The sequence below is a fragment of the Pseudomonas sp. NFACC39-1 genome (assembly GCF_900110355.1).
GTDB lineage: Bacteria > Pseudomonadota > Gammaproteobacteria > Pseudomonadales > Pseudomonadaceae > Aquipseudomonas > Aquipseudomonas tehranensis.
Map to the genome: position 1 here is coordinate 115,344 of NZ_FODL01000006.1, position 178,073 is coordinate 293,416.

Annotated in this window: 168 protein-coding genes (1 of these 168 only partly in view); 87 read left to right on the top strand and 81 right to left on the bottom strand. The window is 60.9% G+C overall.

Annotated features, from left to right (window positions below; translation table 11 throughout):
- From BMY45_RS14690 to gspG, 9 genes are all read right to left on the bottom strand, one after another.
- Positions 1-2,549, bottom strand: the 5' portion of a protein-coding gene (locus tag BMY45_RS14690) for a filamentous hemagglutinin family protein (protein ID WP_092398773.1). Its footprint begins 10,087 nt before the window's first position; 2,549 of the gene's 12,636 nt are visible here — the first part of the coding sequence; it begins with the start codon at positions 2,547-2,549; its stop codon lies beyond the left edge, outside the window.
- Positions 2,550-2,762: 213 nt separating this feature from the next.
- Entirely contained in the window at positions 2,763-3,941 is a 1,179-nt protein-coding gene (locus tag BMY45_RS14695) for a substrate-binding domain-containing protein (protein ID WP_092398775.1), read from the bottom strand.
- Between the two features lie 428 nt (positions 3,942-4,369).
- Positions 4,370-5,581, bottom strand: coding sequence for a type II secretion system inner membrane protein GspF (gene gspF / locus BMY45_RS14700; protein WP_092398777.1), 1,212 nt, complete (start codon positions 5,579-5,581; stop codon positions 4,370-4,372).
- The gene (gene gspE / locus BMY45_RS14705; protein WP_092398779.1) at positions 5,581-6,999 is read right to left on the bottom strand and encodes a type II secretion system ATPase GspE; all 1,419 of its coding nucleotides are present in this window, start codon (positions 6,997-6,999) and stop codon (positions 5,581-5,583) included. Before gspE ends, gspF begins: the two co-directional genes overlap by 1 nt.
- Positions 7,000-7,192: 193 nt before the next feature.
- Entirely contained in the window at positions 7,193-9,544 is a 2,352-nt protein-coding gene (gspD, locus tag BMY45_RS14710; protein WP_092398781.1) for a type II secretion system secretin GspD, read from the bottom strand.
- Complete coding sequence (gene gspM / locus BMY45_RS14715) at positions 9,541-10,101, bottom strand: type II secretion system protein GspM (RefSeq protein WP_092398783.1); 561 nt, start codon at positions 10,099-10,101, stop codon at positions 9,541-9,543. Before gspM ends, gspD begins: the two co-directional genes overlap by 4 nt.
- A complete protein-coding gene (gspL, locus tag BMY45_RS14720; RefSeq protein ID WP_092398785.1) occupies positions 10,094-11,275 on the bottom strand; it encodes a type II secretion system protein GspL in 1,182 nt (393 codons plus the stop codon). The genes gspM and gspL overlap by 8 nt, the downstream gene beginning before the upstream one ends.
- Positions 11,272-12,258, bottom strand: coding sequence for a type II secretion system minor pseudopilin GspK (gene gspK / locus BMY45_RS14725; RefSeq protein WP_092398787.1), 987 nt, complete (start codon positions 12,256-12,258; stop codon positions 11,272-11,274). The genes gspL and gspK overlap by 4 nt, the downstream gene beginning before the upstream one ends.
- A gap of 8 nt (positions 12,259-12,266) precedes the next feature.
- Positions 12,267-12,716 (bottom strand): type II secretion system major pseudopilin GspG, encoded by a 450-nt coding sequence (gene gspG, locus BMY45_RS14730; protein WP_092398789.1) that lies wholly within the window; start codon positions 12,714-12,716, stop codon positions 12,267-12,269.
- A 149-nt stretch (positions 12,717-12,865) separates the two neighbouring features.
- Here gspG and gspI point away from each other — a divergent pair, with 149 nt between their 5' ends.
- Positions 12,866-13,240, top strand: a complete 375-nt coding sequence (gene gspI / locus BMY45_RS14735; protein WP_092398791.1) for a type II secretion system minor pseudopilin GspI — start codon at positions 12,866-12,868, stop codon at positions 13,238-13,240.
- A gap of 41 nt (positions 13,241-13,281) precedes the next feature.
- Here the strand turns inward: gspI and BMY45_RS14740 are convergent, their stop codons facing one another.
- Entirely contained in the window at positions 13,282-13,713 is a 432-nt protein-coding gene (locus BMY45_RS14740) for a general secretion pathway protein GspC (RefSeq protein WP_092398793.1), read from the bottom strand.
- 115 nt (positions 13,714-13,828) lie between these two features.
- On the opposite strand from BMY45_RS14740, the gene gspH reads away from it, so the two are divergent.
- Together gspH and BMY45_RS14750 are read left to right on the top strand one after the other, a co-directional pair.
- Entirely contained in the window at positions 13,829-14,281 is a 453-nt protein-coding gene (gene gspH, locus BMY45_RS14745; protein WP_092398795.1) for a type II secretion system minor pseudopilin GspH, read from the top strand.
- Positions 14,278-14,889, top strand: coding sequence for a type II secretion system protein GspJ (locus BMY45_RS14750; RefSeq protein ID WP_092398797.1), 612 nt, complete (start codon positions 14,278-14,280; stop codon positions 14,887-14,889). The genes gspH and BMY45_RS14750 overlap by 4 nt, the downstream gene beginning before the upstream one ends.
- A gap of 60 nt (positions 14,890-14,949) precedes the next feature.
- Here the strand turns inward: BMY45_RS14750 and BMY45_RS14755 are convergent, their stop codons facing one another.
- From BMY45_RS14755 to BMY45_RS14765, 3 genes are read right to left on the bottom strand one after another with little or no spacing between them, the layout of a single operon-like run.
- Positions 14,950-15,891: a FecR family protein gene (locus BMY45_RS14755; RefSeq protein WP_092399338.1), complete on the bottom strand. Its 942-nt coding sequence runs from the start codon at positions 15,889-15,891 to the stop codon at positions 14,950-14,952.
- A gap of 37 nt (positions 15,892-15,928) precedes the next feature.
- Positions 15,929-16,474, bottom strand: coding sequence for a sigma-70 family RNA polymerase sigma factor (locus BMY45_RS14760; protein WP_092398799.1), 546 nt, complete (start codon positions 16,472-16,474; stop codon positions 15,929-15,931).
- Positions 16,471-17,103 (bottom strand): TonB C-terminal domain-containing protein, encoded by a 633-nt coding sequence (locus BMY45_RS14765; RefSeq protein WP_092398801.1) that lies wholly within the window; start codon positions 17,101-17,103, stop codon positions 16,471-16,473. Before BMY45_RS14765 ends, BMY45_RS14760 begins: the two co-directional genes overlap by 4 nt.
- A 204-nt stretch (positions 17,104-17,307) precedes the next feature.
- Between BMY45_RS14765 and BMY45_RS14770 the strand changes: the two genes are divergently transcribed.
- The gene (locus BMY45_RS14770) at positions 17,308-17,649 is read left to right on the top strand and encodes a hypothetical protein (protein WP_092398803.1); all 342 of its coding nucleotides are present in this window, start codon (positions 17,308-17,310) and stop codon (positions 17,647-17,649) included.
- An 81-nt stretch (positions 17,650-17,730) separates the two neighbouring features.
- On the opposite strand, the gene BMY45_RS14775 is transcribed toward BMY45_RS14770, so the two are convergent.
- From BMY45_RS14775 to BMY45_RS14785, 3 genes are read right to left on the bottom strand one after another with little or no spacing between them, the layout of a single operon-like run.
- Positions 17,731-19,080: a TolC family outer membrane protein gene (locus tag BMY45_RS14775; RefSeq protein WP_092398805.1), complete on the bottom strand. Its 1,350-nt coding sequence runs from the start codon at positions 19,078-19,080 to the stop codon at positions 17,731-17,733.
- 2 nt (positions 19,081-19,082) lie between these two features.
- The gene (locus BMY45_RS14780; RefSeq protein ID WP_092398807.1) at positions 19,083-20,453 is read right to left on the bottom strand and encodes an HlyD family type I secretion periplasmic adaptor subunit; all 1,371 of its coding nucleotides are present in this window, start codon (positions 20,451-20,453) and stop codon (positions 19,083-19,085) included.
- Positions 20,446-22,167 carry a type I secretion system permease/ATPase gene (locus BMY45_RS14785; RefSeq protein ID WP_092398809.1) on the bottom strand — a complete coding sequence of 574 codons (1,722 nt, stop codon included), beginning with the start codon at positions 22,165-22,167 and terminating at the stop codon, positions 20,446-20,448. Before BMY45_RS14785 ends, BMY45_RS14780 begins: the two co-directional genes overlap by 8 nt.
- A gap of 479 nt (positions 22,168-22,646) precedes the next feature.
- Between BMY45_RS14785 and BMY45_RS14790 the strand changes: the two genes are divergently transcribed.
- Positions 22,647-23,075, top strand: coding sequence for a hypothetical protein (locus BMY45_RS14790; RefSeq protein WP_092398811.1), 429 nt, complete (start codon positions 22,647-22,649; stop codon positions 23,073-23,075).
- 146 nt (positions 23,076-23,221) lie between these two features.
- On the opposite strand, the gene BMY45_RS14795 is transcribed toward BMY45_RS14790, so the two are convergent.
- The 4 genes from BMY45_RS14795 to BMY45_RS14810 all read right to left on the bottom strand — a co-directional run bounded on the left by BMY45_RS14795 (position 23,222) and on the right by BMY45_RS14810 (position 26,995).
- On the bottom strand, positions 23,222-24,148 hold the full coding sequence (locus BMY45_RS14795) for a Gfo/Idh/MocA family protein (RefSeq protein ID WP_092398813.1): 927 nt from the start codon (positions 24,146-24,148) through the stop codon (positions 23,222-23,224).
- A 117-nt stretch (positions 24,149-24,265) separates the two neighbouring features.
- On the bottom strand, positions 24,266-25,060 hold the full coding sequence (locus tag BMY45_RS14800; protein WP_092398815.1) for a DeoR/GlpR family DNA-binding transcription regulator: 795 nt from the start codon (positions 25,058-25,060) through the stop codon (positions 24,266-24,268).
- A gap of 243 nt (positions 25,061-25,303) precedes the next feature.
- Positions 25,304-25,645 carry a hypothetical protein gene (locus tag BMY45_RS14805; RefSeq protein ID WP_092398817.1) on the bottom strand — a complete coding sequence of 114 codons (342 nt, stop codon included), beginning with the start codon at positions 25,643-25,645 and terminating at the stop codon, positions 25,304-25,306.
- A gap of 165 nt (positions 25,646-25,810) precedes the next feature.
- Entirely contained in the window at positions 25,811-26,995 is a 1,185-nt protein-coding gene (locus BMY45_RS14810; RefSeq protein ID WP_092398819.1) for a XylR family transcriptional regulator, read from the bottom strand.
- 157 nt (positions 26,996-27,152) lie between these two features.
- Between BMY45_RS14810 and xylA the strand changes: the two genes are divergently transcribed.
- The 4 genes from xylA (at position 27,153) to BMY45_RS14830 (ending at position 32,493) form a co-directional block, all read left to right on the top strand.
- Entirely contained in the window at positions 27,153-28,469 is a 1,317-nt protein-coding gene (gene xylA, locus BMY45_RS14815; RefSeq protein ID WP_092398821.1) for a xylose isomerase, read from the top strand.
- A gap of 146 nt (positions 28,470-28,615) precedes the next feature.
- Positions 28,616-29,617 (top strand): D-xylose ABC transporter substrate-binding protein, encoded by a 1,002-nt coding sequence (gene xylF / locus BMY45_RS14820; protein ID WP_092398823.1) that lies wholly within the window; start codon positions 28,616-28,618, stop codon positions 29,615-29,617.
- A gap of 182 nt (positions 29,618-29,799) precedes the next feature.
- Entirely contained in the window at positions 29,800-31,356 is a 1,557-nt protein-coding gene (xylG, locus tag BMY45_RS14825) for a D-xylose ABC transporter ATP-binding protein (RefSeq protein WP_092398825.1), read from the top strand.
- Positions 31,357-32,493 (top strand): sugar ABC transporter permease, encoded by a 1,137-nt coding sequence (locus BMY45_RS14830; protein WP_092398827.1) that lies wholly within the window; start codon positions 31,357-31,359, stop codon positions 32,491-32,493.
- 10 nt (positions 32,494-32,503) lie between these two features.
- Here the strand turns inward: BMY45_RS14830 and BMY45_RS14835 are convergent, their stop codons facing one another.
- A complete protein-coding gene (locus BMY45_RS14835; RefSeq protein ID WP_092398829.1) occupies positions 32,504-33,112 on the bottom strand; it encodes a LysE family translocator in 609 nt (202 codons plus the stop codon).
- Positions 33,113-33,219: 107 nt separating this feature from the next.
- On the opposite strand from BMY45_RS14835, the gene gcvA reads away from it, so the two are divergent.
- The 3 genes from gcvA to BMY45_RS14850 all read left to right on the top strand — a co-directional run bounded on the left by gcvA (position 33,220) and on the right by BMY45_RS14850 (position 35,474).
- The gene (gene gcvA / locus BMY45_RS14840; protein ID WP_092398831.1) at positions 33,220-34,122 is read left to right on the top strand and encodes a transcriptional regulator GcvA; all 903 of its coding nucleotides are present in this window, start codon (positions 33,220-33,222) and stop codon (positions 34,120-34,122) included.
- A gap of 520 nt (positions 34,123-34,642) precedes the next feature.
- Positions 34,643-34,924 carry a fructose-bisphosphate aldolase gene (locus BMY45_RS14845; protein ID WP_092398833.1) on the top strand — a complete coding sequence of 94 codons (282 nt, stop codon included), beginning with the start codon at positions 34,643-34,645 and terminating at the stop codon, positions 34,922-34,924.
- A 229-nt stretch (positions 34,925-35,153) separates the two neighbouring features.
- The gene (locus BMY45_RS14850; protein WP_092398835.1) at positions 35,154-35,474 is read left to right on the top strand and encodes an isochorismate lyase; all 321 of its coding nucleotides are present in this window, start codon (positions 35,154-35,156) and stop codon (positions 35,472-35,474) included.
- A gap of 23 nt (positions 35,475-35,497) precedes the next feature.
- On the opposite strand, the gene BMY45_RS14855 is transcribed toward BMY45_RS14850, so the two are convergent.
- The 3 genes from BMY45_RS14855 to BMY45_RS14865 form a co-directional block, all read right to left on the bottom strand.
- Entirely contained in the window at positions 35,498-35,935 is a 438-nt protein-coding gene (locus BMY45_RS14855) for a DUF3995 domain-containing protein (protein ID WP_092398837.1), read from the bottom strand.
- 126 nt (positions 35,936-36,061) lie between these two features.
- The gene (locus BMY45_RS14860) at positions 36,062-37,072 is read right to left on the bottom strand and encodes an ABC transporter substrate-binding protein (protein ID WP_092398839.1); all 1,011 of its coding nucleotides are present in this window, start codon (positions 37,070-37,072) and stop codon (positions 36,062-36,064) included.
- Between the two features lie 191 nt (positions 37,073-37,263).
- Entirely contained in the window at positions 37,264-37,713 is a 450-nt protein-coding gene (locus BMY45_RS14865) for a hypothetical protein (protein WP_092398841.1), read from the bottom strand.
- 427 nt (positions 37,714-38,140) lie between these two features.
- Here BMY45_RS14865 and BMY45_RS14870 point away from each other — a divergent pair, with 427 nt between their 5' ends.
- From BMY45_RS14870 to BMY45_RS14880, 3 genes are all read left to right on the top strand, one after another.
- A complete protein-coding gene (locus BMY45_RS14870; RefSeq protein ID WP_092398843.1) occupies positions 38,141-38,377 on the top strand; it encodes a hypothetical protein in 237 nt (78 codons plus the stop codon).
- Between the two features lie 133 nt (positions 38,378-38,510).
- Positions 38,511-38,741, top strand: coding sequence for a hypothetical protein (locus BMY45_RS14875; RefSeq protein WP_092398845.1), 231 nt, complete (start codon positions 38,511-38,513; stop codon positions 38,739-38,741).
- A gap of 87 nt (positions 38,742-38,828) precedes the next feature.
- Positions 38,829-39,065: a DUF2789 family protein gene (locus BMY45_RS14880; RefSeq protein WP_092398847.1), complete on the top strand. Its 237-nt coding sequence runs from the start codon at positions 38,829-38,831 to the stop codon at positions 39,063-39,065.
- Between the two features lie 201 nt (positions 39,066-39,266).
- On the opposite strand, the gene BMY45_RS14885 is transcribed toward BMY45_RS14880, so the two are convergent.
- The 14 genes from BMY45_RS14885 to iolC all read right to left on the bottom strand — a co-directional run bounded on the left by BMY45_RS14885 (position 39,267) and on the right by iolC (position 56,452).
- Positions 39,267-40,877: a methyl-accepting chemotaxis protein gene (locus BMY45_RS14885; RefSeq protein ID WP_092399340.1), complete on the bottom strand. Its 1,611-nt coding sequence runs from the start codon at positions 40,875-40,877 to the stop codon at positions 39,267-39,269.
- Between the two features lie 178 nt (positions 40,878-41,055).
- Positions 41,056-41,460 (bottom strand): TraR/DksA family transcriptional regulator, encoded by a 405-nt coding sequence (locus BMY45_RS14890; protein WP_003202859.1) that lies wholly within the window; start codon positions 41,458-41,460, stop codon positions 41,056-41,058.
- Between the two features lie 326 nt (positions 41,461-41,786).
- Positions 41,787-42,809 (bottom strand): ABC transporter permease, encoded by a 1,023-nt coding sequence (locus BMY45_RS14895; protein WP_047230207.1) that lies wholly within the window; start codon positions 42,807-42,809, stop codon positions 41,787-41,789.
- 187 nt (positions 42,810-42,996) lie between these two features.
- The gene (locus BMY45_RS14900) at positions 42,997-44,550 is read right to left on the bottom strand and encodes a sugar ABC transporter ATP-binding protein (protein ID WP_092398849.1); all 1,554 of its coding nucleotides are present in this window, start codon (positions 44,548-44,550) and stop codon (positions 42,997-42,999) included.
- 73 nt (positions 44,551-44,623) lie between these two features.
- Positions 44,624-45,550 carry a sugar ABC transporter substrate-binding protein gene (locus BMY45_RS14905; RefSeq protein ID WP_092398851.1) on the bottom strand — a complete coding sequence of 309 codons (927 nt, stop codon included), beginning with the start codon at positions 45,548-45,550 and terminating at the stop codon, positions 44,624-44,626.
- Positions 45,551-45,601: 51 nt separating this feature from the next.
- Positions 45,602-45,754 carry a hypothetical protein gene (locus tag BMY45_RS28190; RefSeq protein WP_177193354.1) on the bottom strand — a complete coding sequence of 51 codons (153 nt, stop codon included), beginning with the start codon at positions 45,752-45,754 and terminating at the stop codon, positions 45,602-45,604.
- 142 nt (positions 45,755-45,896) lie between these two features.
- A complete protein-coding gene (locus BMY45_RS14910) occupies positions 45,897-46,949 on the bottom strand; it encodes a Gfo/Idh/MocA family protein (protein WP_092398853.1) in 1,053 nt (350 codons plus the stop codon).
- Positions 46,950-47,144: 195 nt separating this feature from the next.
- Positions 47,145-48,155 (bottom strand): bifunctional inositol 2-dehydrogenase/D-chiro-inositol 1-dehydrogenase, encoded by a 1,011-nt coding sequence (locus BMY45_RS14915; protein ID WP_092398855.1) that lies wholly within the window; start codon positions 48,153-48,155, stop codon positions 47,145-47,147.
- 30 nt (positions 48,156-48,185) lie between these two features.
- Positions 48,186-50,117 carry a 3D-(3,5/4)-trihydroxycyclohexane-1,2-dione acylhydrolase (decyclizing) gene (iolD, locus tag BMY45_RS14920; RefSeq protein WP_092398857.1) on the bottom strand — a complete coding sequence of 644 codons (1,932 nt, stop codon included), beginning with the start codon at positions 50,115-50,117 and terminating at the stop codon, positions 48,186-48,188.
- A gap of 151 nt (positions 50,118-50,268) precedes the next feature.
- Positions 50,269-51,090 carry a TIM barrel protein gene (locus tag BMY45_RS14925; RefSeq protein WP_092398859.1) on the bottom strand — a complete coding sequence of 274 codons (822 nt, stop codon included), beginning with the start codon at positions 51,088-51,090 and terminating at the stop codon, positions 50,269-50,271.
- Positions 51,091-51,120: 30 nt separating this feature from the next.
- Positions 51,121-52,623 (bottom strand): CoA-acylating methylmalonate-semialdehyde dehydrogenase, encoded by a 1,503-nt coding sequence (locus tag BMY45_RS14930; protein ID WP_092398861.1) that lies wholly within the window; start codon positions 52,621-52,623, stop codon positions 51,121-51,123.
- Positions 52,624-52,653: 30 nt separating this feature from the next.
- Positions 52,654-53,463, bottom strand: coding sequence for a 5-deoxy-glucuronate isomerase (gene iolB, locus BMY45_RS14935; RefSeq protein WP_092398863.1), 810 nt, complete (start codon positions 53,461-53,463; stop codon positions 52,654-52,656).
- The gene (gene iolE / locus BMY45_RS14940) at positions 53,460-54,353 is read right to left on the bottom strand and encodes a myo-inosose-2 dehydratase (RefSeq protein WP_092398865.1); all 894 of its coding nucleotides are present in this window, start codon (positions 54,351-54,353) and stop codon (positions 53,460-53,462) included. Before iolE ends, iolB begins: the two co-directional genes overlap by 4 nt.
- Positions 54,354-54,511: 158 nt before the next feature.
- Positions 54,512-56,452: a bifunctional 5-dehydro-2-deoxygluconokinase/5-dehydro-2-deoxyphosphogluconate aldolase gene (gene iolC / locus BMY45_RS14945; protein WP_092398867.1), complete on the bottom strand. Its 1,941-nt coding sequence runs from the start codon at positions 56,450-56,452 to the stop codon at positions 54,512-54,514.
- A gap of 313 nt (positions 56,453-56,765) precedes the next feature.
- Between iolC and BMY45_RS14950 the strand changes: the two genes are divergently transcribed.
- The gene (locus tag BMY45_RS14950; RefSeq protein ID WP_047230196.1) at positions 56,766-57,686 is read left to right on the top strand and encodes a MurR/RpiR family transcriptional regulator; all 921 of its coding nucleotides are present in this window, start codon (positions 56,766-56,768) and stop codon (positions 57,684-57,686) included.
- Positions 57,687-57,739: 53 nt separating this feature from the next.
- A complete protein-coding gene (locus tag BMY45_RS14955; RefSeq protein WP_092398869.1) occupies positions 57,740-58,351 on the top strand; it encodes a glutathione S-transferase in 612 nt (203 codons plus the stop codon).
- A 467-nt stretch (positions 58,352-58,818) separates the two neighbouring features.
- Here BMY45_RS14955 and hcnC read toward each other — a convergent pair whose 3' ends face one another.
- Genes hcnC through hcnA form a run of 3 tightly spaced genes read right to left on the bottom strand, consistent with a single transcriptional unit; the run spans position 58,819 to position 61,830 of the window.
- On the bottom strand, positions 58,819-60,108 hold the full coding sequence (hcnC, locus tag BMY45_RS14960; RefSeq protein WP_092398871.1) for a cyanide-forming glycine dehydrogenase subunit HcnC: 1,290 nt from the start codon (positions 60,106-60,108) through the stop codon (positions 58,819-58,821).
- Positions 60,101-61,510, bottom strand: a complete 1,410-nt coding sequence (hcnB, locus tag BMY45_RS14965; RefSeq protein ID WP_092398873.1) for a cyanide-forming glycine dehydrogenase subunit HcnB — start codon at positions 61,508-61,510, stop codon at positions 60,101-60,103. The genes hcnC and hcnB overlap by 8 nt, the downstream gene beginning before the upstream one ends.
- Entirely contained in the window at positions 61,507-61,830 is a 324-nt protein-coding gene (hcnA, locus tag BMY45_RS14970; RefSeq protein WP_177193357.1) for a cyanide-forming glycine dehydrogenase subunit HcnA, read from the bottom strand. Before hcnA ends, hcnB begins: the two co-directional genes overlap by 4 nt.
- 280 nt (positions 61,831-62,110) lie before the next feature.
- On the opposite strand from hcnA, the gene BMY45_RS14980 reads away from it, so the two are divergent.
- Entirely contained in the window at positions 62,111-62,794 is a 684-nt protein-coding gene (locus tag BMY45_RS14980; protein WP_047230191.1) for a response regulator transcription factor, read from the top strand.
- Positions 62,772-64,157: a sensor histidine kinase gene (locus BMY45_RS14985; protein ID WP_092398879.1), complete on the top strand. Its 1,386-nt coding sequence runs from the start codon at positions 62,772-62,774 to the stop codon at positions 64,155-64,157. The genes BMY45_RS14980 and BMY45_RS14985 overlap by 23 nt, the downstream gene beginning before the upstream one ends.
- Before the next feature lie 197 nt (positions 64,158-64,354).
- On the opposite strand, the gene BMY45_RS14990 is transcribed toward BMY45_RS14985, so the two are convergent.
- From BMY45_RS14990 to BMY45_RS15005, 4 genes are all read right to left on the bottom strand, one after another.
- Positions 64,355-64,603: a DUF1652 domain-containing protein gene (locus BMY45_RS14990; protein ID WP_092398881.1), complete on the bottom strand. Its 249-nt coding sequence runs from the start codon at positions 64,601-64,603 to the stop codon at positions 64,355-64,357.
- A gap of 230 nt (positions 64,604-64,833) precedes the next feature.
- Positions 64,834-66,318, bottom strand: coding sequence for a PAS domain S-box protein (locus BMY45_RS14995; protein ID WP_092398883.1), 1,485 nt, complete (start codon positions 66,316-66,318; stop codon positions 64,834-64,836).
- 107 nt (positions 66,319-66,425) lie between these two features.
- Positions 66,426-67,709, bottom strand: coding sequence for a Zn-dependent hydrolase (locus BMY45_RS15000; protein ID WP_092398885.1), 1,284 nt, complete (start codon positions 67,707-67,709; stop codon positions 66,426-66,428).
- Positions 67,710-67,860: 151 nt separating this feature from the next.
- A complete protein-coding gene (locus BMY45_RS15005) occupies positions 67,861-69,339 on the bottom strand; it encodes an NCS1 family nucleobase:cation symporter-1 (protein WP_092398887.1) in 1,479 nt (492 codons plus the stop codon).
- Between the two features lie 622 nt (positions 69,340-69,961).
- On the opposite strand from BMY45_RS15005, the gene hydA reads away from it, so the two are divergent.
- The 3 genes from hydA (at position 69,962) to preA (ending at position 74,226) form a co-directional block, all read left to right on the top strand.
- Positions 69,962-71,401: a dihydropyrimidinase gene (hydA, locus tag BMY45_RS15010; protein ID WP_092398889.1), complete on the top strand. Its 1,440-nt coding sequence runs from the start codon at positions 69,962-69,964 to the stop codon at positions 71,399-71,401.
- A 182-nt stretch (positions 71,402-71,583) separates the two neighbouring features.
- Complete coding sequence (locus BMY45_RS15015) at positions 71,584-72,951, top strand: NAD(P)-dependent oxidoreductase (RefSeq protein ID WP_092398891.1); 1,368 nt, start codon at positions 71,584-71,586, stop codon at positions 72,949-72,951.
- A complete protein-coding gene (gene preA / locus BMY45_RS15020) occupies positions 72,952-74,226 on the top strand; it encodes an NAD-dependent dihydropyrimidine dehydrogenase subunit PreA (protein ID WP_092398893.1) in 1,275 nt (424 codons plus the stop codon).
- A gap of 142 nt (positions 74,227-74,368) precedes the next feature.
- Here preA and BMY45_RS15025 read toward each other — a convergent pair whose 3' ends face one another.
- On the bottom strand, positions 74,369-74,989 hold the full coding sequence (locus tag BMY45_RS15025) for a TetR/AcrR family transcriptional regulator (RefSeq protein ID WP_092398895.1): 621 nt from the start codon (positions 74,987-74,989) through the stop codon (positions 74,369-74,371).
- A gap of 600 nt (positions 74,990-75,589) precedes the next feature.
- On the opposite strand from BMY45_RS15025, the gene BMY45_RS15030 reads away from it, so the two are divergent.
- From BMY45_RS15030 to BMY45_RS15060, 7 genes are all read left to right on the top strand, one after another.
- Positions 75,590-76,777: an OprD family porin gene (locus tag BMY45_RS15030; RefSeq protein ID WP_371913957.1), complete on the top strand. Its 1,188-nt coding sequence runs from the start codon at positions 75,590-75,592 to the stop codon at positions 76,775-76,777.
- Positions 76,778-76,967: 190 nt separating this feature from the next.
- On the top strand, positions 76,968-77,789 hold the full coding sequence (locus BMY45_RS15035) for an NAD-dependent epimerase/dehydratase family protein (RefSeq protein WP_092398899.1): 822 nt from the start codon (positions 76,968-76,970) through the stop codon (positions 77,787-77,789).
- A 43-nt stretch (positions 77,790-77,832) separates the two neighbouring features.
- Entirely contained in the window at positions 77,833-78,738 is a 906-nt protein-coding gene (locus BMY45_RS15040; RefSeq protein WP_092398901.1) for an SMP-30/gluconolactonase/LRE family protein, read from the top strand.
- 55 nt (positions 78,739-78,793) lie between these two features.
- Entirely contained in the window at positions 78,794-79,771 is a 978-nt protein-coding gene (locus tag BMY45_RS15045) for a TRAP transporter substrate-binding protein (RefSeq protein WP_092398903.1), read from the top strand.
- A 74-nt stretch (positions 79,772-79,845) separates the two neighbouring features.
- Complete coding sequence (locus BMY45_RS15050) at positions 79,846-80,373, top strand: TRAP transporter small permease (RefSeq protein ID WP_092398905.1); 528 nt, start codon at positions 79,846-79,848, stop codon at positions 80,371-80,373.
- Positions 80,373-81,653 carry a TRAP transporter large permease gene (locus BMY45_RS15055; protein ID WP_092398907.1) on the top strand — a complete coding sequence of 427 codons (1,281 nt, stop codon included), beginning with the start codon at positions 80,373-80,375 and terminating at the stop codon, positions 81,651-81,653. Before BMY45_RS15050 ends, BMY45_RS15055 begins: the two co-directional genes overlap by 1 nt.
- 206 nt (positions 81,654-81,859) lie before the next feature.
- Complete coding sequence (locus tag BMY45_RS15060) at positions 81,860-82,729, top strand: aldose 1-epimerase (RefSeq protein ID WP_092398909.1); 870 nt, start codon at positions 81,860-81,862, stop codon at positions 82,727-82,729.
- Between the two features lie 155 nt (positions 82,730-82,884).
- Here the strand turns inward: BMY45_RS15060 and bkdR are convergent, their stop codons facing one another.
- Positions 82,885-83,373, bottom strand: a complete 489-nt coding sequence (bkdR, locus tag BMY45_RS15065; protein WP_092398911.1) for a Bkd operon transcriptional regulator BkdR — start codon at positions 83,371-83,373, stop codon at positions 82,885-82,887.
- A gap of 192 nt (positions 83,374-83,565) precedes the next feature.
- Here bkdR and BMY45_RS15070 point away from each other — a divergent pair, with 192 nt between their 5' ends.
- The 5 genes from BMY45_RS15070 to BMY45_RS15090 all read left to right on the top strand — a co-directional run bounded on the left by BMY45_RS15070 (position 83,566) and on the right by BMY45_RS15090 (position 89,800).
- Positions 83,566-84,801: a 3-methyl-2-oxobutanoate dehydrogenase (2-methylpropanoyl-transferring) subunit alpha gene (locus BMY45_RS15070; RefSeq protein WP_047227604.1), complete on the top strand. Its 1,236-nt coding sequence runs from the start codon at positions 83,566-83,568 to the stop codon at positions 84,799-84,801.
- A gap of 1 nt (position 84,802) precedes the next feature.
- Entirely contained in the window at positions 84,803-85,861 is a 1,059-nt protein-coding gene (locus BMY45_RS15075) for an alpha-ketoacid dehydrogenase subunit beta (protein WP_092398913.1), read from the top strand.
- Positions 85,862-87,124 carry a dihydrolipoamide acetyltransferase family protein gene (locus BMY45_RS15080; protein WP_092398915.1) on the top strand — a complete coding sequence of 421 codons (1,263 nt, stop codon included), beginning with the start codon at positions 85,862-85,864 and terminating at the stop codon, positions 87,122-87,124.
- Positions 87,125-87,142: 18 nt separating this feature from the next.
- Entirely contained in the window at positions 87,143-88,525 is a 1,383-nt protein-coding gene (gene lpdA, locus BMY45_RS15085; RefSeq protein ID WP_092398917.1) for a dihydrolipoyl dehydrogenase, read from the top strand.
- A gap of 255 nt (positions 88,526-88,780) precedes the next feature.
- Positions 88,781-89,800: a branched-chain amino acid aminotransferase gene (locus BMY45_RS15090; protein WP_092398919.1), complete on the top strand. Its 1,020-nt coding sequence runs from the start codon at positions 88,781-88,783 to the stop codon at positions 89,798-89,800.
- A 75-nt stretch (positions 89,801-89,875) separates the two neighbouring features.
- Here BMY45_RS15090 and BMY45_RS15095 read toward each other — a convergent pair whose 3' ends face one another.
- The gene (locus BMY45_RS15095; RefSeq protein WP_092398921.1) at positions 89,876-90,805 is read right to left on the bottom strand and encodes a DMT family transporter; all 930 of its coding nucleotides are present in this window, start codon (positions 90,803-90,805) and stop codon (positions 89,876-89,878) included.
- 109 nt (positions 90,806-90,914) lie between these two features.
- Here BMY45_RS15095 and BMY45_RS15100 point away from each other — a divergent pair, with 109 nt between their 5' ends.
- Positions 90,915-91,709, top strand: coding sequence for an AraC family transcriptional regulator (locus tag BMY45_RS15100; RefSeq protein ID WP_092398923.1), 795 nt, complete (start codon positions 90,915-90,917; stop codon positions 91,707-91,709).
- A 342-nt stretch (positions 91,710-92,051) separates the two neighbouring features.
- Here BMY45_RS15100 and BMY45_RS15110 read toward each other — a convergent pair whose 3' ends face one another.
- Positions 92,052-92,807, bottom strand: coding sequence for an ArsR/SmtB family transcription factor (locus BMY45_RS15110; RefSeq protein WP_092399342.1), 756 nt, complete (start codon positions 92,805-92,807; stop codon positions 92,052-92,054).
- Between the two features lie 55 nt (positions 92,808-92,862).
- On the bottom strand, positions 92,863-93,204 hold the full coding sequence (locus BMY45_RS15115; RefSeq protein ID WP_092398927.1) for an FKBP-type peptidyl-prolyl cis-trans isomerase: 342 nt from the start codon (positions 93,202-93,204) through the stop codon (positions 92,863-92,865).
- 146 nt (positions 93,205-93,350) lie between these two features.
- Here BMY45_RS15115 and BMY45_RS15120 point away from each other — a divergent pair, with 146 nt between their 5' ends.
- Entirely contained in the window at positions 93,351-94,412 is a 1,062-nt protein-coding gene (locus BMY45_RS15120; RefSeq protein ID WP_092398929.1) for a M4 family metallopeptidase, read from the top strand.
- A complete protein-coding gene (locus BMY45_RS15125; RefSeq protein ID WP_092398931.1) occupies positions 94,412-94,735 on the top strand; it encodes a protealysin inhibitor emfourin in 324 nt (107 codons plus the stop codon). Before BMY45_RS15120 ends, BMY45_RS15125 begins: the two co-directional genes overlap by 1 nt.
- A gap of 5 nt (positions 94,736-94,740) precedes the next feature.
- On the opposite strand, the gene BMY45_RS15130 is transcribed toward BMY45_RS15125, so the two are convergent.
- Positions 94,741-95,049: an RcnB family protein gene (locus BMY45_RS15130; protein WP_092398933.1), complete on the bottom strand. Its 309-nt coding sequence runs from the start codon at positions 95,047-95,049 to the stop codon at positions 94,741-94,743.
- A 162-nt stretch (positions 95,050-95,211) separates the two neighbouring features.
- Here BMY45_RS15130 and BMY45_RS15135 point away from each other — a divergent pair, with 162 nt between their 5' ends.
- The gene (locus BMY45_RS15135; protein ID WP_092398936.1) at positions 95,212-95,835 is read left to right on the top strand and encodes a DJ-1/PfpI family protein; all 624 of its coding nucleotides are present in this window, start codon (positions 95,212-95,214) and stop codon (positions 95,833-95,835) included.
- A 108-nt stretch (positions 95,836-95,943) separates the two neighbouring features.
- Complete coding sequence (locus BMY45_RS15140) at positions 95,944-97,047, top strand: DNA alkylation repair protein (protein WP_092398938.1); 1,104 nt, start codon at positions 95,944-95,946, stop codon at positions 97,045-97,047.
- Between the two features lie 8 nt (positions 97,048-97,055).
- On the opposite strand, the gene BMY45_RS15145 is transcribed toward BMY45_RS15140, so the two are convergent.
- Entirely contained in the window at positions 97,056-99,134 is a 2,079-nt protein-coding gene (locus tag BMY45_RS15145; RefSeq protein ID WP_092398940.1) for a putative bifunctional diguanylate cyclase/phosphodiesterase, read from the bottom strand.
- A gap of 187 nt (positions 99,135-99,321) precedes the next feature.
- On the opposite strand from BMY45_RS15145, the gene pncA reads away from it, so the two are divergent.
- Complete coding sequence (pncA, locus tag BMY45_RS15150) at positions 99,322-99,948, top strand: bifunctional nicotinamidase/pyrazinamidase (RefSeq protein ID WP_092398942.1); 627 nt, start codon at positions 99,322-99,324, stop codon at positions 99,946-99,948.
- Between the two features lie 32 nt (positions 99,949-99,980).
- Here the strand turns inward: pncA and BMY45_RS15155 are convergent, their stop codons facing one another.
- Complete coding sequence (locus tag BMY45_RS15155) at positions 99,981-101,282, bottom strand: ATP-binding protein (protein ID WP_092398944.1); 1,302 nt, start codon at positions 101,280-101,282, stop codon at positions 99,981-99,983.
- A gap of 4 nt (positions 101,283-101,286) precedes the next feature.
- Positions 101,287-101,988, bottom strand: a complete 702-nt coding sequence (locus tag BMY45_RS15160) for a response regulator (RefSeq protein ID WP_092398946.1) — start codon at positions 101,986-101,988, stop codon at positions 101,287-101,289.
- Between the two features lie 265 nt (positions 101,989-102,253).
- Between BMY45_RS15160 and BMY45_RS15165 the strand changes: the two genes are divergently transcribed.
- The 3 genes from BMY45_RS15165 to BMY45_RS15175 all read left to right on the top strand — a co-directional run bounded on the left by BMY45_RS15165 (position 102,254) and on the right by BMY45_RS15175 (position 107,170).
- Complete coding sequence (locus BMY45_RS15165) at positions 102,254-103,399, top strand: efflux RND transporter periplasmic adaptor subunit (RefSeq protein WP_092398948.1); 1,146 nt, start codon at positions 102,254-102,256, stop codon at positions 103,397-103,399.
- Positions 103,400-103,413: 14 nt separating this feature from the next.
- Complete coding sequence (locus tag BMY45_RS15170; protein ID WP_092398950.1) at positions 103,414-106,512, top strand: efflux RND transporter permease subunit; 3,099 nt, start codon at positions 103,414-103,416, stop codon at positions 106,510-106,512.
- A 196-nt stretch (positions 106,513-106,708) separates the two neighbouring features.
- On the top strand, positions 106,709-107,170 hold the full coding sequence (locus BMY45_RS15175) for a hypothetical protein (RefSeq protein WP_092398952.1): 462 nt from the start codon (positions 106,709-106,711) through the stop codon (positions 107,168-107,170).
- 80 nt (positions 107,171-107,250) lie between these two features.
- Here BMY45_RS15175 and BMY45_RS15180 read toward each other — a convergent pair whose 3' ends face one another.
- The 4 genes from BMY45_RS15180 to BMY45_RS15195 all read right to left on the bottom strand — a co-directional run bounded on the left by BMY45_RS15180 (position 107,251) and on the right by BMY45_RS15195 (position 114,197).
- A complete protein-coding gene (locus tag BMY45_RS15180; RefSeq protein WP_092398954.1) occupies positions 107,251-109,614 on the bottom strand; it encodes an autotransporter outer membrane beta-barrel domain-containing protein in 2,364 nt (787 codons plus the stop codon).
- A 224-nt stretch (positions 109,615-109,838) separates the two neighbouring features.
- Positions 109,839-111,860 carry a hypothetical protein gene (locus tag BMY45_RS15185; RefSeq protein ID WP_092398956.1) on the bottom strand — a complete coding sequence of 674 codons (2,022 nt, stop codon included), beginning with the start codon at positions 111,858-111,860 and terminating at the stop codon, positions 109,839-109,841.
- Positions 111,861-111,987: 127 nt separating this feature from the next.
- The gene (locus tag BMY45_RS15190) at positions 111,988-112,809 is read right to left on the bottom strand and encodes a hypothetical protein (protein ID WP_092398958.1); all 822 of its coding nucleotides are present in this window, start codon (positions 112,807-112,809) and stop codon (positions 111,988-111,990) included.
- A 200-nt stretch (positions 112,810-113,009) separates the two neighbouring features.
- On the bottom strand, positions 113,010-114,197 hold the full coding sequence (locus BMY45_RS15195; RefSeq protein WP_092398960.1) for a pyridoxal phosphate-dependent aminotransferase: 1,188 nt from the start codon (positions 114,195-114,197) through the stop codon (positions 113,010-113,012).
- 191 nt (positions 114,198-114,388) lie between these two features.
- Between BMY45_RS15195 and BMY45_RS15200 the strand changes: the two genes are divergently transcribed.
- The gene (locus tag BMY45_RS15200) at positions 114,389-115,180 is read left to right on the top strand and encodes a hypothetical protein (RefSeq protein WP_092398962.1); all 792 of its coding nucleotides are present in this window, start codon (positions 114,389-114,391) and stop codon (positions 115,178-115,180) included.
- A 165-nt stretch (positions 115,181-115,345) separates the two neighbouring features.
- Here BMY45_RS15200 and BMY45_RS15205 read toward each other — a convergent pair whose 3' ends face one another.
- The gene (locus BMY45_RS15205) at positions 115,346-116,482 is read right to left on the bottom strand and encodes a glycerate kinase (RefSeq protein WP_092398964.1); all 1,137 of its coding nucleotides are present in this window, start codon (positions 116,480-116,482) and stop codon (positions 115,346-115,348) included.
- A gap of 158 nt (positions 116,483-116,640) precedes the next feature.
- On the opposite strand from BMY45_RS15205, the gene BMY45_RS15210 reads away from it, so the two are divergent.
- A complete protein-coding gene (locus BMY45_RS15210; RefSeq protein WP_092398966.1) occupies positions 116,641-117,654 on the top strand; it encodes an aldo/keto reductase in 1,014 nt (337 codons plus the stop codon).
- Between the two features lie 205 nt (positions 117,655-117,859).
- Positions 117,860-118,744, top strand: coding sequence for an EamA family transporter RarD (rarD, locus tag BMY45_RS15215; RefSeq protein ID WP_092398968.1), 885 nt, complete (start codon positions 117,860-117,862; stop codon positions 118,742-118,744).
- A gap of 178 nt (positions 118,745-118,922) precedes the next feature.
- Here the strand turns inward: rarD and hppD are convergent, their stop codons facing one another.
- Positions 118,923-119,999: a 4-hydroxyphenylpyruvate dioxygenase gene (gene hppD / locus BMY45_RS15220; protein ID WP_047227629.1), complete on the bottom strand. Its 1,077-nt coding sequence runs from the start codon at positions 119,997-119,999 to the stop codon at positions 118,923-118,925.
- A gap of 249 nt (positions 120,000-120,248) precedes the next feature.
- Entirely contained in the window at positions 120,249-121,193 is a 945-nt protein-coding gene (locus tag BMY45_RS15225; RefSeq protein ID WP_092398970.1) for a DMT family transporter, read from the bottom strand.
- A gap of 239 nt (positions 121,194-121,432) precedes the next feature.
- On the opposite strand from BMY45_RS15225, the gene BMY45_RS15230 reads away from it, so the two are divergent.
- From BMY45_RS15230 to BMY45_RS15240, 3 genes are all read left to right on the top strand, one after another.
- A complete protein-coding gene (locus BMY45_RS15230; protein WP_092398973.1) occupies positions 121,433-122,299 on the top strand; it encodes a LysR family transcriptional regulator in 867 nt (288 codons plus the stop codon).
- A gap of 57 nt (positions 122,300-122,356) precedes the next feature.
- A complete protein-coding gene (locus BMY45_RS15235) occupies positions 122,357-123,937 on the top strand; it encodes an EAL domain-containing protein (RefSeq protein WP_092398975.1) in 1,581 nt (526 codons plus the stop codon).
- Between the two features lie 186 nt (positions 123,938-124,123).
- Positions 124,124-124,489 carry a histone-like nucleoid-structuring protein, MvaT/MvaU family gene (locus BMY45_RS15240; RefSeq protein WP_092398977.1) on the top strand — a complete coding sequence of 122 codons (366 nt, stop codon included), beginning with the start codon at positions 124,124-124,126 and terminating at the stop codon, positions 124,487-124,489.
- An 89-nt stretch (positions 124,490-124,578) separates the two neighbouring features.
- Here BMY45_RS15240 and BMY45_RS15245 read toward each other — a convergent pair whose 3' ends face one another.
- Positions 124,579-125,115, bottom strand: coding sequence for a DUF4946 domain-containing protein (locus BMY45_RS15245; protein WP_092398979.1), 537 nt, complete (start codon positions 125,113-125,115; stop codon positions 124,579-124,581).
- 190 nt (positions 125,116-125,305) lie between these two features.
- Here BMY45_RS15245 and gloA point away from each other — a divergent pair, with 190 nt between their 5' ends.
- A complete protein-coding gene (gloA, locus tag BMY45_RS15250; RefSeq protein ID WP_092398981.1) occupies positions 125,306-125,827 on the top strand; it encodes a lactoylglutathione lyase in 522 nt (173 codons plus the stop codon).
- A gap of 269 nt (positions 125,828-126,096) precedes the next feature.
- Here the strand turns inward: gloA and ahpF are convergent, their stop codons facing one another.
- The 4 genes from ahpF to galU all read right to left on the bottom strand — a co-directional run bounded on the left by ahpF (position 126,097) and on the right by galU (position 131,142).
- Positions 126,097-127,659, bottom strand: coding sequence for an alkyl hydroperoxide reductase subunit F (gene ahpF, locus BMY45_RS15255; RefSeq protein ID WP_092398983.1), 1,563 nt, complete (start codon positions 127,657-127,659; stop codon positions 126,097-126,099).
- A gap of 125 nt (positions 127,660-127,784) precedes the next feature.
- Complete coding sequence (gene ahpC, locus BMY45_RS15260; protein ID WP_047227636.1) at positions 127,785-128,348, bottom strand: alkyl hydroperoxide reductase subunit C; 564 nt, start codon at positions 128,346-128,348, stop codon at positions 127,785-127,787.
- 337 nt (positions 128,349-128,685) lie between these two features.
- Positions 128,686-130,041, bottom strand: coding sequence for a glutathione-disulfide reductase (gene gorA / locus BMY45_RS15265; RefSeq protein WP_092398985.1), 1,356 nt, complete (start codon positions 130,039-130,041; stop codon positions 128,686-128,688).
- A 261-nt stretch (positions 130,042-130,302) separates the two neighbouring features.
- Positions 130,303-131,142: a UTP--glucose-1-phosphate uridylyltransferase GalU gene (gene galU / locus BMY45_RS15270; protein WP_047227638.1), complete on the bottom strand. Its 840-nt coding sequence runs from the start codon at positions 131,140-131,142 to the stop codon at positions 130,303-130,305.
- A gap of 233 nt (positions 131,143-131,375) precedes the next feature.
- Between galU and BMY45_RS15275 the strand changes: the two genes are divergently transcribed.
- Positions 131,376-131,591, top strand: a complete 216-nt coding sequence (locus BMY45_RS15275; RefSeq protein WP_092398987.1) for a hypothetical protein — start codon at positions 131,376-131,378, stop codon at positions 131,589-131,591.
- Positions 131,592-131,706: 115 nt separating this feature from the next.
- A complete protein-coding gene (locus tag BMY45_RS15280; protein WP_047227640.1) occupies positions 131,707-131,988 on the top strand; it encodes a hypothetical protein in 282 nt (93 codons plus the stop codon).
- 16 nt (positions 131,989-132,004) lie between these two features.
- On the opposite strand, the gene BMY45_RS15285 is transcribed toward BMY45_RS15280, so the two are convergent.
- Positions 132,005-132,235, bottom strand: a complete 231-nt coding sequence (locus tag BMY45_RS15285; RefSeq protein ID WP_092398989.1) for a hypothetical protein — start codon at positions 132,233-132,235, stop codon at positions 132,005-132,007.
- A gap of 109 nt (positions 132,236-132,344) precedes the next feature.
- A complete protein-coding gene (locus BMY45_RS15290; RefSeq protein WP_092398991.1) occupies positions 132,345-132,695 on the bottom strand; it encodes a hypothetical protein in 351 nt (116 codons plus the stop codon).
- 200 nt (positions 132,696-132,895) lie between these two features.
- Here BMY45_RS15290 and BMY45_RS15295 point away from each other — a divergent pair, with 200 nt between their 5' ends.
- From BMY45_RS15295 to ada, 5 genes are all read left to right on the top strand, one after another.
- Positions 132,896-133,198, top strand: a complete 303-nt coding sequence (locus BMY45_RS15295) for a DUF1883 domain-containing protein (protein ID WP_003182962.1) — start codon at positions 132,896-132,898, stop codon at positions 133,196-133,198.
- 2 nt (positions 133,199-133,200) lie between these two features.
- Complete coding sequence (locus BMY45_RS15300; protein ID WP_143071649.1) at positions 133,201-133,395, top strand: hypothetical protein; 195 nt, start codon at positions 133,201-133,203, stop codon at positions 133,393-133,395.
- A gap of 258 nt (positions 133,396-133,653) precedes the next feature.
- A complete protein-coding gene (locus BMY45_RS15305) occupies positions 133,654-134,382 on the top strand; it encodes a 2OG-Fe(II) oxygenase (RefSeq protein WP_092398993.1) in 729 nt (242 codons plus the stop codon).
- Entirely contained in the window at positions 134,369-135,049 is a 681-nt protein-coding gene (alkB, locus tag BMY45_RS15310; RefSeq protein ID WP_371913942.1) for a DNA oxidative demethylase AlkB, read from the top strand. Before BMY45_RS15305 ends, alkB begins: the two co-directional genes overlap by 14 nt.
- 88 nt (positions 135,050-135,137) lie before the next feature.
- On the top strand, positions 135,138-136,211 hold the full coding sequence (ada, locus tag BMY45_RS15315; RefSeq protein WP_092398995.1) for a bifunctional DNA-binding transcriptional regulator/O6-methylguanine-DNA methyltransferase Ada: 1,074 nt from the start codon (positions 135,138-135,140) through the stop codon (positions 136,209-136,211).
- Here ada and BMY45_RS15320 read toward each other — a convergent pair.
- Positions 136,175-136,663 carry a GyrI-like domain-containing protein gene (locus tag BMY45_RS15320; RefSeq protein ID WP_092398997.1) on the bottom strand — a complete coding sequence of 163 codons (489 nt, stop codon included), beginning with the start codon at positions 136,661-136,663 and terminating at the stop codon, positions 136,175-136,177. The genes ada and BMY45_RS15320 overlap by 37 nt on opposite strands.
- Positions 136,664-136,807: 144 nt before the next feature.
- Between BMY45_RS15320 and BMY45_RS15325 the strand changes: the two genes are divergently transcribed.
- The 7 genes from BMY45_RS15325 (at position 136,808) to BMY45_RS15355 (ending at position 143,007) form a co-directional block, all read left to right on the top strand.
- Positions 136,808-137,881, top strand: coding sequence for an NAD(P)H-dependent flavin oxidoreductase (locus tag BMY45_RS15325; RefSeq protein WP_092398999.1), 1,074 nt, complete (start codon positions 136,808-136,810; stop codon positions 137,879-137,881).
- Positions 137,882-138,218: 337 nt separating this feature from the next.
- Complete coding sequence (gene modA / locus BMY45_RS15330; protein WP_092399001.1) at positions 138,219-138,971, top strand: molybdate ABC transporter substrate-binding protein; 753 nt, start codon at positions 138,219-138,221, stop codon at positions 138,969-138,971.
- Complete coding sequence (gene modB / locus BMY45_RS15335) at positions 138,972-139,652, top strand: molybdate ABC transporter permease subunit (RefSeq protein WP_092399003.1); 681 nt, start codon at positions 138,972-138,974, stop codon at positions 139,650-139,652.
- 3 nt (positions 139,653-139,655) lie between these two features.
- Entirely contained in the window at positions 139,656-140,735 is a 1,080-nt protein-coding gene (gene modC, locus BMY45_RS15340; protein WP_092399005.1) for a molybdenum ABC transporter ATP-binding protein, read from the top strand.
- A gap of 228 nt (positions 140,736-140,963) precedes the next feature.
- The gene (locus tag BMY45_RS15345) at positions 140,964-142,001 is read left to right on the top strand and encodes a DNA topoisomerase IB (RefSeq protein WP_092399007.1); all 1,038 of its coding nucleotides are present in this window, start codon (positions 140,964-140,966) and stop codon (positions 141,999-142,001) included.
- Between the two features lie 133 nt (positions 142,002-142,134).
- Entirely contained in the window at positions 142,135-142,698 is a 564-nt protein-coding gene (locus BMY45_RS15350; protein WP_092399009.1) for an ATP-dependent Clp protease proteolytic subunit, read from the top strand.
- A gap of 129 nt (positions 142,699-142,827) precedes the next feature.
- Positions 142,828-143,007, top strand: coding sequence for a con-10 family general stress protein (locus tag BMY45_RS15355; RefSeq protein WP_092399011.1), 180 nt, complete (start codon positions 142,828-142,830; stop codon positions 143,005-143,007).
- A gap of 70 nt (positions 143,008-143,077) precedes the next feature.
- Here the strand turns inward: BMY45_RS15355 and BMY45_RS15360 are convergent, their stop codons facing one another.
- Complete coding sequence (locus BMY45_RS15360; protein ID WP_092399013.1) at positions 143,078-143,611, bottom strand: DUF3087 family protein; 534 nt, start codon at positions 143,609-143,611, stop codon at positions 143,078-143,080.
- 217 nt (positions 143,612-143,828) lie between these two features.
- Between BMY45_RS15360 and ppnN the strand changes: the two genes are divergently transcribed.
- Entirely contained in the window at positions 143,829-145,202 is a 1,374-nt protein-coding gene (ppnN, locus tag BMY45_RS15365) for a nucleotide 5'-monophosphate nucleosidase PpnN (protein WP_092399015.1), read from the top strand.
- A 131-nt stretch (positions 145,203-145,333) separates the two neighbouring features.
- Here ppnN and BMY45_RS15370 read toward each other — a convergent pair whose 3' ends face one another.
- Both BMY45_RS15370 and BMY45_RS15375 read right to left on the bottom strand, forming a co-directional pair.
- Entirely contained in the window at positions 145,334-145,990 is a 657-nt protein-coding gene (locus BMY45_RS15370) for an HAD family hydrolase (protein ID WP_092399017.1), read from the bottom strand.
- Between the two features lie 168 nt (positions 145,991-146,158).
- On the bottom strand, positions 146,159-147,505 hold the full coding sequence (locus BMY45_RS15375) for an MATE family efflux transporter (RefSeq protein ID WP_092399019.1): 1,347 nt from the start codon (positions 147,503-147,505) through the stop codon (positions 146,159-146,161).
- Positions 147,506-148,199: 694 nt separating this feature from the next.
- Between BMY45_RS15375 and BMY45_RS15385 the strand changes: the two genes are divergently transcribed.
- The 9 genes from BMY45_RS15385 to BMY45_RS15425 are packed head-to-tail and all read left to right on the top strand — an operon-like array spanning position 148,200 to position 156,601.
- The gene (locus BMY45_RS15385; protein WP_371913958.1) at positions 148,200-149,111 is read left to right on the top strand and encodes a methyl-accepting chemotaxis protein; all 912 of its coding nucleotides are present in this window, start codon (positions 148,200-148,202) and stop codon (positions 149,109-149,111) included.
- 11 nt (positions 149,112-149,122) lie between these two features.
- Positions 149,123-149,491 carry a response regulator gene (locus BMY45_RS15390; RefSeq protein WP_047227658.1) on the top strand — a complete coding sequence of 123 codons (369 nt, stop codon included), beginning with the start codon at positions 149,123-149,125 and terminating at the stop codon, positions 149,489-149,491.
- A 15-nt stretch (positions 149,492-149,506) separates the two neighbouring features.
- Entirely contained in the window at positions 149,507-149,791 is a 285-nt protein-coding gene (locus tag BMY45_RS15395) for an STAS domain-containing protein (protein WP_092399025.1), read from the top strand.
- 39 nt (positions 149,792-149,830) lie between these two features.
- Positions 149,831-151,930 carry a chemotaxis protein CheA gene (locus tag BMY45_RS15400; protein WP_092399348.1) on the top strand — a complete coding sequence of 700 codons (2,100 nt, stop codon included), beginning with the start codon at positions 149,831-149,833 and terminating at the stop codon, positions 151,928-151,930.
- A gap of 33 nt (positions 151,931-151,963) precedes the next feature.
- Positions 151,964-153,622 (top strand): methyl-accepting chemotaxis protein, encoded by a 1,659-nt coding sequence (locus BMY45_RS15405; RefSeq protein ID WP_092399027.1) that lies wholly within the window; start codon positions 151,964-151,966, stop codon positions 153,620-153,622.
- 39 nt (positions 153,623-153,661) lie between these two features.
- A complete protein-coding gene (locus BMY45_RS15410) occupies positions 153,662-154,198 on the top strand; it encodes a chemotaxis protein CheW (RefSeq protein WP_092399029.1) in 537 nt (178 codons plus the stop codon).
- Positions 154,195-155,031, top strand: coding sequence for a CheR family methyltransferase (locus tag BMY45_RS15415; RefSeq protein ID WP_092399031.1), 837 nt, complete (start codon positions 154,195-154,197; stop codon positions 155,029-155,031). Before BMY45_RS15410 ends, BMY45_RS15415 begins: the two co-directional genes overlap by 4 nt.
- Positions 155,028-155,525: a chemoreceptor glutamine deamidase CheD gene (gene cheD, locus BMY45_RS15420; protein ID WP_092399033.1), complete on the top strand. Its 498-nt coding sequence runs from the start codon at positions 155,028-155,030 to the stop codon at positions 155,523-155,525. The genes BMY45_RS15415 and cheD overlap by 4 nt, the downstream gene beginning before the upstream one ends.
- Before the next feature lie 2 nt (positions 155,526-155,527).
- Positions 155,528-156,601, top strand: a complete 1,074-nt coding sequence (locus BMY45_RS15425) for a protein-glutamate methylesterase/protein-glutamine glutaminase (RefSeq protein WP_092399035.1) — start codon at positions 155,528-155,530, stop codon at positions 156,599-156,601.
- 635 nt (positions 156,602-157,236) lie between these two features.
- On the opposite strand, the gene BMY45_RS15430 is transcribed toward BMY45_RS15425, so the two are convergent.
- The gene (locus BMY45_RS15430) at positions 157,237-158,154 is read right to left on the bottom strand and encodes a DMT family transporter (protein WP_092399037.1); all 918 of its coding nucleotides are present in this window, start codon (positions 158,152-158,154) and stop codon (positions 157,237-157,239) included.
- Positions 158,155-158,265: 111 nt separating this feature from the next.
- Here BMY45_RS15430 and BMY45_RS15435 point away from each other — a divergent pair, with 111 nt between their 5' ends.
- Positions 158,266-159,132 carry a LysR family transcriptional regulator gene (locus BMY45_RS15435; RefSeq protein ID WP_092399039.1) on the top strand — a complete coding sequence of 289 codons (867 nt, stop codon included), beginning with the start codon at positions 158,266-158,268 and terminating at the stop codon, positions 159,130-159,132.
- A gap of 36 nt (positions 159,133-159,168) precedes the next feature.
- Positions 159,169-159,690: an HIT family protein gene (locus BMY45_RS15440; protein ID WP_092399350.1), complete on the top strand. Its 522-nt coding sequence runs from the start codon at positions 159,169-159,171 to the stop codon at positions 159,688-159,690.
- Here the strand turns inward: BMY45_RS15440 and BMY45_RS15445 are convergent.
- Complete coding sequence (locus BMY45_RS15445) at positions 159,644-160,315, bottom strand: DUF2268 domain-containing putative Zn-dependent protease (RefSeq protein ID WP_092399041.1); 672 nt, start codon at positions 160,313-160,315, stop codon at positions 159,644-159,646. The genes BMY45_RS15440 and BMY45_RS15445 overlap by 47 nt on opposite strands.
- Positions 160,316-160,595: 280 nt before the next feature.
- Here BMY45_RS15445 and BMY45_RS15450 point away from each other — a divergent pair, with 280 nt between their 5' ends.
- From BMY45_RS15450 to BMY45_RS15460, 3 genes are all read left to right on the top strand, one after another.
- Positions 160,596-160,868 (top strand): hypothetical protein, encoded by a 273-nt coding sequence (locus BMY45_RS15450; RefSeq protein WP_092399043.1) that lies wholly within the window; start codon positions 160,596-160,598, stop codon positions 160,866-160,868.
- Between the two features lie 165 nt (positions 160,869-161,033).
- Positions 161,034-161,348 (top strand): type II toxin-antitoxin system RelE/ParE family toxin, encoded by a 315-nt coding sequence (locus BMY45_RS15455; protein WP_092399352.1) that lies wholly within the window; start codon positions 161,034-161,036, stop codon positions 161,346-161,348.
- A gap of 1 nt (position 161,349) precedes the next feature.
- Complete coding sequence (locus BMY45_RS15460; RefSeq protein WP_092399045.1) at positions 161,350-161,859, top strand: addiction module antidote protein; 510 nt, start codon at positions 161,350-161,352, stop codon at positions 161,857-161,859.
- A gap of 76 nt (positions 161,860-161,935) precedes the next feature.
- On the opposite strand, the gene BMY45_RS15465 is transcribed toward BMY45_RS15460, so the two are convergent.
- Positions 161,936-162,241, bottom strand: coding sequence for an NIPSNAP family protein (locus BMY45_RS15465; protein ID WP_092399047.1), 306 nt, complete (start codon positions 162,239-162,241; stop codon positions 161,936-161,938).
- A 182-nt stretch (positions 162,242-162,423) separates the two neighbouring features.
- Between BMY45_RS15465 and BMY45_RS15470 the strand changes: the two genes are divergently transcribed.
- On the top strand, positions 162,424-163,146 hold the full coding sequence (locus BMY45_RS15470) for a phytanoyl-CoA dioxygenase family protein (RefSeq protein WP_092399049.1): 723 nt from the start codon (positions 162,424-162,426) through the stop codon (positions 163,144-163,146).
- Here BMY45_RS15470 and BMY45_RS15475 read toward each other — a convergent pair.
- The gene (locus BMY45_RS15475) at positions 163,133-163,708 is read right to left on the bottom strand and encodes a TetR/AcrR family transcriptional regulator (protein WP_092399051.1); all 576 of its coding nucleotides are present in this window, start codon (positions 163,706-163,708) and stop codon (positions 163,133-163,135) included. The two genes, BMY45_RS15470 and BMY45_RS15475, sit on opposite strands and share 14 nt — an antisense overlap.
- Positions 163,709-163,971: 263 nt before the next feature.
- On the opposite strand from BMY45_RS15475, the gene BMY45_RS15480 reads away from it, so the two are divergent.
- The gene (locus BMY45_RS15480; protein WP_092399053.1) at positions 163,972-164,760 is read left to right on the top strand and encodes an SDR family NAD(P)-dependent oxidoreductase; all 789 of its coding nucleotides are present in this window, start codon (positions 163,972-163,974) and stop codon (positions 164,758-164,760) included.
- Between the two features lie 59 nt (positions 164,761-164,819).
- Positions 164,820-165,818: an NADP-dependent oxidoreductase gene (locus BMY45_RS15485; protein WP_092399055.1), complete on the top strand. Its 999-nt coding sequence runs from the start codon at positions 164,820-164,822 to the stop codon at positions 165,816-165,818.
- Between the two features lie 95 nt (positions 165,819-165,913).
- On the opposite strand, the gene BMY45_RS15490 is transcribed toward BMY45_RS15485, so the two are convergent.
- On the bottom strand, positions 165,914-167,767 hold the full coding sequence (locus BMY45_RS15490) for an ABC transporter ATP-binding protein (protein ID WP_092399057.1): 1,854 nt from the start codon (positions 167,765-167,767) through the stop codon (positions 165,914-165,916).
- A 136-nt stretch (positions 167,768-167,903) separates the two neighbouring features.
- Entirely contained in the window at positions 167,904-168,650 is a 747-nt protein-coding gene (locus tag BMY45_RS15495; protein ID WP_092399059.1) for a substrate-binding periplasmic protein, read from the bottom strand.
- A gap of 343 nt (positions 168,651-168,993) precedes the next feature.
- On the opposite strand from BMY45_RS15495, the gene BMY45_RS15500 reads away from it, so the two are divergent.
- Together BMY45_RS15500 and BMY45_RS15505 are read left to right on the top strand one after the other, a co-directional pair.
- Complete coding sequence (locus BMY45_RS15500; protein WP_092399061.1) at positions 168,994-169,947, top strand: alpha/beta fold hydrolase; 954 nt, start codon at positions 168,994-168,996, stop codon at positions 169,945-169,947.
- 204 nt (positions 169,948-170,151) lie between these two features.
- Entirely contained in the window at positions 170,152-172,332 is a 2,181-nt protein-coding gene (locus BMY45_RS15505; RefSeq protein WP_092399063.1) for an ATP-binding protein, read from the top strand.
- Between the two features lie 9 nt (positions 172,333-172,341).
- Here BMY45_RS15505 and BMY45_RS15510 read toward each other — a convergent pair whose 3' ends face one another.
- From BMY45_RS15510 to gabT, 3 genes are all read right to left on the bottom strand, one after another.
- The gene (locus BMY45_RS15510) at positions 172,342-172,830 is read right to left on the bottom strand and encodes an Lrp/AsnC family transcriptional regulator (RefSeq protein WP_076385388.1); all 489 of its coding nucleotides are present in this window, start codon (positions 172,828-172,830) and stop codon (positions 172,342-172,344) included.
- Positions 172,831-172,874: 44 nt separating this feature from the next.
- On the bottom strand, positions 172,875-173,531 hold the full coding sequence (locus tag BMY45_RS15515) for an HAD family hydrolase (RefSeq protein WP_092399065.1): 657 nt from the start codon (positions 173,529-173,531) through the stop codon (positions 172,875-172,877).
- An 89-nt stretch (positions 173,532-173,620) separates the two neighbouring features.
- Positions 173,621-174,913, bottom strand: a complete 1,293-nt coding sequence (gabT, locus tag BMY45_RS15520; RefSeq protein WP_092399067.1) for a 4-aminobutyrate--2-oxoglutarate transaminase — start codon at positions 174,911-174,913, stop codon at positions 173,621-173,623.
- 287 nt (positions 174,914-175,200) lie between these two features.
- On the opposite strand from gabT, the gene BMY45_RS15525 reads away from it, so the two are divergent.
- The 3 genes from BMY45_RS15525 to BMY45_RS15535 all read left to right on the top strand — a co-directional run bounded on the left by BMY45_RS15525 (position 175,201) and on the right by BMY45_RS15535 (position 177,947).
- A complete protein-coding gene (locus tag BMY45_RS15525) occupies positions 175,201-176,127 on the top strand; it encodes a 2-hydroxyacid dehydrogenase (RefSeq protein ID WP_092399069.1) in 927 nt (308 codons plus the stop codon).
- 215 nt (positions 176,128-176,342) lie between these two features.
- Complete coding sequence (locus BMY45_RS15530; protein WP_092399071.1) at positions 176,343-177,200, top strand: GNAT family N-acetyltransferase; 858 nt, start codon at positions 176,343-176,345, stop codon at positions 177,198-177,200.
- A 39-nt stretch (positions 177,201-177,239) separates the two neighbouring features.
- Positions 177,240-177,947 (top strand): cupin domain-containing protein, encoded by a 708-nt coding sequence (locus BMY45_RS15535; RefSeq protein ID WP_092399073.1) that lies wholly within the window; start codon positions 177,240-177,242, stop codon positions 177,945-177,947.
- Positions 177,948-178,073 lie beyond the last annotated feature (126 nt).

A 178,073-nucleotide genomic window follows, 5' to 3' on the forward strand; every position in this document is an offset into this window, starting at 1 on the left:
CGCACCGTCAGGTCGGCATTCACCTCGACCTGCGGTGCGTAAAGCGTGATGTCGCCGCCATCGGCCACGTTGAGCGCGCCATCGACTTTGATGCCTTGCGCCGCTGCCACCTTGACCGCGCCGAGTTGGAAGCCATTGAGCAGCTCATTGTCCAGCACCAACTTGCCTTGCCGATCAGTGCCGACCACCGAGGTCAGGTCAAGGCCCGCCGCAATCTTGTCGTTGACCTCGCCGACGGTGACCTGATCGAAGGTAGGGTTCAGGCCACTGTTGATCACACCGCTGGCCTTGTCGTAGATCGGCGTGTAACTGCCCACCAGCAACTGAGCCCGCCGGGCCACGGCGTTTTGCGATTGCTGGTAACCGTCGAGGTTGAGGTTCGGCGCCTGGGTCTGGCGTTCGCCCTGGTAGACCTCGCCGACGATCTGGCCTTCCAGCACCGCGTTGCGGGTCGACACCACCAGCTTGCCGGCATCGCGGCCGACGGTGTAGCCGGCCTCAAAGCGCTCGCGGGGGGCGATCAGTGGGTTGTAGTAGTAATCGGTCTGGCCCCAACGTTGGCTGTGGTCTTCGTAACCCTTGTAGATGCCGCTGTAGAGGATGTCCCCCGGCGCCTTGGACAGTTCATACAAGCGCCCATTGGGGCCCTTGAGCCAGGACTGGCGCAGGTAGCCGCTCTGCACATCCAGGGTGCCACCGGACAGGTTTAACTGCGCAGCCTGCTGGGTCACCACGTCGTTGCCGGTGAACGTCAGCGTGCCACCTTGGGCGGCCCATTCACCCATGCTGTGGCCCCTTGTGCCCAGGTAGCCGCCGACTTCCAGCAGCCCACCCGCCGTGTACCAACGGTCGGTGGCATAACCGTTGGTGCCCGCCGGCACGTAGATCAAATCACGCACATCCACCCAGACATCGTTGTTGGTCAGCTTGCCGCCCTCGCGGTTGACCGGTGCGTCACGCTGTTCGTTGCCCTGCACGTTGACCTTGATGGAATTGGATTCCATCGCCACCTTGACGCCGATGGCGCCGGACACGTCGATCACCGCGCCATCGCGCACCAGGCTGCGACCGGCGGCACTGACTGCGACCTGGCCGCCGGTGGCCAGGGTGATGGAGCCATTCTGGAAGTCAACGCTGCCGCCACTGACAATCTCGACCCGGGACTGGTCGGTGCGGTCGACCACGCTGCTGAGGTTGTTGAACCGACCGGTGATCAGGTTGTTCGGCGTACCGTCCAGGCCGGCGGGTCCGGCATCGCGCTGGCTGTCCAGGGCGCTGCCGCCCGCGGCGTCAAGCAGCACCGCCGTGGCACTGCCCTGCCCCAGGGTGACGCTGCCGGTGCTGTCGCTGAAAGCGTTGAGCAGGTGCACGGTGCCGCGGGTGTCCACCGAACTGCTGGCCACGGCCACGCCGTTCTGCTGCACATTGTGCCCGGTAAGGGTGATGTCGCCGGTGCTGGCCTGGATCAGGCCGCTGTTGATCACCGTGCCGGCGCTGCTGCCCGGCTTGAGGGACGTCGCGACCTCGTTGCCACGGGTGGTGGAACGCGGGTTGCCGCTGGTGCCCTGACCCCGGCGAATATAAAAACTGTCCCCCGCTGCCAGGGTGGTCTGGCCCTTGGCGGTGATGATGGAACCGGCGTTCTCCACTTCCGAGCCCAGCAGCAAGGCATAGCCGCCCCCGGCGGTGGAGGTGGCGGCGCGATGGGTTTCGATCCGCGCACCGCGCTGCACTTCGATCTTGCCGGCGGCGTCAGTGAAGGTCGGCTGGGTGCCGGTGGCATCGACGTACAAGCCGCGCTGGCTGAATTGCTCGTCGCTGACGTTGGCCGCCACCGCCGCCAGGTTGCGCACGTTGACCTGGCTGCTGCCGCTGAAAATGATGCCGTTGCGGTTGACCAGCATCACCGTGCCTTTGCCCTTGATCTGGCCCTGGATCTGGCTCGGCCGCGCTTGAGGGTCGTTGACCCGGTTGAGCACGGCCCAGTCCGACTGCTGCTGGAAATCCACCGTGGTGTTGCGCCCGACGTTGAAGGTTTCCCAGTTGAGAATCGCCTTGTCGGCGGTCTGCTCGATCTTCACCGTGGTCTTGCCACCGGCCTGGGTCTGCTGCGGTCCCTTGGCGTTGAGCCAGCCCTGGGTCAGGCTGTTATCGACCTTGAGCCCGCCCTCGCCCAGCCCATCGGGCACGGTCTGTACTTGCCCGAACGCGGCTTGCCGCCCCGCGGCCTGGGCCGCCTGCTGGGCCGCGATGGCGGCCACGGTGTTGTTGAGGTTGGTCAGCGAACGCTGCAACTGCGCATTGGCCCGTTGCTGTTGCGCCAGGGGTGGCGGCATGCCTGGCTGCGCCGTCGCGGGCCGCCCCGCGCCACCGGCCTGGGAAGCACCCTTGGCGGCAAACCAGGCCGAACTGAACGCCGTCGCCGCGTGGGCATTGCCGGCCACCATCAGCAGCGCAATGGCCTGGGCCAGCGGCTTGAGCCGCAACATCGACAACTCGCCATCGCGACGGGGGGCATTCAGGTTCGTCTGGGGTTTGCAGCGCAGCATCCTACTCATCCTTTCGGGTTCGCTCTAAGGGGTCACAACGCCGTGCTGTCAAGCTGCCAGCGTTGGTTATAGGGGATAGGCGGTTACAACCGCTCGGGACCGAACGGTTGTCATGAAAATTTCATGTGGCTGTGTTGGCGCCGGTATTACGCAAAAATCAGCAACGGCTTGCGCCGTTGCTGATCGGGTGTTGCGGATCGCTCAAGCGTGGGCTTACAACGGACGACCGACGCTGTTGCAGACGTTGGTGTTGCCGATGCTCAGACCGCTGGATGCCGTGACGAAGGACTCACGAATGGCGGTTTTCCAGGCCGAAGGCAGTGGCACGAAACGGTTGGAGGTGATGGCCGAATCGTTGTTGACCAACGAACCGTAGTGGCGGCTGAAGAAGTTGCGAACCTGAGTGGTCTGGGTCGCATCGGCGTAGCACTGGCTGAAGATCACGTTGGTGAAGCCCAGGATCGGGTAGCCGGTGGTTGGGTAGAGACGCAAGCTAGGGTCGTCCGGGTTTTCATCGATGACTTCTTGAGAAGTGAACACCGGCACCCAAGCGTTCGGATTTGAACGGTTGGCAGCAGTAGGAACCGGAACGGCGCCGATAGCTGCAGAGACATTGGCTGGCGCTGGGGACTGACCGGCAACACGAGCGACTTTGGTAGCGTCGCCCAGACCTTCCAGAGTAGTTGCCGCGTAATCCGGGCTCATGTAGGTGATACGGCCCTGGGCTGCATTGAGCGCAGTCATGACGTTCGCACTGCCGGAGGCGAAAACGGCGCCGGCTGGCACGCCACCGCTGTAGCTGTTAGCGAAGTTGGTGGTGATGGCAAAGGTGCCGGTTTCAGCGCACTTGGCGTTCAAGAAGCGAGTGAACAGTTCTGTGGTGCCACTGAGGTCGCTGCGGTAAACCACGGTGATCGCGCCAGTACGACCCGAACCAGTGATCTGGCTCCAGTCGGTCAGACGGCCGGAGAACACGCCGCACAACTGGTTGACGCTCAGGTCAACGTTGGCGGTGCCAGTCTTGTTGAACGGAATGGCAACCGAAGTGGCGACCGAAGGCGCCTGGATCAATGGACCCCAGGCGGTGCCGTGGTTGGCGACGTAGGCATCCAACTCAGCCTGGGTGAGTTTCGAATCGCTACCGGCCCAGTGCACGTTCTTGCTGGTGTCACCAGACACGAAACGGGTGTAATCGTTGTTCAGGAAGGCCAGCTTGCCGGCACCGCTGCCCACGCCGATGTAAGGGGCGAAACCGGCAGTCAGGACGCCGGACGTCTGGTACAGCGGCTGAGGCAAGGTCGCGCCACCACCGTTGACATCAGCCATAGCGGCCTGAGCGGCGCAGAGGCCGGCGAAGGTCAGGGATACCGCGAGAACGTTGCGCTTAAACATGAAGAATCTCCTTTCATCGTGTTCGTACGTAGGTTGGGTGACGCGTGCTTGCCGTCATGGCGCTCGGTCCTGTGCCGATGGCGATGGGGTGAGGCCATGGGTTAGAAACTCGCAGTTTCCGGTGACAGATAAAGGAAAAAACCTCGGGAGCTGGAGGCTGTTTTTTGGGGTTTTTCCTCGGGTGTTCGAGGGCTCTGGATTGGGGTTTCAGACGGGTTTTGTGACGGTGCTGCTCAGGGTGGGCGTGGAGATGGCGGCGGGTGGTTGTCTGACGATGGAAGATGACAGAACGAGGAACCCGAGTTTGGTGTTGGCGAGGGTCGGGAGGTGTTGCGGCACTGCAAAAATAACTGCCTGCTCTTGTGGCGAGGGAGCTTGCTCCCTCGCCACAGGGGTCGTGCTAGCCACAAAGGGTATTCACCAGCGGTTCATTGAACCAACTGATTGATCTCGATAATCGGCAGCAGCACCGCCATGACGATCACCAGCACCACGCCGCCCATGACCACGATCATCAGCGGTTCCAGCAGCGCAGTCATGCCCATGGCCCGGCGTTCGATGTCGCGGGACAGGGTTTGTGCGGCGCGTTCGAGCATTGGCGGCAGGCAGCCGGTTTTTTCGCCGCTGGCGATCAGGTGGATCAGCACCGGCGGGAAGACTTTCTCCACCCGCAACGCTGCTGCCAGGTTGACCCCTTCGCGGACCTTGGCCGTGGCATCGCTGACGCTCAGGCTCAGGCGATCGTTAGACAGGGTCTGACGCGCCGCCTCCAAGGCTCGCAGCAAAGGCACCCCGGCGCCGCCGAGAATCGCCAGGGTCGAGGCAAAACGCGCGGTGTTGAGGCCCAGCACGAAACGCCCGATCAGCGGTAGACGCAAGATGCGACTGTGCCAGTTCAACCGCGCTTGCGGGTTGCGCAAATACAGCCGCCAACCCCAGAACCCACCGGCCAGAATGCCAAAACACAACCAGCCCCAGGCGCGGATGAAATCGCTGGCGGTCAGCATCGCCACGGTCAACCCAGGCAGGTCCTGACGGGCCTGGGAGAACGCGCTGACCACTTGGGGCACCACGTAGCTGAGCAGGAAAATCACGATGGCGATCGACACCAGCCCCACTACACCCGGATAGATGAACGCCGTGAGGATCTTGCCCCGCAGGTTGTTGCGCTCCTCGATGTAGTCCGCCAGCCGCTCCATCACCTGCGCCAGGTCGCCGGACTCTTCACCGGCTGCGATCAGTGCCCGATAGATGTCCGGAAAGTCCCGGGGTCGCGCCGCCAGGGCTTCGGCCAGGCGCATGCCGCTGCGCACATCGGCGCGCACTGCGCTGAGGGTCTGGGCGATGTGTTTTTTTTCCGCCTGTTCCACCGTGGCGCTCAACGCGGCCTCCAATGGCAGGCTCGCTCCCAACAGACTCGCCAGTTGCCGAGTGGCCCAAGCCAGGTCGTTGTCCGAGAGTTTGGCGCTGAACAGGCCGCCGCCATGGGCTTGCGCGGTGTTGCGCTCGAGCTGCACCTGTAACGCCGTCAGCCCTCGACTGCGCAGCAGGTTGAAGGCGCCACTCTGGCTGTCGGCTTCCAGGTGCCCGACCTCGATCTTGCCGGTGGCGTCGGCGGCTTCAAAACGGTAGCGATTCATCAGGCGTCCCGTGTCACGCGCAGGATTTCTTCAGGGGCGGTGGCGCCACTGCGCACCCAGCGCTCACCGTCCTCGCGCATGCTGAACATGCCGGCCTGGCGGGCGGCAGCGCGCAGTGCCTGCTCCCCTGCCCCCTGGTGAATGAGCGTGCGGATATCATCGTCGATGCAGAACAATTCATGGATGCCGGTGCGACCGCTGTAACCGCTCTGGTTACAGCTCGGGCAGCCCACCGGGCGCCAGGTGCCGGGGGTTGCCGGATCAGCTTGTTTGCATTGCGGGCAGAGCCTGCGTACCAGTCGCTGAGCGAGTACGCCGAGCATCGACGAGGCCAGCAGGAACGGCTCGACGCCCATGTCGATCAGGCGGTTGATGGCCGACACAGCGTCGTTGGTGTGCAGGGTCGCCAGCACCAGGTGACCGGTGAGGGACGCCTGCACGGCGATTTGTGCGGTTTCCAGGTCGCGGATTTCGCCGATCATGATGATGTCCGGGTCCTGACGCAAAATCGCCCGCAGGGCCAGGGCGAAGGTCATGTCGATCTTGGCGTTGACCTGGATCTGGCTGATGCCCGGCAGGTCGTATTCCACCGGGTCCTCCACCGTGAGGATGTTGTGGACGCTGGCGTCCAGCCGGGCCAGGGCGGCATACAGGCTGGTGGTCTTGCCGCTGCCGGTGGGGCCGGTGACCAGCACGATGCCGTGGGGCTGGCGGATCAGGTGATCGAGTTTGCCCAGCACGTCCGGGTCCATGCCCAGGGTTTCCAGTTGCAGGCGCCCGGCCTGTTTATCCAGCAGGCGCATCACCACCCGTTCACCATGGCCGGTGGGCACCGTCGAAACCCGGATGTCAATCGGGCGCCCGGCCACGCGCAGGGCAATGCGGCCGTCCTGGGGCAGGCGCTTTTCGGCGATGTCGAGCTGGGCCATGATCTTGATCCGCGACACCAGTGCGCCGTGCAACGCCTTGCGCGGCGAGACCACGTCGCGCAAGGTACCGTCGACCCGGTAGCGCACCACCGAATGGCTTTCGTAGGGCTCGATGTGGATGTCGCTGGCCTCGTCCCGTGCCGCCTGAGTCAGCAAGGCGTTGATCATGCGGATCACCGGCGCGCCGTCCTGCGTGTCCAGCAGGTCGGTGATCTCGGGCATGTCCTGCATCAGGCGGTCGAGGTCCACCTCGCTCTCTGCCGCGCCCACCACGGCGGCGGCGCTGCCGGTGTCGGCGTAGGCACTGTTGAGCAAACCGTCGAGTTCCTCGTCACGCACCCGCTCCAGCCGCACCTCGCCAAATTGGCGGCGCACTTCGCTGATGGACCAGCCCGGCGTGGAGGGACAGACCATCAACACCGCGCCTTCATCAGACTCGCGCAGTACCAGGCGTTGGGCCTTGGCCCAGGCGTATGGGAGGGTGTTCATGGGCACCACTCCTCCTCGACTGACGGACACACCGTGGCTGGAGCGTCGACGCTGTGTAGGAGCTGTCGAGTGCAACGAGGCTGCGATCTTGTCCCAGACAATTGAGTCAAAAGCGAAAGATCAAGATCAAAAGATCGCAGGCTTCGCCAGCTCCTACATAACCCAGCGGGAGCAAGCTCCCTCGCCACGGTACTCATTGTCCAACCGGCTCCGTTGCCGGCACCGCCTTGATCACCGCCCTGGGCGTTTGCAGCCCGGCGGGCGTGGCCTGCGGAATGGCCTTGGCCGAGGCCGGCAGTTGCGGGGCTTGCATGTCCGGCAGCGCCCAGCTGCGTTCCGGTTGCAGCAGGCCCTGGGCGCGGCGCATGAAGTCGTAGCGGTTGAGGGTGATGCCGCGCCCCGCCGCCGTGTCGCGGATGATGTAGGGGCGCAGGAACACCATCAGATTGGTCTTGGTGATCTGCCGCCGCTCGTTGCGAAACAGCGCGCCGATGCCGGGAATGGTCGACAGCCACGGCACAGCATCGTTGCTCTGGCTGTAGCCGTCCTGCAACAACCCGCCAAGGACCATGATCTGCCCGTCGTCCAGCAGAATGCTGGTGTCGATCGCGCGCTTGTTGGTGACGATCCCGGTGGCGCTCGAAGCGCGGTTGTCGACGCTGCTGACCTCTTGATAGATATCGAGCTTGACCGTCCCGCCTTCGGAAATCTGCGGCCGGACGTTGAGCTTCAGGCCCACCTCCTCGCGGGTCACGGTCTGGAACGGGTTGTTGCTGGTGCCGCCCCCACCGGTGACGTAACTGCCGCTGACGAAGGGAATGGTCTGGCCGACAAAAATGCTCGCCGCTTCGTTGTCCAGGGTCAGCAGGTTCGGGGTCGACAACACGTTGGTGCCACCCTTGCTCTTCAACGCCCGGGCCAAGACTTTCAGGTCGAGGATCTTGCCGATGCCGGGAATGTCCACAGTGCCGTTGACCAGGCCCAGGTTCAAGCCTTGGGGCAACACGTCGATGCTGGTCTTGCCGTTGAGGTTGAGCCCGGTGCCACCGAGGTTGACCCCGCCGATCACGCCGCTGCCGCCCAGGTTGCCGGTCTGCCATTGCACGCCGAACTCACTGGCGTCGTCCTCGCCGACTTCAACGATCAAGCTCTCGATCACCACCTGGGCGCGACGCTGGTCGAGCAGGTCGATGACCTCCCGCAGGTTGCGGTACAGCGGGTCCGGCGCGGAAATCAGCAGGGTATTGGTGGTGGCGTCGGCCTGGATGGTCACACCGCCGGCACTGAAGGCGGTGCTCTGATCGTCCTGCGGCGAAGCCGAGCTTTGTCCGCCACTGCCCTGGGCGTAACCGTTGCTGGTGGTCGACGCACTGGCGCTGGTGGTGGCGTCGCTGCTGCCCTGCCCGCTCTGGCCGTTGGTGCTGGCGCCCATGCTGCTGAGCACCGAGCGCGAGTTATCACTGCCCTCGCCTTCGCTTTCCCCAGTGAGCAAGCCGCGCAGGGATTGGGCCAGTTTGCCGGCCTGGGCATTGCGCAGGTACACCACGTGCAGGTTGCTCGGATTGTTCTGGGCGTTGTCGAGCTTGTAGATCAGGTTACGCGCCAGCTCCGTGCGCTCGGGGCTGCCGGCCCGAATGATGATAGCGTTGGAGCGCGGGTCGCCGATCACGTTGATCTTCTGGGTCTGGTCGCCGCCCTGGGTTTCCAGCAACTCGGAAACCATCTGCGCGATGTCCACGGCGATGCCGTTGTGTATCGGCACCACGTCGGTGTCGATGGCGCTGGGGGTATCGATGCCTTCGATGAGCTGCGCCACCCGCGACAGGTTCTCGGCGTAATCGGTGATGACGATGGTGTTGTTGCCGGGGTAGGCATTGATCGGGTTGTTGGGCGACACGATCGGGCGCAACACCGGGATCAGGTTCACCGCGTTTTCGTATTGCAGGCGAAAGGTGCGGGTCAACATGCCGTTGCCGGCCGGTCTGTCGGCGCTGTAGATCGGCCCACCCAACAGCTTGGCGTCGGCCTCGGGCACCACCTGGGCCACGCCGCCGACGTCCACCACGCTAAAGCCTTGCATGCGCAGCGCGGCCAGCAGCATGTCATAGGCCTGGTGCGCCGGCACCTGACCTTCGGACACCAGCGTCAGGTTGCCCTTGACCCGAGGGTCCACCAGAAACTGTTGGCCGGTGGAACGGGACAAGGCCCGCACCACCGCCTGAATGTCGGCCTCGACGAAGTTCAGGGTCACCGGTTGGTCACCCAGTGGGCTGCGTGCCGGCGTACTGCTGCGGGGCTCGCGGGCACGGGCGGTGAGATCGACCGGGTGCCGCACCGGCGGTTTCTGTTCACGCAAGGTCTGAGCCTGCTGACGGTCCAGCAGCGCATCACCGCTGCGCTGAGTACTGCCCAGCGGAATGCCCAGTTCACTGTCTACCAGCAACGGTGGCTGCGACGCCGGCGGTGTGCTGTTGCAGGCGCTCAATGCCAGCAACAGGAACGGCACGCTCTTGCGCCAATGACGCGGGTATCGGGACCCCTTCATGAAGCTTCCTTAGCGCTTTGCGCCTGATCCATGCGAACGGTTCCGGACAGGGTGCCGGCGGTGTCTTCGGTGTTTTCGATGTTGTCGGCGTTGGCCGGGGCCGTGCGCCGCAAACGGGCCTCAAGCACTTGCAGGGAAAATTGCCGGGGACTGCTCAACAGCCAGCCCATCACCTCATCGGCCGGCGCGTCGTTGAAGGTGAGTTGCCAGGCCGACTCCACGGCCTGCAACTGGTAGTGCTCGCTCAAGCCGCCGGCATCCAGGGCCTGGCGCAGGGCCACTTCCAGAGGCTGGCCTGGCGCAGGGCCGCCGACGTCCCGCAACAACACTTCGAGGGCCTGGGTCTGCGCGCGCAACTTCGGCGTTTCGACCTGCCAATACGCCAGGGTTTGGAGCGGTGGCTGGATCAACAGCAACCAGACCAGCAGCCCGCCGAGTGCCAGCGCCGCCAGGGACACGGCGCGCTGCTCGCGCACCGCCAGGCCCTGCCAGGACGCCCGGCCACGCGCGCGCAGGGTTTGCCAGCGCGCCCATAGTCGTGCCGGGAGCTTATTCATCGGCGGCTTCCGGGGGGTGTTGGGGGGTGTCCTGCGCGCCCTGTCCGGGCAAAGCAGCACGCAAGGTCCAGCCCTGGTCATTGGCCGCAACGTCGATGCCGGCCTGGGTCAGGGGGATTTTCCAGTCGTCTGCGGCGGATGTTTTTTGTGCCTCGGCCACGAGCGTCAGGCGTAACTCACCGTTTTCAAACACCAGTTCCTGCACGTTGCCGCTCATGAACGGCATGGCGCTGCCCGCCTGTTGCACCAAGCTGGCGAAGCGTTGCGCCGGATCAGCCGCAGTGCCGCTTTGGCGTGCAGCGATTTGCTGTCGCGCCTGTTGCAAGGGGTTGAGAATCACCGGCAGTTCGGGAAACGCCTGCTTTACCCGCTGGCTCATGTGCGCCTTGAGTCGTTGGCCCTGAGTGGCCTCACGGGTGGCGTAGAGATTCAGGCCGACCACCCACACCGCCAGCGCTACCGCGCAAAGCGTCGCCGCCCTGCCCCAACCGCCACGCTCGGCCGTGCCATGCGTCAGGCCGGCATGCAAGCCCCAGCCCGGCGCGGCACCGGTCCAGCGCTGGGGGGCGGGCAAGGTGTTGATCGAGACCTGCGACGGCGATTCGCCCACCCACTGCAGCCCGGGCCCTGCCTCCAATAACCATTCATCCAACGCGTCGTCCAGCAACGGCTGCACCACCGCGTGTTGCACGCTGTAACGCACCAGCAGGTGGCCGTCGTCGACGCAGGCCACCGGCCCGGACAACACCGGCAGGGCGTAGGCTGCCGGGTACAGCCCGTGCAGGTGCAGGCCGGCCTGGCGCAGCACCCGGCCCAGGGCATCGAGTGACTCTCGGTCGAGCCAGGCAATGTGCACCTGCCCGTCGGCACCGCGCGCGCTGTGAGCCACCTGCATGCGCTCGCTGGCACCGAGCATCAGCGCCTGGGCGGCGCAGTTCACCGCGGCGGTGATTTTCGCCGCCGGCAACTGCGGCAGTTCCAGACTGGTGAGCACGCTGTCGCGCGGATGGAGGAAACATTCAACCCGTTGCTTCTTCGCACCCTGGCCGAGGGCCCGGAGGTTGCTGTGCCCCTGGTCGCGGACCTGGCCCTGGCGATCGAGCCAGGCGAACGCCACCGGACTGTCGAGGCTCAAGCTGCCCAGTGGTGTCAACGCTATGCGCAAGCGAGTCATACGCCCACCCGTGACCAGATCACCTGAGGCATCCGGTCCTGGCTGCGTTGCAGCAAAGCATCCAGCACGACCCGCCGCTGCCCACTGCGCGCCTGACCCCGCAGACGGAACCAGTCGCTGGTGATGCCGACCTTGACGGAGGTCATTTCCAGCTCAGGCATGCGCAGGCGATTGACGAAATCGCCACGGTTGATAAACCAGTGGCCGCCGTCTCGCTCAGCGATCAATGCCTGGGCCCGTTGCAACGACAACCCCGGCACGTAAGCAGCCAGCACCGGGGCGCTGGCGGTGTTGCCGTTGAGCCAGGTATTGGCCGGCAGAATCGTCACATAAGGCGCCAGTGTATCCAGCAGCTGCGGGGTGACCCCCTTGATACTGCGCAAATCCTGCAACGTGCGCAGCATGGGGCGTGTCGGCGCCAACGGCGTGCCGGAAGCATCCGGCGAGGTGCTGCGGCCGCTGTCGAAGGTAGTGCTCACCGCAGCCTTGTCCGCCGACGCAGGGTTCAACAGACGTGGGTACGCGGCAATCACCCGCGCGACGATGCGCGCACGTACCGTCGCGGCGATGCCAAGTTGCTCGCACAGCCGTTCGAAGGCGCGTACCTGTTCCTGGTCTACGCGTTCATTGGCGACCAGATTGCGCAGGTTGAATTTGCCTTGCTCATCTTCCAGGCGCCCTTCGAAGGGGATGTCAACTCGGCTGGAACCGGCCATCACGAAGGGATTGGCCCAAGCCTGACCGAAGCGTGTGAGCGGATCGCGCTGACGCGCATCCCACAACAACTGGCGACTCAATTGCAGGCCGCCCTGCAACTGCGCCGTACCCTGGATACGCAACTGCTCGGCTTCCAGGCTGCGGGTAAACAGGGTTTGGCGGGTGAGCATGCCCCCGGCGATGACCGCCACCACGGCGGCGATCAGCAAGGCACTGATGACCGCCATACCCCGCTGCTTCGCCGCGAAGGGCGAATCCGTTCGCATCACGGCCCTTATAACTGCCAGGAGCCGATGTCGGCATTTACACCCTCGCCGTCAGGCTGGCCGTCGGCCCCCAGGGAAAAGATATCGACTTCACCATTGGCGCCGGGGTTGAGGTAGTTGTAGGGACGCCCCCATGGATCGTTGGGCAGGCGTTCCAGGTAGGAACGCCATGTGCTGTTTTTTGCGTCAGCGGGCCGTTCCACCAGCACCTTGAGCCCCTGGTTCATGCTCGGGTAACTGCCGTGGTCCAGGCGATAGAGTTTCAACGCCTGCATCAAACCGCCAATGTCCTGTTTCGCCGCCGTCGCCCGAGCCTGGTCCGGCCGGTCGAGTACCTTGGGCACCACCATCGCCGCCAGAATGCCGAGAATGACCACCACAACCATGATTTCGATCAGGGTGAAACCCTGCTGCCCACGAGGGCCTTGGAGACGGGCGTTGTAACGGGCGATCTGCATCTCGACGGTCCTTCGCTGGATTCAATTCGTGGCGCAGTGTTGCAAGAAAACATGTCAGTGATATTGAAAATGCTCAGGAGCTTACGTCGTCAATCGGTCAACAATGGTGGTTAAGCTCGGGGGCTGCCTCTGCCCATAGAGCTCGCGCGATGCCACGCCCCGCCCCACAAGCCGGCTTCACCCTGATCGAAGTACTGGTCGCCCTGGCGATCATCGCTGTGGCCATGTCGGCGGCGGTGCGCGTGGCTGCGGTGATGACCCAAAGCAATGGGCTATTGCGAGACAAGTCCATCGCACTGCTGGCGGCCCGCAGCCAACTGGCGCAACTGCGCTTGGAGGGGCGTTTTGTGCAGGGTTCAAAAGTCATCGAATGCGATCAGGGACGGTTGCTGCTGCGTTGCGAACAGAACCTGCGCCCGGCAGAGAGCGGCAGGATGTTGCGGGTCGAACTGACCGTGTCGGATCGCAGCCGAGAGGCACCGCCGCTGGCACGGCTGGAGACGCTGGTCAGTCGGGGAAAATAGTCGCTAGACACGGTCCATTGTGGCGAGGGTTCGTCGTGACCTCAAGGACGGGTGAGTGAGGGCAACACCACCGAATCCGGCAATCGGGCCAAGGCCAGCCGGGTTTGCTGATTGCCCCGCTCAATCACCACCGCTTGCGCCTCGATCGATACCAGCCGCACCCCATGAGCCACCCGCTCCCCAGCCAGGAAACTACGGGGTGGGCCGTCGTTGAGACTGAGGATCGCCACAGCCCCGCGAGCGCCGGCCAGCACACCGCTGACCTTGATATCCACTGGCGCCGGCTGGCTGGAGAACCATTGCAGCGCAGGATTATCGGAACGCTCGGCCAACCGTTGCGGGGCAGCACCCGGCGTGCGGGATTCGGCCGATGTCAGCAGCAGCGAAGACCAGGTCGCCACCCCGGCCAATGCCGCCAACAGGCCGAGTGCCTGGAGGAGTTGCGCTGGGGAAACACGCTCGATGAACGCCATGGTCCGGTTCTCCTTTTTTATCCAGACTCCAGCGTACGCCTCGATTCTCTCCGTTTTATTTCACATCCTTATCATCTTCACCGTGCAGGATGAATACCGACGCAAAGGAGCGCGCATGGACCTTGGCAAGCAACGCGGTTTCACCCTGATCGAATTGATGGTGGTACTGGTGATCATCGGCATCGCCAGTGCCGCAGTGGGCCTGAGCATCAAACCCGATCCTCTGAAGTTGTTGCGCCAGGACGCCGAGCGGCTGGCGCAACTGCTACAGCTCGCCCAAACCGAAGCCCGCGCCGATGGCCGGCCGATTAGCTGGCGCTGGGATGCCAAGGGGTTCGGTTTCAGTCGTCGGCAGGATCAAGGGCCAGGGCTGGATCGCTTCAAGGATGATCCGCAACTGCACCCGCGGCGGTGGCAGAGCCCGTCCATGGACGTTCGTGTGGAACCCAGGCAGCGAGTGGTGTTGAGCGCCGAGTGGATCGGCGCCCCGCTGAACATTCGTTTGTCGGACGGCCAGAACAACATAAACGTCCAACGCAGCGCCGCTGGCCGGGTGCAGATTCAATGAACGGCCGAGAGACGGGCTTCACCCTGCTTGAAGTCATGGTGGCGATTCTGCTGATGGCGGTGGTCAGCCTGATTGCCTGGCGCGGACTGGACAGCGTCACCCGGGCCGACAGTCATTTGCAGGCCAGCACCGAGCAGACCGAAGCCTTGCTGCGAGTGTTGAACCAATTGGAGCGCGACGTGGCATTACGCGCCAGCATTGAGTTGAGCGAACCGTTAAAACCCGGAGTCGATGACCAGCCCTCAACCGCGCCACCCGCCCTCACCGTGCGCAGCACCGAAGGTCGGGGTTTTCGCCTGGATGTGATCCGGGTGGCCGCCGCTCAAGCAGGCACGCTGCAAAGGGTGCGCTGGTGGCTCGAGGGAGACACGCTTTACCGAGCCCAAGGCCAGGCCCGCAGCCGCTACCCATTGCCGGCACCCGGCGCGGGCGTAGCGGTGCTCAGCGAAGTCAGCGATGCAGGACTGCGTTACTGGGACAGAGAAAAAGGCTGGCGCAAGCTCAGCGGCAATCGCCAGGAAAACCCGCTGGGCATCGAAATCAGCCTGACACGGCAGACGCCACAAGGGGTGGAAAAGTATCGGCAGGTGTTGGGGCCGCTGGAGTGAGGGTAAATCCAGTGCGGGGCGAGCCTGCTCGCAATGAGGCTCATCCGGATAGCGCTGAACTCAGCTCAGCACCACCACCCCGCCCGGCAACTCGGTGCATTTGGCGCCATATGCATCGCGGATCAACAGCGCCACGCCAGCCAGTTGATCAAGCCGGAACCGCGCCTGGACCTTGCGCTGGCCCAATTCGCGATTGAGTAACAGCAACATGCCAGGACGATAGCGGTTGATTTCGTCGATGACGCTGGCCAGGGTCGCGTCGTTGAACACCAGCACCTGCTCGCGCCAGGCAGTGGCCGCCGACACATCTGCTTTCTTTGGAGTGCCCATCCGTCCGCTGTCGTAGGTCAGTTGCATGCCCGACTCCAGGTGAAAACTCTGGCCGCGCACCTGGACCTGCACCACACCTTCCAGGCAGGTCGCGCAGACACTCTGGTCGATGTAGCGGATATTGAACCGAGCCCGAGCGGCGCTGATCCAGCCAGCACCGGCCTGGACACTGACCGTCGAAGCACTGCTTCCCAGCACTTCAACTTCGCCACCGAGCAACACCAATCCTTGCCCGCCATCGGCCAACTGACGGCGGCTGAGGCGGGTTTGGGTATTAAGCTCAAGACTGACACCCTTGGCCAGTTCCACCCGGCGCTGTTCGCCAACCTCAGTGACGTAGTCGGCACCGAGCCCGGAAACCCCACCGGGCACCGTGGCCCGGATCAACAGAAAACCTGCCGACGCCGCGATCGCGCCGCCGAGCAATGCCCGTCGTCCGAAATGTCGTGGCGTCTGCAACGCCTCGGCGGCCGGTTGCAGCCCGTGCCACAACGCCTTGGCTTGCTCGAACGCCCGAGCGTGTTCGGGACTTTGCCCGCACCATTGGCGCAGGGCTCGGGCATCGGCCACGGTGGCGCGACCCGAGGTCAGCAGGACCAACCAGTCTTGGGCCTCGCTGGCCAGTCGAGCCTGAGGCGTGGCATCAGGGGAAACAATGCTGAAGATGTTCAAGCGCACACACACTCACGAATTGGTCTGGTCTCTACTCTCAAGACTGTTTTCCCGCGCCGGGACCGAACCGCTGAATCACTTTTCTTTCCAGGCGAAGGGCGCAATGCCCCAGCGCGGCCTTGATTTCCTTCTCTACCATGCGCGTGGAGATGCCGAAACGTTGGGATATTTCCAGGTGCGGCGCCTCCTCCAGACGCGCGGCAATGAAAATCCTGCGGCGCCGCGCCGGCAGTTCATACAGGGCCTTGAGCAAGGTCTGCAACTCCTTCTGTCCCCCCACCACCCGGGCCGGATCCAGCGCTTCATCCGAGACCTGCAGCAAGTCCTCGATTTCACTGCCGGTGAGCAGGCGAGCATCGGCCTGTCGACGGTCGGCGGCAATGTTCAGCGCCATGCGATAGAGATAGGCACTGGGCTGGGCGATGTCCGGCGTCTCGACCATGCGATCGACCCGCAGGTAGGTTTCATGCAGCACATCGTTAGCCAGTTCCTCGGAGCCCAGGCGCTTGCGCAGGCGCACCTTGAAATCCTCATAAGAGGTGAGGAACAACTTGACCAACGGGCTGCGACCAGAGTGTTTCATCGCCCCAAAACCCCTTCCCCTGCTGTGCACTCCATGCTTGTTCCTGATGAGTCGGGTAATAAAAGCAGGGTCACCGGTTGGCGCAATGAACTGGGCGCCGGGCGGTCGATCCTGAGGTTTTGCAAACTGTTGACCAAGGCCTTGTCACGCATCGGATCGCCCGTGGAACTGACCAGGCGGCTATGCTGAACCACGCCGTCCCGGCCGATCCACACTTGCAGCACCGCCCGAAAACTTCCCGGGCGGGTGAGTGGTGAACGGCACAAATTGCGCTGAATGACCGTTTGGATCGCCGCCGCATAGTTGCTGTCGCTCAAGCCCGGTGCCGCGCCAGAAGGCAGCGGCACCTCGCGGACCCGCACCGGCTGCAACGTGAACGCATCCGTTCGGGCGTAATGCGCCGCAAGCCCGGTGCCGCGAAGCAACACATTGAGCCCTTGAGCGGCTGTGAACAGCCCCTGGACGCCCAGCGTATGACGCTGGCTGGATAGCTGCTGATCCACCAGCACCGCCATACCCGTCGCCCGGCTGAATTGCTCCAGCGCGGTGGTCAGTTCCTGCGGGGCGATGTCCAGGTCCACCAGGCCGTTCGCCTGGATCGGCGCGGCCAGCAACCACAACAACGCCATCAGTCCCCCCAAGGGCGACCTGGCCAATCCACGCCTGCGTCCGCCCCCGGCTCTGCCTTGCTGCACGACTGACGTATCCGTTGAAAACCGTCATCCTGAGGGCTGTTTATGAATGTCGTATGACAACTGATACAAATCCCTCGAACCCCACTAAACTCGTGTTCTGACAGCGAACCGCCCCCTGGGCGGGCCAGGAGGTCGGCAATGAAACAGTGGATGAAAATGATGGTGGGCCTCGGACTGCTCATGGCCCAGCCTTGGGTCCATGGCGAAGAGGTACCGGCGTGTATCGAGGTGACCGTGGGGGGCTACAGGACTGCGGACTACAACTGCCTGAGCCGGCAAATGGGCAACGATCCGCACGCCGCGGCCGCCGCGCAACGCACGCAGGAGGCGTTGAATGTGCCCGTTAACAAACGCACGCCGAACAGCATCGGCCTGGCGACCCCGGCGGCCACCAGCGTGCGCATGGGCAATACGTTTGGCACCTCGGTCAAGCCCCAGAGACCGCCGGTTCCGGCCAGCCACTCGCCGCTGCCCAGATAACCGCTTTTTTGTGGCCAGGGCGCTTGCTCCCTGGTCCGCAGGAGGGCGTTGCAATGTTGAGTGCTGGAGCCCCTACGCGCCTCAAAACAGGCTTTGCACCTGCTCCAGAACAGCCCGGTTCATCTGGCCGGTGTGGGTGTGCAGGCTCACATAACTTTGCAGCATGTCCAGCTTGGTGTTGAGCAGGTCCCGACGGGCCTGGAATAACCGTTGCTGCGCATCCAGGATGTCCACCGTGGAGCGCACACCGCCCTGGAAGCCTTTTTCCGTGGAGGCCAGTGCCCGCTGATTGGACTCCACCGCGCGTTGCATCGCCTTGCTTTTGGCGAAGCCGGCCACCACGCCCAGGTAATCGGTTTCGATCGTCTCGGCCAACTGCTGACGCTGTACGTCATAGTCCGACTGCGCGCCGGCCAGTTGCGCCTGGGCCTTGGCCACCGATGCGCGCACCGCTCCGCCGCGATACAACGGGATGTCCAATTGCACTCCCACGTAATAGGTGTCCTGGCGCGGGTCGAGTTCCTGATACTGGCGGGTTTCCCGGCGGGTCAACTGCGTGGTCAATGCCAAGGTCGGGTAATGCCCGGCGCGCTGGCTGTCGGCCTGGGCCTCGGCCACTTTCACCGCCGCCAGCCGGGCCGCCAGCTCGGGGCTGGCCTCACGGGCAATCGCCGTCCAGTACGGCAGGTCCTGCTCGGGTGGGATCGGGCTGCCGGCGGCAAGCTCCTCGCGCATCGGCCAAATGTCATCGATGGGCACATTGGCGCGACCGGACAACGCCCGCAGTGCCGCCACGCGACGAGCCTGGGCTTCGGCCTCCTGGGCCTCGACCAGGTCAAGCCGCGCCTGGGCCTCGTCAATATCGGTGATCGCCCCCTGGCCACCCTCGAAAAGTTTTTTGCTCTGGGTGACCAAGCCGCTGATGGCAGCTTTCTGCTGGACGATCAACTTGATCTCGTTTTCCGCCCGCGCGACGTCGAAGTAGCCCTTGGCAACCCGGTCGAACAGCGTCTGGCTGGCAACGTCGAACAGCTGGCTGCCCAGTTGTCCTCGCGCCTTGCCCTCCTGGTACGCCGCCCACCGCGCCTTGTCGTAGAGCGCTTGCTGCGCCGCCAGGGTGACGTTGTTGGCCTGGTAATCGTTGCTGTTGACGTAGCCGCTGTCATCCCCACCATCGGTCCGTCCGCCGCGCCCGTAACGCGAAGTCAGTGACACTTGCGGATAGAGGCCGCCACGGCCAATCGCTTCTTCCTGGCGAGAAGCATCATAAGCATGGGTGGCTGACTGCAAGGTCGGGTCGTTGAGTCGGGAGGCGTCGTACGCCGCGGTCAGGCTCAGGCCACCGTCGGCGGCCGAGGCGAAATTGATCACTGCCCAACTGGAACACAGGCTCAGCAGCACGCGAGCGCTGTAACGGCAACGGTCGGTCATGCTCATTCCTCTTTGAAGGCTGCCAGCAAGCGTTCGCGCAAAGGTTTCATCAGGTAATTCATAAAGGTGCGCTCCCCCGTGACCACCGTGACATCGGCCAGCATGCCCGGTCGCACCAACAGCCCGGCGGCCTGCAACGAGGCGACCGTGTCGGCGGGAATCTCGACCTTGGCGGAGAAGTACGGCAAGTGCGTCTGCTCATCGATCAACTGGTCGGCCGAGACCGTACTCACGGTGCCGGTGACCGTCGGCGTATCCACCCGTTGCAGCGCGGTGAAATGCACATGCACCGGCAACCCCGGGCGCAACTTGTTGGCCATCAACGGCTCGAAACGCGCGGTAATCGCCATGGGCGCATCCAGCGGTACCACCTGCATCAGGGTTTGCCCGGCCTGGGCCACGCCGCCGACGGTGTGAATGCTCACGTCCATGACCTGCCCGGCCACTGGCGCACGGATGGCACCGTTGTCGACTTCAAACTGCAGGGCGCGAATCTGATCGGCATAACCGGCCGCCTCGGCGGAGACCTCGCTGAGCTGGGTTTCAGCATCGCGACGAAATTCCTGTTGCACCTGCAACGCCTTGAGCTTGCTTTCGTTAATGGCTTGGCGGGTCCGCCCGACATCCCCCACGCCGGAGGCAATCTGGCCGGCCAGTTGGGCGGCGTTGCGCTCGGCCTCGAAGAGTTTGTTGCGCGGAACATAACCCTCACGGGCCAGCTCGCGCAGGCCTTCGAGCTCCTGTTGCTGAAAGCGCATCTGTGCGTCGTAGTTACGCTTGACGCCTTCATAGCCCTGCAATTGCTGCTGCAACGCCGCGACCTCGTGTTCGATGATCTGCAAACGGCTGCCCAGCTCTGCGCGGCGGGTCAGAAACAACTGGTTTTGCAAGGCCATGGCGGCCTTGACCCGCGGCTCCTCGGCGCGCTCCAGCAGTTCAGCCGGCCATTGAATCTCGGCGCTGCCCAGGCGCTCGGCGATCAACCGCGCTTCGATGCTGCGGTCGTTGAGCAACTTGCCCAGAGTCACGTCCAGTTGCGACTGCGCCTGTACGGTATTGAGCTGCACCAGCAACTGCCCCTGGCTGACTCGATCGCCATCGCTGACCAGCAGCTGGTCCACTACCCCGCCGACCAACGACTGCACGGCCTTGCGCTCACCCGCCACCACCACGGTGCCACTGCCCACGACACCCTGGTCGAGGGGTGCCAGGAAGGCCCAGAGCAAAAAGCCGCCCAGCGTCAGGACCAGGAAGCCCACACCATAACGCGCAGCACCGCTGGCATCGGTACTGGCACTGGGCAGGGTATTGGCGTCGAGCACACTCACCTGCTGCTCGCTGTGCGCCGATGCAGCCGGGGTCAGATCACGCATCTTCGCCAGCCTCCCTCACCGCCGCGGGCCTGGGCCCCGGCATCAATGCCTTGAGCACTCGGTCCCGTGGGCCGAAGGCTTGTTGGGCGCCGTCCTTGAGTACCAGGATGTGATCGACCACCGCCAGCACATTGGGTCGATGGGTGATCAGCACCACGGTACTGCCGGCGGCCTTGAGCGCATTGATCGCTTGTACCAGCGCCAACTCACCCGCTTCGTCAAGATTGGAGTTGGGCTCGTCGAGCACGATCAGCGACGGGCGCCCATACAGTGCGCGGGCCAGGCCCAGGCGTTGCTTCTGCCCGCCAGACAAACCCAGCCCACCGGGGCCCAATGGCGTGTCATAGCCTTTGGGGAACCTGAGGATCATCTCGTGAATGCCGGCGTGACGCGCGGCGGCAATGATTTTGTCGGCATCCTGCTCGCCGAAGCGGGCGATGTTGTCGGCGACGCTGCCATCGAACAGCTCGATGTCCTGGGGCAAGTAACCCAGGTACGGGCCCAGGGCATCATGGGACCACTGGCTGATTTCGGCGTCATCCAGACGCACCGAGCCGGCCATGGCCGGCCACACCCCGACCAGCGCCCTGGCCAGCGTCGACTTGCCACTGGCGCTGGGGCCGACCACGGCAAGCACTTCGCCCTTGGCCAGGCTGAAATGGATCCCGCGCACAATCGGTTGCGAGGCACCGGGCGGGCCGACATACAGTTGCTCCAGGCGCACCGCGCCGGTGGGCGGCGGCAAGGGCATGCGCAGGCGCTCGCGGGGGTGTTGAATAAGCAGTTGGCTCAGACGCTGGTAGCTCTGGCGCCCGGCGTTGAACTGTTTCCAGGAGCCGATGGCAATTTCCACCGGCGCCAGGGCGCGCCCCAGCAGCAGCGACATGGCGATCATCATGCCTGCCGACATCTGCCCTTCGAGCACCAGCAGCGCGCCCAGGCCCAGGGCCAACGACTGTCCCGATATGCGCACGAAACGGGTTGCAGAGGTGATACGGGCGCCACGGTCACTGGCATGGGCCTGGGCGGCAATGATGCGTTGTTGCAGCAGGCTCCAGCGCTGGCGTAACGGGCCGAGCATGCCCAGCGCCTGAATGACCTCGGCATTGTGTAGCGTGCTGTTGACATAGACAGACGACTGCACCCCCAGGCGATTGGCTTCACCCAGCCGAGCGCGAGTCGCCAGCTCACCCCATAACGCCAGGCCGATCAGCACCAGGGCGAGCACCAGCGTCAGCACCCCGAACCAGGGATGAAAGATAAACGCTACCAGCAGGAAGATCGGCAACCACGGCGCGTCGAGCAACGCAATCAGGCCCTGGCCGGTGATCAACTGGCGCAACGTCGCCAAATCAGTGAGCACCTGGGCCGGGTTGGCGTTGTGCTCGCGCAGGCTGCGGGCGAAGGCGGCGTCGAAAATACGCTCGCCCAGGGCCTCGTCCAGCCCCGCACTCATGCGAATCATCACCTCGCCGCGAACCCACTCGATCAGGGCACTGAACATAAACAGGCCCAGAGCGATCAGGGTCAGCATGAACAAGGTGGTTTCGTTGCGGCTGGTCAGCACCCGATCGTACACCTGCATCATGTACAGCGATGGCACCAGCACCAACAGATTGATCACGCCACTGAACAGTGCCAGCGACCAGAACACCCGGCGATAACTTAATAAGGCAGCATCAATGTCATGACGCGGATCGAGTAGGAAGCGCATAGAGAATCAACCCGCAAAGGAATAGTCGGTCCCGGCGCAATCCATCGCGAGTTTATTTGCCCGAAGGCGTCAAAAAAAAGTGCGTCATGTTGCTGACGTGTCGCTATCTGAGCCGATCGTCGGCGCTATAGACGCCAAGTACTGACAACGTAACCACGGGTTAGTGCCAGCATGGGGCCGCTGTTTTCACGTCAATGGTCGAACTTCAACCCGCCCTCGAAGCCGTTGGCCAGCGCGCTGATGGATGAAGCCAGGTAGTTGCGCTCCTGCTCCCACGATTACATCAACTCGCGAAAAGCCGCCGCAACACTGTGGATACGGTTCATGAGTAACATTCCTTGTACCGGGCTCAAGATTATTGGCATAGTGCCACCACTTTTGCGGCCTCTATAACATCAGCGGCAAAAATAGGGTGATGCCTCGATAACCCGCCAAACCTGCACAAACATGGAAGGCAAACTCATGATGGAGACACACAGATGGCAGAACTGATTTTGAAGTCCAAGCTGGTCAATTTTCTAGTGGCCGACGCGGAGTTGAATCACAGTTACGTGGACGATATATATTACGCAGCCGAGGCCGGTGACGTGGACGCCCTGTCCGATGTCTTGGAGGCTTTCAAGGAAGCTTATGGAGGGTTGTGGGTGGGCGGCAAACTGGTGCTCAGCCAAACCATGGTTCGCCTGAACGCCAATGTCATGAACCGTCTCGTTCAGGACGGCACCCTGGATATCGAACTTCCACTGGCATTGATCCGCAATGTCAGCATCGAGGGCGGGTTTATCACCAAAATCGTACGCCTGGACACCGATGCGGGCAGCGTGAAGTTCCGGTGTTTCGGTGCGAAGGAAGTGGCCTCGCTGATTGAACAGATGATCTTGTCCCGGGTTTCGACACCAGCCCTCTGACGGCCGCTTGTAGATACTGATCCACCCTCGCTGATCCAGCGGCCTGCCGGGCGACGTCGAACGCCTTCGCCCGGGCCCGGGCCCGGGCGAAGCAGGTTGGGGGCTTTTGCTGCTGGCGCAGCGCTGCCACTCGGACCGCAGTGGGGTTAATCGTAGAACGGCTCAACCAAGTTCCGGCTGCCTAGAAAGAAGCTGTCCGCCACCAACCGCAACGGTTGCAGGTCCAGGTCGCTGGCTTTGTCAGCAATCAGTTGCTGGAAATGCCGATACACCACCGCGTACTCGCCCTCCTGGGAAACCGTCTGACGCACCCCGTCGATACTCAGCACTGCCCCACCGTTGTCCAGGCGCAGGAGGCCTTCGGTGCAGCGAATCTCGATGCTCCAGAGTTCGTCGTGACCGTGGTCGAAATCGAACTCCGCACGCACATCGAGGTGTTGCGCATCGGACATCTTGATACTGGCGGCGATCGGCGATTGGCAGTTACTCGGCACGCGCAGTTCTGCTGACTCAACGAACAGCGGCAGCGGCAGCAGATGGGTCACGATTGAAAACGCATTGATGCCGGGATCGAAGACGCCCAGGCCTCCAGGCTGCCAGATCCAGGCCTGGCCGGGGTGCCACTTACGTACGTCTTCCTTCCAGTCGATCTTGACGCTTTGCAGGGTGCGGCTGGCCAGCCAGTCACGGGCCGCCTCGATGCCCGGCGCGTAACGCGAATGCCAGGCGAACAGGCCGCTTACGCCTTGTTCGCGGACCTGATCCACCAACGCCATCGCTTCACCGAGCGTGGCACATGGCGGCTTTTCCACCAGGACATGTTTGCCGGCGGCCAGCGCCTGCTGCACCAATGCGAATCGACCTTGCGGCGGAGTGCAAAAGGCAATCGCATCGACCTGCGGGCCGTTTTCAAGCAACTCGCCCAGGGAGCGGAAATTCTCCACCCCGGCGCAGGGCTGCCCTTGGGTGGCGACAGACACCAGCTGGAACGCCGGGTTGGCGAGGATAGCGGGAACGTGTTGATCCTGGGCAATCTTGCCGTAGCCCACCAGACCTAGACGAATCGGTTGCATCGATGACTCCTGATTATTTTTGTACTTTTGATGGGCCAGCAAACTAGCGGTAAATCGTGCGGCGGACAATGGCTCGCCGCGCATGCGCTTGAATGTCATGAACGCTACAGCAACGCTTCAAGCCTGCTGCGGTTCGCAGGACGCGGTCATGACGGTGGCAATCCTGCCGAAGAACGGCTCCAGGCGTTCGCCCGGCGCGTCGTGCTCCACCACCAGGGCTGCCACCTCTTCACACGACGCCACCTGATAGTGAGCAATGCTGGAGAGTTTTTCATTGGTCACCGCCACCACCACCTGACCACTCGCCGCGACAGCCGCGCGTTTGAACTCGGCATCATCGAGGCCGAACGCCGTGACGCCATTGTCCGGGTCGATGGCGCAAGCGCCGAGAAAGCACAGGTCAAAATTGAACTGGCGCAGTTGCTGCACAGCCGTCAGCCCGATCACCCCGCCCGACACCGTATTCAGGCGCCCGCCCAACAGAATCACCTCGGCGCAAGGCAGCTTCATCAGTTGCACGGCGATCAACGGCGAATTGGTGGTCAGCGTCAACTTAAGGCCCGGATCGATGGCGCTGGCAATCGCCAGGTTGGTCGAGCCAGCATCGATGAGCACATGCTGTCCCGCCCTCAGCAACGAGGCCGCCGCCAGACCGAGGCTGTCCTTTCGCTCGACGTTTTGCCGTACTCGAACGGCTATCGGCCCTTCATCGGCGGGCACCAGGATGGCGCCGCCATAGACGCGCTTGCATAACCCCGCCGCCGCCAATACGCCGAGGTCGCGCCGTATCGAGTGCTCGGAGACCTTGAACTCGCTGGCCAGATCAGTCGCAATGACCCGCCCATACAGGGCCAGACGCTCGCGGATCAGTTGCTGGCGCTCATCAGGAAACACTTCGTGGGTGGAAGTCATGGGCTTACAACCTTCATAAACGAGCACTAATTATCATCAGCGAGCAAATATGCCGGTTGCAGGGCCCCTCGTCAAACTACAACGCCGGGCCAGCCATCACTCTGTGGCAGCGGACTCCAGTGAATCTGACACCCTCTTCCCCACAGGCAAAAAAAACCCCGCTACCGAATGCGGTGCGGGGTAAAAAAATGGTTGGTTGCGGCCAACCAAAGGAGCACGGTGAAAAACCTGTACGGGCCGGCCTCAGATGCAGTCCTGTGCGGCGCGTTCAAAACTCGAAGGCAGGAAGCTGGAAGCCAATAGATGCCGCTCGTAGATGAATACCTTGCCGCCGCTCCCGGCCTTGTAGGCTTCCAGCACGTTGTCCGCCGACACTTTGCTCGGCACCACGATCCGGTAGCTGCGCTGGGTCTGGGAGACGGTCGGGCTCATCGCGTGGTCCTGCAATTTCGGCACGACACAATCGGCGTACTGGGCCGGCGTCTTGCTGGTCTGCAAAGTCAGGGTCGGGTCATTCGGCGCGCTGGCACAACCGGCGAGCAACAAGGAGGCAAACGCCATGGAAGACGCAAATAAAAAGCGCATCGGTCTGGTCCTGAAAATAAAAGGTTCGCTTCATCAGGCAACGGAGCTGCGTGGGCCGCCTGTTCGATGGGAGGGATTTTCCAGGCATTGCCGACAAAACAGAACTTGTGTTTGGTAATGGTCACTATTGCTTCCAGCAATAGTTGTGCGCGGCGAAGGCCGGTTTCAGTGACCTGTGCCGCGCCCCTGCTGGTATTCGCGGGGCGTACAGCCAAACTCTCGACGAAACACCGTGTGCAGGTACTGCGCCGATTTGAAGCCGCAGTTCTGGGCGATGTCGGCAATCGCCGAGTCAGTGTTTTCCAAGCCCTGGGCGGCCGCCGCCAGTTTGAAGCGCAGGATCTCGTCGTGCACGCTGCAGCCGCGCGCCTTGCGAAAGTGCGCCTCCAGGGAGGAACGCGACACGCCCACATAGGCCGCCACCTGCGCGGTCTTGATGCCCTGGCAGGCATATTGGCGGATGAACAGCAGCGCCTGCATGACGTAGGGATTGCCCAACGGCTGATGCAGACTCGAGGCCTGGACGTTGATCGCATCCGGGGGTATCAGCACCTGCGTGCCCGTGGACGGCATGCCGTGCAGCATCTGATGGAGCAAGCGCGCGGCGGTTCGGCCCATGGTTTCGGTGCCCTGGATCACCGAACTCAGCGGCACCCGTGTCAGGGTGCGGGTCAGGGGGTCGTTGTCGATGCCGATCAGTGCTACCTGCTCCGGCACGGCGATTCCGGCGGTCAGGCAGGCCTGCAGCAGTTGCCGGGCGCGGGCATCGCTGACCGCGATGATGCCAATGGGTTTGGGCAGGCTTTGCAGCCAGGCGATCTGCTGTTCGACGGCGCTGTCCCAGAGCGGTGCGCTGGTGCCCATGCCGCGATAGACCTCGGCGTGCAGACCATCGCGCAGCAGCAACCGGCGAAAGGCGTTTTCCCGTTCCTGGGCCCAGCGATTGGCTTGTGCCTGCGGCAGGCTGAAGCAGGCAAAACGCGTCAACCCGGCCTCGATCAGGTGTTCGTACGCCAACTTCATCAATGCATCATTGTCGGTGGCGACATAGGGAATGCCCTTCGGATAAGCGCGCTCATCCTGGTAAGAGCCGCCCACCGCCACCACCGGCAAGCCGATCCCGGTCAGCGCCTCGCCGATCAGCGGGTCATCGAAGTCGGCAATGATCCCGTCACCCTGCCAGCGTTCGATGCCTTTCAACCGACAGAGAAAATCCTCTTCCAGAAACAGGTCCCAGGACGCCCGGGTACTGCTCAGGTAATTGCCGATGCCGCTGATGATGCCGCGGTCGTAGATCTTGCTGCCGTTGAACAACAACGCGATGCGGTGAACGGGCGGGACGGTTTTCATTGTTTTTGATCCTGAGCCGACCGACACAGACTAGGCCCGCCAGCGCCGGATCTCAATACGCAAAATCGCACTGTACCTTGGTGATTTTCATAATCAGCGGTCATGACGCCGGCGTTAGTATCGGGACACACCGCCAAGAACAATAAGGAAAACGCCCATGTCGTACTTCCCCGCCATCGACAAGGTTCGCTACGAAGGCCCCGCCAGCGACTCGCCTCTTGCTTTTCACCACTACGACGCCGACAAGCTCGTGCTCGGCAAGCCCATGCGCGAGCACCTGCGTATGGCTGTGTGCTACTGGCATACCTTTGTCTGGCCGGGATCCGATGTGTTCGGCGCCGGCACCTTCCAGCGCCCGTGGCAGCATGCCGGCGACCCGATGGAACTGGCCATCGGCAAGGCCGAAGCGGCCTTCGAATTCTTCTCCAAACTGGGCATCGACTACTACTGCTTTCACGACACCGATGTCGCCCCGGAAGGCCACTCGCTGAAGGAATACCGCAACCACTTCGCGCAAATGATCGACCACCTGGAGCGTCACCAGGAACAAACCGGGATCAAGCTGCTGTGGGGCACCGCCAACTGCTTCAGCAACCCGCGCTTTGCCGCAGGCGCGGCCAGCAACCCGGACCCGCAAGTGTTCGCCTGCGCCGCCGCCCAAGTGTTCAGCGCGATGAACGCCACCCAGCGTCTCAAGGGCGCCAACTACGTGTTGTGGGGTGGTCGTGAAGGTTACGAGACCCTGCTCAATACCGATCTCAAACGCGAGCGCGAACAACTGGGGCGCTTCATGGCCATGGTGGTCGAGCACAAGCACAAAATCGGTTTCAAGGGCGATCTGCTGATCGAACCCAAGCCGCAGGAACCGACCAAGCACCAATACGATTACGACAGCGCCACCGTGTTCGGCTTCCTGCAACAGTTCGGCCTGGAGAAGGAGATCAAGGTCAACATCGAGGCCAACCACGCGACCCTGGCCGGGCACAGTTTCCATCATGAGATCGCCACCGCCGTCTCCCTGGGGATCTTCGGCAGCATCGACGCCAACCGAGGCGATCCGCAGAACGGCTGGGACACTGACCAGTTCCCCAACAGCGTCGAAGAGATGACCCTGGCCACCTATGAAATCCTCAAGGCCGGTGGGTTCAGCAATGGCGGCTTCAACTTCGATTCCAAGGTCCGTCGTCAGAGCCTGGACGAGATCGACCTGTTCCACGGCCACGTCGCGGCCATGGACGTCCTCGCCCTGGCCCTGGAACGTGCAGCGGCCATGGTGCAGAACGACCAACTCCAGCAGTTCAAGGACCAACGCTACGCCGGCTGGCAGCAACCGTTCGGTCAGGCGGTGTTGGCAGGTGAGTTCAGCCTCGCTTCACTGGCCGAACACGCCTTCGACAACGAGCTCAATCCGCAGGCTGTGAGTGGTCGGCAGGAGATGCTCGAAAACGTGGTCAACCGGTTCATCTACCCCTGACACCAGGCCCCGTTCGCTGCGTAGAGGTTGTTACATTCTCACGACAAATCTCTGCGCGCGGCACCCCGGGAGTCTCTACAGTTCTACCCGCACCACGTTCATCGTCAGGCAGTGTCTTTCGAACAACAATAAAAGGACGCACCACCATGAAAAAACTGAAACTCACGCTGCTCGCCAGCGCCTTGGCCCTGCTCTCGCTTCCGGTCATGGCCGACGCTACCCACCCGAAAATCGGTTTCTCCATCGATGATCTGCGCCTGGAACGCTGGTCGCGGGACCGTGACTATTTCGTCGCGGCGGCGGAAAAAATGGACGCCAAAGTCTTCGTCCAGTCGGCCGATGCCAACGAGCAGAAACAGATTTCCCAGATCGAAAATCTCATCTCCCGTGGCGTCGATGTGATCGTCATCGTACCGTTCAATGCCACCGTGTTGACCAATGCCGTGGCCGAAGCCAAGAAGGCCGGGATCAAGGTGGTGTCCTATGACCGACTGATCCTCAATGCCGACATCGACGCCTACATTTCCTTCGATAACGAAAAAGTCGGCGAGATGCAGGCCAGCGGCGTGTTGAAAGCGGCGCCCAAGGGCAACTACTTTTTGCTCGGCGGCGCGCCCACGGACAACAACGCCAAGGTCCTGCGCGAAGGCCAGATGAAAGTGCTGCAACCGGCCATCGACAAGGGCGATATCAAGATTGTCGGGCAGCAGTGGGTCAAGGAATGGAACCCCACCGAAGCCTTGAGCATCGTTGAGAACGCCCTGACCCGTAACGACAACAAAATCGATGGCATCGTCGCCTCCAACGACGCCACCGCAGGCGGCGCCATCCAGGCCCTGGCCGCGCAGAAAATGGCCGGCAAGGTGCCGATCTCGGGCCAGGACGCGGACCTGGCGGCGGTCAAGCGGGTGATCGATGGCACCCAGACCATGACCGTCTACAAGCCGCTGAAACTGATCGCCACCGAAGCGGCCAAGCTCTCGGTGCAACTGGCGCGCAACGAGAAACCCACCTACACCTCGCAATACGACAATGGCAGCAAGAAAGTCGACACCATCCTGCTCACCCCGACCCCGTTGACCAAGGACAACATCGACCTGCTGGAGAAAGACGGGTTCTATACCAAGGCGCAGATCGCCGGGCAGTGATTTCTGTAGGAGCGGGCTTGCTCGCGAATGCGGTGGGTCAGTCACCATCAGTGCAGGCTGATGCACCGCTTTCGCGAGCAAGCCCGCTCCCACAGGAACTTTGCCTGACTCAGGCATTAGGGTGAGGCTGGCCCCCATCCTGACCTGCTGATGTGTGAGCCCTTTTTACATGAGCCCTCGCCATGTCCGACTACCTGCTGCAAATGAACGGCATCGTCAAAACCTTTGGCGGTGTCAAAGCCCTCAATGGCATCGACATCAAGGTCAAGCCGGGTGAATGCGTCGGCCTGTGCGGTGAGAACGGCGCCGGTAAATCCACGCTGATGAAAGTCCTGTCGGCGGTCTACCCGTACGGCACCTGGGACGGTGAAATTGTCTGGGACGGCCAGCCACTCAAGGCGCAGTCCATCAGCGAAACAGAAGCCGTCGGGATCGTCATCATTCATCAGGAACTGACCCTGGTCCCCGACCTGTCGGTGGCGGAAAACATCTTCATGGGCCACGAGCTGACACTGCCCGGCGGACGCATGAACTACCCGGCAATGATCCACCGTGCCGAGGCCCTGATGCGTGAACTCAAAGTGCCGGACATGAACGTTTCGCTACCGGTTTCACAATACGGCGGGGGTTACCAACAACTGGTGGAGATCGCCAAGGCGCTGAACAAACAGGCGCGCCTGCTGATCCTCGATGAGCCCTCCTCGGCCCTGACCCGTTCGGAAATCGAGGTGCTGCTGGACATCATCCGCGACCTCAAGGCCAAGGGCGTCGCCTGCGTCTACATCTCTCACAAACTCGATGAAGTGGCCGCCGTGTGCGACACCATTTCGGTGATCCGCGACGGCAAACACATCGCCACCACCGCCATGACCGACATGGACATCCCGCAGATCATCACCCAGATGGTCGGACGAGAAATGAGCAACCTCTACCCCACCGAACCCCATGACATCGGCGAGGTGATTTTCGAGGCGCGCCATATCACTTGCTACGACGTCGACAACCCCAAGCGCAAACGGGTCGACGACATTTCGTTCGTGCTCAAGCGCGGGGAAATCCTCGGCATCGCCGGGCTGGTCGGCGCAGGCCGCACGGAACTGGTGTCGGCGCTGTTCGGTGCCTACCCCGGCCGCCATGAAGGTGAGGTCTGGCTCAACGGCCAACCGATCGACACGCGCACGCCCCTCAAGTCAATCCGCGCTGGCCTGTGCATGGTGCCTGAAGACCGCAAGCGCCAAGGCATCATTCCCGACCTGGGGGTGGGCCAGAACATCACCCTGGCAGTGCTGGACAACTACTCGAAGATGACCCGCATCGACACCGAAGCGGAGTTGGGCAGCATCGACCGGGAAATCTCGCGCATGCACCTCAAGACCGCGAGCCCGTTCCTGCCGATCACCAGCCTCTCCGGCGGCAACCAGCAAAAAGCCGTCCTGGCCAAGATGCTGCTGACCCAACCGCGCGTGCTGATTCTCGATGAGCCGACCCGTGGCGTGGACGTCGGAGCCAAGTACGAGATCTACAAGCTGATGGGCGCGCTGGCCGCCGAAGGCGTGTCGATCATCATGGTGTCCTCGGAGCTGGCCGAAGTGCTGGGGGTGTCCGACCGCGTGCTGGTGATCGGCGAAGGCCAATTGCGCGGCGATTTCATCAACCACGAACTCACCCAGGAGCAGGTGCTCGCCGCCGCCCTCAGCCACCCCGAAGACCATAACAATAATGATCGGAAGTCCGCGTAGATGAATCAGGTCAAGCAACTCTTCAGCCGCTACAAAATGCTCGCGCTGGTGATCGCCGTGGCGGTGATCTGGCTGTTTTTCAGTTGGCAGACCGAGGGCGGGTTCTTGACCCCGCGCAACCTCTCCAACCTGCTGCGGCAGATGTCCATCACCGGGATCCTGGCCTGCGGCATGGTGCTGGTGATCATCAGCGGCGAGATCGATCTGTCGGTGGGTTCACTGCTTGGATTGCTCGGAGGCCTGGCGGCGATTCTCGACGTGATCTATCACATCCCGCTGCTGGCGAACCTGAGCCTGGTGGCCTTGTGTGGTTTGATGATCGGTCTGGGCAACGGCTACATGACGGCTTATCTGCGCATCCCGTCATTCATTGTCGGCCTGGGCGGCATGCTCGCCTTTCGCGGCATTCTGCTGGGGATTACCGACGGCACCACCATCGCCCCGGTATCACCGGAGCTGGTCTACATCGGTCAGGGTTATCTGCCGCACTCCGTCGGCACGGGCCTGGGCGTACTGCTGTTTGCCTTGACCCTGTTCCTGACCTGGAAACAGCGGCGCAATCGCGCCCTGCATGGTCTGGCGGCCCACTCCCTGGTGCGTGATGTATTGCGCGTGGTGCTGATCGGCGCGGTACTGGCCGGGTTCGTCTATACCCTCAACAGCTACGACGGCATCCCGGTGCCGGTGTTGCTTCTGCTGATTCTGCTCGGTGTGTTCAGCTACGTCACCAGCCAGACGGTGTTCGGCCGGCGGGTCTACTCGGTGGGCAGCAACATGGAAGCCACGCGCCTGTCGGGGATCAACGTGCAGGCGGTGAAGCTGTGGATCTTCGGCATCATGGGCGTGATGTGCGCCCTCGCCGGCGTGGTCAACACCGCGCGCCTGGCCGCAGGCTCACCCTCGGCCGGCAGCATGGGTGAACTCGACGCCATCGCCGCCTGCTTCATCGGCGGCACCTCCATGCGCGGCGGCTCCGGCACCGTCTACGGCGCCCTCCTCGGCGCGCTGGTGATCACCAGCCTGGACAACGGCATGTCCATGCTCGACGTCGACAGTTATTGGCAGATGATCGTCAAGGGCAGCATTCTGGTGCTGGCGGTGTGGGTGGATGTGAGTACGCGCACGGGGCGGCGTTGATCTGTATGCGTCACTTGCTGGCAGAAGCCATCAGCACGCCAAAGCCCAGGAACGTGATGCCCGACAGCTTGCCGACAATCCTGGCGCCCTTGTTCGTGGAGAGCCAGCCTCTTGCGGCTTGGGCCACCAGGGCATACCCGGAATGCACCACTACAACGAGCAAACTGTAAGACGACACCAGCAAGAAGAACTGGCTGCAGTAGTCAGCCGCCGGCTTGATGAACTGGGGAAAGACAGCCAGGAAGAAGAAACCTGCCTTGGGGTTGAGCAGCTGGATTGACAACGCTTCGATAAAACGCCGCCAAGGACGCGGCGACGTGGCTTTGAGTTCGGGAATAAAACGCTGGGTACGCCACATCTTGATTCCCAGGTACAACAGGTACAGCGCGCCGATGTATTTGAGCACCGTGAAAGCTGTCGCCGAGGCGGCCAGGATCAAGCCCAGGCTACTGGCGCAAATGCCCGCCACGATAAACGCGCCTGAGGCGATCCCGACAATGCCCGGCAACGAACCGCTCCAGCCATGGCGCAAGGCATTGGAAATCGTCAGCACCACGCCTGGGCCAGGGCTGAGCACCGTCAGGGTTGCCAGAACCAGAAAAAGTCCGTAACTGGCCATTAATCACTCCACGTTGAAAGGCGCATTGATCCGGCCTGCAGATTGGCGTGGCAGTGCGACGCTGACAAACGCTTTAATTGCACCGCTGATGTGACTAAATTAGACGCATGATTGCCGACCTCCCCCCGTTGAACGCCGTCCGTGCCTTCGCCGCTGCCGCTCGCCACCAGAGTTTCAGTCGCGCAGCCGAAGAACTGCACGTCAGTCACAGTGCCGTCAGCCGGCACATCAAGCTGCTTGAAGAACGCTTGGGCGCGCAGCTGTTCGAGCGCCGAACCCGGCAGTCTGTGCTCACGCCGCAGGGCAAGGTCTTTTACGAACAGGTTAGCGAGGCACTGACACAGATCGCCAACGCCGCGACCGCCCTGACCCGAAGTGCCGCCCAACGCAAGGTGACCATCAACGTGCGCCCGTCCTTCGCGGTGCGCTGGCTGATACCACGGTTGCCTGAGTTCATGGCGCTCCATCCGGACATCAAGCCTCAAGTGCTCACCCGCACGCAGCCGCCGGATCCATCGGGAGAAACGTTTGACGTGGTCATACGCCGCGGATATTCCGGCTGGCCGCCAGCAATCCAACCCCAGGTATTGCTGGAGGATGACCTGCTGCTGGTCGCCGCTCCATCGCTGCTGCAATGTGAGCCGCTGGACAGCGTCCACGACCTGGCCCGGCACAAACTGTTGTCAGGCAGAACCCGTAGCAGCGACTGGCAGACGTGGGCAAAGCACGTGGGCATCAAACGATGGGGCACCCCGCCAACCCTGCAGTTCGATCACATGCATTTGGTGCTGCAAGCTGCCGTCGACGGCCTGGGCGTGGCCTTGTGTCCGACGTCGCTGCTGGGCAAAGACCTGTTGACCGGGCGCCTGGTCTGTCCACTGCCGTCCTTGCGCCTGCCGTTGACCCGCTACTATTACGGCGTTTCTCGGGATGCGGTGGCTGAAACGCAGTTTTTTGTTGAGTGGATGTTTTCTCAGACTCAGCAGCCAGCAGCCGCTCGACACGAATAAATCCCCTCGTCACAGGAATGGGATTCCCTCTAAAACGCCGAGTGACATCGGCACTAGCGGTCTGAAAACCTCGTAGGAATTTACCCCCCGTGGCGAGGGAGCTTGCTCCCGCTGGGCTGCGAAGCGGCCCCAAACCAGACACCTCGTTTCGCCAGGTACACCGCGTGCCCAGGTTTTACGGCGGCTGCGCCACCGAGCGGGAGCAAGCTCCCTCGCCACAGGGGGGAGCGTGCGTCCTACAGGTTGGTTGTGGGTGCCGGGATCGACTTCTATAGTTGGGTTCGTTGCTGGCTTTGGCCGGTGATGGGGTTTCGCAGCCCGAGTGAACAAATCTAGATACCGTCAAATGAAATTCAGGCAAACTTGCCCGCTTTCATTTTATGGCGGTTGCGCGCGGGAGACTTTCGGGTCTGCCGAGTTTTGGATTGGTTCCTCGGTCTGCGAACCCTCGCGCAACTGCCACCCATTTGATTCGCAGCAAAAAAGGTGGCGATTCTTTCTATCAAATGAGTGCAACCTTATGACAACGAATCAACCATCCAGCCGCTTCACCCCTTTCACCCAAACCGCCACCACCCACCCCGTCCTGCTGATCGACACCCACGCTCCATTGCCCGAGCTCCATGCCTGCGCCAGCGAACGCCTGCACGCCACGCTCGATTATCTGACGCTGGTGGCCTGCTCCAGCCTGCGCGATTCGGCGACGAGTGATATAAACACCCTCACCAACGTCGCCCGGATTCTGGTGCAGGACGTGGTGGATGTGTTTGGCGTGATCGAACAGCGCGGGCTCGAAGGCTGAACAACTGTTGTGGCGAGGGGATTTAGCGAAACGCCGCAGCGCGCCGGTCGGCTGGCGACTGCTGCGCAGTCGAGCGGGGATAAATCCCCTCGCCACAAAGATGTGAGTATCCTCCGGAGACGCTTAGTTCAACCCCATGGCGACGGGACCTTGCTTGCACAGGGAGTTTCCTGTCCTATCGAAGATCGGCTCGGCTTGGGCCGATTCTGTCTCAACAAGGAGTGACTGCATGGAAGTGCACAATCAGCTACAACCCTGCGATTGCGCGAATATGGAAGACATCCGCCGCGAAATCGACGCCCTCGACCAGACCGTTATCCAGCTGTTGGGCAGGCGTTTTCAATACGTGCTGGCGGCGTCGAAATTCAAGACCTCGGCCACGTCGGTGCGTGCTCCCGAGCGCTTTCAGGCCATGCTGGCGACCCGGCGCCAGTGGGCCGAGGCTGAAGGCCTTAGCCCGGATGCGATCGAGAAAATGTACAGCGACCTGGTGAATCACTTTATCGCCGAAGAGATGAAACACTGGACGGCTCAACAATCCGGGACCTGATCGCCACGACAAGCGTATTACGCTCAGGCCCAGGCCACCGTCAACAGGCCGGCCCCAAGCACGACACATAACGGTGAATAAACCCATGTGTCGAGCTTGGCGAACATCGAACCCTTGACCTCCTTGAAGAAACCCACCAGGTTCGATTCGCCAATGGCGCGGGCGAACATCAGCAAGGCGATCGCGCTGATCAGCCATTGCAACGCTCGATGGGTGACGGGCGGTGCCAGCAAGCCGACCCGCAGGCACACCAGAACTGCAATCAGCAGCAGCCCGAGGGCCACCAGCAGTGTCAGCCAACCCGATGGGTTGAACGCCGGGCGCAACGTTTCTCCTTGCCTCGCCGGAACCTGAGGCACGACCGCCAGGGCCGCCCATCGCCCGCCCAGGGCCCAATACAAATGAATCAAGCTGATGGTCGCAAATATTGCGACCAGCGACCGAGCCACTAACAGCGTCATTCGCCAGCCTCCTTGAAAGGTTGAACAATCATCCTAGCTCGAATTCGGCATTTCGCCGCACGGGCGCAGACTGCTGGTTTTCGGCGATTGACGCATTGCTCAAGATCAAGAGTTCAATCTGGCACGCTACAGACCGGCAGCGACTTTGTCGGCGACCTCCTTGGGCACCCAGGCCTGCCAGACCTGTGGATGGGCCTTGAGGAACGCCTCGGCGGCTTCGCGCGGCGGTGTGTGCTTTTCGCTCATGTCGGCCAGGGCTTTGTTCAACGACTCGATGGGCAGGTCGACTTTACTGAAGAACTCAGCAATCTCCGGGTGTTGCTTTTGAAACGGCGCGGAGACGCCAATCGACAGCTTCGAGGCCAGGGAGCGGGTTGGCTTGGGGTTGGGGTTGTCGGCATCGGTCAGGGTTTTCCAGGCCTCGGCATCGAACGGGGGTTCTTGCAACTGCACCAGCTTGAAACGTCCCAGCAGCGGCGTCGGCGACCAGTAGTAAAACAGGATCGGCTTGCCCCGGCGGATCGACGAGCTGATCTCCGCATCCAGCGCCGCGCCCGAACCACTGCGGAAATTCACATAGCTGTCGGACAGCCCATAAGCCTTGAGTTTCTGCTTGTTGACCACTTCGGAGGTCCAGCCGATGGGGCTGTTGAGGAAGCGACCCTTGCTGGGGCTTTCCGGGTCTTTGAAGACATGTTTGTAGCGCGCCAGGTCTTCGACGCTGCGCAAATCCGGGGCCAGGGGTTTGATGCCCTTGGCCGGGTCGCCCTTGATCACATACTCCGGGACCCACCAGCCTTCGGTTGCGCCCTTGACCGTATCGCCCAAGGCGACCACCTTGCCTTCAGCCTCGGCCTTGACCCATACGGGACTGCGACCGGCCCACTCTTCCCCGATCACCTGGATGTCGTTATTGGCCAGCGCCGTTTCCAGGGTAATGGTGGTGCCCGGCAAGGTGTCGGTCTGCAGCCCATAGCCCTTCTCAACGATGACGCGCAGGATATCGGTGATCAGGCTCCCGCTTTCCCAGTTCAGGTCGGCAAAATGGATCGGCGCCTGCGCGGCCGATGCCGGGAGTGGCGAAACCATCACCGCACAGGTGGCCCAGGCAGCCAACCACTGTCGAACTCGTTTCATGCGTTGCACCTCGTACCAGACACAGCAATAGCTCAACGGTCCTGCGTAACCGGACGCAAGCCTCTGATTAATTCAGTCAACTGACTGTAGCCGAGGTTCCACGCAGACCGGGTGAAAACTGTTAGCAGAGCGCAAAACCCGAACGCTGTGTCAGCCCGCCTATCACATCCGTCGAGCTGACGAGGTACACATCACTCGCTGGCCTTGAAGGTGACGAGTTCACCTTTGCGCCACTTGGCGGCTTTGGCGGTCACCGCCTTTAGGGTCTTGGTCAGGCCCTCGTGCAACTGCTCGTTGGCGGCGAAAACCGTCAGCACGCTGTGCCCTTCCTTGAACAGGATCGCGTGGCCACCGGGGGTGGTCACGAAGGCGTAATCGCCAAGGCCATAGACCGTCAGCTTGATATCGCGAAAGCGGAGTTCAAACTTGCCACCTTCACGGCTGGGCAATACCGCTGCACGAAAATGATCACCGACTTTGAGTTCAAGCCTGGGCTTGTCATCGACCACCAAGGCCGATTCGGTGTCGATTTCGGCAACATAAATACCTTCGGCGGTTTGCTCGGTGATGTAGACGAAGCGCGACTGGAACTGCTTGACCAGTTTTGCCCGCAGATCACCAAGTACGAATAACGCATGCATGTCGAGATTACTTACTGCCAAGGAAACATCCCCATCTTTGTAAACGGCCCGCCCTCTGAAAAGGACGGACCACGAGAACCCGTGCCGACTGTGTGTCGCAGTGGACCTGTAACTGAAAATTCGAAGTGAACGGCGTGCCCTGCCCCGGGGCGAGAGAAGACTAAAGGATTGCCGCTCTCGCCGTCTTTCCCGCGGGGTCGTCAGAGGCTGAAGGAAAACGCCACTCTGAGCATCGGAAAAGGTGGGACTACTAACTTTAGGGAAATTTCTCACTTAGAAAAGCATTTTTCTGACATCGAGGCCAAAAAAAATTGCTTTAGATAGGCACAGCCCCCACACGGTGCTGCCGATTCTAGAGCAGCCGCAGGCGTGGAGACTACTCAAAACACTCGGCAATTCGTCGGTAAACCATAGAAAAGGAATTCACATGGCCACTTTCACAACCCTGACCCACCCCCTCACCCCTTGCATCGCTGACAAGCCTGACGGGTTTGACGAAGTGCATTACCTGCCGGTTTCTTTGTTTCAACCGCGTTATCGGGTGGTTCTGGCCGGCAAGTGCTTTTTCCATATTGAAGAAACCTCGACTGGCCGTGTAAGAGGTTTCCGTACCGATCATAACGAGGCCTGTTACCTGGCCAGGCGTCTGGAACGAAGCGTTTGACCTGAGATACGACACGCCCATCACTTAACTCAGCCGCGACAGGCAACTGCTGCCATACTGCCCGCCCAGCGAAGACCGTCCCCCATTGACGATCGCGCACTCATACTAATGACTTGTGAAGGAAAGGCGCGACGTGACGGAATTTGATATTGGCGAGTTTTTCATCCGGGGCGAGGCCAGAGAGGTCGAAGGCGAATTCCAGGCCGTCATCGTGATGCGCGCCAAGCCCCCCTTGACCACCATCACATGTCATCAGGTGGAAAAGGATCGCTGGTTCAAAACCTCCGAGATCGCCGCCGAAGCCGCGCGGGCAGCGGCAAAAGCCCTGAAACTGGCGGTGGATGAAGGCGCGTTGAAAGCCTGAAGCCAATCGAACTCCTGACCGGCGTTTGCCTCAGATAAAGGGAAGCAATCGAGGCGCCATGACGGCGCCCGCCCAAAGGAGAACCCCATGGAACAGCCCTCGCACGAGCTCAGAACCCTGTTCGATCAACTAGGCCTGCCATCGGATGGCAAAGCCATCGATGACTTCATCATGGCGCATCCGCTGGACCCGGAGATCAAACTGGTGGAGGCCGACTTCTGGTCGGAGCAACAGAAAGACCTGCTCCGGGAATGGCTGCTCGCCGACGGCGAGGAGGCGGTGCTGGTGGATCAGTTGAATGTCCGTTTGCACGACGGTAAATAACCCGTCAAACCCCGTGGCGAGGATGCTTGCTCCCGCTCGTTTCCGTAGGAGCTGTCGAGCGAAGCGAGGCTGCGATCTTTCCGAGCTCAATTGAGTCCCAAGTGAAAGATCAAAAGATCAAAAGATCGCAGCCTCGCTTCGCTCGACAGCTCCTACGGCGTGATCAAGCGCCACCGCCACCGTTTTTTTACCGTATCAAGCCTAGCGCGGTTTCTCGGGTTTATAGCCTAGCCGCAAGCCACCCCAATGGCGCCCCTTGAGCATGATCGGCACTGAAAGGTCATGCATCAGCTCACCCGTATCGCGCGTGTAGGTCTGCAACAGCACAGGCTGCTGGTGGCTACCGCAACGAATCCCGGTGCGATCGGAGAATTTGCGTTTAGTGCGATTGTTTACCGTGTCCACCTGCGGATCGCCGGTCAGGGGTTGGCTGAAGACGTTGTTGTGGGTCGGTACATAACCTTCCTGGGTACAGGCAATGGCGAATACCAGGCCCTCGTGCCGGGCGAGCAAAGGTTCCTGGATGGCCGGCAGGACCTGATCGGTGTAGCGGTCGAAACGGGTCTGGAACTTGGCGGGCTGAGTATTGGGGATCGGCTGGTAGCTGCGGTCGAACAGGTCCTCCAGGCTGACACGGCCCTGGTCGATGTCTGCCTCGAACTGGGCCGCGATCTGGCTCGCCCCTTCGCGCGCCAGGTCGTAGACCCGCTGGTGATAATCGTCCAGGCCGACCTCGGCCAGGCGTTCGCTGATGGTTTCAGCCTGGCCTTCCATTTGCACGGCCGCTTGAGCCAGGCGCTGGGTCTGCTGATCGCTGATGGACAGGTCGCTGCGCATCTGTTCGATGGCGTGAAACAGGCTGTCGAGTTGTTCGCGGTTGGTGTCGGTGCCTTGGGCGATGGCGCTGACCTGGGTTTCGACGCCGGCCGCCAGCCGGGCTATGTTTTCCAAATGCTGACCGGTGTGCTCGACTTGCTGCACGCCACTGTCCAGGTCGCTGGCCAGTTGGCGGATCTGCTCCACCACTTGGGCGGTGCGCTGCTGGATGTCCGCAACCATCACCCCGACCTCGCCGGTTGCCGCGGCCGTACGCCCGGCCAGCCCACGGACCTCGTCCGCCACCACCGCGAAGCCACGACCATGCTCACCGGCCCGTGCGGCTTCGATGGCCGCGTTGAGTGCCAAAAGGTTGGTCTGGCTGGCGATCGACTGAATCACCAGGCTGACCCGCTGGATTTCATCGCTGCGCACGCTCAGCGCCTCGATCAACTCGCGGCTGTCGTTCGCGCGCTGGCTGAGCTGGTGCATCCGGCTGATGGACTCCACCAGTTCGCTGCGCCCGGCAACGCTACTGCGATGGGCCTCACTGGCAGCGCTCAGGGCCTGCTGGCTGAGTTGTGAGGTGGCCTGCTCAGTGGCGATCATCGATTCGGCATTGCCGACGATTTGCGCCGCCGCATCGAGCTGCGACTGAACCTTGCCAGCCAGTTGCTTGACCGAATAGGCGACGCCGGCTGCTGATAACGCGTTATGGCTGGTGGTGTAGGACAGATCACGGGTCAGCTCGGCCAATGTGTCCGCAGCGGCCAGTTCAGGAGGCGCGGCGGCCAGACGCGAGCGCAGGCGCGGTAGCCAGACAATGAGCATCGCCAGGGGCAGGCCCAGATACAACGACAAACCACCCAGGGTCATGCCGCACAGCAGCAAAGTCAGCGCAAGACTCTGCAAAGTCGGCGTCAGCCAGCGCGCCGTGTTGCTGGTCACAGGCACCGAAGCTGGCACCGCCCTCGCCAGGGAACCGTCTGTCGCCATATCAATCACCCACATTTCTCGTTGTTATACCCGCATTAAACGCCACTACGGAGCCATTATCCATGGTCCATTAGTCGTGTTTTTGTCGAGGGTCAACGCAAGTAGGCGAACAGGCGCAGCCGAAAGCAAAAAGATCGCAGCGTCCGGAAGGAAGCTGCGATCTTTTCTGAAACGCGAATCAGGCCTGACGCTGGTGCTTGTCGATCTGTTCGTGACGTTCCTGAGCCTCGATACAGTACTTGGTGGTCGGGCTGATCAGCAGGCGCTTGAGGCCGATCGGCTCGCCGCTGTCATCACACCAGCCGAAGCTGTCGTCGTTGATACGGTCCAGGGCCTGCTCCAGCTGAGGCAGCATGCGTTGGTCGCGATCGATGGCGTTGACCAGCCAGGTCCGCTCTTCTTCCACGGAAGCAGCGTCCGCCGGGTCAGCCGGGGTATCCAGGCTCTCAATGGCGATTCGGTTCTGTTCGATGCGCTCGTGGGTTTCCACTTTCATGTTCTGCAACAGCTTGGTGAAGAAAGCCAGCTGCTCGGCATTCATGTAGTCATCCGCCGGCATGGCCAGCAACTTTTCCTTTGTCATTGATTTCTCTATAAAAAAACGTGCATTAAGGCGAATTATGAAGCGTCCCGCAGCGCGCTGCCACGCTCATCGGGAAGGCGCCGTCTATTCCAAGCGCCACCCGGCACTCAATTTACGAGGGGCGGCAGTCTAAGGCCGAGTCGAAGCCTCAGCAACTGAAAACATAGGGAAAATGTCCGACAACCCTTCTAAATGTTCTCTGACAGGCTTTTGGCAGTCATCGGAGTGCGTTTATAACAAGAAATTCGATTCAATAGCTGTATCAAGAAGACAAATGGCAACGCCACGCGGGTCAGGCGTGGCGCTTTGTCGCAGCGAAAGGCCCTTCAGCGTTTAAGTTTGCGCTTGTTGCGGTATTGGTCGATGACCACCGCCACCACAATGATCAAGCCCTTGATGATGTCCTGGATGTAGGCATCCACGCCGACAAAGGTGAAACCACTGGCCATGACCCCGAGGATCAGCGCGCCGATCACCGTTCCGGTGATGCGCCCCACCCCACCGGCCAGGCTGGTGCCGCCGATCACGGCCGCCGCAATCGCGTCCAGCTCATAGGACATGCCCATGCCGGCCTGCCCCGTGGCGGCCCGCGCCGAAGCCACCACCCCGGCCAGCCCCGCCAGCAGCCCGGCGATGCTATAGACGATCACCAGATGGCGTTTGACATTGATGCCCGAGGTGCGGGCCGCCTGCATGTTGCCGCCGATGGCGTAGGTGTACTTGCCGTACTTGGTGTAGCGCAAGGCGATGTGGAAGATCACCGCCACCACCAGGAAAATGATCACCGGCATGGCGCCATGGCCGATGGCGGTATAGGAATCGGACAACATGCTCACCGGTTGGCCTTCGGTGTAGTAGCGCGCCAGGCCACGGGCCGAGACCATCATGCCGAGGGTGGCAATAAAGGGTGGGATACCCGTGATGGCGATGATGCTGCCGTTGATCGCTCCGGCCAACAACCCTACCCCCAACCCCGCCACCACCGGTATCCATACGGGCAAGTCAGTCAGGGAGGGAAACACCGCCCGGGTGAAATCCGACGTTTGGGCCAGGCTGGCGGCGATCATCGCCGACAACGCCAGCACCGAGCCGGAGGACAGGTCGATACCGGTAGTGATGATCACCTGGGTCACACCGATGGCCAGCAGACCGATGATCGACACTTGCAGGATCATCAGCACCAGGCGCTGGGAGTTCATTAGGAAACTCTGGTCACGCATGATCCAGCCAAACACTTCGAACACCAGGCCGATGCCGATCAGCACCAGGAAGATACTCAGTTCCGTCGGCAGCCGCCGCCGTGTCCTGGCCGGGGCGGCCGCGGGTTTGTTTTCCAGTATCGCGTTCATAACCATTCACCTTTTTTATCTGTGGCGAGGGCACAGCTCGCGCTGGGTTCTGTAGGAGCTGTCGAGTGCAACGAGGCTGCGATCTTTCACCCAGCACCTGAGTTTCAAGCGAAAGATCAAAAGATCGCAGCCTCGCTCCGCGAGTCAGCTCCTACGGAACCCTGCGTGAGCTTGAGGCCTTCTGTTATCAGGACAGACCCGAGGCCAGTTGCATGACCCGTTCCTGGGTCGCCTCGCTACGGTCCAGCGTGCCCATCAGGTCCCCTTCATGCATCACCATCACGCGGTCGCTCATGCCCAGTACTTCCGGCAGTTCCGAAGAAATCATGATCACCGCCATGCCTTCGCTGGCGAGGTAGGAAATGAGCCGGTAGATCTCGGCCTTGGCGCCAACGTCGATGCCACGGGTCGGCTCGTCGAGGATCAGGATGCGTGGGTTGGTCATCAGCCATCGGGCCAGCAGGGCCTTCTGTTGGTTGCCGCCGGACAAGTTGTCGATGCACTGTTCCAGGGACGGAGTCTTGACCCTCAACTTCTTGCACATGTCTTCGCACAACGCGCGCAGGGCTTTCTGCTGGATGAAGCCGTTGCCCACGTAATGGGGCAACACGGCCATTTCCATGTTTTCCAGCACCGACAGGCACGGGAACAGGCCACTGAGTTTGCGATCCTCGGTCAACAGCGCGAAACCCTTCTCGATGGCCATGTGCGGGTCGCTGATGCGTACCGGTTGGCCGTCCAGGTGGATTTCCCCCCCCGTGCTCGGGGTCACGCCGAAAATCGCCTCGGCCACGTTGGTCCGGCCCGAGCCCATCAACCCGGCGATGCCGAGAATTTCCCCGGCATGCAGGTCGAACGACACACCCTTGAAGATGCCGTCCAGGCTCAGGTCGCGCACCGACAGCACCAACTCACCGATGGGTTGTTCCCGCACCGGGAACAACTGGCTCAGTTCGCGCCCGACCATCATTGATATCAGGCTGTCGCCGTCCATGCTGTCGGCCCGTTGCAGGCCGATGTAGGCGCCGTCGCGAAACACTGCCACTTCATCGGCGATGGCAAACACTTCGTTCATTTTATGGGTGATGTAGATGATGCCCTTACCTTGAGACTTGAGGTCGGCAATGATCGAGAACAGATGCGCGACCTCCGTCTCGGTGATGGCCGAGGTCGGCTCGTCCATGATCAGAATGTCCGAGTCGTAGGACACCGCCTTGGCGATCTCGACCATCTGCCGCTCGGCAATGCTCAGGTTGCCCACCTGCTCTTCAGGATCAAGGTTGATGCGCAGGCGCTCCAGCAACTTGGCGGTGCACCGGTGCATTTCCCCGTGATCGACCATATGCAGGCCGTTGAGCTGCTCGCGGCCGATCCAGATGTTTTCAGCGATGCTCATGTGGGGCATCAGGTTCAGTTCCTGGTGGATCATCGCGATACCGGCCTGCAGGGCTGCCAGAGGTGTGTCGAACTTCACCGGTTTGCCCCGCAGGCGCAGCTCACCGGCGTCCGGCTGGTAGATGCCGGCAACGATTTTCATCAGAGTGGATTTGCCCGCACCGTTCTCGCCCATCAAAGCCAGCACGGAACCGGGGCGCACCCGCAATTGCACATCCGACAGGGCCACCACACCGGGAAACCCCTTGCTGACATTGGCGACTTCCAGCAAGTACGGTTCTTCAGGTATTACGTCCGGCCGGACAGTAGCCGCCGGGGCGCTCGAAGCAGTCGCTGAAGCGAACATGGTCAGGTACTCCCTTGGCAAGGTCAGAGGGCGACCTCGCCTGTTTATTGTTGTGGTAGCAGTACGTTAAACGTCACTTGAACTGATCGACGTTTTCCGGCGTGATCAGACGATACGGCACCCATACGGCCTGCTCGACCGGCTGTTTCTTGACCATTTTCACCGCCGTGTCGATCGAACCGTCGGCCTGGCCCTTGGCGTCCTGGAACACCGAGACCGCCATCTGGCCTTTCTCGATGGCGTTCAATCCGTCCGGCGTGCCATCGACCCCGGCGATCAGTACGCTGCCGTTCTCCTTGCCCGCTTGCTTGAGGGCCATGGCGGCGCCGATGGCCATCTCGTCGTTGTTGGACACCACGGCTTGGAAGTCGCGACCCTGGGTCAGCCAGTCGTTCACCAGGTCCATGCCCTTGTTCCTCAACCAGGTGCCAGTCTGTTCCTGTTCGATCTTGATGTTCGGGTACTTGGCCAAAACGTCCTTGACGCCTTTGGTGCGGTAGGTGGTGGAGTTGTTGGCCAGGTCACCCAACAAGATGACGATATTGCCCTTGCCGCCCATCTTGTCGGCAAGGTATTGCATCTGCATCCGCCCGGCTTCCAGATCATCGGAGGCTACGGTGACCACACCTTCCGGCAACTTCGGTTCGTCCGGGCGGCGGTTGACGTACACCAGGGGGATGCCGGCGGCCACGGCGGCCTTGGTGATGCGCTGGGTCGCAGCGGTATCCACCGGGTTGACGATGAGCGCGTCGACCTTCTGGCTGATAAAGCTTTCCACCTGGCTCAGTTGCTTGACCACATCACTGCGTGCATCTTCGAACTGCAAGGTGACGCCATCCGGCAGGGACTTGGCTTTGCTGTCCATCGACTCACGCAGGTACGTCAGCCAAGTGTCATCGAACTGGGACATGCTGACGCCGATCTTCAGGTCGGCCAGGGCGGCGCCGCTGGTGAGCATCAACGACAGGGCCAGCGAGGCGATACGGGTCTTGGTCTTCATGAACGGTCTTTCTCCACTTTGTTGTTGGTTTTATGGATAAGGCGTAGCGGATCAGGAACGCGGCAAACGCACGATGGGCGCACCGGGCATGCAACACACCACGGTGCCGTTGCGCTGAATGCACAGGGACTCGAACAGGGGAAGGATTGCGCACAAGCGCAACGAGCGTGGCAGGTGAAACGCAGAGCGGCTGAAGGTTTTCATCGACGGTACCTGGCTGTGTTTCTTGTTGTTGTTTTGTCCGTCATTTGCTCAAGGCTGGCTTGGCAGAAGACGAACAGAGTTGTCGGTAACCTGGAATCGACTTTATTGGAAAATATTTTCCATATCAACTAATTTTAGAATTTTATTCGTTTTTTATTCCATGACCGACAGGCGTGGATAACCTCACCACTTCACCCTGTTCGGCGCTCTGCCTGGCCGCGTCCAGAATGCGCGTGGTCGCCAGTGCATCACGGGCTTGCACCGGCAGCGGACCGGCGTTCTGCAAGGCGGTTTGCAAACTCTGGTAGAACGCCATCCAGCAACCGCGCTCCGATGCCACACGCTCGCGCTCGCTACCTTGCTCGAACCAGCCCCAGCGCCGATGCTCTTCGCTCCCCCAGCGCTCACCCTCGGTCGCCGGGCTCAACCCGGCCAGCGCCTGGGCCTCCTGGCCGTCCAGGCCCTCGACGGTATAGCAGCCCCCGGTGCCGCTGACCCGAAAGCGCGGGCGCGGAGCGTTTTGCAGGCAACTGCCGCTCAGGTGTGAAAGCACGCCGTTGGCGTGAGTCAGGGACATAAAGAAACCGTTGTCGAACACCTGCCCTGGCTGCCGGTAGTCCAGCTCGGCGTACACCCGGGTCACTGGCCCGAACAATTGCAGCGCCTGGTCCACCAGATGGCTGCCCAGGTCCCGCAGAAACCCGCCACCGCTGCCTTTGCCGACCGAGGTTGGCGAATAACGCTCGACGCTGGACTCAAAACGAATGACCTGCCCCAGCGCACCGGACTCCAGCAGTTTGCGCAAGGTCAGGTAGTCCGAATCCCAGCGGCGGTTCTGATACACAGTCAGCGGCACGTTGCGCTGCTCGGCAACCAACACCATCGCCTCGGCCTGGGCGGCATCCAGGGCGAAAGGTTTGTCGCTGACTACTGCAACACCCAGTTCAATGGCCTGCATGACCACGGCCGGGCGCCCGTCCAGCGGCGTGGACACCACCACCGCATCGACCCCTGCGGCCACCAATTGTTCGAGGGTGTCGAAGGCTTGCGCATGCGGGTGCTCGTTCGCCAGTTGCTGGCGCCGCTCAGCAGACCGCGTCACCACACCGACAAACGTAGCCCCGGGCAGACTGCTGATCAGCGGCGCGTGGAAAAACCGTCCACCCTTGCCGTAGCCGACTAGTCCGATTCGCATGAAAGCTCCTTGTTAATCACTGAATGAATGCAATCCCTGTGGGAGCTGAGCTCCCACAATTTGACCGAGTACCTTTGAAGCAACGCAGTCGACTGTGGGAGCGGGCTTGCTCGCGAAGACGGCGGTAACTTCAACCTTGATGTTGACTGACACTACGCTTTCGCGAGCAAGCCCGCTCCCACAGGGAGATTGTGATTAGCCGTAAAAACGCGGGCGTTCGGGCAGTTCGACTTTGACGATCTGCCCACTCTGCTGCGCTTCAACACAAGCATCCGCCGCCACTGCCGCGGCAAAGCCGTCCCAGGCCGACGGCCCGCCCACCTGCCCGGCGCGTACACCGTCGATGAAGGCCTGCAATTCAACGTCGTAGGCGGCGATGAAGCGATCCTTCCAGTCCATCAGGATTGCATTGGACAGCTTGGCACCACTGCGCAGTTGCACCTGGGACGGTTCCGGGAGTTTGGCGATGCCGGTCTCCCCCACCACTTCACACTGGATGTCGTAGCCGTACTGGCAGTTGACGAACACCTCCACATCGATGCGCGTGCCCTTCGCGGTTTCCAACAGAACGATCTGCGGATCGCGCAGGTGCGCCAGCGCCTTGCTGGTCTTGCGCGGGAATACCACCTGCACCGAAACGTAGTCATCGGCCAGCAGCCAGCGCAGCACATCCAGCTCATGAATCAGTGTGTCGGTGATCGCCATGTCGGTCTTGTAGTTCTCCCCCACGCTGGGATTGCGATGCGCGCAGTGCAGCATCAGCGGTTCGCCGATCTGACCGCTGTCGATCACCGCCTTGAGCGCTCGATAGCCTTCATCGTAAGGGCGCATGAAACCGACCTGAACCAGCCGCTTGCCATGGGCGACTTCGGCTTCGACGATCTTGCGACAGCCTTGGGCCGTGACCGCCAGAGGCTTTTCACAGAACACCGGTTTGCCGGCCGCGATCGCCGCCAGCACGAACTCTTCGTGGCTCGGCCCCCAGGACGTGACCAGGATCGCCTCAACGTCCGGCGCACTGATCAAAGCATGCCCGTCGGGATACACCTCGGCGGTCAGTTTCAAGTCGGCCAGCACCTTCGCCGCCTGAGCGAGGTTGATGTCGGTCACCGCCACCACCTGGCTGTTGAGCAAGGTCTGGCTGCAACGCCGGATATGGTCCTGGCCGATGGCCCCGGTGCCGATGACGCCCAGCTTCAAAGACATGAATAACTCCTTTCGTAGGGTTGGGGGCGGTTAATACTGGCGAGCTTCGGCCAGTCGTTCATTGAGGGTTTTGGCGACCGCATCGGTGCGCGCGCTGGTGGAGACTTGCGCCACGCCGACCCGCCACCACGACAGGTAGCTGTGGATCATGGTCTTGGGCAATACCTTGATGTCGATGAGGGTCGAGACCGTTTGCAGCCGCGCATCGGCCAGGGCCGCGTGGAGTTCATCGAGGGTTTTGACCTTGTAGGTCTTGCAGCCGTAGGCCGCCGCGCTCATGGCGAAGTCCACCGGCACGAAGCCGCCGTCGAGCTTGCCGGTGTCCGGGTTGCGGAAGCGGAACTCGGTGCCGAAGCTGTCCATGCCGTTGCCCATCTGCAAATTGTTGATGCAACCGAACGTCATGTTGTCCAGCAGCACCACATTGATCTTGCGACGCTCCTGAATCGAGGTCGCCAGCTCCGAATGCAGCATCATGTAGGAGCCGTCACCCACCAGGGCATAGACCTCTTTGTCGGGCTCGGCCAGCTTCACGCCCAGCGCGGCGTTTACCTCATAGCCCATGCACGAATAGCCGTATTCGACGTGATAGGTGTTCACCCCCTTGCTGCGCCAACTGCGCTGCAAATCCCCTGGCAGGCTGCCGGCGGCGGCAACGATGATCGCCTCATCGGCCAGGGTTTGGTTGAGGGTGCCCAGCACGCGGCTCTGGGTCAGGCAGGAACCGGTGAGTTCGATGAATTCGCGAAACACCGCCGGGTCCATGCGGTCGTTGATTTCCGGGATGAAGTCCTCGGCTTGATAATCGGCCTGGAAGATCCGGTCGACCTCGGCGTCCAGCTGGACCTTGGCGTCGGCGATCTGCCCGCCCCATTCAGCGCGATAATCGCCCATCGCCGCGGACAGGGCCTCCAGGCCCGAGCGAGCGTCGGCCAGCAGTTGCACGCCATCGAGCTTCAAGGCATCGCACGGGCTGATATTGAGGTTGAGGAACTGCACATCCGGATGCTGGAACAGCCATTTGGACGCGGTGGTGAAATCGCTGTAGCGGGTGCCGATACCAATGATCAGGTCGGCTTTCTTGGCCAGCAGGTTCGCCGCCAGGCAACCGGTTTCGCCAACGCCTCCGACGTTCAGTGGATGACTGGACACCACCGCGCTCTTGCCGGCCTGGGTCTCGGCAAAGGGGATGTCGAAACGCTCGGCAAAAGCTAGCAGCGCCGCGTTGGCTCCGGCGTATTTGACCCCGCCGCCGCAGATGATCAGCGGCTGGCGCTTGCCTTTGAGCAGCGTCAACGCATCGTCGAGCATGGCTTCGGTGGCCGGGCGCCGGTCGATGCGATGCACGCGTTTTTGCAGAAAGTAATCCGGGTAATCGTAGGCTTCGGCCTGTACGTCCTGGGGCAGCGCCAGGGTCACCGCGCCGGTTTCAGCCGGGTCGGTGAGCACGCGCATGGCCTGGATGGCGGCAGTCATCAGTTGTTCGGGGCGGTTGATCCGATCCCAGTATTTGCTCACGGCCTTGAACGCATCGTTGGTGCTGATGCTCAGGTCATGGAACTGCTCGATCTGCTGCAACACCGGGTCCGGCTGGCGACTGGCGTACACATCGCCAGGCAACAACAGCAACGGGATGCGATTGGCCGTTGCAGTCGCGGCGGCGGTCAACATGTTCGCCGCGCCAGGGCCGACCGACGACGTACAGGCGTATATTTTGCGGCGCAGATGCTGCTTGGCGAAACCGATGGCAGCGTGGGCCATGCCCTGCTCGTTGCGTCCCTGATGGACCACCAGGTCGCCGCTGTCCTGCTCCAGCGCCTGGCCCAGCCCCAGCACATTGCCGTGGCCAAAAATGGTAAAGACCCCGGCGACGAATTTGCTCTGGACGCCATCGACCTCGACATACTGGTTATCGAGGAATTTCACCAGGGCCTGAGCCATGGTCAGTCGTGTTGTGGTCATGCTTGCACCTTTTCAAACGCAACTCGGTCGAGTGTGGGAGCGGGCTTGCTCGCGAAAGCGGTGTGTCAGGCAACATCAATGTTGGATGTGCGGCCGCTTTCGCGAGCAAGCCCGCTCCCACATTGGGATCTTCATCAGACCCACTATCGTGTCAGGCCTGGGGATTGCGCAGGTGATTCATGCTCACCCCCAACGCCTGACGGATGTCGGCCAGCTCATGGACGCTCTGGGCAAACGGTTCGAAGGACAGGTAGCCCTCGTACCCACCGGCCCGCAACGCCTCGATCTGCGCGGCATTGCCGAGGATATCGGCCTCGCCCACCAGCACGCGGTGGCCGTCGCGGATGGTCGTCAAGGGTGCCTGGGCATCCTCGACACCGGAGATGTGCACCAGCCCGGTCAGCTCGGGGAAAAACTCCTGCTCACCGGCCAGGTGATGATGAAAGGTGTCATGCACCAGACGGAACACATCCAGCCCGCCAATGGCCTTGATCGCTTCCACGGCGGTGCGCTTGCGGCGCAGCGAACACTCTTCAAACCCCAACGGCTCGATGAAACCGTAGATGCCGAAAGCCCGCAGGATCGGCGCCAGCTCACTGAGGGCCGTACGCAGCCCGGCGGCGCGTTCGGCCTCGCTACGCGGGTCGGCGCGGTCGTTGAGCGGGCACATCACCAACCCCTCGGCAGCGCATTCGCGGGCATAGTCGGCCAACCGCACGGCCTGGGCACGGCGTTCCTCGTTCCATACGTCGAAGGGATACAGCGCGTTGATCGACAACACCTTGATACCCCGCGCCTCACATAACTCTCGCACCTGTGCGGGCGGCATGCCGTTTTCGATCTCGACGCCCTTCAGATCGTTGCGGATCTCGATGGCATCGGTTTTCAGCGCCAGGGCCAGGTCGATGAATTCGGGCAGAGACAGGTGCGGAGCAACCATTCGGTTCAAGGCAAAACGCAGGGGCTTGTTCATTGTTGTTATCCCTCCGACATTCATAAACGGTTATTGGGCAGTCGGCATGCTGAACTCGGGGCCCTTGGCGATGCTGTCGGGCCAGCGCTGCATCACGCTTTTGTAGCGGCTGTAAAAACGCAAACCTTCTTCACCGTAGGCATGGTGATCGCCAAACAGCGAGCGCTTCCAGCCACCAAAGGAATGCCAGGCCATGGGCACCGGAATCGGCACGTTGATGCCCACCATGCCGACCTTGATGCTGCGAGCAAACGAGCGGGCAATGCCGCCATCACGGGTGAAGCAGGACACGCCGTTGCCGAACTCATGGGCATTGATCAGGGCCACGGCGCTGGCGAAATCCGCCACGCGAACGATGCCCAGGACCGGACCGAAGATCTCTTGCTGGTAGATGCTCATCTCGGCGGTGACCCGGTCGAACAGCGTCGCCCCAACAAAGAACCCCTGCTCGGCCCCCGGCACCTTGAAACCACGGCCATCGACGATCAGGCGAGCACCTTCGGCGACCCCGGCGTCGATGAAGCCTTCCACCTTGGCCTTGTGCTCGGCGGTCACCAGCGGCCCCATGTCGGTGCCGGGTTGCTGACCGTTGCCGATCTTCAACTGGTCAATGCGCGGTAACAGTTTGGCGATCAGTTCATCGCCCACATCCCCCACCGCCACGGCGATGGAAATCGCCATGCAGCGTTCACCGGCCGAGCCGTAGGCCGCGCCGATCAGCGCATCTGCTGCCTGGTCGAGGTCGGCGTCGGGCATGACGATCATGTGGTTTTTCGCCCCACCCAGGGCCTGGACGCGCTTGCCGTTCGCCGTGCCCTGCTGGTGGATGTACTCGGCAATCGGCGTGGAGCCGACGAAAGAAATCGCCTCGATGTGCGGGTGCTGCAACAGGGCATCCACCGCCACTTTGTCGCCCTGCACCACGTTGAACACACCGTCCGGCAACCCGGCCTCCGTCAACAGTCGGGCCATCAGCAGGCTGGCGGACGGGTCACGCTCCGAAGGTTTGAGGATGAAACAGTTACCGGCCACCAGCGCCAAGGGAATCATCCACAGCGGCACCATCACCGGGAAGTTGAACGGGGTGACACCGGCACACACGCCCAAGGGCTGGCGCAGGTTCCAGTTGTCGATGCCGCCGCCGATGTTGTCACTGAAATCGGTCTTGAGCAGGTTCGGCGCGCCGCAGGCGTACTCGACGATCTCGATGCCACGGGTGACTTCGCCATGGGCATCTGACAATACCTTGCCGTGCTCGCGGCTGATGATCTGCGCCAGTTCGTCATGATGCCGATCCAACAGTTCCTTGAACTTGAACATCACCCGCGACCGGCGCAACGACGACTGCTCGGACCAGCCCGGGAATGCCGCCAGCGCCGACGCCACCGCCGCCTCGACGGTATCCGGCTCGGCCAGTGCCACCCGGGCCTGTACCGCGCCGGTGGCCGGGTTGAAGACGTTGCTGAACCGCAGCGTGTCGCTGTCCTGCACTCGACCGCTGATGTAATGGCCTACTACCGGGGCATCGCTCATTGTTCTTGTTCTCCGTGCAAAGGATGGAAGTCAGAGATCAAGCAGCCAACTGTGCTGCGGATCGTTATGGAACTGCCAGACCCGCTTCGGGCCGGCCATGACGTTCAGGTAATACGACTCGTACCCGTAGGGCACGCTGACCGGGTGGTACCCCTTGGGCACCACCACCAGGTCGCTGTTTTCCACGGCCATGGCCTGGTCGATGCTGCGGTCGTCGGTATAGACCCGCTGGAACACGAAGCCCTGGGACGGGTTGACCTGGTGGTAATAGGTTTCCTCCAGAAAGCTCTGGTGCGGCAGGTCGTCGGTGTCGTGCTTGTGGGGCGGGTAGCTCGACGAATGTCCTGACGGCGTGCGCACTTCCACCACCAACAGTGAGTGGGCCGGCTCACTGTCGGGCAGGATGTCGCAGACATAGCGGGTGTTGGCGCCCTTGCCGCGCACGCTGCGCTTCATGCTGTCGGGGCGGATCAATCGTGGGCCGTATGGGTTTTGGGCCGAACCCGGCGCGGCACACACGGCGATCTGCACATCGCTGAGGGCGGTCACCTGGGCCTGGCTGCCCGGCGGCAGGTACGCAGCATAGGGCGATTTGTCCTCGAACACCGATTGACGATCACCCAGGTTGTCCCAATCGAAGGCACCCTGCCCCGGTGCTTCACCCTTGAGGTTGATGCGCCCGCTAAGCAAGACCAGGCACAGTTCCTTGTCGGCGGCAGCCACCGGCAGCTTTTCACCAAGACTCAAACGGTAGGCGGCAAACCCGACATACTCCAGTTCACCGGCGGGTAGCTGGACCATGGTCTGGCCGTTGGGCTGGCTTTTGATCAACAGGCTCATGACGCAGTCCTCTCTTGCAGCAAGGCGCGCAGGGTGTCGTAGCCTTTCTTGGCGTAGGCATAACTCGGGGCCACGGCGGGATCCTGCTCGGCTTCCACCACCAGCCAGCCTTGGTAGTCGGCGGCCAGCAGCACATCCAGCAACGCGGCGAAGTCGATGTCGCCATCTCCCGGCACGGTGAAGGTGCCGTTGATGATGCAGTCGGGGAAACTCCAGAGGTTGTTGCGCGCCAGTTGCACCACGGGCTTGCGCACGTCCTTGAAATGCACATGGCAAATGCGCTCGATGTGCTTGCGCAACACCTGCAACGGTTCGCCGCCGCCCATGTAGCAGTGGCCAGAATCGAACAGCAGGCCGACCTCGCTGCCGGTCAGGGCCATCAGTTTGTCGATGTCCGAAGGCGATTCGACATAGGCGCCCATATGATGGTGATACGCCAGGCGCACACCCCGGGACAGGGTGAAGCGGGCCAGTTCGGTGAGTTTTTCGGCATAGTCTTGCCAGGCTTCGTCCGTGTGAAAGCGCGGCCGCTCGATCAGTGGGATGCGCTGGCCTTGAATGGAATCGGCCACCTCGCCGTACACCAGCACCGTCGCGCCGTTTTGCGCCAGCAACTCGACATGGCTGGCGATGGCATCGATCTCTTCGGCCGCCGAGCGCCGGGCCAGGCGACTGGAATACCAGCCGGAGACCAGCGCCAGGTCATAGGGCCGCAGCACATCGCCAACGCCCTTGGCATCCTTGGGAAACTTGCCGTTGAGCTCGAAACCTTCGTAACCGATTGCCTTGCCTTCGCTCAGCGCCGTACTCAACGGCGTCTCGCCACCCAGCGATGGCAGGTCGTCGTTGCTCCAGGAAATCGGGTTGATGCCAATTCGAATTGCGGGCATGGCTGTACCTTTTATTGTTTTTCACAAATCAGTAAGAACGACGCTGAACACTTGTGGGAGCGGGCTTGCTCGCGAAGGCGGCGGCATATTCAACAAGGATGTCGCCTGACACACCGCTTTCGCGAGCAAGCCCGCTCCCACATTGGATTGGCGTTAACTCATCTATCCCGCGCAGCCCGCCACGCCTCGATCAACTCCACAAACCTACCCTGCACCTGCCGGATCAACGTTTCATCGTCGATTTCCCCGGCCAGCCAGGCGCGGCTCGGTTCCTGGAAGATCGTCCGTCCGACGGCAAACCCACGGCAGGTTGTGCTCTGGCTGGCCTGGCGGAAGCCCTCGGCCAGCACGGCGGCCGGGGCGTTGAGGCCCAGCAGTACCACACCTCGGCAATAGGGATCACGCTCTTGAATCAGCTCATCAAGTTGCTTCCATTCGTCTGCCGTCTGGGCTTCGATCTTCCACCATGATGGGAAGATGCCCAGGTTGTAGAGGCGTTTGAGGGCGCGATACAGCACGTCCGGGTGCGGCGACGGATGATCCTTGGGTGGAATGACTTCCAACAGCAGTTCATGGCCGCTGACCTGGGACGCCTGATACAGCGCCATGAGTTGCGCCTCCTGTTCCAGGCGCAGCAGCGGTTCGTCGTCGGGGTGAAATTGCACCAGGCACTTGATGATCTGTTCCTGGGGCCAGGCGATCAGGTTGCTGCCGATGGAGCGCCCGTGTTCGAACGCCAGCGGCCGTGACCCCTGCACCTCCACTGGCCGCGCCACCCACCAGTCACGTCCAGTGGCAGCGTTCAACGAGTCCTGACCGAAACGTTGATCGGCCAGCAGACCGACATCGGCCTCGACGCCCTGACGTTTCAGGTCGGCTTCGACCCGTTCCACGGCCTGGATGAACAGTTGTTTGAGTTCGCTGATGGCGCTCAGCTCACGCCCGCCTTTGTGGGCCAGCTCCACCAGTTGCCAGCGATGATCGAAGGCAAAGATGAACAGTTGCTTCCACTGTTTGCGCGGCACGCTGACCTGATGCAGACGCTGCAAGACCACGTCCCGATCCGGCCGGGTAATCGCCACCGGGCTGTTGAACAGGTAGTCGAGTTCAGCCCGGGTCGGCATCGCCGGGGCACAGGCATGGCGCGACACCACCAGGCCACCGCAGGCATTGGCCAACTGGCAGCAGCGCTCGTCACTGGCGTCCTCCAGCCAACCGGCGAGAAAGCCCGACATGAATGCATCACCTGCGCCCAATACATTCAGGACCTCGACCCGTACACCAGGATAAATCGCACCGTCTTCAAGCCGGGCCGGGATGGCACCATGAATCACCGTGCAACCTTGCGGGCCGAGCTTGACCACCAAGGTCGCCGACGTCAGCGAGCGCACGGTACGCAACGCACTCAGCAGATCTTCGCTGCCGCCGGCGATCAGGAATTCTTCTTCGGTGCCGACGATCAGGTCGAAACGCGGCAGGATGCGTTGCACGTGTTGGCTGACTTTCTGGTCGGCGACGAAACGGGTTTCCCCATCGGCCTTGCCTGCCAGGCCCCAGAGGACCGGGCGATAGTCGATGTCCAGCACGCGCTTGACGTTGTGTTTCTCGGCGTAATCCAGCGCCTGGGTGCTGGCCTTGTAGACACTTTCGGTAGAGAAATGCGTGCCGGTGATCAGCAGCGCCTTGCTGGAGGCAATGAACGTTTCATGGATGTCCTCGGCGCGCAGCGCCATATCGGCGCAGTTTTCCCGGTAGAACACCAGGGGAAAGGTTTCCCGGTCCTTGATACCCAGCAGGACCATGGCCGTCAGACGTTCAGGGTCGACCTTGATACCACTGACCTCGCAGCCTTCGCGGGCCAGGGACTCCACCAGGAAACGGCCCATATGGTCGTCCCCTACCCGGCTCAGCATCGCCGACTTGAGCCCCAACCGCGCGGTGCCGAAGGCGATGTTGGCCGACGAGCCACCCAGGTATTTGGCGAAGCTTGCGACATCTTCCAGACGCGCTCCGATTTGCTGCGCGTAAAGATCGACACCCAGGCGTCCCAGGCAAATCACATCCAATTGACGCCCACTGGCAAAACGAGTCTGGCCCATGCTGGCTCCTGTTATTTTTATCAGCCCGCGCGGGCCACCGAAACCGGCGCCAACGCTCTTGGTGGATGCAGACTAAAACGAGCAACGGCCAACAATCAATAATTATTCTATAAATTTTTTACGTGGAATATTTTTTCCAATACGCTATCACTGGAGCGTGCCAGACGCAGTGCATCGTTTCAGCAGGTACTGCCACGTTGTCTGCCCATGATTTTCCCCGCGCCTACGCTGTAGACTGCGATCAGCCAACCTATTGTCGAGGGCCGGCTCTTTTCCCGGGCCGCCCTATAAGAACAAGCCAGAAGGATTTTCTATGACCCGCCCCGATCTGCCGGCGCCGTCCGAGAGTGCGTCCGAACCCGCCCTTTCAAGCCCACCGATCAATGCCGAGCGTCTGCTGCAACTGATTACCGACGAGTATGAAAGCCTGCCGCGCCAGCTCAAACGCATCGCCAGCTACATGAGTCAGCAAAGCGACCGGATCATGGTCGATCGCATCAGCGACATTGCGCGCGAATGCGAAGTGCATCCGTCGGCCATCGTGCGGTTCTCCCAGCGTTTCGGCTTCAGTGGGTTCAGCGAAATGCAGGCCTTGTTTCGCGAGGCCTATACCCACAAGACCACACCGGTGCAGAACTACCAGCAGCGCATCCGCAGCATGATCGCCAACAAGTCGCAGAAAGCCAGCGGCGGCGACCTGGCGCGCGAATGCGTCAACGCCACCCTCTCGGGTATCGAACGCCTGGGCCTGGAGCTGGACGATCAGGCCTTCGACAAAGCCGTGGACCTGGTGGTCAACGCCGACAACATCTATGTGGTCGGGGTGCGGCGCTCGTTCGCAGTGGCCGATTACCTGGTCTATAACCTGCAACACACCAACAAGCGCATTCACCTGGTTTCCGGGCTGGGGGGCAGTTATCGCGAGCAGATGCGCAGCGTGCGGGCCAACGACTTGGTGATCGCCATCAGCTTTACGCCCTACGGTAAGGAAACCCAGCACTGCCTGCGCATTGCCCAGCATCATCAGGCCAAGACACTGATCATCACCGACAGCAACCTGTCGCCCTTGGCCAAACGGGCCAATGCGGTGCTGTTGGTGAACGAAGGCAGTTCCTTCGCCTTCCGCTCGTTGAGTGCGACCCTGTGTTTGTGCCAGGCTCTTTTTATCGCCGTGGCTTATCGGTTGGAGCTCAAGGTCGATGAAATCCATGAACAGGTGGGCTTCGAGGATTGACGTCCGGGGTTGCCTTATAAGTTGTCTTATAAAAAGTCGCTAAAGGAAAAGCCATGAAACTGATCGGCATGCTGGATTCACCCTATGTGCGACGTGTCGCCATCAGCGCCAAGTGCCTGGGGATCGCGCTGGAGCACGAATCGGTTTCGGTGTTCAGGCATTTCGAGCAATTCCAGAGCATCAACCCGGTGGTCAAGGCCCCCACTCTGGTGCTCGACGATGGCGGCGTACTGATGGATTCCACGTTGATCATCGACTACCTCGAGACCTTGGCCGCGCCGGGCAAAAGCCTGATGCCGGTCGACAGTGGGCAACGGCTGCGCGCACTGCGCGTGATTGGCCTGGCCCTGGCAGCGTGCGAGAAGTCCGTGCAGATCTACTACGAACGCAACCTTCGGCCGACAGAAATCCAACACGCCCCCTGGGTCGAACGCGTGGAAGGCCAACTGGCGGCGGCCTATGACATGCTCGAACAGGAATTGGTGAAACAGCCCCTGGCCACCGATGGCACCCTCGATCAGGCGGGCATCACCGTGGCGGTGGCCTGGAGCTTCACCAACCTGGTGGTGCCGGATCAGGTGCAGGGCAAGGCATTTCCGTCGATCAGCGCGTTTACTGCCTATGCCGAAGGGTTGGAGGCGTTTGTCAGCACGCCGATGGAATAACGGACGAGCGCTCCCACAGTGGGTTCCTGAGTGACCACCGGGTGAGGGTCACACCCAGATCTATGTGGGAGCGAGCCTGCTCGCGAAGACGGCGGCAGACTCAACATCATCGTCTCAGATGGACCGCTTTCGCGAGCAAGCCCGCTCCCACCGTGGGCCCTGAGTGACCACCGGGTGAGGGTCACACCCAGATCTATGTGGGAGCGAGCTTGCTCGCGAAGACGGCGGCAGACTCAACATCATCGTCTCAGATAGACCGCTTTCGCGAGCAAGCCCGCTCCCACCGTGGGCCCTGAGTGACCACCGGGTGAGGGTCACACCCAGATCTATGTGGGAGCGGGCTTGCTCGCGAAGACGGCGGCAGACTCAACATCATCGTCTCAGATAGACCGCTTTCGCGAGCAAGCCCGCTCCCACAGTTTGGGGCTGGAGGATTGCAAAATTTGTGTTCGGCACAAAGAATTGCTTCAAGTCAGCACCACTTCCCTTGGTCCTGCGGCCATCGGCGCCACCTCAAACCGATCCGCCAGGAACGGCGTGATGTCCAGCGGCAGCGGTTCGTGGTTCACCAGTTTGTCCAGCAACACTCCGGTGATGGCCGAGGTCAGGATGCCGGTGCGGAAGTGCCCGCAGGCATTGAGGTAGCCTTCCACGCCGCGCATCGGCCCCAGGATCGGCAGTTCATCGGGTGAACCGGGACGCAAACCGGCCCAGGTGCGTTTCAGGTTGATGTCGGCCAGCTGCGGTATGCACCGCACCGCGCCCTGCACCAGCCCCTCGATCTCCGGGTAGGTGGTGGTCACGTCGAACCCTTTGTCTTCGGTGGTACTGCCTATGAGGATTTCGCCGTTGTCCTTTTGCGCGACATAGCAGTCGCTGGTGGTCAGGCACCCGTTGAGGATCTTCGGCATGCGCTCGGTCAGCAGGATTTGCCCCTTGACCGGCTTGACCGGGATGCGCACACCCGTGGCCTGTTCGCTCAGCTCCGCAGCCCAGGCACCGGCGGCATTGATCAGCGTCCGGCAGTTGAACGTCCCGGCTTCGGCTGTTCTCACCCCCGTCACCCGCGCCCCGTCTCGAAGCACCTGCGCCACGTTGGTGTTGAAGAACAGATCGACGCCGTTCTGCCGGGCACCCTCGGTGTAGGCGTCGGCCAGCCGGAACGGGCTGACCTGATGGTCGCACAGGAACTCCAGCGCCCCTCGGGCCTCGTGGCTGACATTCGGCTCAGCCTCGCGCAAGGCGGCCTGGTCGAGCCAGCGTACCTGATCGGCCAAGTGGGGAATGCAGGCGACGATGTGCTCGGCGTACAAACGGTCTTCGTCGTCGTAGATCACGAACTTGAGCCCGGTCTGCTCAAACTTGAAGTCCATGCCATGGTTGTCCATCAGCTCGCGGTGCAGTTGGGGATACATCGCGTTGGACTGCAAGGCGAAATCGAAGAACGACTGGGGCAGGATGTGCGGCGTGCTGGCGTCCACCGCCACGGCGGCGTTCTGATCCGCTATCGGGGCCTGGCGCTTGCGGTTGGCCGACATCATCCGAAAGAAGATCACCCCGCAACCCAGGCCCACGGATTCACCGATGGCCCACAGGCCGCCAGCCGAAGCGCGGGTAGCGTTGCCGGGGCGCTTGGCGTCGATCAAGGCGATCTTCAGATGCTTGCGCTTGGACAGTTGATAGGCGCAGGAAGCACCGATCACGCCCCCGCCGGCGATGACGACGTCATAGTGTTTGCGGTCTGGATGCTCAGTCATGCTGGACGGCCTCCGGACCAACGTTCTGAAAGGCTGAAAAGGGAATCGGGTCGATGGGAAAACGTGGCCGCAGCCAGCCAACATCGGCACGCCCGGTGGCCTGGCGCAGGCGATCACTGCAATAGCCCACGCACATCCGTCCCTGGCAATCGCCCATGCTCACGCGGGTGCGCATTTTCAGGCTGGCCATCTCCTGCACGCCCTGCTCCAGGGCGCGGTCGATGTCGGCGCGGGTCGCATGTTCGCAGCGACAAATGACCGTATCGGCGGTCGGCAAAGCGGTTTGTCCGGCACCGCGTTGGGTGTAGCGATCCACGGCGGCGCGAAAGCGAATGATCCGCTCCAGTTGCGCTTGATACCGGTCGCGGTACTCCAGGGCCGTGGACGAAGCCAGCACGCCGGCCTGCGCCAGGATCGACAGCGCGGCCATGCGCCCGCTCAGCATGGCGGCTTCACCGCCACGAATACCACCCATGTCGCCGGCCAGGTGAATGTGCGCCTCGCTACTTTGTTGCCAGGCATTGGACACCGCCCGTAAATAACCGTCATCGCTGAAGCCATGCTCCAGGCCCATCTGCTGGCTCAATTGGGTGCGCGGGATGAAACCATAGCCAACCGCCAGCGTCTGGGCCGGGACCTGCTCGGCTCGTTCGAGGTCAGGCTCCCAGGTACTGGAATACGGTGCGACGGTGACGATGTCCAGCTCGCCCTCGCCGTTGGCCTGCACCACTCCCCAGCCATAACGCACGGGGATGCGATGCAGTTTGAGATAAGCCAGCATGCTCAGGCCGTCGAGGAACAATTGTGGTTTGTTCAGCAATGCCAGGCTTTCCCTGGCGATCTTGCCGAAGGCACAAGCCTCATAGACGCCCGCCACGGCCACGCCCGAAGCGTGAAGTTGACAGGCCACCAGCGGTAGCAACGGGCCTGTACCGGTGATCACCACCGGCCCCGGCGGTTTGACCGCTCCGCTCTTGATCTGCAATTGCAGGCCACCGAGCAGCATCACCCCCGGCAACGTCCAGCCAGGGAACGGCACGCTGCGTTCATGACAACCGGCCGCCAGCACCAGGTGGGAATAGGCGACTTCGCGCAGTTGTTCATCGGCGTTCAGCAGCATCAGCGCCTTGAACCCTTCGGCGCCGATGACGCGGTGGTTGAGTCGCACATCGATCAGCCCGGCGTAGCGCTGGAACTCACCGTGGAGTTTCTTCAGGGCTTCGCTGTAGCGCGGCCCCAGGTATTCCAGGCTCACCCCGTCGCGCAGCGGCCCGCGGTAGACCACGCCACCCAGGCGCGGCGCTTCCTCGAGCAGGGTGCAACGCACCCCGTGGGTGGCCAGCTCGATGGCCGCTGCCATACCCGCCGGCCCGCCGCCGACAATCACCGGATGGAGGTTCATGGGGCCTCCCTTTCGGCGATGCGATTGGCCCGGGTTTCGATCTGCATGCCGGGACGCACTTGGGTCTGGCAGGCGCGGCGCTTGTGGCGGCCGTCGATCTTGACCAGGCAGCATTGGCACACGCCCATGCCGCAATATGCGCCACTGAGTTGGTCGTGATCGTTGCGGGCTACCTGGCGCTGGCCCAGGGACTGGATGACGCTGAGGACGGTTTCACCTTGCGCCGCGCTGACGGACTGCCCGTCAAGGTGCACCGTCATGTCGGCCTGTTTCAGCGGCTGGATATCAAATTTTCGGCGTAGAAGGTCTTGAGGTTGCATCATGCAGCTCTTCCTTGAAGGTTCAGTGAGGTCTCGGCTCCTTGCGGCACACCATCACCGGTTCGTGTCAGTGCCCATCAGCGACAGCGCGCCAAAGCAGGGCAACGGACGCAGCATGATGGTGCGCGCTGAATTTATGTTAGGGATTATTTGTGACCAAGTGTTGATCCAGGCCAGTGAATACCGCTGTCGTCGTGCATGAACATTTTTTCAGAAAGCCGACAGGTATTTTTTGGCAGAATGCTGCGCAATGGCTCCAATTTCTCACCCGGTACCGCCCATGAACCGCATTTTGACCATCGAAGACGACGCCGTGACCGCCCGTGAAATCGTCGCCGAACTGACCCGCAACGGCCTGGATGTCGACTGGGTCGACAACGGCCGCGAGGGTCTGGAACGGGCGGTGAGCGGTGATTACGACCTGATCACCCTGGACCGCATGCTGCCCGAACTCGACGGGCTGGTGATTGTGACGACGTTGCGCACCATGGGCGTGGCCACGCCGATCCTGATGATCAGCGCCCTCTCCGATGTGGACGAGCGGGTGCGCGGCCTGCGGGCCGGTGGCGACGATTATCTGACCAAGCCATTCGCCACCGACGAAATGGCCGCCCGGGTCGAAGTCCTGCTGCGGCGCAACAACGGTGCCCGCGAGCCGGAAACCGCACTGCGGGTGGCCGATCTGGAGCTCAACCTGATCAGCCGCGAGGCCAGCCGCAACGGGCAACTGCTCAGCCTGCTGCCCACCGAATACAAACTGCTGGAGTTCCTGATGCGCAACAGCGGCCAGATCCTCTCGCGCATGATGATTTTCGAAGAGGTCTGGGGCTATCACTTCGATCCCGGCACCAACCTGATCGACGTCCATATCGGCCGCCTGCGCAAGAAAATCGACCCGCCGGGCCTGGAACCGCTGATTCGCACGGTACGAGGTTCCGGCTATGTCATTGCTGAACCCCGCTAAGGGCTGGCGCTCCTCCAGCAGTCGTCTGCTGGCGCTGTACAGTTCGCTGTTCGTGCTCTGGAGCGCGGTCCTGATGGGAGTGATGTATTACGAAGTGTTCGGCTACCTTGACAGCCTTGCCAAGCACTCGCTGATGCAGCGCCAACACCTGTTCGCGCGCATTCATGGCGATCAGTTGGAGGATGCGCTCTTGGCCAGCCTGACCCTGGATGAACGCGGCGTCGACGCCTACGGCCTGTTCGATCCGCAACTGCGCCACTTGAGCGGACCGATCCGGCGTGTCCCCGCCGACCTGCCGCTGGACGGCAAGATTCATATGCTCGGCGGCTGCGTCGACTCCAGAGATCCAGGTATTCCATCCGACAGTTGCGACGCGGTGGCGACCCGGACCCAGGATGGACGCTGGCTGGTGCTGGCACGGGACAACGGCTCGCTGTTCGCGGTGACACGCATCATTCTGCACGCGCTTTTCTGGGGCGTATCCCTGACCATCCTGCCGGGCATTGCCGGCTGGCATCTGTTGCGCCGACGACCGTTGCAACGCATCCGCAAACTGCAGGCCAGTGCCGAGGCCATCGTGGCCGGTGACCTGACCCATCGCCTGCCGCTGTCGAGCCGTCGCGATGAGCTGGACATGCTGGCCGCGATCGTCAACGCCATGCTCGATCGCATCGAACGCTTGATGAACGAGGTCAAGGGCGTGTGCGACAACATCGCCCACGACCTGCGCACCCCGCTGACTCGCCTGCGTGCCCAGCTTTATCGTATCCAGCAGCAAGCCCCGGACGGCTCGCCCGAAGCGTTACAGATGGATCAGGTGATTGCCGAGACTGACACCCTGATGGCCAGGTTTCGGGGGTTACTGCGGATTTCCGAGCTGGAAGACCAGCAACGACGCTCAGGGTTCGTGCGCCTCGATCCGTTGCAGTTGTTGCAGGAACTGCACGATTTTTATCTGCCGCTGGCCGAGGAGCGGGAACTGACCTTCACCCTCGAAGTGCCCGATGCCCTGCCCTTGCTCAACGGTGACCGGGCACTGCTGTTCGAGGCCGTGTCCAACCTGCTGAGCAACTCGATCAAATTCACCCCGCCGGGCGGTGAAGTGATCCTGCGGGGTGTTGATCAAGGTGACAGCAGTCGCATCGAAGTGCTCGACTCCGGGCCCGGAATCCCCGAGGCGGAGCGCAAGGCTGTGTTTCGCCGCTTCTACCGCGCCGAGGGTAGCAGCCAACAAAGCGGCTTTGGCCTGGGGCTGTCGATCGTCGCAGCGATTGTCAATTTGCACGGGTTCACGCTGGAAGTGGGCAGCAGCGAGCAAGGCGGCGCGCGGCTGGCACTCGATTGCCGGGCGACGCTGCTGTAGGTAGCGGCCGTAGGAGCTGTCGAGTGCAACGAGGCTGCGATCTTTTCCCAGACAATTGAATCGCAAGCGAAAGAGCAGATCAAAAGATCGCAGCCTCGTTGCACTCGACAGCTCCTACCAGCTCCTACCAGCTCCTACCAGTTCCTAGCCGCTGCGACGTAGCTCCTACGCAGCGGCTACACAGTTCAGCGGATCATTCAGACGGGATCACTTCGATACAGCGGGGTGTTTTCAAGCTCATACCGCAACTCATCGATCAGCTTTGCCAGGCTTTCTTCCGAGCGGACGCTGTCGACGCTCATGCCGCTCACCACCAGATCCACCTCCCCGCTTTCGCGGTGATACAGGCGTACGGTAAGGGTTCCATCGCCGTTGAGGCTGCATTCGCAGGCCAGTGGCTTGAAGCTTTCTTCGAGTCGGGCGCGCAGGGGGGCCAGTAGGGTCATCCGTTGCTCCTCAGCGCTGAAGCCGCGAGCGACCGGCGGGCAGTTGCCCGGCAAGCGTCCTGGCGATTGCACAATTGATTCGTTCACTGCTCATTGTGGCGTGTTCCTTGACTGCTTCGTGGGGGACGCGGCATTACGCAGAGAATGCCGCACCCTCACAGCCTAAGGAGCCAACGACGCGGGCAAAACCCGAATTTGCACCAGCACGCCCGGTGCATTTGCACTGGCTATCATGGTGCCTTCATTCGCCACTCATTGGCGAACAGGCCGCGTTCCCGAGCCCAGACGATCGCCTCGCTGCGGCTGTGAACATCAAGTTTGGAATACAGCGTCGCCACGTGATTGCGCACGGTGTTAGGGGCCAGCTTCAAGCGCGCGGCGATTTCCTTGTCGGCCAGGCCCTGGCAGATCAGCCCCAGAACATCACGCTCCCGGGCTGTGAGCTCGGTAAATGAAGTGCTGGGCAACTGGGCGTTGATGCTCTTCACATTGGCCAGTTTTTCGATCAGGGTCCGACTGAACCAGGAGGCATCTTTCATCACCTCCTCAATGGCTGCCACCAGTTCCAGCTCTGAGCGTTTGCGTTCGGTGATGTTCATCAACACCAGCAAATAACACGGTTTGTCCTGAATGACGACAGTATCGGCGGCCATCTCGCAGTCGATCTGTTCCCCGCCTTTTTTGTGAACCTTGACGTCGACACTGGACACGGTTGCAGTTTTTTCCAGCGTGGCAAACAGCGCGGCGCTGGCATCCGGGTCGAGAAAGCCGATTTCCTCCACGGTTTTGCCCAGCAGCTCTTCACTGGAATAACCGCTGGTCTGAAGAAAGGCTTCGTTGATCTCCAGCAATTGCTGTTCGGCGCTGCACACCAGGGTTGGCACGGGCGTGAGGCGGAACGATTTGGCAAAGCGCTCCTCACTCTGGCGCAACGCCGTTTCGGCCTTGCGGCGCGGCTCCATGTCCATGAAGGAAAACAGCATGCAATCTTCGTCATGCAGGTCCAACGGCTGGCCGGCGACGATCACCTGCTTGCTGCCGCCACCGGGTAATTTCAACTCGGCCTGCATCTGCGGGATGGTCGCGCCCTGGCCCAGCCGTTCGACGGCCAGATCGCGCTTCTCAGCCGCCTCGAGCACGTCCAGCTCATACACCGAACGCCCGATCACCTGCTCGCGGCTGTAGCCGGTCATTTCCAGAAAGCCCTGGTTGACCTTGATATAGCGCAAGTCACTGAGGCGGCAGATCACCGCCGGCGCCGGGTTGGCACCGAAGGTTTTTTCAAAACGCTGTTCGGCGCTCGCCCATTCGGTGGCATCGCTGAGAATCAGCACCAGCAATTCCGCCTCACCGCTGCGATCGGTCAGCACCATGCTGCGAATCCGATGAACCCAAGTACGGTCCGGATCAGCCTCGGGCGTGACCTCCACCAATACATCGCTGAACTCATCGCCACGGGCGACCCGAGCAATGGGGTAGTTGTCCGCGGTCAGCGGGTGGTTGTTGCGATAACGCAAATTGAACCGCTGGACGTATTCCTCGGCGTTGGCCCCCAGCTCGTTGAGGTCAGTGACCCCGTGCATGGTCAACGCCGCTTCGTTGGCCCAGGCGATGGTCTGATCGACTTCGATCAACATCACCCCATCAGACAGCCCGGCGATGATTTGCAGCAGTTGACGACGATTGGTATCGGTAGTCGGGACATCCTGGCTCATCGGGTCTCCATGTGGTCAGAGGAGCATGGAAATTACGACCATCCACGGCGATGACACGTTCCCTGTAGGAGCTGTCGAGTGCAACGAGGCTGCGATCTTTTGATCTTTCAAGCCGCCATGCGTCCCTCGGCAATCGCCTGTGAGGCCGCCAACATCGCCCGCAGCAATACCGCGCAGCCAGCGGCAAGATCGTCGGGGGCGGCGTTTTCGATTTCGTTGTGGCTGATGCCGCCTTCGCACGGCACGAAGATCATCCCGGCCGGCCCCAGTTCAGCGAGGAAGATCGCGTCGTGGCCGGCGCCGCTGACGATGTCCATATGGGACAGGCCCAGCCCTTGGGCCGCACCGCGGACCGCTTCGACACAGCCCTTGTCGAAGTACAGCGGCGGGAAGTCGGCTGTAGGGGTCAATTCATATGTCAGGCCGTGTTGCTGACAGGTGTCCTCGATCACTTGCCTGACCTCGGCGATCATCGAATCCAGACGCGCCGGCTCCAGGTGACGAAAATCCAGGGTCATGCGCACTTCGCCCGGGATGACATTGCGCGAACCGGGATAGGCTTGCAGGCAGCCAACCGTGCCGCAGGCGTGGGGTTGATGGCCAAGGGCGGCATGGTTGACGGCACCGACGATGATCGAGGCTCCCACCAGGGCGTCCTTGCGCAAGTGCATCGGGGTCGGGCCGGCGTGGGCTTCGACGCCCCGCAAGGTCAGATCGAACCACTTCTGGCCCAGTGCACCCATCACCACACCGATGGTCTTGCGCTCGTCCTCCAGGATCGGCCCCTGCTCGATGTGCGCCTCGAAATACGCCCCCACCGGATGCCCGCTGACCGGGCGTGGTCCGGCGTAGCCGATGGCGTTGAGCGCTTGGCCCACGGTAATACCCTCGGCGTCGGTCTTGGCCAGGGTTTCTTCGAGGGTAAACTTCTCGGCGAATACGCCGGAGCCCATCATGCACGGGGCGAAGCGCGAGCCTTCTTCGTTGGTCCAGACCACCACCTCCAACGGGGCTTCGGTCTCTATCTTCAAGTCATTGAGGGTGCGCAGCACTTCCAGGCCGGACAGCACACCGAAGCATCCGTCGAACTTGCCGCCGGTAGGCTGGGTGTCGATGTGGCTGCCGGTCATCACCGGCGGCAGGTTCGGATTGCGCCCCGGGCGACGGGCAAAAATATTGCCCACCGCGTCAATGCTGACGGTGCAGCCGGCTGCCTCGGTCCATTGCACGAACAAATCCCGGGCCTGACGGTCCAGGTCGGTCAGGGCCAGCCTGCACACCCCACCCTTGACCGTGGCACCAAGCTGCGCCAGGTCCATGAGCGACTGCCACAAGCGGTCGCGGTTGATGTGCTGTTGGGTGGACTGTAGAACGTCGACGGCTGCGTTCATGGGGATCTCCAGTTTTTTCAGGCATTTTCTCGTTGTACTTGAGGCCGCTATCGCGAGCAGGCTCGCTCCCACAGGGGATCTGCTGTGCACACAGACTTGCATTCACCCCAATCCAGTGTGGGAGCGAGCCTGCTCGCGATGGGGCCCTCCTTTACACCGCAGTTTTAGCGATGGACGGGCTCGCCCGCATACTGCACAACCCGTAGTAAATCACCCCGCCCAGTGCCGAGCCGGTGAACCAGCCGTAGCTGTAGAACCAACTGAACGCGTCGCTGCCCAGGGACAGCAGCGTCAGCACCACGGGTACGCCAAAGGCGATGAAGCCGTTCCAGTTCCAGGCCGGGTAGACGTCGTCGCGGTACAGCCCGGCCAGGTCCAGTTGCTGCTTCTTGATCAGGAAATAGTCCACCACCATGATCCCGGCAATCGGCCCCAGCAGGCTCGAATAGCCCAGCAGCCAGTTGGAATAGACCGACTCAAGGCTGACCTCGGAAACGATCAGACCGAGTTTCTTCAGCAGTTCGTGGGCCATCAGCGCCAGCCCCACTAGCCCGGTCAGCATCACCGCCTTGGTACGGCCGATCAGTTTTGGCGCCAGGTTCTGGAAGTCGTTGGTCGGCGAAACGATGTTGGCGGCGGTGTTGGTCGAGAGCGTGGCGATGATGATCAGCACCATGGCCAGTGCCACCCACAGCGGGCTCTGAATGTGCCCGATCAGGGTCACCGGGTCAGAGACGGTCACGCCCACCAGTTTCGCCGAGGCCGCCGTCATGACCACGCCGAGGGCGGCGAACAGGAACATGGTCAGCGGCAGGCCGATGATCTGCCCCACGATCTGGTCTTTCTGGCTCTTGGCATAACGACTGAAGTCAGGAATGTTCAGTGACAGCGTGGCCCAGAACCCCACCATCGCCGTGAGCCCCGCCAGGAAATAACTGGTCACGCCGGCACCTTCGGGCCGCTTGGCCGGCTCCGCCATCAGCTCGGTCAGGGAGACGTTGGGCAACGCCCACATCAGCAGGCCAACCCCCACCAGCACCAGCAGCGGCGCGGACAGGGTTTCCAGCCATTTGATCGACTCGGCACCGCGCAGCACCACCCACAGGTTCAGGACCCAGAACACCATGAAACCAATCACTTCGCCGGTGCCACCCAGGCTCTTCCAGCCTTCGAACACCGAGCCGAGAAACAGGTGAATCGCCAACCCGCCGAACATCGTCTGGATGCCGAACCAGCCGCACGCCACCAATGCGCGGATCAGGCAGGGAACGTTGGAGCCAATGACGCCGAAGGACGAGCGCAACAACACCGGAAACGGGATGCCGTATTTGGTCCCGGCAAATGCATTCAGCGTCAGGGGGATCAGCACGATGATATTGGCGAACAGGATGGCCAGCAGCGCTTCGCCCACCGACAGTCCGAAATAAGCCGTGAGCACGCCGCCCAGGGTGTAGGTCGGCACACAGATCGACATGCCGACCCATAACGCGGTGATGTGCCATTTATTCCAGGTTCGCTCATGCACCTGGGTTGGCGCGATGTCATGGTTGTAACGGGGGCTGTCGAGCACGTCGCTGCCGGCCTCAAGCTCGAATAACCCGTCGCGCTCGGTCACTGTTGATCTGGTCATGTCCGCTCCACTGTTTTCATTATTTTTGCTCATCGACTGGCGATGGCCGGAGTACTTGCATGTAAAGCGCGCGTTCAACCGGCGGCCCTGCCTGGCAGCGACAGCACTCAATAACTGTGCCGATTGCCGCGCCGGGTTGACCGGTTGAACGAAATAACGCTGACAACTTTTTGATCTTTAACGCTTTAATTTAATTTCATTGTTCACTCGCACCGCGCGCCAGTGCCCTTGAGGCTAGATGACCTGCACGTTCTGTCGAGCCCGAGATTCAAAGTGGTGCACCTCACAATATTGCGAAGCGTCTAAACCGCACTTTCACATCTTTCAAGCTGCTGATTTAGCATGATAAATCTCGCTCAAATAATGAACCTGTCAAGTGCGTCAAAATGGTGAGGCAGCTCACCATTTTGGTGAATTATTGATTTAATTGATATTTTTCAATGAGTTAAACATTCAAACAGTCTATTAAAAATAATCTTGCCGATTCGTTAAACTCCAGCTAGCTTCTAATCCTGACAACTGTGACAGGATTAAAACTCTGCACGACTTCATCACTTCCCCATCATGATCTATACAACATAAAGAACCGGCATCAGTCGGTCATGCCTGCGAGGAACTCGGAATGTCTTTGTTGATCCGTGGCGCCACCGTAATAACCCATGATGAACGTTATCGCGCCGATGTGTTGTGTGCCGAGGGTGTGATCAAAGCCATTGGTGAAAACCTGGATGCGCCCGCCGATGCCGAGGTACTCGATGGCAGCGGCCAATACCTGATGCCGGGCGGCATCGACCCGCATACTCATATGCAATTGCCGTTCATGGGCACCGTCGCCAGCGAAGACTTTTTCAGTGGCACGGCGGCAGGCCTGGCGGGAGGCACAACGTCGATCATCGACTTTGTCATCCCCAATCCCCAGCAGTCGCTGATGGAGGCCTTCCACCAGTGGCGCGGCTGGGCGGAAAAAAGCGCCAGTGACTACGGTTTTCACGTGGCGATCACCTGGTGGAGTGAACAGGTTCGTGAAGAGATGGCCGAGCTGGTCAGCCAGCACGGGGTCAACAGCTTCAAGCACTTCATGGCCTACAAGAACGCGATCATGGCGGCCGACGACACCTTGGTGGCGAGCTTCGAGCGGTGCCTGGAACTGGGCGCCGTGCCCACGGTGCATGCCGAGAACGGCGAGCTGGTTGATCACCTGCAGCGCAAGTTGCTGGCCCAGGGCATTACCGGTCCCGAAGCCCATCCGCTGTCGCGGCCATCGCAAGTGGAAGGTGAAGCCGCGAGCCGGGCCATCCGTATTGCCCAAACCCTGGGCACGCCGCTGTACCTGGTGCATGTGTCGACCAAAGAAGCCCTGGATGAAATCACCTATGCCCGCAGCCAGGGCCAGCCGGTTTACGGTGAAGTACTGGCCGGGCATCTGCTGCTGGACGATAGCGTTTATCGCCACCCCGACTGGCAGACCGCCGCCGGTTACGTGATGAGCCCGCCCTTCCGCCCTCGCGGACACCAAGAGGCGCTCTGGCATGGCTTGCAGTCGGGCAACCTGCACACCACCGCCACCGACCATTGCTGTTTCTGCGCCGAGCAAAAAGCCGCCGGCCGCGAAGACTTCAGCAAAATTCCCAACGGCACCGCCGGTATCGAAGACCGTATGGCGGTGCTCTGGGATGAAGGGGTCAACAGCGGCAAATTGTCGATGCATGATTTCGTCGCCCTGACCTCCACCAACACGGCGAAGATCTTCAACCTTTACCCGCGCAAAGGGGCCATTCGCGTCGGTGCCGACGCCGACCTGGTGCTCTGGGACCCGCAAGGCAGCCGCACGATTTCGGCCAAGACTCACCATCAGCAGGTGGACTTCAACATCTTCGAAGGCAAGACCGTACGCGGCGTGCCCAGCCACACCATCAGCCAGGGCCGACTGGTCTGGGTCGACGGTGACCTGCGGGCCGAACGCGGGGCGGGGCGCTACATCGAACGACCGGCGTATCCGGCGGTGTTCGATTTGTTGAGCAAGCGGGCTGAATTGCACCGGCCAACTGCGGTTAAACGCTGAAACCCAGGCCTTCGGCCTTCGCGAGCAAGCCCGCTCCCACATCGGATCTGGGATAGACGCAGATGTGTGGTGCGCAGCAAATCCCTTGTGGGAGCGGGCTTGCTCGCGAAGGCGTCAGTCCAGGCAACGAAAAAAACACTGCCCACCAGAGGCAGCACCTCAAACACCGTGAGGCCAATTCCATGATCCAGCCCTTGAGTCACCTCCCCCATTCCCAGGAAGACCCGACCGCCCTCGCCGCGCGCTTCAGCGACCTGGCGCCGCCGCTCAACGCGCGCCAGGCCCACCTGGAAGCCTCCCGCTGCCTGTACTGCTACGACGCGCCGTGCGTGAACGCCTGTCCGAGCGAGATCGACATCCCTTCGTTCATCCGCAACATCCATCAGGACAACGTCCAGGGCGCCGCGCAAAAGATTCTCTCGGCCAATATCCTCGGCGGCAGTTGCGCCCGGGTCTGCCCCACGGAGATCCTTTGCCAGCAAGCCTGTGTGCGCAACAACGCCCACGAATGCGCGCCGGTACTGATCGGCCTGTTGCAACGCTACGCCGTGGACAACGCCCACTTCAGCGAGCACCCGTTCAAACGTGCCGCCGCCACCGGCAAGCGCATTGCCGTGGTCGGCGCGGGGCCCGCAGGGTTGTCCTGTGCTCACCGCAGCGCGATGCACGGCCATGACGTGGTGGTGTTCGAAGCCCGGGAAAAGGCCGGCGGCCTCAACGAATACGGAATCGCCAAATACAAGCTGGTGGACGATTATGCCCAGCGCGAACTGGACTTTCTGCTGGGCATCGGCGGCATCGAAATCCGCCACGGCCAAAAGCTTGGCGAAAACCTCAGCTTGAGTGACTTGCACCAGCAATTCGACGCCGTGTTCCTCGGCCTTGGCCTGGCCGCCAGCAAACAACTGGGCCTGAGCGATGAACAGGCGCCGGGGCTGCTGGCCGCCACCGAGTACATCCGCGAGTTGCGTCAGGCCGACGACCTCAGCCAATTGCCGCTGGCCGAGCGCTGCATCGTTCTCGGCGCCGGCAACACCGCCATCGACATGGCCGTGCAGATGGCCCGTCTCGGCGCCCGGGACGTCAGCCTGGTGTACCGGCGCGGCCTTGAGGACATGGGCGCCACCGTCCATGAACAAGACATCGCCAAATCCAATCAGGTGCGCCTGCTGACCTGGGCCCAGCCGCAACAGGTGCTGCTGGACGAGGCCGGGAATGTGCGGGGCATGCGTTTCTCCCGCACCCATCTGGAGAACGGGCGGTTGGTCATCGGCACCGAAACCTTCGAACTGCCCGCCGACGGGATTTTCAAAGCCATCGGTCAGGCCTTCGACGACCACGCACTGGCGGACCCGCTCGCTCGGGAACTCAAACGCCAGGATGGACGGATCCTGGTGGACGAGCATTTGCGCACCAGCATTGCCGGCGTGTATGCCGGCGGTGACTGCACCAGCCTGGACCAGGACCTGACGGTGCAGGCGGTGCAGCACGGCAAGCTCGCCGCCGAGGCGATCAACGCTCAACTCATGCTCAACGTGGAGGCTGCGTAAATGGCCGATCTGTCGATTGTCTTCGCTGGCATCAAAGCCCCCAATCCGTTCTGGCTGGCCTCCGCGCCGCCGACCGACAAGGCCTACAACGTGGTCCGCGCCTTCGAGGCCGGTTGGGGTGGCGTGGTCTGGAAAACTCTTGGAGAGGACCCGGCAGCCGTGAACGTGTCGTCGCGTTACTCCGCCCACTTCGGCGCCAATCGCGAGGTGCTGGGCATCAATAACATTGAGCTGATCACCGACCGTTCGCTGGAGATCAACCTGCGGGAAATCACCCAGGTGAAAAAGGACTGGCCGGACCGGGCGCTGATCGTGTCGTTGATGGTGCCGTGCGTGGAAGAGTCCTGGAAACGCATCCTGCCTCTGGTGGAGGCCACGGGTGCCGATGGGATCGAGCTGAACTTCGGCTGCCCCCACGGCATGCCGGAACGCGGCATGGGTGCGGCCGTTGGCCAGGTGCCGGAGTACGTCGAGCAAGTCACACGCTGGTGCAAGACCTATTGCTCGCTGCCGGTGATCGTCAAGCTCACGCCCAACATAACCGACATCCGCGTCGCTGCCCGCGCGGCCCATCGGGGCGGCGCCGATGCAGTGTCGTTGATCAACACCATCAACTCCATCACCAGCGTCGACCTGGACCGCATGGTCGCCCTGCCCATCGTCGGCAGTCAGAGCACCCACGGCGGTTATTGCGGCTCGGCGGTCAAGCCGATCGCCCTGAACATGGTCGCCGAAATCGCTCGCGATCCGCAGACTCAGGGCTTGCCGATTTGCGGCATCGGCGGCATCGGCAGTTGGCGCGACGCGGCGGAATTCATCGCCCTGGGCAGTGGCGCCGTGCAAGTTTGCACGGCGGCGATGCTCCACGGTTTTCGGATTGTCGAAGAGATGAAGGACGGTCTGTCACGTTGGATGGACGATCACGGCCACGCCAACCTGCAGGCATTTTCCGGTCGCGCGGTGGGCAACACCACCGACTGGAAGTACCTGGACATCAACTATCAGGTCATCGCGAAGATCGACCAAGAGGCCTGCATCGGTTGCGGTCGCTGCCACATCGCTTGTGAAGACACCTCCCACCAGGCCATCGCCAGCCTCAAGCAAGCGGACGGGACGCACAAATATGAAGTGATTGATGAAGAGTGCGTGGGCTGCAACCTCTGCCAGATTACCTGTCCGGTGCAGGATTGCATCGAGATGGTGACGGTGGAAACGGGCAAGCCGTTTTTGGACTGGAACCATGATCCGCGTAATCCCTATCATGTGACCGCTTGAAGGTTGAGGTGTCTGGACTGGCGCCATCGCGAGCAGGCTCGCTCCCACACTGGGTCGTGTCGTTCACAGATTTTGTGTACGCCAGAATTCCACTGTGGGAGCGGGCTTGCTCGCGAAGGGGCCATCAGCCTCAACCCAGATCTCAGGGCTCCAACCCAATCCCCCGCAAAATCACACTGGTCACCGTCTGCACTGCCCGTTCGAACTGCATATCGGACAGGGGCTGGTGATCATTGAGGATGTTGATCTGGTGGTCGAAGTCGGCGTAGTGCTGGGTCGAGGCCCAGATCATGTAGAGCAGGCTTGAAGGCTCTACGGGAAGGATGCGTTTGTCCTCCACCCACTGGCGGATTTTTGCCTCTTTCATCTTGGCCCAGTCATAGAGGCTGGCGTCCAGCGCCTGGCCCAATGTCGGAGCGCCGTGTATTACCTCGTTGGCCCAGACCTTCGAGCCGTAGGGCCGACTGCGGGAGTGGTTCATCTTGGCGCGGATGTAACTGCTGAGCACCACCCGTGGGTCATCGAACATCTCGAAGCACAAGGCGTCCTGCTTCCAGACCTCCAGCAGATCGAACAGCACGGCGCTGTACAGTTCGCTCTTGGTGCTGAAGTAGTAATGCAGGTTGGATCGGGGCAGTTGCACCTCGGCGGCGATGTCGGCCATGGCGGTGCCGCCGAAGCCCTTTTCGGCAAAGACCTTCTCGGCGGCCAGCAGGATTTTCTCGACGTTACTGCGACGAATCTCGATCTTGTGATTGCCCATGAGGGCTCCCTGGCGACAGCGTTGGTCAAGACTAGCATTCACCCACTTTTGAAAACACCGGCGCCGCTTGTGGGAAAGCTTTCGTGGCGAGGGAGCTTGCTCCCGCTGGGTGGCGAAGCCGCCCCAAGATTTTGTGCTGAAACAAAGAACCTGGGCCTGCTTCGCAGTCCAGCGGGAGCAAGCTCCCTCGCCACAAGAACCCCGTTAAGCCTTCCAATCGCCAGCATTCGACTAAGGTCTTAGACCAGTCATCGCACAACTAAGAGCAGGCGCAGCTATTCTGAGCCCCCGTGGATTGCTGGGGCCGAAGCTTCCACAGCCACCCTTATCGCCCCTGGAACCAACGTAATGTCCCATCTTCACGCGCAAGGACAGTGACAATTCCGATAATGGCCAGTTGACAACGAGGAACGACGCCCAAATAATCCGCCCCATGTTGTACGACGACGTATGACAAATAAAAACAACAAAAAAGTAGGGAGCGTCATAGTGAGCACACCTGTCCGTTTTTCACCCGGTCACCCAACCCGTCGTACCCTTTTCAACTCCCGGCATGCCCTGGGGCTGATCAGTTGCAGCAGCCTGGCCCTGTTCTTGCCAATGACCGCCAGCGCCGAAGGTTTCGTCGATGACGCCAAGGTCAATCTCAACCTGCGCAACTTCTACATCAACCGCAACTTCACCAACCCGGATAACGCCCAAGGCAAAGCCGAGGAATGGACCCAGAGCTTCATTCTCGATGCCAAGTCCGGGTTTACCCAGGGCACGGTTGGCTTCGGCATGGACGTGCTGGGCATGTACTCGGTCAAGCTCGATGGCGGCCGTGGCACTGCCAATACCGGTTTGCTGCCGGTCCACGATGGCGGTCACCCGGCCGATGACTTCGGTCGCCTGGGCGTCGCGCTCAAGGCCAAGGTGTCGAAAACCGAACTGAAGGTCGGCGAATGGATGCCGGTGCTGCCGATCCTGCGCGCTGACGACGGCCGCTCCCTGCCGCAGACGTTCCGTGGCGGTCAGGTCACCTCCACCGAGATCAACGGCTTGAGCCTCTACGGCGGCCAGTTCCGCGCCAACAGCATGCGCAACGACGCGAGCATGGAAGACATGTCCATGAACGGTCGTGGTGCGTTCCTCTCCGATCGCTTCAACTTCGGCGGCGGCGAATACGCCTTCAACGACAAGCGCACTCAAGTCGGCGTCTGGTACGCCGAACTGTCGGACATCTACCAGCAAAAATATTTCAACCTGACCCACAGCCAGCCCATCGGGGACTGGACCCTGGGCGCCAACCTCGGCTACTTCATCGGCAAGGAAGAAGGCAGTGCCCTGGCGGGCGACCTGGACAACAAAACCGCCTTCGCCATGCTCTCGGCCAAATACGGTGGCAACACCTTCTACGTCGGCCTGCAAAAGCTCAGCGGCGACGACGGCTGGATGCGCGTCAACGGCACCAGCGGCGGCACCCTGGCCAACGACAGCTACAACTCCAGCTACGACAACGCCCAGGAAAAATCCTGGCAAGTGCGCCACGACTTCAACTTCGCCGCCGTCGGTGTACCGGGCCTGACCCTGATGAACCGCTACATCAGCGGTGACAACGTGCACACCGGCACCATCACCGATGGTAAGGAATGGGGCCGCGAAAGCGAACTGGCCTACACCGTACAGAGCGGTGCGTTGAAGAGCCTCAATGTGAGATGGCGGAACTCGACGATGCGCCGGGACTTCAGCACCACTGAGTTCGATGAGAACCGCTTGATCGTCAGCTACCCGATCTCGCTACTTTAAGCCGGGATCCGTCGCCATGGTTGCTGTTCAAAAGGACCCTGGCGACGCAACCGCCAAAGGCAGGGACGCCGTGGTAGAGCGATTCGTCGATCAAACGTTGACAAGGTAGCGGTAGGATAAGGATATTCCCTCTCGGTCGTACGACAACTTATAACAACTGATACCTCTCACCGTTTGCTCAGGTAATTTCATGACTACGACACACATTCGCCAGCCCTTCAATCGTCTACTGCTGACCGGCGCCGCCGGCGGCTTGGGCAAAGTCTTGCGCGAACGCCTCAAGCCTTTCGCCCGCCACATTCGCCTGTCGGACATCGCCAACATGGCCCCGGCCATTGATGAAAGTGAAGAAGTGGTGCCGTGCGACCTGTCTGATAAACAGGCGGTGCATCAGTTGGTGGAAGGCGTCGATGCCATTTTGCATTTTGGCGGTGTTTCGGTAGAGCGTCCGTTCGAAGAAATCCTCGGCGCCAACATCAGCGGCGTGTTCCACATCTATGAAGCCGCCCGCAAGCATGGCGTCAAGCGGGTGATCTTCGCCAGCTCAAACCACGTCATCGGCTTCTACAAACAGGACGAAACCCTCGACGCCCTTTCCCCTCGCCGTCCGGATGGCTACTACGGCTTGTCCAAGTCCTACGGCGAAGACATGGCCAGTTTCTACTTCGATCGCTACGGCATCGAAACCGTGAGCATCCGCATCGGCTCGTCGTTCCCCGAACCGCAGAACCGCCGGATGATGAGCACCTGGCTGAGCTTCGACGACCTCACTCAACTGATCGAATGCTCGCTCTATACCCCGAAAGTCGGCCACACCGTGGTGTATGGCATGTCCGCCAACCGCGACGTCTGGTGGGACAACAGCCAGGCCGCGCACCTGGGCTACCAGCCCAAGGACAGCTCCGAAGTCTTCCGTGCCAAGGTCGAAGCACAGCCGATGCCGGCCGCCGATGACCCGGCCAGGATCTACCAAGGCGGCGCCTTTGTCGCAGCCGGCCCGTTCGACAACTGATTGGCCTGTTTTTCATGGGATACGCACGAACCAAGGAATCACCATGCAAGCCGAATTGATTGTCGATGCACGCAACGCTGTCGGTGAGAGCCCGGTATGGGTCCCCGAGGAAAACGCTCTGTACTGGGTAGACATTCCCAGCGGTGGCCTGCAGTGCTGGAACGCCGGGACCGGGCAACTCAAGGGCTGGGAAACGCCCGAGATGCTCGCCTGTATCGCCCGTCACCAGGACGGGGGTTGGATCGCCGGCATGGAGAGCGGTTTCTTTCGCCTGCACCCCTTTGATGACGGCAGCCTGGACAGCGAATTGTGCGCCAGTGTCGAGCACGACCGCAGCGACATGCGCCTCAATGATGGCCGTTGCGACCGCCAGGGCCGTTTCTGGGCCGGCAGCATGGTGCTGAACATGGGCGCCAATGCCGACGTCGGCCGGATGTACCGCTTCGATGGCGGGCAGCGCAACCCGGTCGCGGCGCAACTGGGCGGGTTCATCGTGCCCAACGGCCTGGGCTTCAGCCCGGACGGACGCACGATGTACCTCTCTGACTCACATCCGCTGGTCCAGCAGATCTGGGCTTTCGACTACGACATCGACAGTGGCACGCCCTCCAACCGGCGGCTGTTCGTCGACATGATGCCCCTGGCCGGACGCCCGGACGGCGCGGCGGTGGACGCTGAAGGTTGCTATTGGATCTGCGCCAACGACGCCGGTCTCATCCATCGCTTCACCCCGGATGGCCGCCTGGACCGCTCTTTGGCCGTGCCGGTGAAGAAACCGACGATGTGCGCCTTTGGCGGCAGCCGTCTGGACACCCTGTTCGTCACTTCGATCCGCCCTGGCGACGACACCGATCCGCAATCGCTGGCCGGGGGCGTGTTTGCCCTCAACCCCGGCGTCAAGGGCCTTGCCGAACCGACTTTCGCAGGAGCGAAGCACGCCGCCAACTGATCTGCACCACCGCTTCATTCGATAGACATAAAAACAACAACACTGGAGATTGACCATGAATTTCAAACGTACGCTTCTGATCGCCGCCCTCCCCCTGGCCTTCCTTGCGCAGGCGGCACAGGCGCTTGAGATCAAGTTTGCCGATATCCATCCCGATGGCTATCCAACCGTAGAAGCGGAAAAAATCCTCGGCAAGACGCTGGTCGAGGAGAGCAAAGGCGATAAAGACCCGTTCACCTTCAAAATGTACTCCGGCGGCGTGTTGGGCTCGGAGAAGGAAGTGGTCGAGCAGCTTCAGGTCGGTGCCGTACAAATGGCCCGCGTCAGCCTGGGTATCGTTGGCCCGGTGGTGCCGGACGTGAACGTGTTCAACATGCCATTCGTCTTCCGCGATCAGGCGCACATGCGCAAAGTCATCGACGGTGAAGTCGGCCAGGAGATCCTCGACAAGATCACCAATTCCGAATTCAACCTGGTCGCCCTGGCCTGGATGGACGGCGGTACTCGCAACCTCTACACCAAGAAGCCGGTGCACAAGCCTGAAGACATGAAGGGCATGAAGATTCGCGTGATGGGCAACCCGATGTTCATCGAGACCCTCAACGCCATGGGCGGTAACGGGATTGCGATGGATACCGGTGAAATCTTCAGCGCGCTGCAGACCGGTGTGATCGACGGCGCGGAAAACAACCCGCCGACCATGCTTGAGCACAACCACTACCAGAACGCCAAGTACTACAGCCTGACCGGTCACCTGATCCTGCCGGAGCCGGTGGTGATGTCCAAGTTCACCTGGGAAAAACTCAGCCCCGAGCAGCAAGCCCTGGTGAAAAAAGCCGCCAAGCAATCTCAGCTGGACGAGCGCGTGCTATGGGACAAGAAGACCCTCGCCAGTGAAGAGAAACTCAAAGCCGCCGGCGTTGAATTCATCACGGTCGACAAGAAACCCTTCTATGACGCTACCGCGCCGATCCGGGCCAAATACGGTGCGCCGTACGCCGATCTGATCAAGCGTATCGAAGCCGTTCAGTAACACCTCTCAATCTGTACTTGAAAAGGCCAGGCGCGCCCGATGTCACAGGGCGTGCCCGGTTACGGTGGAACCCGATGAAGAATCTGCTGCTACGCATCAACGACAAGATTTACATGACTTGCATCTGGGTCGCCGGCCTCTCTGTCCTGGCAATTGCTCTGATGATTCCCTGGGGCGTGTTCGCCCGCTACGTGCTGGGCACTGGCTCAAGCTGGCCTGAGCCCACCGCGATTTTGCTGATGATCGTGTTCACGTTCATCGGCGCCGCCGCCAGTTACCGCGCCGGTGCGCACATGGCCGTGGACATGCTCACCAACCGCCTGCCCCCTCACTTGAAAACCGCGGCATCGGTGTTTTCCCAGTTGCTGATGGCGGCAATCTGCATCTTCATGATCAGCGGCGGCACCAAACTCTGCATATCCACCTGGAATCAGTACATGAGCGCCCTGCCCACGCTGCGGGTCGGCATCACGTACATGCCCATACCGGTCGGTGGTTTTCTGACCCTGATTTTTGTCCTGGAAAAACTCTTGCTCGGTGATCAGAGCAAGCGTCGGGTCGTGCAGTTCGACCTGGTCGAAGAAAGTGAAGGTGCCGCTTAATGGACGCTCTGATTCTGCTGGGCAGTTTTTTCCTGTTGATCCTGATCGGCATGCCGGTCGCCTACGCCCTGGGCGCCGCTGCGCTGATCGGCGCGTGGTGGATCGACATCCCGTTCCAGGCCGTGATGATCCAGGTCGCGGGCGGGGTGAACAAATTTTCGTTGCTGGCCATTCCGTTCTTCGTCCTGGCCGGTGCAATCATGGCCGAGGGCGGTATGTCTCGTCGGCTGGTGGCCTTCGCCGGGGTGCTGGTGGGTTTCGTACGCGGCGGTCTGTCACTGGTCAACCTCATGGCCTCGACGTTCTTCGGTGCCATTTCCGGTTCCTCGGTGGCCGACACCGCCTCGGTGGGTTCGGTACTGATCCCGGAGATGGAACGCCGCGGCTACCCGCGGGAGTTCTCCACCGCAGTGACGGTCAGTGGTTCGGTACAAGCCCTGCTGACCCCGCCCAGCCATAATGCGGTGCTGTACTCCCTGGCGGCCGGCGGGACAGTTTCCATCGGTGCACTGTTCATGGCCGGCATCGTGCCGGGCCTGCTGATGAACGCCTGCCTGATGGTGCTGTGCCTGATCTTCGCGAAGAAGCGCAACTATCCCAAGGGCGAAGTGATTCCCCTCAAGCAGGCGCTGAAAATCTGCCGGGAAGCCATGTGGGGCATGATGACCATGTTCATCATCCTCGGCGGCATCCTCTCGGGTGTTTTCACCGCCACCGAATCGGCCGCCATCGCTGTGCTCTGGGCATTCTTCGTGACCATGTGCATTTACCGCGACTATAAGTGGAGCGAGTTGCCGAAACTGATGCATCGCACGGTGCGTACCATCTCCATCGTGATGATCCTGATCGGCTTCGCCGCCAGCTTCGGCTACATCATGACGCTGATGCAGATACCGGCGAAAATCACCACCCTGTTCCTGACCATCTCCGACAACCGCTACGTGATCCTGATGTGCATCAACGCGATGCTGCTGGTTCTGGGTACGGTGATGGACATGGCGCCGCTGATCCTGATCCTGACACCGATCCTGATGCCGGTGATCATGGGTATCGGCGTGGACCCGGTGCAGTTCGGCATGATCATGCTGGTGAACCTGGGTATCGGGCTTATTACCCCGCCGGTGGGCGCCGTGCTGTTCGTCGGAGCCGCCATTGGCAAGGTCAGCATCGAAAGCACCGTCAAGGCCCTGCTGCCGTTCTACGGCGTGCTGTTCCTGGTGTTGCTGGCCGTGACCTACATTCCGGCGATCTCGCTGTGGTTGCCGCGTCTGGTGTTGTAACCCTGTAAACGAGCTTGCTCCCGTGAGGCTGTAGGAGCTGCCGAAGGCTGCGATCTTTTGCTCACGACTCAATTGTCTGGGACAAGATCGCAGCCTCGCTTCGCTCGGCAGCTCCTACAGGTCCAGCGGGAGCAAGCTTCCTCGCCACAAAAGCATTCACACAAGAATCGTCCCGAAGTTATTTCCAACCCAGCAGACAAGCCAACATGACGCCGCCTCTTCTCCACCTCGAAGACGAACAGACTCGCCTGACCCTGGCCCCGCACCTGGGTGCCAGCCTGGTCAGTTGGACGTTGCGCGGCAGCGGTCAGCCGCTGTTGCGCCCTCCCGCGCCTCAAGCCCTGGAAAACCGCCTGCCCGGCAAACTCGGCTGCTTCCCCCTGATCCCGTGGTCGAACCGGATCGCCCAGGGCGGTTTCGATTGCCCTGGCGGCTGGCTCGCCCTGCAAGCCAATAGCCCCAACGACCCTTTCCCGATCCATGGCAGCGCCTGGCAGCAACCCTGGCAAGTGATCGAACACAGCCCACAAGAAGCGCAGTTGCAGCTCGACAGCCAACATCCGTTCGCCTACTGCGCCAGCCTGCGGATCCGTTTGAGCGGCGGTCAGTTGCAGATTGCAATGCACGTCACCCACCAGGCCGAACAGGCCGCGTGGCACGGGCTGGGTTTGCACCCGTATTTCCCGCGCACTGCCGGCACGCGCCTGCAAACCCGTGCGACCGACGTCTGGATGTGCGATGAGAAAAAACTCCCGACAACGTTGGGCAGCGTTCCTCGAATCTGGGACTTCCAACAACCCCGCTTGCTGCCGGACACACTGGTGGATAACGGCTTCGGCGGATGGGACGGGCATTGCCTGATCCAGCAACCGGACCTGGGTTATGAGCTGGAATGCCGAGCCAGCGGCAGCGAATACTTCCTGCTCTACTGTCCCGTGGGCCTGGATTTCTTTTGCATCGAACCGGTCAGCCATCCGGTCAATGCCCACCACCTGCCAGGGCGGCCAGGGTTGCGCTTGCTGGAGCAAGGGCAATCGGTGACGCTGGGGTTTTCGATGCAGTGCCGACTCCTGTAGCCCCTCCAGAAAGGTTCCTGTAGGAGCTGCCGAAGGCTCGGGCCGCGTTCGGACGATCTTTTGATCTTGATCTGATCTTTTGCTCGCGACTCAATTGTCTGGGACAAGATCGCAGCCTCGCTTCACTCGACAGCTCCTACAGGCCCAGCGGGATGTCAGGTCCCCAAGGTCAACCCGTTCGCCGGCAGCGGCAACGCGGTCTTATAGCGAACCTGCTTGAGCGCAAAGCTCGAACGAATATTCGCCACACCCGGGACCTTGGTCAGAAAGTCCATCATGAACCGCTCCAGCGACTGGATCGACGGCACCAGCACACGGATCAGGTAATCCGGGTCGCCTGCCATCAAGTAACACTCCATCACCTCCGGCCGATCGGAGATCGCCTCTTCGAAGTGCTGCAACGCCTCCTCCACCTGCTTCTCCAGGCTGACGTGAATGAACACGTTGACATGCAGCCCCAGCAGATCGGCATCCAGCAGCGTGACTTGCTCGCGTATCACCCCCAGCTCCTCCATGGCTCGGACCCGATTGAAGCAAGGCGTGGGCGATAGATTGACCGACCGTGCGAGGTCGGCGTTGGTGATGCGGGCGTTTTCCTGAAGGCTGTTCAGAATGCCGATGTCGGTGCGATCCAGTTTACGCATGAGACAAATAATCCTGTTTTTTATCGTTGTGCAGATTTTTTATCTGCAAATGATCTGAACAGCAACCCAACAGAGAAAAATATTCTTCTGCGTCGAGCCTATGATTGTTGTAGGACAATTTTCCTTACCCGGGAAAGTTCGTCAGCTAGCGCGCCCACTACAAGAAATTCACAAGATCGAGCGTAGAAAGCCATGAACCCAGCGTATGAACCGCTACGCCTGCACGTCCCCGAACCCTCGGGCCGTCCCGGCTGCCAGACCGACTTCTCCTACCTGCATCTGAGCGATGCCGGCACGGTGCGCAAACCCTCCATCGACGTTGAACCGTCCGACACGGCCGACCTGGCCCGCGGACTGATTCGCGTGCTCGATGACCAGGGCAATGCCCACGGCCCATGGGCCGAAGACGTACCTCTGGAGATCCTGCGCAAAGGCATGCGCGCCATGCTCAAGACGCGCATCTACGACAACCGCATGGTGGTCGCCCAGCGCCAGAAAAAAATGTCGTTCTACATGCAGAGCCTTGGCGAGGAAGCCATCGGCAGCGGCCAGGCCCTGGCGCTGAACATCGATGACATGTGCTTTCCCACCTATCGCCAGCAAAGCATCCTGATGGCCCGCGAAGTGCCGTTGGTGGGCATGATCTGCCAACTGCTGTCCAACGAGCGTGATCCGCTCAAGGGCCGGCAGTTGCCGATCATGTACTCGGTCAAGGACGCCGGTTTCTTCACCATTTCCGGCAACCTGGCCACACAATTCATCCAGGGTGTGGGCTGGGGCATGGCCTCGGCGATCAAGGGCGACACCAAGATTGCCTCGGCCTGGATCGGTGACGGCGCCACCGCCGAATCGGACTTCCACACCGCCCTCACCTTCGCCCACGTCTACCGGGCGCCGGTGATCCTCAACGTGGTCAACAACCAGTGGGCAATCTCCACGTTCCAGGCCATTGCCGGTGGTGAAGCCACCACCTTCGCCGGACGCGGCGTCGGTTGCGGCATCGCCTCGCTGCGGGTCGATGGCAACGACTTCATGGCGGTCTACGCCGCTTCGCGCTGGGCCGCCGAACGCGCCCGGCGCAACCTCGGCCCGGCGCTGATCGAATGGGTCACCTACCGCGCCGGCCCGCACTCCACTTCCGATGATCCGTCCAAATACCGCCCCGCCGACGACTGGAGCCACTTTCCGCTGGGCGACCCGATTGCGCGCCTCAAGCAGCACTTGGTGAAAATCGGCCACTGGTCCGAAGAGGAACATGCTGCAGTCACCGCTGAACTCGAAGCCGAGGTGATCGCCGCGCAGAAGGAAGCCGAGCAGTACGGCACCCTCGCCGGCGGGCAGATTCCAAGCGCCGCGACCATGTTCGAAGACGTCTACAAAGAGATGCCGGAGCACTTGAAGCGCCAGCGTCAGGAGTTGGGGATCTGACATGAACGATCACAACAACAATATCCAGCTGGACACCGCCATGACCACTACCACCATGACCATGATCCAGGCCCTGCGCTCGGCCATGGACGTGATGCTCGAGCGCGACGACAACGTCGTGGTGTTCGGCCAGGACGTGGGCTACTTCGGCGGCGTGTTCCGCTGCACCGAAGGCCTGCAGAACAAATACGGCACCTCCCGGGTATTCGACGCGCCGATTTCCGAAAGCGGGATCGTCGGCGTCGCGGTGGGTATGGGCGCCTACGGGTTGCGACCGGTGGCCGAGATCCAGTTCGCCGACTACGTCTACCCGGCCTCGGACCAGATCATTTCCGAAGCGGCGCGTCTGCGCTATCGCTCGGCCGGCGAGTTCACCGCGCCGATGACCCTGCGCATGCCCTGCGGCGGCGGCATCTATGGCGGCCAGACCCACAGCCAGAGCATCGAAGCAATGTTCACCCAGGTCTGCGGCCTGCGCACCGTCATGCCCTCGAATCCCTATGACGCCAAGGGCTTGCTGATCGCCTCCATCGAAAACGATGACCCGGTGATCTTCCTCGAACCCAAGCGCCTCTATAACGGCCCGTTCGACGGCCACCACGACCGCCCGGTAACGCCGTGGTCGAAACACCCGTCGGCGCAGGTGCCGGACGGTTACTACACCGTGCCGCTGGATGTCGCCGCCATCACCCGCCCAGGCAAGGACGTGACCATCCTCACTTACGGCACCACGGTGTATGTGTCCCAGGTCGCCGCCGAAGAAACCGGCATCGACGCCGAAGTCATCGACCTGCGCAGCCTCTGGCCGCTGGACCTGGAGACCATCGTCAAGTCCGTGAAAAAGACCGGTCGTTGCGTGATCGTCCACGAAGCTACCCGCACCTGCGGCTTCGGCGCCGAGCTGGTGTCGCTGGTGCAAGAACATTGTTTCCATCACCTGGAAGCGCCCATCGAGCGTGTCACCGGATGGGACACACCCTATCCGCATGCACAGGAGTGGGCGTATTTCCCAGGGCCGTCCCGTGTGGGCGCGGCGTTGAAACGGGTCATGGAGGTCTGAATGGGCACGCACGTTATCAAGATGCCGGACATTGGCGAAGGCATCGCCGAAGTTGAACTGTCGGTGTGGCACGTCAAGGTGGGCGACCTGGTGGTCGAGGATCAGGTCCTGGCCGATGTCATGACCGACAAGGCCATGGTGGACATTCCCTCGCCCGTGCATGGTCGGGTAATCGCCCTCGGTGGCGAGCCCGGTGAAGTCATGGCGGTGGGCAGCGAACTGATCCGCATTGAAGTCGAAGGTGCCGGCAACCTCAAGGAATCGGCGCAACCCGCCGCTGCCGCACCAGCGCCGAAAGCCGCACCGGTGGCGACGCCTGAGCCAACGCTGGAAAAACCCGCAGCAGCGCCACGCCCCGCACCGCAAGCGCCGGTAGCCCGCGATCCTGACGAGCGGCCGCTGGCCTCTCCGGCCGTACGCAAACACGCACTGGACCTGGGCATTCAATTGCGCCTGGTCCAGGGCAGTGGCCCGGCCGGGCGGGTTCTGCACGAAGATCTGGACGCCTATCTGGCCCAAGGGCCATCGGTCCAGGCCAAGGGCGGTGCAGGCTATGCCGAACGCCACGACGAACAGCAGATCCCGGTGATCGGCATGCGCCGCAAGATCGCTCAGCGCATGCAGGACGCCACTCAGCGCGCCGCGCATTTCAGCTACGTCGAGGAAATCGACGTCACCGCCCTGGAAGAGCTGCGGGTGCATTTGAATGAAAAACACGGTGCCGATCGCGGCAAGCTGACCTTGCTGCCCTTCCTGGTACGCGCCCTGGTCGTGGCCCTGCGGGACTTCCCGCAAATGAACGCCCGCTACGACGACGAAGCCCAGGTCATCCACCGCTCAGGCGCCGTGCACGTGGGCGTCGCCACCCAGAGCGACGTCGGCCTGATGGTGCCGGTGGTTCGCCACGCCGAAGCCCGCAGCCTGTGGGACAGCGCGGCAGAAATTTCGCGACTGGCCACGGCGGCCCGCAACGGCAAGGCCAGCCGCGATGAGTTGTCCGGCTCGACCATCACCCTGACCAGCCTCGGCGCGTTGGGCGGTATCGTCAGTACCCCGGTGCTGAACCTGCCGGAAGTGGCGATCGTCGGCGTGAACAAAATCGTCGAACGGCCTGTAGTGATCAAGGGCCAGATCGTGATCCGCAAAATGATGAACCTCTCCAGTTCCTTCGATCACCGGGTGGTCGACGGCATGGACGCGGCGCAATTCATCCAGGCTCTGCGCGGCCTGCTCGAACAACCCGCCACCCTGTTTGTGGACTAATCATCAATGGAGCAGGCGATGCAAACTTTGAACACCACGCTGCTGATCATCGGCGGCGGCCCCGGCGGCTACGTGGCAGCGATCCGCGCCGGTCAGTTGGGTATCCCGACCATTCTGGTGGAAGGCCAGGCGCTGGGCGGGACTTGCCTGAACATCGGCTGTATCCCATCCAAGGCGCTGATCCATGTGGCCGAGCAGTTCCACCAGACACAGCACCACAGTCAGGCCTCGGCCCTGGGTATCACGGTGTCGGCGCCGAGCCTGGACATCGGCAAGAGCGTGGAATGGAAGGACGGCATCGTTGACCGCCTGACCACCGGCGTCGCGACCCTGCTGAAAAAACACAAGGTCCAGGTCATTCACGGCTGGGCCAACGTCGTCGATGGCAAGACCGTGGACGTCGGCGACACGCGCATCCAGTGCGAACACCTGCTGCTGGCCACCGGCTCGAAAAGCGTCGAGCTGCCGATGCTGCCGCTCGGCGGGCCGATCATTTCCTCCACCGAAGCCCTCGCCCCTGCCTCGCTGCCCAAGCACCTGGTGGTGGTGGGCGGTGGCTACATCGGCCTGGAGTTGGGCATCGCTTACCGCAAGCTCGGCGCCGAGGTCAGCGTGGTCGAAGCCCAGGAGCGGATTCTGCCGGCCTACGACGGCGAACTGACCCAACCGGTGCACGAGGCGCTCAAACAATTGGGCGTGAAGCTGTACCTCAAACACAGCGTCGAAGGCTTCGATGCCCAGGCCGGCACCTTGCAGGTGCGTGATCCCGCGGGCGACACGCTGAACCTGGAGACCGACCGGGTGCTGGTGGCCGTTGGTCGCAAACCCAACACCCAGGGTTGGAACCTCGAAGCGTTGCAGCTGGAAATGAACGGTGCGGCGGTAAAAATCGACAACCGTTGCCAGACCAGCATGCGTAACGTCTGGGCCATCGGTGATTTGAGCGGCGAACCGATGCTCGCCCACCGGGCCATGGCCCAGGGCGAAATGGTTGCCGAGCTGATCGCCGGCCAGCCTCGCGAGTACGCCCCGGCGGCTATCGCTGCGGTGTGCTTTACCGACCCGGAACTGGTGGTGGTCGGCAAAACACCGGATGAGGCCAAGGCGGCCGGGCTCGACTGCATCGTTTCCAGCTTCCCGTTCGCCGCCAATGGCCGGGCCATGACCTTGGAATCGAAAAGCGGCTTCGTGCGGGTCGTGGCGCGGCGGGACAATCACTTGATCGTCGGCTGGCAAGCAGTCGGCGTAGGCGTCTCGGAGCTGTCCACCGCGTTCGGCCAGTCCCTGGAAATGGGCGCACGCCTGGAAGACATCGCCGGCACCATCCACGCCCACCCGACACTGGGCGAGGCGGTGCAGGAAGCGGCGTTGCGAGCGTTGGGGCATGCGTTGCATTTATAACAGCTGTGGGTGAATGACCTTGTGGCGAGGGGATTTATCCCCGCTGGGTTGCACAGCAACCCCAATACCTGTCAGCACCGGACGTCAGGTATATGGGGGTATCGGAACCAAGGGGGGCTGCTTCGCAGCCCAGCGGGGATAAATCCCCTCGCCACAGGCTGCGAAACAACCCCGGAATGAAGTATTGTTGTCCCCATCCAAAAAACGTCAGAAGCCTTGAACCGTTTCGGCGGTTGTTAAGAAATAGAGGGTGTCATGGGTAACGAGAGCATCAATTGGGACAAACTGGGCTTTGACTACATCAAGACCGACAAGCGCTACCTGTCGCACTGGCGCGATGGCGCCTGGGACGCCGGCACCCTGACCGACGACAACGTGCTGCACATCAGCGAGGGCTCCACCGCCCTGCACTACGGTCAGCAGTGCTTCGAAGGCCTGAAAGCCTATCGTTGCAAGGACGGCTCGATCAACCTGTTCCGCCCGGACCAGAACGCCGCCCGCATGCAGCGCAGCTGCGCGCGCCTGCTGATGCCGTTCGTCGAGACCGAACAGTTCGTCGAAGCCTGCAAGCAAGTGGTCCGCGCCAACGAGCGCTTTATCCCGCCTTACGGCACCGGTGGCGCGCTGTACCTGCGTCCTTTCGTGATCGGCGTGGGTGACAATATTGGCGTACGCACCGCCCCCGAGTTCATTTTCTCGGTCTTCTGCATCCCGGTCGGCGCCTATTTCAAGGGCGGCCTGACCCCGCACAACTTCCTGATCTCCAGCTTCGACCGCGCAGCCCCACAAGGCACCGGCGCGGCCAAGGTCGGTGGCAACTACGCCGCCAGCCTGATGCCCGGTTCCCAGGCCAAGAAGGCGAACTTCGCTGACTGCATTTATCTGGACCCGATGACCCACTCGAAAATCGAGGAAGTCGGCTCGGCGAACTTCTTCGGCATCACCCACGACAACAAATTCGTCACCCCAAAATCCCCATCGGTCCTGCCGGGCATCACTCGCCTGTCGCTGATCGAACTGGCCAAATCGCGCCTGGGCCTGGAAGTGATCGAAGGCGACGTGTTCATCGACAAACTGTCGGACTTCAAGGAAGCCGGCGCCTGCGGTACCGCTGCGGTCATCACTCCGATTGGCGGCATCAGCTACAAGGACAAGCTGCACGTGTTCCACAGCGAAACCGAAGTCGGTCCGATCACTCAGAAGCTCTACAAAGAACTGACCGGCGTGCAGACCGGTGACGTGGAAGCGCCAGCGGGTTGGATCGTCAAGGTCTGATCCAAGCCTCCCCGTTGCACTAGGGGGCTTTTGTGGCGAGGGAGCAAGCTCCCTCGCCCCATGGGTTTGTCTCCCTTACTCGCGCCGCAAAACCGGCCATCGCCCCCAACGCTGGCGAAACCATCCGTAACCACTGACCAGTAGAATCCCACTCAATACCAAAGCCGCGCCAACGATGAAGTTCGGCTCCAGCGGTTCATCCAATAACCAGACACCGAAACCGATGCCAAACAGCGGCGTCATGAACGACAGCACCCCCAGCTGCGAAGCCAGGTAGCGGCGCAGTAGAGAGAACCAGATCAGAAAACTGGCGAAGGACACCAGCAAGACCTGGAATGCCAGGCTGGCCATCAATTGCGCTGTAGGGTTGATCGTCGTTTGCCCCAGCACCACCGCCATCCCGATCAGCATTACCCCCGCACCGACCAGTTGATACAGCAGCGTCTGGCTGGCGGGCAGGTCCGTCAACCGCGAACAACGCACCGTCACCGTGGTCGCGCCCCACAAGGCACCGGCCAACAAACCCATGCCATCACCCAGCAATGAACTGCCGTTCTGCGCACCCGAACCACCACTGAACGCCACCACCACGCCAGCGAAAGCGACGGCGATGCCCAGCCATTGCAGCGGCTTGAGGCGTTCGTTCGGCAGTTTCCAGTGCAGCCCGAGGGCGGCGAACATTGGTGCGGTGTAGAGGAATATCACCATGTGCGAAGCCGTCGTGTGGCGCAGGCCTTCACCCACAAACACAAACTCCAGGGCAAACAGCAAGCCCACCACCAGGCCCGGACGCCAACTGCCATCGGCCAGGGACAGGCGTTCACCGCGCGCCCACACCAGCAGCCAGACCAGCACCGCGGCGATGGCGGAGCGCACGCCAAGCTGCAACATCGGCGCCATGTCGGCGGCGCTGGCCTTGATCGCGACTTGCTGGAAACCCCAGATGGCACAGAGGCCGGTCATCAGGGCGCAGACCTGGCCATCCAGGGCACGGCGGGTGGTCATGGGAACAGTCCTTGGGCTGGATTCGATAAAGGGAGTGTGTCCCTGACACCTTTACTGGATATAGTGATTATCCGACAAACCATCCCGGTAATCCGCCATCGCGGTCGATATGCAACCTCATGCCCAACACTTGAAGATGCCTCCGTTCGAAACGGCGCTGCCGGCGCCGATTTACTTTCGCAGCGCCTGCATGCCCGCCCATACCACATACCCACGGCACCGGCATGCCTGGGGGGAGTTCGTCTACTCCTACAGTGGTGTAATGGAGATCGAAATCGCCCGGCACCATTATCTGGCACCACCGCAGTACGGTATCTGGCTACCGCCGGACATGGAGCATGTGGGGTTCAATCGGCACGAGGCTTGCCACTGTTCGTTGTACCTGGCGGCCGAACTGTGCAGTGCGCTGCCTGCCGCACCCTGCGCGCTGACCTTGAGCCCGTTGATCCGCGCGCTCCTGGAAGAGCTGCGCAGCGATCCGCCAAGCCAGCCACAGACACCTGAACAGCAACGCCTGTTGCAGGTGCTGGTGGACAAGCTGGCCCAGGCACCTCATGTCGGCAGCTACCTGCCCTCCTCCGATGACCCGCTGCTGGGCCCCGTGCTGCGGATCCTGGAGGCCAACCCCGGCGATCCGCGCTCGCTGCCGGCCCTGGCCCGCGCCGCCAATACCACCGAACGCACGCTGATGCGCCGGGCCCAGCGGGATTTGGGCATGTCATTGGTGCAATGGCGCCAGCGCCTGAAAGTCATCGAAGCCCTGGCCCTGCTCGAACGTGGCCAGAGCGTGGAAACCATCGGCCTGGACCTGGGCTACAGCAGCGCCTCGGCATTCATCAGCATGTTTCGCAAAATGATGGGGACTGCGCCGGATGAGTATCGACGCAGGCACATGGCTGGATAATGAGGGTGGTGCTGGAATGGCTATCGCGAGCAGGCTCGCTCCCACAGGGTTTGTCGTTGGCCATCAATCATATGTTCAGCGCAGTTCCACTGTGGGAGCGAGCCTGCTCGCGAAGGCGGTGGATCAGCTTGCATGGATGCTGGATGTGAAGGCCCCTTCGCGAGCAAGCCCGCTCCCACAGGGTTTGTCGTTGGACATCAATTATGTGTTCAGCGCAGTTCCACTGTTGGAGCGGGCTTGCTCGCGAAGGCGGTGGATCAGCTTGCATGGATGCTGGATGTGAAGGCCCTTCGCGGGCAAGCCCGCTCCCACAGGGTCTGTCAGTGGCCGTCAATCATATGTTCAGCGCAGTTCCACTGTGGGAGCGAGCCTGCTCGCGATGGCGCCAGCAGAGCCGACATCCATCTCGACATCGACACCCAATCGCGTCGCCATTTCCTTGCGGCCACTGGCCGTCAAGCCCAGCGCCCGACTGTCCAGGTCCTGGATCACCCATTTGCGCTTGATCGCCATTTGCAGCAATGCCGCCCCCAAAGCTCCCCCCAGGTGCGGCCGGCGCATGCTCCAGTCCAGGCATGGGCAGGCAAACCGGCGTCGCTGAACGGCAAGCGCCTGGACATCAATGCCCAGCCCTTGCAACAGCGCCTCGCCATCGTCACTCAGGCGATAGCCTTTGCCTTCCATCTCCACCAGCCATCCGGCTTCAAGCATCCGATCGTGCAAGCGCACCGCCAGCGTGCCGGCCATGTGGTCGTAGCAGGTGCGGGCAAATTGCAGGCGATCCGGGGTACGCGGGGTGAAGGTCGGGGCGGCGTTCTGGCCGATCACCATCAACGCTTCAAGGGCCTGGGCAACGCGTCTATCCGCCAGGCTGTAATAGCGATGTCGGCCCTGGACGTACAGACGCACCAAGGCCAATTCCTTGAGCTTCGCCAAATGGCTGCTGGCGGTAGAGGCGCTGACATCGGCGATGCTCGCCAACTCCGTGCTGGTTCGGGCATGGCCGTCCATCAACGCGCACAGCATTCGGGTACGGGCCGGTTCGGCAATGGCCGCGGCGACCTGGGACACCCCAAGATCATGTTGCTCTGCATTCATATTTCGCACCCCGATGAATAGCGCCATGCTAGGACTGGAGAGAGTAGCAACCCTTTCAATCGTCGCGGGTCAGCACTTCCAGCAGTTCGATTTCGAAAATCAGATTCGCGCCCGGCTTGATGTGAACGCCCATGGACCGTTCGCCGTAGGCCAGATTCGCCGGCACCCACAGCTTGCGCTTGCCGCCGACCTTCATGCCCATCAGGCCGACGTCCCAGCCCTTGATCACCCGACCGGTGCCGATCACGCACTGGAAAGGTTTGCCTCGACTGTAGGACGAATCGAATTCGGTGCCGTCTTCCAGTGTGCCTCGGTACTGGGTGGTGATCAGCGCGCCTTTGACTACGCTTTTGCCGTCGCCCTGCTCCAGGTCGATGATTTGCAGTTCTTCGTTCATGGGCTACTCCCGTGTGGTTCAGGCGCGGGTTTTCGCAGAAATCCGCGTGGCTGGCAAACTTTTGTGTATTGGCTGCACAAGGGAACCGCAGCGGTCGCTTCGGTTCACATGGGTATCGACCCTGCATTTCAGATAAGGATATTCTGATGATCGACTCTCGCCCGCTCCACGGTTTCATTCCTCCCTATATCCTCAACCGAATCATCGCCCACGGCTCCGAACATCAACGTTCCAGTGCCCTCGGCACCCTGACCCATGTACGCAATCTGCGGCACAACCCCGGTCCGCCACACAACCCGCCCGCCGCCGCAGCGCTGCCCAGGCCGGGCAAGCCCGGCCAACCCCAGCGCAGCGTGCATGACGCACAAAACACCATGGAACTGCCCGGCCAGCCGGTACGCCTCGAAGGCCAGGCAGCCACTGGCGATGCGGCTGTGGACGAGGCCTACAACGCCCTCGGCGCCACCTACGATTTTTTCTGGAAAGTGCTGGGGCGCGACTCCATCGACAACAAAGGCTTCGCCCTGGTGGGCAGCGTGCATTACGGCCAGGACTACGAAAACGCGTTCTGGAACGGCGCACAGATGGTGTTTGGCGACGGCGATGGCGAAATCTTCCAGCGCTTCACCCGTTCCCTCGACGTGGTGGCCCATGAGTTGGCCCATGGCGTGACCGAAAGTGAAGCCGGATTGATCTACGCCAACCAGTCTGGCGCGTTGAACGAGTCCATGTCCGATGTATTCGGGGTGCTGGTCAAGCAGTTCGTCCTCGAACAGACCGCCGACCAGGCCGACTGGCTGATCGGCGCCGACCTGCTCACGGACAAGATCAACGGCGACGGCCTGCGCAGCATGTCCAACCCTGGCACGGCCTACGATGACCCGCTGCTGGGCAAGGACCCGCAACCGGCGCACATGCGTGAATTCGTCATCACCCGCGAGGACAACGGCGGCGTGCACATCAACTCCGGCATTCCCAACCGCGCCTTCTATCTGGCGGCCACGACGCTGGGCGGATTTGCCTGGGAAAAGGCCGGGCGGATCTGGTATGAAACCTTGTGCGACAGAAGATTGGCCAACGACGCGTCCTTCAGCGCCTTCGCCCGCTTGACCGTCGAGCACGCCCGCCAGCGCTTCGGTGCTCGGGAAGTGCAGGCTGTGCAGAATGGCTGGGCGCAGGTAGGCGTCGATTTAACCGAGGAGCATTGATGAAACCTCTTCCACCCCTCGACGATCACGCGGTGGTCCGGCTGTCTCGTCAGGGCGGCGTAGCGGCGATTTCCGCCTTGACTCGCCCTCGGGAAATCGATTTCGCCCAGTGCGATCTCGACCAGCGCACGCGTATCTGCTCAGTACTGGAGGGTTGCCTACCGCTGGACTCGGCGGCGCCGGGGCGTGGCGACCAGCGTTTTTTCCGCATCGAAGTGCGCTACCGCGCCAACGACCAGGACGACGAAATGGTGCTGCAGGTGCCTGAAGATCAGGCACCTGGCGAGCTGGTGCGCCTGTGGGACAAAGGCCAAGTCAGCTGAAGGAACTAGCGCGTGGTGGGGGTGATTTTCAGAATCCGCCCGGAGGCAATCACCACCATCACGTACTTGTCATGGATCTGCACCCATTGCGCGCCTTCCTCAGGGGCTTCGAGCCCCTTCTCTTTCCAGTTTTTAATGGCCTTGTCCGAGCGCTGATATTCAGCCGGCGTCCGGTCCGCTTCCACCAAACGGCGACCATTGTTGGGGGAATGCTCCACCGCATCTCCGGTGGCCTCGACCGCTTGCGCCACAGGACCAAAGGCGGCGAGACCGGTGATCAGGACCAGGCTGGCGATCAGGGTAGGGTTGCGCATAAAAACTCCAGTGATTTCGAGAATACTGAACTCTCCGACTTCAACGGCGGCAAATCATTCCTTTTACTGTAGCGACGAATCCGTCGCCGACTGTACGGGGCGGTGATGCCTACAACCGGCGTAGGCTGGCAAAAAAGCCATTTATAAAAACCGGGGCTCGCCATGCATATCGCCATTCTGACCTTCGACGGCTTCAACGAACTGGACTCACTGATTGCCTATGGCATGCTCAGCCGCATCTCCCTGGTGGGCGATAAGGATTGGCGTGTAAGCATCGCTTCACCTACCCCGCGCGTCACGTCCATGAACGGCTTGACCATCGACGCCCAGATCGACCTGGAGCAGGCCTGCAAGGCCGACGCCGTGTTGTTCGGCAGTGGCATGAAGACCCGCGAGGTCGCCAATGACCCGGCCATCATGAGCCAGTTGCGCCTGGACCCGACTCGCCAACTGCTCGGTTCGCAATGCTCCGGCACATTCCTGCTGGCACGCCTGGGGCTGCTCGGCCAGGCACCGGCCTGCACCGACACCACCAGTAAACCCTGGGTCGTCGCGGCGGGCGTCAACGTGGTCAATCAGGCGTTCCACGCCAATGGCAATATCGCCACCGCCGGAGGCTGTTTCTCCGCCCAGTACCTGTCGGCCTGGGTGCTGGCGCGGCTCAAGGGGCTGGAGACCGCCCGGGAAGTGCTGCACTACTTTGCCCCGGTGGGCGAGAAAGAGGCTTATGTGGAGCGGGGATTGGGGCATATTCGCCAATATGTGAGTGAGATGGCGCAAGTCTGACGCGATGCCCGGTGGTGAGGGAGCCCGCTCCCTCGTCACGGGTCGGGCTACTCTTTGGCTGCCACATCCCCTATAAAGTCCAACACACCTCACCGCACGGACCCCGACATGACCACCCCCACCAACTCATCCCCTGCCCTCAAGGAAATCTTCAACGCAACACGCCTTGAGCACATCGCCAGTGAGATGAGCTCGGTGTATCCGGCTTTCGATAGCCGGGCGTTCCTGAACATGGCCAAAGACGGGCTGAGCGAGCTGTCGGTGATGCAACGCATGGCGCGGGTCAGTGAGTGCCTGCATGCGGTACTGCCCTTGGACTACGAGACCTCGCTGGATGTGCTGCGAGACCTGGCGCCCCGCCTCAACAGCATGTTTGTCAGCATGTTCCTGCCCCACTACGTGGCGTCCTACGGCCGGCAAAGCTTCGACTTGTCCCTGGATGCGCTCAAGTATTTCACCCGGTTCGGCTCCTCGGAGTTCGCCGTGCGGCATTTCCTGCGCGATGACCTGGCGCGCACCCTCAAGGCCATGCACGACTGGGCACACGATCCCAACGAACACGTACGCCGCCTGGCCAGCGAAGGCAGCAGGCCGCGCTTGCCGTGGTCGTTCCATCTGGAACCGATCCAGGCCAATCCCGACCTCGCCGCCGCCATCCTTGAGACCCTCAAGGCCGACAACAGCCTGTATGTACGCAAGTCCGTGGCCAATCATCTCAACGACATCACCAAGCAGCACCCTGACTGGGTGCTGGACCGGATCGAAGGCTGGCCCCTGCAAGATCGCCATACCGCATGGATCGCCCGCCATGCTTTGCGCAGCCTGATCAAACAAGGTAATGCGCGGGCACTGGCGGTCATCGGGGTTGGCGGCAAAGCGCACATCCAGGTGCTGGACTTGCAGGTTACACCGGCGGTGATTCGGCTCGGCGAGCCCATCACCTTGTCGTTCAAGGTGCAATCAACCCTTGAGCAGAGCCAGCGTCTGGTGATCGACTATGCCATCGACTACGTGAAGGCCTCGGGCGGCACCTCGGCCAAAGTCTTCAAGCTCAAGACCTTCGACCTGCCCGCTCTGGAATGCGTCAGCCTCAGCCGCTCCCAGCACATTCGCGAGCTGACCACCCGCCGACACTACGCGGGCCGGCACGCGGTGCATCTGCTGGTCAATGGCGAGCGGCTGGGCAGCACGGCGTTCGATATCGTTTCCTGAGCCGCCGCTCAGGCCAGCGTCAGCCGTTGTGCCTTGCGAATGTCCTGCAAGAAGCGCTCGGCCGGCAGCGGGTGGCCCAGCAGATAACCTTGCAGCGAATCGCACCCCAACTGAGTCAGGAAATCCTGCTGCACGTCGGTCTCCACCCCTTCGGCAACAATCCGCAGCCCCAATGCCTGGCCGAGGGCGACAATGGCCGAGACAATCGCCGCATCATCACTGTCGTGCTCCAGGTCGCGCACGAAACCGCGATCGATCTTCAGCTCGTTGGCCGGCAACCGTTTGAGGTACATCAGGCTCGAATAACCGGTGCCAAAGTCGTCGATGGACAAGTCCACACCCATGTCCGAGAGCTGCTGCAGCACGGTCATGCTGGCATCGGCATCGCTCATCGCCGTGGTCTCGGTGATTTCCAGGGTCAGGCTGTTGGCCGGCAAATGATGAGTCTCCAGCGCCGTAGCGACGCTCTGCACCAGCCCCACGTGGCAAAACTGCAAGGCCGACAGGTTCACCGCGATGCGCCAGTCGGTGTAGCCGAGCACGTACCATTCGCGCATCTGGCGGCAGGCCTCGTTCAACACCCATTCACCGATAGGGATGATCAGCCCGGTCTTTTCCGCAAGGTCGATGAAGGTATCGGGCATCAACAGGCCCTGGGTTGGATGCGTCCAGCGCAACAAGGCTTCGGCACCGACCGGACGGCCGTTGGCCGCGTCGAACTTGGGCTGATAATGCAGGCTGAACTGGCGCTGCTCGACGGCGATGCGCAGGTCTTGCAGCAATTGCAATTGCTTGCGGGCGTTACTGTTCATCGAGGCATCGAAAAAGCTGTAGCCGTTCTTGCCGGCACCCTTGGCGTGGTACATCGCCGCGTCGGCGTTCATCAGCAACTCTTCGGCGCTCTGGCCGTTGCCCGGATAAAGCGCGATGCCGACACTGGCGGATATCTGCAAGTCATGATCGGACACCCGGAACGTGCGACCGATCAGCCCGACCTGGCGGGCCGCCAGTCGCAACGCATCGTCAGGCTCGGCCAGTTGCACCAGCAGCACGAACTCATCACCGCCGATCCGCGCCAGGGTGTCCTGGCTGCGCAAGTCTTCCCGCAGGCGCAGGGCCACGTCGCGCAGCAACAGGTCGCCCATGTGATGGCCGAAAGCATCGTTGACCGGCTTGAAGCCGTCCAGGTCGATGAACATCAAGGCGAAACAGCCGCCCTGCTCATGCACCCGATGCATGGCCTGATCGATACGATCGGCCAGCAGCACGCGGTTGGGCAATTCGGTGAGGGGGTCGTGCAGGGCCAGTTGCGTCAGCTCGCGGTTGGCCAGGGTCAACGACTGGGCCAGCTCTGCGGTCCGGGCTTCCAGGCGTGCATCGAGAATCGAGGTGAGCAAGGCGATGGCCAGCACCGCCAGCGTGGTGATCAGCACCAGATTGTCCAGACCCTTGCTGCTCAAGCCGTCCAGGGCACCGCAAAAACTGCCGTCGCTGAACCGCGCGGCGGCCATGCCGGTGTAATGCATGCCGACAATGGCCAGGCCCATCACCACGGCGGCGCCGGCGCGGGCCAGGCGTACATGAGGGATGTTCTGGCGCAGGCGAAAGGCGATCCACAACGCTGCCGCCGAAGCGCAGACCGCAATCACCAGCGAAGCCCCGAACAACGAGGGGTCATAATCAATACCCGGCTGCATCCGCAGCGCCGCCATGCCGGTGTAATGCATGGCACTGATGCCGGCGCCCATGATCAACGCGCCGAAAGCCAGTTGCCACGCCGGCAATTGCGGCTGGCTGACCAACCACAGGGCAAAGCCGCAGGACAGGATGGCGATCAGCAGCGACAAGGCGGTGATCGACACATCGTAGCCAAGCTCCACCGGCAAGGTGAACGCGAGCATGCCGATAAAATGCATGGACCAGACCCCGACGCCCATTGCCAGGGAACCGCCGGCCATCCACCAATGCGCCGCACGCCCTTGGGTGGTAGCGATGCGTCCGGTCATGTCCAGTGCGGTGTAGGAAGCCAGTACCGCAACAAACAGGGAAATTGAAACAAGGGCCGGTGAATAACTGCCGATGAGCATGGGTTTTTCTCGTGACTGGAAAGCCGAACTGCTTCCATGCCCGGTTGAAAGGCGGCGATTGTACTCAATTGCGGTACGGGCGTACCGACCAAATATCAAAAAGCCATCACCTCTGGAATATTTGCGACGAAAGACATCCCGTTCCGTTCGGCTAAGCTGTGGTGGGCCATGTTCAGGAGACTCATTCATGACACCCCCAACCGCCGCATTAGTGGTAATAGACGTTCAGAACGACTTCATCCCAGGAGGCCAACTGGCCGTACCGGGGGGTGACGAAATCGTGCCATTGATCAACCGCCTGGGCCGTTCATTCAGGCAGGTGATCCTCGCCCAGGACTGGCACCCGGCCGGGCATGCTTCGTTTGCCTCCAGCCACCCGGACAAGCAGCCGTTCGACCTCATTCAACTGCCCTATGGCGAACAGAAACTCTGGCCTGACCACTGCATACAGGGCAGCCAAGGCGCCGCGCTGCACCCGGCCCTGGACTTGCCCCACGCCCAACTGATCATTCGCAAGGGCTGCAACCCGGACATCGACAGCTATTCGGCCTTCATGGAAGCCGACCGCCAGACCCTCACCGGTTTGACGGGCTACCTCAAGGAGCGCGGCATCGACACGGTGTATATGGTGGGGCTGGCGCTGGACTTTTGCGTGATGTTTTCGGCGCTGGATGCCCGCGCGGCGGGGTTCAATGCGCTGGTGGTGCTCGATGCCTGTCGGGGCATTGATATCGACGGCTCGATGGAGGCAGCGATCCGGCGGATGCAGCAAGCGGGTGTGGCGCTGATTGAGTCGAGTGCAATAGACGCCTGACCCCTGCTACATGAACCCCTTCCACAGCCGCATCAGTACGGTGTCGGTAACCACAAGCGCAACCGCGCCCCGCCCAGCGGCGAGGCTTGCGCCGTCAGCGTGCCGCCCTGGGCTTGCAGGGCGCGACGGCTGATGGCCAGGCCGAGGCCAAAACCGCCCGTGGCGCGGTCGCGGCTGCGGTCCAGGCGATAGAACGGTTCGAACACACGCTCGCGCTCGCTGTCAGGAATACCGATACCGTCGTCGTCGACCCAGATCTCGCAACCCTGGACGCCGACCAGTACGCCGACCTGGATCCGCTTTTCGCAATAACGCATGGCATTGCGCAACAGGTTCTGCAACGCCCGGGCGGTCAGGCGCGGGTCCAGCACGAAACGCTCCAGCGCACCGTGCAGCAGCACATCGATCACCACGTCCGGCGCGGCCAGGTCCTCGTCGACACTGCCCAGGATACTGTCGATGAACTCGTCCAGCGCTACCTCCACTCGTTCGGGCAGATGCTCGGGGTTCTGCAGACGGCTGTAGGACAGCAACTCCAGCACCAACTCATCCAGCTCGCGGATGTGCGCCACCAACCCTTGCAACCGCTCGCGACTGGCCGGCGGCAGGTCATCGGACAGCGCCAGGGCCAGGCCGAAATCGAGGCGGGTCAAGGGCGTGCGTAATTCATGGGACACCGCATTGAGCAGATCGCGCTGCTGGTTGAGCAAGCGCTCGATGTCGCCGGCCATCGTATCGAACACGTGGGCCAGGCTGCCGATGTTCGAGCTGGAGCCAATCTGCGTACGTTCGCTCAAATGGCCTTTGCCGAAGCGTTCAGCGGTGCGTTTGAGCCGTTCCAGATCGCGCCAATGCGGCCGTAACCAAAGCAGCAGGCAGGCCAGCATCGTCGCACCGATCAACACGTTGATGCTCCAATACAGCCAACTCACCTCGGTCGGGTCCGGGGGCACGATCATCTTGACCGCCGTGCGCTCATCCAGCGGCGCGGCCGCCAGGGTTCGCCAGGCCCATTCGCCCAGGCGCACCACGTTCTCGCCGCGCTGGAGACGCGCCTGCTCGGCGGCGCTGAAACCGGCATCATTGATGGCCGCCAGCTCGATGCGCAGCGGCTCGAACTCCTTGTCCATCTGTGCCGCCAGTGCCGGCCACTGCTCGCTGGGCACGTTATGGAACTGCCTGACCATCAAGGTTTGCAGGCCACGGGAGTAATCGAGGTTGTAGTTCAGAAAGCGTTCATGAAACAGCCGGACCACCAGTTCCGGCATCAGGTAGATCGCGGCGCTGTAGGACACGATGGTGACCAGGTACAGGCGAATCAGCAGCTTCCACATCGACTCAGCATTCCCACTCGGAACGGCTGAACAGATAACCCTTGCCCCACACGGTCTTGATCTTGCGGGCTTCGCCGGCGTTGTCGTCGAACTTGCGCCGCAGCTTGGAGATCGCCACGTCCACCGAGCGGTCGGTGCCGTTGAACTCGATGCCGCGCAGACGCTGCAGAATCTGGTCGCGACTCAGCACTTCGCCGCAATGCCGGGCCAGCACCACCAGCAGGTTGTATTCGCCGCTGGACAACTCCACCGCTTGCCCGCGCCAGGTCACGGTGCGTTCGGACAGGTCGATGCACAAGTTGCCCATGAGAATGCGGTCGTTGACCGTCTGCGGCTCGGTGAGGCTACTGCGGCGCAGCAAGGTCCGAACGCGTGCCAGCAGGACCCGGGGTTCACAGGGTTTGCTGACGTAGTCATCGGCGCCCATTTCCAGACCCAACACCTGATCATGGCTGTCGTCCCGGGCAGTGAGCATCAGTATGGGCAAGGTGGCCGAATCAGCCCGCAACAAGCGACAGACCTGCAAGCCGTCCAGCCCCGGCAGCATCAGGTCGAGGATCACCAGGTCCGGCTGATCGACCCGCGCCCGTTCACGTACATGATCGCCACGGCTGAGCACACTGACCCGATAGCCATTGCGCTCCAGGTAGCTGGCGATCAGTTCAGAAAGAGCGGTGTCGTCTTCCACCAGGAGGATGTTGGGCATGGGTGTTTCCAGAAAGTGCTGGGGCGCCTGATAGGTAGCCTTCGCGAGCAAGCCCGCTCCCACAGAATCGGCGTGAGCATTGTGGGAGCGGGCTTGCTCGCGAAGGCGTCACTACAGTCGCCCGGGAAATCAAGTCGCCAAGGATATACGCCCTCGCCCCCTCCCGAGCAAACCCCTTACACAATTTCACACAGCCCCTACAAAGCTTTACCGATCCACCCTTTCACCCCCCGTAGCATGCAACGTTCATTATCGGGGAAGCACCATGCCAAAGAACTCTACTGCCACCCTGGGCCTGCTGCTCGGCGCGTTGCTGCTGAGCGCCTGCGATAGCGCCTCGAGCCCTGAAGACGCGGCGCCGCTGGCCACTGTGGCGATCGAAACCCTCGAAGCCCGCCCACTCTCTATCAGCAGCGAACTGAGCGGACGCATTGCCGCGCCGCGAATCGCCGAAGTGCGCGCGCGCGTCCCCGGTGTGGTGTTGGAGCGGGTCTTTCGCGAAGGCAGCGACGTGAAGAAAGGCGATGTGCTGTTTCGCATCGACCCGGCGCCGTTCAAGGCCGACCTGGACAGCGCCGAAGCGGCGTTGCGCAAGGCCGAGGCCAACGCGTTCCAGGCCCGCCTGCAAGCGCAACGTTACTCGCAGTTGATCGAAGATAACGCCATCAGCGGCCAGGACTACGACAATGCCCGCGCCGCCGTCCGCCAGACCGCCGCCGATGTCGCCGCGAACAGGGCCGCCGTGGAACGAGCCAAACTTAACCTGGGCTACGCCACGGTCACCGCGCCCATTGCCGGGCGCATCGGCCGGGCGCTGGTGACCGAGGGGGCGCTGGTGGGCCAGAACGAGACCACGCCGCTGGCCCTCATCCAGCAATTGAACCCGATCCACGCCGACCTCACCCAGTCGACCCGCGAACTCAACGAACTGCGCCGGGCGTTGCGCTCCGGCCAGTTGCAGCAGGTCGGCCAGGATCAGGCCAAGGCCACGCTGATCCAGGATGACGGCAGCCTCTACCCGTTGCCGGGCAAGTTGCTGTTCACCGACATCAGCGTCGACCCGGGCACCGGCCAGATCACCCTGCGCAGCGAGTTTCCCAACCCTGACCTTGACCTGCTGCCCGGCAGCTTCGTGCGCGTGCGCCTGGAGCAAGCCGTCGACCGACAAGGCATCAGCGTGCCGCAACGGGCCATCCAGCGCGACAGCGCCGGCGTTGCCCAGGTGCTGCTGCTCGATGCGCAGCAACAGGTCAGCCTGCAACCGGTGGAACTGGGCGCCGTGCAAAACGACCGCTGGGTTGTCACCCATGGCCTGAAACCCGGTGATCGCATCGTGGTGCAAGGCCTGCAACATGCACGTCCCGGCGAAAAAGTCCGGATCGAAGACTCTCCACTTGCCCAGCGCCAGTAAGCAGGACATCGCTCATGCCGCAATTCTTTATCGATCGCCCGGTGTTCGCCTGGGTGGTCGCGTTGTTCATCCTGTTGGCCGGCGCGCTGGCCATACCCCAACTGCCGGTGGCGCAATACCCCGATGTCGCACCACCGCAGATCGAGATCTACGCGGTATACCCGGGCGCTTCGGCGCAAGCCGTGGATCAAAGTGTGGTCAGCCTGATCGAGGAAGAACTCAACGGCACCGATAACCTGCTGTACTTCGAATCCCAGAGTAGCCTGGGCAGTGCAACCATCACCGCCACGTTTCAGCCCGGGACCAACCCCGAGCTGGCCCAGGTGGACGTGCAAAACCGCCTCAAGGCCGTCGAGTCGCGTCTTCCTCAGACGGTCACCCAGCAAGGCCTGCAGGTGGACAAGGTTTCATCCGGTTTCCTGCTGCTGATCACCCTCACCTCCAGTGACGGCAAACTCGACGACGTGGCCCTCAGCGACTACCTGGCGCGTAACGTGATGAACGAGATCAAGCGTTTGGACGGTGTCGGCAAGGCCCAGTTGTATGGCGCCGAACGGGCGATGCGAATCTGGATCGACCCGCAGAAGCTGCTGAGCTTCAACCTGACCCCGGCCGACGTCAATGCCGCCATCGTGGCGCAGAACGCCCAGGTCTCGGCGGGCAGCATCGGTGACTTGCCAACCCGTACGACCCAGGAAATCACCGCCACCGTCCTGGTCAAGGGCCAATTGTCGACGCCTGAAGAATTCGCCGACATCGTACTCAAGGCCAACCCTAACGGATCTACCGTGCGAATCGGCGACGTAGCGCGGGTAGAGGTCGGCAGTCAGGAATATCAATTCTCCACCCGCTTGAACGGCAAGCCGTCCACCGCCGTCAGCGTGCAATTGTCACCGGGAGCCAATGCCGTGAGCACGGCAAACCGGGTGCGCCAGAAGATGGACGAACTGGCGCGATACTTCCCGGCCGGCGTGGATTACAAGATCCCGTACGACACCTCGCCCTTCGTCAAAGTCTCCATCACCAAAGTGATCTACACCCTCGGCGAGGCGATGCTGCTGGTGTTCGCCGTAATGTTCCTGTTCTTACAGAACGTGCGCTACACCTTGATTCCCACACTGGTGGTCCCGGTGGCACTGATGGGCACCTTCGCGACTATGTTTGCGCTGGGCTTTTCCATCAACGTGCTGACCATGTTCGGCATGGTGCTAGCCATCGGCATCCTGGTGGACGATGCCATCGTGGTGGTGGAAAACGTCGAGCGAATCATGGCCAGCGAAGGGTTGTCGCCCAAGGAAGCGACGCGCAAGGCGATGCAGCAGATCACCGGGGCCATCATCGGCATCACCCTGGTGTTGGTGGCGGTGTTCATTCCGATGGCATTCATGCAGGGCTCGGTGGGGGTGATTTACCAACAGTTCTCGCTATCGATGGCGACGTCGATCCTGTTCTCGGCCTTTCTCGCCCTGACCTTGACCCCGGCACTTTGCGCGACCTTGCTCAAACCGGTCGCCAAAGGCGATCACCACGCCAAAAGCGGTTTCTTCGGCTGGTTCAACCGTGGCTTCGAGCGATTCGGCAACCGCTATCAAGGCTGGGTGGCCTATGCACTCAAGCGCACCGGGCGATATATGTTGATCTACGGTGTGCTGCTGGTGGGCATGGGGCTGTTGTTCAGTCGCCTGCCCTCCTCGTTCCTGCCGGTGGAAGACCAGGGCTATACCATCACCGATATCCAGCTGCCGCCCGGCGCGAGCAAGAACCGCACGGTGCAGGTGGTCGAGCAGATCGAGGCGCACAACGCCGGCGAGCCGGGGGTGGGCGACAGCACCGTAATCCTCGGTTTCAGTTTCTCCGGCAGCGGGCAGAACGCCGCGCTGGCGTTCACCACCCTCAAGGATTGGTCGCAGCGTGGCCGCGACGATTCGGCCAGTGCCATTGCCGAGCGTGCCAACCAGGCCTTCGGCCAGATCAAGGATGCCGAGGCCTTCGCCGTACTCCCGCCACCGGTGGATGGCCTCGGGACGTCCAGCGGTTTCGAGTTCCGCCTGCAAGACCGCGGCGGCCTCGGCCATGCCACGCTGATGCAGGCTCGCACGGCTTTGCTCGCCGCCGCCGAGAAGAGCCCGGTGCTGATGAACGTGCGCGAAAGCGCCCTGGCCGAAGCGCCACAGGTGCAACTGGAGGTCGACCGCAAACAGGCCAATGCCTTGGGAGTGTCTTTCGCCGACGTGGGCAACGTGCTCGCCACCGCGGTAGGCTCGGCCTACATCAACGACTTCCCCAACCAGGGGCGGATGCAGCGGGTGGTGGTTCAGGCCGAGGGCGATCAACGCAGCCAGGTGGTCGACCTGCTGAAGATCCATGTGCGCAACGACACTGGAAAAATGGTGCCGCTGTCAGCCTTCGTCCAGGCTCGGTGGACTCAGGGCCCGACGCAATTGACCCGCTACAACGGCTACCCGGCCATCAGCATCTCCGGTGAACCGGCCCCCGGCCACAGCACCGGCGAAGCCATGGCGGAAATCGAACGCCTGGTGGCCCAGGGCCCTGCCGGCCTAGGCCAGGAATGGACCGGGCTGTCGTTGCAGGAGCGCCTGTCCGGCAGCCAGGTGCCGCTATTGCTGGGTCTGTCGTTGCTGGTGGTGTTCCTGTGCCTGGCGGCGCTCTACGAGAGCTGGTCGATCCCCACGTCGGTGCTGCTGGTGGTGCCGCTGGGGGTACTCGGCGCGGTGTTGGCGGTATCGTTGCGCGGCATGCCCAACGATGTGTTCTTCAAGGTCGGCCTGGTGACCATCATCGGCCTGTCGGCCAAGAATGCGATCCTGATCATTGAGTTTGCCAAACATCTGTACGACGAGGGCCACGACCTGATCGACGCCACCCTCCAGGCGGCACGCTTGCGCCTGCGGCCGATCATCATGACCTCCCTGGCGTTCATTCTCGGCGTAGTGCCGTTGGCCATCGCCACCGGCGCCAGTTCGGCAAGCCAGCAGGCCATTGGGACCGGGGTGATTGGCGGGATGATCACCGCGACGCTGGCAGTGGTGTTTGTGCCGGTGTTTTTTGTCGGGGTGATGAGGCTGGTGCGCAAGCGGCATAAAGCCCTCTGACAACACAGGCCCAATGTGAGCGCGCAATGCAGCTCACGTCAGAAACGCAGCTCATCCATAACACAACGCTGCTGTAAACTGTCAAAGCTGACAGTTTACAGCGAGCCGGTATCGCGCTCAGATGGTAGGACCCATAGTCAGATAATGCTCTGCACTGTCGGTACAGCCTTGCGATATTCCAATGGAGACCATGGCCATGAGCGCAGCACAAAAACTGTCAGTCAATAAGGTTCGACAATCCCTCTTCAGCAACGAATTCGCAGCATCCATTGATCAACGTCCTCCGGTGCCTTTCAGAGCGTCTTTTTCCCGGGTGAGCTACCCCCAGTTCGGTGACTACCTGACCATAACGGCGACGCTTCGAGACCCAGTCGACAACCACATCAAGACCATCAGGATCATTTTCCTCGAAGACCCCGTCGATAGCTCCCCACAACGCGCCAAGAACGTGAGGATCTCCTACGGCGATACCGCAGAGAACCCGCCTTCAGAGTATTCGACACTTGAACCTTTGACGGCCCTGAATTTTGATCCGCAAACCCTTTCCATCAGTGGCACCATCGATGCCCGTGTAGAAGACGGGTTGGAAAGTCCGAAAGCCCATGAGCTGATGATGAGTTTCAACCTGGTTGCAGAACCAGGGTCCCGACGCACTTGAGCCAACAAGCGCCGCAAAAAAAGCTCCGGAGTCTTTCGATCCGGAGCTTTTTTAACGACTAAGCGCGTAGCGGCGCATTGTCAGAAGTTGAAACTAAGACCCGCGCTGACGTTGTAATCCTGCTTGACGGTCTTGCTTTGGCTTGAGCCGGCCTCGGCGAAAACCTGCAGACCGTGGGGCAGTGCCCAATTGACTCCACCCGCCAGTTCCAGACTGGTGGCGGAGCTGTCGTTGTTGAACGAGCTGTCGTTGACGCCCACTTCGTTGCGTTTGATCAGCTCCTGGCCAATGGCAACACGCACTCGCGGCTGCAACTTGTGGCCATTACCCAAGTCGATCTCGCTGCCCAGGTAAGCACCGCCCTTGACGACTAGCGACCGGGTCAGTTCGCTGTCGACTTCAAGGCCGTTATCGAGCTTGTAATGTTCTCCAGAGACCACCGCGGCTGCGACCTGGGCAAACGGCCCCCAGAAGAACCCGCTGCCCAATTGGTCTTGCAGGCCCACCTCCAGCGAACCGCTCAAACCGTAGGTGTCATAAGACCCCTTGGTTTTCACGCCATCGCTCATGCTGACGTCCAGGCGGTTGTCGAATCGATTGATCTTGGTGACCGCGTCGACATAGAAGCCCGATTGAGGATCGAATTTCGTCAAATAGGCCCCCACGGAATAGCTGTCCACCGAACCCGAACTGCCGTGCTTGAGATCCAGGTTCGAGCGACTGTACCCGACCATGCCGCCGACCAGCCAATCGCTGTCGCCCAGCGCTGCGTCGGCGCCGATCACCAGCCCCTGCTGGGTCTGGCTGTAACCACCGGCGTAGGCATTCTGCACGCTGTAGCGATTATTGTAGGTACGCGTCCACAGGCCAGGCTTGGCCCCCGTCAGGCGTCGATCACCCATACGCGAATTCAGCAGCGTGCTTTCGGCATAAATAATGGTCGGCGCGGTATTGGCGATCGCCATCACCGAACGGGTGCTGGTGCTCGGCCCGTCGTCAGGACGCAGATACCAGCCGTTGCCTTCCTGGACCAGCTTGTAAGTCAGGGCGCCCACATCGACAACGCCAGTGTTCAGTGCCAGTTGGGCATCACCCGCGCCGAATTCAGCAATGTGAATCAAGTCACCGCTCGACCTGTTCCCCGTGGCACTGACTGACACGACATGCTCACCCGATGCGCTTTGGGCATTGAGAAAATCCGTTTCGCCGGTGGCAAAGTCGGTGTACAGGTTGAAAGAACCCGTACCCGAGAGTTCGCGCACATTCAGCGTGTAGAACGTTGACCCCGGCGCAAAATCCACCCTGCCACCGTCCAGCGCCAGATTGTTCACGGTATTGTCGCCGGTCAGGATCCAGGTTGACTGGTTCCTGATCGCAAGATCGGCAGTGCCCTCCACGCCTCCGGTGAATGCCGAGTTATTGTCCATCACCACCTGAGTGGTATGCCCGTCATCGCCTTTGATGGTACCGGTAAACGCACTCTCGTTATTCAGACTGAATTGGGCAACGTTGTGCAGATCGCCGGTCAGTGCGGCCCGGTTGTTGAGTGCAGTGGTCACATTGCTGCCGGCCTCGACCACCACATTGCCCTGCAACACGCTATTGTCGACGCTGAAGTCGACATTCGTTCCATCCGTCACTTCCAGGATCGTGCCGTTGCCACCGATGAGCGTCGAACCGTTCGATACCTCAACCACGAACGCTCCCAAAGGGATGGCGCCCACATTCGCCAGGATCGCCGAACCCGTCTTGCCTTCGACGCTTGAGTTGTTCAGCACCAGTTTGCTGATCTGTTCGTCGGTACGGTCTAACTCAAACGTCACACCATTAAGCCCGCCGATGATTCTGGATTGATTATTGAGCGTCGCCTGCCCTCCTGCGATCCGTAAACCGAAGCTGGAACTGCCGGTGCCTTCAATGGTGCTGTTATTCAAGTTCAGGGTGCTATAGGAGGTGGCCACGGCGCCCCCCAAGACGCCGCTGACAGTGCTGTCCTGCAGGGTAACGTTGGAGCCGGTCGAGGTGTCGGTATCGCGCACCGCCTGAAGCCCGTAATCGAGCCCGGATATCGTGCTGCCAGTGATGTTGGCGTCACTGTTGACCAGCGAAACCGTAACGTCCCCGCTGGCCCCGGTCACCGTGGCACCGGTCAGGTTCACGGCAGCCCCATTCGATGCGCTGATCTGCTGGGTCGTACCGGTGTTGACATTCAAGACGCCGGCCTGGACGTCGATGTCCAGCGTTTCGGCGCCATTGACGTTAAGCGTCGCATCCGGTGCGATCAGCCAGCTCTCAACGGTTGGCGAAGGCGAGATGGTTTCCGTCTCCCCCGGGTTCAGGTCACGCGCTTGTGCATAAGGGATGACAAAAGCAAGTGCCAGGACCGATGGATATTGCCATCTGCCGCAATGAACTTTCGATAGAGAAAACTGAGCTGATTGCATATGAACTACCCTAATAACGATATTTGGAACTGGTTGGCTCGCTGACCTTTACCCGATCACATTCGAGAAGAGGCGCCAGACTACTGAGAAAGCCCAAAATTCAATGTAGGATTATTCTGAAAACAACTCAGACAACTCCGTTGCACAAGCAATATAATTCGCATCCCTTCACAAAGACTCAACAGGACACTGCTGTGAAGGGAAAGATCAAGCTGGACCTCTACTCACGCCTGTTGTTCGCAATACTCAATATATGCATTGATAAGATTGACCACGACTTCAAATTCGTCAGAGGGATAATCTGTTCCAGCGATCTCCACCGTGTACCAGATTTTCCAATAACCCACATAGGGGCCTGACCCTATCGGAGTAGGAGGAGGCTCAGGAACATTACGGATAAAAGGATCATAAGGTTCAATGTTCATGGTAAACCCGTCCGCTGGCTCTGTGCCGATAATCGTGTGCGGTGTAGTTGAGGTAAAATCGGTGCCTGGTGCTAGCTGGGTGTAGGCCGCGTCCCTGTAGCCTTGCGCATGCAGGGTCACTTCCCGACCCAGTTGCAGGTGCACAGGGTCTCCCTCGATATTGACCACCGCGCTCCAATTGGGTCCCTTAAGGTCGTCGCACAGCAGCAGGCCCGGATTTTCCGTGGTTATTGACGGAGCTTTCATGTCAACGACCAATGCGTTGTTTGTCACTGTTTGGATGAGTGACGGATTTTCATTGACGCCGCCAATGTCCGACACGAAATACTGAAGGGGTTTATCACCGAGGCCGGCGGTTTCAATGACATTCCAAGGCAGGGGAATGGTTGCGACTGTTTGGTTATCCCTTAAAAAAGCGAGATCACTAAGTCTCACACCGGCGTACTCAGCTGCAATTTGCTGCCCCTGCTTCACTGGCTTATCAACATCCGTCCACAGGTTAATCGTGATGGTCTGCTCCACATTATGGTCTTCAATCTCAATAATGTTGGGCACTGTGGTACTTGTAACATTTGGCGCAGTCAATTGATCATTGGGTAGGCCCGGGTCCGTCGGATCAGTAGGACCAGGTGCATAGAGATTCGAAAAAATATCGACAGATGAGTCGTCTACTTCATCGGGTCCGCGCAGCAAAGTGGTTTTCACATTGACGGGAACTTCGCCCTCGGTGGTCGGGCCGCCTGTATAATAATCATCGAAAATAGTGTCGAACGGCACGGGAAACACTAACTTGGTCTCGGTACCAAACTCCAAGGTATCTACAAGCGCACCATTCCACTCAAGTTTAATCTCATCGGTATCCTCTACATGGTCAACTCTTTCCACCTCGACGGTAACACCACCGACCTCTGCACAATCTTTCAAATCGATAAGACGATCGGTCTGGCTACTCGCCAAAGGAACAATCGGATCTTCGAGCACGGGCGCCGGTGCAAAGGCGATCCTCACGCCTTGGGCGACTGACAAAGCACTTTTATTCCCGACCGCATCGACATGCTGGTAGAAAAAATAGGCTGTTCCCGGTGGCAAACTGCGTAAAATCGTCCCGCTTACATTAATGATGCTACTTTGCGGCAATGCGTAGGGTGGTGGATTAAGCGGCTCATCGGGATTAACTTCCTCATAGCTCTTGCTCAGATACAAATAGCACTTATCACCCACCGCCCAGTGGTCAACTCCCACCGTCACCTCCATGAGACCGCCAGGCAGGCTATTGACGTAGGCGTCATTGATGATATCGGTGGCGGGAATGGCCGGGTTGGCAACAGGTAACGGCGGCCGGTTCTTGGTTCCGCCGGGAGTCGGTTGGTAATGGGCCCGTCTATCGATTTCAAGCTCTTTGTTATTTGATTTCCAGGGGTTCCCGAGGGGAGGCGCCGCACGGTACTGAACCAACCAAACGGAGGGTGTTCCGGCGGGGTTGTAGTCAGTCAACTCTTCGGTCGCGATACCCGCCTCAAATTTAGGAGGACGATTAGCGATCAGACCAGCAGGAAATCTATCCACCTCTTTCCAGACTGGGGTGGCTGCCTGTTGCGCGATGTGAACAGTGACGACATCATCTTCGTGTTCGTTTGTCCAACGCGGAAGCATAGCTTTCAGTTTGGTGCCAGGCAGAAGCTTATCAACATACACACGGTTGTCGGTATCACTGATGGTGTCAGGAAATTCTGGAGGAGGGCCTGCCAAGGGGCCTGTTGCTGCGCGGACACTGCGCACCCGCTCCCGGTCGATTTTCGCTACTTCCTGTTTCGCGTTCATTTGATATTCTCCACGATAAAGTCGAAATCCAAAATCACTGCATATAAACAAACGGCTTATGGGAAGCCCACTGCAAACATTTCTTAGCTGGCTAAAAGTAACCGACCATCCAATAAGTCACGGTTGATCACGGCCCGCACGGTTCCGCCGTACCGGGCAGATACCGATCGACTTTTACCCAGCGCAACTCGGATTCACCAATAAAACCTCCTGGTCTTCTGCGTATCTTGTACTGAGCACTCCCACAGCCAAACAACAAGGGTTCGATATACGTGGCAAAAGGAATGGGCGGCATTATGAACCCTTCCGGATTCTCCGCTTCCGCCCTGCTTAATTGATGAGTAAAGACTCCTTCGGTGCCGTCTATGTAATTTTGTGGGGCCGGGGTCAAGGACGTGTAGGCACGCCATGTAAGAACACATTCATCCCCTTCCCGGAATCCTTGATACGGAATTTTTATAAAGACCCCGTCCCAAATGGGCGGCAACGTGCCGCAGTTCAGATAATTCATAAGCGTGGTATACAGGAAAGACACCCCCAACAGTTCGGGCAATGGAACGACACTGTGATCGATATAAAGAACCGTATCATTAGTTGTAAATCCGTTACCGGGAGGCGCTATCGGTATCACTTTGTAAGACAGATAGGCCACCCCATCTCCGGCCCACAAAGAAGCGGGTAACGGGATGACAAATTCGGTTTCCAAGATCGGGCCTTGCTTGTTTTGATCGTAGACCGTGTCGGTAGTAGTGCCGCGTCGCCAATAAACAAGCAATCGGTCTACTTTGCCGGGACTGTCCGCATAGATAGGCCATCTTGGAATGCGCGTTTGTCCGCCATTCAACAAAATACTGGCCGGCACTTGTCCACTGGGTGGCACGTCATCTACTGGCGGTCCAGGGGCTGCCAGAGTGTCTGGCCCGCTGCTCTCATCACCAGAGGTAGACATGCCACCCTCCTGCTTATTCGATCCGGAAAAACACCCACTGCGTTTAATAAAGTAGATACGCGATCGTCGACCTTGCCTACTGTCAGAACTGACAGGTCAATCGACCGTTTATCGGTTTAGTTTCGGAATTTAAATAAGTTGAAGAGGCCCAGGCACTGTATGGAAGTGCCTGCGCCCTGCTGCTTAATGATGAGTCGCTGTCAGGTATGACGCCGCCCCAATACATGCGCGGCGCACGCAGTAATCCGCTGACAGGCATCGGCCAGTTGCAACTGATCGACCACCAACCCGATGCGGATATGTCCCGCTGCACTCGGCCCGAATGCCTCACCGGCCAGCACCGACACGCCATACCCGTCCAGCAGGAGCTCGGCAAATGCCTGGGCACCGAGGCCCGTCTGGCGCACATCGACCATCACGAACATGCCACCGTCGGGCCGCACCGGCTTGAGGCCTGGGCAGTCATCGAGCATGGCGCACACCAGGTCCCGACGCTGGCGATACTCCTCGTGCATCTGCGCCACCTCAGGCAAATCCTGCTCCAGCGCCACCTGGGCGGCGCGCTGCACGAAATCCGGCAAGCCGAACAGCATGCACAGCGACAGGTTCGCCAGATGTCCGGCCAAAGATTCGGGACCGATGACCCAGCCGATGCGCCAACCCGTCATGGCGTGGGACTTGGACAGGCTGTTGATGGTGGCGGTGCGCTCGGCCATGCCCGGGAGGCTGGCCGGGCTGATGTGTTCGCCTTCGTACAGCAAGTCGCTGTAGACCTCGTCGCTGATCAGCCACAGATCATGCCCGATGCACAATTGCGCCAGTGCTTGCCAGGTGGCCAGCGGCAAGCTGGCGCCGGAAGGATTGTTGGGGCTGTTGAGCAACATTGCCCGAGTACGGGGGGTAATCAGTTGGGCGACGTCGGCCGGATCAACCCGAAACCCTTTTTCCGGGCGCACCGCCACCGGCACCACTTTAGCCCCGCAAGCACCGAACACCGCTTCGTAGGTGACATACATCGGTTCGGCGATGATCACTTCATCACCGGGGTTGAGCAGGCATTGCGCGACCGCGTACACCCCGCATTGCGCCCCCGGCAACACGGTAACCTGGTCGGCGCCCACCGGCTGACCGCAACGCTCGCGATGACGCCGGGCAATACTGGCGCGCAAGCTGTGCAAGCCACGCACATCTGAATAGTGGGTTTCTCCGGCCCGCAGGCTGGTCACCGCAGCATCGACGATAGCGCGTGGCGTGTCGAAATCCGGATCGCCCACTGATAACAGCAATACATCCATGCCCTGCTCGCGCATGGCCAGCGCCCGGTCGTGGATCTGCCACGCAGCGGCACCGTCGCCGGTGATGCGGCGGGTCAAGTCTGAAAAGCGCATCCCTTTCTCCTTTTAGGTGTATGGCTGACTCCACCTTATATCAATCGATCGCTTATGCCAGTCAGCACCTACACACCGGTACTACCTGTCAGGTCTTACAGTAGCGCTGGCGCGCAACCGGTCATTTAATCGGGAGGCAACTATCCGCACCCATCAATGCCGAATCACACAGCGGATGTCGGGAGGTTGGAATGGACAAGCTACCGCCGTTGAAGGTCTTTCATGCACTGGGCCGTCACCGGGACGAGGATGGCCCGTACTACGCTGAAGAGAATCTGTTGCCCAACTGGGCGACCCAATCCGATCTGCTTCTACAGATCCTGCGACCCTGGCCTGGCTCGGCCGTAGGCGGCGAGAAGGACACCTTGCAACTATGGATACTCAAGCCAGGCAGGCAATTGTACGAACGGGTCGAAACCCTCGTGCTCGAAGGCCTGGTTACTTTCCCGCGCTTCATAACGTTGGGCAAAGAGCACTTGGAAGAGGGCATCAGCAAACTGAAGTTCGATGTGGAAACCGAAGTAGGCGACTTTTATGAGTCCGAAGCAGTGACGTTTACCGTTGACAAGCAAGTACCCCTGAATGGCCAGACACCGGTCAAAGCCGTGATCGATGAGGAATTGACCTATGGCGAAGGCGTTACCAAGGCGTATCTGAAAGCGCATTGCTACATGGTCCCGGTGGTCATCCCGGTCTATGAAGGCCAGACCACCGGACACCAGATTACCGTCTTCTGCGGAGGCCCGGACGCCCCGCCAGTGGCCGTGGCAGTGGTTCGCACCCCGGACCCGCTCAATGTACCGGGTGGGCAAGCATTTCCAACAGTCGTGCCGATTCCAGACTACGTCTTTTTCTCTCTCGCCAACGGGACGCATGTGCTGTTCTACCGTATCGCCAACCGCGCTGGGGTCCAGACAGTGGACTCCAAGGGCGTGTTCATCATCGTCAAGCATTCCGGCAAAAAAACCACGAACAAGACTTAGAGCGGTGGCCGAAGGGACACGGTGAGAGGATTTTCCCCTTTGGCGCGATACACCCCGCAACGGCCTGCGACGTTGAACCTACCACACCGGGTCGAGCGGTCTCGGGGCTGCTGCGCAGCCCAGCGGGGATAAATCCCCTCGCCACAGTTTTGTGCTCGGTGGGATTTAGCGGGCGGCCACTCGCCAAAGCCGGGCGATGTCCCGGGCTCGTTCAGCCAGCAAGCGTGGCGCATCGGCGCAGGCCTCTTGCAGGGTCATCGGCCCGCTGACCAGGGCAAACGCGGCGTCGATGCCGTGCTCATACAGCGCCTGATAATCCTGCCCCAGCGTGCCGGCGATGACCACGACCGGTACGCCGTGTTGGCGGGCGATGCGGGCCACGCCAAAGGGTGTTTTGCCGCGCAGGGTCTGGGCGTCGAAACGGCCTTCGCCGGTGATCACCAGGTCAGCGCCGTTGATCGCATCGGCCAGCCCGGTCAACCCGGCGACGACGTCAACGCCGGTGCGAAACTGCGCGCCCAGGAACGCCTTGGCGGCGAACCCCAGCCCCCCGGCGGCGCCGCTGCCCGGTTCGTCGCGTACATCCTTGCTCAACACCTGGGCACAGTGTTCAGCGAAATGCCCCAAAGCCTGGTCCAGTTGCTGTACCTGCTCAGGGGATGCACCTTTCTGCGGACCAAAAATTGCTGAAGCGCCGTGAGGACCGCACAACGGGTTATCGACATCAGCCGCGATCTCGAAACTGACCCGGGCCAGGCGCGGGTCCATCTCGCTCAAGTCGATACGCGCCAGTTTCGCCAGGGCCAGACCACCGGGCGCAAGAGGTTGCCCGTTTTCATCCAGCAACCCCACGCCCAAGGCTTGCATCGCCCCTGCACCGCCATCGTTGGTGGCACTGCCGCCGATTGCCAGGATCACCCGTCCGGCGCCTTCGTCCAGGGCGGCACGAATCAGCTCGCCGGTGCCGTAGGTGCTGCTGGAACAGGCGTCACGTTGCCCAGGAGGTACCAGCTGCAAGCCGCTGGCCTCAGCCATTTCAATAATCGCGGTGTGGCTGTCGGGCAACCACCCCCAACGCGCTTCGACGCTGGCCCCCAGCGGGCCTCTCACCCAACTGCGCCGCCACTGCCCGTTGCAGGCCGCCAGCACCGACTCCACCGTACCCTCCCCGCCATCGGCCATCGGGCACTTGATCAACTGTGCATCCGGCCAGACCTGGGCCAAGCCGTGGGCGACAGCATCCGCCACGCCCTGGGCGCTCAGGCTGTCCTTGAACGAGTCGGGGGCGATGACTATTTTCATATTATTCTCCGGTTGGGTGGGGACTGTGTTGAGGCTCATGGCTCATCGCGAGCACGCTCGCTCCCACAGGTGATTTGGGGTGTTTGATAAATCTGTTTGCTCCGCACGCCTTATCTGGGGTTTGATTGGACCTTTCCCATCGATAAAAGGACCTTGTCATGAGCTACCGCACGCTAGGCCATTCTGGGTTGCACGTTTCGACATTGACCCTGGGCACGATGATGTTCGGCGAACAGACCAGCACCGAGGATTCGCTGCGGATCATCGACAAGGCCTGGGACCAGGGTATCAATTTCATCGACACTGCGGACGTCTACACCAACGGTCGTTCCGAAGAGATCGTCGGCGAGGCGATTGCCCGTCACCGTCATGAATGGGTGCTGGCCACCAAGGTCGGCTTCGGCCCGCCGGATGGCGTGCCCAACCGCAGCGGCCTGAACCGCAAGCACATTTTCAATGGCATCGAGGCGAGCCTGACGCGCCTGGGCACCGATTACCTGGACATCTATTACCTGCACCGCGAAGACCACAATACCCCGCTCGAGGTCACGGTGTCGGCCATCGGTGATTTGATTCGCCAAGGCAAGATCCGCTACTGGGGCCTGTCGAACTACCGTGGCTGGCGCATCGCCGAGGTGATCCGGATCGCCGACCGCCTGGGCATCGACCGGCCGGTGATCAGCCAACCGCTGTATAACATCGTCAATCGCCAGGCCGAAACCGAGCAGATCACCGCCGCGCAGAACTACGGCCTCGGCGTGGTGCCTTTCAGCCCCCTCGCCCGCGGGGTGCTCAGTGGCAAGTACGCACCGGACGTGGCACCGGACGCCAACAGTCGCGCCGGTCGCCAGGACAAACGCATCCTGGAAACCGAATGGCGGGTCGAATCCCTGCGCATCGCCCAACAGATCCAGCAATACACCCAGGAACGCGGCGTGGGCATGGTCGAGTTCGCCATTGCCTGGGTGCTGAACAACCGCGCTGTCACCTCGGCCATCGTCGGGCCGCGCACCGAGGAGCAATGGGATGGCTACACCAAGGCGCAGTCGGTGACGATCACCGCCGAAGATGAAGCCTTCATCGATTCGCTGGTGACGCCGGGGCATGCCTCGACACCCGGGTTCAATGACGTGGGGCATTTCGTACCGGGGCGTGTGGCGCGCACGTCATAATCACGTTTTCTCCAGCCAAACATCCTTGTGGCGAGGGGATTTACCTGTGGGAGCATGGCTTGCCCGCGATGGCCGCGCTGCGGTTTAACAACTGAACCGCGTTATCGTTCATCGCGGGCAAGCCTTGCTCCCACAGGCCATGCACCATAGATAGATTTTCCAGTCACAGATCCGGGTGTGGCTGATAGCCCTCAAGAGAATCACCGTGTCCAAAGGCATCGCTCTATCGGTCTCGGCATCTGTGCTGTTCGCCGTCATGTATTACTACACCTCCCTGCTCTCGCCACTGACCGGCGTGGAGATCTTCGGTTGGCGCATGCTGCTGACGATGCCCTGCATGACGGTGTTCATGCTGGTGACCAAGGAGTGGAACCTGGTGACGGCGCTCGGCCGGCGCCTGCTCGCCGCGCCGCGGCTGTTGATCGGTGCCATGGCGTCTTCGGCGTTGATGGGGGCGCAGTTGTGGCTGTTCATGTGGGCGCCCCTCAACGGCTACAGCCTGGACGTGTCGCTGGGGTATTTTTTGTTGCCGCTGTCGATGGTTCTGACCGGGCGCCTCGTCTATGGCGAGCGTCTGTCCTACCTGCAGAAAATCGCCGTGTTCTTCGCCACCCTCGGCGTGGTCAACGAGCTCTACCAGGTGGGTGGTTTTTCCTGGGCGACCTTGCTGGTGGTGGTGGGTTATCCGATCTACTTCATCCTGCGCAAACGCCTGGGGACCGACAACCTGGGCGGGTTGTGGCTGGACATGACCCTGATGCTGCCGCTAGCGCTCTGGTTCGTGCAAAGCGGTGAACAAGGTTTCGCTGTTTTCGACCAGTACCCGTGGCTGTCGCTGCTGATCCCATTGCTCGGGGTGATCAGTGCTTCGGCACTGGTGGCCTACATCGTTGCCAGCCGGTTGCTGCCATTCAGCCTGTTCGGACTGTTGAGCTATGTCGAGCCGGTATTGCTGCTGGGCGTTGCGCTGCTGCTGGGAGAAAGCATCCAGGCCAGTGAATGGCTCACCTACATTCCCATCTGGATGGCCGTGGCGGTGCTGGTATTCGAAGGGTTCAAGCACCTGATGCGCCAGCGACGCCGGGCTTAAGGCTTATCCAGTCCCCCTGTGGGAGCGGGCTTGCTCGCGAAGGCGTCGTGTCAGGCGCCACTGATATTGACTGATACAGCGCTTTCGCGAGCAAGCCCGCTCCCACAAGGGGTTTTGCATCGGCAATAAAAAGCCCGCCGGGCATCGCTGCCAGGCGGGCTTTTTTTGCGCTCAGGTATTACTCAGTAGCCAGCACACCACGCCGCACCTGGTCACGCTCGATGGACTCGAACAACGCCTTGAAGTTGCCTTCGCCGAAGCCATCGTCGCCCTTGCGCTGGATGAATTCGAAGAACACCGGCCCCATCAGGGTTTCCGAGAAAATCTGCAACAGCAGACGCTTGTCACCCTGTTCGGAAGCGCCGTCCAGCAAAATGCCCCGCGCTTGCAGTTCATCCACCGGCTCGCCGTGGTTCGGCAGGCGACCTTCGAGCATTTCGTAGTAGGTGTCCGGCGGCGCGGTCATGAAGCGCATGCCGATGCTTTTGAGCTGGTCCCAGGTCTTGATCAGGTCGTCGGTCAGGAAGGCCACGTGCTGGATGCCTTCACCGTTGAACTGCATCAGAAACTCTTCGATCTGCCCGGCGCCCTTGGACGATTCCTCGTTCAGCGGGATGCGGATCATGCCGTCCGGGGCGGTCATGGCCTTGGAGGTCAGGCCGGTGTATTCGCCCTTGATGTCGAAGTAACGAATCTCACGGAAATTGAACAGCTTCTCGTAGAAACCCGCCCAATAGGCCATGCGCCCGCGATACACGTTGTGGGTCAGGTGGTCGATGATTTTCAGCCCCGCGCCCACTGGGTTACGGTCAACGCCTTCGAGGAACACGAAGTCGATGTCATAGATGGAGCTGCCTTCGCCAAAACGGTCGATCAGGTACAGCGGCGCGCCGCCGATGCCTTTGATTGCCGGGAGGTTCAGCTCCATCGGGCCGGTTTCGATGTGAATCGGCTGGGCGCCGAGTTCCAAGGCACGTTTGTAGGCCTGTTGCGAATCCTTGACGCGGAAAGCCATGCCGCACACCGACGGGCCGTGTTCGGCGGCGAAGTATGAGGCCACGCTGTGGGGTTCGTTGTTGAGGATCAGGTTGATCGCGCCCTGACGATACAGATGCACGTCCTTGGAACGATGGCTGGCCACTTTGGTGAAGCCCATGATCTCGAAGATCGGCTCCAGGGTGTTGGGGGTCGGGGATGCGAATTCGATGAATTCAAAGCCCATCAGGCCCATCGGGTTTTCGTATAGATCTGCCATGTTGGCGCCTCATCATGCTTATCAATTAACGGAGCGTTAGTTGCCGGCCATGCTGAGGGCACGCGGTGGCGCGCAGGAAATGCCGCGAACGGTGCGGGCGAGAAAATCGCCGTAGATCAGTTGAAACCCGAATATCTTCATTGTCGACCCAAGGCTCTTGCGGGCGAGGCTTCTGCTGCCAGAAGACGTTTATTCTTGTATGCGTAAATCGATTCTACACAGCGTAACCATATTTGTCCGCCTTCGGTATCAAATCGTCTTTTGCGGCGAGCGTGCAAGGGCTTTGTTGCACAGGAAAATCCCGGTCAGGATCAGCCCCGCCCCTATCCCCATCAAGCCGGTGAGCCGCTCGTCCAACAGCAGCGCCCCGAACAGCACTGCGGTCAACGGGTTGAGTGCGATGAACACGCCAGAACGGGTCGCGCCAATCCGACGGATGCCGTCATACCAGGCGATATAGGCTAACGCCGATCCCAGCACACCGAGGTACAGCAGGCTCAACCATTGCACGACGTCCAACCCGCGCAATGCTTCAACGCGAACTTCGCCTGCGACCGCGCAAGCTAGGCACAACATCAAGGTCCCCAGCAGAATCGACCAGGTCACGGTTTGCAAGGGCCCAAGGCTTTCATTCAGGTTTTTGGAAAACAATGAATAGATGCCCCAGCCCAGCACACAACCGAAAATCAGCAGATCGCCCAGCCAGCCCTGCCCTGCACTCTGCAGCAAAGAGGGATCGCGACTGACGATCACCAACCCCGCCCCGCCGATACACAGCACGATGCCTGCGACTTTCGCCCGGCTCAGCCGCTCCTTGAACAGCCACCAGGACGCCAGCCCGATCACCGCCGGGTTCAGGGCCACGATCAACGAGGCCCGCGACGCATTGATGTACTGCAAACCGTAGAAGAAACACAGGTTGTAGAAAAAGATCCCGAAGAACCCCAGCGCCGCCAATTGCAGCCCTTGTTTCAGGCTCGGCCTGGCCAGCGGAATCCCGGCCAGGCCGAGAAACAGCAACAGCGCGAGACTGGCCAGCAGAAACCGCAGGCTGGCGGCGAGCAGCGGTGCCAGGGCATCGGAAAGGATCCTGCCGGCGACGAAGGTGCCGCCCCAGATCATGGTGACCATGGCGAGCTTCAAGTACACCGGCAGGTCCGACGGGGTTGGGACGGTTTGTTCGAGGGTTTTCATGGTTCACCGAAACCTGTATGTGAAGTAGCTCACAAAACCTGTGGCGAGGGGATTTATCCCCGCTGGGGCGCGAAGCGGCCCCTCGAACTCCCTGACACCCGGAGTCGTCAGGTTTGGGGCCGCTACGCAGCCCAGCGGGGATAAATCCCCTCGCCACAGGTTCTGTATGACTTTGTGATTCGAAGCAGATGCCTCATCATCAAGCTCATGCCTGATCATCGTAAAATGAGCATTCCCTCATGACCCTCACCCAACTCGAAATCTTCTCGCAGGTCGCCGAGCTGCGCGGTTTCACCGCCGCGGCGACGCGGTTGGGCATCAGCCAGTCGGCGGTGTCCCACGCCATCAAATCCCTGGAGCAGGAGCTGGGCGTGGAGTTGTTCAGACGTCATCAGAGCCTCATCGAGCCCAGCGACATTGGCCGGCAGTTGCTGCTGCGGGCCCGGGCCATGCTCGGGCTGGCCAACACCCTGCGCCAGGAAGCCGCGGATGCGCGGGGTATGCGCCGTGGCACCCTGCGCATCGGCTCGTTCGGCCCGACTTCGTCGATGAAGTTATTGCCCGCCATCCTGCAACGTTACCGGGCTTTGCATCCGGGGATCGAAGTGCACATCGACGAAGGACCGGACCGGCAAGTCATCCAGTGGCTGGATGAACGGCGGATCGACGTCGGCTTCGTGGTGCTGCCCGAAGACCGTTTCGACACGTTCGCGCTGATGCAAGACCAGATGGTCGCCGTGCTGCCCAGCGCTCACCCCCTCGCCGCCCAAGCCAGCCTGAGCCTCAAGGACCTGTGCAACGACCCGTTCGTGCTCACCGAGGCCGGCTCTTCTGAACTGGTTTCGCGCCTGTTCAACGCAGCCCGGCTCACACCGAACGTGCGCTATCGTTGTTCGCAGCTGCTCAGCACCCTGGATGTCGTCAGCCGCGGCGAGGCCGTGACCCTGGTGTCCGAAGGTTCACTGCCGGGCGGCGACAACCCGCGTTTCGTCACGCGGCCATTGTCGCCAAAGGTCCCGCGGCAGATAGGCCTGGCGGTACTGGACAGCCGCCAGGCCTCGCCCGCTACGCTTGCGTTTATCGAGCTGGCGAGGCAGTCAGTCTGATCACCCGCAACCCGATACACTATCGAACAAGTCCCTCCAGCCCCACAGGTTATGCAGATGCCATTGACCGCCAGTCGTTTGCGCAAGCGGCCCCGTCGCAACCTGATCACGCTGCTCTGCGGCGTGCTGCCGATACTGTCAGGGCTGGGCATTCTGTACCTGCAAGCTGAACGGACACTGGAACAACAGAGCCAGCAGACCAGCGAAGAGCTGGTCGGGCAGATTGAACTGATGCTCGACAACACCGCGTTGGCGGCCCGCGAACTGCTGCCTCTGGCCGGCCAGCCCTGCGAAGCGGTGAAACTGGCCTTACGCGAACAGGTGACGCGTCGGCCATTCGTCCGTTCGACCAACCTGGTGTGGAACAACACCCTCTATTGCAGTTCGCTGTTTGGCGCCTTCGAAGAGACGGTTGATCCGAACGCCTACCATCAGGGCACGTTGTGGCTCATGAACGGCAACCCGATCACCCCCGACACCGCGCTGCTGATTTACCGGCTCAATGAAGGGCAACAAGGGGCATTGGCGACGCTGGACGGTTATCACCTGGCCAATGTCTTGCGTCTGATCGGCGGCGAAACCCGGTTGTTGCTGCAAGTCGGGCCAAACTGGCTGACCGCGGACGGGAAGGTCCGACCAGCGCCCCTGCCCGCACTGCCGGTCGCCCGCAGCAACCTGACCTCATTGCGCTATGCCTTCAATGTTGCAGCCGGCTTCGATGAGGGTGAAATCTGGCGCTACATGGCCCGTGAGTATCCGCCGCTGTTCAGCCTGCTGATCTTCTTTGGTGTCATCGCTGGAACGCTCGGCCACTGGCTGCAAAAACGCGCCACGTCCCCCAGCCATGAGCTGCAACGCGCGCTTGAGGCCGGGGAGTTCGTGCCCTATCTGCAACCGGTCGTGCAGGGCGACAGCAAGCGCTGGGCCGGGGTCGAAGTGCTGATGCGCTGGAACCATCCCAAGGAAGGCCTGGTGCGGCCGGACCTGTTCATTCCCTTTGCTGAACACAGCGGCTTGATCGTGCCGATGACCCGGGCATTGATGCAGCAAACCATGCATTTGCTGGCGCCCTTGGTCCCGCAACTGGAAAGTTCCTTTCACGTCGGCATCAACATCACCGCGCGCCATTGTCAGAATCTGGAACTGGTGCAAGATTGCCGCGAGTTCCTGGAGGCCTTCCCCCCGGGGGTCATTACCTTGGTGCTGGAACTGACCGAGCGCGAGCTGATCGAACCGACACCCACCACTCACCAGCTGTTCCAGCACCTGCGTGAACTGGGGGTCAAGATCGCAATCGACGACTTCGGCACCGGTCATTCCAGCCTGGACTACTTGCGCCAGTTCAACGTGGACTTCCTGAAAATCGACCAGAGCTTTGTTGCCATGATCGGCGTCGATGCCCTGTCGCGGCACATCCTTGACAGCATCATCGAACTGTCGGGCAAGCTGGACTTGGGAATCGTTGCCGAGGGGGTCGAAACCGTTGAACAAAGCAACTATCTGGCCGCTCACGGGGTGAACTTTTTACAGGGGTATCTATTTGGTCGCCCGATGAGTGGCGCGGATTTCATTACGGCGGTGTCTGCCATTGAAACCCCTGATGCTGCGCCCCTCTACGGGCAACCACAGTCGGACTGATAAAATTCGCATCCCTTGTTACATAACGAAAAAGTTACGATTTACACCCGTGGGTTTCACTACTACAATTTTTTTACCTGTGGCTAATAGCAGGAGCGTCATTATCACTGAGTCGCTTCAAGGCACTTGGCTTATAGCTTTGTTTGCGGTTGGTATCAGCCAAATATTCTGATTGGAGTAACGATATTGTCCAGACTCGCTGAATTTCGTAAAGCAGAACAGGACCTTCAAGAGCGGCTCAAGCAGCTGGAAAAGCTGAAGAATGATGCCGGGCTCAAGAAAGAAATCGAATTCGAAGAGAAGCTCCAGGGACTGATGAAAACCTACGGCAAGAGCCTGCGCGACGTCATCGCGATTCTCGACCCGAACCCGACCAAGGGGGCCCTGCCATCGACCAAACCTGTCAAAACCCGCCGTGCGCGAGTGGTCAAGGTGTACCAGAACCCGCACACAGGTGAACTGATCGAAACCAAAGGCGGCAACCATCGGGGCCTGAAAGCCTGGAAAGAACAGTACGGTGCAAAAACCGTTGACGCCTGGTTGCGCAGCTGAGAAAGCTGGCCGAATAAAAAAACCCTGAGTCTGCTCAGGGTTTTTTATGGGGAGGATTTCTGGATTAAGTGGTTCTAATACCGCAGGCTTTATAGTTTCAGGCTATTTCGTACCGACTGTATTTCATCCTGGCTTTCTACAAACTCCTGAGCCTGTCCCGCATAGGACAGCACATTAGCCCTGCCCTCCTTTAGTGCAGCGACGAGCGTCTGAGATAACACGTGCCGGCCATTTTGCGTGATCGTGCAAGTGGTCTCCAGTGCGGCAACGTCGCCCAACATCGAAGCATGAATTTTATTACAGACACTTTGATAACCGCTTTGATAAAAGTCCTTTTGAATTGACTTGCGCATTTCCAGTAACACGCCTTGCAAGTTGACTTGATGACCTGGCTCGATGGGCGTCGTGGTCAGTTCCATGACCATCACCGCCGTGCCCGCTGAATCATTCTTTGTCGCCCGTTGCCGGGTCGTTCCCGGCGCTGCCGACGAGGTGCCCGCATCTGAGGGCAAGGGTTCGATGACCCAGCCTGGGGGCCAGGCGACCTGCGGTTCGGCCGCCTGGACAGCGACACTTGCCATCGCGACCAGCAACAGGACAAACAGCGAAAGAAACGGTCGAATCATTGCATTGCACTCAAGGACGATTCGTAAAGTCTGAAGCCCGCCGCCCCGGCAAGCAATAGCCAGAGGCGTTTGGCGATGCCGCGCCCCTTGCGTATCATGGGTGCACCTGCAAGGAAGCCGTTTAGCGCAAGCCAGGACCGTCGCAGCCAGGTTGCGATGCCGTTTGCCCCACTTATTTTCCGGAGGGCCCATGAGCCTGCACGAACTCAACACTTTCCCTGGCGTCACCGCCCAACCCGATACCGCCACAGCCAAATTCGTCTTCAACCACACCATGCTGCGGGTCAAGGACATCACCCAGTCCCTGGACTTCTACACCCGGGTGTTGGGTTTTTCCCTGGTGGAAAAGCGCGACTTCCCGGAAGCTGAATTCAGCCTGTACTTCCTCGCCCTGGTGGACAAGAGCCAGATTCCGGCCGACGCTGCACAGCGCACCGAATGGATGAAATCCATCCCCGGCATCCTGGAACTGACCCACAACCACGGCACCGAAAGCGACCCGGCGTTCGCCTACCACAACGGCAACACTGACCCGCGCGGGTTCGGCCACATCTGCATCTCGGTCCCGGACATCGTGGCCGCTTGCGAGCGCTTCGAAGCGCTGGGTTGCGACTTCCAGAAACGCCTGAGCGACGGTCGCATGAAAAGCCTGGCGTTCATCAAAGACCCGGATGGCTACTGGGTCGAAATCATCCAGCCTGCGCCGCTGTAAAACCAGAGCGAGCCTGCGTTGGGCCTGTCGACAATGATGCTGCACCTGAAGGCCCCTTCGCGAGCAAGCCCGCTCCCACATTTGATCGCGGCGTTCACAGTTTTTGTGTGTTTCACCGATCCAGTGTGGGAGCGGGCTTGCTCGCGAAGGGGGCGACTCGACCTGTCGAACTGAACAAGCCACCCGCCCCACAAACAATGCGCAATATAAAAAACCCCATGAGCACTGGGCTCATGGGGTTTTTGTGTTTCCCGCTGTCGACTGTCTATTTATGCCGGCGCGGAGGTGCGGATCAGGTGGTCAAAGGCGCTCAACGAAGCCTTGGCCCCCTCACCCACGGCGATCACGATCTGCTTGTACGGAACAGTCGTCACGTCACCGGCGGCGAACACACCCGGGATCGAGGTTTCACCGCGGGCATCGACAATGATCTCGCCCCGTGGCGACAGCTCGACGGTGCCTTTGAGCCAATCGGTGTTGGGCAACAGGCCGATCTGCACGAAGATCCCCTCCAGCGCCACGTCCCGCACTTCAGCGCTTGGGCGGTCTTTGTAGCGCAAACCGTTGACCTTCTGGCCATCGCCCGTCACTTCGGTGGTCTGGGCATTGGTGATCACGGTCACGTTCGGCAGGCTGTGCAGCTTGCGCTGCAACACCGCGTCGGCACGCAATTGCACATCGAACTCCAGCAAGGTCACATGGGCGACGATACCGGCCAGGTCAATGGCCGCCTCAACGCCGGAGTTACCACCGCCAATCACCGCCACGCGTTTGCCTTTGAACAGCGGACCGTCACAGTGCGGGCAGTACGCCACGCCCTTGTTGCGGTATTGCTGCTCGCCCGGCACGTTCATTTCGCGCCAGCGCGCACCGGTCGCCAGGATCACGGTCTTGGCCTTGAGGCTCGCACCGCTGGCGAATTTGATTTCGTGCAGCGCGCCATCTTTGCCTGGCACCAATGCATCGGCGCGTTGCAGGTTCATGATGTCCACGTCGTACTGCTTGACGTGTTCTTCCAGGGCGACGGCCAGTTTCGGCCCTTCGGTTTCCTGCACCGAGATGAAGTTCTCGATGGCCATGGTGTCGAGCACCTGACCGCCGAAGCGCTCAGCCGCGACACCCGTGCGGATGCCCTTACGGGCCGCGTAGATGGCCGCCGAAGCGCCGGCTGGGCCACCGCCCACCACCAGCACATCGAACGCATCCTTGGCGCTGATCTTTTCAGCCTGGCGCTCGATACCGCTGGTGTCGATCTTGGCAAGAATCTCTTCCAGGCCCATGCGGCCCTGGCCGAAGTTCACGCCGTTCAAGTAGATGCTCGGCACGGCCATGATCTGGCGTTCGTCGACCTCGGCCTGGAACAGCGCGCCGTCGATCGCCACGTGGCGGATGTTCGGGTTCAGCACCGCCATCAGGTTCAGTGCCTGGACCACGTCCGGGCAGTTCTGGCAGGACAGCGAGAAATAGGTCTCGAAGTTGAACTCCCCTTCAAGGGAGCGAATCTGTTCGATGACCTCGACACTGGCCTTGGAAGGATGACCGCCGACTTGCAGCAAGGCCAACACCAGCGAAGTAAATTCGTGGCCCATGGGGATACCAGCAAAACGCAGGCTGATATCGGCGCCCGGGCGATTCAACGAAAACGAAGGCTTGCGCGCATCGGTGCCGTTGTCGAGCAAAGTAATCTGGTTGCAAAGACTGGCAACGTCTTTGAGTAACGCGAGCATTTCCTGGGATTTCGCACCGTCGTCGAGGGAGGCGACGATCTCGATCGGCTGGGTGACCCGTTCCAGGTATGACTTCAACTGAGCTTTAAGATTGGCGTCCAACATACGGGCGATTTCCATTTTTTGAATTTCAGAAAAAACAACGCCCGAGCGAATCTCGCCCGGGCGTTTTTTTGGGGCGAAGCGGCTTGCTTGATTAAGAGCGGATCGCCCTCGGATGACTCACAGACTTAGATCTTGCCGACCAGGTCCAGGGACGGAGCCAGAGTGGCCTCGCCTTCTTTCCACTTGGCTGGGCAGACTTCGCCCGGGTGAGCGGCAACGTACTGAGCAGCCTTGACCTTGCGCAGCAGCTCGGAAGCGTCACGGCCTACACCACCGTCGTTGATTTCAACGATCTTGATCTGACCTTCAGGGTTGATCACGAAAGTACCGCGGTCAGCCAGGCCAACTTCTTCGATCAGCACGTCGAAGTTGCGGGAGATGACGTGGGTCGGGTCACCGATCATGGTGTACTGGATCTTGCCAATGGCTGGCGAGGTGTTGTGCCAGGCAGCGTGAGCAAAGTGAGTGTCGGTGGAGACGCTGTAGATTTCGACACCCAGCTTCTTGAATTCAGCGTAGTTGTCGGCCAGGTCTTCCAGCTCGGTTGGGCAAACGAAGGTGAAGTCGGCCGGGTAGAAGAACACCACGGACCACTTGCCTTTCAGGTCGGCATCCGAAACCTGGACGAACTCGCCGTTTTTGAAAGCGGTAGCGTTGAACGGTTTAACTTGGCTGTTGATGATAGGCATCTATGACTCTCCGTCAGGGGTTGAAAAGTTGATGGCGTGAATCTTAACCACTCATCCCCCGGCAGGCTCATTGGCAAACCTCATGTGAATGATTGGTTTTGGCTATCAGGAATCTATATAGATAGAAAAAATCTGTAGGAGCTGGCGAAGCCTGCGATCTTTTGATCTTGATCTTGCGTTGGAGCTGTTGGGGTTCGCTTGGGACTCAATGGGCTGGGGAAAGATCGCAGCCTCGTTGCTCTCGTCAGCTCCTACACACAGTTCTCGCAGGCTCCTGCATAGCTTCTGCATAGCTTCTGCATAGCTTCTGCATAGCTTCTGCATAGCTCCTGCAGTGTCAGGCGGTTGGGGTTCGCATCGTGACGAATTCCTCGGCGGCAGTCGGGTGTACGCCGATGGTCTCGTCGAAATCACGCTTGGTGGCGCCCGCCTTGAGCGCGATGGCAAGCCCCTGGACGATTTCCCCGGCATCCGGCCCGACCATGTGGCAGCCCAGCACTTTGTCCGTGCGGGCATCCACCACCAGCTTCATCAACGTGCGCTCCTGGCAGTCGGTGAGGGTCAGTTTCATCGGGCGGAAGCGGCTTTCGAAAACCTGAACGTCATGCCCCTCCTCCCTGGCCTGCTCTTCGGTCAGGCCCACCGTGCCAATATTCGGCAAGCTGAACACCGCCGTGGGGATCATCCGGTAATCCACCAGGCGATACTGCTCGGGCTTGAACAACCGCCGCGCCACCGCCATGCCTTCAGCCAGGGCAACGGGAGTGAGTTGTACACGACCGATGACATCGCCAATGGCCAGGATCGATGGCTCGGCGGTCTCGTACTTTTCGTTGACCTTGATAAAGCCCTTCTCGTCCAGCGTGACACCGGTGTGTTCAAGGCCGAGATTGTCGAGCATCGGCCGCCGGCCGGTGGCGTAGAAAACGCAATCGGTGGCCAGTATGCAACCATCCTTGAGCTCTACCTCCAGGCTGCCATCGTCCAGTTTTTCGATGCGCTTGATGTCCGCGTTGAATTGCAGATCCAGACCACGACGGCTCAGTTCTTCGGCCAGATGCTTGCGTACCGCACCATCAAAGCCGCGCAGGAACAACTCACCGCGGTACAGCAACGACGTCTGCGCGCCCATGCCATGGAAAATCCCGGCGAACTCCACGGCAATGTAGCCACCGCCCACCACGATGACGCGCTTGGGCAGTTCCTTGAGAAAGAACGCCTCGTTGGAGCTGATGGCGTGTTCACGGCCCGGGATATCCGGTATCACCGGCCAGCCACCGGTGGCGATCATGATGTGTTCGGCGGTGTAACGCTGGCCGTTGATCTCGACCTCATGGGGCCCGGTGAGCCTGGCGTGGCCCTCATGCAACACCACGCCGCTGTTGACCAGCAGGTTGCGGTAAATCCCGTTGAGGCGATTGATTTCCCGATCCTTGTTGGCGATCAGCGTGGCCCAGTCGAAACTTGCCTCTCCCGTCGTCCAGCCATAGGCCGACGCTTGCTCGAGGTCCTCGGCATAATGCGCACCGTAGACCAGCAGTTTCTTCGGCACACACCCCACGTTCACGCAGGTACCGCCCAGGTAGCGGCTCTCCGCCACGGCCACCTTGGCCCCGAAACCGGCCGCGAACCGCGCAGCCCGCACACCGCCGGAACCGGCGCCAATCACATACAAGTCAAAATCGTAGGCCATTTTCTATCTCCTTCGGCAGGCCATCAGCATACCTGCTGTTTTCATCTCTGTGGCGAGGGAGCTTGCTCCCGCTCGGCTGTGTAGGAGCTGGCGAAGCCTGCGATCTTTTGATCTTGCTCTTTCGCTCTCGACTCAATGGGCGGTGAAAAGATCGTAGCCTCGCTTCGCTCGACAGCTCCTACACAGCCATGCGGGTTTGATTTCCAGACAAAAAAACGCCCCGAACCAGTCGGGGCGTTTTTCAAGGGGCGGCGCAGGCGATCAGTAAGCCTTGCCGGTCTTGTAGAAATTCTCGAAGCAGAAGTTGGTCGCGTCGATGTAGCCTTCGGCGCCACCGCAGTCGAAACGCTTGCCTTTGAATTTGTAGGCCATGACGCAGCCGTTCTGGGCCTGCTTCATCAGGGCGTCGGTGATCTGGATTTCACCGCCCTTGCCTGGCTCGGTCTGTTCGATCAGGTCGAAGATGTCCGGGGTCAGGATGTAACGACCGATGATCGCCAGGTTCGACGGTGCATCTTCAGGCTTTGGTTTTTCAACCATGCTGTGAACGCGGTAGATGTCGTCACGGATCATTTCGCCGGCGATTACGCCGTACTTGTTGGTTTCCTGCGGATCGACTTCCTGGATCGCCACGATGGAGCAGCGGAACTGCTTGTACAGTTTGACCATCTGGGTCAACACGCCGTCGCCTTCGAGGTTGACGCACAGGTCGTCCGCCAGGACCACGGCGAAGGGTTCGTCACCGATCAGTGGGCGGCCGGTCAGGATCGCGTGGCCCAGGCCTTTCATTTCGGTCTGGCGGGTGTAGGAGAACGAACATTCGTCCAGCAGTTTGCGGATGCCGACCAAGTACTTCTCTTTGTCGGTGCCCTTGATCTGGTTTTCCAGCTCGTAGCTGATGTCGAAATGGTCTTCCAGGGCGCGCTTGCCGCGGCCAGTGACGATGGAGATTTCCGTCAAGCCCGCAGCAAGGGCTTCTTCGACGCCGTACTGGATCAGTGGCTTGTTCACCACCGGCAGCATTTCTTTAGGCATGGCTTTAGTCGCTGGCAGGAAGCGAGTACCGTAACCGGCTGCTGGGAACAAGCATTTCTTGATCATATAAGTCCTTGAAAAGGCGGTATGTACGAGTTTCGGCGCAGTCTAATCAGGCCACAGGCACCTTACAATGCCCAGGCTGGCCAATCGATGCCATCATAGAGAAATAAAAAATGGCGGATAGTTCAATCATCTTTCATTGCGACGGCCAGGCGGTCTCACTGTACGCTCATGGGCGCTGTTTGCGAGCATTTGACGTATCATGGCGCTCTTGATCCCGCCAATGAGGCAGCTAGATGTCGGCAACAAAAAACGCAAACGGTTATTCGGTCAGCCAGGACAAAGACGGTCAGTGGTGGATCATCAACTACCACGGTGAACAGGTCGCCGGCCCCTTGCCCAGCAAAGCGATGGCGGTGGAAGTGGCCGCTGTGTTTCAGGACGAGCGCGCTGCCCCGGCAGCCAAAGAGCGTGAAACAGCTCCAGCGCGCAGCCCCCGTCGTAAAAAGTAACGAGACAAGCCTCAAGTAAATGTCGTCTGGCATGGAACGAGGCTTTGTTTATCTGTACCGAAATGGCCATTCGCTATAACCTCGCGCCAGCCCCTTCCTTCTCGATGACGATTCCATGAAAAAATTTCTGGCGCTGTTTGCAGTCCTGGCCCTGGCAGGCTGTGCCACGGCCGAAAAAACCTACCTGAACACCGGCGAACAAGGCCTGACCATCGATTGCTCGGGCGAAGCGAACTCCTGGGCCACCTGTTATGAAAAGGCCGACGCCTCCTGTGCCGGCACCGGCTACCGCATCGTGGGTACCGATGGCACGCCGCAAGCTAAGGAAAGCGACAAGACCCTGGGTGTCGATGTCGGCAACTTCACCAGCCGCAGCGTCCTAGTGGTGTGTAAATAACCCGGTGGCCTGACACTCAGATGTGAATCTCGGCGAACTTGATCCCCAGGCCGCGGATGATCTCGATCAGGTCGTCGAGACGGCTGAAGGACTCAACTTCGTCCTGATCATCCACCAGAAAAAAGCTGCGTCCTGCGCTTTTCTTGAAAAAGACGATCCACTCCCCCGGGTTCGCCGGGTTCTGAATCACATGGGTGGCGCAGATAAGACCTTCTGCATGGCGCTCACGCACCTGCTCGCGCTTCATCGACTGGCTCCATAAATGACAATGCCGCCAACGTCGACCGTGGCGGCATTTTTTGTCGAGGGCAGCAGTTTATCCGATGCCCGGCCTGCCCGTCAGGCCGAGCCCTGGCTCAACCGGAAATGCAGGCGTTGGCCGCGTCCTGCACATCACCTGGACGTACGGGCACGTTGGACAGACTTTCGTGCAGCTTGATACTGCTGCCACTGGAGCGCTCATCAATGTCGAACACCGCCGCCGGCAGCGTCGACAATTTGCCGGGGACGATCAAGCGCACGCCATTCTTGTTCGGTTCCATTTGCAGCGGCCCCCGGGTGCTGGCCAGCTTGTCAGCGACGCACTTGGCATATTCCTGAGGCTTCTTTCCGGAGATGACATTCATGGTGGGCGGTGTCTGGTTGATGTCCGATACCGATGCACATCCACTCATGGCCAATGCCAACACCCACACGCTGCGCTTCATATGATTCCTCCGATAAAGATCCTCCGACAATGTAAACGCTGCTTTTCTCCAGGGTCCTGCGTGTTTTTTTTGCGCGTCCTGCGATAAATGAACAAAGCGTGGCGCGCAGGCCGGATATTAGCACCCGGTGCTGATAAACTGCGCAGCATTGACCTTGCTATCGTTTTGATTTGGTAGAAAAAGCCCTTTTGGAGGCGCCCATGAAATTCATTCACCAGCGCGAGCACCTCAACGAAGACGATATCGTCGTCATCGAATGCTCGCAAATGTGCAACATCCGTTTGATGAACGACGCCAACTTCCGCAGCTTCAAGAACGGCGGCCGGCACACCTATCACGGCGGCGCGTTCGACACGTTCCCGGCCAGGATCACCGCACCGAGCACCGGTTTCTGGAACATCACCATCGACACCGTCAACCGCCGTGCCATCAGCGTCACGCGCAAGCCGACCCTGACCCACAAAATCAAAATCATCCGGCGTTCCAGCTCGAAACTGAGCTGAGCATGCCCTTCAAGACAGGCAAAACCGTGGCCCAGACAACCAAATACGTCATCAAGTACAAGCTCAACGGCGAACGCCGCTTCGAATTCGCGCAACTGCAAACCGGTACAATGGACGAAGCCATGGCGGCGCTGCAGGCGATGCATGGCCAGACCGATGATGTGATCAGCGACGTCAAAGTCAGTAAAGCACTGTAAAAACCTCTGCTGCTGCGGTTTATGTGACGAGGGGATTTATCCCCGCTCGGCTGCGCAGCAGTCGTAAACCGGCTGGCAGGATCAACCCAATTGCATCGCGGCGCTTGTCCTGGGGCCGCTTCGCAGCCCAGCGGGGATAAATCCCCTCGCCACAAAGGATGCGCGCCCACGCTTGGGTTCTGACACCGCAAGATCCAGAGTGCCAGCCCACGAAGCCTTTGCCAGACTGATCAATCCTCTCTGCCAGGATTAGTGATCATGTCTGCCACTGCGCTCTGCCTCTCACTTGCCCAACAAATAAGCACCCACGATTGGTCTGCCCTGGAACAAAACCTCGACCAGGACGGGAGCGCAATCATCCGCAACCTGGTCACGGCCAGGCCATGCAAAATGCTCAGTGGCCTATACGCCGAACCCGACCTTTTCCGCTCGAAGGTGATCATGGCCCGCCACGGATTCGGGCGCGGGGAGTATCAGTATTTTCGCTATCCGCTGCCCGATGTCGTCGAGCAATTGCGACAGTCGTTGTACCCGGCGCTGGTGCCGCTGGCGAACCGCTGGAATGAATGCATGGGCCTTGAAGTGCGCTACCCCGACCAGCACGCCGACTTTATTCAGCGCTGTCACGCCGCCGGGCAGCGGCGTCCTACGCCGTTGTTGCTGCAATACGGCCCCCAGGATTACAACTGCCTGCATCAGGATCTGTACGGCGAGCACGTGTTCCCGTTGCAGGTGGCGATTCTGTTGTCGGAACCGGGGCGGGACTTCAGCGGTGGTGAGTTCGTGCTGACCGAGCAGCGCCCGCGCATGCAGTCACGTGCGCAGGTCATCGATCTGAAACAGGGCGATGCGCTGGTGTTCGCGGTGCATCAGCGGCCGGTCAAAGGCGTTCGCGGTTATTATCGAGTGAACATGCGCCATGGCGTCAGCCGCGTGCACAGCGGCAGCCGGCATACACTTGGAATCATTTTTCATGATGCGCAATGATGACACCCCTATCACGCTGGATCTGTTCGCCGACGAGACGCCGACGACACCCAGCCTGACCGAACAGATCGGTGAGCAATCGTTTGTGTTGCGCGGTTTTGCCCTGCCCTGGCTCGAGCGTTTGCTGCCGGCCCTGGAAGCGGTGTTGCTGGCCGCGCCGTTCCGGCAGATGGTCACGCCTGGCGGTTTTACCATGTCAGTGGCCTTGAGCAGTTGCGGCGCGCTGGGCTGGACCACCGATCGCAGTGGCTACCGTTACACGGCCCATGACCCACAGACCGGCCAACCCTGGCCCGACATGCCAGCGGTGTTTCGCGAGCTGGCCCAGGCCGCTGCCCGACAGGTGCAGTTCGAGCACTTCGAGCCGGATTCCTGCCTGATCAACCGCTACGTGCCCGGCGCACGGATGTCTTTGCATCAAGACAAGAACGAACGCCAACTCACCGCCCCTATCGTCTCGATGTCCCTGGGCTTGCCGGCAGTGTTTCAATTCGGCGGCTTCGAGCGCAGCGACAAAAGTCTGCGCGTCCCGTTGTTCCATGGCGACATCGTGGTCTGGGGCGGCGTGGACCGGTTGCGTTATCACGGCGTGCTGCCGCTCAAGCAAGGCCAGCATCCGACGCTGGGCGCCCAGCGGATCAACCTGACATTTCGCACCGCCGGATGAAGGCGCAGAATTCAACCGCAAGACCCGGAGTGTCGCCGCTCCCCAGGCTCGCTACTGTAGCCAAAACGGGCCAATGGACATAACGACCATGAACAGCACTTCGAACACCCTCACCGCTGAACAGGATCCTCGCTGGGCCGCCGTGCTCGCCCGGGATCCGCGCGCCGATGGGCAATTCGTCTATGGCGTGAAAACCACCGGCATCTATTGCCACCCCAGCAGCCTGTCGCGCCTGCCCAATCCGCGTAACGTGGAATTTTTCGACACGCCGGAACAGGCCCAGGCCGCGGGGTATCGTCCCAGCAAGCGCGTGGCCAGGGACCAGACCCAGATTGCCGCCCAACAAGCGGCCCGGGTCGCGGCCGCCTGCCGGCAGATCGAGGCTGCCGAAGAACTGCCTGGGCTCAATGAGCTGGCGCAAAGCGCAGGCTTGAGTCCCTTTCATTTTCACCGGGTGTTCAAGGCCGTCACCGGTCTGACACCCAAGGGTTATGCCGCCGCCCACCGCTCGCGCAAGGTGCGCGAACGCCTGAGCGATGGCGGATCGATCACCGCAGCGCTGTACGACGCCGGCTTCAATTCCAACAGTCGCTTCTATGAAGCCGCCGACAAAGTGCTGGGCATGAAACCCGCCGATTACCGCGCCGCCGGGCAGAACACCGATATCCGCTTCGCCGTCGGCCAATGCTCCCTGGGGGCGATTCTGGTGGCGCAAAGCGAACGCGGGGTGTGCGCGATCCTGCTGGGGGATGATCCGGACGCACTGGTGCGGGACCTGCAAGACAAATTCCGCCGCGCCAACCTGATCGGAGCCGACCGCGACTTCGAGCAGTTGATCGCCCAAGTGGTGGGCTTTATCGAGGCACCGGCCCTGGGCCTGGACCTGCCGCTGGACCTGCAAGGCACGGCGTTCCAGGAACGGGTCTGGCAAGCCCTGCGGGATATTCCGCCAGGCAGCACCGCCAGCTACGCCGAGATCGCCCAGCGCATCGGCATGCCTAAAGCCGTGCGCGCCGTAGCCCAGGCCTGCGGGGCTAACAGTCTGGCGGTGGCGATCCCCTGCCACCGGGTGGTGCGCAGCGACGGCAACCTGTCGGGCTATCGCTGGGGCGTGGAGCGCAAGCGTCAGTTGCTGGCGCTGGAGCGCTCGTCCGCGGACTGAACGCCGATGTAGATCGCCACCGAGTCGGGGCTGCTGTAGACCTCGAAATCGGTGGTGAAGCGGCGCAGCGTCTGCGGGTTATCCGCGAAATATGCCCAGATCAGGCCCCAGGTCTGGATCACGCAGTCGGGCATCGGCCCCTTGGCCGAAAACACCAGGTAATCCCCGCCCTCGATGTCCACGGCGGCGTAGCCTGCGCTGGTCGCATCCACCTGTACCCCGGCCGTCACATCAAAGTACCCGGTGGCGTCGGATTCGTAGCTGGAATAGACCCCGTAAACAAACGACTCCGACTGTCTAGCGGGAATCTTGTCGAACAGCCCTTCAGAGAAGAACTGCTGCCACATCGGGCCGATCCGTGCCGTGTCGGGTTGCTGTTCGTCAGCGTTGCGCGTGTGTACCTGCAGGCCGGCCACGGTGAAGGGTTCGACTGCCTTGAGTTTGACGTCCATGGGTCAGGCTCCTTGAGAAATGAAGCCCGCATGGTAACCCGCTCTTGGGATCAAGTTGCCGCATCCGATTGAAAAACTCGACTGGCCCTGGCTGGGCCACACCTGCTAAAAACCCTCTTTCCTTCTGCCGTCGGAGACCCGTACATGAGCCAGTGGCCAGACACTCGCATTCTTGACCTGCTTGGTATCGAGCTGCCCATTATCCAAGGACCGATGGCCGGAGTGACGGGGCCGGCCATGGTGATCGCCGCCTGCAATGCCGGCGGGCTGGGTTCGATGCCGGCGGCGATGCTGGATGTCGAGCAATTGCGTCAGGCGCTGACGACGATCAGCGAACAGACCGACAAGCCGTTCAACGTGAATTTTTTCTGTCACCAGTCACCCGTGTTCGACGAACAACGCATCGCGGCCTGGAAGCAACACCTCAAGCCCTACTACGAAGAGCTGGGTGCCGACTTCGACGGGCCGACGCCAGTGTCCAACCGCACGCCGTTCGATGATGCAGCGTGCCGGGTGCTGGAGCAGATGCGGCCTGAAGTGGTCAGCTTTCACTTCGGGCTGCCGGAAAAGTCCCTGCTGGACCGGGTGAAAGCCACCGGTGCCAAAGTCCTGTCGTCAGCTACCACCGTCGAGGAAGCCCTCTGGCTGGAACAGCACGGTTGCGACGCAATCATCGCCATGGGCTATGAAGCTGGCGGCCATCGTGGGATGTTTCTCAGTGACGACCTCAACACCCAGGTCGGCCTGTTTGCCTTGCTGCCACAGGTGGTGGATGCGGTGAACGTGCCAGTGATCGCTGCGGGCGGTATTGGCGATGCGCGGGGAATCGTCGCGGCGTTTGCCCTGGGCGCATCGGCGGTACAACTGGGCAGCGCCTATCTGTTCACGCCCGAGGCTAAAGTCAGCCCGTCCCATCACCGGGCGCTGCGCACGGCCAAGGAAAGTCAAACCGCAGTCACCAACCTGTTCACCGGTCGACCGGCCCGGGGCATCGTCAACCGGGTGATGCGCGAGATCGGGCCAATGAGTCCGATGGCGCCGGCATTCCCCCTGGCGGGCGGTGCGTTGATGCCGTTGCGCGCCAAGGATGAAGCAGACTTCAGCAATCTCTGGGCCGGGCAGGCATTTGCCATGGGCCGGGAATTGTCGACCGCCGAGCTGACCCGGCGCTTGGCCGAAGAGGCACTGGTCCAACTGAACGGCCGTGGGCGGTCCTGACGGTCGCCATCGCGAGCAGGCTCGCTCCCACATTGGATCGGTGGCGAACACAACATCTGGGCACACCACTGGACCTGTGGGAGCGGGCTTGCTCGCGAAAGCGGTGGGTCAGCCAATAGAAATGTTGAATGTACCGCCATCTTCGCGAGCAAGCCCGCTCCCACATGGGTTCTGGTGTGGCAGCAAGATGTGTGTTCGCCACCGATCCAATGTGGGAGCGAGCCTGCTCGCGATGACGGCAGCCCTCTCACACCAACTTCCCGAAATGCCGCGTTCCGTTTGCCAGTCATTCGCTATATATTTCCGTATATAGCGAATCCCACCTTACGGAGCCCTCATGCACTTCACCCGCTTCGCGCCGCTGTTGCTGGCCACGCTGTTTTCCATGAGCACCGTCCAGGCCGATGAGGTGCAGGTGGCCGTAGCCTCCAATTTCACCGCCCCCCTCCAGGCCATCGCCGCCGGCTTCGCGAAAGACACCGGGCACACGCTGGTGGCGGCCTATGGCGCGACCGGGCAGTTCTACACGCAGATCAAGAACGGCGCCCCGTTCGAAGTCTTCCTCGCCGCCGACGACACCACCCCGGCCAGGCTCGAAAGCGAAGGCGACACCGTCAAGGGTTCGCGCTTCACCTATGCGATCGGCACGCTGGCGCTGTGGTCGGCCAAGGCCGGCTATGTCGACAGCCAGGGCCAAGTGCTCAAGGGCAATGGCTTCCAGCACCTGTCCATTGCCAACCCGAAAACCGCGCCCTACGGTCTGGCCGCGACCCAGGTGCTGGATAAGCTGGGGCTGACCGGGCAGGTCAAAGGCAAGCTCGTCGAGGGCCAGAACATCACCCAGGCCTATCAGTTCGTTTCTACCGGCAACGCAGAACTCGGCTTCGTGGCCTTGTCCCAGGTGTACAAGGACGGCAAGCTGGCCAGCGGTTCGGCATGGATCGTCCCCGCCCAACTGCACGCCCCGATCAAACAGGACGCGGTGATTCTCAACAAGGGTCGAAACAACGCCGCCGCCTCGGCGTTCATCGATTACCTCAAAGGCCCGAAAGCCTCCGCCATCATCCAAGCCTACGGTTATCAACGCTAAATGCCACTGACCAGTGCCGATTACGCCGCCCTCTGGCTGACCCTGAAACTGGCGTCGCTGACCACGGTGATCCTGCTGCTGATCGGCACGCCTATCGCCCTGTGGCTGTCACGTACCCAGTCCTGGCTGCGCGGGCCGGTGGGCGCGGTGGTGGCCCTGCCGTTGGTGCTGCCGCCCACGGTGATCGGCTTTTACCTGTTGCTCGCCTTGGGCCCCAACGGCTGGATCGGCCAATTCACCCAGGCCGTCGGGCTGGGCACCCTCACCTTCAGTTTCACCGGACTGGTGATCGGCTCGGTGATCTATTCCATGCCGTTTGTGGTGCAGCCATTGCAGAACGCATTCTCCGCCATCGGCAGTCGCCCCCTGGAAGTGGCGGCCACTTTGCGGGCCGGTCCCTGGGATACGTTTTTCAGCGTCATCCTGCCCTTGGCCCGCCCCGGTTTTATCACTGCGGCAATCCTCGGCTTCGCCCACACCGTCGGCGAATTCGGTGTGGTGCTGATGATCGGCGGCAATATCCCCGAAAAAACCCGGGTGGTGTCGGTGCAGATTTACGACCATGTCGAAGCCCTGGAATACGCCCAGGCTCACTGGCTGGCGGCGGCAATGCTGGTGTTCTCATTTCTGGTGCTGCTGGCGCTGTATTCCAGCCGCAGAACCCGGGCCGGTTGGAGCTGATCGATGATTCAAGCGCGTTTTCAGCTCGACCATGGAGACTTCTCCCTGGACCTGGATGTGCAACTGCCGGGCCGTGGCGTGAGCGCGCTGTACGGCCAGTCCGGTTCCGGCAAGACCACCTGCCTGCGCTGCATCGCCGGGCTGGAACGGCCGCCCCGCGGTTTCATCGAGGTCAACGGCGAAGTCTGGCAGGACAGCGAGCGCGGCGTGTTCGTGCCGCCCCATCAACGGGCGCTGGGGTACGTGTTCCAGGAGGCGAGCCTGTTCACGCATCTGTCCGTGCAGGCCAACCTGGCGTTCGGCCTCAAGCGCATCGCGCCGGCGCAACGACGGGTGGACCTGGACCAGGCCACCGAGCTGCTGGGCATCGGTCACTTGCTGGATCGACAGCCACACAACCTGTCCGGCGGCGAACGCCAGCGGGTCGGCATCGCCCGCGCCCTGTTGACCAGCCCGCGACTGTTGCTGATGGACGAGCCGTTGGCCGCCTTGGATACTCGGCGCAAGAACGAAATCCTGCCCTACCTGCAACGCCTGCACGACGAGTTGGACATCCCGGTGCTGTACGTCAGCCACTCGCAGGACGAAGTGGCGCGCTTGGCCGACCACATCGTACTGCTGGACGCCGGTCGTGTACTGGCCAGCGGGCCGATCGGCGAAACACTGGCGCGACTCGACCTGCCGCTGGCGTTGGGGGATGACGCGGGCGTGGTGGTCCAAGGCAAGGTCAGCGGTTATGACGCGGCCTATCAATTGCTGTCCCTGACACTGCCCGACAGCCTCTTGAATGTGCGCGTCGCCCATACACCCCTGGCCATCGGCCAGCCGCTGCGCTTCAAGGTCCAGGCCCGTGATGTCAGCCTCAGCCTGACGAACGATGCCCAGACCAGCATCCTCAACCGCCTGCCCGTCACGGTGGTCAGCGAACTGGCCGCCGACAACGCCGCCCATGTGCTGATACGGCTGGAGGCTGCCGGTACACCGTTATTGGCACGCATCACCCGTTACTCCCGCGATCAGCTCGAGCTTCATCCGGGGCAGTTGCTGTGGGCGCAGATCAAGGCGGTGGCGGTGTTGGCGTAGGGCATCGCCCCACACAAATCCCTTGTGGGAGCGGGCTTGCTCGCGAAGGCGGTGGGCCAGGCACCGTCCCTGTTTGATGTGCCGACGCCTTCGCGAGCAAGCCCGCTCCCACAGGTTCGGTGATCTACCTCAGACCTCAGACCTCGACCTCAGAAACTTGGCACGACCGCAACGGCCTGCGGTCAATGATTTCACAGACCAACGGATTCGTGGCCAAGGACCTTTTTCATGCCCGACACCCCGCCGCCGGATGCGTTGCCGGCCGACCTGCATTATGTCGATGACACCGCCCCCGGCATTACCCGCAGGAAGGTGCGGGGCAAGTTCTGCTATTTCGACCCCCAGGGCCAGCGGATCAGCGATGCGGCTGAAATCCAGCGCCTCAACGCCCTGGCCGTGCCGCCGGCCTACACTGACGTATGGATCTGCACCGACCCGCGCGGTCATCTCCAGGCCACCGGTCGGGACGCCCGCGGGCGTAAGCAATACCGCTACCACCCACGCTGGCGCGAAGTGCGCGATGCCGACAAGTACTCCCGCATGCTGGAGTTCGGCCGCGCCTTGCCGCGCTTGCGCAAACGCCTGGAGCAAATCCTGGCCACACCCGGATTCAGCCGCGACAAGGTCATGGCCACGGTTATCACGTTGCTGGACGTCACCCTGATCCGGGTCGGCAACCCCCAGTATGCCCGGGACAACCGCTCCTACGGTCTGACCACCCTGCGCAGCAAGCACGTCGAGGTCAACGGCAGCGCCATTGCCTTCCAGTTCCGTGGCAAGAGCGGCGTCGAACACCAGATCACCGTGAAAGACCGGCGTCTGGCGCGGATCATCAAGCGCTGCCAGGAAATTCCCGGGCAGAACCTGTTCCAGTACCTGGACGATAACGGCGAACGCCACTCCATCAGCTCGTCCGACATCAACGCCTACCTCAAGCACATCACCGGCGCGGACTTCACCGCCAAGGACTACCGCACCTGGGCCGGCAGCGCCGCGGCGCTGGCGGGGCTGCGATTGCTGTGCTGGGAAACCGAGAGCGAGGCCAAAAAACACCTCGCCGAGATGGTCAGGCAGGTTGCCCGGCAACTGGGCAATACACCCTCCGTCTGTCGTAAATGCTACATCCATCCCGCCGTGGTGGAGGGTTTCCTGCTGGGTTCGCTGAGGGAGCTGCCCAACCCCCGGGTCCGCAAAGGCCTCAGCGAGGAGGAAGCCGCGCTGGCGATGTTTCTGCAACGCATGGCCCAGACTGCCCAAGCGTGCTGAGCCCGGCGAACGACACCTGCGCGAACGCCAACATCCGGCCACACACGAGGAACATCCGCGCACCTGCGAACTCCCAACTGTACGGCGCCACCGCTGCGCAGACAGTTCAACGGGAAGTCGACAGGAGGTTGAAATGTCCGAACACATTGTCCATTTTCATTGCCAGATCGATCAGGGAACGACCGAGCGCTTCCGGGACAACTGCCTGGATGCTATTGAAAAAGGCGCCGACTCACTGATGCTTAACCTCTCGACGATCGGTGGCAGTACCAACTTCGGCTTTACCCTCTACACCTTCATCAAATCCCTTCCGGTGCCGGTGCGTGCCGTGAATGCCGGCAATATCGAGTCCATGGGCATCATCATGTACCTGGCCGCCAGCGACCGCACCACCACGCCTCACTCACGCTTTCTGATTCACCCGATGAACTGGTATTTCGGCCAGAAGTCGGTGGATCACTCGCGTTTACGGGAATACCTGTCCAGCCTGGACAACGACGTGGCGCGGTACGTGGAAATCTACGTCAAGGAAACCGCCGGCGCCGCCACTCAGCTGGACATTTTCAAATGCCTTTGCGCCGAAGAACGGGTCATCCCGGCCGAAAACTCTTTGGCCTTCGGCATTGCGCATCGGGTCGAGCAAGTGGTTTTCCCCGCGGATGCCAAGCATTGGAAAATCAGTGGTGGCGAGGACTAGCGACCCCGTCTGGTCCGTTCGCGCCGTTCGTCACCTGACGAACCGTTTTCATTAAACTTTTGCCGGCCATTTCCTTTCCCAAATTATGCGAGGCTCGTTGCTCGCGTAACCAAAATGAGGATGCTCGAAATGGCCAGTAGTGGAAACAAAAACCAAGGCAACTTCGCAAATGATCGGGAAAAAGCATCGGAAGCCGGCAAGAAAGGCGGCCATGCATCGGGCGGCAACGTTGCAAATGATCGTCAGAAAGGCTCTGAAGCGGGCCGCAAAGGAACTGACCGCAACCAAGGCGCGGGCAGAAAATCGTAACCTTGAAAATCGCCGGGGCGCACGCCTTCTGCGCCCCGGCGCTTGACCTGTCATTGCCCTGGGGCGTCGATCAGCGCCCGCTATAAGCCTTTTTCACCGTGTCGATCCAGATCGGGTCCAGCCGAGCTTGCTCGCTGTCGAGATTGAGCGCCTGCATCCTTGCCAGATGCTCATCAGCCTCGCGGGCGAGTGAGCCCTGGGCGCTGGAGTTGGCGTCCAGCTGATGCATCTGCGTCAATCCCAGATGATAAAACCGTAGAAGCTTCATGGCAGCCACGTCCTGGGCCTGCACCCCGGCCTGCACCTGGTGCATCACATTGGTGATGCTCATCAAGCTGCGCTTGAGCTGCCAGCCGTACACCGCTGCGGCCATCCACGGCTGCGACCAGAAATACAGGCGCATCAAGGCGACCATCACCAACACCGCGGCAATCACCCCGCCGAGATTGAAGCGGAAATTATCCCCCCCGGGCGTGCCGAACAGCATCACCGAAAGGCTGGACAACAGCATCGCCAGTGCCAGGAACGTCACGGCGACGATGAGGGTACTGCGTCGGGTCTGGCGTCGGTAGACTTCGGCGTCCCACGGCTTGAGCTCGAACATCGCGGTGCAATTTCCTTGTGCGGCGTAAAAAAAGTCCCGCATTATCGCCTGCCCGGTGGATTTAGCTATGCTGGGGCTCATTTTGTGTTGCAACCGACCCGAAGGATCCGGATCAAAGTCCATGGCGATACCGCAAGGATCGTGCGATCTTTCTGCGTGGACGTTTTTTTCAAGATGCCGTCGTTGTGAGTACGGCATCGTTTTCAAGGAAAGCTGAATGAATCAAAGACATGTAATCAACGCCTCGGTCAGCCCGAAGGGCAGCCTGGAGACTTTGTCCCAGCGCGAAGTCCAGCAACTGAGTGAAGCCGGTTCCGGCAGTATCTATACCCTCTTCCGCCAGTGCGCCCTGGCCATTCTCAACACCGGCGCCCATGTCGATAACGCCAAGACCATCCTGGAAGCCTACAAGGACTTCGAGATCCGTATTCACCAGCAAGACCGGGGCGTACGCCTGGAACTGCTGAACGCCCCGGCCGACGCCTTCGTCGATGGCGAAATGATCGCCAGCACCCGCGAGATGCTGTTCAGCGCCCTGCGCGACATCGTCTACACCGAGAACGAACTGGACAGCCAGCGCATCGACCTCAGTTCCTCCCAAGGCATCAGCGACTACGTCTTCCACCTGCTGCGCAACGCCCGCACATTGCGCCCTGGGGTGGAGCCAAAAATCGTTGTGTGCTGGGGCGGCCACTCGATCAACACCGAAGAATACAAATACACCAAGAAAGTCGGCCACGAACTGGGCCTGCGCAGCCTGGACATCTGCACTGGCTGCGGCCCGGGCGTGATGAAAGGCCCGATGAAAGGCGCCACCATCGCCCACGCCAAACAGCGCATCCACGGCGGCCGTTACCTGGGCCTGACGGAGCCAGGCATCATCGCCGCCGAAGCGCCGAACCCGATCGTCAATGAGCTGGTGATCCTGCCGGACATCGAGAAGCGCCTGGAAGCTTTCGTGCGTGTGGGTCACGGCATCATCATCTTCCCGGGCGGCGCCGGTACGGCGGAAGAGTTCCTCTACCTGCTGGGCATTCTCATGCACCCGGCCAACCAGGACCTGCCCTTCCCGGTCGTTCTTACCGGGCCCAAGAGCGCCGCGCCGTACCTTGATCAACTGCATGCCTTTGTCGGTGCGACCCTGGGCGAGGCTGCACAGAAGCATTACCAGATCATCATCGACGATCCGGCCGAAGTGGCGCGGCAGATGACCCAAGGGCTCAAAGCGGTCAAACAGTTCCGCCGCGAACGCAACGACGCCTTCCACTTCAACTGGTTGCTGAAAATCGACGAAGGCTTCCAGCGTCCGTTCAACCCGACCCACGCCAACATGGCCAGCCTGGGCCTGAGGCGCGACCTGCCCGCCCACGAACTGGCCGCCAACTTGCGCCGAGCGTTCTCGGGGATCGTGGCCGGTAACGTCAAGGACAAGGGCATTCGCCTGATCGAAGAACACGGCCCCTACGAGATCCACGGCGACGCCGCCATCATGGAACCCCTCGACCGGCTGCTCCAGGCCTTCGTCGCCCAGCACCGCATGAAACTGCCGGGCGGCGCCGCGTATGAACCGTGCTACCGCGTGGTGACCTGACCGATTCTGAAGGTTGTCACCCCCCCCGTGGGGGCGGGCTTGCTCGCGAAGGCGGCGTGTCAGGCTACATCAATGCCGGATGCGCCGACGCCTTCGCGAGCAAGCCCGCTCCCACAGGGGTTCTGCTGCGGTCACAGCAGCGGGTTCAGCCGCATCCGTCCGGCCTCATCCACCTCAACGCCAAGCTCACGGTAATCCTTGATCAGCGGATGGGGGGTGGCCACCGGATGCGTATGCGTCGCCGTCACCACCCGCACATCCGCCCCAGCCGCTTCGCCGGCCTTGATGCCCGCTTCGGCATCCTCGAACACCAGGCAATCCTGTGGTGCGACTTGCAGACGCTCTGCAGCCAGTCGATAACAGGCCGGGTTGGGTTTGCCGTCGCTGACATCCTCGGCGGTGACCATCACCGCCGGACGAGGAATGCCGGCCGCTTCCATACGGCGCAAGGCTAGCGCCATGGGCGCCGAGGTGACGATGGCCCATTGCAGGGGCGGCAGGCTGTTCAGAAATGCCGCAGCACCGGGCACGGGCACCACACCTTCCACGTCTTCGATTTCCTCGCGGGTAATCTGCTCGGCCTCGGCCAGGGCATCTACCCCTGGCAGGTGCTGGCGGGCAATGGTGTCGATGGCGCGCACGCCGTGGATGGTCGGCAGAAAGCTCGCCACCTCCACGCCGTGACGAAGGGCCCAGCGCGTCCAGATCCGCTCGGCAGCGGCGATGGAATTGAGCAGCGTGCCGTCCATGTCGAAGAGAAAGGCGCGGTAGGAACGGTGGTCTGACATCGGGATCCTCGGTGATGAAGGGGGATGAGGGTCACTGTAACATCGCCAGGCACAGAACCCTTGTGGGAGCGGGCTTGCTCGCGAAGGCGGTGTTTCATTCAACATCAATATTGACTGATCCACCGCCTTCGCGAGCAAGCCCGCTCCCACAAAATCACCTGCTGCGCTCTACACCAACCGCTCAATCCGCTGATGCTGCCAGACCATCTTGTAGTACAGCGTCTGCAACACCAGCATGCTCAAGTAAGCCACCGGAAACGCCATCCATACCCCTTGCAGGCCGAACTGCGCGTCCAGCAGGTAGGCCACTGGCAGCTGAACGCCGACGATGCAGAAGATCGAAATCGCCACCGGCATCAGCACCGTGCCGCTGGCGCGCATGATGCCGCCGATCACGGCCTGGAAGCCGAAGACCAGCAGGCTCCAGAGCATGATGTGCAGCAGGTGCTCAGCCTGGATTCGCGCCGCCGGGTCGGTGATGAACAGCCCCAGCAGCCAGTGAGACAACAGATACCCCGAGACCACCAGCCCACCGGTGAGCCAGACGTTGATCAACAGCCCCGTACGCAGGATCGGCCCCAAGCGCTCCAGACGCCCGGCGCCGATGGCCTGGGCGCCGAGGATCGAGGCGGTGATGGCAATCGACAACGCCGGGAACTGTACGTAATTGACGATCTGCGTCACCGCGCCGTAGGCGGCCGTGGCCTGGGATCCGTGGCCATTGACCAGCGCCAGGATCACCAGCTCCGACAGCGAGATCACCACCATCTGCAACCCCGTGGGCAGGCCGATGCGCAACACCTTGCCGAGGATATCCATGTCCAGGCGCATCGCCGCGAGTAACGCCCGGTCCGGCGCCAGCGCATGCTCGCGACGGTTCAGGCGCCACGCCAGCATGACCATGGCCGCTGCCGTACCCACTAGCCCCGCCAGCGCCGCGCTCTGGATGCCCATTTGCGGCAGCCCCAGCCAACCGCGAATCAGCGCCGGTGTCAGCAACAGCCCGACACCGGTGGACACCAGCAAGGCCAGCATGGGCGACAGCGTATCGCTCACCCCGCGCAGCAACTGGGTAAACACCACGAACACCAGCAATATCGGCAGGATCCACATCATCACCCGGGCATAGGACACCGCGTCCTCCAGCACATCGGCCGGAGTCCCTAGCCCCTGCAGCGCCTGGCGCGCGAACACACTGCCGAGCACCGCCGCCACTAGCCCGATGATCGCCGCCAGCAGCAACGTGGTGCCGGCAATCGCCTTCACCGTGCCGGTTTCCCTGGCGCCGTAGGCCTGCCCGATCAATACCCCCGCTCCCGCGCCCAGGCCAATCACCAGCGCGATAAAGAAAAACAGGATGGGAAACATGCCCGACACTGCCGCCAATGCCTGGGTGCCGAGCATCTGGCCGATGTAGATGCTATTGAGCGTGCCGGACATGGATTGCAGGAAATTGGACAGGACCATGGGGGCCAGGAACAGCAGGTAGATTTTCCAGAGAGGCTGGGTGGGCATGAGGGCTCGTGATGGCAGGTTCAAAATCCGGTGGGAAGTAATTTAGCTCAATCCAAACCTGTGGCGAGAATATCTGTGGGAGCAAGGCTTGCCCGCGATGAAAGTCATGCGCTCGATCTGGAACCGAGTCGCCTGCTTCGCGGGCAAGCCTTGCTCCCACAGAGTCACTCTACATAGAGGGGGTTGTGCGCGACTCATCTGTTCGTCAGTGCGCCTCGACATTTCAGGGACTGCGTCTAACCTGAAGTAGCACAGTGCCACTCGCTGGGCAGGTCAACGCCCTCGGCCATTCCGGAATCGGACGACCGGTCTTAAAGTCCGGGGTGGGGTCGCAGATAACCAGTTATTCGCAAATAACCTGTTAGCAACACTGTTCAAGGACCGAACCATGACGTCGTATTCACACGGTCATTCCCCATCCCAAACTCCGCCGCGCATCCTTTGGTCCAGCTTGTTTGTGGCCCTGATCGCGAGCGTCGGCCTGCTGATTCTCAACGGTCCAAGTACACAGAACCTGGGGTTGTGCGCCGTGCTCCTGGCCATTGGCGCCGGGGTCGGCGTGTGGGCTGCCCGCGCCCAGCACCAGCAGATCGACAGAGCCGTCGCCGCCGCCATTGCCCATCACGCGCTACACGCCGCCGACCACCTGAGCCATAAGGCCGGCACGCAACTCAACGAAGTCATCCTCGGTGCCATGCCGATCTGGGCCAAGCAGGTGGAAAGCTCCCGGCAGCAGACCGAAACCGCGATTGTCTCGCTGACCAGTCGCTTCACCGGTATTTCTTCACGCCTGGAAGACACCGTGCAAGCCTCGCAACTGGCCGCCGGTGAGCTGGCCGGCAAAAGCAGTGGCGGCGCCGTACAGGTACTGGCCCAAAGCGAAGGTGAGCTGGTCCAGGTCATCGACTCCCTGAAAGCCACCCAGGCCAGCCGCGATGAAACCCTGGCCCAGGTGCGTAACCTCACCGCCTACACCGGCGAGCTGCGGACCATGGCCGCCGATGTCGCGGCCATTGCCGCGCAAACCAACCTGCTGGCCCTCAACGCCGCCATCGAAGCCGCCCGTGCGGGCGAAGCCGGGCGCGGTTTTGCGGTGGTGGCCGACGCTGTGCGCAGTCTGTCGAGCAAATCCAGCGAGACCGGCCAGCAGATGTCGGCCAAGGTCGACATCATCAATAACGCCATCACTCAATTGGTCCAGGCCGCCTCCAGCGGCGCGGATCAGGACAGCCAGTCGGTCACCGTCTCCGAGGACAGCATCCAGCGCGTGCTGGAACGCTTCAAGAGCGTCACCGGGCGGTTGGCCGAATCGGCCGACATGTTGCAACAGGAAAGCTTCGGTATTCGCGACGAGCTCACCGAAGTGCTGGTCAACCTGCAATTCCAGGATCGGGTCAGCCAGATCCTCAGCCACGTGCGCGACAACATTGAGGACCTGCATGTGCATATGCAGCAGGCCAGTCAGTCGCCCGACCAGGCCGTTTCCATCGATGCCCGCCAATGGCTGGCGCGCATGGAAACCACTTACGCCACCGAAGAACAACGCCGCAACCATCATGGCGAATCGGGCGCGCAACAGAATTCACAGGAAATAACCTTCTTCTAGGAGAGCCGTTCATGGCTAAAAGTGTATTGGTTGTCGACGACTCCGCGAGCGTTCGGCAGGTTGTCGGCATCGCGCTGAAAAGTGCCGGCTACGACGTAATCGAGGCCAGCGATGGCAAGGATGCACTGGGCAAGCTCAACGGCCAGAAGGTGCACCTGATCATCAGTGACGTGAACATGCCGAACATGGACGGCATCACCTTCGTCAAGGAGGTCAAGAAGCTGGCCAGCTACAAGTTCACGCCAATCATCATGCTCACCACCGAATCCCAGGAGTCGAAAAAACTCGAGGGCCAGGCGGCAGGAGCCAAGGCCTGGGTGGTCAAGCCCTTCCAGCCGGCGCAGATGTTGGCGGCGGTGTCCAAGCTGATTCTTCCTTGATTCGCGGAGAGTGAAATGCCGTTGCTGTACGAAACACAGGATGACACCGCGCACGTGCAGATCGACGGCGAACTGACGATCTATACCGCCGCCGACCTCGCCGCGCAGTGGCTGCCGCGCCTGGGAGCTACGCCACGCATGGCGCTGGATCTGTCGCAGATCACGGAAATGGACGGCGCCGGCCTGCAACTGCTGCTGATGGTCCAGCGCGAGGCCCCCAAGGCCGGTACCCGGCTGGAGATAACGGGCCAGAGCAAGGCCGTCACCGAAACACTCGCCCTGTGCAACCTGGTTGTATAGAGACCTCGCAACACGTGGGACACGACAAAGGATATGAGCGTGAGCATCAATCTCGATCAGGCACAACAAACGTTCATCGTCGAGGCACGGGAACAGTTGCAGGCGATGGAGGAGTCCCTGCTGCAGCTGGAGAGCGATCCGGGGGACGATGATGCCATCGGCGCGATTTTCCGGGCGGCCCATACGATCAAGGGCTCGGCCGGGTTGTTCGGCCTGGAACCCATCGTCAGTTTCACCCACATCGTCGAAGACGTGCTCGATCGGCTGCGCAACGGCAGCGTCGAAGTGGACGCCGGCCTGATCGCCGTGTTGCTCAAGTCCAGTGATCACATGCTGGAGCTGATCAATGTGGTGGCCAACCAGGGCGCGAAACTGGCGCCCCCGGCCCTGGCCCGGGAAATGGAGCTGTGCCAGATCCTTCAGGAATATCAGACGCCCTCGCCCGCCCAAGCCCCGAAGGCCGCCGAAGCAAGCGACCCACAAGCGCCCGCCGAAACGCGCCTCTGGCACATCGTCCTGCGTTTTGGCCCGGAGGTGTTCCGCAACGGCATGGACCCGCTGTCATTCCTGCGTTACCTGCAAACCCTCGGTGAGATCATCCACATCACCACGCTAACCGATGCAATGCCCTCTGCCGAAACCTGGGATGCCGAGTCCTGCTACCTGGGGTTCGACATTGAGTTCAGTTCGGCTGCCGGCCACGGAGCGATCAACGAAGTCTTCGATTTCGTGCGCGAAGATTGCCAGATCCAGATCGTCGCCATTGATGACCCTGTGCCGCCGATGAACACCGGGCTGGTTGCAACCTTCCAAGAGCAGGATGACCCCAACACGGCAATGGTCACCACCGGCCAACTGATGCCGGACCAGCGTTCGGCTGCGCGCATGCCCGCTCAGGTCACGCCCGACAAGCAACCGGCGACCAGCGACGGCAAAGCCAAGGACGGCGCCTATGTGCGGGTCAACGCCGACAAGCTCGACGAGTTGATCAACCTGGTGGGCGAACTGGTCATCGCCAGCGCCGGCGCCAGCCTCCTGGCCCGCCACTGCAACGACGACTCGTTGCAGGAATCGACCTCAACGGTGTCCGGGCTGGTGGAAGAAATTCTCGACGGCGCCTTGCGTCTGCGCATGATCCCCATCGGTGAAACTTTCAATCGTTTCCGCCGGGTGGTGCGCGATGTCAGCCAGGAACTGGGCAAGGACATCGACCTGATCATCAGCGGTGCGGAAACCGAGCTGGATAAAACCGTGGTGGAAAAAATCGGCGACCCGCTCATGCACCTGTTGCGCAACGCCATGGACCACGGCATCGAAACCGCCGAGGCGCGGCTGGCGGCCGGTAAACCGGCCAAGGGTCATCTGCACCTCAATGCCTATCACGACTCGGGCAGCATCGTGCTGGAAATCGCCGACGACGGCGCCGGCCTGAACCGTGACCGGATCCTGGAAAAAGCCCAGGAACGCGGCCTGGTCGCCCCCGGCGCCAGCCCCAGCGACCAGGAAATCTACAACCTGATCTTCGAGCCCGGCTTCTCCACCGCCCAGGCCGTCACCAACCTTTCCGGGCGTGGCGTCGGCATGGACGTGGTCAAGCGCAACATTACCCTGCTGCGCGGCACCGTCGATCTGGACAGCCAACCGGGCCAGGGCACCGTGGTGCGCATCCGCCTGCCGCTGACGCTGGCGATCATCAATGGTTTTCTGGTGGGCATCGGCCAGTCCACCTACGTCATCCCCCTGGACATGGTTCAGGAATGCATCGAGTTGAGCGAGGACGACGGGGTTTGCAGCCGCGAACAAGGCTACCTCGACCTGCGCGGCGAGGTGCTGCCGCTGGTGTACCTGCGCGATCACTTCAACCACGAAGGCCCGGCCTCGCGTCGGCAGAACGTGGTGGTGGTGCGCTACGCCGAACTCAAGGCCGGGCTGGTGGTGGATGACCTGCTCGGTGAATTCCAGACCGTGATCAAACCTTTGGGCAAGTTGTTCGGCGCGCTGCGCGGCATCAGCGGCTCGACCATCCTGGGCAGCGGCGCGGTGGCGTTGATTCTCGACGTGCCGGCGCTACTGACCCAGATCGCCCAAACCGACAACCGCTACACCACACCCCCATTACAACAAGCCACTGCTCGCTGACGCTTTAGCAATTCCATGGAGAGGTACTTCCCAATGAAATGGTTCTACGATCTTAGAATCGCCACCAAACTGATCACCTCATTTCTGGTGGTGCTCGCGTTGACCGCCGTCATGGGGGTGTTCTCGATCATCCAACTCAACGAGGTCAACGGCACCACCATCGATATCCGCGAAAACTGGATGGCTTCGATGCGCGCCGCCTCAGGGATGCGTTTCTACGCGGCGAATTATCGCCTTAAGGAAAATCGCCAGATTACGGCCGACTCCGAGCAGGAGCGCACGGCGATTGAACAAGAAGCCGAGGAAGCCAGACAGGGCTTCGAAACACGCCTGGCAACCTATGAAAAACTGCTCTCCAGCGCAGAAGATCGCCAGCTTTTCGACACCGCTCGCAGCGACTGGGTCGCTTACCTGGCCGTCAGCAAAGACCTGTTTGCGCTGTCCCGGCAAAACCTGACCACCGAAGCCCAGACGTTGCTCAAGGGCGAATCCAAACGTCATTTCGATCTGGTGACCGCCGACCTGCAGAAACTGGTCGAGCTCAATGCCAGCGGGGCCGATGTGGCCAGCGCTCACGGCACTGAGCTGTATGAAGATGCGCGCCTGTCGATCATTGCCGTGCTGATTGCCGCCCTGCTGGTGGGCCTGGGCCTGGCGCTGTTCATTTCCCGGATCATTTCTCGCCCCTTGAAGCAGGCCGTTTCGGTCGCCGAGCAACTGGCCGAAGGCAACCTGAACGCGAAAATCCAAAGCGGCTCCAAAGACGAAACCGGCATGGTCCTCAACGCCATGCAGAACATGGTGGGCAAGCTGTCCCATATCATCGGTGAAGTGCGCAACGCCGCTGACAACCTGGCCAGCGCTTCCGAAGAAGTCAGCGCCACCGCGCAATCCATGAGCCAGGCCACCAGCGAGCAGGCCGCCAGCGTCGAAGAAACCAGCGCCTCCATCGAGCAGATGAGCGCCAGCATCAACCAGAACACCGAAAACGCCAAGGTCACCGACGGCATGGCCAGCAAGGCCGCCAAAGAAGCCACCGACGGTGGTGAGTCGGTGCAGCAGACCGTGGTGGCGATGAAGAAAATCGCCCAACGCATCAGCATCATCGATGACATCGCCTACCAGACCAACCTGCTGGCGCTCAACGCGGCAATCGAAGCGGCCCGCGCCGGTGAGCACGGCAAAGGTTTCGCCGTGGTCGCCGCCGAGGTGCGCAAACTGGCGGAACGCAGCCAGGTGGCGGCCCAGGAGATCGGCGAGCTGTCGTCCAGCAGCGTCGACATGGCCGAGAAGGCCGGGCACCTGCTCAACGAAATGGTCCCGTCCATCAACAAGACCTCGGACCTGGTGCAGGAAATCAGCGCCGCTTCCGAAGAGCAGGCCGCCGGCGTGGCGCAGATCAACACGGCCATGACCCAGCTCAACCAGGTGACCCAGCAGAACGCTTCCAGCAGCGAAGAATTGGCCGCCACCGCAGAAGAGATGAGCAGCCAGGCCGAACAACTGCAACAGGCCATGAGTTTCTTCACCCTGGACGCGCCGGCCAAATCGGCCAGCCAGCCACTGAAAGTGGACAACACCCCCGGCCCGTCCAGTCGCAAGGCAGTGCGTGCTCCCGCGACGGTGATGCCCAAGGCGTTTGCCTACAACATGGCCAGCGCACCCGACGAATCCGAATTCACCCGGTTTTGACGGTGCGTTTCCACAGGCTCGCTTAAAGGAGAAAAAGGCATGGGTGCCATCGCGACCACACGCCAAGCCGCCATCGCGGTTGAAGAAGACGCGCAATACCTGACGTTTATGCTCGGCACGGAGATGTTTGCCATCGGCATCCTGTGCATCAAGGAAATCATCGAATACGGCAACCTGACGGTGGTGCCGATGATGCCGGCTTTCGTGCGCGGGGTGATCAACCTGCGCGGCGCGGTCGTGCCGGTGGTGGACCTGTCGGCCCGATTCGGCCGACAGAACTCGGCAATCACCCGGCGTTCGTGCGTGGTGATCATCGAGGCCAGCACCGAGGATGGTCACGCCCAGGACATCGGCCTGCTGGTGGACACCGTGTCGGCGGTGCTGGAGATCCCGGCTTCGCAGATCGAACCGCCACCGAGTTTCGGGGCGAAAATTCGCGCCGATTTCATCAGCGGCATGGCCAAGGTCGACGGCAAGTTCGTGATCGTACTGGAGGTGGATCGGGTGCTGTCCATCGATGAAATGTCGCAGTTGGCCCAGGCCAGTCCAACCGCCCTGGAAGTTGAAACGCAATGAACACCGACACCTGCACGGAACGCACTGTGAACTCACTGACGCTCAATGATCGGGAGTTCAGTCAGTTTCAGTCCTGGCTGTACCAGGCCGCGGGCATCAATCTGTCCCCGGCCAAGAAGGCGCTGGTGGCCGGAAGGTTGTTCAAGCGTCTCAAACACTATGAGCTGGGCAGCTACGGGGAATATTTCAAGCTGATCATGAACGGCCAGCGCACCGAGGAATTGCAGGTGGCGCTGGATCTGCTCACCACCAACGAAACCTACTTTTTCCGCGAGCCCAAGCACTTCGATTTCCTGCGCCAGCATGTGCTGCCCCATGCAACGCCGGGCAAAACCTTTCGCCTGTGGAGCGCGGCCAGTTCATCGGGGGAAGAACCCTACAGCCTGGCCATGACCCTGGCCGAAGACCTGGGCACCACCCCTTGGGAAATCATTGGCTCGGACATCAGCTGCCAGGTGCTGGCCAAGGCCCGGTCCGGGCATTACCCGATGGAGCGCGCCCGTAATCTGCCCCAATCGCTGCTAGTGAAATACTGCCTCAAGGGCACCGGCCGCCAGCAAGGAACCTTCCTCATTGACCGGACGTTGCGCAGCCGGGTCAATTTCATCCAGGTCAACCTCAATGACACCCTGCCGGAACTGGGGGAGTTCGACGTGATTTTCCTGCGCAACGTCATGATCTATTTCGACCAGCCCACCAAAAGTAAAGTGGTCGCCAGGTTGCTCCCGCGGCTCAAGTCCGGCGGGTATTTCATCGTAAGCCACTCCGAAAGCCTCAACGGCGTGTCCGACGCGTTGAAACTGGTGGCACCTTCGATTTATCGCAAGCCATGAGCGCCGCGCTGAAGCAAATGCCCGAGGTGTATCTGGCGCCCGGCGAGTTTCGTTTCGCCACCAGCCCGACTCGCCTGCGCACCATTCTCGGCTCTTGTGTAGCCGTCACCCTGTGGCATCCGGAGCGCAAGATCGGCGGCATGTGCCATTACATGTTGCCCAGCCGGGCGCGCTGCTCCACGGCGCTGAACGGTATGTACGCCGACGAAGCCATCGAACTGTTCGTCCGCCAGGCCAAGGCCCATCGTACCGAACCCGAGGATTACCAGCTCAAGCTGTTCGGCGGCGGTGAAATGTTCCCGGAGCTGCAACGCCAGGTGCCGTTCGGCGACGTGGCGCGCATGAACGTCAACGCAGCGCTGGAAATGGCCGCGCTGTACCGCTTGGACCTGATCGCCCACGACATGGGCAGCACCGGTTACCGAAGCATCATCTTTGACCTGTGCAGCGGCGACGTGTGGGTCAGGCATCAACCGATAAGGACCCGGCATTAACCATGTCAAAAAAGATAAATGTACTGCTGGTGGACGACTCTGCCGTGGTTCGCCAGGTACTGCTGGCGATCCTCAGCGACACGCCGGACATTCATGTGATGGGCGCGGCGTCCGATCCGATTTTCGCCATGGACAAACTGGCCAAAGAGTGGCCCGACGTGATCGTGCTGGACGTGGAAATGCCGCGCATGGACGGCATCACCTTCCTGAAAAAAATCATGAGCGAGCGGCCCACGCCGGTGGTGATCTGCTCGTCACTGACACCCAGGGGCGCCGAAACCACCTTGCAAGCCATGGCCGCCGGCGCGGTGGAAATCATCACCAAGCCCACCAGCGGCCTGAAGAATTTCCTGCTGGAGTCGGCACCGGAGTTGATATCAGCCATCCGCGCCGCCGCCCAGGTCAACGTCAGAAACCTGGGCAAGCGCCCTGCCCCGGCACCGCTGACCCCAGCCACCAAACTCACCGCCGACGCCATGCTGCCGGCCGCCAACGGCCATGCCATGGCCCAGACCACCGAACGCATCGTCGCCCTCGGCACTTCCACCGGCGGCACCCAGGCCCTGGAAGCGGTGCTGACCGCCTTGCCACGGGTGTGCCCAGGGATCGTCATCGTCCAGCACATGCCGGAAAAATTCACCGCCTCGTTTGCTGCCCGACTCAACAGCCTGTGCCAGATTGAAGTGCGCGAAGCCCGCAACAACGACCGCATCCACCCGGGGCTGGCCCTCATCGCCCCGGGCGGCAAACACATGATGGTCACCCGCAGCGGCGCGTTCTATCACGTACAAGTGGTGGACGGCCCCCTGGTCAACCGCCACCGCCCATCGGTGGATGTGCTGTTTCGCTCAGTGGCCAAATTCGCCGGCCGCAACGCCACCGGCATCATCATGACCGGCATGGGCGACGACGGCGCCCGCGGCCTGAAAGAGATGCTCGACGCCGGCAGCAGCACCGTGGCCCAGGACGAAGCCAGCTGCGTGGTCTTCGGCATGCCCAAGGAAGCGATCAAACTCAACGCCGCGCAGCGGGTAATGGGGTTGCAGGAGATTGCACAGGTGATTTTGCATCGGTAGGCCTGATGTGCCACAACCCCGTGGCGAGGGAGCTTGCTCCCGCTGGGCTCTGTAGGAGCTGGCGAAGCCTGCGATCTTTTGATCTTTCGCTTGAGACTCAAGTGTCTGGGGAAAGATCGCAGCCTCGTTGCACTCGACAGCTCCTACGGCCCCAGCGGGAGCAAGCTCCCTCGCCACAAAAGCCCCCTCGCGTCTATACCGGAGAAATCGTTGCCAGCACGCCAATCAAAAGCGTCAACGCCAGGAACCCACCCAAAAAAATCGCCATCTTCGCCATGAGCACACCTGATAGAAAAGTTTGCAGTACACGGGCCGTGTGAGGCGAGCCGCATGTTTATTCTGGGGAGAGAATGGTGTTCATTACAGAGGCACCTGACGCCGAAAAATACGGATCAGACGAAAGCATCCCCGGCCAGCACAGGACTCGCTCAATGCATCAACCTGGGCCTGGCCGCAGGAACGACGCAAGCCGGTAAAACTCAATGAGGTAAATCGCTGGCATAACGCAACCTGTGGCGAGGGAGCTTGCTCCCGCTGGGCTGCGCAGCAGCCCCAAAACAGCGCGTCAGGGTAAAAGATTCATTGATAAACCCCCAGCTCAATCCGGGTCAGGTGATCCTAAATCCGCGATAGAATCAGCCCACTTTTGCCCCGTTCCCCGGTTCAACACTCAACGCAAACACACTCACCAACACGATAACCGCCCCAACAATGACCATCGCTGACGGGCGTTCGGCCAGCACCCAAGAAGCCATCAACATCGCCGTGGGCGGTATCAGGTAAAGCGCCATGGATGCTCGGCTCACGTTGCTATGCCCCAGGACGTAAGCCCAAGCGAGGTACGCCAGCGCGCTGGGAAAAACACCCAATATCAGCACCGCCAGGTTCACCGAAACAGAGGCATGTTGTGCGTTAATTAGCAGTCCCGGCGCGAAAATAAATAGCAGGACTGTGCCCGACCAGACGGTGTAACAAACCATGGTCAATCCGTCGTAGCGATGGGAATGGCGCTTTTGCAAAGAGAAATACACACTCCAGGACAGCGCCGCCAGCAGGATCAATAGTCCATGGGCGTCCATGTCACCAAAGCCACGATCACCCGTGACGACCACGGCAGCGCCGAGCAAACCGCACATTACGCAGCCCCATTGCCAACCGCTGACTCTGTCCTTGAAGACAAAATGCGCCAGCAAAGTGCTGAACAAAGGCGTGGACTGGGCGAGCACACTGGCAGCCCCGGCACTGACGCCACGCTGACCGTAATTGAGGGCGATGTGGTGCAGGCTGACGGCAAAAAAACCCAACACCGCCAGCAACGGTAAATCCCTGAGACGTGGCCGGGCAATACCCTTGACCATCGCGACCAGGGCCATGAACGCCGATGCGATGAGAAACCGCATCAGCGCCAGTTGACCGGGCTCGTAAGCCTGCAAGCCGATGCGAATGCCAATCGGAGAATAGGCCCAGCAAAAAATCACGAATGTCGTCGCGAGGATAATTCTCGCACCGGGTTTGCTGGAGGAACCGTCGAACGACACGCACCGCGTTTCCATTTAGAAGTCCCTGCCCCATTGAGCGTCTGCCGATTTGCCTCGAAGTATCGAAACCACCCAACATCAACACAAGTGACTTAAACTCAACTCACCATTCACTTTGGGTGAGCTATGGAACTGTCCCAACTGCGCATGCTCAAGACCGTTTGCGATACCGGCAGCATCGCCCGCGCCGCCGAAGTGCTGCACTGCGTGCCGTCCAACATCACGGCACGCCTCAAATCCCTGGAGCGCGAGCTCGGTACGCCGTTGTTTTTTCGTGAGGGTCGTGGGCTGCGGGTCAGCCCGGCGGGAAAAGTGTTTTTGGAGTACGCCACAAAAATATTGAGCCTGACGGAAGAAGCCCGCCGCGCAGTCGCACCTACCGGCGCTCCACACGGACCGCTGCGCATCGGCGCCATCGAATCCAGCGCCACGGGGCGCCTGCCTCAGTTGTTGGCCAAGTACCATGCGAAGTACCCGCAGGTTTCGCTTGAGCTGAGCACGGGCACCTGGGCTCAGTTGCTGGACGATATCCAGCATCACCGGCTCGATGGTGCGATCGTAGCGGTGGACATGGAGCGGCCCGGACTCAAGCGCGCCGTGATGTACCGCGAGGACCTGGTGCTCATCGCGTCCGAGTCTCATGGCCCGCTGCGCAGCGCGGCAGATTTGCGAGGCAAAGCGATCTTCATGTGGCCCTCAGGCTGTCCGTACCGATTGGCGCTGGAGCAGTGGCTGCTGCGTCATGAGCAAACACAACCGATCATCAGCATCGCCAGCTATGGCACCATCGTCGGCTGCGTCAGTGCGGGTGCAGGTGTCTCGCTGGTGCCCCGGGGAATCTATGAGCAATACCGCCAGGGCGCTGGCTGGACAGGATATGAATTTCCCGAACTGATGGGGATCGATAACCTTTTTTACTGGCATGAAAACGCCGGCCTGCATCCTGCCAGAGAGGCGTTCTTGGCGATGTTGCAGACGGAGTTCGAAGGTTAGACGCGCCTTCACCCAATGACCGACAGGGAGTCAGCTTTGAAGTTAGCACCGCAATTCATCCTCCATGAAACCACCCATTGGATCGTCAACCACCACCTGGCATCCGCCCTACCCGGCTACCTCATGCTCGGCTCCAAAGCTCATGTAAACTCATTGGCTCAATTGCCCGTCCCTGCGCTCGCAGAGCTCGGCGGTCTGATGGCAGACATTCAGCGCGTTCTTGAAACGCAACTGAAGCCCAAATGGCTTTACATCAGTCGATTCGGTCACGATCCCCGCTACCCTATCCACTTCCATTTCATCCCGGTGTACGACTGGGTCGAGGAACTGTTCTGGAAAGATTCGCGGTACAGGCTGCTGGAGACGTTTGGCACTCAAGAGAACGCTCAGACATTGACCGATGGCGCGGAGCTGACCTTGTTCATTTGGCGTGAATTCGGGGAGAGCTCTACGCCGCCAGCAATCCAAGGACCTTCGATTTGTCAGGTGATTAATCGGTTGCGGGAATCGTTCAAGACTGCGCCGACACCAAACCATCCTCCAGCGCAATGGCGATGATGTCTGTTGCAGGTACGTTGACCCAGGTTGAAACATCAACCTCGCCCCTCGACGCTAGCCAGCGTCCGACCATTTGATAGCCCAACGAGTAACCGAGCCATTTGGGCTTGTCGCCGAAACCAAAGAACCACTCGTTGTGATCGTAATATCTTGATTCGAGAGCTTGGCGTCCAACCGCTGGACTTGAAAGATCGGCGCAGGCAATGGCACGCTCCCAAGGCTCCGGATCGCTTCCGAGCAAATGCCGAACAAACTGGCCGGCCAGCCCTTCGCTGACCAGAGCCTCGCCCAAAGTCCAGCCGTAGCCAGGACCGCCCATGCGCAGGCAATGATGAACCTCATGAATCACATGTCGACGCAACGCACCGGTGCGTAGGCTGGAAAGGAAATTGGGATTATCGGGATCAAGGGTCATGGAAAACATGGAACTGCGAAACGCCCGCCCTACCAGGCCCATTTCCGCAATGGTTTCGCCCGGTAGCCGCTGAATCAGAACATCGAGTCGCGGCGGGAGCATCAGACAAGCTATGGCTTCATAAGCGGCGGCGAATTCGTCAGTCAATTCGCGGCGAAACTCGGCCAGGCTCCCCGAAGCTTCCAGCCAGTGCAGCGTCCATTTCTCCATAACTCTCTCCTTAAATCAACGTACTGGCTCGATGGCTCCAGACCGCTCGCGACAGTAAATTTCCCTAGGGCAGTTGTCCACTGTCGATAGATTCGACTCTCCCTCTGTCTGTAAGACATCTCTGGCAAAAAACCATCGCGATTCCTACAAAGCTCTCGGAACCGGGTGCCTTGTCCGTCGAGCGCGGGGAAACCTATAGTCATTCCGTCGCCCCAGAATGGCGATCAGGTTTGGCGACCTGAGGATCGGATCAGCCCTCTAACCTGACCGGAGCAATCCCATGCAAAGATACATCCCCATCACCGGCATCGACTGCACCCCCGCGGCCCTCCTCATTGATACTCAAGCCCCGCTGGATGTCCTGCACGCAACCGCCGATTACCGCATCCGTGTGGTGACCCAAGTATTGGAAAACATCGCGTTCCGCTCCGAGATTGCCAGTGACACAGTGGTGCTTTCGGACTTCGCACAGCTTTTGGTGATTCCGTTGCGCGATGGGTGTGATTTGCTGGAGGTGATTGGTCGGCGGCTTCAGGCGCAGGTGGAAAGCTGATGAAACGACGGGCGCTTAAAAACGCCCGTTTTCGCATAACCGGATCATGCGAGTGGCTACTGCCAGCCAGGGCGACACGATCAGCTCCATGACCGATGAAAGGCACCTCGACCTGCACTCAACCTCGCATCCATCAGGAGTAGCCATATGGCTACAAATGGGACTATGATCGATAAGAAAATATACGAGATCCACCAGACGCCCGATTTTGAGGATTGGCTTGACAGTGTGAAGGATGCGCAAGGGAAAGCGGCCATCCTGGCCCGTCTGGATCGCGCCGGAGATGGCAACTTTGGTGATTGCGAACCGGTTGGCGATGGGGTCAGCGAAATGCGTGTTTTTATTGGGCCGGGGTACAGAATTTATTTTGTGCGCACGGGGATCTCAGAGTACTTGATGCTCAGCGGAAGCGATAAAACAGATCAAAAACGAGGTATTAGGAGAGCCAAAATGTTCCTTGATGCCCTGAGAGGTAAATGACATGAACGATAAATTTAACCCTGAGGATATGCCGGTTCTTAGTCTCAACACTACCGGTAGAACTCGTTATGAGGCTTCGCGTTTTCTCGACACCCCGGAAGCTATAGCAGCTTACTTGGCAGAAAGTATGAAAGCCGATGATACGGAGAGCCTTATTCATGCTTTGGCCGAAGTCGCAAAAGCTAAAGGTGTCAATAAAGTCGCCAAAGATGCCGGGGTTAATCGTGAAAGTCTTTATAAGGTACTGAAATCTGGTGCAAAAACGCGGTTTGAAACTATCAGGAAACTGATGACCGCGATCGGTGTAGAGCTCACCGTACAACCGATTACAACACAAGCGATGGCCTCCAAAGCTACTGCTCCAAGGGCTGGCAAACCACCGATAGCTGCGGCTAAACCTACCGCGAAATCCGCTGCGAAAAAACCAACCGTAGCAGCGGTTGAACCAAGCGCAAAACCTGCTGCGAGAAAATCAGCCGCGGCCAAGCCTGCCGTACCGGAACACACCTAAACGTGCCCAGTACTGGCAATACAAGAAAATAAAGCCGCCTCTTTGGCGCGCCCGAGCGCGGCCGAAAACAGTCATTTCAATCAAGAATGGGACGAAGGAAACTGCGCTCGTAGCTCAGGATAATTTTTTGCTCGGTAGCCTGCGTCACCAATTGAACGCACTCAGGATCTACTCCGGCCTCCCTACGGTACTGCTCATAATCTGCCAGGCTGGAAAAGCTGAATAGACAATAAGCGATATTGTTGGCGCCTTCGGCTGGTAGAAAGTAGCCATGGTGGCTCCCTCCCATACGGTTCACCACACGAATCCAATGGCGAGAATAGCTTTCGAAAGCCGGGATCTGGTAGGGATCGATTACATACCTGACATGGCAAGTGATCACTGGATCATTCCTTTGAAAATGGGGTAATCGTTATTCTACACATGCCAGAAGCTGAGTCGTCGATAGCGGCTTTGGGTCGAAAGCCGTCCTTTGAGATCGACCGTTTCTGGCCGTGTCGAGTGGTCCAACTTTGCTTTGAATACTAGCCTTGCAAACGTGCGCACAAGGAAGTCGAGAAAACCATGACTGACCGCGATCAACTCCATCGAAATGGTTACGCCCTGCTCCGTCAAGCGATCCCAACCCAATGGCTGGAAGACCTGCGTGCCGTGTTCGATGCAGGTGTGAGGCCGTCGGACCAGTGGCCGGTGCCGCGAGACATGGACTGGCGTCATTCGATGTTGGACGACGATGCGAAGGTTCAGGCTGTGTGTCGTCTGCCCCGGGTGCTGGCGGTCGCGGGGGAGTTGATCGGGGAGCGGTTCTTTCTGTCGCAGGTGGAGGGGCGCGAACCTCTTGTCGGTGGCGGCAACCAACCGCTGCACCGCGATTTGTCGGCCCAACGGCCAGGCGACATCGCCATGGCCCTGGCTTTTTTCGACGATTATGGCGCCGAGAACGGCGCGACTCGTATCGTGCCTGGCAGCCATCGACCCGCGCTGGGGGAACCGCCATTCGACTTCAACGATGAATCACGCTCCGTACAGCTTTCAGGTTGCGCCGGTGACATCCTGGTGTTCGATGTGGACTTGGTGCATGCGGGCAGTCTGAACTCGGTGGGCTCGCACCGTCGTTCGATTTTGATCAGTTATTTTTCGGAGCCGTTGTACGCTTCACACCTGGAAACCGTGGGCCTGCGTAATATTCGTATGGACACGAGTGAACGGTTCGAGCCTTTGGATTTTGGCTTCGGGAAAACGGGCATTCGCGCCTGTCGTCCAACGACAAAATCTACGATCGACTAGACAAAGATGCAGTCATTTGCGCATGACACACCGCCAGAATCTCATCGGCCAGCGCCGAGTCGTCAGGACAGGCGCGCGATAGCATGATCGCGCCGACCGCGCGCGCCAGCAGGTCGATCATTTTCACCCTCGCCTCACCCGGCGCCGCATCCGGCCCGGTCGGGTATTTTTCGCCGAGTGTTTGCAACATGCGCTCGATGCCTTCAGCGAAGGCCGCCTTCAAATCGTCCGACTGACGTGCCGCGTCCCCGCACAACGCTGCCATGGTGCAACCCGTGGCGCGCCCGTCGCGATGGTCCCGCGACACATACACATCAATGAAGTCCTTCACGCTCAATGCTTCGGCGCCGATCAGTGACTGCTCAAGACTTTTCGCCGAGGCTTCGGCCATCAGGTCAGCCTTCGAACCGAAATGTTTGTAGAAACCGCCATGGGTGAAACCGGCGGCGGCCATCAGGTCGGCCACGCCGACCCCGTCAAAACCGCGCTCGCGAAATACGACTGAGGCTGTTTCGACGATGTGTTCCCGATTTGCCTGGGCCTGGGCCTTGGTGACTCGCATGTTTCGATACCTCGTTACCGCTGGAAATTCATCGACTGATCATACATTGATGTTGATCATAATCAAAACCGTTGACACTTTAGATTTCGATCATCATCATAATCTCCAACGACCTGACCCGTTATCAACGGACACGGAACAACCTCCCATGAGCGACCTGAATCTGTTTACCGCCTATACCTTGGCCCAGGCACTGGCTGATCGAGCCTGATTTTTTCTCGTGCATCAATCCCAATCCATGTTTTCGATAAAGAGCTGACATCATGACTACTCGCCCTACCGTTCTCATCACTGGCGCCTCCACCGGCATTGGCGCGGTTTACGCCAAGCGTTTCGCCCAACGCGGACACGATCTGGTGTTGGTCGCCCGCGATCACTTGCGCCTGGAAACGCTCGCCGCGAAGTTGCGTGGCGAGCACAACGTCGCCGTTGAAGTGCTTCAGGCCGACCTGACTCAACTCAGCGACCTGCACACCGTCGAAGCCCGCCTGCGGGACGATGCGCGCATCGGCATCCTCGTCAACAATGCCGGCGCGGCACAGTCCGGCGCCTTCATCGAGCAAAGCACCGACAGCGTTGCACAACTGGTGGCCCTCAACACCACCGCGCTGGTGCGGCTCGCCAGCGCCATCGCTCCACGCCTGGTCAAGGCAGGTGAAGGCGCGATCATCAACATCGGTTCGGTGGTGGGTCTGGCGCCTGAGTTCGGCATGACGGTCTACGGTGCGACCAAGGCGTTCGTGCTGTTTCTGTCCCAAGGCCTGAGCCTGGAACTGTCGCCTCAGGGTGTCTATGTACAAGCCGTACTGCCCGCGGCCACCCGCACGGAGATTTGGGATCGCGCCGGCGTCGACATCAACACCTTGAGCGAAATCATGGAAGTGGATGATCTGGTCGATGCCGCCCTGGTGGGCTTCGACCGTCGCGAACCGGTGACCATTCCACCGCTGCATGAAGGCGAGCGCTGGGATGCCCTGCAAACCGCGCGTCAGGGTCTTTTGTCGCAGATCAGGCAGTCCGCCGTGGCGCAGCGCTATCTGACTCAAGGCTGATCCCTGTCGACAGCTCGGCCTCGCCCCTCTCTCATTCCTCCGACAAGAGCAGCTGCAACATGAAGGCATTTTTTATCGACCGCTACGGCAAGCAGAACGGAATGATTGGCGAAGTGCCCGACCCCGCGGTCGGTGTGCATGACGTTCTGGTCCAGGTGCATGCAACAAGCGTGAACCCGCTGGACTCGAAGATCAGAACGGGGGAATTCAAACTGATCCTGCCCTATACCTTTCCATTGGTGTTGGGCAATGACCTGGCCGGAGTGGTCGTGCGCACGGGGTCGGCGGTGAAGCGATTCAAGCCAGGAGACGAAGTCTATGCACGTCCTCCAGAAGCACGGATCGGGACGTTTGCCGAACTGATCGCCGTGAACGAAAACGCGCTCGCGCTCAAACCCCCGAATCTCGACATGGCCGAAGCGGCCGCCATCCCCTTGGCGGGTTTGACGGCCTGGCAGGCGCTGGTTGAGACCGCCCAGCTGAAAAAAGGCCAGAAGGTGTTGATTCATGCCGGATCCGGTGGCGTCGGTACGCTTGCTATCCAGCTCGCCAAACACCTCGGCGCCTTCGTTGCGACCACCACCAGCACGACGAATGTCGAGTGGGTGAAAGCACTCGGGGCGGATGTGGTCATCGATTACAAACAGCAGGATTTTGCAAAGGAGTTGCGCGATTTTGACGTGGTGTTGAACAGCCTCGGCGCCGATGTACTGGAGAAATCGATCAAGGTGCTCAAGCCTAGCGGACAGCTCATTTCCCTTTCAGGGCCGCCGACCGCGCAATTTGCCCAAGAGCAAGGCCTGTCCTGGGTGCTGCGGCAAATCATGCGTCTGCTGAGCAGCGGTATTCGCAGAAAAGCCCGCAAACATGGGGTGAGCTATGCATTTTTGTTCATGCGTGCCAACGGGATACAACTGCAGAAAATCACCTCGCTTATCGAGGCTGGCGTCATCAAACCGGTCATCGATCGCTCCTTCCCTTTTGCATCAACCGCAGAGGCGTTGCGGTACGTCGAGCAGGGCAGATCAAAAGGCAAAGTCACCATAACAATCCAATAGGCGCACGACAAAAGATGTCAGTAGATGATGTGCATGCCGCCAAGCACCCGATTGCGGCGCCTGAACCAGACCTGGCTGCATTTACACCCTCATGCCTACTCCACCGCCTCAGCCACGCCCTGATCCTCCCCCAGAAATCCGCCACTCTGGTGATGCCATAGCCGCGCATAGGTCCCGTTTTTCCCGAGCAGTTCGGCGTGGGTGCCTTGTTCGATAATGCGTCCATCATCCATGACGATGAGCCTGTCCATCGCGGCAATCGTAGACAGCCGATGGGCGATGGCGATCACGGTCTTGCCCTTCATCATTTTATCGAGGCTTTCCTGGATGGCGACTTCGACCTCTGAATCCAGCGCGCTGGTGGCTTCGTCCAGTAGCAGGATCGGGGCATTTTTGAGCATCACTCGGGCAATGGCGATGCGTTGACGCTGGCCGCCCGAAAGCTTGATACCCCGCTCGCCCACCAGGGTGTCGTAGCCGCTATGGCCTTGCTTGTCGCTCAGTTGACTGATGAACCCATCGGCTTGGGCACTGGCCGCCGCGCTGCGGATTTGCGCGTCGGTGGCATCGGGGCGACCATAGGCGATGTTGTCGCGAATGGAGCGGTGCAGCAGCGAAGTGTCCTGAGTGACCATGCCGATGGCGCTGCGCAGACTGTCCTGGGTGACGTGCGCGATGTTCTGCCCGTCGATGCGAATCTCACCCTCGTCCACGTCGTAAAAACGCAGCAGCAGGTTGATCAGCGTGGATTTCCCGGCGCCGGAGCGGCCCACCAGCCCGATCTTTTCGCCCGGGCGAATGCTCAGGCTCAGGCCATCGAGCACCTGGCGTTCGCCGTTGTAGTTGAAACTCACCTTGTCGAAGGTCACCGCACCGCCGGTGGTAACCAGCGCGCCGGCATGCGGCGCATCCTGCACTTTGGGGCCACGGGTCAAGGTCGCCATGCCATCCTGTACGGTGCCGATGCTCTCGAACAGCGAGGTCATTTGCCACATGATCCAGTGCGACATGCCATTGATGCGCAACGCCATGGCGATAATCGCCGCCACCGCACCTGGGCCGACTTCGCCTTGGTGCCATAGCCAAAGGGCATAACCGCCTGCCCCCATGATCAACCCGACCACCAATGCCTGATTGACGATCTCGAACTGGCTGACCAGGCGCATCTGGCGAAAGCCGGTTTGCTTGAAATCCTCCATGGCCGCGCGCGCGAAGTGTGCTTCGCGTTTGGTGTGGGAGAACAGCTTCACCGTGGTGATGTTGGTATAGGCGTCTGAGATGCGCCCGGTCATGGATGAGCGCGCATTGGCCTGTTCCTGCCCGACTTTCTCAAGGCGGGGCACGAAGTAGCGCATGGCAAGCCCGAACAACACTACCCAGGCAACGAAAGGCAGTATCAGCTTGAGGTCAAAGCCGCCGGCCAGTGCGATGATCGCGATGAAGTACACCCCGATTCCGGGAGCAACCTCGATGAGGGTGAATAACACTTCGCGCACGGACAGCGCGGTCTGCATCACCTTGGTGGTGACCCGGCCGGAAAACTCATCGGAGAAGAACGAAAGGCTTTGTCGCAGCATCAGCCGATGAAAATCCCAGCGCAACCGCAACGGCAGGTTGATCGCCAATATTTGGTGCTGCACCATCGTGCGCAACGCTACCAGCCCGATGCTGGTCACCAGCACCACGCCGATGCCCCACAGCACCCGGCTCTCCTCCCTGGCTGCATCGCCGCCGGCCTGCCAAACCGATAGCAAGTCCACGACCTGCCCGAGAAAAGAAAACAGCCAGGCTTCGTAAATCGATACGGCGGCACTGAGCAGCGCGAGGGCGAGGATGTAACCGCGTGCGCCCCGCGTGCAGGCCCACAGAAAACGCGCCAGACCGTCAGGTGGTGGGGGGACCTCGTCGGGCGGAAAAGGGTCGAGCCGTTGTTCAAAAGCGCGAAGCATGGTGATCTCCAAAACGATCTAGTAAAGAGATTCTGGCATTTAAAGGTGGCTTTGAGGGGTTTGGAAGTTGAGCAATCCATGATTGACCGCCAGCAACTCCATCGAGTTTGCACCATGCCCCACAACGATCGTGCTTTCACTGCCCAACAACCCTCTCATACCGCCGCTGAATCCGTTCCACCTCGCCCGAACGGCGCAACTGCTCCAAAGCCTTGGCCCACGCAGTCACCACCTCGTCCTCAGAATCGAGGCTGAACGCGATGTACAGCGACGAGCGATAGAGCTCGATGGGAATTTTGCGCAGCGTGCCCGGCGCGATGTTCAACTGGCGGCTGTAGTAAGCCACACCGGCATCGGTGTCGCCGACGATGATGCCGGTGCGCCCGGCGAGCAACATGCGGTAGAGCAACTTGCTCTCGGTTGCACTTTTGTCCACATTATTGAAACCCAGCGACTGCAGCATCTGGGGCACCAGGCCGGCATGACGGGTGGTGATCTGCGGGGCGTGCAGCAGTTGTTCCAGGGAGTTCACCGGCGGCGCATTGGCCAGTTGATAGGCGTAAATGGACTCCTCCACGATCGGCCCGACCCACTTGTACAACGGCTCGCGCTCCGCCGTGCGGAACAACGAGAACATGATGGTCTTGCTGCGGGTCCTCAGTACCTGGGTGGCGCGCATGCTGGGCTGCAGATGCACCTCAAAGTCATCCCCGGTCAACGCCATGATGGCCCGCACGATCTCCGTGGTCATACCTGTGAGCTGGTTGTTTTCCTGGTAGTTGTACGGGGCCCATTCTTCGGTAACGACCTGGTACTCTCCGGCCTTGACCCCTGTGCCGAGCAATAGACAAAGCAGCGCCGCAGCCGGTGTCGAAATTCTCACGTGTTCTCCTGATAAGCCGTTCGGTGTTCGCGCAAGGCCGAGGTGGAAACTCACAGAACAAGCATAGACGCAAACCCGTGGCTGACGGCTGGTGCAATCCACACTCCTGCCTTTGGCAATCTCTTGGTTCCAGAATTTCCGAGACCACCCGCTTCTTCGGCTGATCGCCACAATGATTGAGCTGCAGGAGTCAAACTGGCGGGTTTCAGGTATCTGTTATTCCCATAGTTGCTATCGATACCATCGCCGTTCTCGTCATCGGCCTCTCTCTCTAATCTGCCCACCAACGCGATCGATGACGATCGCAGCAGATCACAATCCGCCCCTTATGGAGAGAGAAACGATGAACACACTCAATCGCACCCTGGCCATCGCGACACTGGCACTGGCTACCCTCAGCGCCGAGGCTGCATCGCCCGCCCAGGCCGGCGCTCGCGCGTCCGCCGTCGGCAGCGTGATCCAGTCCGCCAGTTACATCACCACCCGAGACGGCGTGCAGCTGTACTACAAGGACTGGGGCCCCCGCGATGGTCAGGTGGTCACCTTCAGCCACGGCTGGCCGCTGAACGCAGATAGCTGGGAAGCGCAGATGATGTTCCTCGCCGCCAAAGGCTACCGCGTTGTTGCCCACGACCGTCGCGGCCACGGGCGCTCCAGCCAGCCGTGGGAAGGCAACGACATGGATCACTACGCCGACGATCTGGCGGCGGTGATTGAAGCGCTGGATCTGAAAGAGGTGACTTTGGTGGGGTTCTCCACCGGTGGCGGCGAAGTGGCTCGCTATATCGGTCGCCATGGTACCGGCCGGGTGAAGAAGGCCGTGCTGGTCTCCTCCGTCCCACCGCTGATGCTCAAGACCCCGACCAACCCCGGCGGCCTGCCCATCGAGGTGTTCGACGGGCTGCGCAAGGCATCCCTGGAGAACCGCTCGCAGCTTTACCTGGACATCGCTTCCGGCCCCTTCTTCGGCTTCAACCGCGAGGGTGCCAAGCCTTCCCAGGGTCTGATCCAGTCGTTCTGGGTCCAGGGCATGCAGGCGGGCAGCAAGAACACCTATGAGTCGATCGCGGCCTTCTCGGCGACCGACTTCCGTGGCGACTTGAAGAAGTTCGATGTGCCGACGCTGGTGATCCATGGCGATGACGATCAGATCGTGCCTATCGATGCTTCAGGCAGGGCCTCGGCAACGCTGATCAAGGGTGCGCGCCTGATCGTCTACCCCGACGCGCCGCATGGCCTGACCGATACGCACAAGGACCGGCTGAACCAGGATCTGCTGACGTTCCTTCAGGAATAGAACCGGAACATGTACTGCCCGCGCCCATCGTTGTTCAGGGAGCGTCACAGATACTGCATCCACCTTGCAAAGCCCTTCTCAGGAAGGGCTTTTGCGTTATACACCTGTCACGTCAACGCTCTGTGGCGGGCACGCTCATCAATTCATGTGAACCTAGCCGTCCTCCCACCCTCGGATATTCAAGACGTACTCAGGGTGACCCATATGGCAATCGAAGACACTTTATTACGTCAACGCAAGGTACTTGCCGAGTTCGGCGAGCTGGCCCTGGTTTCAGACGACCTGGAGCACATTCTGGATGAGGCGTGTCGCCTGGTGGGTGAGGCGCTGGAAACCCATCTGGCGAAGTTCATGTTGCTGGAAGACGACGGTGTCACTTTCCTCGTGCGTAACGGTGTGGGGTGGGCACCCGGCGTGGTGGGAAAAGTACGGGTGCAGGCCCTGGCAGGAACCCCGGAACGCTATTCCCTGGACACCGGCAACGCCGTCATTTCCACGGATGCCTCAACAGAAACACGCTTTCACTATCACGACTTTCAGAAGCGCAACGGCGTTCAGGCGTTCGTCAATGTACTGGTATACGGAGCCAGCGAAACACGGCCATTCGGCATATTCGAAGTCGACAGTCGCAGCCCCAGGCAGTTTAGCCAGAGCGATATCGATTTTCTGCGCGGTTACAGCAACCTCCTCGGTGCCGCATTGAGGCGCTCGCAAACCATGCAAGCCATGCGCCTGACCGAAGAAAAATTGCGTGAAAGCGAAAGGCACTACCGAATCGCGGCGCAGCTCACTCCGCTCTGGCCCTGGACGGCCGACAGCCATGGCGCGGTGACGTCACTGGATCAACGCTGGTATGAATACACCGCAAGGTCGCCGGCGCAGACATTGGGACGCCAGTGGTTAAACGCAGTGCATCCCGATGACCGGCTATCATTTGCCAAGCTATGGAAACAGTCGCTGACCAGTTTGCAACCCTTCGACGCGCAGATCCAGTTGCGCAAGTCCACGGGAGAATATCGATGGTTCAGAATCCGTGCATTATGCAGCCTGGACCCTGAAGGCCGCTGCGAACAGTGGTATGGCACCGTCGAAGACATTCACGAGCGGGTGCAACTGGAGGCGGCGCTGAGGGACTGGAACGAGTTGCTCGAAGAACGCATCGCTGTCCGAACAAGGCAGCTTGAAGCCGAACAACAAGAGCGCGCGCTGGCCGAGTCCAAACTGCGCCAAAGCCAGAAAATGGAAGCTGTCGGCCAACTGACCGGGGGCATCGCCCACGACTTCAACAACCTCCTGGCGGGCATCACCGGCAGCCTGGAGTTGATGCAACGACATATCGACACTCAACGTTATGACGAGCTGTCCCGGTACAACTCTGTCGCCCTGACTTCGGCAACCCGTGCAGCCGCCCTGACCCAGCGCCTGCTGGCATTTTCCCGGCAGCAATCGCTGCAACCGGAAGTGCTCGAACCTCGGGAGGTGGTGGCCGGCCTCGAAGAAATCATCCGGCGTTCCGTGGGGCCGAGCATTCATGTCGAATGTTCTTTCAGGGGGCACGACCCGATCAAATGCGACCCGAATGGGCTGGAGAACGCGCTGCTCAACCTGGCGATCAACGCTCGGGATGCGATGCCCGGTGGCGGGACCTTGAAGCTGGACGTACAACGTTGCGCTATCGACGCGCAATCTTGCAGTGAAAAGATGCTGCCCGCCGGCCTGTATGTGGCGATATCGGTCGCCGACTCAGGCACCGGGATCAGCGCCGACATCCTGCCGCGCGTGTTCGATCCGTTTTTCACCACCAAGCGCATTGGCGAAGGTTCCGGTCTGGGCCTGTCGATGATCTACGGGTTTGCCCAGCAATCCGGCGGGCAGGTGAAGATTCAGAGCAGCGTCGGGGTGGGAACGACCGTGACGATGTATTTCCCGGTGGTCAGCCAGTCCCCCGCTCGGCCGGAGGACGCTGAGCCGGAGGCTGCGCGACTGCAACCAGGTGCCAACGAAACGATTCTGCTGGTCGACGACGAAGCGGCTATTCGCCAGATGGTTTCGGAGTTCCTGACCGAAGCCGGCTATCGTGTCATCGAGGCCCTGGACAGTGCCTCTGCCCTGAAACAGGCCGAGAAAACGGCGCATCTCGATCTGTTGCTCACGGACATCGGCCTGCCCGGAACCATGAACGGTGTCGCTCTGGCGGCTGCAATGAAGACCCGATATCCCTCGCTCAAAGTGATGTTCATCACCGGGTTCGCCGAAGGCAAAAGCCTGGTTTCGGTCGATGCAACGACCCGCGTCCTGACCAAGCCTTTCAGCTTGACCGACCTGGGGCAGCAGGTGGCTTCGCTGATTCACGCCAGTGATGATGACGGCGCTGAATCAGCGTAAACGTTTCAATCAATGCCGCAGCAACTTGCGCAAAGGAATCTCGTCCTTGCGCACAGGCGATTTGATGACGATGTAGCTGAAGTACTTGGAGATGCCGATGTTCTTGTCCAGCAGGCTTTCCATCACATCCTGGTAATCCTGGATGCTGCGGGTCATGAAGCGCACGAGATAGTCGTAGCCGCCGCTGATCAGGTGACATTCGAGCACTTCATCCACCAGGCGGATGTTGGATTCGAATTTGGCGAAGTCCTCGCGCTTATGGTCGCTCAAGGTAATTTCGGTGAAGACCGTCACCGAGTCGGTAATCTTGGCCAGGTTCAAATGGGCCTTGTAGCTGGAGATGTACCCCAACGATTCCAGCCGTTTGACCCGTTGCAGGCATGGGCTGGCGGAAAGCCCCACGGCATCGGCCAGGCTGACGTTGGTCATGCGGCCGTCTTTTTGAAGCTCTACCAGAATGCTGATGTCGATCCGGTCCAGTTTCGCTACACCTTCCATCGCCTACCTCTGCCTGCCATTTGTAAGACAATCTTCTAACAAAATCAGCACCGTAAAGACAGCTGATGCTGAGCCACCAGGTCGGCCATGCTGTTGATGCAATGCTGGCCTGCGCATGGCTTGGGTGGGTTGTCGGGGTTGCGACAAATCAGGCAAACCGCCCCGACCTTGGCTGGGCGGGCGCCCGGACGGGTCACCTGAAGAATAGCCTGCGCATCGAGGTCGTTGGCCTTGAGCCAAGCAGGATCGTGCAAGGGGTCACTGGCCAGTGAAATAAAATCCTCCGGCTCGATGCCCAGGCGCTCGCACAACGCGCCCCGGTCTTCTGCATCGCGGTCGCCCAGCACCAGCAGGCGATAGAACTTGCGTAGATAGAGCATCGCCCCCGGCGCATCCTCGAACAACGTCCAGGCGGCGGCCGAGCGGGCGAAGCTCATGCCCTCCTCCCAACTGACCTTGAGTTTCCAGCGCTCGGCCAACTGACGGTGGGCGAAACACAGCAAACCGCTGAAGCCCAACTCGCCGAAGCGCGGATACAGCGCTTGCAGCACCTCGTCGAACTCGGCCAGCACCTGGGTTTTTTCTGGCGATTCACCGTGGTGTTCCAGCAGCGGCTGCAGCGCCGTCCAGATGGCGGAGTCCCGATCCACCAGGACCTCGTCGCAGTCGATCAACAATGCCCGATACTCAGTCAACCTCATGGGTAAAGCCTCCGCTGATGTCCCATCGATCCACGCTCCTTTGATTTGCATGGGCGCTTGCCCTGGCAAACGCCATGAACACCAGGCCTTCAGCCCATGACCCGTGCCAGCGCAGCGTCGAGAATCTGCAAGGCTTCATCGACCTGCGCCTCGCTGGTCACCAGAGGGGCAAGGAAGCGCAATACGTTGCGGTACACCCCGCACTTGATAACCAGCAATCCACCGGCCCGGGCTTCGTCGATCAAGCGTTGGTTGAGGTCGGCATCCGGGGTGCGTGCAACGTCATCCTTGATCAGTTCGATCGCCAGCATGAAGCCGCTGCCACGCACGTCGCCAATGCGCGGGTAACGGGTTTGCAGACGTAACAGCCCCTGACGCAGACGCTCGCCCAGGGCTTCGCCACGGGCCAACAGGTGTTCCTGCTCGTAGGCGTCGATCACCGCCAGCGCCGCCGCGCACGACAGCGCGTTACCGCCATAGGTGCCGCCCAGTCCACCGGGCAGTGGCGCATCCATGATTTCAGCCTTGCCGACCACACCCGACAGCGGCAAACCGCCGGCCAGGCTTTTGGCGACCGTGACCAGGTCTGGCTGGATGCCGGCATGCTGGAAACCGAACCATTTACCGGTGCGACCAAACCCGGTCTGGATTTCATCGAGAATCAGCACAATGCCATGTTTTTCCGTCAGCGCGCGCAGGCCCTGGAGGAACTCGATGGGCGCCGAGAGGAAACCACCGTCGCCTTGCACCGGCTCAATGATGATCGCTGCGACCCGCTCAGGCGCCACTTGAGTGGCCAACAGTTCGTCCAGCGCCTGGAGCGCCATTTCGCTGGTGACACCCCGGTAGGCATTCGGATAGGGCGTGTGGAACACCTCCGGTGCGAACGGTCCGAAATTCTGTTTATAAGGCTGGCTCATGCCGGTGAGCGTGGTACCCAACAACGTCCGGCCATGGAAGCCGCCGCGAAAGGCGATCACCGCCGAGCGCTGGGTGTAGGCTCGGGCGATCTTCACCGCGTTTTCTACCGCTTCGGCGCCTGAGGTGAAGAACGCCGCCTTATAGGCTTGCTCACCCCCGATCATTTCGCACAGGCGCTTGGCCAGGTCCAGATAAGGTTGGTAGGCCACGACCTGGAAACAGGCATGAGTGACTTTCTGCAGTTGGGCTTGCACCGCCGCGACCACCTTGGGGTGATTGTGGCCGATGTTCAGGACCCCGATGCCGCCGACGAAGTCCAGGTAGCGCTTGCCGTCCACGTCCCACAACTCCGTGCCCTGGGCCCGGTCGATCACCAGCGGATGGGCAGTGACCAGGCCACGTGGCACGAATTGATCACGCTGACGGAGCAGACTTGGGGTTTCTTCGACTTTACTGTTCATGGCATTTCCCATCGTGAGCCTCACAACCAGGAAGCGGCTGCGGTGTGTTCACAGGTTAAGCGTTCGACACGATTGTCTAAGCCGAACTTGGTCGTTGAGAAATTCGGATCGACTGTTTACACCCCGGCAAACAGCAGAATCCTCCAAGGGCCTCGTACCCCATGGAATCTGCTGACTTGCGCGCCATACAACGCAGCCTGATGTTCCCAGGGGGGCCCTTTCGACAGATCCTGCTTTGCCATTAAGGCATGCTTGTTACTTCCTTATTTCATGCGAGAAATGACCTCATGGCCCTGCTCTACAAAGCCGACCCGGTGCGCGGTGAACAATGGAAGCGCCTGTTCGCCGAACACGCACCGGATATCCAATGGCGTGCCTGGCCGGACATCGGCGATCCTCGAGATATTCGTTACCTGGCAGCCTGGCAGGCACCGGACGATATCGAAACCTTGTTGCCCAACCTGCAAGTGCTGTTCGCCTTGTCGGCGGGGGTCGATCAACTGGATCTGGGCCGCTTGCCGCCAACGCTGCCGGTGGTGCGCTTGCTCGACCCAGGCATCAGCCAGGGTATGTGTGAATACGCCAGTTTCGCCGTGCTCAGCTTGCACCGGGACATGTTGCGCTATCGCCAGCAACAGGCCGAGCGGTGCTGGCAAGCACACCGGTTGGTGCCTGCGCAGCAGCGCCGGGTCGGGGTCATGGGCCTGGGGTTGCAGGCCCGTCACATACTCAACGCCTTGAAGCCCTTTGGTTTCGCCTTGTCAGGCTGGGCGCGCAGTGAACATCACATTGATGGAGTGCAGTGCTTTGCCGGAACCGGGCAACTGCCGGCCTTCCTCAGCCAATGCGACATTGTGCTGTGTGTCCTGCCGCTGACCGAACAGACCAAGGGAATTCTCAACCGTCAGTTGTTCCAACACCTGCCCAGGGGCGCGGCCCTGGTCAACATGGGCCGCGGAGGGCATCTGGTAGAAGCGCATTTACTTGAAGCCCTTGCCAGCGGCCAGCTGAGCGCGGCGGTGCTCGACGTGCTGGAACAGGAACCAGCCGCGCCGGATCATCCGTTCTGGAACCATCGACAAATAATGCTGACCCCCCATATCGCAGCGATGACTCAACCCGAGAGTGCGTTTGGCGTGTTATTGGACAATATTCGCCGGCATCAACGGGGCGAATCGATGCGGGGTCTGGTGGACCGTGAGCGCAGCTACTGACCCGTGCATGACAAGGTGCATCGGGCAAAAAACCATCCGGTATTTACTGCCGGCCCGGCCGCTGATTTGAGCAAGAAATGTGGCCGCAAGCGTCGTTGTAGAAGGAACCTGCCGAATCGTTTTGCGCCCCTTGTCAGGCTTGCTTGCAGGTGAGATACAAACATTATCCGCGGATAAATCCGACTGATTACCCCCTCTCTCAATGGTGATCTGCCATGTCCAATTCGAAACGCCCTGACTACGTCTATCGTGCCATGACCGCTACCGATGTCCCCTCGGCACACGCCCTATCCGTGCAACTGAAATGGCCCCATCGCCTGGAGGACTGGGCGATGCTGCAGCGCGTGGCCCAAGGTTTTGTCGTTGAGGATCAGGGCCGCCTGATCGGCACTGCATTCACCTGTGCCCAGGGACGCTACGCCACCATCGGCCTGGTGATCGTCGATAACGAGTACCAGGGCCAGGGGATCGGTCGCAAACTGATGGAGCTGGCCATCGAAGCGTGCGGCTCGCGTACTGCCATCCTCAATGCGACGCTGGCCGGCGCCCCGCTGTATGCCAGTCAGGGATTCGTGGACTTTGGGCATATCCAGCAACATCAAGGCCTGGCTTTACCGCCTGCACCGCCGACATTGGCCGCCAACGAACGCTGCCGCCCGCTGACCGACGCCGATCACGCCGAAGTGATCACACTGGCCAATGCCGGAAGTGGCCTGGACCGTGGGGTCGTGCTCACCGATCTGTTCGATGTCGTTGAGCATGCAGTGGGTATTGAGCGGGACGGCCAGTTGTGCGCTTTCGCCCTGCTGCGCCCCTTCGGACGTGGCCGTTGCATCGGTCCGGTCATCGCGCAGAACCCTGAACAGGCCCGGCACCTGATCGCTGTGTTGCTGGCACGGGTGCCGGATGCATTCGTTCGGATCGACATTCCCTCCGACACCGGGCTGGGCCCCTGGCTCGAAGACGCGGGCCTCAAGCAAGTCGACACCGTCGCCCAAATGGCTCGCGGCACGCCACCGCAAGCGAGCGGCGCGGTGCGGCAGTTTGTGTTGGTAACCCAGGCCGTTGGCTGACAAATCCCATCGCTGATCATTTTTTTGGAGATCCTGTTCATGCTCGAACCCACTGCTGTGCTGTTGGCCCATGCCGACGGCAGCCCCGCCTCAACCTCGTTCACCCCAGGCTCATTGGGCGCCAATGATCCGTTCGACCGGCTCATCGCTTATGCCGGGGCGGATGGCATCGCCGCTGGTGTCGTCCGGGCCAGCGGTCGGTTCAGCAGCGACCAGTATCCCTTCAGCGAAATGATCGTGGTGCATGCCGGAGGCGTTGAACTGCGCAGCCAGGCACAAACGCTGCGCCTCAGCGCCGGTGAAAGCGCGGTGATCGCCCGTGGTACGGCGCTTGAGATCGACGCGCAAGCTGAGTCTTTATGGGCCTTCTGTGCCGATACCCAGCGCGTGAATGCCAGCGAGCCCGGGCTGACAGCACTCCCGGCCCACACGTTGCTCTCGCCTTCGGCGGCTCCCGATGAAGCCATACTGCTCAGCCCGCCACCGCAATGTCGCTCGCACAATCTGTTTGTCGAAGAAGCCACCAACCTGCGCATCGGCGTTTGGGACTCAACGCCTTACACTCGCCAAGCCAGGCCCCACAAACTGCATGAGTTGATGCACCTGATTGAAGGCAGCGTCACCCTGCAGACAGCCGACGGCACCGACCTGACGGTCAATACCGGCGACACGGTGTTCGTACCGCAGAATGCGCCGTGCGCCTGGACGAGTCACGTCTACGTACGCAAGATCTACGTCGTCAAATAGCACCACCGCTATCGCGAGCAAGCCCGCTCCCACAAGGGATCTGCCGTGAATGTGAATCCCGCAGCCACCCCGAAAAAGTGTGGGAGCGAGCCTGCTCGCGAAGGCGGCGGCACATTCAACATCACC

What these genes read in the sequence shown, in the direction of transcription:
- BMY45_RS15125 (WP_092398931.1), top strand. Translation starts at nt 94,412, where the DNA reads ATGAAACCTCTTCCACCCCTCGACGATCACGCGGTGGTCCGGCTGTCT.
- BMY45_RS15195 (WP_092398960.1), bottom strand. Translation starts at nt 114,197, where the DNA reads ATGCGCTTTTCAGACTTGACCCGCCGCATCACCGGCGACGGTGCCGCT.
- hcnA (WP_177193357.1), bottom strand. Translation starts at nt 61,830, where the DNA reads ATGCAACCTCAAGACCTTCTACGCCGAAAATTTGATATCCAGCCGCTG.
- BMY45_RS14900 (WP_092398849.1), bottom strand. Translation starts at nt 44,550, where the DNA reads ATGTTCGCTTCAGCGACTGCTTCGAGCGCCCCGGCGGCTACTGTCCGG.
- BMY45_RS15280 (WP_047227640.1), top strand. Translation starts at nt 131,707, where the DNA reads ATGAAAAAATTTCTGGCGCTGTTTGCAGTCCTGGCCCTGGCAGGCTGT.
- gspK (WP_092398787.1), bottom strand. Translation starts at nt 12,258, where the DNA reads ATGCGAACGGATTCGCCCTTCGCGGCGAAGCAGCGGGGTATGGCGGTC.
- BMY45_RS14980 (WP_047230191.1), top strand. Translation starts at nt 62,111, where the DNA reads ATGAACCGCATTTTGACCATCGAAGACGACGCCGTGACCGCCCGTGAA.
- BMY45_RS15055 (WP_092398907.1), top strand. Translation starts at nt 80,373, where the DNA reads ATGGACGCTCTGATTCTGCTGGGCAGTTTTTTCCTGTTGATCCTGATC.
- BMY45_RS15530 (WP_092399071.1), top strand. Translation starts at nt 176,343, where the DNA reads ATGTCCAATTCGAAACGCCCTGACTACGTCTATCGTGCCATGACCGCT.
- BMY45_RS15370 (WP_092399017.1), bottom strand. Translation starts at nt 145,990, where the DNA reads ATGTCAGACCACCGTTCCTACCGCGCCTTTCTCTTCGACATGGACGGC.
- BMY45_RS15180 (WP_092398954.1), bottom strand. Translation starts at nt 109,614, where the DNA reads ATGCAATCAGCTCAGTTTTCTCTATCGAAAGTTCATTGCGGCAGATGG.
- BMY45_RS14780 (WP_092398807.1), bottom strand. Translation starts at nt 20,453, where the DNA reads ATGCGTGATCTGACCCCGGCTGCATCGGCGCACAGCGAGCAGCAGGTG.
- gorA (WP_092398985.1), bottom strand. Translation starts at nt 130,041, where the DNA reads ATGGCCTACGATTTTGACTTGTATGTGATTGGCGCCGGTTCCGGCGGT.
- gspF (WP_092398777.1), bottom strand. Translation starts at nt 5,581, where the DNA reads ATGAATCGCTACCGTTTTGAAGCCGCCGACGCCACCGGCAAGATCGAG.
- BMY45_RS14860 (WP_092398839.1), bottom strand. Translation starts at nt 37,072, where the DNA reads ATGAAACGAGTTCGACAGTGGTTGGCTGCCTGGGCCACCTGTGCGGTG.
- BMY45_RS14870 (WP_092398843.1), top strand. Translation starts at nt 38,141, where the DNA reads ATGGCCACTTTCACAACCCTGACCCACCCCCTCACCCCTTGCATCGCT.
- BMY45_RS14760 (WP_092398799.1), bottom strand. Translation starts at nt 16,474, where the DNA reads ATGAAACACTCTGGTCGCAGCCCGTTGGTCAAGTTGTTCCTCACCTCT.
- BMY45_RS15300 (WP_143071649.1), top strand. Translation starts at nt 133,201, where the DNA reads ATGCCCTTCAAGACAGGCAAAACCGTGGCCCAGACAACCAAATACGTC.
- bkdR (WP_092398911.1), bottom strand. Translation starts at nt 83,373, where the DNA reads ATGCGTAAACTGGATCGCACCGACATCGGCATTCTGAACAGCCTTCAG.
- BMY45_RS15450 (WP_092399043.1), top strand. Translation starts at nt 160,596, where the DNA reads ATGCAAAGATACATCCCCATCACCGGCATCGACTGCACCCCCGCGGCC.
- BMY45_RS15435 (WP_092399039.1), top strand. Translation starts at nt 158,266, where the DNA reads ATGGAACTGTCCCAACTGCGCATGCTCAAGACCGTTTGCGATACCGGC.
- BMY45_RS14850 (WP_092398835.1), top strand. Translation starts at nt 35,154, where the DNA reads ATGGAAGTGCACAATCAGCTACAACCCTGCGATTGCGCGAATATGGAA.
- BMY45_RS15015 (WP_092398891.1), top strand. Translation starts at nt 71,584, where the DNA reads ATGATCCAGCCCTTGAGTCACCTCCCCCATTCCCAGGAAGACCCGACC.
- BMY45_RS15145 (WP_092398940.1), bottom strand. Translation starts at nt 99,134, where the DNA reads ATGCTCATCGGCAGTTATTCACCGGCCCTTGTTTCAATTTCCCTGTTT.
- BMY45_RS15535 (WP_092399073.1), top strand. Translation starts at nt 177,240, where the DNA reads ATGCTCGAACCCACTGCTGTGCTGTTGGCCCATGCCGACGGCAGCCCC.
- BMY45_RS15455 (WP_092399352.1), top strand. Translation starts at nt 161,034, where the DNA reads ATGATCGATAAGAAAATATACGAGATCCACCAGACGCCCGATTTTGAG.
- ahpF (WP_092398983.1), bottom strand. Translation starts at nt 127,659, where the DNA reads ATGTTGGACGCCAATCTTAAAGCTCAGTTGAAGTCATACCTGGAACGG.
- gcvA (WP_092398831.1), top strand. Translation starts at nt 33,220, where the DNA reads ATGATTGCCGACCTCCCCCCGTTGAACGCCGTCCGTGCCTTCGCCGCT.
- BMY45_RS15190 (WP_092398958.1), bottom strand. Translation starts at nt 112,809, where the DNA reads ATGTCTACCTCTGGTGATGAGAGCAGCGGGCCAGACACTCTGGCAGCC.
- BMY45_RS15375 (WP_092399019.1), bottom strand. Translation starts at nt 147,505, where the DNA reads ATGCCCACCCAGCCTCTCTGGAAAATCTACCTGCTGTTCCTGGCCCCC.
- BMY45_RS15355 (WP_092399011.1), top strand. Translation starts at nt 142,828, where the DNA reads ATGGCCAGTAGTGGAAACAAAAACCAAGGCAACTTCGCAAATGATCGG.
- BMY45_RS15005 (WP_092398887.1), bottom strand. Translation starts at nt 69,339, where the DNA reads ATGACCAGATCAACAGTGACCGAGCGCGACGGGTTATTCGAGCTTGAG.
- BMY45_RS15230 (WP_092398973.1), top strand. Translation starts at nt 121,433, where the DNA reads ATGACCCTCACCCAACTCGAAATCTTCTCGCAGGTCGCCGAGCTGCGC.
- BMY45_RS15210 (WP_092398966.1), top strand. Translation starts at nt 116,641, where the DNA reads ATGAGCTACCGCACGCTAGGCCATTCTGGGTTGCACGTTTCGACATTG.
- BMY45_RS15485 (WP_092399055.1), top strand. Translation starts at nt 164,820, where the DNA reads ATGAAGGCATTTTTTATCGACCGCTACGGCAAGCAGAACGGAATGATT.
- BMY45_RS15170 (WP_092398950.1), top strand. Translation starts at nt 103,414, where the DNA reads ATGCCGCAATTCTTTATCGATCGCCCGGTGTTCGCCTGGGTGGTCGCG.
- xylF (WP_092398823.1), top strand. Translation starts at nt 28,616, where the DNA reads ATGAAAAAACTGAAACTCACGCTGCTCGCCAGCGCCTTGGCCCTGCTC.
- BMY45_RS15445 (WP_092399041.1), bottom strand. Translation starts at nt 160,315, where the DNA reads ATGGAGAAATGGACGCTGCACTGGCTGGAAGCTTCGGGGAGCCTGGCC.
- BMY45_RS15500 (WP_092399061.1), top strand. Translation starts at nt 168,994, where the DNA reads ATGAACACACTCAATCGCACCCTGGCCATCGCGACACTGGCACTGGCT.
- BMY45_RS15040 (WP_092398901.1), top strand. Translation starts at nt 77,833, where the DNA reads ATGCAAGCCGAATTGATTGTCGATGCACGCAACGCTGTCGGTGAGAGC.
- BMY45_RS15320 (WP_092398997.1), bottom strand. Translation starts at nt 136,663, where the DNA reads ATGGACGTCAAACTCAAGGCAGTCGAACCCTTCACCGTGGCCGGCCTG.
- gloA (WP_092398981.1), top strand. Translation starts at nt 125,306, where the DNA reads ATGAGCCTGCACGAACTCAACACTTTCCCTGGCGTCACCGCCCAACCC.
- galU (WP_047227638.1), bottom strand. Translation starts at nt 131,142, where the DNA reads ATGATCAAGAAATGCTTGTTCCCAGCAGCCGGTTACGGTACTCGCTTC.
- BMY45_RS14865 (WP_092398841.1), bottom strand. Translation starts at nt 37,713, where the DNA reads ATGCATGCGTTATTCGTACTTGGTGATCTGCGGGCAAAACTGGTCAAG.
- BMY45_RS15430 (WP_092399037.1), bottom strand. Translation starts at nt 158,154, where the DNA reads ATGGAAACGCGGTGCGTGTCGTTCGACGGTTCCTCCAGCAAACCCGGT.
- BMY45_RS14805 (WP_092398817.1), bottom strand. Translation starts at nt 25,645, where the DNA reads ATGCGCTTTTTATTTGCGTCTTCCATGGCGTTTGCCTCCTTGTTGCTC.
- BMY45_RS15200 (WP_092398962.1), top strand. Translation starts at nt 114,389, where the DNA reads ATGGACAAGCTACCGCCGTTGAAGGTCTTTCATGCACTGGGCCGTCAC.
- gspG (WP_092398789.1), bottom strand. Translation starts at nt 12,716, where the DNA reads ATGCAGATCGCCCGTTACAACGCCCGTCTCCAAGGCCCTCGTGGGCAG.
- BMY45_RS28190 (WP_177193354.1), bottom strand. Translation starts at nt 45,754, where the DNA reads ATGAAAACCTTCAGCCGCTCTGCGTTTCACCTGCCACGCTCGTTGCGC.
- BMY45_RS14995 (WP_092398883.1), bottom strand. Translation starts at nt 66,318, where the DNA reads ATGAGCCAGGATGTCCCGACTACCGATACCAATCGTCGTCAACTGCTG.
- BMY45_RS15115 (WP_092398927.1), bottom strand. Translation starts at nt 93,204, where the DNA reads ATGAACGAAGAACTGCAAATCATCGACCTGGAGCAGGGCGACGGCAAA.
- BMY45_RS15490 (WP_092399057.1), bottom strand. Translation starts at nt 167,767, where the DNA reads ATGCTTCGCGCTTTTGAACAACGGCTCGACCCTTTTCCGCCCGACGAG.
- BMY45_RS14775 (WP_092398805.1), bottom strand. Translation starts at nt 19,080, where the DNA reads ATGACCGACCGTTGCCGTTACAGCGCTCGCGTGCTGCTGAGCCTGTGT.
- BMY45_RS15415 (WP_092399031.1), top strand. Translation starts at nt 154,195, where the DNA reads ATGAACACCGACACCTGCACGGAACGCACTGTGAACTCACTGACGCTC.
- xylG (WP_092398825.1), top strand. Translation starts at nt 29,800, where the DNA reads ATGTCCGACTACCTGCTGCAAATGAACGGCATCGTCAAAACCTTTGGC.
- BMY45_RS15405 (WP_092399027.1), top strand. Translation starts at nt 151,964, where the DNA reads ATGAAATGGTTCTACGATCTTAGAATCGCCACCAAACTGATCACCTCA.
- BMY45_RS15395 (WP_092399025.1), top strand. Translation starts at nt 149,507, where the DNA reads ATGCCGTTGCTGTACGAAACACAGGATGACACCGCGCACGTGCAGATC.
- BMY45_RS15160 (WP_092398946.1), bottom strand. Translation starts at nt 101,988, where the DNA reads ATGCCCAACATCCTCCTGGTGGAAGACGACACCGCTCTTTCTGAACTG.
- BMY45_RS15425 (WP_092399035.1), top strand. Translation starts at nt 155,528, where the DNA reads ATGTCAAAAAAGATAAATGTACTGCTGGTGGACGACTCTGCCGTGGTT.
- gspM (WP_092398783.1), bottom strand. Translation starts at nt 10,101, where the DNA reads ATGAATAAGCTCCCGGCACGACTATGGGCGCGCTGGCAAACCCTGCGC.
- iolC (WP_092398867.1), bottom strand. Translation starts at nt 56,452, where the DNA reads ATGGGCCAGACTCGTTTTGCCAGTGGGCGTCAATTGGATGTGATTTGC.
- BMY45_RS15305 (WP_092398993.1), top strand. Translation starts at nt 133,654, where the DNA reads ATGTCTGCCACTGCGCTCTGCCTCTCACTTGCCCAACAAATAAGCACC.
- BMY45_RS15130 (WP_092398933.1), bottom strand. Translation starts at nt 95,049, where the DNA reads ATGCGCAACCCTACCCTGATCGCCAGCCTGGTCCTGATCACCGGTCTC.
- BMY45_RS15205 (WP_092398964.1), bottom strand. Translation starts at nt 116,482, where the DNA reads ATGAAAATAGTCATCGCCCCCGACTCGTTCAAGGACAGCCTGAGCGCC.
- BMY45_RS14695 (WP_092398775.1), bottom strand. Translation starts at nt 3,941, where the DNA reads ATGTTTAAGCGCAACGTTCTCGCGGTATCCCTGACCTTCGCCGGCCTC.
- BMY45_RS15505 (WP_092399063.1), top strand. Translation starts at nt 170,152, where the DNA reads ATGGCAATCGAAGACACTTTATTACGTCAACGCAAGGTACTTGCCGAG.
- BMY45_RS14835 (WP_092398829.1), bottom strand. Translation starts at nt 33,112, where the DNA reads ATGGCCAGTTACGGACTTTTTCTGGTTCTGGCAACCCTGACGGTGCTC.
- BMY45_RS15290 (WP_092398991.1), bottom strand. Translation starts at nt 132,695, where the DNA reads ATGAAGCGCAGCGTGTGGGTGTTGGCATTGGCCATGAGTGGATGTGCA.
- BMY45_RS14880 (WP_092398847.1), top strand. Translation starts at nt 38,829, where the DNA reads ATGGAACAGCCCTCGCACGAGCTCAGAACCCTGTTCGATCAACTAGGC.
- iolE (WP_092398865.1), bottom strand. Translation starts at nt 54,353, where the DNA reads ATGCCCGCAATTCGAATTGGCATCAACCCGATTTCCTGGAGCAACGAC.
- hppD (WP_047227629.1), bottom strand. Translation starts at nt 119,999, where the DNA reads ATGGCAGATCTATACGAAAACCCGATGGGCCTGATGGGCTTTGAATTC.
- BMY45_RS15235 (WP_092398975.1), top strand. Translation starts at nt 122,357, where the DNA reads ATGCCATTGACCGCCAGTCGTTTGCGCAAGCGGCCCCGTCGCAACCTG.
- BMY45_RS15095 (WP_092398921.1), bottom strand. Translation starts at nt 90,805, where the DNA reads ATGACCACCCGCCGTGCCCTGGATGGCCAGGTCTGCGCCCTGATGACC.
- ahpC (WP_047227636.1), bottom strand. Translation starts at nt 128,348, where the DNA reads ATGCCTATCATCAACAGCCAAGTTAAACCGTTCAACGCTACCGCTTTC.
- gspE (WP_092398779.1), bottom strand. Translation starts at nt 6,999, where the DNA reads ATGAACACCCTCCCATACGCCTGGGCCAAGGCCCAACGCCTGGTACTG.
- BMY45_RS15070 (WP_047227604.1), top strand. Translation starts at nt 83,566, where the DNA reads ATGAACCCAGCGTATGAACCGCTACGCCTGCACGTCCCCGAACCCTCG.
- BMY45_RS15525 (WP_092399069.1), top strand. Translation starts at nt 175,201, where the DNA reads ATGGCCCTGCTCTACAAAGCCGACCCGGTGCGCGGTGAACAATGGAAG.
- BMY45_RS15385 (WP_371913958.1), top strand. Translation starts at nt 148,200, where the DNA reads ATGCCGATCTGGGCCAAGCAGGTGGAAAGCTCCCGGCAGCAGACCGAA.
- BMY45_RS15075 (WP_092398913.1), top strand. Translation starts at nt 84,803, where the DNA reads ATGAACGATCACAACAACAATATCCAGCTGGACACCGCCATGACCACT.
- BMY45_RS15470 (WP_092399049.1), top strand. Translation starts at nt 162,424, where the DNA reads ATGACTGACCGCGATCAACTCCATCGAAATGGTTACGCCCTGCTCCGT.
- lpdA (WP_092398917.1), top strand. Translation starts at nt 87,143, where the DNA reads ATGCAAACTTTGAACACCACGCTGCTGATCATCGGCGGCGGCCCCGGC.
- BMY45_RS14885 (WP_092399340.1), bottom strand. Translation starts at nt 40,877, where the DNA reads ATGGCGACAGACGGTTCCCTGGCGAGGGCGGTGCCAGCTTCGGTGCCT.
- cheD (WP_092399033.1), top strand. Translation starts at nt 155,028, where the DNA reads ATGAGCGCCGCGCTGAAGCAAATGCCCGAGGTGTATCTGGCGCCCGGC.
- BMY45_RS15475 (WP_092399051.1), bottom strand. Translation starts at nt 163,708, where the DNA reads ATGCGAGTCACCAAGGCCCAGGCCCAGGCAAATCGGGAACACATCGTC.
- BMY45_RS14795 (WP_092398813.1), bottom strand. Translation starts at nt 24,148, where the DNA reads ATGCAACCGATTCGTCTAGGTCTGGTGGGCTACGGCAAGATTGCCCAG.
- BMY45_RS15030 (WP_371913957.1), top strand. Translation starts at nt 75,590, where the DNA reads ATGACCGCCAGCGCCGAAGGTTTCGTCGATGACGCCAAGGTCAATCTC.
- BMY45_RS14895 (WP_047230207.1), bottom strand. Translation starts at nt 42,809, where the DNA reads ATGAACGCGATACTGGAAAACAAACCCGCGGCCGCCCCGGCCAGGACA.
- gspI (WP_092398791.1), top strand. Translation starts at nt 12,866, where the DNA reads ATGCCACGCCCCGCCCCACAAGCCGGCTTCACCCTGATCGAAGTACTG.
- hcnB (WP_092398873.1), bottom strand. Translation starts at nt 61,510, where the DNA reads ATGAACCTCCATCCGGTGATTGTCGGCGGCGGGCCGGCGGGTATGGCA.
- BMY45_RS15185 (WP_092398956.1), bottom strand. Translation starts at nt 111,860, where the DNA reads ATGAACGCGAAACAGGAAGTAGCGAAAATCGACCGGGAGCGGGTGCGC.
- BMY45_RS15175 (WP_092398952.1), top strand. Translation starts at nt 106,709, where the DNA reads ATGAGCGCAGCACAAAAACTGTCAGTCAATAAGGTTCGACAATCCCTC.
- hcnC (WP_092398871.1), bottom strand. Translation starts at nt 60,108, where the DNA reads ATGACTGAGCATCCAGACCGCAAACACTATGACGTCGTCATCGCCGGC.
- BMY45_RS14930 (WP_092398861.1), bottom strand. Translation starts at nt 52,623, where the DNA reads ATGAGCGATGCCCCGGTAGTAGGCCATTACATCAGCGGTCGAGTGCAG.
- BMY45_RS14790 (WP_092398811.1), top strand. Translation starts at nt 22,647, where the DNA reads ATGGCAGAACTGATTTTGAAGTCCAAGCTGGTCAATTTTCTAGTGGCC.
- BMY45_RS14785 (WP_092398809.1), bottom strand. Translation starts at nt 22,167, where the DNA reads ATGCGCTTCCTACTCGATCCGCGTCATGACATTGATGCTGCCTTATTA.
- BMY45_RS14800 (WP_092398815.1), bottom strand. Translation starts at nt 25,060, where the DNA reads ATGACTTCCACCCACGAAGTGTTTCCTGATGAGCGCCAGCAACTGATC.
- BMY45_RS14830 (WP_092398827.1), top strand. Translation starts at nt 31,357, where the DNA reads ATGAATCAGGTCAAGCAACTCTTCAGCCGCTACAAAATGCTCGCGCTG.
- BMY45_RS15165 (WP_092398948.1), top strand. Translation starts at nt 102,254, where the DNA reads ATGCCAAAGAACTCTACTGCCACCCTGGGCCTGCTGCTCGGCGCGTTG.
- BMY45_RS15135 (WP_092398936.1), top strand. Translation starts at nt 95,212, where the DNA reads ATGCATATCGCCATTCTGACCTTCGACGGCTTCAACGAACTGGACTCA.
- BMY45_RS15360 (WP_092399013.1), bottom strand. Translation starts at nt 143,611, where the DNA reads ATGTTCGAGCTCAAGCCGTGGGACGCCGAAGTCTACCGACGCCAGACC.
- ada (WP_092398995.1), top strand. Translation starts at nt 135,138, where the DNA reads ATGAACAGCACTTCGAACACCCTCACCGCTGAACAGGATCCTCGCTGG.
- BMY45_RS15325 (WP_092398999.1), top strand. Translation starts at nt 136,808, where the DNA reads ATGAGCCAGTGGCCAGACACTCGCATTCTTGACCTGCTTGGTATCGAG.
- xylA (WP_092398821.1), top strand. Translation starts at nt 27,153, where the DNA reads ATGTCGTACTTCCCCGCCATCGACAAGGTTCGCTACGAAGGCCCCGCC.
- BMY45_RS14765 (WP_092398801.1), bottom strand. Translation starts at nt 17,103, where the DNA reads ATGGCGTTGTTGTGGTTGCTGGCCGCGCCGATCCAGGCGAACGGCCTG.
- BMY45_RS14950 (WP_047230196.1), top strand. Translation starts at nt 56,766, where the DNA reads ATGACCCGCCCCGATCTGCCGGCGCCGTCCGAGAGTGCGTCCGAACCC.
- gspL (WP_092398785.1), bottom strand. Translation starts at nt 11,275, where the DNA reads ATGACTCGCTTGCGCATAGCGTTGACACCACTGGGCAGCTTGAGCCTC.
- BMY45_RS15510 (WP_076385388.1), bottom strand. Translation starts at nt 172,830, where the DNA reads ATGGAAGGTGTAGCGAAACTGGACCGGATCGACATCAGCATTCTGGTA.
- BMY45_RS15410 (WP_092399029.1), top strand. Translation starts at nt 153,662, where the DNA reads ATGGGTGCCATCGCGACCACACGCCAAGCCGCCATCGCGGTTGAAGAA.
- modB (WP_092399003.1), top strand. Translation starts at nt 138,972, where the DNA reads ATGCCACTGACCAGTGCCGATTACGCCGCCCTCTGGCTGACCCTGAAA.
- BMY45_RS15345 (WP_092399007.1), top strand. Translation starts at nt 140,964, where the DNA reads ATGCCCGACACCCCGCCGCCGGATGCGTTGCCGGCCGACCTGCATTAT.
- BMY45_RS15460 (WP_092399045.1), top strand. Translation starts at nt 161,350, where the DNA reads ATGAACGATAAATTTAACCCTGAGGATATGCCGGTTCTTAGTCTCAAC.
- BMY45_RS15285 (WP_092398989.1), bottom strand. Translation starts at nt 132,235, where the DNA reads ATGAAGCGCGAGCAGGTGCGTGAGCGCCATGCAGAAGGTCTTATCTGC.
- BMY45_RS15140 (WP_092398938.1), top strand. Translation starts at nt 95,944, where the DNA reads ATGACCACCCCCACCAACTCATCCCCTGCCCTCAAGGAAATCTTCAAC.
- BMY45_RS14925 (WP_092398859.1), bottom strand. Translation starts at nt 51,090, where the DNA reads ATGAACAAGCCCCTGCGTTTTGCCTTGAACCGAATGGTTGCTCCGCAC.
- BMY45_RS15390 (WP_047227658.1), top strand. Translation starts at nt 149,123, where the DNA reads ATGGCTAAAAGTGTATTGGTTGTCGACGACTCCGCGAGCGTTCGGCAG.
- BMY45_RS14985 (WP_092398879.1), top strand. Translation starts at nt 62,772, where the DNA reads ATGTCATTGCTGAACCCCGCTAAGGGCTGGCGCTCCTCCAGCAGTCGT.
- iolB (WP_092398863.1), bottom strand. Translation starts at nt 53,463, where the DNA reads ATGAGCCTGTTGATCAAAAGCCAGCCCAACGGCCAGACCATGGTCCAG.
- gspD (WP_092398781.1), bottom strand. Translation starts at nt 9,544, where the DNA reads ATGAAGGGGTCCCGATACCCGCGTCATTGGCGCAAGAGCGTGCCGTTC.
- BMY45_RS14750 (WP_092398797.1), top strand. Translation starts at nt 14,278, where the DNA reads ATGAACGGCCGAGAGACGGGCTTCACCCTGCTTGAAGTCATGGTGGCG.
- BMY45_RS14890 (WP_003202859.1), bottom strand. Translation starts at nt 41,460, where the DNA reads ATGACAAAGGAAAAGTTGCTGGCCATGCCGGCGGATGACTACATGAAT.
- BMY45_RS14990 (WP_092398881.1), bottom strand. Translation starts at nt 64,603, where the DNA reads ATGACCCTACTGGCCCCCCTGCGCGCCCGACTCGAAGAAAGCTTCAAG.
- BMY45_RS15000 (WP_092398885.1), bottom strand. Translation starts at nt 67,709, where the DNA reads ATGAACGCAGCCGTCGACGTTCTACAGTCCACCCAACAGCACATCAAC.
- modC (WP_092399005.1), top strand. Translation starts at nt 139,656, where the DNA reads ATGATTCAAGCGCGTTTTCAGCTCGACCATGGAGACTTCTCCCTGGAC.
- BMY45_RS14915 (WP_092398855.1), bottom strand. Translation starts at nt 48,155, where the DNA reads ATGTCTTTGAAGCTGGGCGTCATCGGCACCGGGGCCATCGGCCAGGAC.
- pncA (WP_092398942.1), top strand. Translation starts at nt 99,322, where the DNA reads ATGACACCCCCAACCGCCGCATTAGTGGTAATAGACGTTCAGAACGAC.
- BMY45_RS15060 (WP_092398909.1), top strand. Translation starts at nt 81,860, where the DNA reads ATGACGCCGCCTCTTCTCCACCTCGAAGACGAACAGACTCGCCTGACC.
- BMY45_RS14845 (WP_092398833.1), top strand. Translation starts at nt 34,643, where the DNA reads ATGACAACGAATCAACCATCCAGCCGCTTCACCCCTTTCACCCAAACC.
- BMY45_RS14910 (WP_092398853.1), bottom strand. Translation starts at nt 46,949, where the DNA reads ATGCGAATCGGACTAGTCGGCTACGGCAAGGGTGGACGGTTTTTCCAC.
- hydA (WP_092398889.1), top strand. Translation starts at nt 69,962, where the DNA reads ATGTCTTTGTTGATCCGTGGCGCCACCGTAATAACCCATGATGAACGT.
- ppnN (WP_092399015.1), top strand. Translation starts at nt 143,829, where the DNA reads ATGAATCAAAGACATGTAATCAACGCCTCGGTCAGCCCGAAGGGCAGC.
- BMY45_RS15050 (WP_092398905.1), top strand. Translation starts at nt 79,846, where the DNA reads ATGAAGAATCTGCTGCTACGCATCAACGACAAGATTTACATGACTTGC.
- BMY45_RS14855 (WP_092398837.1), bottom strand. Translation starts at nt 35,935, where the DNA reads ATGACGCTGTTAGTGGCTCGGTCGCTGGTCGCAATATTTGCGACCATC.
- BMY45_RS15045 (WP_092398903.1), top strand. Translation starts at nt 78,794, where the DNA reads ATGAATTTCAAACGTACGCTTCTGATCGCCGCCCTCCCCCTGGCCTTC.
- alkB (WP_371913942.1), top strand. Translation starts at nt 134,369, where the DNA reads ATGATGCGCAATGATGACACCCCTATCACGCTGGATCTGTTCGCCGAC.
- BMY45_RS15120 (WP_092398929.1), top strand. Translation starts at nt 93,351, where the DNA reads ATGATCGACTCTCGCCCGCTCCACGGTTTCATTCCTCCCTATATCCTC.
- BMY45_RS15110 (WP_092399342.1), bottom strand. Translation starts at nt 92,807, where the DNA reads ATGAATGCAGAGCAACATGATCTTGGGGTGTCCCAGGTCGCCGCGGCC.
- BMY45_RS14955 (WP_092398869.1), top strand. Translation starts at nt 57,740, where the DNA reads ATGAAACTGATCGGCATGCTGGATTCACCCTATGTGCGACGTGTCGCC.
- BMY45_RS14905 (WP_092398851.1), bottom strand. Translation starts at nt 45,550, where the DNA reads ATGAAGACCAAGACCCGTATCGCCTCGCTGGCCCTGTCGTTGATGCTC.
- BMY45_RS15100 (WP_092398923.1), top strand. Translation starts at nt 90,915, where the DNA reads ATGCAACCTCATGCCCAACACTTGAAGATGCCTCCGTTCGAAACGGCG.
- gspH (WP_092398795.1), top strand. Translation starts at nt 13,829, where the DNA reads ATGGACCTTGGCAAGCAACGCGGTTTCACCCTGATCGAATTGATGGTG.
- BMY45_RS15155 (WP_092398944.1), bottom strand. Translation starts at nt 101,282, where the DNA reads ATGTGGAAGCTGCTGATTCGCCTGTACCTGGTCACCATCGTGTCCTAC.
- BMY45_RS15090 (WP_092398919.1), top strand. Translation starts at nt 88,781, where the DNA reads ATGGGTAACGAGAGCATCAATTGGGACAAACTGGGCTTTGACTACATC.
- BMY45_RS15275 (WP_092398987.1), top strand. Translation starts at nt 131,376, where the DNA reads ATGTCGGCAACAAAAAACGCAAACGGTTATTCGGTCAGCCAGGACAAA.
- BMY45_RS15035 (WP_092398899.1), top strand. Translation starts at nt 76,968, where the DNA reads ATGACTACGACACACATTCGCCAGCCCTTCAATCGTCTACTGCTGACC.
- gabT (WP_092399067.1), bottom strand. Translation starts at nt 174,913, where the DNA reads ATGAACAGTAAAGTCGAAGAAACCCCAAGTCTGCTCCGTCAGCGTGAT.
- iolD (WP_092398857.1), bottom strand. Translation starts at nt 50,117, where the DNA reads ATGACCACAACACGACTGACCATGGCTCAGGCCCTGGTGAAATTCCTC.
- BMY45_RS14740 (WP_092398793.1), bottom strand. Translation starts at nt 13,713, where the DNA reads ATGGCGTTCATCGAGCGTGTTTCCCCAGCGCAACTCCTCCAGGCACTC.
- BMY45_RS15515 (WP_092399065.1), bottom strand. Translation starts at nt 173,531, where the DNA reads ATGAGGTTGACTGAGTATCGGGCATTGTTGATCGACTGCGACGAGGTC.
- BMY45_RS15350 (WP_092399009.1), top strand. Translation starts at nt 142,135, where the DNA reads ATGTCCGAACACATTGTCCATTTTCATTGCCAGATCGATCAGGGAACG.
- BMY45_RS15480 (WP_092399053.1), top strand. Translation starts at nt 163,972, where the DNA reads ATGACTACTCGCCCTACCGTTCTCATCACTGGCGCCTCCACCGGCATT.
- preA (WP_092398893.1), top strand. Translation starts at nt 72,952, where the DNA reads ATGGCCGATCTGTCGATTGTCTTCGCTGGCATCAAAGCCCCCAATCCG.
- BMY45_RS15225 (WP_092398970.1), bottom strand. Translation starts at nt 121,193, where the DNA reads ATGAAAACCCTCGAACAAACCGTCCCAACCCCGTCGGACCTGCCGGTG.
- BMY45_RS14810 (WP_092398819.1), bottom strand. Translation starts at nt 26,995, where the DNA reads ATGAAAACCGTCCCGCCCGTTCACCGCATCGCGTTGTTGTTCAACGGC.
- BMY45_RS15245 (WP_092398979.1), bottom strand. Translation starts at nt 125,115, where the DNA reads ATGATTCGACCGTTTCTTTCGCTGTTTGTCCTGTTGCTGGTCGCGATG.
- BMY45_RS14770 (WP_092398803.1), top strand. Translation starts at nt 17,308, where the DNA reads ATGAAACAGTGGATGAAAATGATGGTGGGCCTCGGACTGCTCATGGCC.
- BMY45_RS15025 (WP_092398895.1), bottom strand. Translation starts at nt 74,989, where the DNA reads ATGGGCAATCACAAGATCGAGATTCGTCGCAGTAACGTCGAGAAAATC.
- BMY45_RS15080 (WP_092398915.1), top strand. Translation starts at nt 85,862, where the DNA reads ATGGGCACGCACGTTATCAAGATGCCGGACATTGGCGAAGGCATCGCC.
- BMY45_RS15295 (WP_003182962.1), top strand. Translation starts at nt 132,896, where the DNA reads ATGAAATTCATTCACCAGCGCGAGCACCTCAACGAAGACGATATCGTC.
- modA (WP_092399001.1), top strand. Translation starts at nt 138,219, where the DNA reads ATGCACTTCACCCGCTTCGCGCCGCTGTTGCTGGCCACGCTGTTTTCC.